The sequence below is a fragment of the Pandoraea nosoerga genome (assembly GCF_902459585.1).
GTDB classification, from domain to species: Bacteria; Pseudomonadota; Gammaproteobacteria; order Burkholderiales; family Burkholderiaceae; genus Pandoraea; species Pandoraea nosoerga.
Map to the genome: position 1 here is coordinate 1 of NZ_CABPSC010000011.1, position 211460 is coordinate 211460.

Consider the following 211460-nt stretch of genomic DNA (forward strand, 5'->3'; position numbering starts at 1 on the left):
ATCACCAGTTGCGGCTGCTCCTTGTCGACGATCGCCTTGAGCAGCTTGGCCACCGCCAGCGGCTGCAACTCTTCGTCCGACTCGATCAGGATCGCCCGGTCGGCCCCGATCGCCAGCGCCGTGCGCAGCGTCTCCTGCGACTGCGCCACGCCCGCCGAGACCGCGATCACTTCGCTCGCCACGCCCGCTTCCTTCAGACGCACCGCCTCTTCCACCGCGATTTCGTCGAACGGATTCATCGACATCTTCACGTTCGCGATGTCGACGCCACTCCCGTCGCTCTTCACCCGAACCTTTACGTTGTAATCCACTACCCGTTTGACCGGTACCAGGATCTTCATGCGAAACTCCGTTGAATCATGAAAACCGGGCGGCGCGCCGAAGCTGCGGCCCGCGCCACCCGCGAAGGTGAGAACTTACTCGATCTCGCGCCCTTTCGTCTCGGGCAACAAAAATGCGGTCACGAGCACGACGAGATAGGCGCCCCCGGCAAACAGGCCGATGGCCGCGCCCAGGCCGCTCGTCTTGGCCAGATAGCCGACGAGGCTCGGGAAGAGCGCGCCAATGCCGCGCCCGAAGTTGTAGGCGAAGCCCTGCCCGTTGGCCCGCACCGCGGACGGGAACAGTTCGGTGAGGTAAGCGCCCATACCGCTGAAAATGCCCGAAGCGGCAAAGCCCAGGGGAAAACCGAGGATCAGCATCTGATCGTTGGTCAGCTGGAACTGCGTGTAAGCGTAAATGCTCGCGCCCGAGAGCACGGCAAAGACCAGCAGGTTCGCGCGGCGGCCCAGGCGGTCGGTGAGATAGGCGCCGGTGAGGTAGCCGATGAACGACCCCAGAATGATCACCAGCAGATAACCGCCCGTACCGATCACCGACAAGTGGCGCTCGGTCTTCAGGAACGTGGGCAGCCACGTCGTCACGGCGTAGTAGCCACCCTGCACGCCGGTGCACAGCAGGGCCGAGAGCACCGTTGTCTTGAGCAGCGCCGGCGAGAAGATGGCCCACGCCGACGTGCGCCGGGCCGCCGATGCCTCCTGCTTGCGCGTGCGCTCGAAGAGTTCCGGCTCAGGCACGTGCTTGCGAATGAAGAGCACGAACAGCGCCGGGATCACGCCGATCCAGAACAGCGCGCGCCACGCATATTCTTCCGGCAGATACGAGAACGACGCCGTATAGCACAGCGCCGCGACCGCCCAGCCGATGGCCCAACCGCTTTGCACCGTCCCCACGGCGCGGCCGCGATACTCCGTGCGCACGATCTCGCCCATGAGCACCGAACCCACGGCCCACTCGCCGCCGAAGCCCAGGCCTTGCAACGCGCGCAGCACGAAGATCTGCTCGAAGTTCTGCGCGAAGCCGATCAGAATCGTGCACACGGAGAACCACAGGATTGTCGCCTGCAGAATTTTCACGCGGCCGAAGCGGTCGGCAAGTACGCCTGCCAGCCAGCCGCCGATGGCCGAGAACAGCAGCGTCACCGTCGCCAGCATGCCGGCTTGCGCCTTGTCGATGCTGAAAATGGTGATGAGCGTGCTGATCACGAAAGTGAACACCATGAAGTCGAGCGCGTCGAGCGCCCACCCGCCGAAGGCGGCGATGAAAGTCCGCCGTTCGGTCTTGTTCATCTGGCGATACCAGTTCATCTTGTCTCCTCTTGAAATCTTGAGTGATGCGCGGGCACAGCGGGCGCGCGATGTCATGCGATCAGGCCGTTGCCGGGAATCCGTACAAACGCGCCGGGTTGTCGACCAGGATGCGGCGGCGCACGTCGGCGTCCGGCGCCCAGAGCGGCAGCAGATTGCGCAGCGCGCCCGTATTCGGCATGCGCGTGAGCGAAACGTGAGGCCAGTCGCTGCCCCAGACCATGCGATCGGGCGCGTCGTCGATGAGGGCCTGCGCGAACGGCGTCACGTCGTCGAACGTGGGGAATCGCTCGCTGATGCGATATGCGCCCGAGAGCTTGACCCAATAGCCGTGATCGCGCACGAGCGAGCGCAGCGCCGTGAAACCGGGCGCGTCGAGCCCTTGCGCCACCGGCGTGTGTCCCATGTGATCGACGATGCCGGTGACCGGCAGCTTCGTCATGCGGGGCATGAGCTCGGGCAACGTCTTCACGTCCATCAGGAACTGCATGTGCCAGCCGAGATCCTTGATGCGATGCGCGAGCGTCTCCATCGCCGTGAAGCCGATGCCGCCGCCAAACAGCACGTTGATGCGCAGGCCGCGAACGCCGGCCGCATGCATCGCCTCGAGTTGCGCGTCGGTCACCTCGGGCGAGACGACGGCGATACCGCGCAGCCGGTCCGGATGGCGGCGCAGCGTCTCGAGCATGTAGCGATTGTCCGTGCCGTAGACGCTGATCTGCACGAGCACGCCGTAAGTCATGTCGGTCGCGTCGAGCATGGCGAGGTACTTCTCCTGCGGCGCGGGCGGCGGCGTGTAGCTACGCTCGGGCACCATCGGGTAATCGCCGCTCGCCGCCACGACGTGCGCGTGCGTGTCGACCGCGCCGGCGGGCACGTCGAACGTGGGTGGATCGATCTGCGGCAGCGGGCCAAGGCACAGCGGCGCTCCGGCGGCGGGGTTTGCGGTCATGTCGACTCCTCAGAAGGCGCGAGGGCGACAGTGACAACGTCGGGCTCACGCCAGGGGCTAAAACGGGTCGGGCAACGACGCCCTTGAAAGTACGCGCGAAACAAGTGGCGCCGGCGAAAAAGCGACGCCAAGCGGAGGCAAGCCGCCGATGCGCTTACAGCAACTTGCCCGGATTCATGATGCCGGCCGGATCGAATACGGCCTTGATCTCGCGCATGAGACGCAGTTCCAGCGGCGACTTGTACTTGACGAAGTACGAACGCTTGAGCTGTCCGATGCCGTGCTCGGCGCTGATGCTGCCGCCGTGGCGCGCGACTTCGTCGAGCACTTCGGCCGTGATCGCCTCGCCGTGCTTGGCCATGAACTCCGGCGCCTCGCCGGCCGGGCGCGACAGGTTGTAGTGGAGGTTGCCGTCGCCGAAATGGCCGAAGACGAACGGCCGCACCTGCGGGCACACGCGGCGCACGCGCGCCTCGGCGCTCGTCATGAAGTCGGGGATGGCCTCGATCGGCAACGAGACGTCATGCTTCAGATGCGGCCCGTCCGCGCGTTGCGCTTCGGAAATCTCTTCGCGCAACTTCCACATCTGCTCGAGCTGGCCGAGCGTCGACGACACCACCGCGTCCGCACAAAGATCGCGCTCGAGCGCCGCTTCGATCACGCGCTCGAGCAAGGCGGCCAGCGCCTGTTCGTCGGCCGTGTCGGCGAGCTCGATCAGGACATAGCCCGGATGCCGCTCGGCGAACGGCGCGCGCACGCCGGGCACGTTGGCCGTCACCAGATCGACACACTCGCCGGTGAAGAACTCGAACGCCTGCATGCGCGCACCGCATTCGGCAAACAGCAGTTCGTAGAGTTCGAGCGCCTGGCGCGGCGACGCCACGGCCGCGATCACGACCTGACGCACGGGCGTCGGTGCGTAGAGCCGCAGCGCGGCCGCGGTGATCACCCCCAGCGTGCCCTCCGAGCCGATGAGCAGTTGCTTGAGGTCGTAGCCGGTGTTGTCCTTGCGCAGCGTGCGCAGACCATGCAGGATCTCCCCGTTCGGCAGCACGGCTTCCACGCCGAGCACGAGCTCGCGCGTCATGCCGTAGCGCACGACGTTCACGCCGCCGGCGTTGGTCGCGAGGTTGCCGCCGAGCTGACACGAGCCCTCGGCCGCGAGGCTCAGTGGCAGCAGACGATTTGCGTCGCGCGCGGCGCGCTGCAGGTCTTCGAGAATGCACCCGGCCTCGGCGACCATCGTGTTGGCGATGGTATCGAGGCTGCGCACGGCGTTCATGCGGTCGAGGCTCAGCACCACGTTCTGCGCCGACGCGTCGGGCGTCGCGCCGCCGCACAGGCCGGTATTGCCGCCGCGCGGCACCACGGGCGTGCCCGTACCCTGGCACAGCGCGAGGATCTTCGCGACGTCCTGCGTCGTGCGCGGCCGCACGACGGCCTGCGCGTTGCCACGGTACATGCCGCGCCAGTCGGACAGCCAGGGCGCCACGTCGTCGGCCGACGTGAGGACGCTGTCGGCGCCGACGGCATCGACGAGGCGTTGAGCAAAAGCGGTGAGGGTCATGGTGTCACGCGTCGGAGGTTACGGTGCGGGGATGGCATCTGACGAGGTCAAGCGCGGGTCGGCGCGATGGCGCCGGTGATGATGTCTCGTCCGGGCAGCGTCAGCCCGAGACGGGCCGATGCGCGCAGCAGGTGCGAGAGCGAGGCGGCGCGCGCGAGCAGCGGGTCGCGCGCCTTGATCGCGTTGAATACGGCGACGTGCTCCTGATGCACCTGCGCGGCAAGCCCGTCGTGAAGCAGCGTGTTCGTGCGCGCGGTGTGGACGACCTGGCGGATCTGCAGGTTCAGATACTGCAGCAGATCGGCGTAATAGCGGTTGTGCGTGGCGCGGGCGATCGCGGCATGGAACGCCGTGTCGTATTCCACACCGTTTTCCACGTGATACAGGTTCGTTTCGAGCTTCTCGAGAATCTCGCCGAGCCGGCGGATGTCCTCTTCCGTATGGCGCACGGCAGCCAGCGCTGCGGCCGTGCTCTCCAGATCGAGACGCAACTCATAGACGCTGGCGAGATCCGCGGCGTCTTTGCCCACCGGCACCTGAAAACCGCTCGACGGAGTGCGCGCCTTGACGGTCACGCCGGCGCCTTGCCGGCTGTCGATCAGCCCTTGCGCGCGCAGGCGCTCGGTCACCTCGCGGATCACGGCCGGGCTCACGCCATAAGTCTCGGCAAGCTGCTTGCCGGTCGGCAGCTTGGCGCCCACGGGATAGACGCCCTGCCGGATCGCATCCTGCAACTGCTGCGCGACCTGCTCGGTCAGGGTTCTGGGCTTGGTCGTCATCCTCTCACGTCCGTCTCATGCTTTTCTGGTTTGCATGTTATCTGAAAACTTTACGCGGATAGCACCGAGTTAACCCTTAGTGTCCCGTCACGTGAAAGACCGCCGGCAGAAACACGCCGGGCGGCGACGGGACTGCCCATGTGGCCGCCCGGCGCTCGCGTCACGAGGTGGCGCGGAAGGGGACGCCGGTTGGACGTCCGCTCAGAAGCCGATCAGCGCTTCCGTGACGTGGCCCACGTTGGGCGGCGCGGCAAAGCAGTCGCTCACCAACGCACGCCATTGCTGGAACGCCTCGGAGTTACGGAAGTGGACGGTGTGGTCTTCGAGCGTTTCCCAGGTGACCACGAGGCTGTAATGGGTCGGCTGCTCGATGGACTTGAGCAGACGCATGCCGTGGCAGCCTTTCGAGCCTTTGAAGAGCGGCGCGGCCTTTGCCACGCCTTGCTCGAAGGCGGCTTCCGTGCCGGGCTTCACTTCGATCTGGGCAATTTCAAAGATCATGGGATTTCCTCAGTGGTTGTGCGTGTGCCAATCGTTGGTGTTGTCGTCGCACGGTGGCGCCGAGCGGCCCCGGTGCGAAGCGGCCGGGCGTGGCGCGCGGCGCCGCGAGAACGCCCGATTCTATACCGCACGCGAGCGTGCCGCACTGTGCGCGGCAGCAGCGGGCCTTTCATCGCCCTTCCATGCCGGCGCCAGTCCCGACCGCCTCACCCACGCGCGCCTCCTCACGCCAGTCCCGTGTGCGGGCTTGCACTGACTTCGCTCACGAGCGCGGCGTGCAGCACCATGACCGTGCCGCGCGCGGCGGAGAGTGTCGCCTCGCCAAATAAAACATCCTGATAAATCAATGCGAAACAGGGCGCTGGCATTGCTTTTGCATATCTTCGTTCTTCCTTCTTTTTGCACCAAAAGAGCACATTCATGCCCAATTCCAATACACCCGGCGACGTGCTGTTTCTTTTGCTCGGCGCGATTCTGGTGCTTGCCATGCACGCCGGCTTCGCGTTTCTCGAACTCGGCACCGTCCGCAAGAAGAACCAGGTGAACGCGCTGGTCAAGATCCTGACCGACTTCGCGGTCTCCGGACTCGCGTACTTCTTCATCGGCTATCCGCTCGCATATGGCGTCGACTTCTGGTCGAGCGCGACCGTCCTCTCGGCGCACAACGGTTATGCGCTGATCCGGTTCTTCTTCCTGCTGACGTTTGCCGCGGCGATTCCGGCCATCGTGTCGGGCGGCATTGCCGAGCGTGCGAAGTTCCATCCGCAGTCGGTGGCGACCTTCTTCCTCGTGGGCGTGGTCTACCCGTTCTTCGAGGGAATTGCGTGGAACAACCATCTCGGCATTCAGGACGGGTTCACACGTGCGCTGGGCGCGCCGTTCCACGACTTCGCGGGCTCGGTCGTGGTGCACGCGGTCGGCGGCTGGATCGGACTGGCGGCGGTGCTGCATCTCGGCGCGCGTCGCGGGCGCTATAACGGCCAGGGTCAGGTCTCGGCGCACCCGCCGTCATCGATTCCGTTCCTCGCCCTCGGTGCGTGGATTCTGATCGTAGGCTGGTTCGGCTTCAATGTGATGAGCGCACAGCGCGTGGGCGGCATCTCGGGACTGGTCGCGGTGAACTCGCTCATGGCGATGGTCGGCGGCACGCTGGTCGCGATGTGGATCGGCAAGGACGATCCTGGCTTCATCCACAACGGTCCACTCGCCGGCCTCGTGGCGGTATGCGCGGGCTCGGATGTGATGCATCCGCTGGGCGCGCTCGTCGTGGGCGCGGTGGCGGGCGGGTTGTTCGTGTGGCTGTTTACGGTGACGCAGAATCGTCTTCGCATCGACGACGTGCTTGGCGTGTGGCCGCTGCACGGCGTGTGCGGCATCTGGGGCGGGCTCGCGGCAGGCATTTTCGGTCAGACGGCGCTCGGCGGGCTCGGCGGCGTGAGCTTCCTCGCGCAAGTCGCCGGCACCGTGATGGGCGTTGCCATCGCCTTTGCGGGCGGCTATCTCGTCTACGGCGCGATCAAGCGCCTCATGGGTCTGCGCCTCGACGACGAGCAGGAGTACTACGGCGCCGACCTTTCCATTCACAAGATCACGGCGACGCCCGAGCGCGAGACGAACTGGTAAGTGGCGAGCGCGTTGCCGCCTGCGGCGGCCCACGCCGTCCGGATCGGCGGGGCTCCTTCTGACGAACGCGGTCAACGGATCTTCATGCGGCGTCCATACGATATGGACGTCTCGTGTCGCGGACAGCCCGACTCAAACCCGTGTCGAATCGATGTCGACGTACACGACGCCGCCTGGTGCGCGTGCAATGCCGGGGGGATCGCCCGCTCGGGGCGCGCCGCCGGGCACCGCCCGCCCCTCGGCACGCCCGGCCGCCTCGGTGCATTGCGACGGGGTCAGCAGCCGCTCCAGCAACGCCGAACTCCAATGCTGGTACGACAGCAGCAACCGATACGTGGCGCGAACAGGCGTGGCGGGCCGGTTGCGCCAACCATCTTCCGCCCAACGTCTGCCCCACGGACTCTCGGCGGGCGACAAACTCAAACGCGTGCGCGCATCGACGCACACGGGGTAGGCCGTGACATCGAACGACTCGCACACACGCGCAATCTCGCCGGCCTGCAGCGGTTCGCGTGACGTGAGCAAGCGCTCGCACAGCGCCGCGCGCGATGCGATCTCGGCGAGCAGCGCCGTGTCGCAATGCGCGGCGAGATCCTTCACGCGTGTCACGCGCGCCAGCACTCGCGCCTCGTCGCCGCAGGGGACGAGGGCAAGCCGCTCGTTCAGTGCCTGCCAGCGTTGCGCGAGACCGTGGGCGTCGTCGGCAAACGCTGCGTTGCGCGCCCACGTGCCCACCAGACTCGTCATCGCGCGAAAGGAATCGAGCATCAGCCCGGCCACGCGCAAATAGCCTCGATAGCCGTCCATGGCGGCCGAAGGCCCCCGGAACCAGGACGGCAACCAGAGCGCCAGTCGCGCGGGCGGCACTGCCGTATTCGAAAGCGTAAAGAGCGTGGCCACATCGCGGGATCGGGCAAGCGCACCCAACCGGTTGCGCCACGACGAAGGCGTCGTCTGCGGTATCGCGACGCAGGTTTCGAGCAGACGGCAGGCCGCTTCCATGCGCTTGAGAATTTCGTCGGCCGCGTGATGGCGAATTAGCGTCGGCGAGCCGAGCGACTGCGTGACCACACCCTTCAGGCCCTCGAGTCCGAGCAGCAGCCAGTCGGCCCACGGCACGTCGAATGGCGTGTTCACGCTGGCCGCGCCCCGCGTGCGCGATGCGGCGTCGTGGCCCGCACCGCCGGCGCACGCCGCGGACTCTCGATACAGCGAGGCCGCGATGATCACCAACAGCGAAAGATTGCCGACCAGCGAGATCGTGTCGCGGGCCGCTCGAAAGCGCCAGCCGCGCTCGCCCGTGGCCGTCACGGTCTCCAGCCAACGCGAGATGTCGCGGCACGCATCCTCGACCGAGACGTCGGAAACGCGAGTGGGCACCAACATCGCCTCGGCGTGGCTGCGTGTCTGGGCGAGCTTCGGGTCGCGCACGTGCGCAAGATCGAACTCGTTGCGATAGAAATGCTGAGCCGCCGCCGTCGAAACCCACATTCCCGCCCAAGCCTGCGCGAAGGCGTGCCGAAGTTCGGAAGATGACCGGGGACCGGCGCGGCCGCCGCCGGCGGCGCGGAGATTCCGTCCACCTGATCCCCTTGATTCTCTTGATCCCCTTGATTCCCTTGATCCACTCGGTTCTCCCCGGCCATTCCGTTCGCTCCGTTCACTTCGTTCACTTCGTTCGCTTCGTTCGCTTCGTTCACTTCGTTCGCTTCGTTCGCTTCGTTCGCTTCGTTCGCTTCGTTCGCCCCATGCGGCGCCTCTTCCGGCCGTGGCGGCGTACCGTTCGACGTCCCGCGTCGTTGGCCGCGCGTGGGCGCCCGCGGTGAGCCGTGCGTCGTTATGCAAGGCGTTGAAGGTACGCTCGAGACGGGCCGGAAGATCCGTGCTCGCGACACGGCGCCACGCCGACGCCTCGCGCGTGCCCGCCGCTTCGGCGCCCGGGCTTCGGGCCTGCCCTGCATGCGCGCCCCACCCCGACACACCTGCCCCATGCGGATACCACATCCCATCCTCCTTCCGAACGGCGCCGGCGCGCCGGCAAACCGTCGACTATAGAAGGATCGTCCCTCGGGCGCGGCGCCTCGTCGAGCGGACACGCGCGCGAGGGCCGGCGCGTCGGCCTGCACGAGCGTCGACGCGCGTCCGGACAGCGCCCCAGCGAGGGCCCACTTACGCGAATTGCGCGAATTGCGCGAATTGCGCGAGTTGAGCGGGTTGGGCGAGTTGCGCGAGTTGCGCGAGTTGCGCGCGTTGAGCGAGTTGAGCGAGTTGCGCGACGCTCGGGGCGATACGTCGCTCGCCAAGTGCCGACGCGTCGCGGTAGACTTCGGACACCCGACGTCTGTCGTCGTGGTGCTCACGCCACCGGCCCGGGCGTCTCCGGGACGCCCGAACGCATGGCGCGAGCACTACGCGCATCACGCCCGACTCCCGAATACATGTCCGCACACGTGTCCACACCGTCTCCCGGCCAGGCGGCCACGCCCCTGCCCCTCACGGCCCTCCGGCCCGAATGGGCGTTGCTCGAACCCGCGCGCCACACCGCGCTCAAGTGCGACGTTCCCGAACGCTTGCCGGCACTCGGGGAAGCGTGATGGCAAAAGCGAAAGCCACTGAAGCCGAACGTCCGCGCACGCTCGCGAGCCAGACGCTTTTTCGCGGGCTCGACATCGTGGAGGCCGTGGCCGCCGGCATCGACACCGTGCCCGCGCTCTCGGCACATACGGGCATCACACCCTCGACCACCCACCGGATCGCCTCGGCGCTCGTTCACGCCGGCTACCTGCGCTTCGAGCCGCGGCGCGGCTATCGGCTGGGCAACAAGCTCATCGAACTCGGCTTTCTGGCGTACCGGCAGATCGACCTGCCGCGCGTGGCGCGCCCCGCTCTCGAGACGCTCGCGAGCGAGACGCGGGACACCGTGCATCTGGCCGTTGCCGATGGCTGGGAAGTGATGTATCTCGATAAACTGCCCGGACAGCGCGCCGTGGAAATCAGCTCGCGCATCGGCGGGCGCAAACCGATTTGCGTGACGGGCGTGGGCAAGGCGCTGCTGCTCGATCAGGATGAGAACGCGTGGCGCGCACAGCTCGAACACTTCCAGGCGTCAGTGCCCGCGCACCCCATCGACGCCACCGCTTGGCTCGCGCGCATGCATGACTACGCGCGCCTGGGCTACGCCTTCGATCTGGAAGACGACACGCCGCAAATCCGCTGCGTGGCCGCGCCCGTGTATGACGCGAGCCAGCGCATCGTGGCCGCCATCAGCGTGTCGAGCACGACCAAGTACATGAGCCGCGAGCGCATGCAGGAACTCGTGCCGCGCGTAAAGGACGCCGCGGCGCAGATCAGCCGCCAGCTCGGCTGGTCCGGCCACGCTCGCTGAAGCTGCGCACACGGGCGCAAAAAAAGCCGGCGCCGCGCGAAGCGGGCCGGCACCGGTACTGCCTGGATGATGACCGGCTGACCTCAGAGCGACGCCCCGGGTCCGGTATGGATGCGGTATGGACGCGGTATGGAACCGTATGGGTTCGTATGGGCCCGTATCGGATCGATGCGCGAGCTCTCGCGCGGCGCCGGGCGGCGACGCTTGCAGGCGGCCTATGCGGCGCGGCGCTTGAGCAGGTCGAGCGCGACGTCGACGATCATGTCTTCCTGGCCGCCCACCATGCGGCGCTGACCAAGCTCGACGAGAATGTCGACGGTCTTCAGGTCGTAACGTGCCGCGGCCGCCTCGGCGTGACGCAGGAAGCTCGAATAGACGCCTGCATAACCGAGCGCCAGCGTCTCGCGGTCCACGCGCACGGCGCGGTCCTGCAGCGGACGCACGATGTCGTCGGCCGCGTCCATCAGCGTGTACAGGTCGCAGCCATGGTTCCACCCCAGACGCGACGCGGCCGCGATGAACACTTCCAGCGGCGCATTGCCCGCGCCGGCGCCCATGCCGGCCAGACTTGCGTCGATGCGATCGCAGCCTTCCTCCACCGCGACGATCGAATTCGCCACGCCGAGGCTCAGATTGTGGTGCGCGTGCATGCCGGTGAGCGTCTCGGGCTTGAGCACGTCCTTGAACGCGCGGAAGCGATCGCGCACGTCGTTCATGCCCAGCGCGCCGCCCGAATCCACCACGTAGATGCACGTCGCGCCATACGACTCCATCAGCTTGGCCTGCTCGGCCAGATGCTGCGGCGTGGTCATGTGGCTCATCATCAGGAAGCCGACGGTGTCCATGCCCAGCTCGCGTGCATAGGCGATGTGCTGGCGCGAGACGTCGGCTTCAGTGCAGTGTGTGGCGATGCGCACCACGCGTGCGCCCGCGTCGTAGGCCGCGCGCAGATCGTGGACGGTGCCCACGCCCGGCAGCAGCAGCGTGGCCACCTTGGCGTGCGTGACCGTCTCGGCCACCGCCGCGATCCACTCGAGATCGGTGTGAGCGCCGAAGCCGTAGTTGAAGCTCGAGCCGGACAGGCCGTCGCCGTGCGCGACCTCGATCGAATCGACGCGCGCCGCATCGAGCGCCGCGGCAATCGCCTTCACGTTGGCAATGCTGTATTGGTGACGAATCGCGTGGCTGCCGTCGCGCAGCGTCACGTCGGAAATGTAGAGTTTTTTCTGCGTCATGGTGATGTGTCTCCGGGGAGCGCGCGCGGCGCTCAGGCGGCAAGCGCCAGGCGGGTGGCGGCGATGCGATCGGCACAGGCCAGCGCGGCGCTGGTCATGATGTCGAGGTTGCCCGCATAGGCCGGCAGATAGTGCGCGGCGCCTTCCACTTCGAGGAACACCGAGGTCTTCAGACCGGTGAGCTTGCCCAGTCCCGGCACGTTGAGCGCATGCGAGGCGTCGAACAGCTCGAACTGCACCCTCTGCTTCAGACGATAGCCCGGCACGTAGGCATGCACCTTGTCGACCATGGCCTGAATGCTCGCCTCGATGGCGGCCTGGTCGCCGGGCTCGGACAGCGCGAATACCGTGTCGCGCATGATGAGCGGCGGCTCGGCCGGGTTAAGCACGATGATGGCCTTGCCGCGCGACGCGCCGCCGAGCACCTCGATGGCCTTGGACGTCGTTTCGGTGAATTCGTCGATGTTCGCGCGCGTGCCAGGGCCGGCCGACTTGCTGGAGATCGAGGCCACGATCTCGGCGTAGTGGACCTTCGCCACTTGCGAGATGGCCGCCACGATGGGGATCGTCGCCTGGCCGCCGCACGTCACCATGTTGATGTTCTTCGCGTCGAGATGCGCATCGAGGTTGATCGACGGAATCACGTAAGGGCCAATGGCCGCCGGCGTCAGATCGATCACCTGTACGCCACGCGCCTGCAGCAGTTCGTTGTGATGCGCATGCGCCTTGGCCGACGTGGCGTCGAACGCGATGCGGATGTCGTCGAAGCCGGGCATGGCCAGCAGCCCGTCGATACCGCCTGCCGTGGTCGGTACGCCGAGACGCTCGGCGCGCGCAAGGCCGTCCGAGGCCGGATCGATGCCGACCATCGCGCCCATCTCCAGATGCTCGCTATTGCGCATCACCTTGATCATCAGGTCGGTGCCGATATTGCCCGAGCCGATGATCGCCACTTTCTGTTTGCGTCGTTCCGTCACTGTCGTCTCCTGAACGTATCCGTCCTCCGGTATGAGGCGCATCGTAAGTCCGCGACAACTTAAATGTCAATATGTAGAAATTGATCTCATATTTTGAGATTTATAAAGACAGCCGTTTATCCACATTTTTTGTTCACAAGGCAGTTGATAACTTGCGGAAAAGCGTCGCAAGTGGATGATTCGACAGGGAAGATTCGTCGCGCGCGAAAGTTGTGCCGGCGGCTGCAAAACGAGGCATGGCGCGGGTTTGCGAGAGTCGCCGTTATCCACAGAATCTGTTTGCAAGCCGGTGGACAACTCGCGGATAGCTCATTCAAGTCGTTGATCGGACGAGAAAAAAGTCGCGCGCGCATTTGCTGCGCCGTCGCCGCGCGGTCCGGCAAAGCGACGGCGTGGCGCGAGCGTGATGTGAACGGCATCGCCACGGGCCCCGCCGTTATCCACAGAAAATGTTCACAACCCGGTGAATAACGCGTCGATATCCGATGTATCTGGTTGACGCCAAAGGACTTTCATACAGCGCAGCAACAGTGCTCAACGCAGGCCCGAAGGGTGAGCCCATGCCGGCGGGACGATCGATGGCCACCGCGCCCAGGCGCCCAGGTGCCCAGTGCCGGGCGCCCCGGCGCCGACCGAGCGCGAACTTTTCACCGTGTGCTGCGGTCTAGATACGCCGCAAATCAAGGTAGCTCAGCGTCACCCATCTCGTCCGCTGACCCAGCATCCACACGTTTGCCGATTCGACGTCGAGGCTACGCCCGACGGTCCCCGCAACCCGATTCACTGCCGCACGCGCCTCGGGCGCTGGCGCATTTCACGCGTTACCTCTGCAATGCCTACCACCCCCCAAAACAACGGGCGGCTCGCGTCATCGATTCATCTCGCATCGGCTGCCCCCCTGTCTCGCGCCTCGCAACGTTGCCGCCATCTCGCCTGGTGCGCCGTGCTGTCCTCGCTCACACCATTCACGGCGCAGGCCAACGATGCGCCGAGCGGCATCTCGACATGGACCGGCGCCATCGTCGACGAAGTGCGCGAGGTGGCCACCCAAGGCGCCAGCGATCTGTACGTGCCGCTGCATACGCACCACCTGCGCTTCGCCTACACGCGCGACAAGATTTCCCAGTACAACGAAAACCCGTGGGGCCTCGGCTACGGACGCGTGCTGTCCGACGGCAAGAACGGCTCGCGCATGTTGTACGCAATGGCCTTCAAGGACTCGCACAACGACTGGTCGCCGATGGCCGGCTACGGACGGATCTGGAACGTCGCGAATGCCGGGCCGGTTCGCTTCGGTCTCGGCTACACGGTATTCCTGATGTCGCGCTCGGACACGCTCGGCGGGGTGCCCTTCCCCGGCGCGCTGCCGCTCGCGCAGATCGGCGTGGGACGCGCTTACGTTGCAACCGCCTACGTGCCCGGCGGCAAGGGCAACGGCAACGTGCTGTTCATCTTCGGCCGTTACACCTTCGGCAAGCCGGGCTGAGACGCGCTCCACTCCCCGAATGCCGCAATGTAGGCGTAGGCGACGGCCGGCACGAGGAACGACAGCACCACGCCGGCAGCGTCGGCCAGCGCGCCTTGCAAATACGGCAGCACCGCACCGCCCACGATGGCCATGCAGATCAGCCCGCCCCCTTCGCTCACTCGCGCGCCGAGCCCGCCCACGGACAGCGAGAAGATCGTCGGAAACATGATGGCGTTGCCCAGACCACAGGCCAGCAGCAGCCACATGGCAAGCGTGGCGGGCAAGACGAGAGACGCCAGGATGAGGAGCAGGTTGTAGATCGCGCACAGGCTCAGCATCCGTCCGGGCGACACGCTGCGCAGCAGCCATGCCCCCACGAAGCGACCGACCATCGCGCCGCCCCAATAGAGCGCCAGGTAGCGACTCGCGTGCGCATGGTCGGCGATGCCGGTGTTCGCGTGTGTCAGGTAGACGATGAGAAAGCTGCCTATGCTCACTTCGGCGCCGACATACAGAAAGAGCGCCACAATCCCGTAACGCAGCGGCCGATGCGCCAGCAGCCCCCGTACATTGCCGGCGTCACTCGCACCGGCCACGCTGGCCACACCGGCCACGCCGGCCCCCGCGCTCACCGCGGCTTGCGGCGTTTCCGGCGCTTCCGGGGCTCCTGTCTCGCGCCGCCCCGGTTCGGGCAGCCTGAGCCGCCACAGCACAATGCCGCCGAGCACGAGCGCCGCGGCCAGCAACCCGTAAGGGCCGCGCACGGTGTCGACCGCGTGCCCCGCGACGGGTCCCGCTTGCGGCGACAGTATCCACAACGCCGCCAGCGGCGGCCCGACCGTCGTCCCCAACGAGTTGAACGCCTGCACCAGCGTGAGCCGGCTGGCTGCCGCGCCACGCGAGCCCAGCGTCTCGACGTAGGCGTTCACGGCCACCTGCAGCAACGTGATGCCGCTCGCCAGCACGAAAAGCGCGGCAAGAAAACATGCGTAGGAGACCAGCGCCGCCGCCGGAAAGAACAACGCGCATCCGAAGCCCGCCAGCCACAGGGAACTTGCCAGCGCTCGCCGGTAGCCCACGCGCGCCGTGTACTGCCCCGCCGGATACGACACCACGAAATAGGCCGCGAAGAAGCTCGACTGGATGAGCGCCGCGTCGCGGTACGTCAGATCGAAGGCGGCCTTGAAGTGCGGAACGAGGATGTCGTTGAGCGACGTGATGAGCCCCATCGCGAAGAACAACGTTGCGAGCATCGACAGCACGCGGCTTGCCGACGGCATGCCGGCAGCGGTCGCGGCGCCCGGAACGGACGGCGATCCGGCGGGCAGCGGGGCGTTGACGCTCCCCGTGGAAGGAACGGATTGGGCGGATTGAGCGGATTGCGCTGATGAGAGCGCCTTCGAGCGATCGGCGGACATGCACGTCTCCGGAGAACGACGGCGCTTGGCCGCCGGTAAGGGGCACAGTACCCGGCCAGTGTAGACTTCGCGACCGACGCCGTGCGCTAGGCCGAGTCTCATATTTGCATGACGGCCCGATGGCACCGCATTCGGCGCCGTGTCCGGCTTTTCCCATGCTGTTCCCGGCTTTCCGCTCTTGTCAGCCGACGTCTTTTGTTCGACTATCCGCTGCATAGGATAAGCCGCCACATTCGGGGATACATCATGCGGGGTTTCAAGTCTTGGAAGTTCGCGACGGGATGGCTCGTCGCGGGCATGCTCGGGGTTGCCGGCCATGCACAGGCGCAATCGGTGAGTCCGGCACGCGCGCCGGCGCCCGCCTGCGATTGCGCGCGGATCGTCGCCGATTGTTCGGCCTCCGTGACGGTGCTGCCCACGCGCGCGGCCAACGGCGCCTTCTCGGCCGACGTCACGCTGCAGACCGACGCGCCGTCGTGCGCGAAGATCGACTACCGACTCGACGACACGCCCTACGTCACGATCCTGCGCGACGGCTCGATGGGCACGCAGCGCCTCTACGGCTCGCGTGCGCTCACCCGCAACAGTCTCTCCCGTATGTCCTGCCACGTGTGCGCTGCCGCGCCGGCGCCGGTGGCAAACGACGGATTGCCGCCCGACATGGCGCGCGTCGAAGGCGCACCGGGCACGTTCAGCGCCGCACCCGCTGCTGCCTCGCCGAGCGCCGCGCCCTCCGGCAACGTCAGTACCTATGTCCCGCCCGCCGCCGCGCAGAACGCGGCAGTCGCCAGCGCGACGCCGCAGACGAGCGCACCGCTGCCGGACAGCATCGGCGACACCGCCGGGCTCAATGCGCTCAACGCGCCAAATGCGAACGCGCCGGAGACCGCCCGCGACGTTGCCGCGATCGATGCGCCCGCGCCTGCCGGCACCACGCTCGTCACCCCGCCAATAGCGCCGGGCGCCGCCATGGCAGCGCCCGCCGCGCCGCCGCGCGTGGTGAACCCGTCCGGCCGCTGGCGTGGCCTGTGCAGGAACGCCCCGCCGTGGTGGGGATGGTTCAGCTCGCCGATGACTCGTCTGATGGCGCTCGCACTGAACGGCGCACAAGTCACGGGCAGCGTCGACGACGTCGAACCGAACGTCCACACCACGGTGCAGGGCGTGCTTGCAGGCGATCGCCTGCAACTGGCCGGCAGCTACGGCGCGAAGCACGACATCACTTTCGGGCCGGACGGCACGACGCTCACTGACGCCTGGTGCAACAGCGACGGCCGCTGCGAGACCTGCGAGATGCAGCGTTTCTAAGGGGTTCGAGGGCATTCGGCGAACGTGTCGGCTCGCACCGCGGGCCGGCGCACGCGCGAAAGCACCGCCAGCACCATCGGCGCCATCGATGCCATCAGCACCGTCGAAAATGATGGGAAAGCCGGCGCCCGATTGCGCGCGAACGCGCTCGCCCGATTCTCGTGGACGGGAGATCATGGCGGTGCCAGCGCGCGAGGTCGCGAACGAAACGAATGGAATCGCCGCCGCAATGTCGTCGGGATGGCGCCGGAACATCGCGGAATGGCCGCTCAGCCTTGTGCGGCAAGCGCGCAACATTCGTCGCGCACTACTCGCACAAAGCGATTTCTTAGGTAGAATCGTCGGCGCAGCAAGACGTATCATTCGGGTGGCCGTTCTCCGACGGCACTTTCTTATTCTCATCGATTGGATCGATATGGCAACGGCAAAGAAAGCAGCAGCAAAGAAGGCCCCTGTGGCGAAAAAGGCTCCGGCAGCCAAGAAGGCGCCGGCAGCGAAAAAGGCAGCGCCGAAGGCAGCCAAGGCAGCGCCGAAGGCAGCCGCAAACGGCAAGCTCTCGCCGATCAAGGAAACGCTCAACAAGACCCAGCTCGCAGCCCACCTCGCGGAACAATCGGCTGTCGCCGTGAAGGAAGTGAAGGCAGTGCTGGCCGCGCTCGAGAACACGATCCTCGGCTCGCTGCACAAGAAGGGTGCCGGCGAATTCACGCTGCATGGTCTGTTCAAGGTCACGTCGCAACAAATCGCCGCCAAGGCGAAGCGTTTCGGCAAGGATCCGTTCACGGGCCAGGAGCGCTGGTTCCCGGCGAAGCCGGCTTCGGTGCGCGTGAAGGTTCGCCCGCTGAAGAAGGTCAAGGACGCCGCCCAGTAAGTCTTGCCGTCGCCACGCCGTGCCTCGCACGGCAGCGCGATACGACAGGCTCTGGCCGCTACGCCCGAGAACGGCGCCGATGTTTCGGCGCCGTTTTTTTTGTCCGCACACCGGCTTTCGTCCCGTCGCCCTCTTTCGACGTCTTTCGCCGTGCTCAACGCCTGGCCGCCGCACTCGCCAGGCGTCAAAACCTAGGGTTTTCGCTGGGGTTTGTGCGGAGTGGACGCCTCATGCACCGCCCGCTAACATCGCTCGGGACACCGGTCGGCAAGCTGCGAGGGGGCTTCCTTGCAATACACGTTTGCGTTTGGCGACGTCTTCGCGGCGTGGCCGTTACTGCTCAAGGGCACGTGGATCACGATCGAACTCTCGCTGAGTGCGACGGCACTCGGCCTGCTGCTCGCCATCGCCTGCGCGTGGGGCAAGACCTCGGGGCCGGCGCCGGTGCGATGGATCGTCGAGGCGTACATCGAGCTCATTCGCAACACGCCGTTCCTCGTCCAGCTCTTCTTCTTTTTCTTTGCCCTGCCCGCCGTTGGCCTGCGCTGGAGTCCGCACACGGCCGCACTCACCGCGATGGTGATCAATCTCGGGGCCTACGCGACCGAGATTCTGCGGGCCGGCATCGACGCCATTCCCCGCGGCCAGATCGAAGCGGGCCTCGCGCTCAACCTCAAGCCGTGGGAAATTTTCCGCTTCGTCATCCTCAAGCCCGCGCTCAAGTCCATCTATCCGGCGCTCACCAGCCAGTTCATTTTGCTGATGCTGAGCTCGGCGGTCGTCTCGGTCATCTCGGCCGATGACCTCACGTCGGTGGCCGCAACGCTCCAGTCGCAGACCTTCCGCAGCTTCGAAATCTATATCGTGGTCGCGGCGATCTATCTGCTGCTCTCGCTCGCGTTCTCGGCGCTCTTTCGCGCGATCTACCGCCGCACGCTCGATTTCCCCGAGCGTCGCGGCCCCTGACGGAGGCGCCCGCCCATGCGCACGTTCGGCTGGTCCGAATTCTGGTTCATTGTCGAGGCCGCACGCTGGACGCTCGCCCTGTCGGCCATTGCCTTCGTCGGCGGCGGCATTCTCGGGCTTGGCGTGGCGCTCGCGCGCACCGGCGACATCGTCTGGCTGCGCAACATTTCGCTCGCCTTCATCAAGCTGTTTCAGGGCACTCCCCTGCTCCTCCAACTGTTTCTGATCTTCTTCGGCGCGCCCGTGTTCGGCGTGGAGATCGATCCATGGATCGCCGCGGGCGCAGCGCTGACGCTCAACAGCGCCGCATTTCTCGGTGAAATCTGGCGCGGCTGCATCGAGGCCGTGCCGCATGGGCAGACCGAGGCAGCGCAGGCGCTCTCGCTCACATGGTCCCAACGCATGCGTGACGTCGTGCTGCCGCAAGCGCGACGCATCGCGATTGCGCCCACGGTGGGTTATCTGGTGCAGATCGTCAAAGGCACATCGCTCGCCGCGATCATCGGCTTTACCGAAATCACGCGCGCCGGACAGATCGTCAATAACGCGACGTTCCAGCCGATGGCCGTGTTCTCTGTCGTGGCCGCGCTGTACTTCGTGATGTGCTGGCCGCTGTCGCGCTTTGCCGCACGGCTCGAGCGGCGACAGGCGGCGGCATGGGCGCGCTAGGGCGCACCGGGCCACGCCAGGTCGCGTCGGGGACATTGCATGGCACCGCAGCGGTGCAAGGCATTGTGGTACTGCTCTCGGGTGCTGCCTGGCGCTGCCTGGCGCTGTCGGGTGCTGTCGGGTGCTGTCGGGTGCCGCTGTTCGTGCCGCTGCCACCGGATGGGCTTTTCCGTCGATTTTCGACGTTTCGCACTTCGTCTCAGGAGACTTCGCATGACTCGAAAGCTACCGCACCCGGCCAGCCGTCCGGCCGCCCGCGAAGATGGCGCGACGCCGTCGCGCCGCCACTTCCTCGCCACGCTCGGCGTGGCCGCCATGCCCGCCGGCTTCGTCGGCTCGCTCGGCGGCACCCTCGGCGGCCTGCTGACGGGCACGCTCTCGCTGCTCGCCGCGCCCGCCCACGCGCAGACCGTGGCGGACATCAAGAAAAAGGGCACGCTCAACGTCGGCATGCTGGTCGACTTCCCACCGTATGGCACGTTCAACGCGCAGAATCAGCCCGACGGCTATGACGCGGATGTCGCCCGACTGCTCGCCAGGGATCTCGGCGTAAAGGTCAACATCGTGCCCGTCACCGGACCGAATCGCATCCCGTTTCTGCTCACCGGCAAGGTCGACGTGCTCGTGGCATCGCTTGCCATCACGCCGGAGCGCGCCAAACAGGTGCAGTTCTCGAAGCCGTATGCCGCGGCGACCATCGTGCTGCTCGGCAAGACGGGAGCGCCGCTCAGGTCAGCCGCCGATCTCAAGGGCGTGCGCGTGGGCGTGGCGCGCGCAAGCACGCAGGACATTGCCGTCACGAAAAGCGCGCCCGAAGGCACCGAGATCCGACGCTTCGACGACGACGCCTCCGCCATGCAAGCACTGCTCTCGGGACAGGTCGATGCGATCGGCTGCTCCGTCACCGTCGCCAACGCGATCCGGCAGCGCGCCCCGGGACAGTTCGAGCCGAAGTTCAATCTCCTGCAGCAATCGATGGGCATCGCGCTGCGCCCGAACCAGCCCGAACTGCTCGCCGCGATCGACGATTTCGTCGCCCGCAACACGGCCAACGGCGAACTGAACAAGCTCTACCGCAAGTGGCTCGACACCGACTTGCCGAAGCTGCAATGAGTGCCGCCGCCATGCGGGCGCCCGGCGAGGGCGGCGCCCCGATCATCGAGATGACCGGCGTGAGCAAATGGTTCGGCGAATTCCAGGTGCTCACCGATATCGATCTCACGGTCGCCGCGGGCGAGCGGATCGTCATTTGCGGGCCGTCAGGCTCCGGCAAATCGACGCTCATTCGCTGCATCAACCGCCTCGAACCGGTGCAGCGCGGGCGCATCGTCGTCGACGGCATCGACCTCACGGCCGGTGGTGCGAACGTAGCCAGCGTGCGGCAGGAAGTCGGCATGGTCTTTCAGCAATTCAATCTCTTCCCGCATCTGACCATTCTGGAGAACTGCACGCTGGCGCCCATGCGTTCGCGCAAGCTCTCGCGTGCGGACGCCGAGGCGCTCGCCATGCGCTTTCTCACGCGTGTGCGCATTCCGGAGCAGGCTCACAAGTATCCGAGCCAGCTCTCGGGCGGCCAGCAGCAGCGCGTGGCGATCGCCCGGGCACTGTGCATGACGCCGCGCATCATGCTGTTCGACGAGCCCACGTCGGCGCTCGATCCGGAAATGGTCAAGGAAGTGCTCGACACGATGATCGGGCTGGCCGAGGACGGCATGACGATGCTGTGCGTCACGCACGAGATGGGATTCGCACGGCGCGTGGCCGACCGTGTGATTTTCATGGCCGAAGGCCGCATCGTCGAGCAAGCCCCGCCCGCGCAGTTTTTCGATCGCCCGCAGCACGACAAGACCCGACAGTTTCTCGGCCAGTTGCTCAGTCATCCCGCGCCGTAGCCCCGGGTATATCGCTGTTGGCCGCCGGCGCGCCTCCCGCACTGTCGATATATCGATTTCGATAGAATTTTTCGGCCATTTCGTCGGTGCCAATGTCCTCGGCCTCCTCGGCCTCCTCGGCCCCCTCGCCCCTGCGGTGCAGGGGCCTTCACGCTGCCGGTCCCTGCCAATCAAAAATAATTTTGCTTTCGATGCAATTTAGATATATCGTAAACATGTCTTAACCACATCGATAAGGAGTCGCATTATGCGTGGATCACGTGGCGATTTCATGCGTCGGGGCCCGATGGGTCTGGAGGGAATGGATTTTGGCGACGAGCGTCGCGGCGGCTACGGCCATCGCCGGGGCGGGCGAGGCGAAGACGGACGCGACGGACGCGACGGGCGCGACGGATGGGACGGCCATGGCGGACACGGCGAGCGCGGCGCCCGGGGAGGACGCGGCGGCCGCCTGTTCAGCCACGGCGGCCTGCGGCTCGTGCTGCTGCATCTGATAGCGCAGCAGCCGCGTCACGGCTACGAACTCATCAAGGCGATCGAAGAAAGCGTGAATGGAACCTACAGCCCGAGCGCCGGCGTGGTCTATCCCACGCTCACGCTGCTCGAGGAGATGGGCTACATCCGCGTGCAGGAAAACACGGGCGACAGCCAGCGCAAGTCCTATGAAGCGACCGACGCCGGTCGCGAATACCTGGCGGAAAACGAAGGCAGCGTGACCGAATTGCTCGCGCGGCTGGCGACACGCCGCGAGCGCTCGGAAGACATGCCGCCGCAAGTCATGCGCGCGCTGCACAACTTCAAGTACGCCGTACACCTGCGTCTGGGCGGCGAGCCGCTCACGACCGAACAGGCCAACGCGTTCGCCGCGATTCTCGACGCGGCCGCACAACAACTGGAGCGAATCTGATGCAAGACAACGCTGCCCCGAACGCCACCCCCGAGCGCACGCCGCAGCGCGTGCGGCACGAACTGCGCATGCGCCTGCTCGAAGTGCGCAGCGTCGAGACGCTCACGCCGCACATGCTGCGCGTGACGCTGGGCGGTGACGACCTGGAAGGTTTTCACAGCCCCGGCTTCGACGATCACGTCAAGCTTTTCTTCCCCAATCCGGAAACCGGCGAGCTGTCGCTGCCGCGAATCGGCCCCGAGGGGGTGGCCAAGCCAGCCCCCGGCGAAGCGCCGCGCCTGATGCGCGACTACACCCCGCGCCACTACGACCCTGCCTCGAACACGCTCGTGATCGACTTCGCGATGCACGATTGCGGCCCCGCCACGCAATGGGCGCGCTCGGCCCGGCCCGGCGACCGGCTCGGCGTGGGAGGTCCGCGCGGTTCGTTCATCATCCCGACGAATTTCGACGGCTACGTGCTCATCGGCGACGATACGGCCCTGCCGGCGATCTCGCGGCGGCTGGCCGAGCTGCCGGCCGGCGCGCTCGTGTTCGTCTTCGCCGAAGTGGACGCTCCGGCAGACCGTCTGCGCTTCACGAGCGAGGCAGACGTCGTTGTCGAGTGGATCTACCGCGAGGGCACGCCTGCCGGACAGAGCACGGCGCTCGTCGATGCGCTCGCCTGCGCCACGATGCCGGCCGGCGACATTCACGCCTGGGTCGCTGCCGAAGCTGGCGTGGCCAAGGCCGTGCGCCGCCATCTGGTGGAGACTCGCGGCCTGAACCCGAAATGGGTCAAGGCGGCGGCCTACTGGCGACGCGGAGACGCCGCCGTGCACGAGAACCTCGACGACTGAGTCCGCGGCGCGCCCTGCGCCGTCGGCCCGCCGGGAGAGTGGCGCGTGTATCCTTTCTATCCCGCGTTGCAGTCCCCACACCGCCCGGAGCCCACGGAAATGACGACACCGCTCTCGCCCGACGCGAATCTGTTCGCCGGTCTGCCGGCGTCTGCCGATCCCGCGGCCGCGGAGCAATTCGACGCCTTGCTGACCCGGCCCGGCGTGCGCGTGGAGCGCATCGTCTCGACCGGGCAGGCGTCGCCGCCGGGTTTCTGGTATGACCAGCCGCAACACGAGTGGGTCGCCCTGCTTGCCGGCGGCGCGGGGCTCGCATTCGCGGACACCCCGGGTGAGACGCTCGTGCTGCGCCCCGGCGACGTGGTGACGATCGCGGCGCACCGGCGGCACCGCGTCGAATGGACCGCTCAGGGCGAAGTCACGGTGTGGCTCGCGCTCCATTACGACTGACGTCGCGGCCCTCGTTTGGAGAAATTCCCTGCCATTTTTCGGAATTGCCTGATAGAAAAGCCGGGAACAACTTCCGACTATGGAAACGCGCCCGCGGATGTCGAATTTCGGCACCTGGAGGGCGGTTCACCCAAGGGGGTACCACGGCATGGAGCAACGCAAACGACACGACGGCTTCGAGCGTTGGGCGGCTGGCGCCACGGCGCGTCAGGCGGGGCAGGAAAACGCCCGCTGGCGCGTATTTCGTGCGCCCGAGCAGGCCGACTTTCAGGGGTTCGTCGTCTGGTGCTACACGCAGGGCGTCTTCCTCGGGCAGGAATTCGATCGCCGGACCGACACCATCACGCACTGCTACGTGCGCAACGGCGCCTGGGCCGTGCAGTTCGACTCCTATGCCGAAGCGTGCGAGCGTGCGCTCGACATCCATGCGCCAACGCTGATCCTTTACGCGCCGGAGCGCAACGGGAACGTCTTCATTACTAGCACGGAGCAGTAAGTCGCCACGCAGGCGGCGCCCGCTCTTGCACGCTCCTCCATGCACTGCACGCCCCTGCACGCTCCTCCATGCTTGCCCACGCGCCCGCGCCGCCTCGACAGGCACCGCTGTGCGCCGCTGTGCGTCGATGTGCGCCGGCTTGCCAGGCCCTCGCGCCGGTGCTTTTATCGGATGCGCGCGCTCAGGCGTAATTGCGGATGTCGTCGATCTCGGTCTGGCCGAAGTCATCGCGCGCCGTCAGCGCCAGAATGCGGCGGGCGACGTCCTCCGGCGACGACAGCTTGCCGCTCGCCTTCATTTCCTGAAAACGTGCCAACGCCGGGAAGCTCTCCGGGCTGCTGCTGCGAATCGTCTCCTGCATGCCCGTATCGACCACCCCGGGAGCGAGCGACACCGCCTGCACGCCATGCGCGCGGTGTTCGGCGTTGACCACGCGCGTATACATATCCAGTGCGGCCTTGGTCGAGCAATAGACGGCCCAGCCCGCGTTCGGGTTGCGGCCGGCGCCCGACGAGATATTGACGATCTGACGCTTGGCCGCCAGCCCCTGCGTTGCCGCCAGAAAGCGCGACGTGAGCAGCATCACGGACGTCACGTTCAGCGCGAACGCGGCCCCGATGGCCGCGGCGTCGTCGAGCGCGGCGGCATTGGCCACCGGGTTGACGGTGCCCGCGTTGTTGATCAGCAAATAGCGGCCGGCCTCGCGCGGCAGCGCGGCGAAGATGCGTTCGGCCACCCCGGCGGCGGCCTCGGCGTCGGACAGGTCGACGGCAATCTGCTCGAGCGACGCGCCCCTCGCGGCGGCCTGCGCGGCGAGATCGTCGTCCGGGTGACGGGCCAGCGTCACGAGATGGGTGCCAGGCGCGAGCAGTTCGCGCGCGAGCGCGGCGCCCAGGCCGCGCGAAGCGCCGGTAAGGATGGCAATCGTTTGGGACATGGCGGGAATGCGGCGGCGTAACGCCGCAATAAGTGACAAACAGGACCGCCATTATCCGCGCATCGCGAAGCGGCCGCTATCCCGACTCGATGTCGCTTTTCCGGGCGCAAGCCCCAAAACCGCCTTGGGAATGGCCGCAATGGGGCGATTGGAGGGTGCGTCAAATCGACGCTGCGGGTCCTCGAAAAGCGAAATACAGTGTTGCGGAATATAATCGCGAACTTCGTCCGCCTACCGCCGCCTACCGCCCCGTACCGCCGCCCACCGCCCCATATCGCCGCCCACCGCCCCATATCGCCGCCTACCGCCCCATATCGCCGCATATCGCCCAGGTATGACACGGACGGCCGCGACGCTCGGCAACGCGGCAGCACGCGGACTTTCCTTCGCGCGTCAATGCCCCGTCCGCCAAGGGTGTCGCGGTAGGTACAGGCATTTCGGGTGGCCTGCACATTACCGTCTTATGGGTATATATTCCCCCCTCATGGAAACGATACCGAAAACTATTTCGGCGCGCGCTGTCGCGCCAAGCGCCGAGAAGACCACACGCCCCGTGCCGCCGCGCCCCCGCCAATACGACGCGCGGCTCGCGCGCCGGCTCGTCACGCCGCTCGTCGACACGCGCGTGAGCCCGAATCATCTGACCACGCTGCGGCTGATCGTCGGCCTGGCGTGCACGTGGGCGTTCGCCCAGGGCGGCTATGCCATGGCCAACCTCGGCGCGGTGCTGCTGGTCCTGTCGAACTTCATCGACCACACCGACGGCGAACTCGCCCGCATCAGCGGCAAGACGAGCCGTATCGGTCACTTCTACGATCTCGCGTCGGACGCGCTCGTCACCGTGCTGCTCTTCGGCGGCATCGGCATGGGCGTGGAAGCGCTGGCGCCGGGTCAGCGCCTGCTGCCGGTGCCGCTGTCGGCGTCCGCGCTGGGCTGGATCGCCGGCATCGCCGTGGCGCTGATCTTCTTTCTGCGCATGCGCATCGAGGAACGCGTGGGCAAGGCGGGCACGAAGCAGGCTTCGGTCGGCGGCTTCGAGACCGAAGACGTGCTGTATCTCATGCCGCTCGTCACGCTGTTCGACGGCACGCGTGGCTTCCTGATCGCCGCGGCCATCGGCGCGCCGCTCTTCGCCCTGCTGGTAATCGCCGATTACGTGCGCGTGATGCGCCGTGCGCTGCCGCCGAAGGCCGAATCGGGGCAGGTCGTCGCCGGTGCGGAACCGGCCTCGCCGCTCGCCCGCGCCACGCCTGCCGCACCGGCTGCCGCCCCTGCCGCGTTCGCCATTGACGCCGAGATCGAACAGGCGCTCGAAGCCATCGATCTCGACGCCGCCACGCGCGAGTTCAAGTCGCAGGACGCTTTCCTCTACCTCGAGAAGTTTCTGCCGCCGTCCGTCACGGAGCAACTGGTCGCCGCCGCGCGCGCGGTAACGCCCAACGTGAACCGCAACTACCTGCCGGGCCACAAGCAAGGCGGCAGCGTGAGCCGCCACACGCTCGACGAACGCGCCCCTTACGTGGCCGAGCTGTATCGCTCGCCCGCCCTCATGCGCTTTCTGGAGCGCCTGGCCGGCGAGAAGCTGCTGCCCTCGCCGCAGGACGATCCGCACGCGTATGCACTCTATTACTACACGCGCCCGGGCGATCACATCGGCTGGCATTACGACACGTCCTATTACAAGGGTCGTCGCTACACGCTGCTGCTGGGCGTGGTCGATCGCTCGAGCTGCAAGCTCGAATACCGGCTGCACACGCGCAATCCCGGCGTGGCGCCGGTCGACGGCGCCGTGGCCTATCCGCCCGGTGCGCTCGTGTTCTTCGACGGGGACAAGCTCCATCATCGAATCACGCCGCTCGGCGACAACGAGGAACGGATTTCGCTGACCTTCGAGTACGTGACCGACCCGCGCATGGGCACGTGGCAGCGCTTCATTTCGAACATGAAGGACGCCATCGCCTACTTCGGTTTCCGGCAAGTGTTTCGTCAGGTATTGGGACGGACGAAACGCTAAATGAACCGGACAGCCATCGTATCGCTCACCCTCGGCCTCGCCCTTTTCGTCGCCCTGCTGATCTGGCAGGGGGCCGGCTCGGTCATGTCCACGCTGGCCATGGCCGGCTGGGGTCTGCTGCCCATCGCGGCGTTCCACCTCGTGCCGCTGGCGCTCGACGCCGCCGCCATCCAGGTGCTCGTGGCGAGGTCCTGCTCGCTGCGCCGCGCCGTGCTCACGCGCTGGGTCGGCGAATCGGTCAACAGCCTGCTGCCCGCCGGCCAGATCGGCGGGCCGATCGCGATGGTGCGCCAGATGAAGCAACGCGGACTGGCGGGCCGGGAAGCGGCCGCCGCCATTACCGTGAGCACCACGCTGCAGGCCGTGGCACAGATCGTCTTCGCGCTGCTCGGACTCGCGGTGTTCGGCATCAGCGCCACGCGCGACACGGCCGCCGGCCTGTGGCTGCCGATGCTGCTCGCCACCGGCGTCATTTCGGCGCTGCTCTATGTGTTCTACGTCGCACAGCGGCGCGGCATTTTCGGCTGGGCGTTGCGCATGCTGTCGAAAATGTCGTCCAAGCGCGACTGGTCGTCGCTGCTCGATCGCGCCGACGCCGTCGACGAAATCGTGCAACGCATGTATGGCGAGCGCCGCCAGTTGTTTGCGAGCTTCGTGCTGAGCCTGCTCGGCTGGATCGTCGGCACCGCCGAAGTCTGGCTGGTCCTGCAGTTCATCGGCCATCCGGTGAGTTGGGTCGACGCCCTGCTGCTCGAAAGTTTGGGGCAGGCGATTCGCGGCGCCGCTTTCTTCGTGCCGGGCTCGCTCGGCGTGCAGGAAGGCGGCTACCTGCTGCTCGCCTCGCTCGTGGGCCTGCCGGCCGACGCCGCGCTGGCCCTGTCGCTGGCCAAGCGCACGCGCGAGCTGCTGCTCGGCGTGCCGGGCCTCGTCTATCTGCATTACTCCGAACGTGGCTGGCGTCGCCGGCGCGCTGCGCAACAGAGCGTGCCGCTGCCTGCCGCCACCGATACTGCACCGCTTTAAAGAAGGATATCGACCATGCGGGCCATTATTCTCGCTGCAGGCATGGGCCTGCGTTTGCTCCAGCCCGAAGACAAGCAGTCGCCGAAGTGCCTGCTCAGGTTCGACGGCATGTCGTTGCTCGAGCGCCATCTGCGCATGCTCGCGGCCGCCGGCATCACGGACGTCGTACTCGCGCTCGGCTTCCATCACGAGCAGGTGAGCGAAGAACTCGAGCGTCTGAACTGGACGCCGCGTCCGCAGATCCGCCTCAATCCGGAATTCCATCTGGGCAGCGTGCTCACGCTGCACACGGCGGCCGATGCGCTGAGCGCGGGCGGCGACGTGCTCGTCATGGACGCCGACGTGCTCTACGATCAGCGCATCTTCAACGCGCTGGTCGCCGGCCAGAGCGCCAACCGCCTGCTCATCGACCGCGACTTCGAAGTGGGCGACGAGCCGGTCAAGCTGTGCCTGAAGGACGGCGTGCCCGTCGAGCTGCGCAAGCAGGTCATGGTCGGGCTGGCCTACGACACGGTCGGCGAGTCGGTCGGCTTCTTCCGCTTCAACGAGGCCACGGCCACGCGCCTGGCGGAAATCACGCGCGACTACGTCGAATCGGGCCGCGCCAAGATGCCGCACGAAGAAGCCGTGCGCGACCTGCTGCTCGAGCGCGGCGCGCAATTCGAAACGGCCGACGTCACGGGTTTCCCGTGGATCGAAATCGACTACCCTGAAGACGTGAAGCGCGCCGCCGACCAGGTGCTGCCGCAACTCGAACCGCTCACGATGGTGTCCGAATGAACGCTCCCGACGCATTCTCCCTGCCGCCGAGCGCCACGCGCGCGGCACAACTGCGCGCGATGCTGCGCAGCAACCAGCTCGAATTCCTGATGGAAGCCCACAACGGCCTGTCCGCGCGCATTGTGCGCGAGGCCGGCTTCAAGGGCATCTGGGCCTCCGGACTGGCCATTTCGGCGCAGTTCGGCGTGCGCGACAACAACGAAGCGAGCTGGACGCAAGTCGTCGACAACCTCGAGTTCATGGCCGATGCCAGCAATCTGCCGATTCTGCTCGACGGCGACACCGGTTACGGCAACTTCAACAACATGCGCCGTCTCGTGCGCAAGCTCGAGCAGCGCGGCGTGGCCGGCGTGTGCATCGAAGACAAGGTCTTCCCGAAGACGAACAGCTTCATCGGCGGCGAGCGTCAGCCGCTCGCGGACATCGACGAATTCTGCGGCAAGATCAAGGCCGGCAAGGACTCGCAAAGCGACGACGACTTCTCGATCGTGGCGCGCGTCGAAGCGCTCATCGCCGGCTGGGGCATGGAAGAGGCGCTGCGCCGCGCCGAGGCCTATCGTCAGGCCGGCGCCGACGCCATCCTCATTCACAGCAAGCTCAAGCGCGCCGACGAGATCGTCCAGTTCGCGCGCGAATGGGGCAATCGCTGCCCGCTGGTGATCGTGCCGACCAAGTACTACAGCACGCCGACCGATGTCTTTCGCGACGCCGGCATCAGCGTCGTGATCTGGGCAAACCATCTGATCCGTGCGGCCACCTCGGCCATGCAGGCGGTGGCCGCCGAGATCCATCGCAGCGAGACGCTCGTCAACGTCGAAGACCGCATTGCCACCGTGGACGAAATCTTCCGCCTGCAGGACGCCGACGAATACACCGAAGCGGAAGATCGCTACCTGTCGGCGGCGAATGCGCCGCGCTCGGCCATCGTGCTGGCGGCCAGCCGCGGCAAGAACCTCGAGAGCGTGACGACGGATCGCCCGAAGGTCATGCTGCCGGTCGCGGGCAAGCCGTTGCTGCGCTGGCTCGTCGACGGCTTCAAGAAGCAGGGCATCAACGACATCACCGTCGTGGGCGGCTATCGTGCCGACGCCATCGACACGGCCGGCATCACGCTTGCCATCAACGAGCGCCACGCCGAGACGGGCGAGCTCGCCTCGCTCGCACGCGTGGGCCACGCCTTCGCGCACGACACGGTGATCTCGTATGGCGACCTGCTCTTTCGCAGCTACATCGTGCGCGATCTCGTCGAGAGCGAGGCCGACTTCACCGTCGTGGTCGACTCGACCGCCGCGAGCACCGCGAATGCGGCCAACGCCAGCGTGCGCGACTTCGCGTACTGCTCGGCGGGCGATGACCGCGGGCTGTTCGGCCAGCAGGTGCTGCTCGAGAAGATCAGCGGCGAGGCCGCCGACGCCGGCCGCACGCCGAATGGCCGCTGGATCGGGCTGCTGGCCGTGCGCGGCGACGAAGGCCGCGCGCGGCTGCAACGCGTGTTCGCCGCGCTGCAGGCCCGTCCGGAGTTCGATCGGCTCGGCATGCCCGAACTTATCAACGCGCTGGTGCACGATGGCGCGAAGATCGCGGTGCAGTACGTACACGGCCACTGGCGCGGGGTGAACGACATGGAAGAATTCCGCCGCGCCGCCGATTTCGCGCACGGCCAGACGCCGTACAGCGGCGCCAATGCGGAGGCGCAAGGTGATTGAGGCAGGGCAGTTCGTCGAAGCCGCGCGAAAGCACGGCTTCACTTGGTACACCGGCGTGCCGTGTTCGTTCCTCACGCCGTTCATCAACTACGTGCTGCAGGACCCCACGCTGCACTATCTGTCGGCGGCCAACGAGGGCGACGCCGTCGCGATCGCTGCGGGCGCCACGCTGGGCGGGGGCCACGGCGTACGCGCCGTCACCATGATGCAGAACTCCGGGCTGGGCAACGCCGTGAGCCCGCTCACCTCGCTCACGTGGACGTTCCGCCTGCCGCAATTGCTGATCGTGACGTGGCGTGGCCAGCCGGGCATCACCGACGAGCCGCAGCACGCGCTCATGGGCCCGATCACGCCGGCCATGCTCGACCTGATGGAAGTGCCCTGGGAGCTGTTTCCCACCGAGCCCGACGCGATTGCGCCGGCGCTCGAGCGCGCCGTAAGGCACATGGACGAGACCGGGCGTCCGTATGCGCTCGTCATGCAAAAGGGCAGCGTGGCGCCCTTCCCGCTGCAGCCGGCCGAGCGTGCGGCGCGCCCGGCGCAGCCCGCGCCGGTGTCGCTCATGCGCGGTGTGGCGCCCACCGATCTGCCGGCACGACGCGACGCACTCGAGCGCGTCGTCGCGCACACGCCGCTCGAGAGCACCGTCGTGCTCGCATCGACGGGTTTCTGCGGTCGCGAACTGTACGCGCTCGACGATCGCCCCAATCAGCTCTACATGGTCGGCTCGATGGGCTGCGTGACGACGCTGGCGCTCGGCCTCGCGCTCGCGCGCCCGGAGCTGCGCGTCGTGGCACTCGACGGCGATGGCGCGGCGCTCATGCGCATGGGGGCGTTCGCCACGCTGGGTGCGTATGGGCCGTCGAACCTCGTGCATCTGCTGCTCGATAACGCGTCGCACGACTCCACGGGAGCGCAGGCCACCGTCTCACCGACGGTTTCGTTCGCGGGCGTGGCCGCCGCCAGCGGTTACGCGCTCGCGCTCGAAGGCGATACGCTCGACGTCGTCGAGCAACTGTTCGACGCCCGCACGTCCAGCCCGAGCAGCGGGCCGCGCTTCGCCTGCCTGAGCACGCGCCCCGGCACGCCCGACGGCCTGCCGCGCCCGAAGGTCACGCCCGAGGCCGTCAAGTCGCGCCTGATGGGCCATATCGCATCACGCGCCCGGGCCTCGGCCTGAGCGTTTCCCTTTACCTATTTGCCGAGGAAGCTTCGCCATGCTGTTACTGAACCCGGGCCCCGTTACCCTGACCGAGCGTGTCCGCAAGAGCCTGCTGCAGCCCGACCTGTGCCATCGCGAGCCCGAGTTCTTCGACCTGCAGGATGAAGCCCGCGCGCGTCTGATCTCCGTCTACGGCCTCGACCCGGACGTGTGGACGCCGGTCCTGATGACCGGCTCGGGCACCGCCGCCGTCGAGAGCATGACGGCCGGCCTCGTGCCCGAAGGCGGCCGCCTGCTGATCGTGGAAAACGGCGTGTACGGCGAGCGCATCTCGCAGATCGCAAGGCAGTACCGCATCGATCACGACGTGATCCATTTCGAGTGGATGCAGGCGCCCGATCTGGCGCAGGTCGTCGCAAGGCTCGACGCCGCCGGCGATCGCCCGTACACGAACGTGGCGATCATCCATCACGAGACGACGACCGGCCGTCTGAACGACCTGGCCGGTATCGCGAACGCCTGCCGCGAGCGCGGCATCGACCTGCTGGTCGACGGCGTGAGCAGCTTCGCGGCCGAGGCCATCGACTTCGATGCACCGGGCATCGCCGCGGTGGCGGCCACGGCCAACAAGTGCCTGCACGGCGTGCCGGGCGTGTCGTTCGTGCTGGTGCGCAAGCGCGCGCTCGCCAGGGCGGCGAGCCGCACGTATTACCTCGACATCGGCCGTCTCGCCAAGCTCCAGGCTGAGCGCAACACCCCGTTCACGCCGTCCGTGCATGCGTACTACGCGCTCGTCGAGGCGCTGCGCGAGCTCGAAGACGCGGGCGGCTGGGAAAAGCGTCACGCGCACTATGGCGCCCTCGCCGAGCAGGCGCGTGCCGGTCTGGCCGCACTCGGCATCGACAGCGTGCTGCCGCCGGCCGAGTCGTCGGTCGTGCTGCGCGCGTACAAACTGCCCGCCGGCGTGGATTACCCGCGTCTGCACGATTGGCTCAAGGCCGACGGCTTCGTGATCTACGCAGGCCAGGGCGGCCTGTCGAGCACGCTGTTCCGCATCTCGACGATGGGCAACCTCGCGACGGCCGACATCGACCGCCTGCTGGCGTCTTTCGCGCGACTGGTGCAGTGAGCGCGGGCAAGGACGTTCAGCCATGACCGATCTGCTTGCCAGCATCCAGTCCCCGGCGGCCCTGCGCGCCCTCTCGCGCGCCGAGCTGCGCCGTCTGGCCGACGAAGTGCGTGCATGCGTGCTCGAGAACGTGTCGCGCACCGGCGGGCATCTGTCGTCGAACCTCGGCACCGTTGAGCTCACGATCGCCCTGCACTACGTGTTCGATACGCCCAACGACCGCATCGTGTGGGACGTCGGCCACCAGACTTATCCGCACAAGATCCTCACGGGCCGCCGCGAGGCCATGCCGACGCTGCGTCAGTGGCAAGGCCTCTCGGGCTTCCCGAAGCGCGACGAGTCGCCCTATGACACCTTCGGCACGGCGCACTCGAGCACGTCGATCTCGGCGGCCCTCGGCATGGCGCTGGCGAGCAGGATCAAGGGCGAGAAGCGGCATGCGATCGCCGTGATCGGCGACGGCGCGATGACGGCGGGCGAAGCCTTCGAGGCATTGAACAACGCCGGCGTGTACGACGACCTGCCGTTTCTTGTCGTGCTCAACGACAACGACATGTCGATCTCGCCGCCGGTCGGTGCGCTCAACCAGTACCTCACGCGGCTGATGTCCGGCCAGTTCTATTCGGCGGGCAAGGAAAGCGTTCGCCAGTTGCTGCGCAATGCCCCGGCGCCGATGCGCGAGCTCGCGCACAGGCTCGAGGAGCACGCCAAGGCCATCGTGCAGCCGACGGGCACGATGTTCGAAGAATTCGGCTTCAACTATCTCGGCCCCATCGACGGTCATGACCTGGACGCGCTCATTCCCGCGCTCGAGAACATCAAGGCGCTCAGGGGGCCGCAGTTCCTGCACGTCGTCACGCGCAAGGGGCGCGGCTACAAGCTCGCCGAAGCCGATCCGGTGCTGTATCACGGGCCCGGCAAGTTCAATCCGAGCGAGGGCATTCGGCCCGCCGCGCCCGGCACCGCCTCACCGAAGACCTATACACAGGTCTTCGGCGAATGGCTGTGCGATGCGGCGGCCGCCGACGCGCGCGTGGTCGGCATTACCCCCGCCATGCGCGAAGGCTCCGGTCTGGTGGCGTTCGAGAAGCGCTTTCCCGAGCGCTATTACGACGTGGGCATCGCCGAGCAGCATGCGGTGACGTTCGCCGGCGGGCTCGCCACCGAGGGGCTCAAGCCGGTCGTCGCGATCTACTCGACGTTCCTGCAGCGCGGCTACGATCAGCTGATTCACGACGTGGCGCTGCAGAACCTGCCGGTGGTCTTCGCCATCGATCGCGGCGGCCTCGTGGGCGCGGACGGGGCAACGCATGCCGGCGCGTATGACATGGCCTACCTGCGCTGCATCCCGAACATGGTGGTCATGGCCCCGGCCGATGAGAACGAATGCCGCCAGATGTTGCAAACGGCGCTGGGCATCGACGGCCCGAGCGCCGTGCGCTATCCGCGCGGCGCCGGTCCCGGCGTGGCAACGCAGAGCGGGCTGTCGACGCTGCCCGTGGGCCGCGCGCAAACGCGTCGTCAAAGCGGCGCCCCGGCCGGCCGCCGCGTCGCCATCCTCGCCTTCGGCTCGATGGTCGCCCTCGCGGAGCAGGTGGCGGAGGAGTTCGACGCGAGCGTGCTCAACATGCGCTTCGTCAAGCCGCTCGACGAGGCCGCCGTGCTCGGGGCCGCGCGCTCGCACGACCTCGTCGTGACGCTCGAGGAAGGCGCCGTGATGGGCGGCGCGGGCACGGCATGCGTGGAAGCGCTCAACGCCAGCGGCGTGCAGGCAAACGTGCTCCAGCTCGGTCTGCCCGACACGTACATCGATCAGGGCACGCCGGCGCAGCAACTCGCCTCGGTGGGACTGGACAAGCCGGGGATCATCGCATCGATCCGGCGCGCCATGGCCGAACGCCTGGGTGGCAAGGTCGAGTCCGTGGCGCCGGCGTCCTCGGCGCCCTCCCCGGCGCCGTCCCGCGCCTGAGGTGTCGGCCAGGCGTCGATCTTCACGCGCCCCAAAAGCAAAACGGCACCTTACGGTGCCGTTTTTCGTTGGACGACGTGATCGGCGCGATCGACGTCATCGCCAGCATGCCCGGCAGGCTACTTCAGCGTCCTGGGAGGCTTGAGCAGCGCCGCGCGCTTGTCGCGCGGTTTGCCCATGAGCACGGGCTGGAAGAACACCGCGCCGACGAGCGTACACACGAGCGAGAGCGCGAGCAGCTTGCCCATGCTCGACGTGCCCGGGTGGTGCGAGAGCCACAGACTGCCGAACGCGATACCGGTGGTCGCCGCCGAGAGCACGACGGCTTGCGTGAGGCTCGACTCGAGCAGGCGCGTCTGCCCGTGACGCCATGCGATCACGTAGTAGATCTTGAACGCCACCCCCACCCCCAACAACAGCGGCAACGCGATGATGTTCGCGAAGTTCAGCGGCAAGCCGATGAGCACCGTGATCTCGAGCGTCACGGCCGCCGAGACGAGCAGCGGCACGAGTGTGCGCAGCACGTCGCCGAAGTTGCGCAGCGCGAGCCACAACAGCACGGTGATCGACAGCAGCGCCCAGATGCCCGCTTCGATGAAGGCGCGAATGATGGTGTCGGCCGAGCGCAGGATCGAGATGGGGCCGCCCACGGCGTCGGGCGTGGTCTGCAGCACGGCGGCACTGAACTTGCGCAGCATGGCGTCGTCGCCCGGATCGGCGCCCTTTGCCACGCGTGGCGAAATGTTCACGAGCGCCCGCCCGTCGGCCGAGACCCATTGCGAGACGATGTCCTTGGGCAGCGTCTCGCGCGTGATCGGGCTCGGCTGAAGCGCGTCGCGCAATTGTGCAAGGGCCAGCTTCAGCGGCTCGGCAATGGCGCGTTCGGCGCGATCACGCGTGGCCGCGTCGGCCGCCGCGAGCTTGCGCAGCGCCGTCGCCAGACGCTGCGCTTGCTTCGCCCCTTCGCCCGGATAGTCGATGGCAGCGTCTTCCAGTTGACCCGCCGCCGTCCTGAGCGTCGCTACGCGCACGGCGTCGGGCACCGGCGCCAGCGGCGTCTGCGAGAGCAGCGGCAGCAGCGACGTTGCCGCCGCGCCGATCTGAGCGAGTTTGGCCGGCTGGTTGGCCGGCATGAACGTGGTGAGCGTCACCACGCGCCCGACCTCGGGTACGGCGCGCAGCTTCGCGGCCTCGGCATCGGCCGCATCGAGATCGGGCGCGAGCAGTTGCACGTCGTTCACCCCGGCTTCGGGCGAATTGGCCAGATCGAGCAGCGTAGCCATCGATTCCGTGTGCGGGTCTTTCAGATGCAGCGGATTGAAATCGAAGTGCAGACGCGCGAGCAGCGGCAAGCCCGCCACCACGAGGGCGAGCGTGCCGTACAGCAGCGGCTTGCGGTACTTCTCGGTGAAATCGTCGACGGGCCCGAGGCTGCGAAAGCCCGGCGAGCTCGGTTCTCCCTTCGGCTTGAACACGCTGATGAGCGCGGGCAGCAGCGTGATCGCCGACGGAAACGCCACGCACAGAATCCCGACGCCTGCGATAAGCCCCAGCTCCGACACGCCGCGATAGGCCGTCGGCAGGAACGAGAAGAAGCTGGCGGCCGTGGCCGCCGCAGCCAGCGACAACGGCATGGCAATCGCGCGCCCCGCGCTGCAGAGCGCCCCTTGCAGGACTTCCGCCTCGGAGCTCTCGCCGACCTTGTCGAGCCGATGGCGTTCCTCGCGATAGCGCACGCCGAACTGAATGCCGAAATCCACGCCGATGCCGACGAACAGCACCGCGAAGGCGACCGAAATCATGTTGAGCGCGCCGACCATCATCAGGCCCAGCGCGAAGGTCACCGCCAGGCCGGCCAGCAGCGTAATGAACACCGCCAGGATCATCTTGCCCGAGCGCACGGCAAGCCACAGCACCACGAGCACGGCGAGCAGCGTGATCACGGCGTTGGGCCCGGCGTCTTCGCGCACGGACGCGAACTCCTCGTCGGAGAGCGGGCGCGGGCCGGTCAGGCGCACCGTCGCGCCATAGCGTTCGGCGAGCTTCAGGTCGGCGGCCGCCTGCCGAATGCGCGTGGCGGCGTTCGCGCCCGCTTCGAGCGCGGCGTAGTCGAGCACCGGCTGCACGAGCACGAAGCTGCGCGCGGCAGTCTCGGGCGCCACGAGCGCGCGCCACGACATGCCGGCCGGGCGCCCCGCGAGCACGTCCTCGGTCGTATCGGCGGCGCGCCCGAGCAGGCGCGACATGTCGGAGAGCTTCACCTGACCGGTCAGCAACGGCGTCTGCAACGTGACCGAGAGCAGCCCTGCCAGCCCGTTCAGACTCGGATCCTGCGCGAGACGGCCGATGAGCGGCTTCGCATCTTCGAGCTTGCCGGTAAGCGACCTGACGTCGTCGAGCGAGGCGAACAGCAGCGCGTTGTGCGCGAAGAACTCGCCGGCGCCGGGGCGCGTCACGGCACGGAACACGTCGGTCTCGGTCGAGAGCCTGGCGGCCAGCTCGGCCGCGGCCCTCTCGGCAAATTCCACGGCCGGTGCCTGCACCACGGCGAGCGTGACGTCGGCCTTTTGCGGGAAGGCGCGATCGATTGCGCGGCCGCGCTCGGCGGCGGGCGTGTTCGAATCGATCAGGCTCGAGACGTCGGTATTGATGGCGAAGTGCCTGGCGACGTACACGCTGCTCGCAATCACGAGCAGGAGCGAAGCGAAAATGACCGGGTACGCGTGCTTCGCCGAAAAACGGACGATGCGCACGACGAGCGAACTCAGCATGTAACGGTTCCGGAAGAAATTGACGGCAAAAGGGTGTGGCCGACCGCCAGCGCCGGCGGCTCGAGGGCAAAAGGTAAAGGGTAAAGGAGCGGGCGAGGCCCGTCACCGGAACTGTCGCCGCGCGCGGCACGAAAATGTAACCAAACGCCACACGGCGGGCCGCCTCCGGGAACCAACCGGGGACGGAATCCGTCGATCAGACGTTGGCCGCCGATGCGCGAAAAGTGCGGAAACAGTGAATTTTCAAAACCGCAGCAGTATACAGGGGCCACATGGGGGTCGCCTGGACTACACTACGGCCTACCCCGATTTACACCAACGACGACAAGACTGGGCATGAACAAATTTCTAGTGACGGCAGCCGCGGCCGTTGCCTTGAGCACCACCGCGGGCATCACCGGCGTGAGCCTCGTGTCGAGCGCCTGGGCGCAGGCGAGCGCCAACCCCAACGACATGGTCAGGACGGCCGTCGAGACGGTCGTCAAGGCGGCCAAGGCCGATCCGGCCGCGCGCAACGGCGACGCGGCCGCCACGGCCCGCATCGTGGCGCGCGACTTCCTGCCCTACACCGACTTTCGTCGCACCACGCGCTACGCCGTGGGCCCGAAGGTCTTCGATGCGGCCACGCCCGCTCAGCAGGAGCAGGTTTTCCAGCAGTTCCAGCAATTGCTCGTGAACACCTACGCCCTGCAGCTCATGCAGGTGCGCGGCACCGACCTGTCGTTCAAGTTCGCGCCGGCCAAGCTCGCGCCGAACAGCACCGACGCGGTCGTGGGCGCGTCGGTGAGCGGCACCGGCGACAACCTGTCGGTGGCCTATCGGCTCGCCAAGACCGATAAGGGCTGGAAAATCTACGACATCAACATGATGGGCGAGAACGTGGCCGACGCCTGGCTCATCCAGCTCTATCAACCGCAGTTCAAGGCGCGCATCGCCCAGGGGGGCATCGACGGGCTGATCGCGTACCTGCGCGACAAGAACGAGCGTTTCGGCAAATAAATCAAATACTTGACAACGGGCAGCCCGTTCGCCGCCGCGCGCCGCCGCGGCGGGAATCGCCGGCGAACGGTATTACGGCAGGATCGGACGCATTTCGGCCCCGATGCCTGCCGGTTCGTCAACATTTTCGCAACATCGGCTGACGTTCTCCTACAGGGGCTCGTCAGCAACATTTGGCCGCGCCGGTTACAATCGTCGCTTGTCAAACGACCGGACGGCGGTCCCCCCGAAGGTACACCCGACTTGCCATCTCCCATGGCACCGGGCGGTTCACGGAACGCGTGCATTTCGCGCCGTGGCCCACCGATTGAGACCGTCATCCCGGCCGACCTGAGCCGGAGAGCTGAATGCAAGTCATCCTTGCCCAACCCCGCGGGTTCTGTGCGGGTGTCATACGTGCCATCGAGATCGTGGAACGCGCCCTGGAAAAATACGGCGCGCCGGTCTATGTGCGCCATGAGATCGTCCACAACAAGCATGTGGTCGATTCGCTCAAGGCCAAGGGTGCGCGCTTCATCGACGAGTTGTCCGAGGCCCCTGCGGGCGCGGTGACCATTTTCAGCGCCCATGGCGTGGCACGCGTGGTCGAACAGGAAGCGCAGACGCGCGGGCTCAAGGTGCTCAACGCCACCTGTCCGCTCGTGACCAAGGTGCATATCCAGGGCAAGAACTACGTGTCGGCCGGGCGCGAAGTGATCCTGATCGGCCACGCGGGCCACCCCGAAGTCGAGGGCACGATGGGCCAGATCGACGGCCCGGTGCATCTGGTGCAAACCGAGGCGGACGTCGACGCCCTGCCGCTCGCGCTCGACACGCCCGTGTCCTACGTCACGCAGACCACGCTCTCGGTCGATGAGACTCGCGGTATCATTGCTGCGCTGCAACGTCGCTTTACCAATATCGTCGGCCCGAACACCAAGGACATCTGCTACGCCACGCAGAACCGCCAGACCGCCGTGCGCGAACTGTGCGAGCGCGTGGACGTGCTGCTCGTGGTCGGGGCGACGAACAGCTCGAACTCGAACCGCCTGCGCGAGATCGGCTCCGAAATGGGGCTGCCGAGCTACCTCGTGGCCGATGGCTCCGAAGTCGAGCCCGAATGGGTGCGCGGAAAAGCCCGCATCGGCATTACTGCCGGGGCGTCCGCGCCCGAGCGCATGGTCGAAGACGTGATCGACGCGCTGCGCCGCATCGACACGGTCGAAGTGACTCTCATGGACGGCATCGAGGAAACCATCCAATTCCGCTTGCCGTCGGAATTGACCAAAGACGAGCCGGCCGCCGCCCAACACGCGGTCGCCGGCTAACGCAACACGAACAGGAGCCGAACTTGGCCATCCCCTTCCTGCAACAGGCGTATGTTGGCGCCTACCTGATGAAGCAGCGCCTCAAGGGCAACAAGCGTTACCCGCTGGTGCTGATGCTCGAACCGCTGTTTCGCTGCAACCTGGCCTGCTCGGGCTGCGGCAAGATCGACTACCCGGACCCCATCCTGAACCAGCGCGTCTCGCTCAAGGAGTCGCTCGAGGCGGTCGACGAGTGCGGCGCGCCGGTGGTGTCCATCGCGGGCGGCGAACCGTTGCTGCACAAGGAAATGCCGCAAATCGTCAAGGGCATCATCGCGCGCAAGAAGTTCGTCTATTTGTGCACCAACGCCCTGCTGCTCGAGAAGAAGATCGACGACTACGAGCCGAGCCCGTTCTTCGTCTGGTCGATTCACCTCGACGGCGACCGCGAAATGCATGACGCCGCGGTCTCGCAAGAAGGCGTGTACGACCGTGCCGTGGCGGCCATCAAGCTGGCCAAGTCGCGCGGCTTTCGCGTGAACATCAACTGCACGCTGTTCAACAACGCCGATCCCGAGAAGGTCGCCAAGTTCTTCGATTCGACCAAGGATCTGGGCCTCGACGGCATTACCGTGTCGCCGGGCTACGCCTACGAGCGCGCGCCGGATCAGCAGCACTTCCTGAACCGCTCGAAGACCAAGCAGCTCTTTCGCGACATTCTCAAGCGCGGCAACGGCGGCAAGAAGTGGTCGTTCAGCCAGTCGAGCCTGTTTCTCGACTTCCTGGCCGGCAACCGCTCGTACCACTGCACCCCATGGGGCAACCCCACGCGCACCGTGTTCGGCTGGCAGCGTCCGTGCTACCTGCTGGGCGAAGGCTATGCCAAGACGTACACCGAGTTGATGGAAACCACCGACTGGGACAAGTACGGCGTGGGCAATTACGAAAAGTGCGCCGACTGCATGGTGCACAGCGGCTTCGAAGCCACGGCCGTCAACGAGACGATGTCGCACCCGCTGCGCGCGCTCGGCGTGGCGCTCAAGGGCGTGCGCACCGAAGGCCCGATGGCCGAGGACGTCTCGTTCGCCAGGCAGCGTCCGGCCGAGTACGTCTTCTCGAAGCACGTCGAGATCAAGCTCGACGAACTGCGCCGGGCCAAGGCATAAATGCCCTCGCGTGTGCTGGTGACCGGCGCCTCCGGGTTCGTCGGTTCTGCGGTGGCACGCACGGCGCTCGCACGCGGTCACGAGGTTCGCCTGCTGGTGCGCGGCACCAGTCCGCGGGCGAACCTTGCCGACCTGCCTGTCGAAGTCGTGGAAGGCGACATGCGCGACGCCGCGTCGATGCAGCGCGCGCTCGAAGGCATCGACGCCCTGCTGCATGTCGCCGCCGACTATCGCCTGTGGGCGAAAGATCCCAACGACATCATGCGTGCCAATATCGACGGCACGCGCACGGTAATGGAAGCGGCGTTGCGCGCCGGCGTCCGGCGCGTGGTGTACACGAGCAGCGTTGCCACGCTGCGCGTGCATGACGCCACCGGTCCCGTCGACGAAACCTCCCCGAACGACGAAGCCACGACCATCGGCGTGTACAAGCGCAGCAAGGTCGCAGCCGAGCGTCTGGTCGAGCGGATGATCGCGAACGACGGCCTGCCCGCCGTGATCGTCAATCCGTCCACGCCCATCGGGCCGCGCGACATCAAACCCACGCCCACGGGCCGCATCATCGTCGAGGCCGCCCAGGGCAAGATTCCGGCCTTCGTCGACACGGGGCTGAACCTCGTGCACGTCGACGATTGCGCCGAAGGTCACCTTCTCGCGCTCGAGCGCGGCCGCATCGGCGAGCGCTACATTCTCGGCGGCGACGACGTCCTGCTGCGCGACATGCTCGCCACCATTGCCGGGATGGTCGGCCGCAAGGCCCCCACCATCTCGCTGCCGCGCTGGCCGCTGTACCCGCTCGCGATGGCGGCGCAAGGCGTGGCGCGCTTCACGGGCAAAGAACCGTTCGTCACGGTCGATGGCCTGAAGATGTCGCGCTATCACATGTTCTTCTCCTCCGAGAAGGCAAGGCGCGAGTTGGGCTACACCGCCCGTCCCTATGCCGACGGCTTGCGCGACGCGCTCGCCTGGTTCGGCTCTGCCGGATATCTGTCATGACTGTTTTGGCCTGGATCGCCGCGCTCTCGCTGGCCATCTGGATCTATCTGCTGAGCTCGCAAGGCGGCTTCTGGCGTGCGCGCGAGCGCGACGACGTCGACGAAGACCGCCTGCCCGTGCCCGAGGCCTGGCCCGCCGTGGCCGTGGTGATCCCCGCGCGCAACGAGGCGCAATCCATTGCGCAGGTGGTCGAGTCGCTGTGCCGTCAGGACTACGCGGGCCGGCTGCGTATCGTCGTCGTGGACGACCAGAGCAGCGACGGCACCGCCGGGCTCGCCCGCGAGGCCGCGCAGCGCGCCGCGGCCGAGGGCTTCGCGCGCCGCGTGGACGTGCTGAGCGGCCAAGCGCTGCCCGGCGGCTGGACGGGCAAGATGTGGGCGATCCGTCAGGGTGTCGCCTTCGCGAGCGATCCCGCAACGGACGACGACGGCATCGTTCCCGAGTACCTGCTGCACACCGACGCCGACATCGCCCACACGCCCGATAACGTGCGTCGCCTGGTCACGCGCGCCGTCGGCGACAGGCGCGTGCTCGTCTCGCTCATGGCGAAGCTGCGCTGCACCGCGTGGTTCGAGCGCACGCTGATTCCGGCCTTCGTGCTGTTCTTCCAGATGCTCTACCCGTTTGCGTGGGTCAACGATCCGAAGCGCCGCATGGCCGCGGCAGCCGGCGGATGCATGTTGATTCATCGCCGCTCGCTCGAAGCCGGCGGCGGCATCGAGGCGATCCGCGACGAGATCATCGACGACTGTGCGATGGGGCGCCTGCTCAAGAAGCAAGGCCCGATCTGGCTGGGGCTCACCGAACGCGCGACGAGCGTGCGTCCCTACGACAACCTTGGCGAGATTCGCAAGATGGTCTCGCGCACGGCATACGCGCAGCTGCAATACTCGCCCGTACTGCTTGCCGGGACGATCGTCTCGCTGTTGCTCACGTTCATCGTGCCGCCGGCGATGACGCTCTTCGCTTCGGGCATCGCGCAATGGCTCGGGCTGTTCGCCTGGCTTGCGATGACGCTCTCCTACCTTCCGATGCTGCGCTTCTATCGCCAGCCGTCGAGCTTCGGCCCCTTCCTGCCGGTCGTCGCCGCGCTCTACACGGTCTTCACGTTCGATTCGGCGCTGCAGCACTGGCGCGGGCGGGGCGGCATGTGGAAAGGCCGTGCACAAGCACGCGGGCAGCAATCGTCGGACGCCTGACCTCGCCCCAATCATCCCCAATCATCCCCAATCATCCCCAATCATCCCCAATCATCCCCGATCGCACGACGGCACGACCGCACGCCAGCCACCGTCGCGGCCATAAAAAATGCCAGCCTGTCCTTGCGACACGCTGGCATTTTTCATCGATCGAATGCAGGCGGCACCGCCTCGCGCGCGGGCCGTTTCAGATACCCGCTGCCGTGGCGCCAAAGCCGGCGCCGAGCTGCAGCGCGATGGCCCGTCGCCCCGCTTGCATGGCCCGCTTCGCACGGCCGGCGTCCTGCCCCACGCGCAGCAGGGCCGGCAACTGGCGCGGATCGCCGGCGAGCGAGCGCAGCACGCCGACGACGTCGGCCGAGCCATCCGGGCGCATGCCGGCCAGCGCCGCCGGCGGCAACGACCGTTCGGCCGGATCGATCACGACACGGGCCGCGACGAACGGCAATCCACGCGCCAGCGCGACACGCGCCACGATATGGGACTCCATGTCGACCGCCGCCGCGCCGGTCTCGCGCGAGAGCGCCGCCTTGTCGCCGGCGGCGACGACGGGCGTCGCCACGCCGGCCAGGTCCGCGTGCAGCGCACCGGGCATGGCGCGCAGCAGCACATCGGCCCAGCCGGGGTGTGCAGCGTACTCGCGCGCCTGCTGCGGCATGTCCAGCACCTTGTGCGCAACGACCCACTGCCCTGGCTTCACCCCGGGAACGAGGCCGCCCGCGGTGCCGAAGCTCACGAGTCCTCGCGCTCCATGGCGAGCGATCGCCGCGTCCAGTTCGGCCGCAAGCGTAGCGTTCTGCGCGCACAGGACATGCACGCCGTCGCCGCGCGCGATACGCGCCTCGAACGGCATGCCGGTCACGACCAGGATGGGCGCGTCCATACCGCTCCCTACATGCCGCAGGGCACCGGGCAGTCGTTGCGCACGGTAAGGTTGCGGTAGCGTGCGAGCGCCCACAGCGGGAAGAACTTGCGATAGCCGTGGTAGCGCAGGTAGAACACGCGCGGGAAGCCTGTGGCCGTGTAGAGGGCTTCGTCCCACAGGCCCTCGTCGTTCTGCGTGTTGAGCAGATAGTCGACGCCGCGCTTGACCGCCGGGTGATCGACCTTGCCGGCGGCCATCAGGCCAAGCAGCGCCCAGGCGGTTTGCGACGACGTGCTCGGCGCGGCTTCGTAGCCCTTGTATTCGAGCTTGTAGCTGTCGCCGTCCTCGCCCCAGCCGCCGTCGGCGTTCTGAATCGAGATGAGCCACTGCGCGGCCTTGGCCATGGCCGGGTGCTCCGGCGTCAAGCCGGCGGCCTGCAGCCCGCACAGCGCCGACCACGTGCCGTACACGTAGTTCATGCCCCAGCGACCGTACCAACTGCCGTCCGGCTCCTGATCGTCGAGGATGTACTTCAGCGCCAGTTCGGCCGAGGCGCGGCGCGCCGGCGACTGCGGCAGTTGCGCGAGCATCGACAGACAGCGGGCGGAGACGTCCACCGTGGGCGGATCGAGCAGCGCGCCATGATCGGAGAACGGGATGTTGTTCAGATACAGGTGCGTGTTCTCCGGCTCGAACGCGCCCCAACCGCCGTTGCTGCTCTGCATGCCGATGACCCATTCGGTGCCGCGATCGATCGCATAGCGCATCGGACGCGTGCTCTCGTCGACCTTGTCGCCCTCGAACTTGCCCGCGAGCTTCTCGTAGCGGTCCATGGCCATGGCCACGACGGCCGTGTCGTCCACGTCCGGATAGTGCGGATTGGCGAACTGGAACGCCCAGCCCCCCGGCCGCACGTTCGGACGGCGCGAGATCCAGTCGCCGCGCACGTCGAGAATCTGCAGCGGAATGAGCCACTCCAGCCCCTTGCCGGCCATCTCGATGGCGCGTTTGTCGCCCGTCTCGAGCAGCGCGTGGGCCGACAGTGCCGTATCCCACACCGGCGACAGGCACGGCTGCACGTAGGTTTCGTGCTCGGCCGGCGTCACGAGCTTTTCCACGGACTTGCGTGCGATCGCGCGGCTCGGATGATCCTCCGGATAGCCGAGCACGTCGTACATCATGACCGCGTTGGCCATGGCGGGATAAATCGCGCCAAGGCCGTCTTCGCCGTTCAGGCGCTCTTCGACGAACTCGACGGCGCGCCGAATCGACTTCTCGCGCAGTTTCTTCGGGAAGAACGGATCGAGCGCGCGCAGCACATGGTCGACGCCGGCGAAGAACGTGAACCAGAAGCGGCTCTGATGCGGCGCACGCTTGGGCGGACCGACGTCCTTCGGGCTGCCGATGAACAGCTCGTCGATGTGCACGCCCTTCGGATTGCGGGCGCGCGGACGCCTGGCCTGCAGCACCAGCAGCGGCACGATCACCGTGCGGGCCCAGTACGACACCTTCGAGAGGTGGAACGGGAACCACTTCGGCAGCAGCATGATCTCGACGGGCATCATCGGCACCGCCTTCCACTCCACCACCCCGTACAGCGCGAGCAGAATCCGCGTGAAGACGTTGGAATTCTGCGCGCCGCCATGCGCGAGGATCGCTTCGCGCGCGCGCACCATGTGCGGGGCGTCGATCGGCTCGCCGATCATCTTGAGCGCGAAATAGGCCTTCACGCTCGCGCTCATGTCGAACTTGCCGTTATGGAACAGCGGCCAGCCGCCGTGCTCACCCTGGATGCGGCGCAGATACGCGGCGATCTTCGCTTCGAGCTCTGCGTCGACCTTCTCGCCGAGATGATGGCGAAGCAACACGTATTCGGCCGGGATCGTGGAATCGGCTTCGAGTTCGAAGAGCCAGTGGCCGTCGTCGTGCTGCAGATCGAGCAGCGCCGTGATCGAGCGCTCGATGCTGCTCTCCAGCGTCTGCGTGGCCATTGCCGTGCTCACCTTCTGGGCGAGCTCGGTATGCAGTTTGAGGTCCACCGCCGTGGCGGTGGCCGTGCGTCGCGCTTCCTTGTCGGAAGCATCGCGTATCGTGTCCATGGCGTTCTTGCCCGTTCAAAGGCGAGTGAGCGGCGCTTGCTGCACGCCGCGGAAAAACAAAGACTTCAGAACAATGACTTCAGGCCGGACGCAGTTCGTCCGCCGCCCGGTTGCCGCTGCGCAATGCCCCTTCGATGGTCGCGGGCAGCCCCGTGGCCGTCCAGTCTCCGGCCAGCATGAGATTGCGCCAGCGCGTTTTGGTGCCGGGCCGGCGTGTGTCCTGCGCCGGCGTTGCTGCAAACGTGGCGCGCTTCTCGCGCACCAGTTGCCACACCGGCATCGGCGTGGCCGGAACCCGACAGGCCCGCGCGACCTCTTCCCAAATGCGTTGCGCGAGCGATTCGCGCGATTCGTCGAGCAAATGGTCCGCGCCGCTGATCGTCACCGACAGCCGGTTCTCGAACGCGAAAATCCAGTCGCTCACGCCGTTGACCACGCCGATCATCGGCGGGCAGCCCGGCGGGGGCGGCACCTGAAAATGCGCGTTGACAATGGCGCGGTATTCGTCGGGCGTCGTCAGGCCGGGGACCAGCGACGCCGCGACGTTCGGCGGCACCGCCAGCACGACGGCATCGTCCTCACCGAGCGCTTGCGGCCCGTCGCCGAAGTCGATCGATTCGACGCGGCTGCCGTCGGCCGCGTAGCCCAGCGCCCGCACGCGGTGCTGCATCAACACCTGCGCGCCCTTCGCGTCCAGAAACGCCAGGGCCGGCGTGACGAACGACACGTCGAGCCCGTCGCTCGCGATAAGCGGATGACACGCCTTGCCGCCGGCCGCGAGCGTCTCGCGGATGACGGCGCCGGCCATCTGCGCCGAGCCTTCGGCCGGATCGGCATTGAGCACGGCAAGAAACAGCGGATGAATCAATCGCTTGTACAGCGTGGGTGGGCAGCGCATCGCGTCGGTCATCGTCGCCTCGGGACCGGCGCGCAGCAGCGGCGCGAGCGACAGGTAATCCGACCATTTCGTGCCGGGCACGCGAGCGCGCCGATCGAAGATCCACCACGGCAGGCGACCCTCGGACAGCCGCACCGTCCAGCGCTCGTCGCTCTCGAGATCGACGAAAGCGAACTCGGCGCGGCCCGGGCCGGTGAGCGTATGTTCCGACCCGATGACGCGCGTGAATTCGCGCATCGCCGTATTGCCCGAGAGCACCAGGTGATTGCCATTGTCGATCACGGCGTTGAGCTGACGATCGAAGTAGGAACGGCAACGGCCGCCCGCCTGGGGCGCCGCCTCGTGCAGTACGACGGCCGCCCCGCGCGAGGCAAGCCGGACCGCGGCGGCCAGGCCCGCAAGGCCGGCGCCGATTACATGAACCGTGCCCGCCATCAGAAGACCATCTGCCGCAGCAGCATCAAAATCAGGCGCCAGCGCGGCACACGTACACGCTCGCGCGGCACGGCGAAGCCACGCGCCACGAGCTTGTCGAGAATTGCACCGTAGGCCCGTGCCATGACGGCCGGGGCTATGACCATGCGGCGCGGATGGCGCGCCATGATGGCGCGCGCCTTCGCATAATGCTCGTGCGCCCGGGCGACCAGCGGTGCGCAGGCGAGGTCGAGCCCCGCGGCAACCACCTTCTCGGGCGTCGCGCCGGCGATACCGGCCTGTGCCAGCGTCTCGCGCGGCAGGTACACGCGCCCGATGGCGGCGTCCTCGTCGATATCGCGAAGAATGTTGGTGAGTTGCAGCGCGCGGCCCAGATGATGGGACAGGTCGATGCCTTCCTGCTCCGGCATGCCGAACACTTTCACCGAAAGACGGCCGACGGCGCTCGCCACGCGATCGCAATAAAGGTCCAGCGTGGCCAGATCGGGCGCGACGATGGGCCCGCAGGCGTCCATTTCCATGCCGTCGATGACGGCGAGGAAGTCTTCGTGCTTCAGCCCGAATTGCCTGACCACGCGCGCGAGATTCGCGAGCGAGGGCGCGGGACGGCCATCGTAGAGGTCGGCCAGATCGCGTCGCCAGGCGGCCAGGCGGGCCATGCGGCTCGCCGACGTGTCGTCGCCGTCGTCGGCAATGTCGTCCACGGCGCGGCAAAAGGCATAGATCTCGAACATGCCTTCGCGCTGCGCGGGCGGCAAAATGCGCATGGCAGCATAGAAACTGCTGCCCGAGGCCACGCGAGCGCTGCTTTGCTCTGGCGAAATATCGATCGGTTCGGCGACGCTCACGAGGCTCCTCGTCGTGCAGGGGAACGGGGTGACACCACGGAAAAACTCTGGGGATTCTTGCAAGGAGGGAAGTATACCGGGGATTGGCGCGACTTTCCCGCCAGAATCGGGAACGATAGCATAGAATCTCGGGGCGCCCGGGGCGGGTTTTCCGGTGTCTTTTGGCGGTTTTCCGCCCGTGTTCCCCCCTGTTGCGCAACTTTGCCCCCGTTGCCCACGTTACCCGCGTTGCCCCGTCAACGCCGCCGCGATGACGTTGTCCCTTTGACGAGCCCGATGACTTCCGACGCCAAGATCGAGCATTACGAGAACTTCCCGGTCGCCAGTATCCTGTTGCCGCCTGAAATGCGCGCGCCGGTCGGCGTCATCTACAACTTCGCCCGCACGGCCGACGACATCGCCGACGAGGGCGACGCCACCAATGCCGAGCGCCATGCCGGCCTCGCGGCGTATCAGGCGGAACTCGACCGGATCGCGGCCGGCGAGCCCACCTCTCCCGACAGGCCGCTGTTCGCCGCGCTCGCCCGCGTCATCGCGCAGTACGGGCTTCCGGTCCAGCCGTTTTCCGACCTGCTCTCGGCCTTCGATCAGGACATCGAGGTCAAACGCTACGCCACGTTCGCAGATCTGCGCGACTACACGCGCCGCTCGGCCGATCCGGTCGGACGCATCATGCTCGGCCTGTTCAAGCTCGACACGCCGGAGAACATCGCGTGCTCGGACGACATCTGCTCGGCCCTGCAGCTCATCAACTTCTGGCAAGACGTGGAAGTGGACTGGCGCAAGGCACGGGTGTATCTGCCGCAGGACGACATGGCCCGCTTCGGCGTGAGCGACGCCGACATCGGCGCGCAGACCTGCGACGAGCGCTGGCGCGCACTGATGCGCTACGAAGTCGACTTTGCGCGGCAGATGATGCTGCGCGGCGCGCCGCTGGCCAATCGCGTGCCGGGCCGCTTCGGGCTCGAGCTGTGCTGCGTGGTGCAGGGCGGCCTGCGCATTCTCGACATGATCGAAGCCGCCGACTACGACGTCTTCCGCCACCGTCCGAAGCTCGGCAAGACCGACGGCGTGCGCGTCTTCCTGCGCGGCCTCGGCATGAAGCTGAGCGGCCGCCCGCCCCACGCCTGAGCGCAAACGGCGCGCCGGACCAGCGTGGCACCAACGATTGCCACGCTTCTGGCGCTTCTCTACGATCCCCGCCCGCCCTAACCTGTCGGCAAGACGCTTGCCGCTCCGCTTCCACTTGCCGCCCGGCCCGGCGCCGGCCATCGCTCCAGCCGTCACCCCGGCCTTCGCCTCGCTCGTCGGGCATCGCGCAACGTCGCCCTCCATCGTCCTGCCATGCCGTTCCGGGAGTCCGCACGCGTGAACCTGCCCGCCAGTCTGCAACGCCTCGCCTCACCCCATTGCCCGGTGCGCTCGCACGCGGGGTTGCTCTTTGTCATCGTGATCGTGACGTGGGGCGTGAACTGGCCCGTGAGCAAAGCCTTGCTCGCGCATGTGTCGCCGTGGTGGAGCGCGGCGCTGCGCGCGACCATCGGCATGTTCACGCTGTTCGTCATCTGCGCGCTCACGCGCCGGCTCGTGCTGCCGCGCCGCGGCGACTGGCCGGTGATCCTGAGCGTCGGTCTCTTGCACATGACGGTCTTCTCGTTGCTCGTGGCGCTGAGCCTGCAGTACGTGAGCGCGGGACGCTCCGCGGTGCTCGCCTACACCACGCCGCTGTGGGTCATGCCGGCCGCACGGCTCTGGCTCGGGGAGGCGCTCGCGCCACGTCGGCTGGCAGGGCTCGCGTGCGGCCTCGTCGGGCTCGGCGTGATGTTCAACCCGCTGGCGTTCGACTGGAGCGATGGCAACGCCGTCTTCGGCAATGCGCTCGTGCTGGGCTCGGCGTTCGTGTGGGCCATTGCGATCGTCCACATGCGTGCGCACCGCTGGGTCAACGGGCCGTTCGAGCTGAGCCCGTGGCAATTGCTGCTGGCGAGCGTGGTGATGTGTACGCTCGCGGCCGTAGTCGACGGCGCGCCGCATGTGAGCGGCTGGGCCGGCTTTTCGGCATTGCTCGCCTACGGCGGCATCGTGGGCGGCGGCATCGCGTATTGGCTCGCGGGCGTCGTGACCCGCCGACTGCCGGCCGGCGTGACGTCGCTGGGCCTGCTGGGCGTGCCGGTGGTCGGCACACTGGCGTCGGCGCTGATCCTGCGCGAGTCGCTTGGCGCGGACGTCTGGATCGCGCTCGCGCTCATCGTTGGCGGCATCGCACTGGGCACGGCGCCCTCGGCTGCGACGCCATGCCGCACCGAAGACGCCGCCTGAGCCCCGGCACACCCGCCCCATCGCAAGGCCCCTCGCCGGGCCGATGTGCCGGGCCGATGTCAGACTGCGCTTCGCGCATGCGCGGGCTTGAGGTGAAGGCCGCGCCGTCTTCGACGAACGGAACTGACATGAACGAGCCGCGTGCGTTGTCTGGCGGGCGCTTCGCATCGTGCCCCTTCCGTGCGGGCTCGTCACGACGATTATTGGGCCGGCGCCCCACTGCCGGGCGCCGGCGCGAGCGGCGCCGAGGCACTATCTCCGGCGGCGTCCCGCCCCGCCATCCGCCGATCGAAAAACGCCGCCAGCGCGGGGTCGTTCACCGTGAGGTCGAACTGACGATCGTCGACGGCGCTGAAATAGCCGTCGCACAAATCGGCCTTGGCGGCCGCGGTGGGCTGATCGTCGATGCTGCGCGCGTACACGACGAACTGGCGTTCGACGAGCATCGGCAGTTGGGTGCGCACCAGCGCGTCGAATTGCTCGCGCGAGCGCGCATCCGAGTACGACGCCTGCAATTCGGCGCGCACGCGCCGGCCCTCCGCGAGATACGCGCGATGGCGAGCCTGCCACGCGCGCAGCGCCGCGTTGCCGCGCGTCTTGGTCGCTTCGCCATACAGGCCGCACTTCTGAACGAGCCGATCGAGCACTTCCCCGACCCCCTCGGGCGACGCCATGGCCGCCCCCATCAACTCCGCCTCGTTCTTGTATTGCGGCGGCTGCGCGAGCGTCACCGTCCACGGCGCGCCCGCCAGCAGCACTGCGCAGGCGAGCGTGCGCCACCTTGTCATGCCAGGTAGATTCATTGCCGGATCGTTGGGATGGCGGGCTCGCTCGTCCCCGCTCTAGGAGATATCGCATCGGCCACGACGTCGATGCAGGCATCTTAGCCGAACTTGCAGACGCCCATCAGCCCGGCCGGCGGGCCCAGCCCCACACATGCTCCACACATGTCTCTCACACGGCGCCTCCCGTGGCTTCTCACTGGCTTCTCACTGGCTTCTCACGCGGCGTCTCGCACCGCGCCCGGCGATCAAACGTCAGAACCGCCAGCTCGCCGACACCGCGCCGGCAACATCCGCATTGCCAGCCTTGTAAAAGTTGCTCGAGATGGCGGCGCCCAACACCATGCGCCGGGCCATGCGATACGACACGCCGGCCTGCAGGCCGAGGCTGTCGCGGCCGACCACTTCGCTTCGCGTTGTGAATGCCGCGCCCGGATAGCCGGCGAAGTTCGCACGCTGCGTGAGCGCGCCTGCGGTCAGCTCATGGTTCCATGTGGCCTGCAAGTTGGCGCTCAGCGCATCGCCCGAGACCATCGGCAGCGCAAAGCGCAGTTCGCCGCCCAAACGGGCGCGCAGCGAGTGGAACGTCTTGCTGTCCAGATGCAGGCGCGCCCCGTCGGCACTGCCTTCGGTCAGGCTGGGACGATACAGCGCGGTGTAGTCCAGGGCGGCCAATGGGCCCACGCTCGTCGTGCTTCCCAACTGCCAACGCCAGCCACCGCCGACGCTCGCCGACGCCGTCGCGCCCGTCCACGTGCCGCGCGGTGTCGCGGTATACCCGCCCGCGGCGATCGTGCGCTCGACGCGAGCGTCTTCCACGCCAACACGCGCCAGCGCGAACCCATGCGGCCCGGCGTCCGGATCGGGCGCAAAGCGCGCATGCACGCCGACGTCGAGCGCCGTCGTCTTGCCGGAGGCCGGGGTCTGGCCGTCCAGACGCGTCGACTGCCCGCTCACGGCCCCATGCACGCCCAACGTCCAGTCACGTCCGTCGCCCGCCACCTTCTCGCCGCCGAACACCACGCCGTAAGTGTTGCCGCTCGCGCCAGCCATGTCGCCGTTGCGCCCGCGCCAGTACCCGCTGCCGAACGGTACCGCGAACGCTCGCCAGTTGCCCGTGAGCTCGCCATCGCCGCCGCCTTTTACGCCATCGGCGCCCACGGCGGCGGCCACCATATCGGTGATCTGGCGCTCGCGCAGCAGCCCGCCGGTCAACATCGCGCCATAGGCTGCCGGCGTGAGCTGCGGCAGTGCGCGGGCGATGCCGCTGCCGTCCGCCGCCGAGAAGTCGAGCGCCGTGACAAGCGGCTGCAGGTCAGCGCCCGCGCTGCCGGCAATCTTGTCGAGCGCCGCGCCCACCTGCCGGGCATTGCCGTCCGCGCCATATCGCGAATAGGCGTGGGCGGCACGCGCCACCTCCACGCGATAGGTGTTGCCGCCAAGCGATGTCGCCCGTGCCATGAGCGTCGGCGACGACAGCAGGGTGGTCACGCTGGCGAATGCACCGGTGATGCTCGCCGCATCAAGCCACTGATCCGACGTGACGCTAAAGCCGCTCGCATACCAGCTTCGCTGCGGGGCGATCGCAAGTGTGCCGTCGAGCGTTGCGTTGCCCGACACGACGAGCTTGCTGAGACTGCCGTCGCCCGAAAGCATGAACAACAGTCGGCCCGTACCTGTCTGCGTGTAGTTGCCCCCCACACTGATGAACCGGCCGGCGAGCAGCGGCGCGACCGTGCCCGCGTTGACGAATCCGCCCGCCGGATCGAGCGTGTAGCGGCTGTTGCCGGCAAGCGTTGCGCCGTTGGCCACGGACACGTCGTGCACGGCGTGATCGCCATTGATTTGCGTCGTACCCCCGAGCATCGCCAGCGACAGGTTGCCGCCCACGATATTGCCGTCGTACCGCCAATGGAAGGTCGGATCAGCCTGCACCGTAGCGACGCCGTTGGCGTCGGGCGCCAGGCCGAAGGTCAGTTGCGTGAGGCGCGGCGCGCCGCTCGCGTCGCGCTGCGAATAGAACGAGAGGATGTCGCCGTAAAGCGCCGCCCCGCGCATCACGTTGATTTGCTCAACGTAGCCGTTCTCCGACATGAACAGCGACGCATAGCTGCCGGCGAGCCGGCCCGTGATGTCCGCGCGCGTGACGAGCGGGCCGTCGAGTTCGTCGAGCAATGGCTGTGCCGCGCCGTTCTGGAGGAAGACGTAAGACCCGCGATAGTCGCCGGCGTCGCCCAGGGCGTTGTGACCGAAGTCGAAGCTCGCCGCAATGCCGTTGGCGCCGAGTGCCTGCACGTCGCCTCGCTGCGTGAAGCTGTGATGCCTGCCGTAGGCGAACATCACGCCGCGGCCGTTCACGCCGTCCGCATACACCCGCGTGCCGGGCAGCACCGTCACGTTGTTCGCCTGTCCGTCCACCCGTATGCCGGCGCCGCCCGGCCCGATCGTGAGCAGGTCGCCGCGTTGTGAAACCGTATTGCCGCTGCCATAGATGTGCAGCCCCAGCCCCTGCGTGGCGGTGTTGTACGTGTTCGGCACATACGCCGTGCCGTCGGCGTTGCGGCCGAAGAACGGCTTGTCGTTGACGACGCTCAGGCCGTCGTTGTAGATCGAGCGGCCGAAGACATTGCGCCGGTCGATGTCGTAGCCAATGTCCTGCAGCGCCGCGAGCTCCGCCTCCATGAACGCCGTGTAATTGCGATACGACTGGTGGCTCATCAGGCTGTTCTTCAACTCGATGTGCGACAGGAGCGGCGTGTCGTAATACGTGCCGGTCATCGCGCGTACCGGAATCCCCCGCATCGCGCCGGCGAGCACTTCGCCGACGTGCTCGCCGGTGAAGTACCCCGTGTCGCCGCGGATGTCGAACGCATCGGGATCCGACATATCGGCGTTCTTGGGTGTGAGGATCACCTGCGCGGGGCGGGCAGCTCTGCCGTTGTCGTCGTGCAGATGCGCGGACCAACTGTCCAGCACGTCGCCGAACCGCGCGGCCGGCTGGCCCGACGGATACTGGCCATAGGCGAAGTTCGTTCCCACGCCCAGTGCATGCGCCACCTCGTGGAACATCACCGCCGTCATGTCGGCCTTTGCGGTAACGGGAATCTGCGACGGCGCGTAAGGCGCCGTCGAGAAGTCCATCTGCCCGAGCGTGATCTCGCCGTGCGCCTGCAGGTACGTGGGGCCGCCAAGGCTGCTGTTCTGCAGCGCGGCCTGTACGAGCGTCGGGTTCCGGTCGCCCGCGGCGCTCGCATCGTTTGCCTTGTAAACATACGGGCTGAACGCATGGGCGCCCTCCTCGGTGCTCATGCCCACATTGATGATCGCCGGCGACTTGCCCGGGCTCACCCTGATGATCTCCCCCCAGTGTTCCAGCGCGCCGCGCACCTGTGCCGTCTGCAGCGGCGAGAGTGCGCCCGTCGAAAACAGCTTCGTCACGTCATCGACGTCGATGGCATAGGCGCCGTCCGTCGGTGAAAATAACCGCGCCTGTATGAACGGCGTGCCGCTGCGGTCGTCGATGTCGAGCGACGTGAACGCCTGCGCGGGCGACATCACCGTGCAAAGCGCCGCGAACGCGACGCCGGTCATGCGAATCGTCCTCATTCAGTACTCCGTATCCATGGATGGCTTCTGCCAGGCTTCGAAAGTCGAAGCGAATGGTACGGAGCGGGCCCGCAGACGTCACTGCGATTTATACGGGGTTTGCCGGAAGCCTGCCGGCATCTCCCGCCGCCCGCGTGAAACAAGGGGCTTCAAACGTCTACCCGCCGAAAACGCCGAGAGTCGGCCCGGCCGGTATTAATCACAGTTTCGCCGCAAGCAGGCGATGACGATACTTCACTCGACGGCTGACGAGACCCGCAACGGCCGGAAACCTCGCGCCGGACCCGAACGGCAGCACATCGACTCAAGGAGACTCACCATGGCGCCTCTCATCGACCTCATCGGCGGCCTGCTCTACAGCGACGCTTGCGTGCAAACCGGCATGCAATGCGCCGTCACGGTGGCCCACGTCTTCGGCTACTGACCGGTCGGCCGCAAACATCCACGTCGCCTATCCGGGAGACAACACATGGCCGCTGGGCGGCCGGTCTCGCGCACGTCTTCCGAGGCCGCGGCGGCGCACCGGCGTGCGTCCGTGCCAGACACGGCCTCGCACCGACTTTTCGACGGAAAATTTCGCCGTCCGCGATTTTTTAGTAGGATTTCGCTATTCCATATAAAAAAACCGGGGCCAGCGGGATGTCATCTCCCACCAAAGTTTTCTGTATCGAGGACGACCGCGATTCCGCCGATCTGATTCGCGAAGACCTGACCGATCGCGGCTACGTCGTCAAGGTGGCCTACGACTTCTCCACCGCATTGGCTACCCTCGCCTCCTTCATGCCGGACGTGATTCTGTGCGACGTCAACGTGCCGGGCATGAGCGGCTTCGAATTCCTCGAGAGCGCGCGCGGCATCGTGCAGGGCGAGCGCAAGATCCCCTTCATCTTCCTGACCGGCAACGCCGACAAGGCGTCGATCATGCGCGGGCACAGCACCGGCGCGGACGAGTACATGCTCAAGCCGGTCGACTTCGACGTGCTCGACACGGTCATTCGCAAGTACACGGTCCACGACCAGCCCGATGACGGCGCGCCGCTGCCCTTCGGGCTGAGCCGGCGCGAGGCCGAAGTGCTGCAATGGTCCGCGCGCGGCAAGACTTCCGCCGAGATCGCCATCATTCTCGATCTGGGCAAACGCACGGTCGACTTCCATATCGACAACGCCCGCGAAAAGCTCAACGTCGCCACCCGCACGGAAGCGGTGGTGCGCGCCGCCCTGCTCAATATCATCCAGCTCTGAAGCGCGCCGCCGCGCCGGACTCTCCCGCATGCCCAAAGCCTCGCCGCCATCGCGCAAGCCGCTCCCGATTCGCGGGCGGATGTATCTGCTGCTCGCCCTGTGCCTCGCCGCCATGATCGCTGTCGGCGTCGCCGTGCATCGCGAAGTCGACTCGTCCCAGCAACGCGCCATTGCCGCCGAACGCGCACAGATCGAGCACCTGAGCGTGCTCGAAGAACTCAACGACTACATCTCCGACTTCCGCACCGTGGAGTCGGAGGCGCTCGCCCCCATGTCACCCGGGGCGCTCGCGGACATCCGCGCCGCCGCCGATGAGTTCGACGTGAAGATCAGGGCTGCCTCGGAGCGCTACCAGAAGGTGCAGGCGCGCGACGAATTCCGCCTCGCCTTCTCGAAGTTCCTCACGCAGTGGGCGCAGTATCGGCGCGCCTCGAATCAGGTGTTCGAACTGGCCCGCAGCAACAAGCTCGACGAGGCGGCGAAGCTCTACCGCGGCGAGTCGAACAACAAGTACACCCTGGCGAACGGCACGTTCGGCTCGCTCGTCTTTCGCAGCACCGAGGCCATGATCAAGGAGGTCGAGGCCAAGAACGCCACTGCCCGCAATCGCCTGCTGCAGATCGACGCGCTCATCGCCGCGATGATCGTCGTCACGCTCCTGTGCCTCGTCTACGTGGACACGGTGATCCTCAAGCCGCTCACCCGCCTGATCCGGATGTCCGGCAATGCCGTATCGGGCAAGGACAAGCTGCGCCTGCCGTGGCTGTCGCGCGGCGACGAAATCGGCACGCTGGCGCGCTCGCTCGCCAGGTTCCAGGAGAGCATGGCGTCGCTCGTGCGCAACCAGAAGCTCGCCGCGGCGAAGCACACCATCCTGCAACGCGCGCTCGCCAACGAGGAACGCCTGAACCATTTCCAGAAGACGTTCCGGTCGATGGCAACGCACGAGTTCCGCACGCTGCTCAACGTGATCGACGGCCATGCGCAGCGCCTGCTCAACGCGCGCCACGAGGAGGCGGACTCCCGCCCGCGCTACACGAAGATCCGGGAAGCGGTCGCCAAGCTCAACAGCCTGATCCAGAACTGGCTCGACGCCGCCCAGAGCACTTCGCTCGACGACCCGAAGTTCGGCAAGCGCGCCGAACTGTCGCTCGTGGCGCTGCTCGAAGACGTGCGTGGCGTTGGCGCCGACATGTTTCCCAACGCGACGATCACGGTGCATGCTCCGCCGGCGCTCGACAGCCGCATGATCGGCGACGGCAACGTGCTGTTCCACGCGTTCATCAACCTGGTGAGCAACGCCACGAAGTACACGATCGCGGCGCCCGCCATCGAGATCGGCGTGGCCGACGCCGGCGACGCCCTGCGCGTCGTATTGCGAGACAACGGCACGGGCATCCCGGAGGACGAGCTCAAGGAGATCTTCCAGATGTCGTTCCGCTCGCGCAGCAACGCGGTGCTCGAAGACGGTTCGGGCGTGGGGCTCGCGGTGGTCCACGCCGCCATCGAGTTCCACAAGGGGGCCATCGAAGTGTCGAGCCAGGTCGGCGTGGGCACGACATTCACCATCACGCTGCCAAAGTCCCCGGCACTCACTGCGCACGCGGCCTGAAGCGCCAAGTGGCGCTGCGCGACACCAACCGCTGCGCGAAAAACAGCCGACGTCTGCCGGCTTTTTTCGCTTCGACGCCGCCTGATTCCGTTCAGGCGGGCGGGTTCGCGTCTGCGGGCTTGGCCGTACCGGCGCCCGATCCGAGCGCCACATCCGCCGGATGGTCTGCCCCGCCAAGCGCCTTGTAGAGCGTCATGCGGTTGTTCAGCAAATTCAAGCGAACCTGCGCCTCGGCGCTCTGCGAGTCACGCAGCAGCTTCTGCTGCTGCAACCACGGCTGAATGTCGATGGCGCCCGCGAGATAGCGGGAGCGCAACAGCGCCTCGGCGCGCTGGGCCTGCGCCAGCGACAGCGCCCGCTGCTCGCTTTCCCGGGCGAGCTGATCGCGTGCGGACAACGCGTTCTCGACCTCGCCGAGCGCAGTAAAGAGACGCTTGCGGAACGTGACGACGGCCTCCTCGTACTGCGTCTTCGAGACCTTGATCTGCAACTGCATGGTGTTCCACTGGATGAACGGCAGGCTCAGGCCCGCACCCAGTGTCCCGATCGGGTTGGCGAGCACGCGCTCCAGCGTCGAGCTCGCGGTGCCGAGCGAGCCCGTCAGCGTGAATGTGGGATAGAAGCTCGTGCGGGTGACGTCCACGTTGGCCAGCGTCTCGCGCAGGCGCAGTTCCGCCGCGCGCAGGTCCGGGCGGCGTCCGAGCAGTTCCGCCGGCAGCCCGGCCGGCACGGCCGGCAACGCCTGTTTGGGCAATGTCGAGGGTTCGGCCGCCGCCTGCTGCGGCGGCCGATCGAACAGGATGGCGAGCGCATTGCGGGTCTCGGCGCGCTGTTGCCATTGCTGCGTGAGCGCCGCGCGCTGATCGGCCAGCGCCTGTTCGGCCTGCGCCACGTCGAGCGCGGAGACCGCGCCCGCCGCATGGCGCGAGCGCACGAGGGCCAGCACGCGCTCGCCGTAGGCGATGTTGCTCTCGGAGTAGGCGATGATCTGGTTCAGATAGCCGATCGTCCAGTAGTACTGCGCTGTCTGGCTGATGATGGACAGCCGGGCGGCCTGCAGATCGGCTTCGGTCGCCTCGAACTCCCAGCGCGCCGCGTCGCGCTGCGCGGCGAGCTTGCCCCACAGATCGAGCTCGTAGCTCGCCGTCGCGTTGAGCGCACTGCTGCGCGACATGGCGTGGGTGTCGAGGCTGCGCGAGACGCCGCCCTTGCCCTCGATGGCGAGCGACGGCGTGAGGTTGGTGTCCGCCAGGCCCGCCTGCAACCGAGCGCGATAAGCGCGAATGCCCGCCGCCGCCAGATCGTTGTTGACGGCCAGGACGTCGGCGATCAGTCCGTCGAGTACCGGGTCGCCGAAGGCGCGCCAGAACTCGGACGCCGTCACGTCGCTTGCTGCGGGGCCGCCGGCCTGCGAGGCGGCGGCTGTCACCGGGGTTGTCGCTGCATTGGGCGTCGCGCCGGCCCACTGCGCCGGAACAGGCACCGCCGGCAGTGGATCGTGGCGCACGCCGCCGGCACAGCCGGCCAGCAGGGCGGCCGCGCTCGCCAGCGCGAGCGCCGTCCGGGACAGGCCCCGCGTGCGGATCATGGGAATCGTTCGGATCATCGGGCCATACCTCAATCGCGCGCCAGCGCTTCGACCGGATCCAGCCGCGCGGCATTGCGCGCCGGCATGAAGCCGAATACCACCCCGATGAACGTCGAGCACAGGAATGCCGTGACGACCGAGCCCATCGAGAACACCATCTTCCACTTGGCGACGAACAGCGAGAAGACGAAACTCGCGCCGAAAGACAACGCAATACCGATCGCGCCGCCCATCAGGCACACCATCACGGCTTCGACCAGAAACTGCTGCATGATGTCGCTCTGGCGCGCGCCGACCGCCATGCGAATGCCGATCTCGCGCGTGCGCTCGGTCACCGACACGATCATGATGTTCATCACGCCGATACCGCCCACCACCAGCGAAATCACGGCAATCAGCGAGAGCAGCAGCGTGAGCGACTGGCTCGTCTTCTCGACCGTCTTGACGATGCTGTCCATGTTGTACGTGAAGAAATCCTTGCGGCCGTGGCGCTGCGTCATGAGCGTCTCCAGGCTCTTCTCGGCCGCCTTGCTCGGCTGCCCGTCGCGCACGCGCACGGTGATGCTGTCCACGTTGCGCTGACCGAACAGGCGGCCGGCCGCCGTGGTGTACGGCACCCAGATGTTCAGGCTCTTCATGTCGCCGAACGCGCTTTTCTTCTCGGCCGTCACGCCAATCACCACGCACGGCAGGTTGCCCACGAAGATCACTTCGCCCAGCGGGTCAGGATTGGCGCCGAAGAGCTTGCGGCGCGTGTTCTCGTCGATGACGGCCACCTGGGCCTGCCGGCGCACCTCGTCCGCGCCGAAGGCAATGCCCTGTGCGATATTGAGGCCACGCACCTGGAAGAAATGCTCGCCCACGCCGGTGACCATCGCGCTCGCGTCGATGTTGCGATAGCGCAGCAACAGGCTGCGCGCCGTCTCGGGCGTGGCGCTGTCGACGTAGACCTGCTCGGCGAGCGCCGCCGCGTCTTCGGGCACGAGCGTCTGGATGGTCGTGGCGCGGTTGTCGCCCCAATCCTTGCCGGGGTAGATGTTGATCGTGTTCGTGCCGATGCTGCCGATCTCGGCCAGCATGTAGCGTTTGGCGCCCTCGCCGATGGCCACGATGGAGACGACAGACGTAATGCCGATGATGATCCCGAGCATCGTCAGGAACGTGCGCAGACGGTGCGAGACCAGCGCGATCCACGCCATGCGGAACGCCTCGGCGAAGCGACCGATGCCGCCGGTCCAGCGCCGCGGCGGCACGGCGCCGCCGTGACTGGCGTCGGCCGCCGCCGGATCGGCGCCCTGCGCGGCAGCGGCGGCGCGCGCCTGCTCGACCGGCGTTTCCTCGGCCTCGTCCATCGGGCCAGGCGGCGACGCTTCGGCCGTCGGCGTATTGGGCCGGTCGGCCACGATCTCGCCGTCGCGAATCTCGATGATGCGGCGGGCATGCGCGGCGACGTTCTCGTCGTGCGTGACGATGATGACCGTATGCCCGAGTGCGTTGAGCGCTTTCAGAATGCGGATCACCTCGGTGCCGCTGCGCGAGTCGAGCGCGCCGGTCGGCTCGTCCGCGAGAATCACCTCGCCGCCGTTCATCAGCGCACGCGCGATACTCACGCGCTGCTGCTGGCCGCCCGAGAGCTGGCTCGGCCGGTGGCCGGTGCGCTCGGCCAGCCCCAGCCGCTCGAGCAGCTTCACCGAGCGCGCGCGGCGCACCGCGTGCGGCGTGCCCGTGTAGACGGAGGGCATCTCGACGTTCGATGCGGCGTCCAGGTGCGGCAACAGGTGATAGCGCTGGAAGATGAAGCCGAAATGCTCGCGACGCAACTGCGCCAGCGCATCCGCATCGAGCTCGCGCGTCTCGCGCCCGGCCACGCGGTAGCTGCCCTCGCTCGGGTGATCGAGACACCCGAGGATATTCATCAGCGTGGACTTGCCCGAGCCGGACGCCCCCATGATGGCGACGATCTCGCCGGCCTCGATCGTCAGATGCACGTCGCGCAGCACGACGACATCGCGCTCGCCCGCCGGAAAGCGCCGGGTGACGCCCGTCAGTTCCAGCATGGGATGCGGGCTGGCTCGCGCGGCGGTGGGGTCGATGGTGCTCGACATGCTCGACATCCTTTATGTCCTTGACGATGCTCGACGGTTACTGCCCCTGCCCCACGCCGGACGACCTCTCGGACCCTTGCGCACCGGCCGGTGTGGACTCGCCCGCCTCGCCGATCACCACGCGCTCGCCCTGCGCGAGGCCTTCGCGCACTTGCACCCGCACGTTGTTGTTCAGCCCCGTCACGATCTGGCGCGTGCTCGCCTTGCCGTCGGCGCCGAGCACGCGCACTTCGTAACGATTGGGCGCAACGCGCTTGCCCAGCGCCGCCACCGGCACGCTCAGCGCCTGCTTCGCGGTGCCGAGCAGCACGTTGACCTGCGCCGTCATCGAAATGCGCAGGCGATGGTCGGGGTTGGGCACGTCGAACAGCGCGTTGTAGAACACGGCCGTATTGTTGCGCGCGGCGCCGCCGCCCAGCGTGCTCTGCGTGTCGAGGTAGTTCTGCGGCGCGGGCTCGATGGCGCGCAGCTTGCCGTAGTAGCGCTTGTCGGCGTCGCCCAGGATCGTGAAATAGGCCGTCTGCCCCGGCTCCACGCGGATCACGTCGGCCTCCGAGACCTGCGCCTTGACGGTGATCGTGTTGAGGTCGGCGAGTTTCAGAATCACCGGTGCCTGCTGCTGTGCGACCACGGTCTGACCTTCCTGCGTGACGATGGCGACGACTTCGCCGTCGATCGGCGCCTCGATGCGCGTATAGCCGACATTGGCCTTGGCCGTCTCGATGGCCACGGCCGCTTTGAGAATCTGGGCGTCGAGCCCGGCAAGCGCGGCCCGCTGCGTGTCGAGCGCCGCCTGCGCGGCCTCGAAGTCCTGCCGCGAGGTCGACTCGTCGGGCAGCATCTGGCGCTGGCGGGCAAACGCCAGTTCGGCCTGCCTGAGCTGGGCCTGTGTCGAGCGTTTCTGCGCCTGCAGGTTCTGCATGTCGGCTTCGGCCGAGCGCAGGCCGTTCTGCGCGAGCACGGGGTCGATCTGCGCGAGCCACTGCCCCTTCCTGACCTTGTCGCCCAGCTTCACCTTGAGCGACTTGAGCTGACCGGTGACCTGTGCGCCCACGTCCACCTGCTGGAAGGCGCCCAGCGTGCCAGTGGCGAGTACGGTGTTCTCGAGGTCGCCGCGCTCGACGCTGGCGCTGATGTATTGCGGCGGCTTCGGGCTCGCGAGGCTGCGCAGCCCAAGCACCACGAGAACGAGGAGCACGACGAGGCTGGCGGCGAGATAGCGTCGGCGGCGAATGAACTGGATCATGGAACGAAGTGGGTGATCAAAAGGGCACGTCGAAAAGCGCGCTTGCCGGGTCCGCTGCCGCACAAGCGCCGGTCGATCCGCCGGCCGCACGCCCGGGCCGGATCACCGCTTCGAGGCATCGTTCGGGGCACAAAAGGCGGAGCCAAAAGTGGAGCCAAAGGTGGAGATTCTAAGGGCTTTGGCGCCCTTGCAGGCCATTGCCCCATAAATACCGCGGCAACGATATCCCGCCGACGATGGCAACGAACAAGGCGTGCGCGCGAAAATGCGTGCGCATCACGGGGCCGGATGCGCCGCACGCCGCCGATCGATCTCTCGCAAAGTGATATATTCGCCCGGCAATCGAAGGGACATCATGAAAACAGAGATTTTCTACGCGCTGTACCTGATCGCCATCGTGACCGAGGCGATGTCGGGCGCCATCATGGGGATGCAACGCGGCATGGACCGCTTCGGTCTCGCCTTCGTCGGCATGGTCACCGCCCTGGGCGGCGGCACGATCCGCGACGTCCTGTTCGGGCGCCATCCGCTCGTCTGGATTGCGCACCCCGAATATCTGCTGCTCACGCTCGGGGCGGCCACGCTCACTTCCATCATCGCGCGCCACATTCACCGGCTGCGCATGACCTTCGTCACGGTGGACGCCATCGGCCTGGCCGCGTTCACCATCCTCGGCTGCGACATCGGCATGACCGTGAGTACGAGCCCAGTCATCGTGGTGCTCGCCGGCGTACTGACGGGCATTGGCGGCGGCATGCTGCGCGACCTGCTGTGCGGCCAGGTGCCGCTGGTGCTGCGCCGTGAAATGTATGCAAGCGTGGCGTGCATCGCAGGCGCCATGTATGTCGGCATGCTGCACTGGGGCGTGGACAATGGCATCGCGACGGGCATCGGCTTCGTGGCCGGCTTCGTCATCCGCATGCTGGCCGTCTGGTTCGGCTGGCGCTTGCGCACGTTCGAAGACGAAACCCCGGCCGACCCGATGCACTGACGACCGACGGGCCGCGACCGCGTGTCCGCAGCCCGTCGATCGATCACCCGCTCAGCGCTCCGCCTGAAGCGCCGCACGCTCCGCAGGCGTGAGCAGCGACATCGCGCGAGAGCTGAGCTCGGCGCCATGCCCCACGATCTGCACGCGGCTGCGCCGGTCGTAGGCGCTTGCCTGCGGGCCCGCCCCGGAGCCGCCGCCGTCGTCCTGCCCACCGCCCGGGCCTGCACCTCGCTCTCCCGTCCCGCTCGCCGTACCGAGCATTCGCACGGTGAATATCGACGGCTGGTTCTGGCGCTGCGCGACGCGCTCGCGCGCCATCGCGTCCTGAGCGGCCGCGGCGGCCTGCGCTGCCGTGGCACTCGCGTTGGTCAGCGCACCGACGTTGACCGCCGCCACGAGCGGCAGTCCCACCGACTTGCCCTGCACCTGCACGTTGGCCGCATTGACCACCGCCAACGCCGCGAAGTTGACGTTGCCCGACACGCGAATCCCCGCTTCGCCGGCGTCGATGGTGCCCAGCGGCGCCACCAGATCGACGTCGCCGGGCCTGACCTCGGGAATCGGATTGAGCGTGGCGATCCCCGCGCCCGAGCTCGGCACGTTCGGCGAGAGCGTGACGTTGCCCCACGCGTCGTACACGCGCCTGGGCGGCGTGTAGAGCACGGTGGTCTTCGAGCCGCGGCCCGCGTTGATGTCGCCTTCGGCCGACCAGCCCTGAATATCGCCGCCGAAAGTCGTCATCACGCGCGAGAGGCCGAGCAGGATGCTGCCCAGGCTGTACATCCGAATCGCGCCCTCGCCCTGCGTGAGCAGACCGGCCGGCACGGTGGCCGGGTCGGCGGAGGGCGTCACGCCTTCCACGCCCAGCGTGGTCTGTCCGGCAGGCACGAGCAGTTCGATGTCGCCGCCGGAGACGGTGCGGATCCCGCCGTTGGACGTTGCCCCCTGGAACAGGGTCAGGCCGCCGCTGCGGGCGATTGGCCGTGCGTTCGCATCGGTTTGCGGGAACAGCGCGGCGATGGCCTCGCGCCCGCGCAGGTAGCTGCCCGAGCGCTTGCCCGACGCGTCGTTGTACTCACGGCCTGAGGCCAGCAGTTCCGCGTAGTACGCCTCGCGCACCATCACGCGCTGCTGTTCTGCCGGCAGCGTCAGGAACCAGGCGAGCGCGGCAGCGCCACCCTGCCCCGTGTACCCGAACCGCGTGCGAAGCCAGTCGAGCAGTTCTGCCTCATAGGTCTTTGCCACCTTGCCGGGCTGTGCGGCGAGCGGCTGCGACGGGTCGGCGAGGTTGGCCGGATCGAAATAGCGGCGCGCGAACGCTGCCACGTCGGTCTGCCCCTGGCCCGGCGCGCCGGCGCCCAGCCCCGCCTGCACGACGATGTTCGCGCCGGGTCGCTTGTCGCCCGCCACGAGCGGCCCGAGGCTGGTAAAGCCCGCGACGTTGCCGAGGTAGATGTCGCCGCCGGCGGACACTTCGAAGGTGCCCGGCCCGGCGATGGTGAAGCCGGTGTTGTTGTACGGGCCGTAGAGGATATCGCCTGCGGCCGCCATCATCGACACGTCGGATTCGCGCGTCTGATTGATCAGGCCGTTGGTGTTGACGATGTCGCCGCCCGCCTTGATCTGCACCGGCTTCGACGCCAGATAGTGGGAGGCGTAGCCGGAGGGCGTGTAGAACGTGCGGATCTCGCCGATGCGCGCACTCTGGACGCTGCCGTTTACCGCATAGAGGCGCGACAGGGCGCCGTTGCCGTCTGCGCTCGTGTCGGTGAGCGTGTTCGGACCGAATATCGCGAGTCCGCCGCCAAGTCCCGTGTAGGCGCCATAGCCCGGGTTGTAATCGGTGTTGTAGATGTTCTCGTAGGTGTTGCTGTCGTGATCGGTTCCGCCGCCCCAGTAGTTCGAGGCGTTCGCCGTCTGCCAACCGGGCTGAGCGGGCGTCGCCAGAGACGACAAAGAGGTGCCGAGCGTGCCGAACGGGAACGCGCTCACGCTCGCGTTGTTGCGGTTCACGCCGGAGATTGCGTCGCGAGCAAGGAACTGGAAACGACTGTCCGGCGACGGCATGAGATAGTCGTAAAACTGCCGCGGTGCGAAGTAGATGCTGCCGCCGGCGGCCGTCACGTCGAGTATCGGCGGCAGATACGTCGTGATGCCGAAGTTGGACGTCACGTTGCCCAGCGGCGACGCGCTGCCTCCCGCCGCGAACAGCCGGATCGCGGTGTCGTCGCGCCACAGCGTGAACCAGCTTGCCGCGTTCGTGCTCACCCCGGCGAGCGTGGCCTGCGTCTGTACGCGCTCCTCGGCGCGCCCGGGGTCGACGACCTTGCCCATCACCACGTCGCCCAGCGCCTGCAGGACGACGTTGCCGTCACCGGGTGCGACATCCGCGCCATTGCGGCTCAGCGCGGAATACGGCGTGTGGCTGTCCAGACCGCGCGGGTCCGATTGCAGGGCGACGCCGTAGTCACGCAGCAGCATCGCGCCGATATTGCCGTCGGCCGAGACCTTCGTGTCACCGCGAATATCGGCGTAGAGGCCGCCGAAGACGTTCCCGCCGGCCGAGACATTGAGCGAGCCGCCGCCCGTCTGCACGATGCCGGCATCGGTCACGCGGCCGGACCCGCCGACCGCCACGACCACGTTGCGGCTGGCCGTCGCGTCGTCCACGCCGATATTGCCGCCCGCTCGCACGTTGACGTTGCCGCCGCCGAGCGCGCCCATGCCCGAGAACGCCGAGAGGCCCAACGTCGCGGTATAGATGTTGCCGTCGAGCGCATAGGTGCCGAAGTTCACGCCCCATGCCGTCGGCTGGTTCAACGCCGCGCCGCCCTGGCGCAGCACCCAGTTGCCGACCATTTCGCTGTTGGGCTCCTGCCAGCCGAGAATGTTGCCGCCGGCCGAGAGCGTGAAGTCGCCGCCGTCCTGCGTGTACCACATGCGCTGGGCGTTGAGCGTCGCCTCGTAGCCCGCGCGCGCCGGCGTGCCGCTGCCCAGATACGTGCCATCCGGCGCCAGAGCGCGCGGCGCATTCCATGCCGTGCCGGCGCCGGTGCCCGCCACCGGGCTGCCCGCCGTGTACACGCCGAACGGCGAGAGCTGCTGGTAGTCACCGCCCGCATACAGCTCGAGGTCCCCGGTACCGGTGCGCACGACGCTGATGCCGGCCGCCGGGGTGCCGAGGCCCTTGCCCTGCACGTTCACGGTAAACGGATCGTTGAGCACGATGTCGCCGCCCTGGGCCGCGCCGTGCACGGCGCGCGAATCGGGGCTGGCAAGATCGCTGCCCCCAACGAGCCGCATCGACCACGATTGCACGCCCGGCTCGAGCATTGGTGCAATCGCCCAGATCGGCCGTTCTCCCACCTGCGCCTGCGCGGTCGAAACATACATGCCGCCAGGCAGAATCGCGCCCTGCGGGAGATCGAGCGGATTCGCGAGGGCGTAGTTCTTGATGGGCGCGACCGACGTGTTGGCAGGCCACTGCATCTCGGCGAGTCGCATGATGTACGGCCCGCTGTCCGAGAACTGGATCGCGTTCATGCCGGCCTTGAGGATCGTGCCGGGCGGCAGCAGCATGTTCGATGCCGTCGTGCCGACGATGCCCACCAGCGACGAGGTGTTCGTACCGGCCGCGATCCGATAGCCGCCGGGGCCGACGGTCGTACCGTTCTTGAGCCGATAGCCTTCGGGGAGAATGATATCGGCCGTGGTGACCACGTTGGCCTTGATCCGGTTCGAGTTCGTATTCCCCCCGAGCACCACGTCGATGGGCAATCGGCTCGTGTCCGACAGGTAAAGCGGTGTGTTCGCGGCCAGATCCAGGCTGAAATTGAGCGTGCCGGTCGCCGGCAGCTTGCTTCCCACCCCGAGCGTGAGCCCGCTGGCCGCCACCGTGTACGGTCCGGTGAGCGTGACGGCCGAAAGTACCGTCTGGTACACCGCGCCGTCGGGTGAGGCCACCGGCGCCCCGAAGCCGTCCGTGATGCTGCCGTTGACCTTCAGGTCGCCGCCTGCGCGCAGCACGAGCACACCGGGCTCGCCCGCGCCGCGCACGCCGGCCGCCGCGCCCGGGCCATACCGGTAGCCCGACAAATCGAGGTCGCCCTTGGTGTTGATGTCCGCCGCGCTCGCGATCTCGACGCCGGGCCGCAGGTGAAACGCGTCGCCGTAGCTGGCGAGCCCGGCAAGACGCGACTGCAGCGAGGCGTTGCGCGTCGCGTTGTCGATGAATTGGCGGCTGCGCGCGTCGATCTGGGCGAGGCCGACCACGCCGTCGCCGCCCACGGGCGCGCCGGCGGCGTCGCCATTGTCCTGCGTCACGGTGCCATTGGCGTCGGTCGGCGAGTACTTCCAGAAGCCGTTCACGGCGATGCTGCGCGCGCCGGCAATGTCGGGCCGCGCCGACGCATCGATGCGAATGTCGCCGCTGGTTTCGTCCGCGCGCGGCGCGTTGATGTCGATCCGGCCGCGCGCCACGCCGTCCGGCGAACGCATGTCGAAGCGCACTCCGTCGCCGAGCCGCACCGTGCCGGTGCTCGACGTGAGCGCAACATGGCCGCGGTTCGACGCGTCGATGCTCGCGCCGTAACTGTCGGTCACGAGGCGGGTGGCATGCGTGTCGAGTACGGCGCCGCGACCGAGCGCGAGGTCCCCCAGCGCCGAGAGCATGATGGCGCCCGGCGTGGCGCCCGACGCGTCGATCGTGCCGATGACGGCGAGGCTGCCGTTGTCGGTCGCAATGCTCACGTTGCTGGCCCGTACCCCGTCGCCCACGGTGAGATCGCCCTGGCGCAAGCGGAACGCACGCGAGCCGAAGAAGCCGCCGTCGTTGAGCGACTGGTTGAGCGCGGCGAAGCCCTCGCCGCTCAACGAGCCGACGTCCAGGGCGAACTGAGCGCCGGTCTGCCCGGGCTCTGCCGTGCCGAGTACGCTCGCATCGACGCTCACCTGTCCCTGCGGTGCACTGAGGCCGAGCGAGCCGGCTGCCGCATGCGGCGACGAGACGTCGATGACGGCGCCGCGTTGCAGCGCGATGTTGCCGTTGGCGCTCGCGAGCTGGATCTTGCCGCCCCAGCTCGGCTGCGTCACGTCGAAAAAGGCCGTATCGCGGCCGGCGAGATCGAGACTGGCCTGCGGGCCGATGACGATCGCCCCGTCCGCATCGATCGAGAGCTTGCCGCTCGGCAGGGCCAGGGCGGTCTGCACGTCGACACTGCGCCCTCTGAACGCCAGCGACGCGCCGAGATCCTGTACAGCCGCCGTGGGCGCCGGACTTCCTCCTGCGGGCGCCGTGAGCGAGATGGTTCCGCCCGCGTCGTAGCGCATCGACGAACCGGCCTTGCCGGTGACGAGCGGCGCGACGATGTGCAGGTCGCCGCCACGGCGCGAGCCGTCAGCCGCCTGCGTGCCCCCTACCGTAAGTGTGCCGAGGTGGTTTGCCGTGACCCGTTCGGAGGCTTGCAGCGTCACGTCGGAGAATCCAAGCGTCAGGCGATCGAGCGCGCTCTGGCGTTGCGCCTGGCTCAGGTCGTCGTAGCCGAACTCGATCGTGCGCGCGTCCACGACGAGTTTGCCGGTACCGGTGCCGGGTCCGCCCGCGAGCACTGCGGCGGGCGCTTGCGAGCCGAACGGACTGTCCGTCGTGCCCGAGCCGGTCGAGACGCCGTTCCACAGGAAGTGCGACGTCGACAGGCGCACGACATCGGTGCTGCTGCCCAGTCCGTAGAACGCCGGCGAGTTGAACACCATCTGCACGGGGGAGTCGCCCGTGTCGAGGGTCGTCGTGCCGAAGAAGTTGAACGAGCCGCCGGCTGTCAGCGTCAGGCGCTCGAGCGCCGGAACGCCCGACGAAGCCGAGGGCCGCAGGAGGGTGTCGAGCGCATCCTGCGTGAGCTTCCAGCCAGCCGGCGCGCTCGCCATGGCGGCCGGCTCGCCGATGTTGATCTGGTCCTGCGACACGGTCAGATAGCGCGCGCCGAGATTGACGTCACCGAGTGACAGCGCCCCGGGCGCCGCAAAGGCGATGGTGCCCTGCGTGAGCAACGACGCCCCGTCGCCGACGCTCACCGTACCGTAGCCGTCCGATGGCAGGAACTCGAGCCATCCATTGCCGACGGCAAGCAGGCCCGGGTGATCGGCGAGGTACTTCCCCGCGGCCAGTCCCGTGGCATAGACATAGCCATAGCGCGAATCGATGACGTTCCCGTCAAAGCCGCGCGTGTCGATGCTTGCACCACTCTCGACGTTGACCGCCTTGCCGACGAGGAACACCTGTCCGGCGCGCAGTGCCGCGCCGCTGCGCACCGTCACACCGTTGTACAGCAACCCGTCGTTGCCGAAATACAGGCGTGCGCTGTCGCCCAGCGAGCTCTGTCCGTCGAAATACGTCCAGTACCCGCCCAGTCCGAGCGAGGGTGCCGCAAACGCGTTCAGATCGCGATCGACGAGCGAGACCATGCCTGCCGTCGGCGCCGCGCCCGGCGTGCGCACTTCGATGAGTGACGCGCCGCCCGTGACGAACAGCGCGCCGTCCACGCCCGTCACCTCGGGTGTCTGCACGCCGCCGAAGCGCACGGTGCCGGCAAAGTCGAGCGCGGGGCCGGCCGTCGTGGCGGGCTGGAACGCGATGTTGAGCAGTTTGCCGTCCTCGGGCAGACGCGCGCGCACCGTGCCGAACTGCTTTGCCTGCGAGAGCAGGAATTCGCTGAGCGTCGTCTCGTTGAATTGCGAGAGCTTGCGCACCGCCGCGCCGGGCGTGACGATCAGGCGCGTGAGCTGGTTGTCGTACTGCCCCGTGCCCGCCGTGCGCTGCGTGCCGGCGGCCGTCCACGAGCCGTCGCCGGTCGGCATGGCCGCTAACGCGGCGCCTTCACGCAGCGGGACCGTACCGGCCAGTTCCACGCGATACGCGCCGGGCATGAGCGCAAAGCTCGACGGCATCAACGTATAGGTGCCGGCGGGCAGCCCTGGCACGCCGTCGCCGATGGTGATCTGCCGGCCGACGGCGGGGTCGCCCGCGCCGTTGTCGAGCACCACCGGCGCATATTGGCTCTTGTAGCCCGGCAGGATCGCGTACACCCGGTTGCCGGCCGAACTGTAAGCGTTGGCCGCCGGGTTCGCGTTGGCCAGTGGCGTGGCCAGCACGTTGACGGAGCCGCCGCGCCCGGAGACGAACCCCTCACCGTGCAGCGTGCCGCCGCCCGACAGGTCGATCACGGCGCCGGCTTCGCCCACGAGATGCGCGGCGCCGATGTTCACGCCCGTCGCAAGCACGCGTGTATCGCCGGACTTCACGCCGCTCGTGTCGCCGCGCGACACGAAGGTGTCGGCAAGGTTGTATTGCGTCGCATACCGGCCGCCGACGTTCAGACCGCGGTAAGTCACGCCGTCGGTCGTGCCGCCGTAGGGCATCTCGAGTCCCGCCGCGCTCACCGACGTCAGACTACCGTTGCGCAGAATGACCGTGGGGTCGGTCTGCACGGCGTTGAGCACGCCGTTCTGGCCGAGCAACAGCACCTGTTGCCAGTCCGTGCCCAGATTGCCGCCCACGGTATTGAGCGAAATCACGCCGAGCGGCGCACGCACCACGCCGCCCTGATCGATGGCGCCGCCCATCAGAATAAGTTGCCCGAACACCGAGTACGGCGTGTCCGGCGTGCCCGCGCCGTTCGCGCGGATCGTCAGACGGCTGTCCGGCGCGATGCCCGTGTACCGGTCGCCCGCGATCACCGCGGCGTAGCCCGACGAGACCGGATAGACCTGCGCGGCCGTGAGGTTGATGTTGCCCTGCGCGTTCAGGCCGCCGGCAAGACGAATGTCGCCGGCGCTCACGAGCGACAGGTCGGCAAAGCCGTCTTGCGCCACGAACGTCGAAGGCACGGACGTACCGGCGATGTTACCGACCCCCTCCCATGCCGACGCGCCCGAGACCACGCGCCCCGCCACGTCGATGAGATTGCCCGAGAACGTGAGTGCGCTGTGGCCGGCCGACGCCTGTCCCGCACGCGGGCTGTAGACGCCCGGCACGAACGTGTCGTTGTCGAGCAGCGTGGGCGCGTCCCACGAGCCGCCGTCCAGACGGATGTATGGCGCCGCGATCCGGACCTGCGCGTCCGGCGTCCGGTCCGAGACGGTGAGCAAGCCGCCCTTGAGATTCACGCTGCCCGCCAGCGACAGATCGAGGTCGCCCTGGAAAACGAAGCGATCGTGCGTGGAGAGGACCAGGTTGTCGAAGGCGCCCGCCCGCAGCTTGTCCACGCCGATGACCGCCTTGCCGTATTGCAGCGGGCTGACCGATGCGTCCGGCGCCGGCGCATTCTGCACGAGCGTGATGTCATGCACGTTCGCGAACTGCGTGGGCAGATTCGCCGAATCGGTGTAGGTGCGGGTGTCGAAGTAAATGCCGAGCGTGCCGCCAGTGGCGCCCGCGCCGGCGGCGCCGGCCGCGGCCCGCAGCGTGCCCTCGAGCGCAAAGCCGTTGTTCGAATGCAGCGTGATGCTGCCGCCGTCTCCCGCGAGCGTTACGCCGTCCGGCGCGCCGGACGCCGCCGTGCCGGCGGTACGATCGACGCGCGCCGCTGCGCCCGACACGTCGAGCACCGCCCCCGGGCGGACCACGACATACGCGTCGCTGGGGTTCACGGTGATGCTGCCGCCATCGGGCGCGATACCGTAGGCCCGGCCGAGCGTGTCGTGGGCCACGTAGGCGCGCGCCGCGGCGTCGAGCCGCGCATCGTCGCCGATCCAGATCGCGCGCGTCGGGTCGTTCGCGTAGCCGATGCCGGCACTCTGCCCCGTCGCAGCCAGCGCAATGCTGCCGCCCCAGGCGTTGAGCGTGCCGTCGATCGTCAGTTGTCCTTCGCTGCTCAGGCGAATCGATTGCCCGGGGTCCACCGTGATCGTGGCGCCGCGACCGATCGTGAGCGGCGCGAGACCGTTCGAGCCGTCGTAACCGGCGCTGAGCGCCGCGCTCGCACCCGCACGCCGGGCGAGCGTGGCGCCGAGCGGGTTCTCGGTGTACTGCGGCGGCGTCCACACGCTCAGCACGCGCATCGGATCGCTGCCGGTGGCCGCGCGCCCCGCGAGTTCGGGATCCGCACGCAGGACCGGCATGATCACCTCGAGCGCCGTGTTCTCGGCGACGACCAGCCCGTCGTGCCCGTTCACGCGATAGTTCGAGAACCCCCGCTGGAAGATCGCCGGATCCACGCGGACCTGAGACGGCGTCGCCGCATCCGCCTGCGGCGCCGGGCCGATGGCAAGCGCGCCTCCGGTCGAAAGACTCAGTGTGCCCCCGCCATTGACGCCATAGCCGCGCACGTCGCTAAGCCAGCTCAGGCGCCCCTGCGTGGGCACGCTGCCCACGCTGTGCCCGGCCTCTAGCGTGACATCGCCGCCGGAGCCGCCGTCCACCGATCCGTTGGCGCGCATCACGGCGCCCGAGGACACGTCGATGCGCGCGCCTGCGCCGATGCCGACGTCGCCCGTGCTCACGACCGATACATCGCCCCCATTGACGAAGGGCAGCCCCGCCGTGCCGTTGCCGTCGAGCGCCAGATTGCTCCACAAGCCCGTCGTGTCGAGACGCACGCCGTCGGCGACGGACACGGCGGCGGACACGGCGGCGGTGCCGGCCGCGCCGCCCGGGTCCGCCGCCGGCGGCAATACGATCTCGGTGCTTACGCCGCTCTCGCCCACATGCGAGACGACGTTGCCGAGCGCAATCGTGCCGCCGTGCGCAGTGAGGCCAGCGGCCACGCTCACGTGCGGTGCATACAAGGCGATCGTGCCGCCCGGCGTCACGCTCAGCGCCCCTTCGACGCGCAGCGAGTCGCTCGCGGCCGCACGAATGGCCCCCACGCCGAAGAGGCTCACGTAGCGGCTGTCGAGGGCGAGCGTGGTGCCCGCATCGCGCGCGGCGGCCTCGGCCGCCGGCGCATCGCCGGTGAAGACGATCGTGCTGGCGACAGGCGACAGATTGTAGAAAACGCCCGTCGCGCCGAGCGATGGCGTCCAGTTTGCAGCGGACTGATAGCTGCCCAGTATCAGCTCGGCGCCCCGAGCCGCCGCCTGCTGGGCTTGCAGGTAGCCATCCGCCAGGGTCGCGTCGGCGGCCTTGACCTGCGACGGGCCCTGATACGTGGCGGCGACCACGTCGCCGGCGAGCGACGCGGTGGGCGTCGAGATGATGAGACGTCCTGCGTCGCGGCCTACGGTGTAGCCGTTTTGCAGCACGCGTTGCGGCGCGATGAGCGGGCTCGCATACGACTCCGTCGCGCTCGTGCCCCAGCGCGGGTGCAGGGCGTCGAAGCCTGTGTAGACGCCGCTGTACGCGACATTCGCGGGCGCCGCGTTGGCGTTGTAGATCTGGCCGTCCGCACCGCGCAGCCACGTCTGGTTCAGATAGCCCGTCTGCACGTCGAGCGAGCCGCCCGACACGTTGATGGTCGACCCCGCCTGCGTCACGGCATTGCCGCCGCTGAACGCCACCGTGCCGCCCTGCGCGGCCCATTCGCCGATGCGATGGCCGATGTTGTCCAGATAACCGCCGACCTCGAGCAGCCCGCCTGGCGTGTAGTAGCGGTCCTTGTCGTAGCCGCCGGCGCCGGCCGCCGTGTGCAGCAGGCGCCGCCGGTCGATCCAGATGTTGGCATTGTTGAGCGCGGCCCGGTCGCGGTTGGCGGGCGAGTCGCGCTGCTCGTTGCCCTGCACGTTGATCTTGACGTTGTTGCTGTCCATCGACAGTGACACGCCCACCGCGCCCGAGGCGTCGAGCTGCGCACCAGTCGCCACGAAACTGCGGCCCGTCGCGCTCACGGCGAGCTGGCCGCCCGTGGCGAGCGTCAGCGAGTTGCCCTGGAATTCGACGTTGCCGCCGCTCACGATTTCCACGCGCGACTGATCGCGGCGGTCGTCGAGACGAGACAGGTTGTCGAACAGGTCGACGGGGCTCTGACGACGGATGAAGTCCTGCGCCGCCGAGTCCTTGATGATGGCCGAGCGCTGGCTGTCGAGCGCCGTGGCGCCGTTGTCGCTGATCAGGACCGAGGTGAGCGCGCCGTTGCCGAGCGTCACCTTGCCTTGCGTGTCGCTTGCCGAGTTGAGCAGGTGGATCGTGCCGCGCGTATTGACCGTCGTCGTCGACACCGCCACGCCGAGTTGCTGCACGTCTCGGCCCGCCAACGTGATGTCGCCCTCCGGCGCCATCAACAGCCCCGTGTTGACGACTTTTCCTGCCGTGCTGTCTGCCACGAGCTGCGGCGAGATTTCGTTGCCGCGCGTGGTCGACGATGTGTTCGCATCCGTGCCCACACCCTTGCGGATCACGAAGCTGTCGCCGGCAGCGAGCGCGACCTGCCCTTGCGGCGTGACGATCGTCCCCGCGTTGCTCACGTCCTTGCCGAGCAACAGCACGTAGCCGCCGCCCTGCGTCACCGACGTGGGCGTGCGTGTCGTGATGCTCGCGCCGGCCTGCACCTCGACCTTGCCCAGCGCGTCGGTGAAGCTCGGCGTCGTTCCATTCGCGCCGTAGAGCCCACCGGTCTTGAACTGCGCGTCGCTCATGTTCGCCGCCGCAACCACCAGATTGCGCGTATCGACTTGACTGGCGCCGCCGAAGATCACGCCGTTGCGGTTGAGCACCAGCACGGTGCCGTCGCCGTGAATCTGCCCCTGGATCTGGCTCGGCCGCGCCTGCGGATCGTTCACGCGGTTGAGCACCGCCCAATCGCTTTGTTGCGCGAAGTTCACCGACGTGTTGCGACCGACGTTGAACGTCTCCCAGTTCAGGATCGCCTTGTCGGCCGTCTGCTGGATGTTGACGTTGGTCTTGCCGTTCGAGGTGCTTTGCGTGGGCGCCTGCGCGTTGATCCAGCCCTTGGTGAGGCTATTGGTATCGACCTTGAGACCGCCTTCGGCGAGGCCATCCGGGATCGTGGCATCGCTGTTGGCCGCGGCCGCACGCGCGCTCGCCTGCGCCGCCTGCATCGCGGCAATGCCCTGCGCCGCCGAGCCCAGATTCGCAATCGAGCGCTGCAGTTGGGCATTGGCCTGTTGCTGCTGCGCCGAGGGGTCCATGAGCGCGGTGACCGGCATGCCGTTCGGCAGGCGTCCCGTCTGTGAGGCCGTCGTCTGCGCCGCGCCGCGCGCCGCGAACCATGCACTGCTGAACGCTTGTTGCGCGTGGGCGCTGCTCCACAACCCGCTGCTGGCCAGAAAGACGGCCACGGCCCGCATGGTCGGGGAGATGATGGACGAAGGGATAGGAGAGCTGGCCGTGACGCGCCTGCGCGTCCGGAGGGGATGGCGTCGTCGGTTCGTTGCTGCGCCCTGGTGCCCGCGTGTGTTCATCTGGAATTCAGCCTGTGGTGGATGCGTCCTCCTAAAGACACGCGCACTGCACGAAATCCCCCAACTTTTTCGATGCCGCTCGAACGCAATTCCGCTGCGCCCCGCGCCAGACGCGGGCGCAGGGACTTCAACTCAGGATCAGCACACCGCCGGGCAACGCGCGTGACGTGAGGCCGAACGAGCGCTCGATCTGCAGCAGCGCTTCGTTCAGGATGGCGATGGAAAAACGTCCGCTCACGGGTTCGCCGCGGCGCGATTCGGCGAGCAGCACGACACGCCCGGGACGATAGCGGTTGATCTCGTCGATGACCTTCGCCAGCGGCGTCTGGCGAAACACCAGTTCGCCGCGCCGCCACGCCGACACGGCCGCCGGTTCGACGCCCGTCACGCCGCCGATCGCATCGTCGCGATAGACCGTCTGCTCGCGCGCTGCGAGCCGTCGTTCCCCAGCCGGATGCACGACGCGCACCGTGCCCTCCAGGCAGCTCACGCACACCCGGCCGTCGAGATAGCGCACTTCGAAGCGGCCTGCCCGCGCCACACTGCGCCCCACCCCGGCGCTCACGCCAAAGGGCTCGCGCGCGGACGCCAGATCGACGGCGACTTCCCCGGTAAGTAGATCGAGGCCGTTGGTGCGCCCGTCGCGCGTGTGTCGGCGCACGCTCGTCTGCGTGTTGAGCATGACGTCGACGCGCCCCGCAGCCGACGCCAGCGCGATATCGCGCTGCTCGCCGGTCGCGGTACGGTAATCGGCGGACCATGTGCCCACGGACGGCCACAGGCCCAGCGGCGGATACACCGCCGCCACGCCCGCCACCGCCGCTGCGCTCAGCCCCACACCGAGAAACGCACGCCGGCTGGCCAGTCCATTGCCGCGGGCGGCGCGCGAGCCGGCCGGGGGTCGACTCGCCAGACGACGATGGCGCGCCGCAGCCTCCGGGTCCGCACGCAGCCACTCGCCGATGGCCGGCCGCATCGCATGCCATTGCCGTTTGGCGTCGTCGAACGCCTCGGCGTGCGCCGCGCTCGTCCCCTGCCAGCGGCGAAATGCGTGCAGGTCGACCTGCCGCACGTCGCCACCGCTCAGACGGGCGAGCCAGATCCGTGCTTCCTGGCGAAGCACGTCGTCGTGATCGGTCCGCTCACGGGTTGCCTGCGGTGTGGTCATGGCGCGGTGTCTGCACTGGCAAGTCGATGACGTCGCACATTTTGCGCATGCGGCGCCGAAATATTTTTTGTCTTCATCGAGATGACATCTTTCATGGCGCGTTTCCGCCAACTTTTTTTGCGAGCCCGCGCCCGCCCGCCCGCGCAGGCCCCTCGCGGCGGGCCATCTGCTCGGCGCAGAAGTCCTGCGCGCGCCGCAGCTCGTGCTCCACGACGCTGACAGTTACCCCGAGGCGGGCAGCCACCTCCTTTTGCGACAGGCCCTCCCAGCGCACGAGCAGCAGCACGTCGCGTCGGCGCTGCGGCAGACGCTCGATGGCGCGCACGAGGGCGGCCATGTCCGCTCGCGCGCCGGTCGTCTGCTCCGGCCCGGGCGAGGCGTCCGGCATCTCGAGAATCTCGTCGATTTCGCTCGCGCTCGCCTGCTGGCTGTTGCTGCGCAGGTGGTTGATGGCGATGTTGGTCGCCATGCGCAAGAGGAACCCGTGCGGATTGAGGACCGTGGCCTGGTCCTCGAGGCGCGTCAGCCGCAGCCATGTGTCGTGCAGCGCGTCTTCGGCCAGCTCCGGGCTGCGCAGCGAGCGCACGAGATGCCGCTTCAGATCCAGATAGCGGGTGGACAGATAGGCCATGAGGGCCAGCCGGACTTCTTCCGTCATGACGCACGGGCCCCGGTGCGGCACGCCGGGCCGCCCCGCGAGGCCGGCAGGATCAGCATGGCGAACGGCTGCGGCATGTCGGGCAGCGGCGGCTGCGACACACGCACGCGCGAGAGCGTGTCGACGAGCGTGCGGGCCATCGGCGTCTCGCTCGTCTCGGAGAGCACACGGACGTCGACCACCCGGCCGTCCGGCGCGACACGAAAGCGAAGCAGCGCGCGATAGCGCGTCGCCGACGTGCGCGTGTCGGCGCAGATCGCCTGCCAGACCTCCGTTTGCACGAGCGCATCGTAGTCGGCGAACCGCACGGCGGAGTCGGGCTCGTCGGACGGCGTGCGCGGAGCGTCCCGCGCCGCGGGCACCAGCACGAACGTCGACACGCCTGAGGTACTGGCCGTCTCCACCGCGAGACCGGTGCCGTCCACCAGACGACGCAACGCCTCGAGCGCCGTGTACTGGCCGGAGACGGGTGAGGCCGTGCGCCCGGCAACGAGCGCGCTGCTGAACAGCGCCGAGCGTCCGGAAACGGTGGAGAACAATTCCAGTGCCATGTCGAGGGGTTGCGCGGGGATATCGAACGTGAAGCGTCGGTCGCCGGCGCCCGCCGCGGCCTGCGTGGCAGTCGTCTGCGCCTGTGCGCGGACGATCCCGGGAGCGCCCGCCAGGCTCAAGCCGCACACGAGGCCTGCCAGCACGAGCGCGCGGGCCGATGGCGGATTGCCTGTCATCTCGAGGGAACGATCGTCGGGGTACCGGGTGGGCGTCGAGCCGCTGTCTCGCCTGAAATGTCGTTGAATATTGTGACTTTTCAGTGACAAACGACATTCTTGCGGGGCGCGCCCGTCTATACGTCAGGGGCTTGCCGCCGCGAGGCGACGGGCGTGCGCGTGCGCGTCGCCACGCAGGCAGGCACGTTGGCAGTCGTCGGGCCGCCGCGGACATGGACTTCCTCGTGCGGCGGCATTGCCGCTCGTCACGCGTCGGCGTGCGAGCCAGGCGGTTGGCGGCGCGCGGCAGAAGGCGCCGTCGGCGCCGTCGCCGCCTTCGGAGCGCTTGTGGCCATGCCGCGCCTGACGGGACGGCGCGACTCGCTGATCCCGCCGCTGGCGGTGCGCCCGGTGCGCGTGGCGCAGTAGTCGAGTGTCTGGCGCAGCAGCGTGTCCACCTTGCGCACCGACAGGCCGTGACGCGCGGCGACCTCCTCGCGGGTCAGATCCTCGACGCGCAACTCCATCAGCACGCGCCGGTGGTACCCCGACATGTCCTCCAGCGCCCGGGCCAGCGCGGCCAGCTCCGACCGGGCGCCGGCGACCGCCTCCGGCCCCGGGCCGCGATCGGGCAGCGCATCGAACACTTCGTTCTCGTCGGCGATCGACGCCCACATGCGACGACCGCGCATCTGATCGACGGCAAGGTTGTACGCCATCCGGAACACATACGTCTCGGCGCTGTGTACGGCATCGGGCAACGTGGCGCTGCCGAGCCGCACCCACGCCTCGTGCAGGCTGTCGCTGGCCGTGTCGGCGCAACCGATGCGCCGCGACAGCCGGCGCAGCAGCCTGTCGTAGTTCGACGCCAGGCATTCGCGCAGCGCCTGCGTGGCCGCAATCTCCAGCGCCGCCCCGTCGACATCTGATGGTTCCGTCCCATCCGGTGGTTCCGACCCATCCGGTGGTTCCGACCCATCCGGTGCTTCCGACCCATCCGGTGCTTCCGTGGCTTCCGACGCCCCGCACGCCTTTGCTGCGCTGCCGCGCACGCCGTGTGCCGTACTCATCCCCGCGTCAGCATCCCCGTCGCCCGGAGTTCCCCGGACTTCCCCGTAACGCACGTGCGCGAACATTGTGTGCCCCCGATACCCATGAACGCCTGTGTCTGTCATCCATTGCAGACCTCAATGACATGACGGATATCAAAGGGCAAATCCGCACACTATTTTTTGTAACGCGATGCCGGAGTCACGGGCGCGCCCGGAACGGCACGGCGAAAACGCGAAAATGCGAAAACGCCCCTCCTGCCCCTCCTGCCCCTCCTGTCCCTCCTGTCCCTCCTGTCCCTCCTGTCCGCGTCATCGAGCGCCCCTGGACGCTGTGGAAAGCGTCAGGCAGCGGCGCTGCGGCGCGATTGACGCGGAGCGGGGCGCACGCTTAGCGCCCGAGCGCCCCGCATTGCACCTGGCCGGACACCGGGTCCTTGCGACACGCGGTGGCGCCCTGTCCGTCGAACGAAATCGAGCCCTGTGCATGGGCCGGCTCGCCGGGAAAACGTCCCGGCGGCGAGCGCTGCGGATCGGCCAGCTCGCGCATCTGCATGCTGCTGGCGGCGGACATCTCGCGCTGACGAAGCATGTCGCGCTCACCCTGCGCCATGCCCTGGCCGAATTGTGCGCCAACGCCAGTCGGGCGTTCTTGGCGAGGCGCCGGCGGCGTGAGCGCAATGCCCGGCGCGCCGTCCCCTGCGCTCTGGTTAGACTGCCGAATGCTGTTGAGCTCCCCGCTCTGCAAGTAAGACTGGGCTGCGGCAGGGCCGGCGACGCAGGCGCTCGCGGCGCCGAGACACACGCACAGCAGCGCTCTCGTGGACAGGTTTCGAGTCATTTTCGCTTCGGTTTCATGTCGCTTCGGTTTCATCTCGCCCCGGGCGCATCCGCAGATGCGTGAATCGGATTTTCGGGCGCACAGTTTAGCGTTTTGCGCCATGGAGTCCCGAACATCCCCAGAGGGGCGAAAAGAGCGACCGTGCGACGCCGGTGTTCGCCGCCTCACGAAAACGAAAAGCGCCTCGCGGGATACCCCGGAGGCGCTTGGGTGAGCGTCGGCAGCGCCGTTTTCTCGCGTGGCTGGCGCGGCCGGCGCTTCTCAGCCGCGACGCGTTGCGAGCTCGGCGCCCTGGCGCAGCGCTTCGAGCATGCTGCCTTCGTCGGCGATGCCCTTGCCGGCGATGTCGAACGCCGTGCCATGATCGACCGACGTGCGCACGACCTGCAGGCCGACGGTGACGTTCACGCCCGCTTCGAGGCCCAGCACCTTGACCGGGCCATGGCCCTGATCGTGATACATGGCGACGACCAGATCGAAGTCGCCGCGCCCGGCACGGAAGAACAGCGTGTCGGCAGGCAGCGGCCCCTCGATGTCCCAGCCGCGCTCGCGCAATCGCTCTACCGCCGGCACGATCTTCTCTTCCTCTTCCCCGTAGCCGAACAGGCCGTTTTCGCCAGCGTGCGGGTTGATGCCGCAAACGGCGATGCGCGGCTTGGCGATGCCGGCCTTCACGAGCGTGGCATGACCGCGCTCGATCGTGCGCTGCACCAGGCCTGGCTCGATCTTGCGGATCGCGTCGATGATGCCGATATGGGTCGTCACGTGAATCACGCGCAGTTGCGGCGCGACCAGCATCATCGACACTTCGTCCACACCGGTCAGGTGCGCGAGCATTTCCGTGTGCCCGGGGAATTTGTGGCCGCCCGCATGCAGGGCTTCCTTGTTCAGCGGTGCGGTGCAGATCGCGTCGATCTCGCCCGCCTCGGCCAGCTTTGCCGCGACCGCGATGTATTGATACGCCGCGTCGCCCGCCACGGCCGAGAGTTCGCCGAATGGCAGATCTTCCGGAATGAGGTTCAGGTCGATGCACTCGATCACGCCAGGCGTGAAGGTCGCGTCGGCGATCTTCTCGATGCGACGCACCGTGAGCGCGCCCTTGACGATCGCGATCGCCCGTTCGAGACGGCGCGCGTCGCCGATGACGACCGGACGGCATTGCGCGTACACGCTGTCGTGCGCCAGGCTCTTGACGATGATTTCCGGGCCGACGCCGGCCGCGTCACCCATCGTGATGCCAATGACAGGGAGGTATTGATTCATGGCGTATCCGTTGATATTCGTTCCGTTGGGGCTGCCCGGAGCGTTCTCCAGGCCATGGTGTTCTGTTGTCGCTTCAGGCCGCCGGCCGCACGCGATACGCGGCGCTCACCCGCCGGCCATGCCCGCGCGCAAATGGCGATAGGCGCTGTGCAGCGCGGCTTCACCGCCGAAGGCGCCGGCCTTCGTGACGATATGCACGGGCGAGCCGTCGGCCGGCCGCCCCACTGCCACGCCCGGCTCGACCTCCGAGAGCAGTTCCAGCGCACCGATCCCGGCCGCGCTCAGCATGGCGCGCGCCGTCTCGCCGCCGGTGACGACAAGGCCCGACAGGCGTGCGAAGTGCGGCGCGATCAGCGCTGCGAGCGCCGCGGACAGTTGCGCGCCTTCTGCAGGATCGAAGGCGTCGTCCCGGCCGATTCGCACAAGCAGGTCCGTTCCCGCGTCGATCGCCTCGCCGATGCGCTCGCACCAGCGTGCGGCGTCGGGGTGAGCGGCTCCTGCGCGCAACACCGCGGGCGGCACAATCCACTCGACCACCGCGTTCTCGGCGCACAGTCGCGCGCACTGCTGTTGCGCCACCTCCGAGAGGCTGCCGACCAGCGTGAGCACACGCGCGCCGCTAGGCGCGGGAGACGGGGCGGCCTCCGTGTCGTCGTGATGTGCGCGGTCTGCCTGGTTCGCGTGGTCCGCATGGTGAGCCGGGCCGAACAGAACCGGCAGCGCGGCCAGTTCCCGCGCGAGGCCGCCCGAACCTACCCAGAAGACGTCCGTCAGCGTCGCGCTCGCGCGCGCCAGCATGGCCAGATCGTCGTGCGTCTGCGCGTCGACGATCAAGGCCGTCACGCCTTGCTCGCGCGCCTGTGAAACAATCGCGGCGAACGATTCGATCACGGCGTCGGCATCGCCGCGCAAGCGATTTACGGACACCGTGCGCGTGCGCAAGCCGGCAGCGGCGAGCATCGGTGCGAGACGCGCTTCCTGGCCTTCGTGCTCCAGGCGCCACGTGTCCGTTCGTGCGAGCGGCACACCGCGCACAAACACTTCGCCGTTTTCCACCGTGCGTCCGGTCGCCGGAAATGCAGGCGCGACAATTGCCAGTCCCGCGAGCGGCTGCAGCGCCGCCACTTCCGCGACCCAGTTGCCGCGCAAGGTCGAGTCGATCTTCTTGTAGAGCCGACGCCCCGGCGCGGCCAGCCGCTGCCACGCGGCGACTGCGCGCAACGCCGCTTCGGCAGGCTTCAGGCGACGCGTATCCGTATCGATCGCCACCACCTGGGCGGCCGCACTGAAGCCGTCGACGTCGAGCGACACCACGCTGCGGCGGCCGGCATTGGTGAATCCGATCGCGCAGTCGGCGGCGCCCGACAGATCGTCGGCGACAATCAGCATGCTCACTGCACCGCTCCCTTGGCCGCGAGGCCGCGGGCGGCGACACGCCTGGCGACGGCCGCCGTCAGGATCGGCGAGACGATGGCCGTCACGACCACGCAGGCGGCCACCAGCAGCGTGGCGCTCTTGGCGGCCTCTTCGTAGACCGGATTGGCCGCCGCGATGAGCGCGGGTACGGCAGCGGCATTGCCCGCCGTGTTCGCCGCCGCAGTGCCGGCCACGCCCGTGCCGCCCGTAAGACGGTCGACGATATACAGCGGAATGCCCGTCACCACGACCACCGCGAAGCCGAGCAGGATGCCCAGCAGCCCGGCCTGCCAGACCTTGTGCAGATCGAGACCGGCGCCCAGCGCGAGCGCGAAGAACGGAATCATCACCGGCACGGCGCGGCCCAGGAAATCGCGCATCTCGCGATCGAGGTTGCCGAGCAGCATGCCCACAGCGAGCGGCAGGATACTGCCCACCAGCGTCGGCCACGGGAAAGCGGACAAGCCCGCCACACCCAGCGTCACCATCGTCAGGAACGGACCGGACTCGAGGGACATGATCGTGTAGGCGCCCACATCTTCCGAGCGGCCGTACTGCCCCATCAGCGCCATGTACAAGCCGCCATTGGTGTCGTTCATTGCCGCGACGACGGCCAGCGTGGAGATGCCCGCGAACAGGCCGGACGAGACCGGCGCCTCGCCAAGGAAGTGCCCGAGCACCACGCCGACGACAATGGCCGCGCCGACCTTGGCTGCGAACAGCGCGCCGCCCTTCTTGACCAGATACGGCGTGGCCTTCACATCGATGCTCGCGCCCATGCAGACGTAGAACACCGCCAGAATCGGCAACGCGCCGGTGAAGAGTGCGTTGGTAAACGAGCCGAAGAACTTCGGCATGCCCGGCATGAACGTGGCAATGAGCGAGCCGATCAGCAGCGGGACAATCATCATCCCGCCCGGCACACGCTCGATGGCGCGCTTGATTCGAATTTGAGCCATTGTTGTCTCCCGACTGATTAATTTTGACAAATCAATCATTATTTTGATCGATTCGAGCAAACCGAAGTCTAATCGTTGCCAGAAATTTGTGCAAATTTTGTGAATCGGGGTTTATCCTCGGTGTTCCCCGCTCTGCCCCCGGTTTTCCAGAGGCGGCACCACGCAAAAATGATTGAATCGGTCATTTTCGGGACGTCACGCGATCATCGCCGCACGGCGCGCTCGGGGCGGCCGGCATCGCGCGATCGGCGCTCGCCTCGGGCTACACTATGCGCGCGGCGCGGCCATCGCGGCGGCCGGCCGTCTCCTGTCACGCTACGACCGCAATGACCGCTACCGCATCCGTCCTGTCTTCATGAAAGTTGCCAACCGCCGCGAGGCGATCTACAAAGCCGTTCTGACGGGCATGACCGACGTTGCCGCGCTGTGCGCCCACTTCGGCATGTCGGAAGCCACCGTGCGCCGCGACCTGCGCGCATTGGCCGACGAGCGTCGCATCGTGCGCACGTATGGCGGCGCCGCCGCACCGGTGCGCATGCACGAACCCGAAGAGTCGCTCGAATTGCGCCGCGGGAGCTTTCGTGAACAGAAGGACGCCATCGCGCGCGCCGCCGTGGCGCACGTGGACGACGGCGACACCATCTTTCTCGACGGCGGCACCACGACCGAAGCCATGGCGCAGTTCCTCGCCGGACGCGAAGCCGTGCATGTCATCACGAACAACCTGCTGGCCGTGGGCGCGCTCGCGGCAAACAAGGTGCCCGTCACGCTCATCGGCGGCGACGTGCGCCCGTCGAGCATGAGCGTGCTCGGCCCGCTCGCGCAGCTGGCGCTCTCGCGGGTGTCCGTCGACAAGGCCTTTCTCGGCGCGGACGGCGTAGTCGCCGGCCGCGGACTGTGCGAAGCGTCGGCCGAACAGGCCTGGCTCAAGGAGTGCATCATCCGCCAGTCGGCGAGCGTCTACGTTCTGGTCACGGCGAACAAACTCGACCGGGCGAGCCAGCAGCACTGGACGCCGCTCGAGCGCATGTGGACGCTTGTCACCGACGCGCGGCGCGAGGATGCGGCGCTCGCCGGTTTCGTGGCACGCCCGGAGATCACCATCGAATCGGTGGGTTGATCCGGCCTCGATCCGGCCTGGGTCCCGCCCTGACCGGCTGTCGACATCACCGGACGCCCGTCGCGCGCCCGGTATGATGGCGACGGTGCCGCCCATGCTTCGCACCCATTTCCCCCCGACTTCGCCTCATCCACTTCGACGACAGCCATGACACAAGACGCCTCGCTCATTGCCGCATTCGCGCCAACCGGCGTACTGCGCGCGTGCATCAATCTCGGCAACCCGGTGCTCGCCGGACGCGACGCGCAATCGCGACCGATCGGCATCTCGGTGGATCTGGCCGCCGCGCTGGCGCAGCGTCTTGGCGTCGCGCTCGAACCGATCGTCGTCGACACCGCCGCCCGAGCCGTGGAGACCGTCTCCGCCGGCGACGCGGACGTGGGGTTCTTCGCGGTCGATCCGCGCCGCGCCACTGCCATCGCGTTCACCGAACCGTACCTGCTCATCGAAGGCTATTACCTCGTGCCGAAGTGCTCGCCGGTGCAGACGAACGCGGACGTGGACCGCAGCGGCACACGGGTGGTCGTCGGCAAGGGCAGCGCATACGACCTGTTCCTGACCCGCGAGCTGCAACACGCGGAAATCGTGCGCGCACCAACGTCGCCCGCCGTCGTGAGAACGTTCCTCGACGGCGACTACGAAGTGGCCGCCGGCGTGAAGCAGCAGCTTGAGGCGGACATTCAGGGCACGCCCGGCTATCGACTGCTCGGCGAACGCTTCATGGTGATCCGGCAGGCGATGGGCTTGCCGATCGGGCGCGGCGAAGCGGCGGCGAAGTATCTCGCGACGTTCGTCGACGAAATGAAAACGTCGGGCTACGTCGCACAGGCGCTGCAGCGCCACCGTATCTCCGGCGTATCGGTCGCGCCGTAAGCTGCGTTCGGCCGCGTTCAGCCGCGTTCAGCCGCATTCAGCCCATTCAGCCATTCGGACTTCGCCAGGCTGCATACGGACTCATGCCATTCGCCGCCTGCGCTCCTACTTCCGTCAGGCTTCGCGCAAGGCCGGGTGGGAGCCCTTGCCCAGCACGACATTCGCCGCTACGGCAACGACGATGTTTGCCGCCAGCGCAATGAGACCGGTGTAGAGGGAAACCTTGTCGCCACCGAGCGTGAACGTGTGTACCGGCTTGATGCCATCCACGAACGCGAGCCAGCTTCCGCACACGATGCCGACCGCCCATCCGCACAACAGCGCGCGCGCACCGAACCAGCTCACGAACACGCCGAAGACGAGCGCCGGGAACGTCTGCAGGATCCACACGCCGCCAAGCAATTGCAGATCCAGCGCGAATTGCGTCGGCAGAAACAGGATGAACACCAGTGCACCGAACTTCACGACGAGCGAGACGATCTTGGCGACCTTCGCCTCTCCTTCATGCGAGATGTCGGGGTTGACGTAAGGCTTCCAGAAGTTGCGCGTGAACAGGTTCGATGCGCCAATGGACATCACCGCCGCCGGCACCAGCGCGCCGATCGCGATGGCGGCAAACGCAAAGCCCGCGAACCAGCTCGGGAACAAGCCGTTGAACAGTGCCGGGACAACGTCGTTGTTCGTCTGCACTTTCACGCCCGCGGCGTATGCCATGAAGCCGAGCAGCGCGATCAGCCCGAGCAGCACCGTGTAGGCCGGCAGGAACACCGCGTTCTTGCGAATCGTATTGGCGTTCTTCGCAGCGAACACGCCCGTCAGCGTGTGGGGATACATGAACGCGGCAAGCGCGGAGCCGATCGCCAACGTCGCAAAGGGCAGGAATTGCGCAGGTTGGAGCGTCAGCCCCGTCGCGCCGCCCTTCTTCGCGAAGACATCGCGCGCCGTATCGAACACGACGCCGTAACCGCCCAGCTTGGCCGGCACCACGATCACCGCGACGAGCACGACGATGTAGATCATCAGATCCTTGACGAACGCGATCAGCGCCGGCGCACGCAGCCCGGCGGTGTACGTGTACAGCGCCAGGATGACGAATGCCGCGAGCAGCGGGATCTCGCCCGCCAGGCCAAGCGCCTTGATGACGACCTCCATCCCGATCAGTTGCAGCGCGATGTAGGGCATCGTCGCCACGACGCCGGTGAGTGCCACGGCGAATTCCAGCGGACGCGACTGATAGCGCCCGTACACGACGTCCGCCGCGGTGACGTGCCCCGCTTTGTGCGCCGCGTGCCACAGCTTCGGCATGATCAGGAAGACGATCGGGTAGACGAGAATCGTGTAGGGCAGCGCGAAGAATCCGTAGGCGCCAACCGCGTAGACCAGTGCCGGCACGGCAATCACGGTGTACGCGGTGTAAAAGTCGCCGCCGACGAGAAACCAGGTAATCCACGTGCCGAAGTTGCGCCCGCCCAGCCCCCATTCATTGAGATTGGCGCCCTTGGGTCCGCCACCCGCCATCCAGCGCGAGGCCCAGAAACCCATCACGGTCACGAGGACAAAGAAAAACACGAAGACCGACAACGCGGTCCAGTTGATCGCGGAGGCGGCCATTTATTCCTCTCCCTTCCTCAGACCGTCGCGAAACACGATCCAGATGATCAGCGACGTGAGCGGCACCCAGGCAAACTGATACCAGTAGAAGAACGGAAAACCCCACAGCGACGGCAACTCCCGGTTGTAGAAAGGGACCCACAACAGGCCGATGAACGGCAGCAATAGCAATAACCGCATTTGAGCGTCTCTCCTCGCTTTCTGGTTGGACTCGTGCGTATCGACTCGCCACTGTTTTTCACTCTAGTCCAACGGCATGGAGTTTGCTCAGCACCCCGCAAAGCCCCGACGCACGGGGGCTGGCGGGATCTTGCCGGTGTTGCGCGTGTTGAAACGATCGGGTAGGTCCGGCCCGGTCCTGCGCCTCGCTTTTGCAGCGCGATCAGGCCGGTCGGTCTGCGTCAGGACAACGTCTGCGGCGCCTTGCGTTTTCGCCGGCCGTCTCCGGGCGTCGCCGCGCTCGCCATTGCCTTGCTCCCGGCGCGGTGTCTCGCGGCGCAGGCTTCGCCAAGGGCGACCATGGCGTCGGTGAGCTGCGCCATGCGGCATCCAGTCGCCCAACATGTTCGGTATCCGCGGTGATGAGGACCTGGGTGGCGGCACGCACCTCAGCTTCGATCTCGTGAATCAGTTTTCGGTGGGGACTGGCGCCGTACAGCCGCCCACCAAAGGGCTATTCGGCCGCAATGCGTGGATCGGCATGAACAACGAGCGGTATGGATCGCTCAGGCTCGGAAATCAGTACGACTTCATGATCGACGCGCTCTTCTTCGGGCGAACCGACGCCGCACTGGCCGTGGGCGGCCTGTACAACTTTCGGGCCGGCCCGTTCCAGAAGCTCGCGCTGCCTTACAACCCGCCGTATGCCAGCCAGTTCGACTGGGACCGCATGTCGGGGCAGACGGTGACGAATTCGGTCAAGTATCTATCGCCGTCGCTCAGGGGACTTCGCTTCGGCGCTACGATCTCGGCTCGGTGGGCCTCAATGCCCTGGTGACAACGGTCCGCAACACCGCCAACGGAGCGGCCGTCGCACAGGGACAGGTCGGCGTGACCTACCAGTGGGACCCGCAGATGCAGGCTGGCGTGGATTACATGTACATGAAAGGCAACGGCTATCTGGACAACAACCACGCCCACCAGATTTCCGCCATCCTCAATTACTTCTTGTCCAAACGCACGAAGGCTTATACGGAAGTGGTGTATCAACGCACGAACGCCAGCGCACAAGCCCTGGTGAGCGGCATCGTCGAGCCGAACGGCACGTCCGGCGGCCCCACCCAGCTCGTCGCCCGGGTGGGCGTGTTGACGAGGTTCTGAGCATCGAAAGCCGGCGTAACGCCTCCCTCGCGAATGGCTGAAGGATCCTCGCGCGGGCTGTCAATACGGAGCTCACCTACCGTGTCGGCGCCGCCTCGGCGGCCGCCCGCGTCCGTTCGGGCTTGGTAAAATTCGCGTCGGCGGCCGGCGCAACATTGAGGACTGGCCGTTTATCACGGGTCCGATCGCGCGTGCGATCCCGCATCCGATCGCGCGTCCGATCCCGCATCCGAGCTAGTATTGAGGTGAGTGCCCTTCAGAGGACCGAACGTGTCAAGCCGCCCGCTCTCCCGACACAGTCTGCGCCGTGCTCGCGACGCCGCCCTCGCCTTCGGCGCGGGCGAAGCGAGCTGGAACGACGTCATCCGCACGGCGCGCGACTTCTTCGGGGCGGACGCCGCCGCCTACGTCTCGACCGACAAGGACACCCGCACGCTGCGCGCATTCGAGCAGATCGGCCACGACGACAAGGCCAGCCGGGATTACACCGAGCACTATCATCAGTACGACGACTCGCGACGCCGGCATTGGGAGGCGGGCGCCGGGTCCTGGTTCGAGTCGTCCGTGCGCGAGCGCCACGAGACCACGAACGACCGCTTGTTCTGGGCGGATTTCATGGCGCCGAACCACATCGGTCAAATCACCGGGATCATCCTCGCCAACGACGACGAACTCGCCGCGCTCAGCGTCCAGCGCATCACGCCCGCCACGTCCAGCTTCACCCATGCGGCGGCCGTAGCCGACTACGGCCGCCTGATGAGACGAGCCTTCCTCGCACGGCGCTCGGCCACGCGAGAGCGCATGGACGTCCTCGGACAAGTCCTCGATCCATCCCGGGAAGGGTATCTGGTCGCAGCGGGCGACGCCCGCGTGATCATCGCGGCGCCCGGCACGCAAGCGCTGCTCGGCGGCGATCACCAACTCGTCATCGACCGCAGGCAGCTCACGCACCGCGTTCCCGCCTGGCAGGCACGGCTGCTCGCAAAGCTTCGCGAGACGGCCGTTACCGGGCAACCGTGCCGCATGGTCCTTCCCGACGGCTGGGGTCGCGCATGGCGGCTCGGGCTGCGCCGCACCGACGCGGGACTCAATCTGGGCCTGGGCGTAAGCGTCGGCGTGCGCATCGAACGCCGGGACATCTTCGACCTGCCCGACATCGCCGCCTTCGCCGAACTGTTTCGCCTGAGCGCGGCCGAGGCGCGCCTTTGCCACTATCTCGTGGCGGGCCTCACCATCGACGACTGCGCCGAAGTCGTCGGCGTCAGCGCCCACACCCTGCGCAAGCAGCTTGGCTCGGCCCTGCGCAAGACCGGCTGCACCCGCCAGCCCGAGCTCATACGCCTGCTGTCCGGCCTGTGAGCCCCGGCCGCCGTCAATGGCAGATTTGAAGTATTGATCGCTTGTTTCCCCAGGAGAAACACTCGCCCTCATGAACGAGCGAGGAGAAAGCCAGATCATGCCCCCGAGATTGAGCCACCCGCGCGTCGCCGCCGCTGCCGCCGTCGCCGGGATTGCCCTGTGCGCGAGCAGTGCGGCCGATGCCGAGATGCGCATGTGGAAGCGCGGCGCCAGCGCCTTCAATGCCGTGATCTTCCTGCAGAACAACGGCAGCCAGGTGCAGCACTGCGACGTGTCGTGGGGCAACGCGAACGGCGGCTTCGGCAACAGCCGGAACGTATTCGTCAAACCCGGCGAAACCGTACAGATCGAGACTCAGGTCGTTGCCGTCAACGAGCAGTACCAATGCTGGCCGTACACCGACCCCTTCGCCAAACGACGAGACGACGAGCGCCGCCGCCAGGAGATCGAAGCGCAGAAGCGGCAGAAGGAGGAAGAAGCCAAACGCCGACAGGCGGCGATCTGGCAGAACCGGCCGAACGGTAACGCGCTCACGCAAGGCAATTCGCAGCCGGCGACCGCGGCTCCCATGGCCGCTCCGCAAGTCATGCCGGCACCGGCTTACACCCCCGCGCCCGTCTATCAGACCGCACCGGTCGTCGCGGCGCCGGCGGCGTCCGGCAATGCCTCGACGCTGGGCGCGGCCATGGCCGTGCTCGGCACGGTCGGACAAACGCTGGACTCCATGAGCCGCGCCGCCGAAGCGGAAGAAATGCAGCGTTCGCGCGATGCCGCGCTGCGCTCGCAGATCGAGGCACAGGCGCGGCGCTCGGCCGCCGGCGCGGCAGAGACCGATCCGTGGAAGGTGTCGCAATGACTCGCCGAATCCGCCTGATGCACGCCGGCGCGATCGGCCTCGTGGTTCTTGCGATCGGCGGCTGTGCGTCGCCGTACTCGCGCGGACTGGACGCCGAAAAGTGGGTCCGATCCGACGTCATCCCTCTGGAGAAGAGCCAGCCCGAACGCGCCCTCGCCCTGCTTCGCCAGCGGTTCGACGATGAATGCGTGCCGACCGAACGCTTGGGCAAGAGCTCTTTCCGGGCTGCGCTGCGCGGCACGAGTCGCGAGAACAACAACCTGGCCTGTCAGGCCTACAACGAGGAAATTGCCTGGCTGCTGTACAGCACCGGCCAATATCAGAAGGCCATCCCGCACCTCACTCAGGTGTGGTGGAGCCGGGAGACCGCACGAACCTACAACGAGACCGACTGCCTCAAGCTCAGCTACCTCGGCGTCTACGACAGCGTGCGGACAACCGTGCCGTTCTCAAAAGCCTATTTCGATACGCTGGACCGGGCGCAGAATGCCAGCGCCGGAAAGTTCCTGCACAAGGCCTACTTGTGCGAACTCAAAATGTATACCAGCCCGGAAAACCCGAGCACGCGCGACGCCTTCGCCGCTGCCGCGCGAAAGTATTTCGGCGAGCAGGCCGAGCGCGACGTGCGGACGTATGTGGATGTCATTCACGTAAAGATGGCGGCTGCCTCATACAACCTTGTCGTGGGTAACGGCGCGCTGGGGCAAGGCTATCGCGAAAGCGCCGGACGCTATGCCAAGGCAGCCGAGCTCTACCGCAATGCGATCGTCGCCTCCCAGCGACTCGGGCTCGACCGGCCCCTGAACGGCCAGCCGTCTCCCTATGTTGCCCATCTGGGCACGCTGGTGGCGGAGGCCGACAGGAGCGTTCAGGTCAATTCGTCGCTGGCGGTGCAATACAACGAATAAGCGATCGCTGCCTAGCGCGTCGCGATGAAGCTCTTGCGCTCGGCCATCACCCGGTGCCCGCGTTGCACGTTCGGATATTTCTTCAGCAACGCGGCGCCCTCGGGAAACATACCGACGTAGGCGAGAATTGGCGCCAGGAAAAGATCAGCCATCGTGACGTCGTTCTCCACCAGGTAGTCCCGGTCGCCATAGGCCTTGTCGAAGGCCGCCAGTTGCGCATCGATCTCCGGCAGCGCGGCCTCGATCACCGCGCGCTCGGGTCCGCCGTCGCCGCCTTTCGGGAAAAGGTATGGCATGACGTAGCGGCGCACCATCGCGTCGTAGGCGTGGCAGTTGATCAGACTGATCCATTGCGCCACGCGCGCCGGTGCGCTCGCTCCGCCCTTCGGCGTCAGGCTCGGACCATCGAAAGCGCCGTCGATGTATGTCACGATGCCGTGGGTTTCGTAGAACTCGAGCGGACCGTCGGTGAATGCCGGCACGCGGCCGAACGGCTGGTGCGCCAGCAACTCCGGCGTGTGAGGCGCCATTTCCGCGAGCGTGTAAGCAACGCCCTTTTCCTCCAGCGCCATGCGCACCGTGCGCACATACGTGCTGCGCGCGTCGCCGTAGACCGTTACCGTGCCCGCGCTTGCCCGCGGGTCCAGATAGTCGTTCAGGCGATTGAACACGGACTGCCACCCCCCCATGTGCGAGTCGCGCGTGCGCTCGTCGGGGAACCCCGTGTGCAGCATGTGCAGTCGCGTGCCCTGGTTTTCGTCGGTCAACGTGACTTCGATCAACGTCGTGATCCGTGCCGGCATTTCGCCCGTCTCCCACGACCAGGTGTAGGCGAGGAAGTCCGCGCGCTCGAGCTTCTGGTATTCGCCGGTCGCGGCATGCCGCTCGCCGTCGCGCGTGCCCATCACCACGCGGTACCGTCCGCCGACGCGAGCGTCCGCGCTTGCCTCCACCACGCTCAAGCCGCGCGGACAATGCCACGCGGCCAGAGCCGTCTCGTCCGTGAACGCGTCGAAGACTTTCTCGCGCGGCGCGCGAATGAAGCGGCTCAACTCCAGTTGAAACGTCGCTGCTCGATTCATGATCCTGTCCCTCGATCGTTTGTCTTGCCACGCGCCTCGGCGCCCGCGGCATGCGTGCGTTCGACGAATTCCACGAGCCGGTCGAGATTGCCTTCCCAATGCCGGCGGTACGCCTCGAGCCACGCGTGGGCATCATGCAAGCCTTCGGCGCGCAGATGACATATGCGCCAGCGCGCGCTCACTTGCCGCTCGATCAACCCCGCCGCCGCCAGAACCCGAAGGTGCTTAGAAATCGCGGCGCCGGACATGGCGAACGGGCGTGCCAATTCCCCCACTGGCGCCTCCCCCTGCGCCAGCCGCGCCAGAATGGCGCGCCGCGTAGGGTCGGCCAGTGCCGCGAATATCGTCGAGAGGGTGTCGGTGGTGGGTGGCATGGCTTCATTTAACTTAATGGTTAAATGAAAGTCAAGGTGAAATTTGACTCCGCGTGGTAGCGTCGAGCGAGTTGGCTCGCCCCCCCGTACTGCGTGCTCCGTACCCCGTCTCCTGGCCTCAGCCCGGCCCCTCGCTGCCTGCGGCCAGCAGCGGCACGAGTACGTCGCTAATCGGCGTGGGAATACCCCGAAGGCGGCCATAGCGCTGTATCACGCCGTTGCGGATGTCCCACTCCATCGGGCGGTTCGCTTGTCGGTCGGCAAGGATCGACGTGCCCAAATCGGCCGGAGCACGCTGCAGGCCGTCGACGATCTGCTGCGAAACATCATCGCCCAGCGACGCCCCGTTTGCGCGCGCCACGCTCAGGCACTCGCCCAGATAAGCCAGGGCCAGCGCAGCCACATCGCTGCGCGAGAACATTCCGGCACGGCGATTGGCAAGGACCATCAGCCCGGCAACGGCGTTCTGCAGGAGTTTTCGCCATGCGACGGAGACAAAATCCGGGGACAGTTCCACCGCACAGCGTGTGCCGTCGAGCGCCTGCGCTACCCGTCTTGCCTGGGGCAGATCGGGCAGGGTGAGGCGGGGCGAGGCACGCAGCCACACCGAAGCATCCGGCTCGCGCTGCGCGGGAAACCACACGACCGACGGTAGCACCGTTGCGCCGTTGGCATAGGGCGCGAGCCGGGCCTCCTGCTCGACACCGTTTTGCAGCGCGCACACCAGCGTGTTGTCATTGCAAAGCGCTGCCAGCCAATCGGCGCAGTCGGCTACCTGCGTGGTTTTCACCGCGATGAACACCAGATCGAACGGGCGATGAATCGTTGCGGGGTCGGTCAATACAGGACCGGGCACCACGATTTCACCGCCGTCGTGACGCAATCGCAATCGCGGGTGTGCGGTGCGACCGCAAAGCACGGGCGTGCGGCCGACTTCATGGAGTGCGGCGGCAATCGTGGTGCCGATGGCACCCGGCCCAATGAGCGCAACGGCGGCGTGCTCAGACATTGGCATTCCCCAGATTTGATCAACCGATCATCAGCGTGCCGAGGGCAATCACCGCGCACGCCAGCATCTTCCTCGGCGTCAGCGTTTCGCCCAGAAAGCAATAGCCCAGCACCGCGGCGAAGAGCACGCTGGTCTCTCTGAGCGCCGAAACGGCGCCCATGGGCGCCGCTGTCATGGCATAGATGACGATGCCGTAGGCGAGCAGCGATATCAGCCCGCCGGCCGCCGCGTGCCATACACCGGCACGCCAACGCAGCAGCGTCCTGCCACCACGCAGCACGACATAGAGCGCCGGCATCAATGCGCCCCACAACGCGCTCATCCATACAATATAGGCGAGCGCGTTGCCGGACATGCGCACGCCCATGCCGTCCACCACGCTGTAAGCCGCGATAAAGGCGCCGGTGGCCAGGGTATATCGCAGCCCCGACATCGCCACCTTTCCGCCTTTCAGGGCGAGCATCAAAATCCCGCCTGAAACCAGCGCAATGCCGCCGGCGGTACTGAATCCGATTTTCTCTCCGGCGAAGACGGCCGCCGCGCATGTCACCATCAGCGGCGACGAACCACGCGCGATCGGATAGGTTTGCCCGAGATCCCCGGACCGATAGCTGCGCACCAGGCACAGGTTGTAGCCGACATGCAGCAACGCGGAGAGCAACGCGTAAGGCCAACTGGCGCGGGCGGGCACCGGCAAAAACAGTGCGACGCCCGCGCAGGTGACGGCGATCGTCAGGCACATGATGGTCATGGACCACAACCGGTCGGCGCCCCCGCGCAGCAACGTATTCCAGCCGGCATGCAGCAGCGCGGCGAACAGGGTGAGGAAAATGACGTATCCGGGCATGTGCCGATACTAGACAGCACCTTTGCGGATGAAAAGTGAAGTGTCGTCATCCCGGCATGAGCAACGACTCATGCCTGAGCGTACCTGAGCTGCGCCTGCTGCGATTGCGCCAATAGCCAGCTTCGGAATTTCACGATGTGCGGCTGCGTCTCGATGCCTCGCGGGCAAACGAAGTAGTAGGCGGCCGGGGATGGAAACGGGATGTCAAAGAGCCGGATCAGACTGCGCTCAGCGATCTCCTTTTCCACATGGCCGCTGCGCGCCAGGGCGACGCCGTGCCCCAGTAGCGCGGCCTCGATCGTCATATTCGTGTCCGCGAAACGTACACTTTCGTGCAATACGTCCGTATGGATGCCTACCCGCTCGAACCATACGTCCCATTTCGGCACGAGGTCGGCGCCGTCGCGTGTCAGAAGCGGGTAACGCAACAGTTCGGCCGGTTCGGACGGCGCCCCGAAGCGCCTTAACAATGCGGGGCTGGCCACCGGAAAAAGCTGCTCCCGGAACATGAACTCGGTGTGCAACGCGGGGTAATTGCCGTGGCCGAAGCGGATCGCCACATCGGAATCCGTGCTGGCGAAGTTGATGGCTTCGTCCGAGCTCTCCAGCGTCACGAGAATCTCGGGGTGCAGGCGCGCCAGACCGGGCAGGCGCGGCAGCAGCCATTTCAGTGCAAAGGAATAGGTGGTATTGACGCGCAGGCGCACTCGCCCGTTTTGCTCGCGAAGGTCCGCAAGCGTTGCTTCCAGCTTGCTGAAGAACTCGCGCACGAGGGGGGCGAGCGCGGCGCCCGCGGGCGTGAGCCTGAGCGTTTTACCGCGCTCGAAAAGTTGCAGCCCCCAGATTTCCTCCAGGTTCTTCAACTGATGGCTGACCGCGCTTTGCGTAATGAACAGCTCCGCGGCGGCGGAGGTAAACGTGGCGTGGCGAGTCGCGACTTCAAAAGTACGCAGCGTCGCCGTCGGGGGAAGATCACGCATCTTTGCGCTCCTGTCGATGAGCCAACACTCATGACACGATATGCCGGAATCTGCCGAAAAGATATGGCCAACGATGTTCCGGGGTGTACCCCGGGTATTGCGGATTGCGGATTGCGGATTGATTGTCACTTCTTACGAATCAGCTCCAACCCCTCTCGATAGGTCGTCACTTCGAACCCGCTAAATCGACGCTTGAACTTCGTGGAATCAAAAAGGTTGTCCTGCTCGTAGCGGGGCAGCAATTCCCTGATCTCGCGCACCTGCTTCGAGAACAGCCCGGCAGCGGTCAAAGCGCACTTGCTGATAACCGAATAACGGGGGTCGCGCCCGAAGACCTGACTGGCCATCACGACGAGTTCCTTGTAGGTCGGCCGATCGTCGCTGCATGGCAGATGCCAGGTTTGGCCAAAGGCATCGGGAGTATTTCCCAAGGTCGCCAGGGCCCGGCTCGCGTCGGGAGTCCAGATCAGCGTGCGCAGCGTATCGTCGCGCACGGGCACGCGAGGCTTCTTGCCGGCCTGGAGTTTTTCGATGATCAGCGCATTCGTGAAGCTCTGCGTCTTACCGGGACCATAGAACTCGGGGGCCCGGCCAATGAGCACCGGAATCTCGCCGCGCGCCATTTCTTCGAGCACCATCGTGGCCATCGCCGCGCGTACCTTACCCTTGCGGCCCACCGGGGCGAAGGGCGCTTCCTCCGTCAGTAGCCGCGCATCCTGCGGATACATGTAGGTGTTATCGAAATAGGCGAAGCTCGCGCCCGCCACGCGGCAGGCGTCCAGGGCATTCTTCAGCATCGTGGGAATCGTGTGTTCGACGAACAGATCCACCATGCCCTGCGCCATCCCGATGATGGCCGCCGAGATGACGTTATTGAACGTCTGAATAAAGGGCATCTGATAGCAGGTGTCGGCATCGATGACCCGGTAGTCGACCATGCTGTGCGCGCGATAGTCGGGGATGAATGCCTCCCCTTCGATCAACAGACTCTTACTCGCCGTGCCGGCCAGTCCGACCACATGCCAGTCGTCTATCAACACGTAGTCCTCGTGTTTGACGAGAAACGATTTCAGATCGAGAAAATTGCCCTGATCGTCAAACACGCGCGCGCCGAGAAATGCACCCCAGTCGGCGAAATCGCAACCGCTCGATGTCGGCCACCGACCCGAGAGCATCCAGCCGCCGTCGACCTTGCGAGCTTTTCCCAATGGCGCGTAGGACGAACTGACCAGAATCTCGGGATCGTCGCGCCATACCTCATCACATGCACGCGGGTCCAGTTTTCCGAATTCCCACTGATGGATCCCGAGAATCGCCATGATCCATCCGCTCGACGGGCAGGCGCGCGACAGCTCCATCACGACGCGATACAGCACCTCCGGGCTCATTCCGTAGCCACCCCAGCGAGGCGGCTGCAAAATTTTGAAAAAACCACCGGCGCGAAACGCGTCGACGGTCTCCTGCGGCACCGCGCGGTTCTCTTCGACGCTTTGCGCCAACGCACGCAGGCGCGGTTGCATGTCGCGGGCGCGCTGCACCAACGTTTCGCAACTCGGGGTGACAAGCTTCTTTTCGTTTTCGATAGCGACAGCCATGTTGTCTCCTCTCATGTCCGTCATCGCTCAGCAGCGTCCCGTCGACAGGAACTTGAGCATCACGTCGTTGAACTCTTCCGGCGCTTCGTACTGCGGCCAATGCGCCGCCTGAGCCTTCATTACGAACAATTGCCCCTTGGGCGTTCGCGCGCACGCGGCCTCGGCGGCCGGCACATCGTGTACCGGGTTGTCGTTCGTCCAGAGATAGAGGGTTTCGCACTGGATCGCTTCGGGCTTCATCGTCTCGGCGTGCGCCTCCGTCGAATTTCCTAAGAATTTTCGAACGCCGAAGGTCGATAAGACATCGGTCGACTCGATAACCGCCGACGGCAAAGAAAAAGCCCGGCAGACATTCGTCTGCCGGGCTTCCGATGACGGCGTAAATCAAGTGCGTTGAGGGTGAGGGGTTCTCGACCGGATCCCCGTTAACGCAACTGCACTGCGTCTGCGCTGCTATGGAGCGCTGCCGGCAATTATTCTTTGTTCCAGCGTTCTGTTGTGCAACGATCGCCACGGCTTGAGCGAGTCGCACCATGTACTGCCGCATCGAACGCTGCTCACCGGTCTGGTTCGAAACGAAGATGCCGTCAAACCGCACATGCGGAAATGCGCAAGCTCGTTGGCCACGTGCAATGCCAACGCATCGCCCCATAGGCAGTCGTTCCCCGAGACACCGAGGAACGACTGCGGTGATGCCTTCAACCCGGAGACTCCGCCCCCTCGTCCATCTTCTTGATGCGATACGCTAGTTGGGCACGCGTCACGCCAAGGAGGCTCGCCGCCCGAGTGAAATTGCCTTCCGATGCCTTGAACGCCGCTTTCACCAACGTGTTTTCGATCAGTTCGAGTGAGAGATTCGAATTTGAAACCACACCTTCGGCCCACGCGTTCAATGCGTCGTGCTCGCGCGATGTGGCCGCGGATTCGGCGTGCAGCGCCGCCGAATCGATCAGCAGCCCCACCTCGTTGAGCACCATCGAACCATGCGATGTCATCCCACTGTCGACAGTGACAAGTTGGTGATAGCCAAGAGGCTGATCGTTCTCGCCCAAGATGACACCACGCTCAATGACGTTTTCGAACTCGCGTACATTGCCCGGCCAACGATAGTTCATCAAGATCTGCAAGGCTTGGCCGGTCACACCGGGGATTCGGCGCGAGTGTCGCCGACTGTACTTGTTCAACAGATGTTCGAGCAGCAGCGGAATGTCGTCCCGGCGGTCCCGCAAGGGTGGGATCTGGATCGGAAATACGTTCAGGCGATAGAACAAATCCTCGCGAAAGCGCGTCTCACTGACCGCGCTCCACAAGTTCTCGTTGGTCGCTGCGATGATTCGCACGTCGGCCTTTCGCGTTACTGTACTTCCCAAGGCTTCGAATTCACCGGTCTGTATCACTCGCAGCAGTTTTCCTTGTGCCGTCATCGGGAGACTGCCGATCTCGTCGAGAAAGAGCGTGCCGCCGTCGGCAACCTGGAAACGGCCGGGGCGCGACTCACCCGCGCCGGTGAAAGCGCCGCGCTCGACGCCGAAGAGTTCGGCCTCCATCAACTGCTCGGGGATTGCCGCGCAGTTCACCTCGATAAACGGTTTGTCGGCGCGTGAGCTCTTGCGTTGAATTTCGCGTGCGAACAGGCTTTTGCCCACACCGCTTTCGCCGAGCAACAGAACATTCGCCGTGGTCGGCGCCACACGCTGAATCTTGTGCATGACGTGTGTGAACGCGACCGACGCACCGAGCACGCCGTCCACTTCCTCGGTGGTCTGTCCGATTGACTTGACATCTTTGTAAGAGGGCGTCGGATCCGCCGACGCCAGCGCCCCCGTCGTCCTGGCCGGCGTAAGCAACTGGAATGGCCTGGGCTCGTAGTAGACGAGATCGAGATGGGCGTCGGGCCAGGCATCTGCTGGCCGACCGACGCAGCGACACATGTCCGTCCCCATTGCACGGCATTCGACCTCCCGCACGAGAATTCGCTTGCCGACGCATGTACTCAGGAAGCCGGATGCGTACCCCATCTCCATCCAGCATGCCGGCGAGCCGCCAATGCCGAAAGACTCGATATGAATCTGGTCCTCATACGAGTTCTTCCAAAGAAACTCGATGTTGCAAATGCCCTTTTCGACATCGACTTCCTGATGCAGGATCACCGGCAGGCCGACGATCCCCTGAAGCGCATGAAAGAAGCTACCACTGATCATGACACGCTCGATCGGTGTCTCGGGATGATGAATCTTCATCGCGATCTGCGCGTCGCGACAGCCTGCGGAATAACCGATGCGTGTCATCAGACCGCGCGTCGCCTCCAGACCGATGCTGAGAATCAGCTCCTGGCGCAAGGCTCTGAGCGACTCGACATGCATCAAGACCATACGGTCGTCGTTAAGCCAGATTAGTCCCTCTTCGGGATTGAAATGCAAATGCTGCAGAATCTCCGCCGCATCGAGCGTTGGGTCAAGTTCGATGCCTCCCACCGATTTGCGATGCATGGTATTGCCCACGACTCTTCTCCTCGACCTGCCGACGCGCCCGTCCGCGGTCGTGCAGAAACACGTCTGCGGGGCTCCTCATCCGCGCAGAGCCCCTCCGGTCATCCTACGAAATTAATAACGTCCTTCCAAATTGGAATTACGTATGATGTAATCTAACTAATCATACAACACCAAAATTCCAACACACAGTCGTACATAGGGGGACAAACCCATGAGTGAGGCAATTCCGGAGGTCGGATATGCCGTCGTCGTCGGCAACATGATCGTCAATTATCACGACCACGGACAAGGCGAGCCGATTCTGTTAATCCACGGTTCGGGGCCCGGCGTCACGGCTTGGGCGAACTGGCGTCTGGTCATTCCCGAGCTGGCCAAGACGCATCGTGTGATTGCACTCGATATGGCCGGCTTCGGCTATACGTACACACCCCCCTCTTTTGAAGCCACCCCGGAGAACTGGGCGGCACAGGTGGTTGGCCTGATGGACGAGTTGCGCATCGAGAAATGCGCAATCCTCGGGAATTCGTTTGGCGGTGCTATCGCTCTGCGAGTCGCGAGCGACTACCCGGAGCGAGTCACGAGACTTGTACTGATGGGATCCGTCGGCACGAGTTTTCCGATTAGCGACGGGCTCGAGAAAGTTTGGGGATATGAACCCTCGCACGAGGCGATGCGCGAGTTGATCGGCGTTTTCGCGTACGACAACGCCTTCGTCACAGACGATCTGGTGGACATGCGGTATCGCGCCAGCATACGCGACGATGTGCAGGAACGGTTCTCGAAACTCTTTCCTCCACCGCGTCAGAACGGTATCGAGATGCTATCGCTCAGCGACGAGGCGCTGCGTCGGATCGCCGCTCCCACGATCCTCATTCATGGACGCGACGATCGCGTCATCCCCTTCGCGGTGTCGGAGATGCTTGCGAAAAAGTTGCCGCAGGCCACGCTGTATCCCATTGATCGGTGCGGGCACTGGGTCCAGATCGAGAAAAAGGCTGAGTTCCTCGATATCGTCACCCGCTTCATGGAGCAACGCGTATGAAGAGTCGTGTCCTATCATTGGGCTATGTGGGTATCAGCACTAGCCGACTGGCCGACTGGGCGGATTTCGGAACGCAATTCCTGGGATTCGAAATTGCCGACAAATCCACCGGAACGCTGTCGTTTCGTATGGACGAAGCGGCTCAGCGGTTTCAACTCGAAGCCGGACAGAACGGCACAATTCAGCATCTGGGCTGGCAAGTCGAAGACGCCCACGCGCTGCAAGAGATCGCCGCACGTCTGGATGCGGCCGGCATCCATGTGCGACAGGGGGACGCCGTGCTCGCGGCGCAACGCGGGGTACGCGAGCTCATCTGGATGCTCGACCCCGCGGGCAATCGCGTTGAACTGTTTTGGGGACAAGAGATGGCCAGCACCCCATTCGTCCCGGGACGAAACATTGCGGGGTTTCGCACTGGCAATCTCGGCATCGGCCACGCCGTTCTGACGTGTCGGAACGTCGAGCAGGTGCTTCCGTTCTACACGGAGCTTCTCGGCTTCGGCATTTCCGACTACGTACTCAGGCCATTCAAGGCTTACTTCATGCACGTCAATGCCCGGCATCACAGCTTCGCGCTGATCGAATCCGAGAAGCGCGGTGTCCATCATCTGATGATGGAATTGATGCAGTTCGACGACATCGGCCACGCGCACGACCTCGCGCAAATGCGAAACGAAGACATCGCTGTGACGTTGGGCAGGCACAGCAACGACTTCATGACGTCGTTTTACGTGAAGACACCCTCTGACTTCATGATCGAGTACGGATGGGGCGGTCGCGCGATCGATCCACAGACCTGGCAGGCGTTCGAGCTGACGGACGGCCCTAGCATTTGGGGACACAACCGTAGCTGGTTGAGCGCAGAAGCCAACGCCGTCTTGCGTGCTCAGCTCGCAGACAATGCAGCTAGTGGGCTGCGCCAGCCCGTGCAGGTCCAACCGGGAAATCATGTTCTAATAAAGGATCGCCAAAATTGAAACAGAAGGAAAAGGAATGACGTCGAATCATGAGCTCGGCGGCGTGGCTTCGCTGACGACGAAGTTCACGGCCGACCTGCGCGAACAGATTCTGTTTGGTCAGAAGAAGCCGAACGAACGGCTGAACCTGACGAGTCTTCGCGACGAGTTCGGCGTCAGTCTGAGCCCGATTCGGGAGGGGCTGGCGCACCTGGCATCGGAAGGCTTCATCGTGCCGGTGGGCCAGCGCGGCTACCGCGTGGCACCGGTATCTGTAGAGCAGGTGAAGGAAATTCGCGACCTGCGTGTCGATCTTGAGCTCAAAGGCTTGCGACAATCGATCGAACAGGGAGGCGAAGCGTGGGAGCTGGCCGTGATGCGCAATTACCGGCGCTTGCGCAACTTCGAGAACCAGCCCTGGGACAATGCAGCCGTCAGCACCTACGAGGAACTGAACCGGTTGTTTCACCGCTCGCTGCTCTCAGGCTGCAACTCCCCTCTCCTGCTGCGTTTTACCGAGACGCTTGCCGGCATGGCGGATCGCTATCGCCGCATTTTTCTGAAGTCGTTCCCGCCGGATGTCAACGCTCCCCGCGAGCATAACGCCATCTACGAAGCTGCGCTTGATCACGACGTGCGAACCGCTTGTGCCATGCTTGAGAAGCACATTTCCCACATCTCGGACAATGTGCTTCTGGCGTTGGAAAAACAGCCCGACGCAGTCACAAAGCGGGCCTGAACGGCTACCGCGCCACCGTCCTGCCGCCGCGAGATGCGGCGGCTGCCCAAAGGCCATCAGGCATGGTTTGCCAAAAAGCGCTCGATGACCGTCGCAAGCATCACCGGGGTTTCATGCGCCGGGTAGTGACCGGCATTCGCGATCACCTCCAGTTCTGCATTTGGATAGAGCGACAGAAATGTCTGCTCCATCACGTCACGGGTCAGGCTCGGATCGTATTCCCCGATGACCACTTTGACCGGGACTTCGATGCCCTGGGCAAGCGCCGAAAAGTCATGTTTCGCCCACGGCAGCAGGTACTTGCCGAACGCCTCTGAGTCACTGGTCCGCCGCAGCACGTCGATCATCGTCGCCCCCCACGTCGGCGTAAGGCGGTTCGAGGTACTGAAGTCTACGATCGCACGTCGTAGCGTGTCGTCGTTCACGCACCCGCTGAATAGCTCCCAGATCGCCGGTTCGAATGGCACGCCGGAAGCCGGTACGGGCGCGATCGCAATAAGACTCTTGACGCGTTCGCGTGCGTCGACCATGACCCGCTGCACGGCCTTCCCTCCCATGGAGTGGCCGATCAGATGGAAGCGTTTCCATCCAAAGCTGTCGGCTAGGTCGAGCACATCCCGTGCGATCTCTTCCATCGTGCAGTCGCCCTTCATCTCCACCGATTTGCCGAAGCCTCGGAAATCGACGAAGGCATAGGTGTAGGCTTTCGCATCCAGATAGGGAAACATGCCGGAAAAGGTGGAGACGCCATCGCCGAACCAGCCATGGCAAACGATGACGCCCTCCGGACCATCCCCAAGGCGCGTGTGTCCAATTGTCATATGTGTGTTCCCTGCTTTCATGCTCAGTGATGAAGGACAGCATCGCGGTTTGCGTCCGCAGATCGCAACTCGCCGACGGCTGCCCGGATAAACTCGCCTGCTTCCGCAATGGCCTCGCCCGCACACGGCTCGTCTCCGGAAAACAAGACGAAGGCATGCGTCGACGTGGGGTAACACGTGAGTCTGGCGTTAGTGCCGGCGTCCTTTGCATGCTTCACGATGCGAATCGCATCGCTGGCCACCGCCTCGTCTTGCGCCACCTGCACCAAGAGTGGCGGCAGGTCAGTGAAGTCGCCAAAGACAGGCGAGATGCATGAATGCCTCGGGTCCTGCAACTGGTAGTACGACGTTGCGGCAACCGTCAGGAAATCCTTGTTGACGAACTCGTCGCCGAAACCGTTCGTCAGCAACGATTCGCCGCTCAGGCACATGTCGGCAAACGGCGACGTGGCGATCAGACCCGCCGGCAATGGCGTCGCGGAGTCTCTGAGCGACATCAATGCCGCTAGCGCCAGGCTCCCGCCTGACGACTCACCGCTGAAGATGATGCGCGAGTTCGCAACACCGGCGTCGAGCAATCCGCGGTAGGCGACAATCACATCCTCCAGTGCCGCCGGATAGGGATGCTCAGGTGCCAGCCGGTAGTCCACCACGACGACGCGCGCGCCAGCAGCTTCGGCCAGTGCCGCCGCATGGCCAAGCGATGCCTGGGCCGATCCCATCACGTAGCACCCGCCATGAACGTGCAGCACCACCGGCGCGTCGGCCGCAGTTGTCCCAGTCTCGAGACACGGCATGCCATTGAGTTCGCTTCGCCGGGATGGAATCGACGATGCGAAGCGACGCTCATATGCCGCGCGCAAGCCATCGTTGCTGTGAATCCGATCGTCGAATCCGAACATCGACTCCCAGAGCTGACGCGGATGAAAGCGCGGCGGTATCACCTGATTTCGCGCACGGGAAAACGGCATCATGACCGGATAGCCGAGGGGGGCATCCGCCTCTTTTTCCGCGTCGTAGGTGTAGACCCAGCTCCATTGACTATCGCCATACGGATCGAGCTTTCCCTGTGCCTGCATGCGCCGCATGTTGCCCGCCCGCTTCAACGGATCGGACGCAAACCAGAAATCTCGGAGTGCCAGCACATTCGTCTGCACGCGCGTCGTGCGCGGGCGGCGGCGATGTTCGTAGTCGAGCAGTGCGTCTTCGATGCTCACACGCCCCTCACGTGCGCGTTGCAGACAACGTCCGAGTACGACGGCGTCTTCCAGCGATTGCACAGCGCCTTGCGCCATGTAAGGTAACATCGCGTGTGCGGCGTCGCCCATCAGCGTGACGCGTCCAACGGTCCACCGTTCCAGCGGCTTGCGATAGTTCAGCGCACTCAGAAAATTGTCGTCAACAGCCTTGATAAGCTCACCCAATTGCGGAGCGCATCCGGACAAGGAGCGCTCCAGAAGTTGCTTGTCTCCCTTGTGACTCCAAGACTCCCCCACCTCCAGATCGCTTGCCGGCACGATTGCGACGAAGTTGAATAGCTTGCCGGGACGTAGCCAGTACGCAATCGCAATGCGATTCGGGCCACGCCAGCCGTAGAAACGCTCTTCGAAGCCGAGATGTTCAATCTTGTCGGCGGAAATCGTCGAGCGCCACGCCACCATGCCGGACGGAATAGCCGGCTGATCTCCAAACATACCCTTGCGTACATTGGAGTGAATACCGTCCGCGCCGATCACGGCATCTGCCGTCAGCGTGTCGCCCGACTCAAGTGTCACAGTCACCACACCGTCGTTTTCACTCACGTGCATGCATCGCTGGTTCAGATGCACCACGCCCTCGGGCAAAGCCGAGACAATAATATCCATCAGGTCGGCGCGGTGCGCTTCGAAAGCATCGTCCCCGAAGTGTCGGGAAGCAATAGCGCCCAGCGGAAGGTCGTTGATCAACTCCCCGCTCTCGAAATCCAGAATGCGATAGGAATGTGCAGAGACCGCCTTGGCGCGAAATGCGTCCAGAAGTCCCAGCGCACGCAGCGCTCGCGTGCCGTTACTGCCAATCTGAATGCCGGCACCGACTTCGGAGAGCACCTTTGCCTGCTCCAGCAAAGTCACCTCGATGCCCGCACGGGACAATGCCACGGCTGCCGCCGCTCCACCAATACCGCCCCCAACAACAATGACATGCATAGCTACTCCAATGTCTTCTCAATCGATTTCGCGAATCGCGTTCCAGCCTAACTAAATGTGCAGCGGCTTTCTCAGGCGCCATACCATCGGTACCGCAATGGCACCGACAAGCAGGCAGATAAATTGGTAGTGTGCGGGTGCGAGGCGGTCATGCACCGTCAGCCAGCCGAGCAGCACAGGTGTCACACCACCGAGCAGGGAGTTCGGGATGTTGTAGGCAAGTGATATACCCGAATAACGCACCGGTGCATCGAAGCTGTAGATCAGCGCGTAATAGGGCAGGCAGATCGCCCCAGCAAAGAAGCCCACCACCGGATAGAGATATTGCAGACCTTCCGGCCCTGATTGCATTGTCAGGTAGAAGGCATAGGTGGAAACTGTGCCGCCGATGCAATAAGCCACGGTCACTTTTTTGGGGCCAAAGCGGTCGATCAGGCATCCACCGACAATACAGCCGATGGTCAGCCCCAGCACAGCGAGCATCGCGATATGACCGACGAACTGATTGCTCATGCCCATGTACGTCCGCATGTAGACGGGTGCGTACAAAATGGCGTTGGGAACGATCGTTGCGCTGATGACGCAGAGCATGACGCAAAGGAGAACTTCCTTGCGATAGTCACGCAATAGCCGCTTGATCGGCATTTCACGCGCGACTCCCTGCTTTGCCTTGAGCTCTTGAAAAACCGGCGTCTCATGCACATAGCGACGCAAATAGCCTGCGATCAGGCCGAAAGCGCCGCCAACGATAAATGGAATGCGCCAGCCGTATTCGGCGACGTCCGCTTTTTCCATCGATCCCATGATGAGATTGATGGTCACCACGCCTAGGAAAATACCGAACGCCATGCCGCCTCCGATCAGGCCGACGGCGAGTCCGACGCGCCGCTCTGCCACGTGTTCTCCGACAAAGACGCACGCACCTGGCACCTCGCCACCGAAGGCAATGCCTTGCAACAACCGCATCAGAATCAGCAGAACGGGAGCCCAGACGCCAACCGTCGCGTAGCCCGGCAACAATCCGATCACGACGGTGGGAAGCGCCATCAGAGTCAGCGTGAAGGCAAAAACCCGCTTGCGTCCGATCATGTCACCGATGTTCGCGATGACGATGCCACCCAGCGGGCGGGCGAGATAGCCGACAGCGAAAACGGCCAGCACCTGCATCTGAAGCACCCACGCCTCGACACCGGCAGGAAACATGGTGCTACTTATCCATGGCGCAAGAAAAATAAATACCGTGAATTCATAGGTTTCCAAAATGCTCCCCGCGGCGACCAGCGAAATGACTCGCAATGGCTCGCTAGCAATCGCCTGCGAATGCTGCCCTGGCACAACCAACGCCTGTTGTTGCTCCACGATGTCTCCTCCTCACACCCGCGCTTCTTGATGGATTTGTGCGTGCGTCGCGGGCGATTGTTGCCTTTATAGGGGACATTTCGTATGATGTCAAACAAACAAAATCAATTACATCATATGTAATCAACTTCTTCACACGAACAGGCGGCGCGAATGCGACCGTCGCAGTCTGGGTGAATTGACGACGTTTCAGGAGAACGACAATGACGGCCAATGCAGCACTTGTGGGACGCTGGAAGATCGTAGCGTGGGAGCAGATTTACGACGACGGACGGCATACCTTCCCCCTGGGCCAGGCGCTCGAAGGGTTTATTCAATATGACGGCGACGGTCGGATGATGTGCATGCTGTTTCGCGCCGATCGTCCGAACTTCACGACCGGCGGCCAATGGAACGCCTCGCAGGAGGAAAAGGCGCTCGCCTATGGTTCGATGCTGGCGTATGCAGGAACTTACACAGTCGATGGCGACATCGTCAGTCATCGAGTCGAGCTGAGCGCCTTCCCTAACTGGAAGGGCGGCACGCAAACTCGCAAAATCGAAACGCTGGAAGGGGATCGGCTGGTGCTCGCCGCGCGTCTGGAGGAAGGAACGTCAGAAGCCCGGACGGCGAGACTCGTGTGGGAAATGCCCCACCGGGGGCTATGAAACGTAGGCTCGAGGTTTTCACGACAGAATGGTTACGGGCAAACGGCTGGGCGATATGCTGAACCGAGTCGCCTTTGCGCCAGCGCCCCCACATCAGGGCCTTCTGGGTTTCCGAACGGTAGCTCAGTCGTCCCCGCTTCATGGCAATACTCCCGCTGCTCAGGCGCATCCCGTGTCTTGTATCGAACGGGTTGAATCCACAAGCCCGAAGCGGACATCACCGCTCAGTCCAGGTATGGCAGTTTTAGGCAGAGCACAGACTTGCGAGCCCCTGTCAGTTAAGCAATAACCGACTTGAGCTCGCGTTCCGACGCATCGAACTCAAGCCGCAGTCACTCGAGAAGATGCCACTTTCGGTTCTGAAACCAGCACCCCCGATGCAATCTGTTCCCGCAACTTGAATTTTTGAATCTTTCCTGACGAGGTCGTCGGGAATTCATCGACGAAAAACCACAGCGCCGGCGTCTTGTACGCCGCCAACCGCGCACGACAAAACGCGTGAAGCTCCTCCGCCGAAGGTCTAGCTACGCCGGACTTGAACCGAACCAGCGCTGCAACGATCTCTCCCCACTTCGGATCTGGCGCGGCAACGACGGCGACCTGCGAAACCGCTTCGTGGGTCCACAGGACATCTTCAATTTCACGCGGATAGATGTTCTCCCCACCACGAATGATCGCGTCCTTCAAACGCCCGGTGATCCGCATGTAGCCGTGCTCATCCATAGCCGCCTGATCGCCCGTACGCAACCAGCCATCGTCCCGCAGCGTGGTTTTGGATGCTTCCGCCAGATCGAAATACCCCAGCATGGCCTGATACCCACGGGCCCAGATCTCACCCGGCTGTCCTAACGGCAAGATATCTCCAGTCTCCGGGTCCGCGATCTTCACCTCCATCATAGGCGCGGGGCGCCCAATCGTCGTAGCCTGACGCTCCGGCGTGTCGCTGGGCAATGTCTGGCTGATGATGCCATTGAGTTCGGTCTGGCCAAACGTGATCGTGAGCAGGCTATTGAAGGCTTCCTTGACCTTGACGACCAGCGGTGCGGGCACAGGCGTGCCACCGCTCATGATGACTTTCAGGCTACTCAGGTCACGACTGAGTCGCTCCGGGTGCTCCATGAGCGCAATGACCATGGTCGGAACGGCGTGAATCAGATTCGCACGCTCGGACTCCATCAAGTCGAGCATAAACGTTGCATCGAACTGCGTCGGCATGACGAACGTGCCGAGACGCGTGTACGCGCCAAACTGGCTGCATGCGCAGCCGCCTACGTGGAACAGGGGCATCGCGCTGACCCACACGCCGCCCTCCGGAAAGTCCGCGCGCAACGACGCGAAGCGTGCCGCATTGATCAGCCCGCGGTGATGCAGGCAGGCACCTTTCGGTGTGCCTGTCGTTCCCGAAGTGAACTGGATCTGCACCATGTCGGTCGGCCCGACGTGAGGCAGCGGCACGGCAACATCCCCCGCCGTGCAGAATTCACTCCAGCCGTCGAAACAGATCCGCTCACGCAGGTGAGGCAGCCCCGGCGCAATGGCGTCGACGATGGCGCACTGATCCGTCCCGCGATAGCTGGCCGTGAAGAACACCCCAGCGGCGCGAGCGCTTCTCAAAACGTGCCGCACTTCATCGGCCAGATAGGCCGGATTCACGGTGACCAGTACCAGGCCGGCCAATGCCGCCCCCTGCTGGAGCAGGATCCATTCTGCGGAGTTCGGCGACCAGACGGCCACACGCTCCCCGGGCACAAAGCGTTTCAGCAAAGCGAACGCGACTCGCTCGGCGTCGCCCAAGAGTTCGCGATAAGTCCAGCGCCGTGTCGTGCGCGTTTGCACGTCGCCAGCCACGAATGCGATACGGTCGGGCACCTTGCGTGCGGCCTCGCGCAACACGTCACCGAGCGTGACGTCAAGCAGCGTCGAGCCCCGGTCGGCGGGCCAATACGACGTTTCAAGCTTCACTTCAGAATGCATTTCCTCGTCCCCTCCTGTTTGCTGCCGGCGGTTCCACCGTCGAGCGCATCCGAAACTTCAGATCACTGCTGTGCCAGTGCCGCGAACAACGGCGCGCGCCCTTCCTGTAGCGCTTTGACGCCTTCGAGATAATCCGGCGCCTTCATCAATTGGCCGATCAACCGCTTCGAATCCTCCACAGCGGCCCCCACGTTCACGCTAAGCAATTCGGCATAGACCTGACGCTTGGCGGTCTTGACCGCAAGCGGCGAGGTAGTTTTGGCCAGTTCCCTGGCAATCGACATCACCTTGGATTCGAACGATTCCGCATCGAAAACGCCGTTGAGCCACCCCATCCGGTCAGCCTCCTCGGCCCTCAATACGCGCCCTGACACCAGGATGTCCATCGCATGGGTCAAGCCAACGATGCGAGGCAGGATCCAGGCAAGTCCATACTCGGCCGGTAGTCCCAGACGCGGCGTCGATGTCGTGATCTTGGCACCTTCGACGCAGTAGCGCAGGTCACAGAACGACGCCAGCGCCACGGCGATACCGGCACACGCACCGTTGATCGCGGCAATCACGGGCTTCTGAAGTCCCCAATGCCACACCATTTCGTGATCGAACTCCTCCCTGACGCCATGCCCCGGTTCCGGCAATGCCTGCGCATTGATGCTTTCGACGTAATCCTGCTTGGCATCGACGTAATGATCCAGCGCCTTGAAGTCGGCGCCGACGCAGAACTGACGGCCCGCCCCTGTCACCACGATCACGCGCACTGCGGGGTCCGCATCGTGCGACGCCATCAGCCATCGATACTCCTCGTTCATCCGCTTCGTCCACGAGTTGCCACGCCCGGGGCGACTCAGTCGAACGACCGCCACGCCATCCTCGATACTGGATTCGGTTACATGCAGTTCCATGGTTTGTCTCCGTTGCTCTTTGATTGACGAGCGCATGGGCGCCCGGCCTGTCCGATGGCCCAATGTCTTGTCGAATCCGGACTTATTCGAAAGCCTTGTTGCGCGTCTTGAAAGCCTCAGTCGTGCCCTTGTCTCGTCGCTCGCGCAAGAAGTTGTACTCGTCCTCCTCCAGTCGCAGGTTGGTACCAAGCGTGTGGCCCACGTAACCGCGATGGAACTGCTGAGACCCGCCAAGACTGTCGAGCGCCATCTGGAACATGGCTTTCCCGGTGACCAGCGCGTCACGCGGGTGCTGGGCGATGCGCCGGGCCCATGCCTCGACGGTCGCCTCGAGTTCGTCGGCAGGTACGGTCTGATTCACCAGTCCCAGGCGTTCCGCGTCGCGACCATCGAAGTTGTCGCCAAGCAGCAGCAACTCGCGCGCCTTCTTCGGTCCGTAGGTCAGGATCTGGCTGTTCAGGTGCCACGTGTTGCCGGCAAGCCCCAACCGCTGCTCGGAATGGCTGAAGCGTGCATCGTGCGCGGCAATGGCCAGATCCACCAGCTCGACCAGATAGAGACCGGCGCCGGTGCACCACCCCTGCACCTGTGCGATGACCGGCTTGAGCGAATACTGAAACGCCATGTAGTTCTCGCCGAGCTTGCGGTCACGCAGCAGGCGAGTGCGCTGACTCGGGCGACGCGGCTTAACGCCCGGCACCGTCGGCTCTAGCCCATACGAGCGCACCGCGTCGTTGTAGTCGTGTCCGGAGCAAAACGACGCCCCTCGCCCCTTCAGGATGATGACCTTGATGTCGTCGTCACCCTCTGCCTCGTGCAATGCCTCGACCAGGGTGTCGAGGTCATCGAACTTCAATGCGTTGTGTTTCTCTGGACGGTTGAGAATCAGGCGTGCAATCGGACCATCCTTCTCGACCAGGATCGCTGGTTCCATACGTAACTCCGTGCAAAAAGGTTGCCAACCCACGAGGACGGGGGCCTCCGACCGTCAGATCCAGGGCCACTGCCAACGCTTGATTAAATGCTACATTGTTTGACTATAAGTATCAATATGTGTAGCATTTTATCGAGATCGGCCGCTGATGAGCCGCTATTGGATACCCATGGAGATAGAGATGAGCGAGACATTGCGTGACATCCCGTCGTCGCCGGACAGTCAAGGTGCCCAGCCGCTGGTCGGCATGCGGGTGATCGAATTCGCACACTGGATGGCAGGTCCACTGGCGGGTGGTTTGCTGGCGGATTGGGGGGCAGACGTCATCAAGATCGAACCGCCCGGCGGGGAGCCGATGCGCGCCCTCTTCTCGTCGCTCGGCGCGCGCAGCGACGCGCCCAACGGCGCCTTTGTCGCCGCGAATCGCGGCAAGCGTTCCATCGAGCTGGAGATCAAGTCCGAGGACGGTGCCCGCGCCTTCGATGCGCTGCTCGCCAATGCCGACGTCCTGCTGACGAACCTCCGGCCGGATGCACTAACTCGCCTCGGCCTGACGCCGGACGCCATTCGCAAGCGCTTTCCGCGCCTGGTGTACTGCTCGGTCAGTGCTTATGGCTGGGGCGGCCCGGATCAGAATCGGCCCGGCTACGACGTCGCGGCGTTCTTCGCCCGCACGGGCATCTCCCACGAAATCACCCAGCAGGACAGCGCGCCTCTCGCGCTGATGCAAGGCATCGGAGACAGCTTCACCGCCATGACGGCGGCGACGGGCACGCTTGCCGCGCTGCTCGAGCGCGAACGCACCGGGCGCGGGCAGTTCGTCGAAGCGTCGCTGTTGCGTACCGGCATGTGGGCGCTGTGTGGCGAACTGGGCGTGCAAGCCATGGGGGGCAATCCGAAACCGCCCTACCCGCGCGGCGAGTCGCGCACGCCGCTCTACAACTCCTACCGTACGAAAGATGGCCGGTGGTTCTTTCTTGTCGGCGTCGAAGCACGTCGCCATGTGCCATCGGTGCTTGCGGCCATCGGCCGAAGTGACCTGCTCGCGGACGAGCGCTTTGCCAGTGCCCGTGCCATTGCCAAGCATCGTGCCGAGATCATTCCGATCCTCGACGCAGCGTTCGCGACGCAACCAATGGTGCACTGGGCCAAGGTCTTCGACGAACACGATGTGTGGTGGGCTCCCGTGCAGACACCGGCAGACCTGCTGGATGATCCACAGGCAGCGGCGTCCGGCGCATGGATTTCTGTGGAGGTGGGTGACGCATCGTTCAAGTCGGTTGAGGCCCCCATCCGCTTCGACGGCAAGGCCCGTCGCAGCGCCATGTCGGCACCCATGTCCGGCCAGCATACGGACGAAGTACTGACGTCGCTCGGCATGCCGAAGCCTGCAAGCGCCGACGCCTGATCGCGCGCCTCTTTCTGTTCACCAGGAGCAAGACGATGTCGCAAGTGAATACCGAAGCGGGCCAAACCCGACGTTGGGGACGCGAAGTGGAATTGGTCCCCGTGGCGCAGCATACGTGTCGTGTGTATCGCAATCGCCCGCGCTCGCTCGCTGAGCTTGTGCTCGACAGTTTGCGGTGGGGCAATCGCACGTTTCTCGTCGAAGGATCTCGCCGGATCAGCTTTGCGGCCCATGCAAAGGCCGTCGAGCGGGTTGCCGCCCACCTGCATGCGCAAGGCATCAACGCCGGCGACCGGGTAATGCTGCTCGGGTTCAATCGCGTAGAGTGGCTGCTCGCCTTCTGGGCCATTCAACGTCTCGGCGCGGTGGCTGCGCTGGGCAATGCCTGGTGGAGCGACACCGAGACGATGCATGCGATTGCACTCGTAAAACCTGCCGTGATCGTGACCGACCGGGCGCTTGAGCGGATGTCCTCGGTCGACGCGACCGTGATGAGCTTCGACACCCTGCAAGACGCTGCCACGCAGCGGGATGCCAGCACCGAGCCGCTGCCGGACGTCACCATCGCAGAGGATGCGCCGGCCATCCTGATGTTCAGTTCAGGGACCACCGGTGCCGCCAAGGCGGTCGAGATGTCGCATCGCGCCGTCATCGCCAACATTCAGAACCTGCTGGTGTTGACCGGCCGCCTGCCCGACGAGCTGGGGCCGGAACACGTCGCGACTGTCAGCCTGCTGACCGTGCCGTTGTTCCATCTGTCGGGCATCCAGATCAGTTTTTCCACGCTGTTGTCCGGTGGCTCGCTCGTCTTCCTGGAGGGACGCTTCTCGCCTGAGAAAGTCTTGCGCCTGATCGCACAGGAGCATGTGCGGGTGTGGGGCGGCATTCCGACGATGGTGTCGCGCGTGGTCGAGTTTGAACATTTCGGCGGCTACGACACGTCCAGCATCAAATCGATTCCGATGGGTGGTGCGGCCGTGTCGCCGGAACTGCGCGCAAAAATTCAGGCGGCATTCCCCCAGATCAAGAAGCGCGTGAACAGCCTGTACGGGCTGACGGAGGCCGGTGGCGTATTGGCTGCGGCGTCGGGCGAACAGTTGCAGGGACGGCCGGGCTGCGTCGGCAGACCACTGCCGGTGGTGGAAATTCGCATCGACAAGCCTGACGCGCAAGGCGTTGGCGAAATCTGTGCGCGCACGCCGACGGCGGCGACCCGCTATTGGGGCGAAACGGCCCCGATCGCCGATGATGAGGGATGGATTCGGACCGGCGATCTCGGCAAGCTCGACGACGACAACCTGCTTTACGTGGTGGGCCGATCAAAGGACATCATCATTCGTGGCGGGGAGAACATCGCCTCGGCCCATGTCGAGCGGTGCCTGGCGACGCATCCGGAGGTGCTCGAAGTCGCTGTCGTCGCCTTGCCGCACGATGATCTCGGAGAAGAAGTTGCGGCTGCCGTGGTACTCAGGCCCGGCGCGATCGTCAGCCCTGATGACCTCATCGCCCACGCCAGCGCCGAGCTAGGACGCTTCGAAATTCCGTCGCGGTGGTGGCTGCGTACCGAGGAATTGCCAACCAATGCCTCGGGCAAGGTACTCAAGCGGGAACTGATCGGGCAGTGGCCGGCGGAGGATGCGGTGCTCGACCTTGACGCGCCCAAACCGCCGACACCGTCAGTGAACGCGCCGTTTGGTCACTGACCTGCGCCCGTCGGACAGCGCCTCAGTTATCGTGCGGGCGCTGTACCGATCAGGGCGGTCCATCGCGCGTGAGCGGCATCCTGCCAGCGCTCGCGAATGGTGGCCAGTTTCGCGGCGTCCTGCCGCCCCTGCCATCCCGTGGGAAGCAGGACATCCGGCAAACCCGGATCGACATAGGGCAGGCGTTGCAACTGATTCACCAGTTGTACGTGGGCGAACAGGATCGCATCGTCGGATCGCGGACGCATCTTCTGGAACGTTGCTGCCAACTCGCGATAGTGCGCAGAGACGGCATCGAGATCCCACGCGCGCGTGGCCAGCTCGGTATCGTTCAAACCGAGGTCGAACGACTTGCCGACAAAGCCTAACGCCACACCGGACAGCCCCAGATCCACAATCGCAGACTTGGTTTCTGCCTGACGATCGACGTGTGGATTGACCCAGAGCGCCGGCGAAGGATTGCCGAAGCCGAGCCAGCTCAGTGCGCGATACGCCTTCACCCGCTGGGTGCGATGCGTCTCGGGAAGCGACAGGTGCAAGATTAGCCATTGTCCGTTCCAGGCCTCTCCGGCCAGCGATCGGACCCTCAGCGAGCCGGCCGTGATCAGTTCCCGCCCGTACTCGGTCAGCGTCCAACTGGCGCGGCGGCCGTCGCGGGCGTTCTCGATCCAGCCCGCTGCCGAGGCACGCGCAATCGCCTGCCGCGCTGCCTTCTCCGCAATACCCACGCCCTCCAGCACATGCAGCAGCGTGGCCGTCCAGACAGGGCGATTCTCGCGCATCACGAATTCGCCAAGCAACGTGAGCAGCAATGACCTGGCGCTGCCAGGGCTGACACGTTCCGAAGCGTCGGCGTCGTCGCCGAATTGGAGAGCGGTATGAGACGAGTCTGGCATGCAGCGATCCTGAATAGCGACGGTGGGGTGAATGAGTTGGGAGGGGCGCAAAAACGCTCGATGGTAGGCAGGTTGCCCCGCAGGCGTCAAGCCGAGGGGCTCGCACAGATGCCGCCTCACGCCGGCAACGTGGCGTGACTGAAGACGCCCTGCGCGGTCGCAATGAGAATGCCGCTTTCTGTCCACACCTCACCGCGGCTGAAGAAGACTGAACGGCCCTGGCGCTGCATAAAGCCTTTGCCGGTCATGCGCTCCCCCACGCCCTTGTCCAGATACGAGATCGTCAGCGACAGCGTCGATCCCACGCGTTGCCGGCTCTCATCGCGGTTATACAAACCGGCCATGCCACACACGGTGTCGAGCAAGGCCGCGGTCACACCACCGTGCAGCACCATTGCCGTATTCAGGAAGTCCGGCGACACCGGCAGACACACCTCAACATAGCCCTCCTTCCATACCTCGAGCTTGGCGCCGAGCAGATCAAAAAACGGATTGCGTTTCACAGCTTCCTCCGTGCGGACAGCAAAAAATGGGCGCGCGATGTCATGCGCCCCTGTTGTTAAGGGTAAACGTGCCGCTGCATAAATGCTACGTCACGAGTAAATTTATATTCGTCAATGTAGCATATTGACGGAGCACTTGACGATTGCCATCCTCGCAATGACCGACAGGCCGGCCAATGCAAGCGCTCTTGCTCTTACAAAACGATAAATGTTTGGAGACGCTGATGAAGAAGGTCGCACTTGGAATTACCTGTCTTGCACTGACTGGCGCAGCTCACGCGGATGTCACGCTATATGGCTTGATCGATGCCGGCATTACGTACACGAACAATCAGAAGGGCGCCTCGAACTGGCAGACTGCAAGCAGCGTCTTGCAGGGCGATGCCTGGGGATTGCGCTCTGTCGAAGATCTGGGTGGTGGGCTCAAGAGCATTGCGGTGCTCGAGAGCGGTTTCACGCTGTTTGACGGCACCTTTATGCAAGGTGGCCGACTTTTTGGACGGCAAGCCTATGTCGGCCTGTCCAACGAATGGGGCACGCTGACCGTTGGCCGGCAGTACGACCTGATCGCCGACTTCGTCATTCCCGTAAGCTCGGTGCCGTATCTCGGTGTCTATTCCGGCCACATTCAGGACAACGACAATCTGCAGCACACGTTCCGGCTGAACAATGCAGTGAAGTACATCAGCCCGGACTACGCGGGCTTCAAGTTCGGCGGCATCTACGCGTTTGGCAATCAGGCTGGCGCCTTCGCCACCAATCGGGTGTGGAACGTGGCCGCGGGTTACAAGCACGGACCGTTCTCGATTGCTGCGTCGTACGAGTACCTGGGTCGACCGGCCGGCAATACGACGGGCGCGGTCGGCATGTCGGGTGCCGCCGGGTCCGACTACCCGCCCCTGCCTGCCCTCTACGAGACGGGCACCATCGAGCGACAGCAGATCGCCGCGATCTCCGGCAACTACGTCATCGGCAAGCTTACGCTGGGCGCCACATACAGCCACGTGCGTTACGACGTGACGACGTCGCCCGTCAACGTCGACAACTACGAACTCTTCAGCAGCTATGCCTTCAACCCCGCCCTTTACCTCACGGGCGCGGTTTCAGAGAGCACCGTCAAGCTAGTCAACACGAATCAGCGCCCCCGCTATCTGACCTTGAGCGCTACGCTCGATTACTACCTGTCCAAGCGCACCGATGTGTACACGTCCGCGTCATGGCAGCGCGCGGGCGGGGACGCACCGAATGCCGTGCTCTACTCGTTAGCCGCCTCGTCGACGACCAACCAGCTCGCCGTACGTATCGGCATACGTCATCACTTCTGACGCGATACGGCGGTGTGGCGACGGCCGGCTGCGTTCGCCGGCCGTCGCCCTCCCGTTGCGCAACCCTTGAAGGAAATCTCATGCAACCGTCCTATGAAGTCCCGGGCGTGCACCTGCCCTCGCCCACTGCTGCATCGACCTACCGAAAGATCACCTGGCGTCTGATCCCATTTCTCTGCCTGTGCTACCTGGCGGCCTATTTGGATCGCATCAACATCGGATTGGCCAAGTTACAGATGTCTGTTGACCTGAACTTCAGCGAGACCGTCTATGGCCTCGGTGCCGGCCTGTTCTTTGTCGGATACGTGTTTCTCGAAGTACCGAGCAACCTGCTGCTACATCGCTTCGGCGCACGACTCTGGATCAGCCGGATCATGGTCACATGGGGCGCGCTCTCGATGTGCACGATGCTGGTAACGACGCCGACCCAGTTCTACGTTGTGCGGTTTCTGCTGGGCGCTGCGGAGGCGGGCTTCCTGCCCGGCGTGCTGCTTTACCTCACGCAGTGGTATCCGCCAAAGCTGCGTGCGAGGGCCGTCGGATTGTTCATGATGGGCCTGCCGCTTGCCAGTCTGGTCGGCAATCCGCTGTCGGGCTGGATCATGGATGCCTTTGCGGGGCGTCACGGCTGGGCAGGCTGGCAGTGGTTATTCTTTCTCGAAGGCATTCCCTCGATCGCGCTGGGCGTATTGGTGTTGCTCCTGATGCCCCGCGATGCACAATCCGCCACTTGGCTCTCAACGCACGAGAAGGCCGCTCTTCGCGATGAACTGGCACGCCATCCGCCGGCCATCGAACACGAAGGCGTCGGTGCGGCATTGCGCAACCGTCACGTGTGGGTGCTGTCGATCGTGAACATGACGCTCGCCATCATCATCTACGTGATCGGCTTCTGGCTGCCGACCATCATCCGGGAGTCGGGCGTACATGGCAGTCTGCACATTGGCCTGCTGACCGCCATTCCAAGTGTTGCCGCCATTGGGCTCATGATGGTACTCGCCGCCCACTCCGACAAACGACATGAACGGCGCTGGCATCTGATCGTGCCGTTGTTCGTCGCGGGCGTCTGTATTGCGGTGGCTGCCGGCCATTTGTCCAGCACCGTGATCACGCTGACCTTGCTCACCGTCGCCAACGCCTGCATTTTCGCGGCCTTCCCCGTGTTCTGGGCCATTCCGGGCAGCCTGCTCAAGGGACGCGCCGCCGCCGCAGGGATCGCGTTGATCAATTCCGTCGCGAACCTGGGCGGGTTCTTCGCGACTTTCCTGATCGGCTGGATCAAGGACATGACGCACAGCGTGGGTACAGGCCTGGTGGTGTTTGCCGGTCTGGCCATGGTCGGATGCGTGCTGACTTGGATGCTTCCCGCGTCCGTGATCAATCGCGACAAGGCCGATTGAAACGCCGCTACACGACCGGCACGACGCCAGCCATCGCACGCCAGTGCGCATGGGCAGCGTCGTGCCAGTGTTCTCGCAGGGCTTCGAGTCTTGCTGCGATCGCGCGCCCACGCCAATGCGGCGGTAGCAGCGGTATCGGCAGCGCGGGATCGATAAATGGCAGGCGCTGCCAGGCGTTGACGAGGCGGACGTGGGTTGCCAGCACGGCGTCACCCGAGCGCGGACGGTTCCGGCCAAACTGGTCGAGCAGGCCATCGTAGTGCGACGCGACCGCTTCAAGATCCCATGCGCGCTCGACCAGTTGTCTGTCGGACATGCCAAAGCGCGAACCGCTGCCCACAAAGGCACAGGTAAACGGCGCCAACGCCAGATGCTCGATGACCCGGCGGGTTTCGTCTTCTCGCTGCGTGTGCGGTGTGACCCACATGCCCGGCAGCGGATTGCCGAAGCCGGCCCACGAAAGCGCCTTGTAGAGTCGGGTGCGTTCCGCGCGGTATGAATCGGGCAACGAGATCGCCACGACCAGCCATCGCCCATCCCATTGCGCGTTGCGACTCATGGATTGGACGCGCAGCGCGCCATCGTCGATGATGCGGCAGCCGCGCCCTGTCAACGACCAGTATGTTTCCCGCCCCAGCCGTTGCCCGGTGATCCAACCCGATGCGCCCACCCGGGCAATCGTCTGACGCGCCGACTTCTCGGCAATCCCGGCGATCGCCATCGCCCGCACCAGGGTCGCCGTCCACACGGGACGTTCCTCGGGACGAACGAACTCGCCGAGCAGGGTGAGTAATGTGGAGCGGGCGCTGCCGGCGTTCATCCGGAGCGCCGTGTTCGGTGATGGCACTGTGGAGGACATGACGCGCCCTCGCCTATGCCGTGCCTCGCGGAGGCAGTTTGGTCGCGACGTAGGCCGGATAGCATCCGCCGACGATCTGCTCGCGCAGGACGTGCCGGCGAACCTTGCCGCTTGCGGTCAGTGGCCATTCGTCAATGAAGTACCAGACAGCGGGCGTCTTGTACGCCGCGAGCCGCTCCCGGCACCAGGCGTGCAATACGTCGACAGTTTCGGCGTCAGCCTGTCGCTCCACCGATCCGGCAAGCTTCACCACGGCGGCAACCACTTCCCCCCATTTGTCATCGGGCAGGCCGATGATGCAGGCGTTGGAGATCGCCGGATGCTCGAACAGCGCCTCTTCGATCTCGCGCGGGTAGATGTTTTCGCCGCCCCGGATAATCATGTCCTTTAACCGGCCGGTCACGCGGACATAGCCACGATCATTCATTGCGCCCAGATCGCCGGTGTGAAGCCATCCTTCGTCACGAAGGGTTGCACCCGTGGCGTCCACCGCGTTGAAGTAGCCCAGCATCGTCTGATAGCCGCGCGCGCATATCTCACCCTGGACGTCCAGCGGTAGCACTTCGCCCGTTACCGGATCGGCGATCTTCACCTCCATTTGCGGCAACGGACGGCCGACGGTCTCGGACTGATCCTCTGGTGAATCGTCGCCGCCAGTCTGGGTGATCACCCCGTTCAGCTCGGTTTGCCCGAACAGGATCGAGAACTTGCAATCGAACGCCGCAATGGTACGTCGGACCAGCGCGGCAGGCACTGCCGATGCGCCGGAAAGAATTAGTTTGAGCGATGAGACGTCACGTTTGGCTCGGTCCGGATGGTCGAGCAACGCAACGAGCATCGTCGGCACCACGAGCGTCGCGGTGCCGCGCTCGCTCTCCAGGATCTCCAGCATGGCTGCCGCATCAAAGCCCGGCATCAGCACAAACGTACCCCGCTGCGACATCGCACCGATTGCCGACACGGCACATCCGCCGACGTGGAACAGCGGCATGGCGTTGACCCATACGCCCCCCTCCGGGAAGCCCGCACGCAGCGCCGAAAAACGTGACGCATTGACGATGCCGCGTTGGTGAAGGCACGCCCCCTTGGGGAATCCCGTCGTGCCCGAGGTGTACTGAATCTGCACCATGTCGCAGGGCGAAATTGTCGGAAGTTCGACGCGTTCGTATGGCGTCGCCATGAACTGTTCCCAATCGTCCAGGCAAATCTCGTCGCGCAGATGCGGCAGGCGAGTACGGGCCGACGCCAGGATGGCTCGCATGTCGCTGTTGCGGTATTGCGAAGGGAAAAAGATGCCACTGACCTGGGACGTGCCCAGCACGTGCGTCAGCTCGTCGGCAAGAAAGGCCGGATTAACGGGAACGACGACCAACCCTGCGAAGCTTGCGCCGTGCTGCAACAGGATCCACTCGGGGCAGTTGGGGGCCCACACGGCGATTCGCTCGCCGGACGTGAACCGGGTAAGGAGCACCTGAGCGACATCAAGCGCGGTGTTGAGCAACTGGCGGTAGGTCCAACGGCGTCGCGTCTCGAATGCGCCAGCGCCCTCGACCAACGCCAGGCGGTCCGGCACCTCGGACGCCACGCGCCGCAAGAGGTCGCCGACCGTGCAGTCGAGTACTGCCTCCGATGTGTCTATGCCCCAATACGCGTTGGTCAACGCCACCGCTTCAGCCATTGTCTCGCTCCATCGATTGTTAGTGTGAGGCGCGGCACACGATCGGTATCGCTCGCGAAGTACTCGTCGCCGCACATTTTATGTCTACCAAATTAAACATAAAAACAATATTTATGTAGAACGTAGTGAAGTCTAGTTCATCGATATCCCGCTCTCGATAGGTGTAAACGCGACGATATCATCGCGACGACAATTGATTTTTCCCATAAAAATCAATTCAAACCGATCGTTTTTCTGCGTGCTTCATCGAAACAATAATAATCTACATGTTTTGACATTTTGTATTTGCTTGAGTAGCATGAAATCACCGTAACGGCTGATATCGTGGAGGCGAGCATGACGGATGTGACCAACGTGAAGGACGGATACGATCTGTTCTCAGGTGAGTATGCAGAGGACCCGGACGCCCTCTGGGCCAAGATGCGACAAGGCGGATGCCCGGTCGCGCACAGCGAAAAGTGGGGCGGCTCGTGGGTCGTCACCCGCTACGACGATGTTCGTGACATTGCGCTCGACAGCGCGCGATTCTCGTCGCGGGCGGTCGAAGTCGCAGGCCCCATTCCGGAGGTTGGGCATGAGTTGTTCTTGCCGCCCCTCACTTCGAACCCCGAGGACCACAAGGCCCACCGCGAATTGCTGGCGCCCTTCTTCACGCCCGCCAAGATCGCCGAGCTTGAGCCCTTCGTCAGGGAGGAGGCCCGACGCCTGGCTGAGGCCATTGCTGAGCGCGGGTCTGGCGACGCGGTCGGTGATTTCGCGCGACCACTCGCGCTGTCCGTGATTTCGCACATCCTCAAGGTGCCGGTCGATGCGCAAAACCGCTTCGTCGACTGGGTTGTCCGACTCGTCCGGCTCGGCCCGCTGGATCAGAGCGTGCGTAGCGCGGTGGTACGGGAGAAGCTTGAATACCTGGAGGGGCTGCTCGAGCAGCGTGCCGCCGAACCCGGCGACGATCTGATCACCTACCTCGCGCATGCGACGCTCGACGGCGAACCGCTATCGCGCAAGCACAAGCTCGGCAGCCTATTTCTGCTGGTGCTTGCCGGGGCTGACACGACCTGGAGCGCCATGGGCGCGAGTCTCTGGCACCTCGCGTCTCACCCGCAGGATCGGGCGCAACTGATCGAACATCCGGAGATCATGCGGACGACGGCCGTCGAAGAGTTGCTGCGTGCCTATGCGCCAGTGTCGATTGCGCGGCTTACGTCCGAGCCCGTCGAGTTGCACGGGCGCTGCATTGCAGCGCAGCAACGCGTCATCCTGCCGCTCGCGGCGGCCAACCGGGACCCAGCTGTTTTTGACGATCCGGACGAGGTCAAGCTCGATCGCAAGCGCAATCGCCATCTGACATTTTCGTCGGGCGAACATCGGTGCCTGGGTTCGAACGTCGCCCGCCTTGAATTGCGCGTCGCACTCGAGGAGTGGCTGCGCGTCATGCCGAACTTTCATCTAAGCGCGCCCGATGCCGTCGAATGGACGGCCGGCCAGACACGCGGCCCCGAACAGGTGCTGGTCGTCGTCGACCGATAAGACGCCGGATGTTCATTCGATCCCTCCCCATTCTTCTGCTAAACCAACGACTTCCATGAAAACGCAAGCCGCCGTACTGACCCGCCCCGGAGAGCCTGTCCGGATTCTCGAAATCGATCTCGAACCGCCGCGCGCCGGGGAAATTCTTGTCGCAATCGGCGCCTCGGGCGTGTGCCATTCCGACCTGTCCGTCTTCACCGGCAGGTTGCCGAATCCCCTGCCAGTGGTGCTCGGCCATGAGGGCGCGGGCACGGTAGTGGAGGTTGGTGAAGGTGTCACCGATCTCGTGCCCGGCGATCGCGTCGTGCTGAGCTGGTTGACTCAATGTGGAAAGTGTTTCTTCTGCGAACACGAGCAGCCGTCGTTGTGCGACTCCGGAACTGCGGCGATGGCGCGCGGCACCATGCCTGACGGCACCACCCGCTATCGCATGGATGGCGCGCCGGTCTACCACATGGCAGGCCTGGGCACCTTTTCGCAGCATTGCGTCGTGCCGGCACGCGCCGCCGTCAAGCTCCCCGCCGCCATGGATCTCGCGCCGGCCTCGTTAATCGGGTGCGGCGTGCTCACAGGCTTCGGTGCGGCCGTCAACACGGCCAAGGTCGCGCTTGGCGAGTCCATCGCGGTCATCGGCTGTGGCGGCGTGGGGCTGAATGCCATCCAGGGCGCCCGCATCAGCGGTGCCAGCCAGATCATCGCCATCGATCCGAGCGAAGAGCGTCTGGCGTTCGCACGCAGCGTTGGCGCCACGCTGACGTTGCAGCCCGGAGCGGAACTGATCCGTCAGGTACGTAAGGCGACCGAAGGTCGCGGGGTCGACGCAGCCATCGAGGTTGTGGGCCGCCAGGAAACCGTGAACGATGCGATCCGCATGACCCGGCGCGGCGGACGCGCCGTGCTTGTAGGGGCGGGCCCCGAAGACGTTGTCGTCAACGTGCCGGCCTTCACCGGCATCGTGATGACGGAAAAGACGATTCGCGGATCGCTGTACGGCTCCGCGCATGTGCACCGCGAAGTGAAGCGCCTGATCGGCCTGTACGAGCAGAAGCTGCTCAAGCTCGACGAGCTGGTCACCGAGACGTTCGCCTTCCCCGCCATCAACGAAGCTCTGGACTACTGCGCCTCCGGGCGCGGCGCGCGCGCCGTTGTCCGCTTCTGATGGCCGACTGAATCCTCACTTCGATCTTGGAGTCTTCATGACCCAGTACCTCATGACCATCGATGGCCGCGACGTCAGCCCGGCCGATCTGTTTGACGTGATCAACCCGGCGACAGAGCAGCCGTTTGCGCAGGCGCCCCAGTGCAATCGGGCGCAGCTGGACGAGGCGATGGAGAGCGCATCGCGCGCGTTCCTTGCCTGGGGCACAAGCGAGCTCGACACGCGGCGAAATGCCCTGCAAGCCATTGCGAATGCCCTGACGTCAGCGCAGTACACGCTGGCCGAACTCGTGACCAAAGAGCAAGGCAAACCGCTTGGCGCTGCCGCCTTCGAAGTGGCGGAAACCGCCCGCTGGTTCAGCTACTTCGCGAAGCTGCCTTTGCCAGAGGAGACCTTGCAGGACGATGCTGCCGGCCACGGGGTGGTCGTCCGGCGTCCGCTCGGCGTAGTCGCCGCCATCACGCCGTGGAATTTCCCTCTCCTGCTGCTGGGGATGAAGCTGGCGCCGGCCCTGCTCGCCGGCAACACGATCGTGCTCAAGCCGTCGCCCTACACGCCGGTGTCGACACTGGTGGCGGGACGCATCATTGCCGAGCACTTGCCCCCCGGTGTCCTCAATGTCGTGAGCGGCGGCGACGAGTTGGGTGCGTGGATGACGAGCCACCCGGCCGTGAGAAAGATCAGCTTCACCGGTTCGGTCGCGACGGGCAAGGCGGTTGCAGGCGCCGCCGCCCCGGACCTGAAACGCATGACGCTGGAGCTTGGGGGCAACGATGCTGCGATCGTGCTTGACGATGCGGATCCAGCGCGGGTTGCTGCGGGCATCTTCTGGGGCGCGTTTACCAACAACGGACAGATCTGCGCCGGCATCAAGCGCGTGTTCGTGCCGGACAGCCTGCACGATGCAGTTGTCGATGCACTAGCGCAGCGGGCCCGCCGCGTGCGCGTTGGAGACGGCATGGAAGACGGCATGCAGATCGGGCCGATCAACAACAAACCCCAGTTCGAGCGCGTGAAGGGCCTGGTGTCGGACGCCTTGGCCGAGGGCGCGATTGCGGCGGCCGGGGGCAAGCCGATCGACCGACCGGGTTACTTCTTCGAACCCACTATCCTTCATAACGTGCGCGAAGGCATGCGCATCGTCGACGAAGAGCAGTTTGGCCCGGCACTCCCCGTGATGCGTTACGGCGATTTGGACGAGGCCATCGCGCGCGCCAACGCGACGCCTTATGGATTGTCGGGCTCGGTGTGGAGTTCGAATGAGGATCGGGCCGCTGACGTCGCTGCGAAGCTCGACTGTGGCAGTGCGTACGTCAACACACATCTCGTGGTGCAGCCGCATTTGCCGTTCGGTGGCTGGAAGTGGAGCGGCATTGGCATCGAGAATGGCCCATGGGGCCTCGATGCGTTCTGTTCCCTGCAAGTGCGATATCGCCCACGTTGATAGCGCTTCGGGCCTCATCCTGGCTGCCGAGTCCGGTTAGCGAGACGAGGTCCACGCCTGAAGAATGCCAACCTATGAGGTGTCCCCATGAAAATAAGCATTACGCCTGGCATGTGTCAGGGGCATAACAATTGCAGCCGGCTTGCGCCGGAACTGTTCGCTTTGGACGAGAACGGCTATGCCATGGTCCGGATTCATGACACGTTACCATCCGAGCTGGAGGATCTGGCTGAAATGACGGCGAACAGCTGTCCGGAGTGCGCGATCAATATCGAGTATGCGGAAGACGCCTGCATTCACCTGATGGACGGCAAAGCGATGTGACGCGGTGATCGCTATGCACGACATGCCCGAGAGCCAACTGAATTCGCCCGACAGTTGGCGCTTTTTACCCGCGCCAACTTGACCCGATACGCCGCCCCTACAGATTTGATATGGAAAACCCAAGCAGATCTCAGTCCTCACGCGACCATACGTTGCAGAGGAATGCTGACATCCGCGAGCCGCGTGACATCGACAGGCGCCCCGCGGACAATTAGCTGCTGGGCAAAACGCATCTCACGACCTTGATTCACCGTAATAGCGAACGACGGCGTGTCACCGGTCAGGCCGAATACGGTGAAACAGGTGTCATCTGGCGTTCCACGCCAGACCAGTTCCTCACCACCTCGAGGCATCCCGGCCAGTTGAAAATTGAGGTCATACTGGTCGCTCCACAACCAAGGTAGTTCGGCGTAAGCCGAAGGTTGACCGGCAATCGACTTCGCGACCGCAATAGCCTGGTTCTGCGCGTTTTTCCATGACTCAAGCCGAATATAGCGCCCCAACAGGGGGTTGAAATGACGTGTAACGTCGCCAGCCGCCCAAATGCGTTCATCTTCCGTTCGTCCGAACTCATCGACCAACACCCCATCATCAATCGACAGACCTGCAGTTGCGGCGAGTTCCGTGTTCGGAATGGAACCTATGCCTACAGCGACCACATCGGCTTCTATTGGACCGATGCTCGTCTGAGCAATAAGGCCACCGTCTGGTCGATGCTCAAAACTATGCAACGCAACGCCGGTATGGAGCATGACTCCTCGTCCAGCGTGAATACCGGCAAGGTGCGAGGCTACGTGAGGCGGCAGTACCCGCCCCATCAGCGTCGGAGCCTGCTCTATCAAATCCACTGATAAGCCAAGTGCTCGGGCGCTAGCCGCAATTTCTAACCCAATAAACCCTCCGCCAACAATCAACAGACGCTCCGATTTAGCAAGCGCCGAACGCAGCGCAAGTGCGTGTCCGATATCACGCAACACATGGACGCGCGGATGATCTGCGCCCGGGATATTCAGGCGTCTGGCGCGTGCACCGGTAGCAATAACAAGCGACTCATAGCCCCGCCGATCGCCATCGTCCAGTTGCAGCAGTCGTTGACTGCGGTTGACTTCAAGGACCTGACGTCCCGTAATCAGCTCGATGTCCTGCTCTGCATAAAATGCAGGAGGCCTGATATAGGTCCTTTCGGTTTCGATCTTGCCTTGCAGAAGCGTTTTCGAAAGCGGCGGTCGTTCATAGGGCGGCCAATCTTCAGCGCCGATGACGGTAATTTCCCCGTCGTATCCGAGCTGCCTCAAATTGGCAGCGACGGTCCCGCCCGCCTGACCGGCGCCAATAATCACGGTGCGTTGCTTACTCATATTAATTAAATCTTGAAGTCTGTCATTGACTGGGACAAGACAATGCGTCAATGACATAGTCAGGACGGCAACTAGCGCCCGCAAAGTCCAAATGTTCCAAAGCGGTTCTGCCAGCACACATCCCTCGTCGGGACGAACCGGTGTCCCTGCCATAGAGACTTCGCCCTTCCATCGCAGAGGCCAGCATCAGAAAAACTCCTTAGTGAAGCGCGGGCTACACCAGCCCCGACAGGATGGCTACAAACACGCCGAAGTGAATTGATAACGCCGCAGCATCCCGAGCACACGTTGCGACACTTCGCATTCCGATTTCGATAGCCCACTTTCCGATACGACGCGCGTAGAAAGTGCGCTGAAAAGCCGCGAGATTTGCGACAGCACGAAGCGAATCGCTTGCCACGGCATCTCGACGAATGCACTCGGAAAAATCTGCTGCTGCGGCATGTCTGGTTCAAGCACTAGCCGGAATACGGTCTTCCCCAGCTGCGGCCGCATTCCGGTTCAGGTGCCCCGTAACGATCAGCAACCCAAGCGCGGCAACAATCACGACCGGGATGCTTGAGACGACTAGCATCGATGCACTGGAACCAGCCGAAAACAGCAAGCCCGCGATCAGTGGTCCAAGTATTGAACCCAGACGGCCGACCGCGACTGCCGCGCCGATCCCGGTGCCCCTCACGTGTGTCGGATAGACTTGCCCTGCCAATGCAAAGAGTACCGACTGGACGCCGCCGAGAAATACGCCACAGAGGAACCCACCGGCTATCGTTTGCAATGCACCGGTGGCCATTGCCAGCGTGGCAAGAGCAAGGACCATTCCCGCATACATGAAAATCACGGTACGGTTGCGGCCCATGCGATCCATCAGATTACTGATGCCAAGGGAGCCAGAACCCGCGCCAATGTGGAAAGCCATTAGCACCAAGCCGCTCTGCTCGAGAGAAAGGCCGCGGCCAATCATCATGGATGGCAGCCAGTTCATCAGGAAGTACAGCACGATCACCGTACCGAGGCAGCTAGTCCAAAGTGCGGAAGTCATTAGCGCGCGTCCGTCGCGCCAGAGCGCTTCAACGAAGCCGACCTTCGCGTCGGGCGCGACGGTGCGGCTCGATTCAAATTGCGTTGACTCAGTGAGAAGAAAGGCCAGAAGCAGAGCAACCGCGATTGGCCCGAAGCCGCCGACATAAAACACCATGCGCCATTGCCCCGGCCCGTTGGCCAGAACGCCGATCAAGGCGCCAATGGCTGCTCCCAACGGCATGCCGCAGTACATCGCGCCAACGGCCGCAGTGCGTCGATCTGGGGCCGCGGCTTCTGAGCACAGTGCCAGCAGGATCGGCATTGCTGCGCCGAGGCCAAGCCCCGTCAGAATACGTGCGACGAGCAAGCTGCCGAAATCCCAGACATGCGCGGTCGCCAAAGAGAAGAGACCAAACAAGACCACCGAGGTGATCAAAACGCTCTTGCGGCCCAACAAGTCGGCAAGGCGTCCCCCAATCAGCGCACCCGGCATCAGACCAATAGCGCCAGCGCTGAGTGCCCAGCCCAGTTGCGCCACGGAAAGAGAAAACTCCTGGGCGATGCGAGGGCCAGTGATACCGACAGATTGCACATCGATGCCTTCGAGCAACGCCACGCTAAGGCACAGCACTACGGTGATCCGCGCTCGCATCGCGCGGGAGAGGGATGAATTCACAAGTGTCTCCAATAATAGTTATTTGTCTGGCGCGCGCATATGCGTCTGATTCGAAGGAGCTCGCCCTTCCCATCGGGCGGGGCCAGTCTCCCTCCGTCACTCGGAATTTGGCACCGCGTACGCGCCCACCCATCCGGCAGTCGTACCCCACACAGGCCGAGCTGGCGACGGACAATTTCAGTTGGCGAACACAGCGATTTAGCCGTGAGAGCTTTTGTGCTGAAGCGTCAAGTCCGCCCAATCGCCTGTCCGGCAAGCGCCAAGCGTCAGGTGCATTTCCGCGACATTTCAGTGCACGCAGGGAATGCCTACCAGGACGCCCTCCCCTTCCACGCGGACCGGGTATAAGCGGCGATTTCCGTTCGAATCTCTTCCGAGGCCGATAGTTGAGCACGGTGTTCGCCGATCGCGTAAATATCTGCCGACGTTTGAGGGCCAAATTTGACAAAAATGCTCTCGTGGTCGTATGAGTAGTCGAGCAGCTTCTGTTGAACCGAGGAAGCCCACCGGCACGACACTTGCGCACTTGTCCCAGTTTCACGACACCACCGATCGAAAGATTCGAGTTGGCGCAGTAAATATGCGCTCGCCTGTTTCACCTCAGTAGACGTTGCTTGCAACTCTGTCGCGTGACGAGAGACTTGCGAGTCCGCCACAAAGAAGATGCCCGCAAGCAACCCGGCAATAACCCAGAAGTGATCATAGAGATGCCAGAATCTATCCCTGATGCGAACCAAATCAGTAAAGATTATCGCAATACACCAACCGCCGAGTACGCCCAGCAACATGAGGCAGGCCATCCCATAGCCCGCACCTAAAACACCAGTTCCGCCCAACACGAACGAGTCAGGAACCGCCGAAAAGGATGGCCATATGCCGAGCACATTGAGCACCGCTGGCACCAACAGCAAGCCCAACGATATCGCGGCTCCAGTCTTCCGTGAAATCACGTAGCCTGCGACTAAGAATGCACAGGCAAAGACAACAAACGCGATAAAAAGCAGGCCGAGAATGACGGCGACTGACTGTGCAGGAGACCAATACGAGGACACGATCATCCCCCTTGGATCACGCACTATGTAGTTTGAGGAGATCACCCCGAGCCCCTCAAGGCTTTGCTGTAGATTCCACGCTGCCCCTTGCAAAACGACGATGTAGGGCGATAGCAATGTAGTGAGCATTTACTTCGAATGTAGTCCGATCATGTTTATCGGATTCTCGATAAGAACGAATTTTGCGGGACGCTCACCAACTTATTTAATTTCCCCAAGCTCAAGCTTCAGCGACACTGTGAGCCTTTGGCGTTCGACGCGCGTCTACGGACGACTTGCGGCGATACGGCCAAGCAGCCAGTCATTCACTTCATGTTCCAGCCAGCCCACGCTATGGCGCGAGAGACGAATCTGCTTAGGAAACGTGGGGTCGTAACGAGGAGACTTGGGATTGAGCCAATCGTAGATCGTGGTTCGAGCAGCACCGAGCCGCAGTTGGAGCTGCTTGAGTCGGAGGATGACCAGCGGCGATTGCATCGGTATGTTCATGATTCGTCCTATTGAGTGTTGTTGGGAACACGGGACGAATGGTGCCGATACGCGACTATTCAGAATAGAGAAAGGGTTACACCCTTCCGGGTGTAACCCTTTCTAAAGCCTCGCCGTGTGGCGAGATTGGGGAGTCTCACTTTTCGGCGGGTGGACGCCCATTTCCGGCCCATGAGGGCCGAATGATCGATGCGCCCTTGCGAGCTAGACTTTGGGAAAAGCCACGATCAGCTAGCCACATAGTGACTTTATCATTGGTCGGCTGCGCGTCACGATCTTCGCGACTGGCATTTGCCCAGAATTTCTCCGAGGCTTGGATCAGCCGCATCAGTTGATCTGAGCGGTGGTCTCGTGCCGACGCTGAAGTGTCGCTCATTTCATCGTCGACAACGGCTGTGTCACCTGCCTGAAGTTTTTCAAGGTCATCACGGGTGATTACCAGGCGCTCCGAAATGATCCGAACCTTGCGCTTTCGATCCCCCTTGTACAGTTTCCAGACTGCGAACTGCCCCGTGAACGGCCCGGTACCACAGCTCGCTGGCGTTGTCTTATGAAGCATTTCATCCCGATAGAAGCAATATCCAGACTTGAATGTTGCGCGCTCAACTGTCTCTCCGCACTCAAGCCTGCGACAGTCGTTGCGCCAAATCGTGAGCAACACGGGCGGCGCAAAGGAAATTCCCTTGAACTTCGTTTCTGCATCGTACGGGCAGACAGTTAGCTCTGACGGCACTGTTACATTGACATTTATGATTCCCACGCTTCCGTAGTACAGCAAGTCAGACACTGTACATCCAAGCATGTCGCACGCGTCGGGCAGCGTGTAATAGTGGCGCGGTGGGAGCCCACATTGTTCCAATCTATTTAGACGAGTTGTCGTGGCAGAATCTTTGGCATGGCTACGCGACTTTCCGTTCGAAGTCATGATGAATAAATGTAATCGGACCACGCCACATGCTAGTAGACTTGGCGCCAGCGTCAAGCCCTCCTCGCACGTCTAACTACTAAGCGCATTTGAATTCTGAATAGTTGCGCTTGCGCGCACCTATAGGTCGGGCGCTTCCACTTCTTTCCCAGTAGCGGCCGTTTTACGCACAGAAAGGTCCGCTCGCGTAGTGGCTGCAAGGGTATACATTTCACGTTAGTGCATTTCGAAGAATGCTCGCGGCCCTCCACCAAGGCGACAAAGGCAGCGGGACCATCCATCCCATGCACGACGCCCTCGCAGGTTTCTTGAAATCGATTGAGTGCAGGGATGGCGACACTTGAGGGGCACCAGCACCGGCCCATCAAAATGCGATTGATCAACCCAATCCAACTAGGGCGGATTGCAGCCAAAGTCCCAAGGCACACCAAATGGCACACCTAGATCCCAAAAAACAAAAAAGCCCTTGAAACTCAAGGGCTTAATTGTTTGCTTGGCGGAGAGGGTGGGATTCGAACCCACGATACGGTATAACCGTATACCGGATTTCGAGTCCGGCGCATTCGACCACTCTGCCACCTCTCCAAGCGTTCTTGCTGCTTTGGCTCGCTGCCTGAGTGGCCTCAAGTAGCGAGAAAGAGATTATAGCGGAATTTCTTTCGCTGCCAACCCCTTTTTTAAGATTTTTTTACGCAGCCGGCTCGAGACGTTCGATACCGCCCATGTAGGGGCGCAGCACGTCGGGCACGGTCACCGAACCGTCGGCGTTCTGATAGTTCTCCAGCACGGCGACCAGGGCACGTCCCACCGCCAGGCCCGAGCCGTTGAGCGTATGCACCAGCTCCGGCTTGCCCTGCGCATTGCGATAACGCGCCTGCATCCGGCGCGCCTGGAAGCTCTCCATGTTCGAGCACGACGAAATCTCGCGGTATGTGTTCTGCGCCGGAATCCACACTTCCATGTCGTATGTCTTCGCGCTGCCGAAACCCATGTCGCCCGTGCACAGCACGATCGTGCGATACGGCAACTCCAGCTTCTGCAGAATCGCTTCCGCATGGCCGACGAGCATCTCCAGCGTGTCGTAGGATTCCTCCGGACGCACCACATGCACCAGCTCGACCTTGTCGAACTGATGCTGGCGAATCATGCCGCGCGTGTCCTTGCCGTAACTGCCTGCCTCCGAGCGGAAGCAAGGTGTGTGCGCCACCATGCGCAGCGGCACCTCGTCGGCGCTCAGCAGTTCGTCGCGCACCAGGTTCGTCAGCGACACCTCCGCCGTGGGGATCAGATAGAAGTTCTCGGTACGCTCACCGTCTTCACCGCCCACCTTGCGCGGCACCTTGAACAGGTCGTCCTCGAACTTCGGCAACTGTCCCGTGCCACGCATCGACGCCGCATTCACGATGTACGGCACGTACATTTCCGTGTAGCCATGCTCCGACGTATGCGTGTCGATCATGAACTGCGCCAGCGCACGATGCAGTCGCGCAATCCCGCCCTTCATCACCGAGAAGCGCGCGCCGGCAAGCTTGACCGCCGCATCGAAATCCAGGCCGAGCCTCGCGCCGAGATCCACGTGGTCGCGCGGCGTGAAATCGAATTCGCGCGGCGTGCCCCAGCGACGCACTTCAACGTTGTGCGTCTCGTCCTTGCCGACCGGTACGCTCTCGTGCGGCAGGTTCGGCACGCCGAGCAGCAGCTCCGACAGTCGCGTCTGAATCTCCTCCAGGCGCACCGACGATGCCTTGAGCGTGTCGGCAATGCCGCCCACCTCGGCAATCTCGGCCGAGGCGTCCTCGCCCTTGCCCTTTTTCATGCCGACCTGCTTCGAGAGCGCATTGCGGCGCGCCTGCAGTTCCTCGGTTTGCGTCTGGATCTGCTTGCGCTCCGCCTCGAGCGCGGCGAACGTCGCCACGTCCAGCGTGTAGCCGCGCGTCTGCAGTCGCGCCGCAACGCCGTCGAGATCCTTGCGAAGAAGTTGAATGTCGAGCATGGTGGGATGTCTGTCGTTAGCGGCCCACACGCGTGGACCATGGAGTTCGTTGTGGCCGAGCTGGCGCGCGCCTTGCACGGCGCCAGCGCTGCACCAAAGCGGCGATTTTACCAAACACGCACCGGGATTCCGTCTGATTTCACTCGCCGGGCGCCAGCGTCATCGTTCAACACCGCCGCAATGCCATGGGGCGCAGGCTTACGCGGCTTACGTGACTTATGCCGACTCGTCGTCGGACGATTCGGCCGGCGGTGTCTTTTCGGAGGGCGCCGCGCCCGCCGTGGCGGACTTTCCGGCCGGCTCGGGCTTGCGCCCCCTGGTATTCGCGCGGCGCCATTCGGCGTCGAGCGACTTCAGCCAATTGAGCTTCTCGCCGATCTTCCCCTCCAGGCCGCGCGGCACCGGGCGATACCAGTTCTGCGCGCGCAGGTCGTCGGGGAAATAGGTTTCGCCCGCGGCGTAAGCCTCCGGTTCGTCATGAGCATAACGATACGCGTGGCCGTAGCCGAGCTCCTTCATCAGCTTGGTCGGCGCATTCCGGAGATGGATCGGCACCGCGCGCGACTTGTCCTTGCTGACAAACGCCCTCGCCTGGTTATAGGCGTTGTAACCGGCGTTCGATTTCGGCGCCGCGGCGAGATAGAGAATCGCCTGGGCCAACGCCAGCTCGCCTTCCGGCGTGCCGAGGCGCTCATAGGTCTCCGCCGCATCCAGCGCAATGCGCGCGGCGCGCGGATCCGCCAGCCCGATGTCCTCCCAGGCCATGCGCACAATGCGACGCGCGAGATAGCGCGGATCGGCCCCGCCGTCGAGCATGCGACAGAACCAGTACAGCGCGCCGTCCGGCGAGCTGCCGCGCACCGACTTGTGCAGCGCGCTGATCTGATCGTAAAACGCATCGCCGCCCTTGTCGAAGCGCCGCAGATTCTCGGCCAGCACGCTCGCCAGCAACGCTTCGTCGATCGTGTCGAGCCCCTGTGACATTGCGGCCTGCGCAACGATCTCGACGTTGTTGAGCAGCTTGCGCCCGTCTCCGTCCGCCGAATCGATGAGCCCCTGACGCGCCTCGTCCGTGAATGCAATGCCGCCCAGCTCATGCGCCGCGCGCGTGACCATTTCACCGAGCTCTTCGTCGTTCAGACTCTTGAGCACATAGACGGCCGCCCGCGAAAGCAATGCGCCATTCACCTCGAATGACGGGTTCTCCGTCGTCGCGCCGACGAAAATGAACAGGCCCGATTCGACGTGCGGCAGGAAAGCGTCCTGCTGCGCCTTGTTGAAACGATGCACCTCGTCGACGAACACCACCGTCTGCTTGCCTTGCGAGCGTTGGATCTGCGCGGCTTCGACGGCGTCGCGAATGTCCTTCACGCCCGAGAGCACGGCGGACAGCGCGATGAAGTACGCCTTGAAAGCGTCGGCCATGAGGCGCGCGAGCGTGGTCTTGCCCACGCCCGGCGGGCCCCAGAGGATCATCGAGTGCGGACGCCCCGACTCGAACGCCACGCGCAGGGGTTTGCCCTTGCCCAGCAAGTGGCGCTGGCCAATCACGTCGTCGATGGTATGTGGGCGCAGGCGCTCGGCCAATGGCACCGAAGCCGACAGGGGTGCGTCGTCTGGCATGTCTTCAAGCAGTGCGGCCGGGAAGTCCCCGGCCGCATACGGATCATCAGATGCCTCATTATGCCAGCCCGGCGGCCGTGCGGCCGGCGGGGGCCGCCAAATGAGCGCCGGCGTCGCTCAGCCCTTGATCAGGTCCGCCCCCCTGGGCGGGGTGAACTTGAAGTGATCCGGCGACATTGGCGGGTTCTTCTGGATCTTGTCGAAGGTCAGCAGCGTCACGTTGCCAAATGCATCATAGAGCTCCATGGCTGCCAGCGCGCCGTCGCGAAAACCGATGCCGACGCGCTGGAACTGCGTGTCCTGCGACTTCGGACGCAGCTCGACCCAGTCGATGCCGTTCTTCACCCCGGCGTCCTTGAGCGTGAAGTTCTTCTCGATGTCGTTGCTGCCGAACAGGATCGCCGCCGGGCTCGCGCCGAGCGAGGCGCCCAGCTTGCGCTCGGTCACCTGATTCAAATCCTTGTCGTAGATGTAGAGCGTTTCGCCGTCCGCCTGCAGCAACTGATCGTATGGCTTCACGTAGCGCCAGATGAAGCGGCCCGGACGCGAGAACTCGAACGTGCCGGAAGACGTGTTCGTCACCGACACGTTGCCGTCCTTCTGCGCCTTCACCTGCTTTTGCTCGAACTCGCCGCGCGCGGACTTCACCTGCGCTGCGAACGCCTTGAGCTGTGCCGTGCCGCTCGCGTATGCGGGCGCGACGAGCGCCGCCATCGTCACGCCGACAACCCCCGCCACGAGCGGCAAGCCGCGCTTGAATCCCAGCATGTTCCTTACTCTCCTTCGCGATTCGGCACCAGAATCTCCCGGTTGCCGTTGCTCGCCATCGCCGACACCACGCCGGACTGTTCCATCTGCTCGAGCAGCCGGGCCGCCCGGTTGTAGCCGATGCGCAGATGCCGCTGCACCAGCGAAATCGACGCGCGACGCTGCTTGAGCACCACGGCCACCGCCTGATCGTACAGCGGATCGGACTCGCCGCCGCCCTCGCCGGTTCCGCCGGCGGCGCCGTCGAGGCCACCGTCTTCACCCTCGACAGTGCCTTCCAGAATGCCCTCGACGTAGTTCGCCTCGCCCTGCTCCTTGAGGCGCTCCACCACGCGATGCACTTCGTCATCGGCCACGAACGCCCCGTGCACCCGCAACGGCAAACCGGTGCCCGGCGGCATGTAGAGCATGTCGCCCATGCCGAGGAGCGTCTCGGCGCCCTGCTGGTCGAGGATGGTCCGCGAATCGATCTTGGACGACACCTGGAACGCCACGCGCGTCGGCACGTTCGCCTTGATCAGGCCGGTGATGACGTCCACCGACGGACGCTGCGTCGCCAGAATCAGGTGGATGCCCGCCGCACGCGCCTTTTGCGCAATGCGCGCGATCAGCTCTTCGACCTTCTTGCCCACGACCATCATCAGGTCGGCCAGTTCGTCGATCACGACCACGATGTATGGCAGGCGCGAAAGCGGCTCGGGCTCCTCGGGCGTGAGCGAGAACGGATTCGGGATGTGCTCGTCGCGCTTGGCGGCGTCGTCGATCTTGTTGTTGTAGCCCGCGAGGTTGCGCACGCCGAGCTTGCTCATGAGCTTGTAGCGGCGCTCCATCTCGGCCACCACCCAGTTCAGCGCATGACCGGCCTGACGCATGTCCGTCACCACCGGGCAGAGCAGATGCTGAATCCCCTCGTACATGCTCATTTCGAGCATCTTCGGATCGATCAGGATCAGGCGGACCTGCTCGGCCGTCGCCTTGTAGAGCAGCGACAGGATCATCGCGTTGATGCCGACCGACTTGCCCGAGCCGGTCGTGCCGGCCACCAGCAGGTGGGGCATCTTCGCCAGATCGGCGACCACCGGCTTGCCGCCGATGTCCTTGCCCAGCGCCAGCGTGAGCAGCGACGACGAATCGTTGTAGATTTCCGAGCCGAGAATCTCTGTCAGCCGCACCGTCTGGCGACGCGGATTCGGCAGCTCCAGCCCCATGTAGTTCTTGCCGGGAATGGTTTCGACCACGCGGATCGACACCAGCGAGAGCGAACGCGCCAGGTCCTTGGCCAGATTCACGATCTGGCTGCCCTTGACGCCCGTGGCCGGCTCGATCTCGTAGCGGGTGATGACCGGTCCCGGATAGGCCGCCACCACGCTCACCTCGACGCCAAAGTCCTTGAGTTTCTTCTCGATCAGACGCGAGGTGAATTCGAGCGTCTCGGCCGACACGGTTTCCTGCGCGGCCGGCGCCGGGTCGAGCAACGCCAGCGGCGGCAGCATCGAGTCGGGCAGATCGGCAAACAGCGGCGCCTGCTTCTCCTTCTCCACACGCTCGCTCTTGGGGACGACCTTGACCGGCGGCACGATCTGCACCGGCTCGTGAACTTCGGCGCGCACGCGGTTCTGCACCACGGCGCCCTCTCGCGCGATCGCGGCTTCCTCGCCCAGGCGCCGGTCCTGGCGTGCCTCGCGACGGCGACGGATCACGGTGCCCGTGTCGAGGATCAGCGCACCGAGCTTTTCAGCGGCCGAAAGCCAGGAAAAATGGAACAGCAGCGACAGACCGAACGCGAAGATGAGCAGCAACGCGAGCGTGCCGCCCGTAAAGCCGAGCGCATGCTGGAAAAAGCTGCCGACGGTCTCGCCGATCACTCCGCCGGACGCACGCGGCAACTGCGCCTTGAAACGGTACAGGCGCAGCGACTCGATGCCGGCGCTCGAGAGCAGCACCATCAGCGAGGAGACGATCTCCACCCACCCGCCGCTGACGAGCCGTTCGCGCAGCGGGGGCGCTTCGCGTCGGGCCGAGATGCGCCGGTAGCCCGACACCACGCGCCGGGCAATGAACACGACCAGCCAGTACGCGGACAGGCCGAGCATGAGCAGCAGCATGTCGGCCACCCACGCGCCGACGCGCCCCGCCCAGTTGGCGATTCGCTCCACGTGCGCCGCGTGCGTCCAACTGGGGTCCAGACGGCTGTACGAGAACAGCGCCATCAACAGGAACACCATCAGCGCGACTTGCGCCATCCAGCGGATTTCATGGAATAGGTGCGTCACCCGGTTGGGCAACGACGATCCGGCACCAGCAGAGAAGGAAGATTTCGTCGTCATCAAGCCATGAGGTTGGGCGGGCAGACGGGCGGCCTGCCGCGCGGCAAGGCTCCATTGTAAACAACTATTACAACGCTCAACGCACGAAAAGGTGACAAGCAGTAACGCCAAAGAGCGACGCCGCGTCCCCCATCGGCCGCCGTCCGCCGCCATCGGCCCTGCCGCCCCGCCGCCCCGCCGATCCACCACTGCGCCGCACTTGGGTTTTGGCGCCTGCGCCCCCATCTGCGGGCCGTGTGCCGGCGCGCCATTGCACACCCGAAGGGCGGGCGCGCAGGCTATCGGCCCAATTGCGAGGCTCGATCAACGAAACCACGTCGCCCCTTTATAATGTCGGTTTGCGCCGGTCCCCGGCGTCAGCTTTCATCCCCCTTTCCGGTGAGTCCGTCCATGTCCGCTCCCAAGCACGCCAAAGTCCTGATTCTCGGTTCCGGCCCCGCCGGCTACAGCGCTGCTGTCTATGCCGCGCGCGCCAACCTCAACCCCGTGCTGATCACCGGGCTCGCCCAGGGCGGCCAACTGATGACCACCACCGACGTCGAGAACTGGCCCGGCGACCCGACCGGCGTGCAAGGCCCCGAGCTGATGGAGCGCATGCGCGCGCATGCCGAGGCGTTCAAGACTGAGATGATCTTCGACCACATCCATACGGCGCACCTCAACGAACGCCCGCTGCGCCTGGTCGGCGACTCCGGCGAATACACGGCAGACGCCCTGATCATTGCCACCGGCGCCTCGGCGCAGTATCTCGGCCTGCCGTCGGAAGACGCCTTTTCGGGCCGCGGCGTGTCCGCCTGCGCCACCTGCGACGGCTTCTTCTACAAGGGTAAGGAAGTCTGCGTCGTCGGCGGGGGCAACACGGCCGTCGAAGAAGCGCTCTATCTGTCGAACATCGCCAGCAAGGTCACCGTGATCCACCGCCGCGACAAGTTCCGCGCCGAGCCGATTCTCGTCGACCGCCTGCTCGAGAAGGCCAAGCAAGGTGTCGTCGAGCTCAAGTACGACCATGTGCTCGAGGAAGTGCTCGGCGACGACTCCGGCGTGACCGGCGTGCGCATCAAGAACGTGAAGACCGGCGCTCATGAAGACGTGGCGCTGCATGGCGTGTTCATCGCCATCGGCCACAAGCCGAACACGGACATCTTCGAGGGCCAGCTCGAGATGAAGAACGGCTACATCGTCACGCACAGCGGCCTGAACGGCAACGCCACGGCCACCAGCGTGCCGGGCGTTTTCGCCGCCGGCGACGTGCAGGACCACATCTACCGCCAGGCCATCACCAGCGCCGGCACGGGCTGCATGGCCGCACTCGACGCCCAGCGCTACCTCGAGAACCTCGACCAGTAAGCCGGCGCGCGGGCCCGCGGCCGACGCCTCGCGGCAGCGCCCGTCTCGTGTGAGCCCCACGCGAGGCCGGCGCCGCCCACACATCCCGTCCTTGTTCCGCACGATCATGAGCAAGAAGCCCCCCAAACTCAGCCTCGAGGACCTGGCCGGTCTGCGCGATTCGCTCGCCAGGCAAACGGCACGGCGCGACGCCGAGCGCGTGGCCGCCGCCAGGCGCGCTGCGCAGGCCGCGCGTGACGCCAGCGTCTTTCGCGACAGCATCGGCGACATCGCTCCGCTCTCCGGCAAGGGCGCGGCCAACCGCGTCGAGCATCCGCGCCGCCCGCCGGCGCCGGTGGCGCGCCTGACGCAGGCGGACGAAGCGGCCGTGCTGTTCGAATCGCTCTCCGACGAGTTCGACCCCGAAGCACTCTTCGATACGGACGACCGCCTGTCTTATCGGCGTCCGGGCATCAGCCGTGATACCGTCGTCAAACTGCAACGCGGCGACTGGGTGGTGCAGGCGCAGATCGATCTGCATGGCATGCGCCGCGACGAAGCGCGCGAGGCGCTGTCGGCCTTCCTGCACGACGTCGTCAAGCGCGGGCTGCGCTGCGTGCGCGTCATCCACGGCAAGGGATTGGGCTCGGTCAACCGCGAACCGGTGCTCAGGGACAAGGTCCGCAGCTGGCTCGCGCAGAAGAACGAAGTGCTCGCCTGGGTGCAGGCGCAGGGACGCGACGGCGGCAGCGGCGCGCTGGTAGTATTGCTCCAGGCCGGGCAGACGAAGGCGGCTCGCGCCGGCGCCTGACGCTCTCACGGGTGCGCCCGGCAGCGCGCCATACGGGGGTATCGCTGCGGATATCGTCCCCATGCCGCTACCCATGCCGCCGCAGATCACGACGTATCACCGACAGGATTCGCCGATGATTCACGAGATGAGCGCCCAACTGCTTACGATTCTGGCCATCATGGAGGCCATTGCCGTATTCTCGTGCGCCATCTCCGGTTTTGCCGAAGCCCGCAAGCAGCATCTCGACCCGGTCGGCGCGTTCGTGCTGGCCTTCGCGACCGCCTTCGGCGGCGGCACGTTGCGCGACGTGCTGCTCGATCACCGTCCCTTCTATTGGGTGCAGCACCAGTGGTACACCGTGCTCATCCTCGTGCTCTCGCTCTCGACCTCCGGCGTGCTGCGCCTCGTCTCGCGCGTGGCGACCGAGCGCGTGCTGCTTATCACCGACGCCGTGGGGCTCGGCTTCTTCAGCGCGTCGGGCACCTCGCTCGCGCTGCAGACGGACATGTCCGCGTTCATGTCCGTGATGATGGGCGTGATCACCGGCGTGGGCGGCGGTGTCATGCGCGACATTCTCTGCAACGAGGTGCCGCTCGTGCTGCGCGACACGCGCCCCTACGCGGTGTGCGCCTTCATTGGCGGATGGATCTACATCGCCCTCACCTACGCCGACATCGACCCGGTCTACTCGCTCTCGATCAGCGCGCTGTCCGTCATCGTGGTGCGCCTGCTCACGGTAGCTTTCGACGTCAGACTCACGTCCTAGCGGGACTGGCCCGGCAGCGCGGCCAGCGCAGTTCTGCCCGATTCTGCGCGATGCGATGAATGACGGTTGATGGTCAGTTTGATGGTCATTTACGTGGATCAACGACGATTGGGGGACGATCGGCGACCATCCACCGACCTCCATCGGCTGTCCATCGAACGTCCATCGACTGTCCATCGACTGTCCATCGAAGGTCCATCGTTAACGCCGAAGGGCGACGCCGCTCGCGCAGCCGTCGCCCTCCGTCATGCCCTCTTCGTCCTGTGCGCCTTCCCTGTGAGCGCGCCGCGGCAACGACGGCGGCGCGCCTGATCTCAGACCGCCTGCTCGCCCTCTTCGCCGGTCCGGATGCGGATCACGCGCTCCACGTCCGTCACGAAGATCTTGCCGTCGCCGATCTTGCCGGTGCGAGCCGCGCCGAGCACAGCGTCGATGACCTGCTCGGCCTGCGCGGCGCTCACCACGACTTCGATCTTGATCTTGGGCAGGAAGTCGACGACGTACTCGGCGCCGCGATACAGCTCGGTGTGCCCCTTCTGGCGGCCGAAGCCCTTCACTTCCGTGACGGTCAGGCCCGTGACGCCGACTTCGGCCAGCGCCTCGCGGACTTCGTCGAGCTTGAACGGTTTGATGATGGCAGTTACGCGTTTCATTGTCGCCTCAATATCTTGGTTGGAGTGTTCTGAAAATTCGCCGGGCTATTGTACCGGTCCGGCGGCGGCACCCCGATGACAGTGCGCCGGGCGCGACAGTCACGGCTCAGGCGTGCGGGTCGTCGGGCACCGTCTCGAGATCCGCGAGCCACACCACCGACTCCGAATCGCTGGGCGCTCGCCAGTCGCCGCGCGGCGAGAGCGAACCGCCCGTGCCAACCTTCGGTGCGTTCGGCACGCACGAGCGCTTGAACTGGCTGGTGCGGAAGAACCGGTCCAGGAAGATGCGCAGGTTGCGCTTGATCGCGGCCAGATCGTATGCGTGCCGGGCGAGATGGCCTTCGTCGGGCCAGCGGCCGGCCGACGCGTCGTGCCACGCGCTCCAGGCGAGGAACGCGACCTTGCTCGGCGCGTAGCCGAAGCGCAGCGTGTAGTACAGATGGAAGTCCTGCAGCTCGTAGGGGCCGATGAAGTGCTCCGTGCGCTGCTCCGGAGCGCCGTTCGCCTTGCCGGGCACCAGCTCAGGGCTGATTTCCGTCTCGAGGATGTCGATGAGCACGTTGCGGCGGTGCACGGCGCCCCCCGCGTCTTTGGCATCCTTGGCATCCGCGGCGCCCTTCGCATGCTTGCCGCCGGTCATCTGCGCCGACGACGCACCGCCCAACTGCCCCGTCTCGGCAACCCAGCGCACGAGGTGCATGATGAGCGTCTTCGGCACGCTCGCGTTCACGTTGTAGTGGGACATGTGGTCACCCACGCCGTAGGTACACCAGCCCAGCGCCAGCTCGCTCAGATCGCCGGTGCCGATGACGATCGCACCGAGATGGTTCGCCAGACGGAACAGATGATTGGTGCGCTCGCCCGCCTGCACGTTCTCGAAGGTGACGTCGTAGACCTCCTTGCCCTGCGCGAACGGATGGCCGAGATCCTTGAGCATCTGCATGCAGCTCGGGCGGATGTCGATTTCGCGCGCGGTGCAGCCGACGGCCTCCATCAGTTCGCGCGCCTGACGCAGCGTGCGCTCGCTCGTGGCGAAGCCCGGCATGGTGTACGCGAGGATATTGGTGCGCGGCAGCCCGAGCCGGTCCATGACCTTCGCGCAGACGAGCAGCGCGTGCGTGGAATCGAGACCGCCGGACACGCCGATCACGACCCTCTGGATCTTCGACGACGACAGGCGCTGCATGAGCGCCTGCACCTGGATGTTGTAGACCTCGTGGCAGCGCTCGTCGCGGCGGCGCGGATCGGCCGGCACGTAGGGGAAGCGCTCGATGGCGCGCGCGAGCGGCAGCTCGGCATCGCGCGGTACGGCGACATCGACCCTGACCGTGCGAAAGCGCGCGACCTCCCCGGCGTGGCGCCGCACCGACACGCCGAACGTCGTCTGGTGCATGCGCTCGCGCGCGAGCCGCTCGAGATCGATGTCGGCATAGATCAGATGCGACTCGCTCGCGAAGCGCGCCGACTCGGCCAGCATGTCCCCGTTCTCGTAGATGAGCGCCTGACCATCCCAGGCCAGATCGGTCGTGGACTCGCCCTGTCCGGCCGAGGTGTAGAGATACGCGGCCAGGCAGCGCGCCGACTGTTGCGCGACCAACTGATGGCGGTACGCCGACTTGCCGACAACGATGTTCGACGCCGACAGGTTGACGAGCACCGTCGCGCCGGCGAGCGCGGCAAACGACGACGGCGGCACCGGCACCCAGACGTCTTCGCAGATTTCGCAGTGAAAGCGCAGCAGCGGCTGATCGGCCGCTTCGAAGATCAACGAGCCGAACGGCACGTCGTGGCCGAGCAGCGCCACGGTGTCGACGCCCGCATCGTCCGCCGCATTGAACTGGCGAGCTTCGTAGAACTCGCTGTAGTTCGGCAGATACGTCTTGGGCACCACGCCGTGCACGCGACCGCGCGCGACCACCACGGCGCAGTTAAAGAGCCGCTGCTGCACGCGCACCGGCATGCCCACGATGAGTGCGGCGCCGATTTCGCGGCTGGCCTCGACGATCGAGGCGAGCGCCGTGTTGCACGCATCGAGCAGGGCGCGTTGCTGAAACAGGTCTTCGCAGGAATAGGCCGGAATGCCCAGTTCGGGGAAGGCGACGAGCACGGCGCCGGCGGCATCGGCCTCGCGCGCGAGCGCAATCGTCTGCGCGGCGTTGTATGCGGGATCGGCCACGCGGCATTGCGGCACTCCGACGGCCACACGCGCGAAATCGTGGTTGTAGAGATTGAGGAATCGGTTGGTCATGTCGGCGGCTACCAGGCATCGCCCATGTGCCGGAGCCCCGGCAGGCCGCGCAGCCGCTGCGGCCGGCGCGCCCGCCCGGCGCGCTCGGCGGACGGTGGGAATCGCCAGTATATTACGTGAGCCCCCGTTTTGCCGGGCCCCGCCATGCCCGCGAGAGGTCAGGACGCCACGCGTTTGAACGGCGTATGCCCCTCCAACTCGCCGATGTGCTCGTCCATCGCGGACGTCTCCGCGTCGAGGAACTCCGCGATGGCATCGGCAAAGCGCGCATCGGCGATCCAGTGCGCCGACCACGTCGGCGTGGGCAGCAGGCCGCGCGACATCTTGTGCACACCCTGCGCGCCCCCTTCGAAGCTGCGCAGCCCATGTGCGATGCAGTATTCGATGCCCTGCGCGTAGCACGTCTCGAAATGCATGCCGGAGACGAAATCGGTGGTCCCCCAATAGCGTCCGTACATCGTGTCGCCGCTCACCACGTTGAGCGCACAGGCAAGCGGCTGGTCGTCGCGCTCGGCCAGCACGATCAGGAACGCGTCGGGCATCGCCGCGTGTACCTGTGCGAAGAATTCGCGGCTCAGATACGGCGCATTCCAGTGTTCGCGATACGTGTTTTCGTAGCAACGGTAGAAGAAGTCGAGCGCCGCATCGTCGATCCCGGCGCCGCGCAGCCACCGGTAGGTCACCCCGGCGTCGCGCACCCGGCGGCGATCCTGCTTCAGCTTCTTGCGCTTTTCCTGGTTCATCTGCGCGAGAAAGTCGTCGAACGTTGCGAAGCCCGCGTTCTCCCAATGGAACTGCACCCCCTCGCGCAGCATATATCCCGCCTCGGTGAGCGCGGCCAGATCGTCGTCGTGGGTGAACAGCACATGGATCGAGGAGAGGTCCATCTGCCTGGCAAACGCAATGGCGCCGCGCGCGAGCGCGACCCGATCGGCGTGCGTGCGGGCGAGCAGACGCGGTCCCGTGACCGGCGAGAAAGGCACCGCGCACAACAGCTTGGGGTAATAGCGCAGGCCGTGGCGAGCGAAGGCGTCCGCCCACGCGTGGTCGAACACATACTCGCCGCGCGAATGCGACTTCACATAGAGCGGCATGGCGCCCGCGAGCATGTCGCCCGCGTGCATGAGCAGATAGGCCGGCTGCCAGCCGGTGCGCCTCGACGCACAGCCGCTCTCATGCATGGCGTGCAAAAACGCGTGCTGCACGAAAGGGTTGCCGCCTGCGAGCGCATTCCACGCGTCGGCAGGCACGTCCTCGATCGATTGCACTACACGGATGACGACTTCGCTACTCACCGCTCACCTCACTCCGAACCGGTCTCCCGGCATGAACGCCGACAGACATTGTCGCCGAACTCGGCGTCGCTTTCACGGCGACCCCGGCGCGGCGCCCTGTTGCGGCCCGCGCCGGCTCGCGCGATGCCCGGAAACGGCCGCCGGAAAACAAGAAACCCGGCGCGGGGCCGGGTTCCTCGGACGCCGCCGCAGCGGCATGACAGGCGAAAATCGCTTACTTCTTGGCGTTGGCCACGCCGTCGACGATTTCCTTGTGGGCGGCCTCGACGCCCTCCCAGCCTTCGACCTTGACCCACTTGCCCTTCTCGAGCGCCTTGTACTGCTCGAAGAAGTGCTTGATCTGGTCCTTCAGGTAACCCGGCACGTCGTCGATCGACTTCATGTGCGCCGTCATCGGGCAGATCTTGTCGACCGGCACGACGACCAGCTTGGCGTCCACCCCCGACTCGTCGGTCATGTTGAGCATGCCCAGCGCGCGGCAACGCACGACCGATCCGGCCAGCAGCGGGAACGGGGTGACGACCAGTGCGTCGACGGGGTCACCGTCGCCGGCGAGCGTCTGCGGAATGAAGCCGTAGTTGGCCGGATAGCGCATGCCCGTGCCGATGAAGCGGTCAACGACCAGCAGGCCCAGATCCTTGTCGGCTTCGTACTTCACCGGGTCGCTTTGCGCGGGGATCTCGATGATGACGTTGAAATCGTTGGGGATGTCCTTACCGGCAGGCACGTGGTTGAAGCTCATGATGGCATTCCTGTAGATGAAAAATGGCGTGCCGCCGCGCGGCGTGCGCGTCCGGCGGCCTGCCGGATGCCACGCCGCCCGACGGCAACCGGGCGCCGGACATTATAGCGGGTTTGCCTGATTGGCCCGTATTGCCGGCAGCCGGGCCAGGCGCCGCGGCGTGAGCTCGTCCACGCGCGCGCAGCCCGCCAGCTGCATCGTGATGCGCAGCTCGGCGAGCAGCAGCGCGAGCACGCCTGCGGCGCCCTCGCCGCCTCGGGCCGCCACGCCATAGAGCGGCGCGCGCCCGAGGAGCACGCCGCTGGCCCCGAGCGCGACCGCTTTGGCCACGTCGGCGCCGCGCCGCACGCCGCCGTCGACGAAAACGGTCATCGGCGGACCGCTCGCGTGGAGCGCCTCGACGATCGGCGGCAGCGCCTCGAGCGGCGCGAGCGTGCTGCCCAACTGACGTCCGCCGTGATTGGAGACGACGATGCCGTCGGCGCCGTGCGCCTGCGCGAGCCGCGCGTCTTCGACCGTCTGAACGCCCTTGACCAGCACTTCTCCCGGCCAGTGCCGGCGCACCCAGTCGAGGTCGTGCCAGCCCAGCGACAGATCCATCTGGCGGCTCAGCATGGCGGCGTGGCGCGCGAGATCGGCCCGCTCGCCGACGCTGCGCGCGATGTTGCGCAGTTGCGGCGCGCCGTGCGCCAGCATCTGCCAGCTCCAGTGCGGATGGCGCAGGCAGTCCGCGATCAGGCGCGGCGTGAACTTCAGCGGCAGCTTGAAGCCATTGCGCGTGTCGTGATCGCGCTTGCCGTGCACCGGCGTGTCGACGGTGAGCAGCAGCGTGCGAAAGCCCGCCTCGCGCGCGCGCTGCATCATGTTCTGCGCGATGCGGCGATCCTGCTGCACGTAGAGTTGGAGCCACAGCTCACCGTCGGGCACGGCAGCGCGCACGTCTTCGAGCAATGAGGTCGACGCCGTCGACAGCACGAACGGCAGCCCCGCGTCGGCCGCCGCGCGCGCGAGCAACTCGTCCGCACGCGGCCAGAACAGGCCGTTGAGCCCGGTAGGTCCCACGGCCATGGGTGCCGCGGCTTTGCGTCCCCAGAACGCCGTCTCGCTCGTCGTGCGCGACGTGTCGGTCAGCACCCGCGGCGAAAAGCCCCACTGCGCGAACGCATCGCGATTGCGGCGCAACGCGTCGCCATCTTCGGCCCCGCCCTCCAGATAATCGAACGCCAGTTTCGTCAGCCGCCGCCGCGCCGCCTGGCGGTAGTCCTCCACGCACGAAAACGCGTGCATTGCTCCCCCTGTCTTCATGCGGCATCGCGACGAGCGTCGCGCATGCCAATCGTTCGCCCCGGCCCTTGACTCAGGGATAAATCGTTAGTCGCACACAAGCAATTGCATTACAATCACAATCGTTACAATCCGAACATACCGGTCCCTACCATGCCGCGCTCGTCCGCTCGGTCTTCCCGCCGTGGTGAAAACGCTCCGGCCTCCGCCCCCGCCAAGGCCGCCGCAGCGGCGAACACGGCGCAACCGGCCGCGCGCTCATCCCTGTTCGTCGGTTCCACGGAAAAGACGTTTCAGGTGTTGCACGCCTTCGACGGCCCCGCGCGCTACATGACGCTCGGCGATATCGCGAAAGCCGCCGGGCTCGATCGCAGCGCCACGCAGCGACTGGTACACACGCTCGAGGCGCTCGGGTATTTGTTCCGCGTGCCCGAAACGCGCACTTACGGTCTCACGACCAAGGTGCTTCAGTTCTCGTACAACTACATTCGTGCCAACGATCTCGTCGAGAAGGCCGCGCCGTATCTGCTCGACATCTTCCGCCGGGTGGGCGAGACGACCAACCTGCAGGAGCTCGACGGCCACGAGATCGTCTATATCGCGCGCTTTCCCGGCCAGCACCTCGTGAACATCGGCATCGTCGTGGGCGCGCGCCTTCCGGCCATGTTCACCGCCTCGGGCATTGCCATGCTGTCGCGCCTGTCCGAGACTCGCGTGCGCGAGATTCTCGCGAACACGCCGCTCGAGCCGATGACGCCATACACCGTGCTCGACGAGAAAAAGCTGCTCGAACGCATCCAGACGGCGGCGCGGCGCGGCTACGCGATCGTCGAGAGCGAAACCGTCATGGGCGACATTTCGGTCGCCGCGCCGATCACCGACCACGACGGACAGGCCGTCGCGGCCATCAACATCTCCGTACCGACCTCCCGCTGGACGCGCGAGCGCGTCGAAGCGGAACTCGCGCCGCACGTTCAGGTGGCCGCGACCTCGATCTCGAAGTCGCGGCTGTCGACGTTCCGGCGTTGATCCGGCATTGATCCAGCATTGATCCGGCATTCGGACGACGGCCATCGCCGAACGTCCGCCACCGGGGCGAGGCGGCCTCGCCTGCCGCCCCGGCGCCAACCCCCTTCGCCAACCCTCCCGCTCGCCGCGAATCAGAATCAGCGTCCTTCGAAGATCGCCAACTGGCGGCGCAGCTCTTCGCGCAGTTGCGCCGACAGCGCGGGCGCGGGGGGCACGAGCGGGGCGAGCATGGCCGGCGCATTCACGCCGATCAGATCCATCACCGACTTCATCGGCCCGGGGTTCGTCTCGGCAAACGCCAGGTTCATCAGCGGAATGAGCGAACGGTGCAGCGCCAGCGCATCGGCCGTCTTGCCTTCGGCGGCCAGCGCGAAGATGCGCTGCCAGGCCGTGGGCAGCAGCGAGGCCGTCACCACGATGCCGCCGCGCGCTCCGGCGGCCACATGCAGCGGGAACAGCGTGTCCTCGCCGCTCAGCACGGCAAAGGAGTCGTCCACACCGGCCACGGTGCGCAGGAAGTGCCACATGTCGGTATTGCACGCCTTCATGCCGACGATGTTCTCGTGGCGCGACAGCTCGTGCAGCACCTCCGGCGCGATGGCGATACGCGTGCGGTACGGAATCTCGTAGATCAGAATGGGCAGCGGCGACTCGTCGGCATAGCGCACGAAGTAGTCGCGAATGCCGGCTTGCGTCGGATTGGTGTAGTACGGCGTGAGCACGAGCAGACCGTCGGCGCCGGCCGCGGCAAAGTCACGGCCGGCCTCGATGGCGTCGTGATACCCCGGATCGAGCACGCCGGCGATCACCGGCACGTCGCGCCCGTGATCGCGCACTTCACGCACCGTGATTTCGGCCATGCGAATGCGCTCGGCGCGCGAGAGCGCGCCATACTCGCCGGTGCCGCCCAGCGGCACCACGCCGTCGATGCCCTGCCCCAGCAAGTAGCGCAGCAGCGCGCGCGTGGCTTCGGTGTGAATCGTGTCGTCGGCATTCACCGGCGTGGGAATTGCCGGCAGAATGCCCTTCAGTTGTGCAGAGCGAAGCATGTGTCAAACGTCCGTGAGTCTTGAGTCGGATGAATCGGATGAATCGGAGATGCCGCTTCAGATGGCCAGGCTGCGCCGGCGCAGGCGCTCGGCCACCCAGATCAGTGCGGCGATGAACAGGAACAGGCACGTGGAGACCGCCGCGATCACCGGCGAGATCTGCATCGTAATCTCGTCCCAGAATTGCTTGGGCAAGGTGGTCGACAGGCCGCCCGACGTGAACAGCGCGATCGTGAGCTCGTCGAACGACGTGGCGAACGCGAACAGGAACGACGACAGCAGGCCCGCGCCGAGAATCGGGAAAGTCACGCGGCGCAACGTCGCCCACGGCCGGGCGCCCAGGCTGTAGGCGGCCAGATCGAGACGCGTGTCGTAGTTGCGCAGCACCGCCATCATGGTGATGACGACGTAAGGCACGGCCACCACGGTGTGCGCGATGGTCAGCCCCACGCTCGAGCCCACGAGCCCGACCTTGGCGAAGAAATAAAACACGCCGACGGCCAGGATCATGCGCGGCACGACAATCGGCGCGAGCACGAAGGCGAGCATTGCCGACTTGCCGCGCATGCCGCCGCGCACCAGCAGGAATGCCGCGGGCGTGCCGATCAGCATCGAGAGCAGGCCGGCGCCGATGCCGACGAGCATCGAGCGCGTGATCGCCTGCATCCACAGCGGCGAGTCCCAGACCTGCTGGTACCACTGCAGCGAGACGCCCTTGGGCGGCCACGCCAGCCCCGACGCCGAATCGAACGAGATCGGAATCATCAGCAGCGCGGGCGCCGCGAGGAACAGCACGAGCACAAGGACGAGCACGCGCAATACCGGGCCGTCGCCCTGTTCGCGCTTGCTGCGCGGCAGCGCGCGCAGCAGTACGTCCGTGGCGGCGCCCAGCGCGCCGAGCACCGCCTCGCCGAGCGCGCGCGTCCAGCCGCCGCGACGCTTGCCGGTCTTCACGTCCCCGCCGCCGCCGGCCATCGTGGAGAGCCCCACCATGCGGTCGTAGACGAAGAACACCACGAGCACCACGGCGAGCAGCAGCACGGAGATCGCACCGGCGAAGCCCCAGTTGAGCGCCTGCATGACCTGATCGATGATGAGCTGCGTGATCATCGTCTCGTGGCGGCCGCCGAGCAGCGTCGGCGTGATGAAGAAACCGATCGACGTGACGAACACCATCAGCGCGCCCGCCGCCACGCCGGGTAGCGACAGCGGAAAATACACGCGCCAGAACACCGTGCCGGGACGCGCGCCCAGCGTCGACGCCGCGCTCGGCAAACGGCGGTCGATGTTCTCCATCACGGAGAGCATGGTGAGCACGGCCAGTGGCATGAGCGCGTGCACCATGCCGAGCACGACGGCCGGGAAGCTGTAGAGCAGCGAGAGCGGCGCGTCGATCAGCCCGAGGTCCATCAGCGTGCGATTGACCACGCCGTTGCGCCCGAGCAGCACCACCCATGCGAACGTGCGCACGAGAAAGCTCGTCCAGAACGAGAGCAGCACCCAGAACAGCAGGCGTTGCTTGCGCGCGCCGGTGAGCGTCGAGAGCCGGTAGGCGATCGGGTAGCCCGTGAGCACGGCGAAGAACGTCGTGTAGAGCGAGACCTTGAGTGTGATGAGCAACACCTCGACGTACACCGACGAGGCGAACAGACGCTGGTATTCGGCCAGCGTGAAGCCGCCCTTGTCGCGAATGCTCAGCAGCAGCAGTTGCCCGACCGGATAGATCAGCATCACCGCCAGCAAGATGACGATGGGCGCGGCCATGAGCAGCGGTCGCACGCGCGCACGCCAGCGGGCGCGGCGCGGTGCGGGCTGCGCCGGATGCGAGGAAGAGGACGAGGGACGAACCACGGCGGATACACTCATCGCTTACCCCGCGATCGCCACGGCGTCGTCGGCGCGCCACGCAAGGCCGAGCGTCTGCCCGATCTCGAAGCGGTTGCCCTGGCGATGCGTCGGGAACGCCGCCACGAGCGGCTTGTCCGCATCGGCGCCCGTCGCCTGCGACTGCAGATACAGCTTCGTCATGCCGCCCGTGACCATGATGTCGGTGAGCCTTGCCGAGATGGTGGCCACGCCGTCGGCGTGGGCGGCCGGCGCCGCGCCGGCGACATCGCGCACGTGCAGGTTCTGCGGACGCAGCATGAGCTTGACCGGCCGGCCGCACTCGACCTGCGGGTCGTAGACCATCGCGGCGGCGCCTTCCACTCCGGGCATTGCCACGCGCACCTGATCGCCGGCGCGCTCGAGCACGGTCGCGTCGAGCAGGTTCGACTCGCCGAGAAAGTCCGCGACGAAAACGCTCTTTGGCCGGAAGTACAGGTCGTCCGGCGTACCGAGCTGGGCGATCTCGCCGGCATTCATCAGGCAGATGCGATCGGACATCGTCATCGCCTCTTCCTGATCGTGCGTCACGTACACGATGGTGGTGCCCAGCTCGCGGTGAATGCGCTTGATCTCGAGCTGCATGTGATCGCGCAGCTTCTTGTCGAGCGCGCCCAGCGGCTCGTCCATCAGAATGATCGACGGCCGGTAGACCATGCAGCGCGCGAGCGCGATGCGTTGCTGCTGGCCGCCCGAGAGCTCGCGCGGAAAGCGCTCCGCGACGTGCGGCAGATGCACCATTTCGAGCGCGTTCATGACCAGCTTGCGAGCCGTGGCCGCGTCCGTGCGGCGCATCTGCAACGGGAACGCGATGTTCTGCGCGACGGTCATGTGCGGGAACAGCGCGTAGTTCTGGAACACCATGCCGATGTCGCGCTCGTAGGGCGCCCCGTAGGTGACATCGGTCCCATTGATACGGATCGCGCCCGCATCGGGCTGCGCCAGACCGGCGATGAGCGAGAGCAACGTGGTCTTGCCCGAGCCGCTGGGCCCGAGCAGGGTCAGGAATTCGCCCTGAGCGACATCGAGGTCGGTCGGCGCCAGCGCGACGAAATCGCCGTAGCGCTTGGACAGGCCCGAGACTTGAAGATTGGCAACGGTCATGAGATCAGCACCCCATAAAGCATGAAACGAGACGGCAGGTGAGGATCAGGTCAGGATCCAGCGGTTGAAGCGCTCGAGCGCCACGCTCTGGTTCTGTTGCCAGAACTTCGCGTTGATCTGCACGCCGCTCTTGATGTTCTCGGGGAACGTCGGGCAGTTCCTGGCCACCTCCGGCTTCACGTAGTTGAACGCTTCGGGCTGCGTCATGCCGGCCGGGAAGTACTTGACCAGTTCGGCCTGGCGCTTCGGATCGCTCGCGAACTTGATGAACTCGCGGCAGGCCGCGGCGTTCGGCGTGCCCTTGAGAATCGACCAGTTGTCGCAGCCCCAGATGTTCTGCTGCCACACGATCTGCACGGGCACGCCATTCGCCTGCGCCGATTGCGCGCGCGAGGCCCAGGTGGCGACCATGTCGACTTCGCCCGAACCGAGCATCTGTTCGACCTGCGCGCCGGTGGTCCACCACACGTCGACGTGCCTGGCGACCTTGTCCAGGCTCCTGAACGCGCGATCGAAGTCGCACGGATAGACCGAACCGGCGGCAACGCCGTCGGCGAGCAGCGCTTCCTCGATGGTGTCGAACGGATACTTGCGGATCGAGCGGCGGCCCGGGAAGTCCTTCACGTTCCACAGATCGGCCCACGAAGCGGGCGCCTTGCGGCCCTTGAACGCGTCGGTGCGATACGCGAGCACGGTCGAGTAGACGTTGGTGCCCACGCCGAACGGCGACATGTATTGCTGCGGAATCTTCGAGACGACCGGATCGGACTCCAGACCGTGGCGCTCCAGATACTCCTTGCCGCCGGAGGTGAGCAGCAAGATCGCGGGCTGGCTGATCTTGGCCATGTCCCACGTGTAGCTGCCCGCCTCGACCATGCTCTTGATCTGCGCGGTCGGCTCCGCGTTGGCCTGCACGCCCACGACTTCGATGCCGGTCGCCTTGGCGAACGGCTTGTAGTACACCGCGTCGTATGCCTTGGTGTAGATGCCGCCGTCGTCGCGCACGACGATGCGCTTGCCGGCCGCGCGCGAGGGGGTCCACACGAACGGGAACGCCACGGCAGCAGCGCCGGCGAGCGCCGTCTTCATGGCCGTGCGGCGGCCCGGTTGCGCGGGCGACGCCGCGGTGTTGTCGATGATGTCGAGCGGGCTTGCGGAGGTCTTGCGTTTCATCATGGTCTCCGGTCAGGGAACGAGGCGCCCCGGGTTGAACAACTGGTTGGGATCCAACGCGGCTTTGAGCGTGCGCATGAGCGCGAGCTCGGCCGTCGATTTGTAGCGTTGCATGAGGGGCAGACCCGTCTGCCCGACGCCATGCTCGGCGCTGAACGTGCCGGCCAGGCGCGCCGCCACGTCGTTCACGCAGGCGCGCATGGCGTCGCCCGTCGCGGCGCTGTCGGCAAGCGCCGCCCAGGCCTCGAACGAGAACATCGGAATGAAATGGACGTTGCCGTCGCCCATGTGGCCGACAATCGCGATGTCGAGCCCGGGCACGATGGCGTGGACCGCGCGCGTGGCGGCTTCGATGAATTCGGGCACGCTCGAGACCGGCACGGCACAGTCCGTCGTCAGGCCGACGGCCGCCTTCTTGTTGGCCTCGCTCACGCTGTGACGCACTTCCCAGAGGTCCGCGCGCTGCGTCTCGTTCGCGGCGATGACGGCGTCGTCGACGAGACCCTGCTCGACCGCTTCGCCCAGTGTTTCAGTGAGTACGGCCTCGAGCGCGTGCGCGTCGCGCGTGTCGCCCAGCTCGACGAGCACGTGCCAGGCATGCGTGCCGCCCAGCGGGTTGCGGCGGTTCGGCACGTGCGCGAGCACCAGTTCGAGCTGGTGACGGTTCATGATCTCGAACGCCGACAGGCGCGAGGCGCACGCCCGCTGGAACATGCCGAGGATCCGCAGCGCGGCGGCCGGGTCGCGCGGCGCGAACCACGCAAGCGCATGGTGCGTGGGCAGCGCATGGAGCTTGAGCGCCGCCGCCGTGATGACGCCCAGCGTGCCTTCGGCGCCGATGAACAGGTGCTTCAGATCGATGCCGGTGTTGTCCTTGCGCAGCGCGCGAAGGCCGTCCCACACGGTGCCGTCGGCCAGCACGACCTCGAGGCCGAGCACGTTCTCGCGCGTGTTGCCATAACGCAGCACGCTCGTGCCGCCGGCATTCGTCGAGAGCGTGCCGCCGATCTGGCACGAACCTTCCGCGCCGAGACTGACCGGATACAGGCGGCCGACCCCGGCCGCCGTCTCCTGCACGGTCTTCAGAATGCAGCCGGCCTCGACGATCATCGACCCGTTGGCCGCGTCCACCTGGCGAATGCGGCGCATGCGCGCAAGGTTGAGAAGCACGGGTGTCGGGCCGCCCGAGGGCGGCACCGCGCCGCCGCACAGGCTCGTGTTGCCGCCTTGCGGCAGGATCGGCACGCCAGCGGCCGCGCACAGCTTCACCACCGTGCTGACCTGCTCGGTAGTGGACGGCAGCACGACGCACAGCGCGTCGCCACGATAGCGGCCGCGCCAGTCCTGCGTGTACCCGGCGGTGTCGGACTCGCCGCTCAACACGGCCGCCGCGCCGAGCGCGTCCTGCAAGCGCGCCATCAGCGTCTCGCGCGTCACTGCATCGTTCATTGCCTGCCTGCTCCTCGATAGCCTGGCCCGTATGGCCTCAATGCGCGTTCGGACCATCACGCCGCGCGACTTCGCCATGGAGATGCGCAGGCAACGGTGCCTGCCAGACGTCCATCTGGCGATTCAATGTGATCAAGGATAGGCGAGAAAAAATTGCAATAAAATATCTTTAATTGCAATGCGATCGTTTTAGGTGTTTATGCGGATGTGCCTCATCGGACGGTCAACGCGCTCGCGAGTTAAGTGATAATGGGCGGCGACGCCACGGTGACCACGCCAGCGGCGTTCCTCATCGCTCAACCCGAGTCCAACCCGACACGAGGTGCAGTCGACATGCCCGAAGCAACACACTTCATCGGCAATCAATGGGTCGCGCCCGCGAAAAGCCCAGCCATCTCCCCCATCGCCGTTCTCGACCCTTCCGACGGACAGCCGTTCAGCCGCATCGCTCGCGGCGACGCCGAAGACATCGACCGTGCCGTGAAGGCCGCACGCGCGGCCTTCGAAGGCGACTGGGGGCGCCTGGCCGCCGCCGAGCGCGGCCGCCTGCTCTATGCGCTCGCCAACACGCTGGCCAGGCATCATGAGGAACTGGCGCAGATCGAAGCGCGCGACACCGGCAAGCCGCTCAAGCAGGCGCGCGCCGATGCGGCCGCGATCGTGCGCTACTTCGAGTTCTACGCCGGGGCGGCCGACAAGCTGCACGGCGAGACGATTCCCTATCAGCAAGGCTTCACGGTCTTCACGGTGCGCGAGCCGCACGGTGTGACCGGCCACATCATTCCGTGGAACTACCCGCTGCAGATCTTCGGCCGCAGCGTGGCCGCGGCGCTCGCGACCGGCAACGCCTGCGTCGTCAAGCCGGCCGAAGACGCGTGCCTGTCGCTGCTGCGCGTGGCCGAGCTGTCGCTCGAGGCCGGCTTGCCGCCCGGCGCGCTCAACATCGTGACCGGTTATGGCGCGGAAGCCGGCGCGGCGCTCGCCCGCCATCCGGGCATCGATCACATTTCGTTTACCGGCTCGCCCGCGACCGGCACGCTCATCTCGCAGATGGCTGCCGAGAACCACACGCCGGTCACGCTGGAGCTCGGCGGCAAGTCGCCGCAGATCATCTTCGCCGACGCCGACATGCAGGCCGTGCTGCCCGTGGTCGTGAACGCCATCGTGCAGAACGCCGGGCAGACATGCTCGGCTGGCAGCCGCCTGCTCGTGCAGCGCGACGCCTACGAATCGGTGCTCGCGCATCTGGCCGAGGCGTTCGCGGCGCTGCGCGTGGGACCGTCGCAGGACGATCTCGACCTCGGGCCGCTCATCAGCGCACGTCAGCAGCAGCGCGTATGGGATTTCCTCTCGGAAGCGCAGCACGACGGCGTCGCCGTGATGTCGCAGGGCGAAGTCGTCGGTAGCGCCCCGGAGTCGGGTTTTTATCAGGCGCCCACCCTGCTGCGCGACGTGCCCGAATCGCACCGCCTCGCGCGCGAGGAAGTCTTCGGGCCGGTGCTCGCCGCCATGCCGTTCACCGACGAGGCGCACGCCGTGCGGCTCGCGAACGGCACGCCCTACGGGCTGGCGGCCGGGGTCTGGACGTGCGACGGCGCGCGCCAGATGCGCCTGGCCCGTTCGATTCGCGCCGGTCAGGTGTTCATCAACAACTATGGCGCCGGTGGCGGCGTGGAGCTTCCTTTCGGTGGCATGAAGCATTCCGGCCACGGACGCGAGAAGGGCTTCGAAGCCCTGTACGGGTTCACTACGCTCAAGACGGTGGCGATCCGGCATGGCTGAGCGTGAGCCGGCAGAGCGGTAGATGACGAGGTAGCGGCGGTTGACGAGGTAGCGCAGTAGAGGCGAAAGAGCGAATGAGCGAAAGAGCAGGAGTCGGGAAGCAGAAATAACGACACAGGAGACAAGGCATGCGTTTGCAAGGGAAAGTCGCCATCGTCACGGGCGCCGGCTCGGGCTTCGGCGAAGGCATTGCCAGGACGTTCGCGCGCGAGGGCGCGGCCGTCATCGTGAACGATCTGAACCGGGCCGCCGGCGAACGCGTGGCGGCACAGATCGCCGAAACCGGAGGGCGCGCCGCGTTCGTCTACGGCGACGTGTCGCGCGAGGAAGATCACGTCACGCTGCTCGACGAAGCCGTCAGCCGCTTCGGCCATCTCGACATCGTGGTGAACAACGCCGGCACCACCCACCGCAACAAGCCGCTGCTCGAAGTGACCGAGGCCGAGTTCGATCGCGTCTACGCGGTCAACGTGAAGGGCATCTTCTGGAGCGCACGCACCGTCATGCCGTACTTTGTGCAGCGCGGCGCCGGCGTGATGATCAACATCGCCTCGACGGCCGGCGTGCGCCCGCGCCCGGGTCTCGTCTGGTACAACGGCAGCAAGGGCGCGGTGATCACCGCCAGCAAGGCCATGGCCGCGGAGTTCGGGCCGCACAACATTCGCGTGAACTGCGTGAATCCGGTCATTGGCGACACGGGCCTCACGGCCGAATTCATGGGCGTGCCCAACACGCCGGAGAACCGTGCCAAGTTCCTCGCGGGCATTCCGCTCGGGCGCTTTTCCACACCGCAGGACATCGCCAACGCGTGCCTTTATCTCGCAAGCGACGAGGCCGCCTTCATCACTGGCGTCTGCCTGGAAGTCGATGGCGGGCGCTGCATCTGAGACAGTCGCCCCCGTAGTTGTCGTACCCCACCATAACGAAAGACAACACAACACGTCATTCCGGAGGAGATCCGTATGAACAGCGTTCCGACGCCCCCCTCGTCCATGCCCGGCGCGGCCCCGGCCGACTTCGAGGCATCCACCTACCGCAAGGTCGGCTGGCGGCTGATTCCGTTCCTGCTGCTTTGCTATGTGGTCGCGTATCTCGACCGCGTCAACGTGGGCTTCGCCAAGCTGCAGATGGTCGGCGACCTGAAGTTCTCCGAAACGGTGTTCGGCCTTGGCGCCGGCATCTTCTTCATTGGCTACTTCATCTTCGAGGTGCCCAGCAACGTGATCCTCCACCGCGTGGGCGCCCGCGTGTGGATCGCGCGCATCATGATCTCGTGGGGCATCATCTCCGGCGCGACGATGTTCGTCACCACGCCGTCGATGTTCTACGTGATGCGCTTCCTGCTCGGGGTGGCCGAGGCGGGATTCTTCCCCGGCATCATCCTGTACATCACCTACTGGTATCCGGCTTCTCGGCGCGGGCGCATGACGGCGTGGTTCATGACGGCCGTGGCCCTCTCGGGGCTCATCGGCGGGCCGATCTCCGGCTGGATTCTCAAGGACATGAGCGGCGTGAGCGGCCTGGCCGGCTGGCAATGGATGTTCCTGCTCGAGGCGATTCCGTCCGTGCTCATCGGCATTGCCGTGCTGTTCGTGCTCGACGACCGCATCCGCGATGCGAAGTGGCTCAACGACGACGAGAAGGCGCTGCTCGAGCGCAATATCGCCAGCGACGTGCTCACCAAGGAAGACCTGCCGCTCGCGAGAGTCTTCGCCAGCCCGCGCGTGTGGATGATGAGCCTCATCTACTTCTCGTTCGTGATCGGACTGTATGGCGTGGGCTTCTGGCTGCCGACGATCATCAAGGGCACGGGCGTGACCGATCCGCTGCAGATCGGCCTGCTCACCGCGATTCCGTACTTCTTCGCGGTGATCGCGATGGTCGCCGTCGGACGCCGCTCGGACCTGCGCGGCGAGCGCCGCTGGCACATCGCGATTCCGGCGTTCATCGGCGCGCTCGGCCTGTTCCTGTCCACCACGTGGAGCCATAACACGCCGCTCGCCATGTTCGCGCTCACGCTCGCGACGATGGGCATCATGATCGTGCTGCCGCTGTTCTGGAGTCTGCCGACGGCCTTTCTCGGCGGCACCGCCGCCGCGGCCGGCATCGCGATGATCAATTCGCTGGGCAACCTGGCGGGGTTCGTCGGGCCGTATCTGATCGGCTTTCTGAAGGACGCCACGCAGAGCACGAACAGCGGCATGTTCCTGCTCACGGTCTTCATGGTCCTCGGGGGACTGCTCACGCTGGCCGTGCCGGCACGGCTCGTCGACAAGTGAGCGCACGGCAGATCGCCTGACGAAACGGCGTCTCGGCGGCCAAGACCGAGACCGAGACGCCACGGGGCCGCTGGCCTGTGCCGCATCCAGGGAGTAACATGCATTGGGCCGTCCTCGCCGGGCGGTCCGTTTTTTTGCCCCCTAGTGTTTTGCCTGAACATGCTGCGCGATATGCCGCCAATGATCGGTTTCGCCACGAACCGATGACGCTCCCGACCCACATGCCTGCCACCGACTCACAGAAGACGCCTGCAGGCGTCTCGCTCACGCCCGCCGAGATCAAGTCGATCCTCACCGGTCTGCTGCTGATCATGTTTCTCGGCTCGCTGGATCAAACCATCGTCGCCCCCGCCCTGCCGACCATTGCCCGCGATCTGGGCAGCTTCGACGCGGTGTCGTGGGTCGTCACCGCGTACCTGCTGTCGTCCACGGCGATCACGCCGATCGTCGGCAAGCTCTCCGATCTGCTCGGGCGCCGGGTGGTCATTGCCGTGAGCGTGACGGTCTTTCTCGTCGGCTCCGTGCTGTGCGCGCTCGCACCGACGATGCTCGCGCTGATTCTCGCGCGCGGCGTGCAAGGTCTGGGCGGGGGCGGCCTCATCGCGCTGTCGAACACGGTGATCGCCGACATCGTGTCGCCGCGCGAGCGCGGTCGCTACCAGGGCTACATCTCCGGCATGTTCGCGGTCTCGGGCGTGGCCGGCCCCGTCACCGGGGGCGTCTTCGCGCAGTACCTGAGCTGGACGCTCATCTTCTGGATCAACCTGCCGCTCGGCGTGCTCGCGATCTATCTGAGCGACCGTGCACTGCGCCGTCTGCCTCGCCGCACGGGCAAGCCGAACATCGACTACGTCGGCTCGCTGCTGCTAATCGCGGCCACGGTCTGTCTGCTGCTCGCGCTCACGTGGGGCGGGCACCGCTATGCGTGGCGCTCGCCCGAAATCCTCGGCCTGCTGGCCGCGACGGTCATCGTCGGCGCCGTGTTCCTGCGCCATCAGCGCGTGGCGCGCGAGCCGCTGCTGCCGCTCTCGCTGCTGGGCAATCCGGTGTTTCGCATGACCTCGACGATGGCCGTGCTCGTGATGATGGTCAACATCAGCATCGGGATCTACGTGCCGCTGTATTTGCAACTGCAGCGCGGCCAGTCGGCGAGCAGCTCGGGCCTGATGCTCATCCTGCCGTTGCTCGGCATCGTCGCCGGCGCCCTGAGCTCCGGCTCGTACATGCGCAAGACGGGCCACTACAAGCGCCCGCCGCAAATCGGCCTGCCCGTGGCCTTCGTGGGGCTGACGGTGATCGCGCTGGGCGTGCAATCGCTGCCGCTCGTGGCGATCGGCGCGTGCCTCGGTCTCATCGGCGTGGGCTTCGGCTCGGCAATGCCGGTCATGACGGTGGCCACGCAGAACGCTGTCGCGCCGCGCGACATCGGCATCGCCACGGCCGCGCACGCCTTCTTCCGCGCGCTCGGCGGCATGATCGGCGTGGCGGTGTTCGGCGCGCTCATCGTGGGCGAAGACGGCGCCGCCCCGCGCGAGCTCACCGACTTCCTGCGCCCCGGGGGGGCGCCGGCCGGCATGGCGTCGCATCTGCGCCTGGCGTTCGGCGCATTCTTCGGCGGCAGTGCGCTCATCGCAGCCCTCGCCATGCTGGCCCTCGGCCGCCTGCGGGAAATTCCGCTGCGCCAGAGTTCGGGCAACGAGGCGACCGCCATCGAGTAGGTCGGCGACGTTCGCGAACTGGCGGCAACGCCGCTCAGGCAGCGTCCGCACGAACACATCCACAATGCCGCCACGCACGCCATGAAACCGTGCGGGCGATGGCTCGCCGGGTCCCCGGACGTGGCGGGACGCCAACACGGCCACGGCGAACACGGGCAACACGGGTAACACGGCAAATAGGCAAATAGGGCGATCAAGCCATCAGACGGTGGGACGGCGCGATATGCGAAGCGCGGCGGCGCAATGCAAAAGGCGCCGGGCGACGTCGTGCCAAAGTGCGGGCTCCGGCGGACGGCTCCTATGCCCTGTCCGTTCCCGTCGGTTCCCGTCCGACCCCATCCGGTCCCTTTACCCCTCACCAACGCGAGGCGCCTACCTTGTTTCCCTCCCCGACCCTGCCCGCCGCGACGGAACCGGCCTCCGTCGCCACGACCACCCCGCCGTCTCCGAGTGCGCGACCGTCGTTCGCGAACGACCCGTTCGCCGTGGACTTCGAGCGCCTCGCGCAGATCGCAAGCCCCGTCCACACCGGGCATCCCGCCTCGTGCGCGGTGACGCGACACCCCGCCACCTCGCCCTGTACGTTGCGCGCGCCGATCGTCAGCGCGCGCGAAACACCTTCCGGCGCTGCGGCGAGCGGGCGCGAACAGGTTTTCGTGGCGTTGCCCGGCGACGGCGCGATAGCCACGAGCTTGCTCGCGTGCTCGCACCCGTCGTCGCGCGACGCCTTCACCGCGTTCGGCCCCGAGGCCGAAGCCATGGCGGGCGAATGGAAGCGACGGCGAACGATGGCCGAGCTTGCCGCGCAACCGCGCGATTCGCGCTTCGTCGCAAGCGCCGACGGCCTGCCCGCCCACCCACCCCACGCCGTTCTGCACAAAGTGCTGGTCATGCTCTCGGGCGGCCCGCAGGCCATCGCCGCCGCGGCAAACACGCTGGAGTGGCAGGCGTTCGACACCACGCTCGCCGAGGGCAGCTTCGCCGAAGCCAGGCAGTTGCTCGAAGCGCTCGCCCGGCGGCTGGAAGCGGACCATACGCTGGAACACTGGGGCACGGCGTTCGAGCAATTGCTGGCGCTCAGCCATCGCTTCGAGTCGCGCATGTCGCGCGCGATCGGGCAAACGTTGATGCTGCCCGACTGCACATGCGACGAGGCCGTGAGCGCGCTCGCGGCCAGGGTCACGCGCGCCCGGTTCGATCGCCTGATGTCGCATCGTCTGAATGCCGCGGCGTCGTTCCCCGATCAAGCGAGGGAAAGCGCTTGGCGGGACCTGCTCGGTACGCTGCCGCGCTGCACGACGCTCTTCAATGCCGAGCGTCTTGCCACGCTCGCGAAGTTCATCGTGCTGCTGCCCGAGGCGCACCGGCCGCAGGCCGCGCTCGACGTGGCCGACGCGAGCGCGCGGCTTCGTGAGCCCGGCGGCCGTGCGACGCTCGTGGGGCAGTTGTGCGATACGCTCGACGGCGAGGTGCGCCTGGGCGTGATTCAGCGGCTGCTCCAGGCGGCAGTGCCGGGGGCGGTCGACGATCTGCGCGAGACGGTCGAGGCGCTCGCGCAGGAACTGCACCGTCTGCCCGAGCGCGACGCGGCCGAGCTGCTCCATCACCTGACGCGACTGGCGGCCATGGAAGGCGAGTATGAGACGCTGCTGTTCGACGACGCGCAGTCCATCGAGTTGCTGTCCATGCTGCGCCACATCAGCGACTGCGACAAACGCGGCTACCCGCGGCCCGAACTGAGGGCTCTCGTGCGCCACCGGGCCTTCGTGTACGCCGACGCCATCGCGGACTGATCTTGCCGGCCCGCCAATGAAAACGGGGGCTTGCGCCCCCGTCTCTGTTTGCCCTGCGTCGTTCAGGCCAACGCGCTGGCCCGGTAATGCCGGTTCGCCTGCTCCATCTGCCCCAACCCCTCGAACAGTTGCGCAAGCGACAAATGCACGCGCTGCTGCAAGTGGCGATCGTCGCTATGGCGCAACGCGCCTTCGAGGAACGTCTGCGCCTTGCCCCACAGCCGCTGGTGCTGGCACAGCTTGCCCAGGGCATACAGCAGGTCCGGATCGTCGGGGTGGCGTTGTTGCCACGCTTCGGCCTTCTGGATGAGCGGCAGCGCGTCGCCGCCCGCGCATTCGGCATAGCGGCGCAGCAGCCGCGCATCCCAATGTTCGGCGAGCGCCGCCTCGACGATGTCGCGCGCCTCGCGCGGGCGGTCGAGGCCGATCAGCAACTCGGCAGCCACGTCCGCGATGCGCGAGGACGTGCGGGCGTCGGCCGGCAACTCCTGCCAGCACTTGAGCAATGCGTCGGCATCGTGGCGATGGTCGCGCAGGATGCCCTCGCTCGCCGTCTGCTTGAGCTTGGCGGCAAGCGCCGGATGCAGCGCCTCGCGCTTCTCGAGCATCTTGAGCAGGTTCAGCACTTCGGGCCAGTGCTTGAGGTGCTGGTGCGCGCGCAGGGCCACGAGCTGCGCCTGCATGCGACGTGCGCCCTGCGCTCGCATTTCGGTCAGCGCGTCGAGCGCGCCTTGCGCATCCCGCGCGTCGACGCGCAGCTCGGCCGTCTGCAGCAGGCGCGCCTCTTCGAGGTTCGCGCCCTGCGCCTCGGCAAGCCAGGTGTCGCGCCGCGCAAACTCGCGCATGCGATGTGCCGCGCGCGCCCCGATGATCGCGGCCACGCCACGATTGTCGTCCTGCTCGGCGGCTTCGCGCGCGGCCTTCTCCGCGCGCGTGTAGCGGCCGGCGAAGAGGTTGGCCACGGCGTCGCGCAACGCGATGTTCGCGCGACGGCTGCGCTGGCGATTGCGATACGCCGCCACGCGCTCCGGCATCTTGTAGATGTTGCGCAGAATGCGAATGATCACGTACAGCGCAACGAACAACGCCAGCAGCGCCAGCACGAACAGGTTCAGCGACACGTCCACCCGGTAGGGCGGCACCAGCATCACCACCTGGCCGTGATTGAACGTGGCCAGCACCGCGAAACCGGCCGCCACCGCGAACAGGAGCGTCAACCAGATCAGTCCTCGCATGCGCGGCTCCTTACGGCTTGTCCTTGACGTCCTTGACCTGACCGATAGCGGTCAGGCTGGCGTCAAGTGTCGGCAGCTCGATGGTGCGCGAGCCGGCATCGACCTGGTCGAGCAAGGTCTTCACGGCGGCGATGCGTCGCGACTTGCCGTCGAAATACTTGTCGAGCGCCGCCTGGGCCACGAGCACGTCGCTGTGCACGGCCGGCGCGTTGCGGGCAAGCAGGGCCAGGCGCGCGTTGAGCAGACGCAGCTTGAGGTTCGCGCGCAGGAACGCGCCTTGTTCGGGCGCGACGAGCATCACGTCCGGATCGTCGAGACGGCGCACCTGCACCAGCTGCTTCAGGCTGCCGAGCATCTCTGAGGACAGGCGATGCCACGCGGCCGCCCAGCCCGTTTCGCCGGCGCCGCTCGGGCCGCTTGCGTCCGACCTGGGCGCGGCGCGCTGCTCTTCCGCCTGCAACGGCAGCGTATCGATCATGGCGATGGCCTGGTCGAGCTTGCCGGTCAGTTGCGGCAAGTCCGCAGCCGGTACGGCCTTGAGGCGGTCGATGTCCTTTTTCAGCGCGTCGCGCACACCCGCCAGTTGCGGTGCCCCGGTGCGGGCCAGACGCGCGTCGGCCCCCTCCAGGGCGATGAGCGCGCCGCGCACGTTGCCGGTGAGCTGCAACTGCTGGTTCGCGCTCGTGACGATCTGTTCGGTTTCCGCGAGCACCCACTCGTCGCGGTTATGGGCGAGCTCCTGATAGAGCTGTTCGAGCGCGGCCTGCTGGCTGCGCGAATCGGCCACCCGGCCTTCGAGCGCCGTGAGGCGATTCTGCAGATCGCGCTGATTGTCGAGCGCCTGCGCCGTGCGCACCTGTGCCTGCATGAGCTGTGTGTCGCCGGCCTGCTGACGGCGAGCCATCTCCTGCTGCACGCGATCGAGCTTCTGATTAAGCGACCAGCCGCCGATACCCGCCCCCGCGGCCACGAGTACGAAGAGCAGCCACGGCAGGGCGGCGCCCGAGCCGCGCCGCTTCTGCGGCGGCTCGGGCGGTTGCCAGGCTGGCGGCACCCCCGGGTTGCCGTAGGCCGTCGACGAACTCGACGCGGCGGGTGAATTCGACGCCGCCGGACCGGCTGGCGCCGACGGGTTCTGGGAAGACTCTGGAACGCGATTATCTGTCGTCATGCTTGACTTGAATGGGATCCGCCCATGTTTTGAGTGCCGCCAGCAGGTTCTCGTCCCCGGCCGCGCACTGCGTAATCCTATCAAACCCCGCCGCCCGCGCGGCATCGGCGATGCGCGCGTGCGACGTGAAGCACGGCGCAGCGAGGATCCGGGCCAGCACTTGCGGGGCTCCGGGCGTCTGCACGCCGTCGCGGGCGCCGTAGCGCGCGGCGAGCAACGTGGCCAGATGACGCACCGCTTCGGAGCTCGTGAGCACCCACGCGCAACGCCCCGGCGCGCACACCCGGGCTTCGAGCGCGGCCCACGCGGCGGCGTCCGGTGCGGGCGCGCGACGCGTATAGGCGCTCACGATGTCGACCTGCGCGCCATGCGCGCGCAACGTGTCGGCAAGCAACTCCCGGCCGCCATCGCCGCGCACGAGCAATACACGGCGGCCGGCCAGCGCGGCGAGGTCCAGCTCCGCGAGCAACGCCTCCGAATCGAAGCGCGCGGCGGGCCCCCCGGGCGGCACGATCACGCGATGGCGGGGAGCGGCAATGCCGGCCTCGGCCAATGCCTGCGCGCTGCCCGGCCCCACCACGGCCGCCGGTAACGTTTCGGGCCAGACGTCGCCGACCTGCGCGGCACCAGCCCGGCCGGCGCCCGGTTCGGAGGGCCTGCGCCGGCGGTGCGCCAGGCGCGCGAGCGCATGTGCGACGGCATTGGGCGACACGAACACCGCCAGCGCGTAGGACGACAGCCGACCCATCGCGCCGTCGAGCGCCGCCAGGGCACCGTCGTCGGCCTGTGCCGAGATGTGAAGCAGCGGGAATGCCAGCGTGTCGATGCCGTGCGCGTGGAGTGCGCTGGCGAGCGCGTCGGCTTGCCCGTCAGGGCGCGTCAGGATGGCGCAGGGCGCGGACGCGGCGCAAGCGGCGGGACCGGCGGGACCGGCGGAAGCGCCCGAAGTGCCCGAAGTACCCGAAGTGCCCGAAGCTGACGGCGCGCGCGGGGACAATCCGGTCAATCCTTGGCGTCGGGCGGCGGCACCAGCGCCAGTCCCCCCGCATCGATGAGTTCCTGCGCGACGCGCTGTCCCAGCGCCTCGGCTCCGGCCACGTCGCCATCGGCTACCTTGGCGGCGCCTTGCGAGCGCAGCACCGTGGCGCCGTCCGTCGACGCGATGAACGCCCGCAGCGAGAGCTCGCCTTGCGGCGTGAACTGCGCGAAGGCGGCCAGCGGCACCTGGCAGGAGCCGCCCAGGGCACGCGAGACCGCGCGCTCGGCGCTCACCGCGAGCGTGGTGCGGGCGTCATGGAGCGGTGCGAGCCATTGCAGGATTTCGGGACGGCCCGCGCGCACCTCGATGCCGAGCGCGCCCTGACCGGCGGCGGGCAGGCTCGCCTCGGGCGCGAGCGTGGCGCGAATGCGCGAGGCCAACCCCAGGCGCTTGAGCCCGGCCGCGGCCAGAATGATCGCGGCGTAGTCGCCGCGGTCCAGCTTGCCCAGGCGCGTATCGAGATTGCCGCGCAGCGGCATGACCTTCAGATGCGGGTACGTCGTGCGCAGCGAGACCTCGCGGCGCAGGCTCGAGGTGCCGACCACCGCGCCGGCGGGCAAGGCCTCGAGGCTGTCGTAGTCGTTGCTCACGAATGCGTCGCGCGGATCCTCGCGCTCGAGCACGGCAGCGAGCGTGAAGCCGTCGGGCAACTGCATCGGCACGTCCTTGAGCGAGTGCACGGCCAGATCGGCCCGGCCATCGGCCAGCGCGAGCTCCAGCTCCTTGACGAACAACCCCTTGCCGCCGACCTTCGCGAGCGAGCGATCGAGAATCTGATCGCCGCGCGTGGTCATGCCGAGAATACTCACGCGGCACTGCGGATATAATTTGTGCAGCGCGTCACGCACGTGTTCGGCCTGCCACATGGCGAGGCGGCTCTCGCGCGACGCGATCACCAGGGTTTCAGGAGCAGCGAAGTTCATTCAGCAACCGCGTGAAGACCAAAAGAAAAAATGGTAACACGCCTGACGGGCCGTAACGGCCGGTCTCGAGAGGAGCGTCATGAAGAGCAGCGCAAAGGCAAAAGCCCCGCAAGAGGGCCTGGCCACGTCGGTCGGCAACACTCCCCCCGCGAAGGCAGCAGCCGCGGCCCCCTCCACTTCCGGTGCGGCCTCGCCAGCATCGCCGAGCCCGCGCACTTCACGCGCATCCCGCACGGCGGGGCTGTCCGGCACGCCCGCCGCCTCCGCCGCCACGCCTGCGCAGATCCCTTCAAAATCGCGCCGCTCGCGCGAAGACAAGGACGCCCCGCTGCGTGAGGACATCCGCTTCCTCGGCCGCCTGCTCGGCGACGTGCTGCGCGAGCAGCAGGGCAGCGACGCGTTCGACCTCGTCGAGACCATCCGCCAGAACGCCGTGCGCTTTCACCGCGAGGGCGACCGCAGCGCGGCAAAGGCGCTCGACACGCTCCTCAACGGCCTCACCAACGAGCAGGCCATTCAGGTGGTGCGCGCGTTCAGCTACTTCTCGCATCTGGCCAACATCGCCGAGGACCGCCATCACAATCGCCGCCGCCGCGTGCATGCGCTCGCCGGCAGCCGTGCGCAGCCGGGCAGTCTGAGCGCCGCGCTGCAAAGCCTCAAGGACGCCGGTCGCGCCGATCCCGCCACGCTGCAGGCCTTCTTCGCCAGCGCGCTCATCGTGCCGGTGCTCACCGCGCACCCGACCGAAGTGCAGCGCAAGAGCATTCTCGACGCCGAGCGCGAAATCGCCCGCTTGCTCGCGCATCGCGACGATGCGCTCACCGAGCGCGAGCGCGAGCGCAATACCGAGTCGATCCTCGCGTGCGTGACCACGCTGTGGCAGACGCGCATGCTGCGCAGCTCGCGTCTGACCGTCGCCGACGAAATCGAGAACGCGCTGTCGTACTACCGCAGCACGTTCCTGTCCGAAATTCCCGCGCTCTATGCGGACGTCAGTGCCGAGCTGCACGACGCCGTGCCAGACGTGCGCGCCGAAGGGCTCGGCCGCTTCCTGCAGATGGGCAGCTGGATCGGCGGCGATCGCGACGGCAATCCGAACGTCACCGCGCAGACGCTGCAACTGGCGATCACCCGCCAGGCCACGGAAATCTTCGCGCATTACCTGGAGCAGGTGCACCTGCTCGGCGCGGAACTTTCCGTCTCGCAGTTGCTGGCCGGCGCGAGCGATGCGCTGCTCACGCTCGCGCGCCGCTCGCCCGACGATTCGCCGCACCGCACCGACGAGCCGTATCGACGTGCGCTCATCGGCGTGTACGCCCGCCTGGCGGCCACCGCGCGCGAATGGGTCGGCCACGTGCCGCACCGCGGCGCCGTCGGTCAGGCGCGACCCTATCTCGACGCCAGCGAATTCATCTCCGATCTGAACACCATCGTCGCGTCGCTCGTGGCGCATCACGGCGGCGCGCTCATCACGCAACGGCTCGGCCCGCTCGTTCGCGCCGCCGAAGTCTTCGGCTTCCATCTGGCGAGCATCGACCTGCGTCAGAGCTCGGACGTTCACGAGGCAGTGATCGCCGAGCTGCTCGCCAAGGCTGGCGTCGAAGCGAACTACGCGAAGCTCGACGAGCAGGAAAAGCTCGCGTTGTTGCTGCGCGAGCTGCGCGACCCGCGCCCGCTCTTCTCGCCGTATCTCGAGTACTCGCAGCGCACGCGCGACGAGCTCGCCGTGTTCGCCGCCGCCCGCGACATCCGCGCCCGGTTCGGCGCGCGCGCGGTGCGCAACTACATCATTTCGCACACGGAGACGGTGAGCGATCTGGTGGAAGTGATGCTGCTGCAAAAGGAGACGGGCCTGTTCCAGGGCGCGCTCGGCGGCACGGGTGCCCCGGCCGCGGAGCCGAAGGTCGGCGCCATGGTCATTCCCCTGTTCGAGACGATCGCCGACTTGCGCCACGCGCCGGTCATCATGCGCGAGTTCTTCGACATCCCGGGCATGTCGGAGGTCGTGGTGCAGCAAGGCGGCGAGCAGGAAGTCATGCTCGGCTACTCCGACAGCAACAAGGACGGCGGCTTCCTCACGTCGAACTGGGAACTGTACAAGGCCGAGCTGGCGCTGGTGCGCCTGTTCGAGGAGAAAGGCATCCGTCTGCGTCTGTTCCACGGCCGCGGCGGCACCGTCGGTCGAGGCGGCGGCCCGACCTATCAGGCCATCCTGTCGCAGCCGCCGGGCACGGTCAACGGGCAGATCCGCCTTACCGAACAGGGCGAGATCATCGCCAGCAAGTTCGCCAATCCGGAGATCGGGCGGCGCAATCTGGAGACGATCGTCGCGGCCACGCTCGAGGCCACGCTGCTGCCGAGCCGCAACCAGCCGGCGCGCCTGGCCGCGTTCGAGGCCGTCATGCAGACGCTCTCCGACACGGCCTTCGCGGCCTATCGCGACCTGGTCTACGAGACGCCGGGGTTCACCGACTACTTCTTCTCGGCCACGCCGATTGCGGAGATCGCCGAGCTCAACATCGGCTCACGCCCCGCGTCGCGCAAGTTCTCCGATCCGAAGAACCGCCGCATCGAAGACCTGCGTGCGATTCCGTGGGGTTTCTCCTGGGGCCAGTGCCGCCTGCTGCTCACGGGCTGGTACGGCTTCGGCAGCGCCGTACACGCGTATCTGGATGGCGGCGGCGAGGCCGGGCGCGACAAGCGTCTCGACACGCTGCGCCAGATGGTCAAGCGCTGGCCGTTCTTCGCGAATCTGCTCTCGAACATGGACATGGTGCTCGCCAAGACCGATCTGGCCGTGGCCTCGCGCTACGCAGAGCTCGTGCCCGACGAGAAACTGCGCAAGCGCGTGTTCGATCGCATCGTCGCCGAATGGCAAAGCACCTCGCGGGCGCTCGCGCTGATCACCGGACACGAGGAGCGGCTGGCCGACAACCCGCTGCTCGCGCGCTCGATCAAGAACCGCTTCCCGTACCTCGATCCGCTCAACCACTTGCAGGTCGAGCTGCTGCGCCGTCACCGGGCGGGCGAGTCGGACGAACGCGCACGGCGCGGCATCCATCTGTCCATCAACGGCATTGCCGCCGGCCTGCGCAATACCGGCTGACCGCCCGCGGGCCCCGGCGGGCGTGCGGCCCGTCGGGAACCCGGCGCTTCGGTGCAGTGCCGGCGCGCCGGGCGCCCTGTCGGCGTCATGCCAAAGTCATGTCGCGGTCGTGCCGGCTTCGTTCGCGACGTCCGGCCTCTTGGGAATCTCCCCAACGACAGTCGACCGATAGGGCGGTATATTTCGTCGAATTCGACACGATGGCTGCCGGGGGGCCCATCCATCATGCATTCCGATTCCAACTCTCGTTCACACGTCCGGCCGGGCCGGACGGCGCGGCGCATTGCCGCGCTCGCGGCGGCAGCGGTGTTCGTCTCGGTCAGCGCGGGGGCGCGGGCCGACGCTTCGGACGTCCACGAACCGGGGGTGAGCCTCGCCCACGCACCGGTGGGCACTGCGCCGATGGGCGCGGCCCCGCATGGCGTGCGCGGTCTGGCCGCGCAGCTCGTGTCGCAGACGCTCGCCACGGCGCCGGGCGCCGCGGCCAAGCCGCCCCGGATCATCGATCCCGTGCTCGATCCGCTCATGCACGGCATTCTGGAGCGGCTCGCGATCAGCGAAGCCGTGGCGCGCAACAAGTTCTCGTCGGGCAAACCGGTGCAGGACACGCCGCGTGAGCAGGCGCTGCTCGACAGCGCGGCCGAGCGCGCCGCGCAGTTCGGCCTGACGCCGGCGCAGGCGCGCACCTTCTTCCGCATGCAGATCGAAGCCGGCAAGCTCGTGCAGACGGCGCTGCTGGCCCGCTGGGCGCGCGAGGGCCGGGCGCCGGGAGAGCCGGTCGATCTGTCCACGCGTCTGCGCCCGGCGCTCGACCGCCTGAGCACGTCGCTCATGCGCGATCTGGGCCGCCTGTGCGCGCTGCCCGACGATCCGTCGCGCATGGCGCGCATCCATCAGGCGCGCGAGCGCATCGCGAAGGCCGCGAAGCTCGAGGCGCTGCAACGCGCCGCGTTCGACGAAGCCACCTCGGGCCTCTGCCTGTCGGCGCCGCCGCGCATCTGGACGCTCTCGCTGGCACGCTGAACGGCGTGCCTCCCGGGCGCCGCGCGCCGCCGGGCAAAGCCCCCGGGGGCTGTATAATCGCGGTTTGCCGTGCTTCGCCACGGTCCGCTTCATTCAGCCTCGATGGGCCTCGATTAGCCACGCTACGACAATGACCTCCCAACTCCACAAGAAAGGCGAAGCCTGGTCGGCCCGCTTTTCCGAACCCGTTTCCGAACTCGTCAAGCGCTACACCGCGTCGGTGTTCTTCGACAAGCGACTTGCGCTGTTCGACATCGAGGGCTCGCTCGCCCATGCCGACATGCTGGCCGCGCAAGGCATCATCAGCGCCCAGGACCTGGCCGACATCCAGCGCGGCATGGCGCAGATCCGCGGCGAGATCGAGCGCGGCGAGTTCGAGTGGCAACTCGATCTCGAGGACGTTCACCTGAACATCGAGGCGCGCCTGACGGCGCTCATCGGCGACGCCGGCAAGCGCCTGCACACGGGCCGCTCGCGCAACGACCAGGTGGCGACCGACATCCGCCTGTGGCTGCGCAGCGAAATCGATCGCATCGGCGCGCATCTCGGCGATCTGCGCCGCGCGCTGCTGGATCTGGCCGAGCAGCACAGCGCCACGATCCTGCCGGGTTTCACCCACCTGCAAGTCGCGCAGCCGGTAACGTTCGGCCACCACCTCATGGCTTACTTCGAGATGTTCAGCCGCGACGCCGAGCGCATGCTCGACGTGCGCCGCCGCGTGAACCGCCTGCCGCTGGGCGCCGCCGCACTCGCCGGCACGAGCTACCCGATCGACCGGGAGCGCGTGGCCGCCACGCTCGGCTTCGAAGAGGTCTGCACGAACTCGCTCGACGCGGTCTCGGATCGTGACTTCGCCATCGAATTCACCGCTGCCGCCGCGCTCGTGATGACGCACGTCTCGCGCTTCTCGGAAGAGCTGGTGCTGTGGATGAGCCCGCGCGTGGGCTTCATCGATCTGGCCGACCGTTTCTGCACGGGCAGCTCGATCATGCCGCAGAAGAAGAACCCGGACGTGCCCGAGCTGGCGCGCGGCAAGACCGGCCGGGTCAACGGTCACCTGATCGCCCTGCTCACGCTGATGAAGGGCCAGCCGCTCGCATACAACAAGGACAACCAGGAAGACAAGGAACCGCTGTTCGACACGGTCGACACCGTGATCGACACGCTGCGCATCTTCGCGGACATGGTGCCGGGCATCAAGGTGCGCGAGGGCAACATGCGCAATGCGGCGCTGCAAGGCTTCTCGACCGCGACCGACCTGGCCGACTATCTGGTGAAGAAGGGTCTGCCGTTCCGCGACGCGCACGAAATCGTGGCCCACGCCGTGAAGATCTGTTCGGATCGCGAGATCGATCTGGCCGATCTGTCGCTCGCCGAATTGCAGAAGTTCTCGCCGCTCGTGGGCGAAGACGTCTTCGACTACCTCACGCTCGAAGGCTCGGTGGCCAGTCGCAACCACATCGGCGGCACGGCGCCCGCACAGGTGCAACGCGCCATCGCCGCCGCCCGCGCCAAGCTCGCCAAGTAAGCCGCCACCGCTTCCGGCGTCAGCAACGAGTCGCCCTGTCGCGAATTGCACCCCGAAAGTTGGACGTGAATCCAACCTTCGGGGTGTTTTTCATGACGAAGCGCCCTGCGCGACCATGCACGCCGGAACACGCGTCAGAAGATTGGCAACCACAGGAAACCCTTGATGATCAGCGCGTTGAGGATGTCGATGAAGAACGCGCCCACCATCGGCACGATGAGAAACGCCAGATGCGATGGCCCGAAGCGCTCGGTCACGGCCTGCATGTTCGCGATGGCAGTCGGCGTCGCGCCAAGGCCGAAGCCGCAATGGCCGGCCGCGAGCACCGCGGCATCGTAATTGCGGCCCATGAGCCGGAACGTGACGAAGATGGCATACGCGGCCATGGTTGCGGCCTGCACCACGAGGATCACGACCATCGGCACGGCCAGCGTCGACAGATCCCACAGCCGCAGCGCCATGAGCGCCATTGCGAGGAACAGCGACAGACTCACGTTGCCGAGCACCGACAGCGAACGCTCGAACACCTCGTAGCCGACGAGCGCCAGCAGGTTGCGCACCATCACGCCCACGAACAGCACACACACGAAGGTGGGGAGTTCGAACGCCGTCCCCGAGAGCCGCTGCGCGATCCATTCGCCGCCGAGCAGACAGATCGCGATCATGGCGACCGTCTCGATGAGCGCCTGCGCCGTGATCAGGCGCACCGTATGCGGCTGCTCGAACCCTTCCGGCGCGGCGTCCCTCGCAGCGTCCACGCCCGGCACCTTGCCGCCCAGACGCCCGACCAGGTAACGCGCCACCGGCCCGCCCAGCAGACCGCCGAACACCAGGCCGAACGTGGCGCAGGCCATGGCGATCTCGAGCGCCGATTGCACGCCGTAGCGCGTGGTGAGCGTCTCGCCCCACGCAGCGCCCGTACCGTGGCCGCCCGCCAGCGTGATCGAGCCGCCCAGCAGGCCGACGCCCGGCGCCAGCCCCATGGCCATCGCCAGTCCCACGCCGATGGCGTTCTGCGTGACGAGCATGCCCGCCACGATCGCGAGAAACAGCGCCAGCCGCTTGCCGCCGGCGCGCAGGCTGGCGAGATTGGCCGACAGGCCGATGGTCGCGAAGAACGCCAGCATGAGCGGCGCTTGCAACGAGGTGTCGAAACGCAGTTCGACCTGCCCGAACTGGCGAAGCGCGAGCGTGCCGAGCGCCACGAGCAGGCCGGCGGCCACCGGCTCCGGAATGCTGTACGTGCGCAGCGGCCTGATCCACTCGACCAGCTTGCGCCCGAGCAACAACACCAAAGTCGCGCACACCAGCGTGCCGTAGGTGGTGAAGACCAGTTCCCGGGTGACGTTCATGACCCCTCCTGCGCGAAAAAATGCGTCGAGTGTAGCAACGCGATCCGCTCAATCTTTTAGGAAAACGCCCAAAACCGTCAAACTGGAGTCAAACCACAAACGCGACACTCGCGGAATGTCCGGCCGACGCTTGCACGCGATTGTCATGAATTTCGCGACATTTCACAGCCAATTCGCGTTTTTGCCGATTTCCCCCCGAGACGCCGCCTTCGAGCGCCGCCGGATTGAGAAAGCAGCATCGCGGGAAACGGCGTATGGCGCCAGCGCAAAGCAAAACGGCCCCGTGCTTTCACACGGGGCCGTGGGGTGTCACGGGCCGGGGCGGCAACACACCGTCCTGCGCCCTCCTGCGCTCTCCTGCGCTCTCCTGCGCTCTCCCACGCCGGCGCACCGGCGCCGGGCGCTACTGACGCACGCAGTCCACGAAGTACTCCGGACGACCGTCCACTTCCTCGACCACCAGTCCGTGAATGTCGGTATGGAAGCCCGGGAAGCGCTCGTTGAAGTCGCGAGCGAAGCGCAGGTACTCGATGATCGCGGCGTTGAAGCGTTCGCCCGGGATCAGCAGCGGAATGCCCGGCGGGTACGGCGTGAGCAGCACGCTCGTCACGCGACCTTCGAGCTCGTCGATGGGCACGCGATCGATCTGGCGGTGCGCCAGCTTCGAGAACGCGTCGGTCGGCTTCATTGCCGGCTGCATGTCCGAGAGGTACATCTCGGTCGTCACGCGCGCCACGTCGTTCGCCTTGTACACGCTATGGATCTGGTCGCACAGGTCGCGCAGGCCGATGCGCTCGTAGCGCGGGAACTGCGCCACGAACTCGGGCAGCACGCGCCACAGCGGCCGGTTGTGATCGTAGTCGTCCTTGAACTGTTGCAGCTCGGTCACCATCGAGTTCCAGCGCCCCTTGGTGATGCCGATGGTAAACATGATGAAGAACGAGTACAGGCCTGTCTTCTCGACGATGATGCCGTGCTCGGCCAGGTACTTGGTGACGATGGCCGCGGGAATGCCGCTCTCGCCGAACTCGCCGTCCACGTCCAGCCCCGGCGTGATGATCGTCGCCTTGATCGGGTCGAGCATGTTGAAACCGTCGGCCAGATCGCCGAAGCCGTGCCAGCGATCGTTGGCGCGCAGCACCCAGTCCTCGCGCTGGATCGTGCCCTCGTCGCCGAGATTCTCCGGCCCCCACACCGAGAACCACCACGAATCGCCATACTCCGAGGCCACCTTGCGCATGGCGCGGCGAAAATCGAGCGCCTCGACGATCGACTCCTCCACGAGCGCGGTGCCCCCCGGCGGCTCCATCATCGCGGCGGCCACGTCGCACGACGCGATGATGGCGTACTGCGGCGAAGTGGACGTATGCATGAGATACGCCTCGTTGAAGCGATACGTGTCGAACGTGCGCGCTTCCGAATCCTGCACGACGATCTGCGAGGCCTGGGAGATGCCCGCGAGCAGCTTGTGCGTCGAGTGCGTGGCATAGATGGTCGCTTCGGACGAACGCGGACGTCCCTCGCCGATGGCGTGCATGTCGCGATAGAACTCGTGGAACGCCGCATGCGGCAGCCACGCCTCGTCGAAATGCAGCGTGTCGATGTTGTTGCCGAGCAGTTCCTTGATCATCTCGACGTTGTAGATCACGCCGTCGTAAGTGCTTTGCGTGATCGTCAGAATACGCGGCTTGGCGTTCGGATCGCGCTCGAGCACTTCGCGCGCGAACGGGTTCGCCTCGATCTTCGCGCGAATGACTTCCGGCTCGAACTGCGACTTCGGAATCGGGCCGATGATGCCCAGGTGGTTGCGCGTGGGCGTGAGAAACACCGGCACGGCGCCGGTCATCGTGATCGCGTGCAGGATCGACTTGTGGCAGTTGCGATCGACCACGACGATGTCGCCCGGCGCCACCGTCGCGTGCCACACGATCTTGTTCGAGGTCGACGTGCCGTTGGTCACGAAAAACAGGTGATCGGCGTTGAAGATGCGCGCCGCATTGCGCTCCGAGGCGCCCACCGGGCCGTTGTGATCGAGCAGCTGGCCGAGTTCTTCCACCGCGTTGCAGACATCCGCGCGCAGCATGTTCTCGCCGAAGAACTGGTGGAACATCTGGCCCACCGGGCTCTTCAGGAACGCCACGCCGCCCGAGTGGCCGGGGCAGTGCCACGAGTACGAGCCATCGGCAGCATAATGCGTAAGCGAGCGGAAGAACGGCGGCGGCAGCGAGTCGAGATACGACTTGGCTTCACGGATGATGTGGCGCGCCACGAACTCCGGCGTGTCCTCGAACATGTGAATGAAGCCATGCAACTCGCGCAGGATGTCGTTCGGGATGTGGCGCGACGTGCGCGTCTCGCCGTAGAGGAAAATCGGAATGTCAGGATTGCGGCGACGCACTTCCTGCACGAACGCCCGCAGGTTGATGATCGCCAGCGCCAGTTCGCCCTCGCCTTCGCCGCCCGCCTCGCTCGAGAAGGTGCCGAACTCGTCGTCGTCGATGGACAGGATGAAACTCGACGCGCGGCTCGCCTGCTGCGCGAACGAGGTCAGGTCGCCATAGCTCGTGAGGCCGTTGACTTCCATGCCTTCGGCTTCGATGGCCTCCGCCAGGGAACGAATTCCGGATCCGGAGATATTTTCAGAGCGGAAGTCCTCGTCGATGATGACGATCGGGAAACGGAATTTCATTGGCGTTCCTTCGACAAAAGAACGAGCCACGGTCCGACATGGCCGTGGCTCTTGGGCATTGCAATGGAGAGGATGCTCACCGGCGGCGAGTCAAGCCCGATCGAGCGTAACGGGCTAGGTTTTCGGCAGCGTGACACCGCGCTGTCCCTGATACTTGCCGCCGCGATCCTTGTACGAAGTCTCGCAGACTTCGTCGGATTCGAAGAACAGCACCTGCGCCACGCCTTCGTTGGCGTAGATCTTCGCCGGCAGCGGCGTCGTGTTGGAGAACTCCAGCGTCACGTAGCCCTCCCATTCGGGTTCGAACGGCGTCACGTTCACGATGATGCCGCAGCGCGCATACGTCGATTTGCCCAGGCACACCGTGAGCACGTTGCGGGGAATGCGGAAATACTCCACGGTGCGCGCCAGCGCGAACGAGTTCGGCGGAATGATGCACACGTCGCCCGAGAAATCGACGAACGACTTCTCGTCGAAGTTCTTCGGATCGACGATCGTCGAATTGATGTTCGTGAAGATCTTGAATTCAGCCGCACAACGGATATCGTAGCCGTAACTCGACGTGCCGTAGCTGACGATCTTCTGCCCGTCCTGGGAATACCGGATCTGCGACGGCTCGAAGGGCTCGATCATGCCGTGCTCTTCGGCCATACGCCGGATCCATTTGTCGGACTTGATGCTCATGTGTGGGCCTGAATGGGCGTGGTACGTGAAAAAGTGGGCGTATTTTACGCGATTGTTGCGCTGCGGTGAGGTTTTCGGTCCTCCCGTGCCCCGCGGGGCTTCCCGTGCCGCTCCTCGCGCGCTCCAGGCCCGGACGGCCCGCCCGTTACGTGTTCTGGACGACGATCGACGGGAACTTGCTCGTCATGTCCTTCTGCCTGGCCGCGATCTTCACCGCGACCTTGCGCGCGATGGCCTTGTAACGCGCCGCCACCGGGCCGTCGGGGTCGCCGACCACGCTCGGCATGCCGGCGTCGGCGTGCACGCGAATGCTCATCTCGAGCGGCAGCTTGCCGAGCAGATCCACGTCGAAGTCATGGCTCATGCGCTCGCCGCCGCCCACACCGAAGATCGGCTCCTCGTGACCGCAGTTCGAGCAGATATGCACGCTCATGTTCTCGATGAGGCCCAGGATCGGCACGCCGACCTTCTCGAACATCTTGAGCCCCTTGCGCGCGTCGAGCAGCGCCAGGTCCTGCGGCGTGGTCACGATGACCGCGCCCGTGACCGGCACCTTCTGCGCGAGCGTGAGCTGAATGTCTCCCGTGCCCGGCGGCATGTCGACGATGAGGTAGTCGAGGTCCTTCCAGTTCGTCTGGTTGAGGAGCTGTTCGAGCGCCTGCGTGACCATCGGGCCGCGCCACACCATCGGGTTGTCCGGCTCGATCAGAAAACCGATGGAGCTTGCCTGCAGGCCGTGCCCGATCATCGGCTCGAGCGTCTTGCCGTCCTTCGATTCCGGTTTGCCGTGAATGCCCAGCAGCGTGGGCAGCGACGGGCCGTAGATGTCGGCATCGAGAATGCCGACGTTGGCGCCTTCGGCCGCGAGCGCGAGCGCCAGGTTCACGGCCGTGGTGCTCTTGCCCACGCCGCCCTTGCCGGAGGCCACCGCGACAACGTTCTTTACGTTGGGTAGCAGCTTCACGCCGCGCTGCACCGCGTGCGAGACGATCTTCTGGCTGATTTCGACGGCCACGCGCTCGACGCCGGGCAGCTTGCCGACGGCCTCGGTAACGCGCGCGCGCATGGCGTCGAACTGGCTCTTCGCGGGATAGCCGTATTCGATCTGGATGCCGACGTGGCCGTGCTCCGCCGCGACTTGCTTCACATACTTTCCGGCGATCAGATCGAGCCCCGTATCGGGGTCGACGATGCCACGCAGCACTTCATTGATCTGGGCAACTTCCATGTGTCTCTCTCGCTCTGTCGAGGCGCGCCGGAGAACGCCCGGCACGGCGCTAACAACTTGTAACATCCGTGGCGCGCGCTCTCGATTAGCATGCGAGGCGCGCGTGTCATGGGGACCAGCCGTCGCGGCAAACTGCGCTTGCCTGCGGTTGACACTCGGCGCTATTGTAAGAGACGGCGCGCCTGCCGGTTTAAAACCCCTGCGGGCTGCGCGTGCTTCGACGAAGTGCTCGCGCGTGTCTCATCACTGCTTAGCTAATCGATAAGGAGCCTCAAATGAACAAGAACACTCTGCACGCTTCCGCACTGGTTCTGGCCGCCGCCGCATTGCTGGCCGGCTGCCAGACGCAGCAGGGCACCAACACGGCTGTGGGCACCGGTGTCGGCGCCGCGGTCGGGGCAGGTCTTGGCAACCTCATCGGTGGCAACACCACCGGCACGCTGATCGGCGCCGCCGTGGGCGCCGCTGCAGGCGGTGCGGCCGGGTACAACTGGCAATCCATCAAGAATACGCTGGGCGGGCACACCGCCGGCACCGGCACCACGATCTCCGAACAGCCGGACGGCTCGCTCAAGGTCGCCGTGCCGAGCGACGTCACGTTCGACACGGGCCGCGCCGACATCAAGCCGAACTTCCGTGCCGTGCTCGACGACGTTGCCACGTCGCTCAATCAGAACCCCGGCATCACGGCCAGCATCGTGGGCCACACCGACAGCACGGGCGGCGATCGCATCAATGTGCCCCTGTCGCAACAGCGCGCAGCCAACGTCGCGCAGTATCTGACGAGCCGCGGCGTGGCCGCCAACCGCCTGAGCGCGACCGGCGTGGCGTCGAGCCAACCGATCGCATCGGACGCCACGGCCGAGGGCCGCGCCCAGAATCGCCGCGTGGAAATCCTGCTGCACGCGCCGAATCAGCAAGCACCGCGCGGCTGACGATCTTTCGGCGCGTTTGCGCCAACAATCGCTCTGCGCTCGTCTCACGCACATGCCCGGCTCGCCGGGCATGTTGCTTTTCGGCGCGCGTAATAGGCGAGTCTCGCATGCTGCAATGCACCATCGAAAGTCAGCGCTTGTGTTGAACTAAACCCGTGCGGCGGGGCTCAGACTCTGCGGAAGTGCCTACCGTGGGCGCTTCCATCTCCTCTTTGTTATTGACGTTACGTGTGCCTAGTTCTGCCGGAACCTTTCGTTCCGGCTTTTTTTTGGCCGCGCGATCCGCCGGGTGCGCCGCCCCAACGATGTCCCGGCGCGCGCCGGGATGCCCGGCACATCCGCACGGCAGCCCCACGGCACTCGGCGACGCCCGACGACACCATTTGGGCGGCAACTTCGCCCGCCTGCTAGAATCGACCCTTCCCGGTTTTTCTCAACAGCAGACTCCATCCCCATGTCCCGCCGCATTCTCGTCACCTCCGCCCTGCCGTACGCCAATGGCCAGATTCACATCGGTCACCTGGTCGAGTACATCCAGACCGACATCTGGGTGCGGCACATGCGAATGCAAGGGCACGAGGTGTACTACGTGGGCGCGGACGACACGCACGGCACGCCGGTCATGTTGCGCGCCGAGAAGGAAGGGCTCACGCCCCGGCAACTGATCGAGCGCGTCTGGAAGGAGCACAAGCGCGACTTCGACAGCTTCGGCATCTCGTTCGACAACTACTATTCGACCGACTCCGAAGAGAACCGCGAGTTGTCCGAGAGCGTGTACCTCGCACTCAAGGAGCAGGGCCTCATCGAGGCGCGCGACATCGAACAGGCCTACGACCCGGTCAAGGAAATGTTCCTGCCGGACCGCTTCATCAAGGGCGAGTGTCCGAAGTGCGGCGCGAAGGACCAGTACGGCGACTCGTGCGAAGTCTGCGGCTCGACCTACGCGCCGACCGACCTGATCAATCCGTATTCGGTCGTCTCGGGCGCCACGCCGGTGCGCAAGACGTCCACGCATTACTTCTTCAAGCTCTCGGACAAGCGCTGCGAGCAGTTCCTGCGCAAGTGGGTGGCCGGCCTCGCACAGCCCGAGGCGGCCAACAAGATGAAGGAGTGGCTCGGCGAAGACGGCGAATCCACGCTGGCCGACTGGGACATCTCGCGCGACGCGCCCTACTTCGGTTTCGAGATTCCGGGCGCGCCGGGCAAGTACTTCTACGTCTGGCTGGACGCCCCGGTCGGCTACTACGCGAGCTTCAAAAACCTGTGCGCGAAGCGCGGGCTGAACTTCGAGGAATGGGTCAGGCCCGGCTCGACCACCGAGCAATACCATTTCATCGGCAAGGACATCCTGTACTTCCACACGCTGTTCTGGCCCGCGATGCTCGAATTCTCGGGTCATCGCACGCCGACCAACGTGTACGCCCACGGCTTCCTGACGGTGGACGGACAGAAGATGTCGAAGTCGCGCGGCACGTTCATTACGGCGCAAAGCTTCATCGACACCGGTCTGAACCCGGAGTGGCTGCGTTACTACATCGGCGCGAAGCTCGGCAACACGATGGAAGACATCGACCTGAACCTCGATGACTTCATCGCGCGCGTGAACAGCGATCTGGTGGGCAAGTACGTCAACATCGCGAGCCGCGCGGCCGGGTTCCTGATCAAGCGCTTCGACGGCCGCGTGTCGGCGCACGCCATGCAGCACGCGCTGCTCGCACAGGTGCGCGGTGCAGCGGCACAGATCGCCGCTCACTACGAGGCGCGTGAGTTCGGCAAGGCGCTGCGGCTGGTGATGGAGCAGGCCGACGCGGTCAACGGCTACGTCGACACGGTCAAGCCCTGGGATCTGGCGAAGGACCCGGCGCAGGCCGCCGCGCTGCACGAGGCATGCTCGGTGTGCCTGGAAGCGTTCCGCCTGCTCACGCTGTATCTCAAGCCGGTGCTGCCGGTCACCGCGGAGGCCGTGGAGCGCTTCCTGAACATCGCCCCGCAAACGTGGCAGGACGTGGAGCGCCCGCTCACCGCCGACACCGCGATCACGGCATACAAGCATCTGATGACGCGCGTCGAAGGCAAGCAGATCGAAGCGCTGCTCGCCGCCAACCGCGACTCGCTGCAGGCGGGCGCGCCGGCAGCCGATGCGGCGGCCGCCAAGGGCAAGGCCGCGAAGGCGGGCGCCGGTGCAAAGGAGGCCCCGAAGGCCGACAAAGCGGTCGGCGGCGACAGTGGCGACAGCGGTGTCATTACCATCGACCACTTCGCGAAGATCGATCTGCGCATTGCGCGCATTGTCGATTGCAAGGCGGTGGAAGGCTCGGACAAGCTCTTGCAGCTCACGCTCGACGTGGGCGAGACGAAGACCCGCAACGTCTTCTCCGGCATCAAGTCGGCCTATCCGCAGCCCGAGGCGCTCGTCGGCAAGCTCACGGTGATGGTGGCCAACCTCGCGCCGCGCAAGATGAAGTTCGGCCTGTCCGAAGGCATGGTGCTCGCCGCGTCGGCCGCCGACGAGAAGGCGGAGCCCGGCATCTACATCCTCGAGCCGCACAACGGCGCGAAGCCGGGCATGCGCGTGAAGTAAGGGGCGCGCCCGTTGGCCGGCCACGTCTTGCGGCCGGCCTCGCCGGTGGTCTGGTGGGCGCGACCGCCAACGTCCATGACGCGGGCGGCGACAGCGCCTAGCGCAGATGGTCCACCGGCAGCGCGGTGGTGAACTTGACCGTCTCCATCGAGAAGCTCGCGCTGATGTCCTGGAGATCGGCCACGCGGATGAGCTTCTTGTAGAAGCGGTCATACGCCGCAATGTCGGGCAGATAGACCTTGAGCAGATAGTCGATTTCGCCGGCCATGCGGTGAATCTCGACGATCTCGGGCAGCTCGCGCGCACCTTCCACGAAGCGCAGCATCCAGTCCTCGCTGTGCGTTGCGGCCTTGATGAAGACGAACGCGGTCACGCGCAGATCGAGTTGCTGGGGGTCGCACAGCGTCACCTGCCCCGTGATCACGCCGCTCTCGCGCAGACGCTGCACACGCCGCCAGCACGGCGTAGGCGACAGATGCACGGCCTCGGCCAATTCCCCGAGCGAGCGCGAGGCGTCTTCTTGCAGATTTTCCAGAATCGCGAGATCGGTTTTGTCCACGACAGCCACTCCGAGGAAAAATTTTCCAAATCGTACCCGATTCGCCGGTGCTTTTGAAAGCCTTTACCTTATCGAGGCAGGTAGACTTCAAAAACATTCCGAAAATAGAGGTCGACATGAAAATTTTCACTCAACATCCAGCCTCTGTCGGCGAAAACTACCTCCAACACATGGGTTCGGCGTTCTCCTTCGCGCTGCCGCTGTTGGGGGCATGCCTGGCCTGCCTCGTACACGCGCTGCTACCGTTCGCGTTCGAGAAAACCGGCAGTCGCATCATCGCGCGTCTGCACGAGCGCATGGTGACGAATCGCCACCGTCATGCGTCGGCCAGCGCCGCCGCTCGTGCGGGTGCGGCCGACGGCGCCAGCTCACGGTAATGCGGCTCAGGGGCGCTCCGAGGCCGGGTCGGGCGAGCGCGAAGTCACGCTCACGCGGCCGTCAGGCCCGAAGTGCGCGTTGAACAGGCCCGGCGTGTTCACGCCGTCCTCGAGCCAGCGCCAGCTCCACACCGTCTCCTTCTTCAGGCGGTAGTCCGCCACGCTCGTCGGCTTGCCGAGCAGGCGCCGGACTTCGTCCTGCGTCATGCCCGGGCGCACCTGCTCGAAGTTCTCCGCCACGAGCGCCTGCGTCACGCTGCGCAGCCTGCCATCGGGCGCAATGTCGACCATGTACGTTCGCAAGCCGCCCGGCGCGCGCGGATACTCCAGACGACGCGAGCCGTCGTCGTTCTCCCAGACGATTTCGGGCTTGCCCATTTGCCCGCGCACCTGCGCTTCGGTGCTCACGCCGGGCTTCAAGTCGCGCAACAGCATATCGTCCGGCTTGACGGCATTGAACGTGTCGCGCGCCTTCTCGCGCACCTTGTCGATCTGCTGCTGGTCACAGCCGAACAGGCCCAACAGACTCGCAAACAATCCCATGGCGACTCCCCAACGAAGGCCACGGCGCGCACAGGGCGCCGCATGAACGAAACGAAGTGACGCTCTCATCGATACTCCCTCCTTGCTCTCGGGCGCGCGCCTCGCGACGCGCGTCTTGCCGCTGCCGCGTCAATCGAAGCGGCGGTTGAACAGCACGTCGAAGCCCGACAGCGACCCGGTGCGCAGCACGAGCTGCCAGCGGCGCGAGACTTGCCAGGTCACCTTCACGATGCTCGCCGCGCTCGTCAGGCTCTGTTCGTAGCCGAGCGCGAAGTTGTCCGAAATCGCCTTGCCGATCTTCACCACCTGCTCGTCGTCCGAGAGGCCCGAGTCGCTGGTGCCAATGCTGAATTCGTCGATGCCCAGATCCTTGATGATGCGCTTGCCGCCCGCGGCGCCCAGCAGCGCCGTGGCCGCACCGGCCATTGCCTGGCGCTGGCCGAGGCCCGCGCCGTCCGGGCCGTGGCCGAACAGCAGCCACGACAGCTTCTCCTCGTCCGACACGTTCGGCTCGGACACGAGCGACACGCGCGGCTGACGCACGGTCCCCGTCACCAGCACCCCGGCCGCCACTTCCTGATTGCGCCGCATGGCCTGGATGTAGATGTCGGGGTTGTCGAGCGGGCCGACGAAGTTGATCTGGCCGCGCTCGATGGCGAGCTTGCGATCGAACGCTTCGTAAGTGCCCTCGGCCACCGTGATGGTGCCGCTCGCGCGCATCGGCGAGAGCGGATCGCTCTGCACGCGCATGCTACCGCGCAGGAGCAGGTCGGCGCCTGCCCCGATGAAGCGGAAGTCGCGCCCGAGATTGACTTCGACGTTGATGTGCGGCGAGAAGCGGCTCGTCGGCTTTTCGCTGATGCGCGCGGCCTCCTCCTTCGGGTCGAGCGGCTTGGTGCGCGCCTGCGCCCCGCCGCGCACGACCACCACGTCGTCGCCGAGCCTGGGCGCCGAAGTCGGCGGCAGCGCAAAGCGCGCGCGGTCCACCGTGAATTTGCCGGTGACGGACATCGCGTCGCCGCTGCCAGTGGCCTTCGCGTCGCCGGTGAGCGAGAGCTGCCGGTCCGGCGCGGCGAACAATTGCAGCTTGTCCGCCGTGATCGTGATGCCGAGCGCCGGCTCCGGCGTGTCGAGCCGGACGTTGCCGGTCGCGCGGGCCGTGCCGCCCCCGCCGCCGGTCACGACAACGTCGCGCAACACGATCTCGGTCGGCGTGAGCGCGATGCGCACGCGACCGTCCTTCACGCTGATACCGGTGTCGAACATCTGCACGGCAAGATCGTCGGCCGTCAGTTCGCCGGTCGGGCGCGGCTTGCCAACGGTACCGGCGAGCGCCAGTTGCAGACTCGCCCGGCCCTTGAAGGCGTATTGCGCCCCCGCGAGATTCTCGAATTTCGAGAGATTCGGGATGACGACGGCCACGCGACCGGCCAGCGGCGCGTCGTCCGGCAGCTCGGGAATGCCGTTGGCCACGCGCAAGCCGGTCTGCACGTCGGCGTCGAGCGTGCCGACGAGCGAGGACACGGCCTTCACGCTCGTGCGCGCCGACTGGCCCGACAGGTCGATGCGCGCGCGCAGCTCGGAGAGGCCCAGCGGCACTCGCGCGCCTACGCCGCCCTTCTCCGGGCTCAGGTCGGGAATGCCCGTCACGGTGACCTTCACATGATCGTTCACGCCGGCCCGGCGCAGCGTCACGTCGCCGCTGCGGCGCACGATCTCGACAAAGCCGTCGGCACGCGACCCGGTGCGCAAGTCCCACTTGCCGTCGAGCACGAGATCGCTCGCCACGGGCGGCATCTCGCCGGTCACCGACTGCACGACACGCAGCACCTGCGCGATGTCGAGCGTATCGACCGTACCCGTCGTTTTCAACTGGCCCCCGCCGTAGTCGAGATTCGCGAGCGACAGCGCGCCGGCGCCCGTGACGAGCTTCGCCGCGCCGAGATGCACGCTCGCCGCACTCGCTTCGACGCGCCATGGCGCCGCAAGGTGAATCTTCGGAATCCCCTGGTTTTCGAGCGTCTGGATCGTGCCTCGCCAGCCGGGCTTGCCCGCGGTGTTCGTCACGGCGCCCGCGGCATCGAGACCGAGGTCGAGCGGCGCTTCGCGCAGCTTGCCTGCCGCCCGCAGACGAAGCGCATGCGCGCCGCGCGTGCCGGCCAGCGCCAGACTCAGGCGGTCCAGACGCGCGACGCCGCTGCGCAGCCCCTGCGCGTCGAGCGTCACGTTCAGCCGGTCGCCGGGCGCGCCCGGCAGCGCGCCGCTAACGTCGATCTTGCCGGCGAGGTGCTCGAACGTGTGCTCGCCGAACGCCAGCCGGTCGGCCGCGAGCGTGGCCGCCACGACCGGGCGCTCCATCGTTCCCGACACCTGCCCGTCAACCTGCATGCGGCCGGCCAGCCCGAAGCCGAGCTTGTCGAGCGCCGGGGCGTCGACGTTGACCGCCATTCGGTCGCCCGGCGCGCCGAAGCTGCCCCGCAGGACGATCTTGTTGCCCGCGACGAGCAGATTCGCATCGCTGGGCAGCAAACGCGCGCCCGCCAGCTTCACCGTCCCGGCGCCGCTCATCGGCAGATCCGCGTAGACGCTGTCCTGCAGCGCGAACCTGAGCGTCAGTGCAAGCTCGGGACGCAGCGCGCCTTGCGCTTCGAGCTGTCCGGTGACGCTCGCCGCGGGGTTCTTCCGCCCGCGTGTGGCCGTGCCGTACAGGTCGTACCAGGTCGCCGGGTCGAAGCGCGAGAGCTTGACCTGCGCCCGGTACGCGCCGGCGTCGTCGTTCGCCAGCGCGCCGGTGGCCGAGATACGGCCATTGCCGGCGTCGAGCGACAGTGCATGAATCGTGGTGCCCTTCGAATCGAGCGCCACATCGGCCGAGACGCGACGAGTGGCGTCGCGCCAGTCGAGCACAATGCGCTGTCCAGCCGGCTCGAGCTTCACGTCGAGCGGACCGCCGAGCTTCGTCGGCGGCAGCTTGCCGTGAAGCGCACGCAGATCGAGATCGTGCATCGTGAAGGCGAAGCCGCCGACCGTTGCTTCGGTTGCCTGCGCCGTGGCGGGCGGGACGGGCGCGGGCGACGCGTCACCTTGCGCCAGCGCGGGAACCGGGGCCCCCGCCGCGCCGCCTGCGGACGCCGGCGTGGCCGCTGCCGCGGTCGCCACCTTCTCGCGACGCAACGCTCCGCTGCCGGTCAACACCGCGCGCCCGGTCAATTTCAGCTCGATGCCGGTCAACGCCTGACGCGTGGCGTCGAGCAGCACCTCGGCACGCAGGTGCTCCACGGGCAACCGTCCGTCGTCGATCGCCCCCGGCTTCGCGTTGACGACCGATACCGGCCCGAGCACACGCAATTCCTTCGCGCCCGGGGCAGGGCGCAAGTCGGCCTGCACGGCAAGGTCCGCCTGCGGCGCGCCCGGGCTGAAGTCGCGCGGGTTGACGTGATCGAGCGCGATCTGCGCACGCGAGAGGGGCACGGCGCCAAACGGCGATGCCGCGATGTGGGCCGTACCCGCGAGCTTTTCGCCGCTCGCGGCAAGATCGACCACGAGCGCGTCAAGCGAGCCTGAGAGCTTCGCCTGCAGCGCGACCGGCACGTCGCCTGCACGCGCGCGCAGGCCAACGTTGCCGCCAAGCGCAAACGGGCGTTGGCCGTTGAGCTGCACGTCGGCCTGCGCTTGGCCGTATGGCGTGCCGACGTGCTCGAGCACCATCGAATGCTGCGTGCCGTCGCTGCGCGCGGCAAGACGGATGTCCTCGAGCACCAGCTCGGGCGAGTGCAGCGCGAGCCTGGCGACGCGAACGTCACCCAGCGTCAGGCCAAGCGGCAGACGCAGACTGGTCGGCAGCGCCGCGGGCGCGGCGGACGGCGGCGAAGGGGCGAACGCAAGATCGATCTGGCCGGCGTGCAGCTTGTCCACGGTGAAGTGCAGCGGGCGCAGCCGCAGGGCCCAGCGGCTCTCCAGACGGCTCGCCGTGATGCGCGTGGCGCCGTCCACGTAACGCACGTCGTTCACGGTGAAGCCATGGGCGAAGGTGCCGCCGCGCCAGTCGCCGGCGAGCTTGCCGCCGAGCGTCGCGACGGCCGCCTGCCAAAGCCAGCGGCTGCCGCGCTCGCTGGACATTGCCCAGAGCAGCGCGCCGAGCGCCAGCACGACGCCGAGCAGCACGGCCAGCCATGCGGCCGCGAGCGCGCGGCCCCAGCGACGACGCTTCGGCGGCGGGGGTGGCGCGGGTGGAACGTCGCCCGGCCCGGGCGGCGGATTGGCATGACCGGGTGAGGTGAGCACGGGCTCGCGCGTCCGCCGCCCGGCGTCGCGGACATCGCCTGCCGCGCTCGCGTGCGGGGCTGGCGTCGAAGGCGCGGCCGGCGTGGGGCGGCCCGGTGTGACGGCATGGAGCGGCATCGTCGTCATCAGAACGCCACCCCCAGCGAGATGGCCGGACGCAAGCGCCGGTCGTGCACGCCGTAGCCGAGGTCCACGTTTACCGGCCCGACGGGACTGCGCCAGCGCAGGCCGACGCCCACGCCGTGATACAGCGGCGTGGGACGACGGTAATCGTCGGTGGCCGTGCCGACGTCCCAGAACACCGCCCCGCCCCAGTCGCGCGTGACCCAGCGCTGATATTCGAGGCTTGCCGTGCCGAGGTACTTCGTCGGGTACGTGGTGCCGTTCTGCTGCCGCCCGATGCTCTGATACGTGTAGCCGCGAATGGACGACGTGCCGCCCGCGAAGAACAGCAGCGACGACGGAATCCGGTTGCTGTTGCCGTTCGTGAGCACCGCGCCGAGTTCGAGGCGGGCCAGCACGAGGTCGCGCTCGGCCACCGGGAAATACTGGCGGATGCGGCCGTACAGGCGCACGAAGCTCTGGTCGGTGAGTACGGGCTTGGCGGCAAACCCGATCTGCGTGTTGATGATGTTGCCCTTGCGCGGAAAGATCAGGTCGTCCACGTCGCGACGATTCCACGAAAACGCCGGCACGAGCGCCTTGTTGAGAAAGCGCGCGCCGCCGTCGGGACGCTCGTCGGTGCGATAAAGATCGAGCGTGTAAGCCCAGTCGTAGCGCTCGCGCGAGCGCGCACGCTTGACGCCCACTTGCGCCGAGCGCTGGTCGAGCCCGTTCAGATAGGTGCGATCGAACGACCCGCGCAGGCTGTTGGTATAGGCGCTCGTGTCGGGCGGCATGGCAATCTCGGCATAGCCGCCCTGCCGATACTGCTCCAGACGCGCCTGCGTGTCGAACGTCCACGCGCGGCCGAACAGGTTGTAGTACGAATAGCGGCCGTTCACGCTCGCGCCGGTGTCGGTCGTATAGCCCACGCCGCTTTGCACGCGATGCTCGGGAAATTCGCGCACCTTCACTTCCACCGGCGCGTTCTCGGCCTTCGACGGGTCTTCCGTCACCGAGATGATCACGTTGGAAAAGTACGGCGTGGCCTGGATCTGGCGCTGCAGTTCCTGCAGACGGTCGGCGTCGAACGCCTCGCCCTCGGACAGCGGATTGACGTTGCGGATGATTTGGGCCGGATAGCGGCGCGTGCCGGTGATCACGAGCGGCCCGAGTGTGAACGGCGGGCCGCTGTCGTAGGTGGCCGCAAGCGAGGCGGCTTCGCGATCGGCGTCGACGACCGCGCGCGAGAACGTCATCCTGGCCGCGTGATAGCGCTTTTGCCCGAGCTGGAACAGCGTATCGTTCTTCGCCTTGTCCCAGTCGGCCTGGCGAAACGGCGCGTCGACCGGCAGTTCCCAGGCGTGGCGCAACTGCGCGACGCGCTGCGGATCGCTCTCGGCCACCGGGCCGGTGAATTTCAGGTCGACGTCCTTGATGTGCGTGCGCGGGCCGGACTCGACGGTGACGCGCACATCGCGCTTGCCGTTGATGGTGGCCACATCCACATGCGTGACCGGCGTGAAGTACCCCTCGGTCGACGTGAGCTCCTGCACCTGCTCGCCGACGGTGGCGATGAGGTGCTCGAACTGGGCGTCCCCAATGTCGTCGCGCCCGGCGTAGCGCGCCAGGTCGAGATTGGTCTCGAGGAGTTTCTCGAGGCCCTTGGGCGCCTCGATGCGAACGCGATAGTCGGCAAGCGCCGCGCGGGGAGCCGCCAGGCCGCCCGCGAGCGTGGCGACGGCGGCAAGCGCGGCCAGGCCGCTCAGTCGGGTCCATGTGGCCGGCAGGGCGCACGCACGGGAGGACGCACGAACGCACGCACGAACGCACGCACGAAAGCGACGCCAGGCGTCGTGTCCGGGTTTGATCTGCGAGACGGTCAAAACCTTCCTTGGAGTCTTAAATATCGCCGCCGGTGGTCCGGCGTGCGTGCAATGATGCCCGATCGCACGGCCGGTGCAAGCATGGCACGACGAAGCAACGTGCGAAGCGTTCGTGGTGCGTATTTGACCATAACCGTGCGTCCCGTTGACCGGCGCGTCCCAAAAGCGTCGAAACCGCGACTCGGCACGCGTTTGCGGTAAAATCGGCAGCGACTGGCGCCATTGCGATGGCGCCGCTTTCGTTTTCGCCGAATCTGCCTAATTTTTACGCAAGCCGATCATGTACGAGTCCGACATCACTCAATTCCTCAAGCAACTGAAGGCGGAAAAGCCGACGCTCGAAGCCGAGCAACGCCAGGGCCGTGCGCTGCTGTGGGACAAGCAGCCGATCGACCTGGACGAGCGCCGCCGCGCTCAGCAGTCGCGTGTGGCTCAGCAGCCCTACGTCTATCAGAGCGAATAACGCTCCCGCCACGCCACCGCTGCAGGCCCGCATTGAATCCCTCGACGCCTGACGATCCGTCGCACGCCCCCGAGCCGATGCCCGAGCCATCTCCCGAGCCGATCGCCGAGATCGGGCCGGCGGCGACGCACGCCGATGCGGCGGGCGTCGCGGACGATGCGCCGCAGGTGGCTCATGTGCCTCACGCGCTGGCGGCGAGCGCCGGCAACGGCGCCGCGACGGAATTGCCGGCCCCGCAAGACGGCCACGACTCCACGCCGGACACGGTCGACGGCGTCGCGCGGGCGCGCCTCTACGGCGAGCCGCTCTTCGCGCTGCCCAACGACCTGTACATTCCGCCGGACGCGCTTGAAGTCTTCCTCGAAGCGTTTGAAGGCCCGCTCGACCTGTTGCTGTATCTGATCCGCAAGCAGAACTTCAACGTGCTCGACATCCCGATGGCGCAGGTCACGAAGCAATACCTGCTCTACGTGGACCAGATCCGCCGGACCAACCTCGAGCTCGCCTCGGAGTATCTGCTCATGGCCGCGATGCTCATCGAGATCAAGTCGCGCATGCTGCTGCCGGTCAAGAAGGCCGACACCGGCGAAGAAGCCGAGGATCCGCGCGCCGAACTGGTGCGCCGCCTGCTCGAGTACGAGCAGATGAAGCTCGCGGCGCAGAAGCTCGACACGCTGCCGGTGCTCGGGCGCGACTTCCTGCGCGCGCAGGTCTACATCGAACAAAGCCTCCAGCCGCGCTTTCCCGACGTGGACGCCGAGGATCTGCGCGCAGCCTGGGCGGAAGTGCTGCGCCGGGCCAAGCTCGTGCAGCACCACAAGATCTCGCGCGAAGAGCTGTCGGTGCGCGAGCACATGAGCCAGATTCTGCGGCGGCTGCAGGGCGCGCGCTTCATGGAGTTCACCGAGCTCTTCGACGTCACGCGCGGCGTGCCGGTCGTGGTGGTGAACTTCATCGCCATGCTCGAGCTCTCGCGCGAATCGCTGCTGGAAATCACGCAGGCCGAGCCGTTTGCGCCGATCTATGTCCGCCTGACCTATTCGCCGAACTGAGCGCCGGCCGGGCGCCCCATCCGGCCGCGTTCGGGCCTGAAACCCCGAGTCCGCCTCGTCAGCGCGGTTTTGCGCACGCCCGCTGTGATTTCCTCTACAATCCCCCGGACATTTTGGCGGCCCCGCCCCTTGCCCGGCAAGGCGCAAGCCACTCCCGCACGCTAGCCGCGTGCGCCACGCACGGAACCTCAATGAAAGTCATCCCCTCGATTCCCGAACTGCGCGACCAGTTGCGCGGGCAGAATCGCATCGCCTTCGTGCCCACGATGGGCAACCTGCATGAAGGGCATCTGTCGCTGATGCGACTGGCGCGCCAGCATGGCGATCCGGTCGTCGCCAGCATCTTCGTGAACCGCCTGCAATTCGGGCCGAACGAAGACTTCGACAAGTACCCCCGCACCATGCAGGAGGACATCGAGAAGCTCACGCGCGAGAACGTCTACGTATTGTTTGCGCCGGACGAGAAGGAGATGTATCCGGAGCCGCAGGAGTATCGCGTCGAGCCGCCGCACGACCTGGGCGACATTCTGGAAGGCGAATTCCGACCGGGATTCTTCAAGGGCGTGTGCACGGTGGTCACCAAGCTGTTCTCGTGCGTGCAGCCGCGCGTGGCCGTGTTCGGTAAAAAGGACTACCAGCAGTTGATGATCGTGCGCAGCATGTGCCGCCAGTTCGCGCTGCCCATCGAGATCATCGCCGCCGAGACGGTGCGCGCCGACGACGGTCTGGCGCTGTCCTCGCGCAACCGCTATCTGTCCGAGGCCGAGCGCGCCGAAGCGCCGCAGCTCTATCGTCTGCTGAACCAGATCCGCGACGAGGTGAACGGCGGCAAGACCGATTACGCGGGGCTCGAAGCAGCCGCAATGCAAACGCTCGTCGAGCGCGGCTGGAAGCCCGATTACGTGTCGATCCGTCAGCGCGCGAACCTGCGCGTGCCCGCGCCGGGGGCGGCGCCGGCCGAGAGTCTGGTCGTGCTCGCCGCCGCGAAGCTCGGCACGACGCGCCTGATCGACAATCTCGAAATCTGAGCGCCGCAGGCGCGCCGCCGGTCGAGCGACCGGCGCCGCGCCCGGGCGCAAGCCGCGCGCGTATCGATCCTGTCGATCACGCGCGCATCTCTCGTCGCGCGGCATGCGCGACATCGCAACACAAGAGGCACGCCATGTACCGCACCATGCTCAAGTCGAAGATCCACCGCGCCACCGTAACGCATTGCGAACTGCATTACGAAGGCTCGTGCGCGATCGACGAGAACCTGCTCGAAGCCTCGGGCCTTGTCGAAAATGAGCAAATCGACATCTTCAACGTCAACAACGGTGAGCGCTTCACGACCTATGCCATCCGCGGCGAGCGCGGCAGCGGCATGATCTCGCTCAATGGCGCGGCCGCCCGCCGTGCGCAGCTCGGCGACATCGTGATCATCGTGTCGTATGCGCAGGTCGAGGAAAAGGAAGTGCAGGCCGGCTTCAAGCCGAAGCTGGTGTTCGTCGACGAGAAGAACGTGCAAAAAGGCGAGCGTGATCACGTGCCGCTGCAAGCGTGGGAAGAGACGCGCGCGTTCGAGGCGGCCGCCGCGAAGTAACCGGCATCGCATCGCGCGCATCGCACGGGGCGCCGCTATTGCCCCCCCCTGGCATCATCTTGCGCCACCTAGCGCCACCTTGCGCACGCACTGACGAAGGGGCCCGCGGGGCCCCTTTTTGGCGTTTGGCGTTTGGCGTTTGGCGTTTGTCGTTTGGCGTTTGACGACGGCGGCTATCGGTACGCCGGACGCAGCCCGCGCGATGCGCTTACTTCGACACGAATGCCGTAATGCCGTCCCACTGCGGCAGGTCGCGCTCCACCCGTCCGGGCGCGACGTCCCACAGCGTGAGGCCATGGGCGGCCAGTTGCACGTAGTTCTGCGTGTCGCGCAGCATGCCCAGCACCGGCAGGCCCGCCTCGTCGCAGTAGCGCGCGAGCTGGTCGGCAGCCCGGGTGCGCGCGTCCACGCGCATGCCCACCACGCCGATGCGCACGTCGCCCTGTCGCACGGCCTTCTCCTCGCCGAGCTTGTGCAGGAAGTCGCGCGTGGCCAGAATGTCGAAGATGGAGGGCTGCAGCGGCACCAGCACGTAGTTGGCGAGCCGCAGAATGGTGTCGAGCCGCTTGCCGTGCAGGCCTGCCGGCGTATCGAGCACCGCATGCGTGGTGCCCTTGGGCGGCCGGGCGACGTCGTTGTGATCCACCTCCCACGCGGCAATCGGCCGCAAGCCGGGGGGCCGCAGACCGAGCCACGCCCGCGAGGACTGTTGGCGGTCCGTATCGCCGAGCATCACGGCATGGCCTTGCGCCGCCAGATACCCGGCCAGGTTCGTTGCCAGCGTGCTTTTGCCCACGCCGCCTTTTGGATTCGCTACCACGATCACCGGCATTACGGACTCCCCGAGGTCATTTGCCGCCAATCTTACAACGGCCGGATGACAACCCGCCGCGAGACCCTGGCACCCGCCGCCCACCTGCGCTCAGCGCAGGCAGGCCCAAACGCGGTCCAGGTCCAGATGCGCGGCCATCGAATCGGCGAGCCGCTCGAGCGACGCCTCGCGCAATGCATCGTAGTCCTGCATGGCGAGATCGGGCGCCCCGGCCCATGCGAGAAGCGCGTGGAGCGCCTGCGGCGTATCGAACAGCCCATGCAGGTACGTGCCCATCACCTGGCCGTCGGCCGAGCGCGCCCCGTCCGCCGCGCCGGCGTCCAGCCACACGGCCGGACGCGCCAGTGCCGCGCCGCGCGTCACGCCCATGTGAATTTCGTACCCCTTGACCGGCACCTTCGCCGCCCCGCCCCCGAGCCCGTCCACGGCAAGGTGCCCGCTCGCCAGGCGCAACTGCTTGTGCGGCGCCATCGTCGTTTCGATGTCGAGCCATCCCAGCCCGGGCGTGGTGCCGGCCTCGCCCTCGAGCCCGAGCGGATCGTGAATCGCCTCGCCGAGCATCTGCAGCCCGCCGCATATGCCAAGTAGCTTGCCGCCGTAGCGAAGGTGTCGCGCGATCGCCGTCTCCCACCCCTGCGCGCGCAGCCACGCGAGGTCGGCGCGGACGTGCTTGCTGCCGGGCAGGACCACGAGATCGGACGCCGGCCATGCCTGCCCCGCCGCAACATAACGAAAATCGACCTGCGGATGGGCGCGCAATGCGTCGAAGTCGGTGTGATTGCTAATGCGTGGCAGCGCCGGCACCGCCACGCGCAGGCGCGCCTCGCCGCTTGCTGCCGCCGCATGGCGCTCGCGGGGCAGCATGTCTTCGCCGTCCAGATGCAGGCCATGCAGATAAGGCAGCACGCCGAGCACGGGAATGCCCGTGCGCGCTTCGAGCCATTCGAGGCCGCTCGTGAGCAGCGACGGGTCGCCGCGAAAGCGATTGATGACGAAGCCCTCGATACGGGCGCGCTCGCTGTGCGAAAGACATGCGAGCGTGCCCACGAGTTGCGCGAAGACACCGCCGCGGTCGATGTCGGCCACGAGCAGCACGGGCGCGTCGACCGCTTCGGCGAAACCCATGTTCGCGATGTCGCGCGCCCGCAGGTTCACCTCCGCCGGGCTGCCCGCGCCTTCGACAAGCACGGCGTCGTAGCTCGCGCGCAGACGCTCGTAGGCCGCGAGCACGGCGGCCATCGCCCGCGGCTTGTACTCGTGATAGGCGCGTGCGTCGAGATCGGCCACGACCTTGCCGCCAATGATGACCTGCGCGCCGCGATCGCTGCTCGGCTTGAGCAGCACCGGATTGAAGTCGGTGTGCGGCGCGATGCCGGCCGCCTGGGCCTGCAACGCCTGCGCACGTCCGATCTCGCCGCCGTCCGCCGTCACCGCGCTGTTGAGCGCCATGTTCTGCGGCTTGAACGGCGCCACGCGAACGCCCTCGCGATGGAGCAACCGGCACAGACCGGCGACTAGCGTGCTCTTGCCGGCGTCCGAGGACGTGCCCTGGATCATCAGGGCGCCGCGACGCGCGCGCGAGGACGTTGCGAAATTGACAGGGATTTCACTCATGGCGCGGATTATCGCATCGGGCGCTCGTACAATATCGCCCATGAGTGTCCCCGACCTGACCTTCGTGCTGGGCGGCGCCCGCTCGGGCAAGAGCGCGTTTGCCGAGCGCCTCGCCGAGCAAAGCGGCCTGCCCGTTACCTATCTCGCCACGGCAGCCGTGAGCGACGAGCCCGAGATGCGTGCGCGCATTGCCCACCATCGCGCGCGCCGCCCGGCGCACTGGACGAGTGTCGAGGTGGGCCGCGACCTGGCCGGCGCCCTGCGCGAGCTCGCCCGCGACGGCCGCTGCGTGCTCGTCGACTGTCTGCCGCTGTGGCTCGCGGGTTGGCTTTGCCCGCCGGACGATCAACCGGACGGCCCCGCCGACGATGCGCAATGGCAGGCGGCTGTCGAATCGCTCGCGCAAACGCTCGCGGCCCTGCCCGGCAAGACCGTCGTCGTCAGCAACGAGATCGGCATGGGGGTGATCCCGATGGGGGCGCTCACGCGCCGCTACGTGGACGAACTCGGGCGCCTGAACCAGCGCGTCGCCGCGCTCGCCCCGCGGGTGCGCCTGGTCGTCGCCGGCCTGCCGATGGCCATCAAAGGATAATCGCCGATGCTCACCGGACTCGCTCCCGAATCGCTCTGGCTCGCCGCGCTGATCGGCGTGCTGCTCGACGCCTGGCTCGGCGAGCCGCGCCGCTGGCATCCGCTCGTGGGCTTCGGTCATGTCGCCAACGGCGTGGAGGCATGGCTCAACACCGAGTCGACGCGCGACAAGCCGTTCAGCGCGATGGTGCGCGGCGCCTGGGCGTGGGCCATCATGCTCCTGGCGCCCGTACTGCTGGCCTGGGCGCTGACGTGGCTGCCGGGCTGGAGCGGCATCATCTGGCAGGCGCTCGCGCTGTATGCGGCGCTCGGCGCGCGCAGCCTGCGCGAGCACGTGATGCCCATCGCGCGCGCGTTGCGCGACGGCGACCTGCCGCAAGCGCGTGCGCTCACCGCGCGCATCGTCTCGCGCGACACCGAGGACGCGAGTGCGTCCGACATTGCCCGCGCGGCTGTCGAGTCGACGCTCGAGAACGGCAACGACGCGATCTTCGGCGCGCTGTTCTGGTTCGCGATCGCGGGCGCGCCGGGCGTGGTGCTCTTTCGTCTGGCCAATACGCTCGACGCCATGTGGGGCTATCGCACCGACAAGTTCCTGTATTTCGGCCGGCCCGCCGCCCGCATCGACGATCTGCTCAACTGGGTTCCGGCGCGTCTGACGGCGGCGAGCTACGCGGTCTTCGGCGACGTGCCGCGCGCCATCGCGTGCTGGCGCACGCAGGCCAAGGCCTGGTCCAGCCCGAACGCCGGCCCGGTCATGGCGGCCGGCGCCGGCAGTCTCGGCGTGCAACTGGGCGGCCCGGCGCGCTATCAGGGGGAATGGGAGACGCGGCCCGAACTGGGGTGCGGCACGCAACCTTCGGCGCAACACATCAGGGCGGCGTGGTGCCTCGTCTCGCGTTCGATGTGGATGTGGCTCGTCGTCTGCGGCGCGCTTGCGCTGTTCGCCGCGTCGCAGGCCGACGCCCTGCCCGTCGGCATGGTGTGAGTGTGAGCGCAATGACCGGGGCTTCCATCGTGCCGGCCGCGCCGCTGGCCGATGACGTCTTGCGACCGACCGCTGCGCGCCACGGCGGCAACCTCGGCGAGGCCGTCATTCGCTACGGTCGCGCTCGCGAGGACTGGCTCGACCTGTCGACCGGCATCAATCCGAACGGCTATCCCGTGCCGATGCCGCCCGCGAGCGTCTGGCGCGACCTGCCCGACGCCTGCGACGACCTCGTGGACGTTGCCGCTCGCCATTACGGGGTACCCGCCAGCACGGTCGTACCTTGCGCAGGCTCGCAGGCCGTTATCCGGGCGCTGCCCGCCTTGCTGCGGCCGGGGCGGGTCGCCATCGCTGCGCTCACCTACAGTGAATACGCCCCGGCCTTCGCGCGCGCGGGCCACACGCTGGTGTCGTGGCAGGGCCCCGAGGCAGGGTTGCCGGACGCGGACTATCTGGTGTGGGTCAATCCGGACAATCCGACGACGCGGCATGTGCCGCGCGAGACCTTGTCACAATGGCGGGCCGCGCTGGCCGACCGCGACGGGCTGTTGATCGTCGACGAGGCGTTCGCCGACGTCTCGCCGCAAGCGAGCATGGCGCCGCGCGTCGGCGAGCCGGGACTTTGCGTGCTGCGCTCCGTCGGGAAGTTCTTCGGTCTGGCGGGTGTGCGCGCCGGTTTCGCGCTGTGCCCGGCGGGGATGGCCGCGCGCCTGGGGGCGAGCCTCGGTGCGTGGACGGTCAGCGGTCCGGCGCGGTTCGCCGTCCGAACGGCATTGCTCGACACCGCGTGGCAGACCCTCGCCCGGGAACGGCTCGTTCGGGACGGACAGCGACTGCTGACGCTGCTGCGCGCGGCCGGATGGCCCGCCGTGGGCACGCCGCTCTTCGCCTGGACACCGCACGCCGCGGCGGCGCAATGGCACGAAGCGCTGGCTCGGCAAGGCATCTGGACGCGGCTTTTCGACGACAGGCCGCTCACACAGCCGGGTGGCGGGACGCAGCGCCTGCCCAGCCTACGGCTCGGCCTGCCGGGCAACGAGGTCGACTGGCAGCGATTGACGGTCGCACTGCGCGCCTGCCAAACCGCATGATGCGTTTGGGAACCGGCACACGCGCACGTCATCCAACGAGTTCGTCGTGCCGACGTCCACGGAGGCCGGCATGTCGACACCGGTCGCTTACCCGGTATTAGGAAACGAGCGTTTAGCACCATTTTCGTTACAAATTGAAGCATTTTTGCAACAACTGCACACAGTCATCACGGAAGCGCACCGTTAGACTGAAGGTTCTTCGCACGGCTTTTCCTACATAAAAGGACGACCAAATGAAAAAACTGCCTCTGATGCTTGCTACGCTTCTGACCGCCGCCGTCGTGACGGTGGGCTGCTCGAAGAAGGAAGACCAATCGGCCGCACCGGCCGCCGACTCGTCGGCGTCGGCACCGGCAGCCGGCGGCGCCATGAGCGCTCCGGCTTCCGACGCGGGCGCAACCACCCCGGCGGCACCGGCACCGGCCTCGAACTGACGCCGCCAAGCGGCGGAGCCGCGCCGCTGTGGACTTCGGTCCGCAACGCGCGTAGCGAGGTACGCGTCGAATCCCCGCATCGCCCTGCCGCGCGGTTCAAAAGGCGTGCTCCCGCCGCGCCTGAACGTGACTACGCCCCCTGCACTCGACGGAGTCAGGGGGCGCAGTCGTTTACGGTGGACTCACTACGGTGGACTCACTACGGTGGACTCGCTACGGTGGGCTCACCACGATGGGGCTCGCTTGCTGCGGACTCATACACGGGGCCCCGCTTCGGTCAGGACTCACTTCACCAGCGTGACGCCGCCGTCGATCACACCATAGGCCTGCACTTTGCTGCTGCCGGCGCCGGCTCCCGCGCTCGCACCGCCCCGGTCGTCGGGGGCGGCGCACGCGCCGAGCATTGTCACCAGCGCTAGCGCCAGCGCGCCCGCCATTGCGAATTTCTGCTTCACGAGTACGACTCCTTGGTTTTCGTGGGGACGGCGCCGCCGTGAACCCGGTCCAACGGCATGTGCTCTCCGTCACGCAGCATTCGACACCCATGGCGCGGCATCGGTTCGTCGCCACGCACGGCACAGCCCCCTTGCCCGCACGACGCAAGCCATCGAGAATGGCGAGTCCGCGCGTCCATCGGCGGCCGCCTCGCTCATGCAGCGCGCGGGCGCCGTGGGTTTTGCCTTACTTTGCCTCGCATGACTTCGTCCATTCTCGTCCGCTGTTCCCCATCCGTGTCGACATCGCCCAAAATCCGTGCCCGGCCCTCCTTCCCGACCTTCCCCTCCCTTCGCGCTTGGCTCGGCGCCGGCCTGTTCACGCTTGCCGCCGCGGCCATCGCGCCGGGCGCCCAGGCGGCCATCGCCGTCACGGACGACACGGGCGCCACGGTCACGCTGGCGGCGCCTGCGCAGCGCATCGTGAGCCTCGCGCCGCACGCGACCGAGTTGCTGTTCGCGGCCGGCGCCGGCGATCGGGTCGTAGGCGCTGTGGCGTATTCCGACTACCCTGAGGCGGCGCGGCGCATCCCGCGCGTGGGCGACAACAGCGCGCTCGATCTGGAGCGCATTCTCGCGCTCAAGCCGGACCTGCTGGTCGTGTGGATGCATGGCAACTCGCACCGCCAGGTCGAAGCGCTGCGGCAGCTCAAGCTGCCGGTGTTCTACTCGGAGCCGAAGCATCTGACCGACCTGCCCGACGCCATCGAGCGCATCGGCACGCTGGCCGGCACGCCCGCGAAGGCGCACGCGTCGGCCGACGCGTTTCGCGCGCGCTATGAAGCGCTGCGCAGGCAATACGCGTCGCGGGCGCCCGTCACGGTGTTCTATCAGGTATGGACGCAGCCGCTCATGACGCTCAACGGCACGCACATGGTGAGCGACGTGATCCGCCTGTGCGGCGGCGTGAACGTGTTCGCAGACGAAGCGCCGCTCGTGCCGCGCGTGTCGGTCGAGGCCGTGCTCGCCAAGCGTCCCGAGGCCATGTTCACCGCAACGCCGGGCGCGACGCAGTCCGACAAGCCGCTCGCGACGCTCGACACCTGGCGCAAGTGGCCGCAACTGCCGGCCGTGGCGCACAACAACCTGTTCGGCATCGACGGCGATCTCATCAACCGTCCGGGACCGCGTATTCTCGACGGCGCCCGCGTAATGTGCGAAGACCTCGACGTGGCGCGCTCGCGGCGTACACCAGCCGCCGCGCGCTGAACTCGCGCCCGGCAACGCGCGTGGCGCCTCAGGCGTTCCAGTGAATCAGCCGCGCGCGGCCGTCGCGGGCGACATGCAGATGACAGATGCCACCGAAGTCGAGCGTCCATGGCAGGCACGCGGTGCTCGGCATTTGCAGCGCCGTGGCGACGTGCAAACGGATCGGGCCCGCGTGCGTCACGGCAACGTGCACTGCTTCGTCGCTCACGACACTCATGGCACTCATGGCACCCATGGCACTCGCGGCGCTCGCGGTACGCGCGATCGCCCTCGCCCACGCATCCATGCGCAGCACGACGTCGCGCGCCGACTCGCCGCCCGGCGGCGCAAACGTCGCGACGTTGCGCGCCCAGTCTTCCAGGGCATTACGGTCGATGGCCGCCCACGGTTGCATCTCCCACGCCCCGAAGTGCATTTCGGCCAGCCGCGCGTCCTCGGTCACCGGCAGCGCGAACGATGCCGCGATACCTTCGGCCGCGCGTCGCGCACGCCGCAGCGGGCTGCTGTGAACCGCCGTCGGGCGACGGCCGTCGAGCAACGCCGTCAGCCGCGCCTGCATGGAGGCGACGGCGGCGTCGAAGCGCGAGGGGTCGACATCGAGGTCCGTGCGGCCGTAGCAGACGTTCGGCGCGACGCTCGGCGGCGGATGCCGCATCAGGATCAGATCCACGCGCACACCGTGAGATACAACGCGAGCTCGCCGAGCTGTTGCGCGAAGCCGAGCGTGTCGCCGGTGTAGCCGCCCAGCCGGCGGTGCAGGTAACGGACGAAACCGGCGCGCACCGCGATCAGCACGAGCGCGCCCGTCACGCCCGCGCGCCAGTCCGGCCACACGCCCCACGGCACACTGCACGCCACGCCGAAGACCAGGTCTTGCATGCCGAGCCGTTGCGCGATCGGCTTGGCCTTGCCCTCGCCGCGCACGTAGTCGAGCGTGCGCAACAGACTGATCGCCATGCAGCGGCTCGCCGCATGGGCGCCGATCAGCACGACGGCGAAGCCGCTCCAGCCGGCGGCGCGCTGAATGTCGACGAGCGCCTGCCACTTGATCGCGAGCGCGAGCCAGAGCGCGACAGCGCCATACGTGCCGATGCGCGAGTCGTGCATGATCTCCAGCACGCGCTCGCGCGCGAACGCACCGCCGAACGCATCGACCGAATCGGCCAATCCGTCCTCGTGGAAAGCACCGGTCAGCAAAACGCTGGCGGCAAGGCCCAGCGCGATGGCGAGCGCGGGCGACCACAGGCAGCCCATGGCGACGGTGAGCAGCGCTGCGACGGCCCCGACGAAGACGCCCACGAGCGGGAAATAGCGCGTCGCGGCGCTCAGTTGCTCGGGCGAGTAGCCCACCCACGCCGGAATCGGCACGCGAGTGAAAAAGCCGAGCGCCGTCAGGAAGAGGCGCCACTGCCCCCGGCATCCGGTGAATCGCTTGAATGCCGGGTCTTGCGCGCAGGGCGTGGACAACACCTCCGGGCGCGCGGCATCGCCATGCGTCGTCGGCGTGTGCGACGGTGCGTGCATGCCGGGGCAGGCGCGGGGGCAGACGTCGGAGTCGCCGCGGCGGGAGGCGTGCGGAGGCGTCTCGCTCATGATGCCGGCGCCTCGCGCTCGCTCACACCCGCGCCTTCGAACGTCGCCATCTCGCGCAGGAACGCGGCGGCGGCCTGGACCAACGGCATGGCCAGTGCGGCGCCGGTGCCCTCGCCCAGCCGCAGGCCGAGCGCCAGGAGCGGCTTCGCGTTCAGGGCGTCGAGCATGGCGCGATGGCCGGTCTCGTCGGACGCATGCGCGAACACGCAGTACTCGGGCACGGCGGGCGCCAGGCGCGACGCAACGAGCAGCGCGGCCGTGCTGATGAACCCGTCCACCACGATGACGAGCCCGAGCTTCGCCGCCGCGAGATAAGCGCCCGTCATCATCGCGATCTCGAAGCCGCCGAAGGTCGCGAGCGTGGCGAGCGGATCCGCGCGCTCGCCCGTGGCGGGGTGCGCGGCCAGGGCGCGCTCGAGCACCCGCGTCTTGTGCGCAAGGCCGGCGTCGTCCACACCGGTGCCGCGCCCGACACAGGCGGCGAGCGGCAGCCCGGTGAGCCGCTGCATCAGGCAGGCGGCCGACGAGGTGTTGCCAATGCCCATCTCGCCGAAGCCGATCATGCGCGTGCCGCGCGAGGCGTGCAGCGCGACCCGCGCGGCGCCGGCCGAGAGCGCGGCCTCCAGTTGTTCGCGCGTCATCGCCGGGCCGTCGAGGAAGTTCCGGGTGCCGCGCGCGATCGGCATGTCGACGAGCGCCGGGTGCGGCGGAAAATCGGCCGCCACGCCTGCGTTGACGACTTCGAGTTCGATGCCGTGCGTGCGGCAGAAGACGTTGATCGCCGCCCCGCCACGCAGGAAATTGAGCACCATTTGGGCGGTCACCGCCTGCGGATACGGACTCACGCCCGCCGCGACGATGCCGTGGTCGCCCGCGAAAACGAGCATGGCGGGACGCGCGAGCCCGGGTGTCGCGCTCTGCTGAATGCGACCGACCTGGTGCGCCACGCGCTCGAGTGCGCCCAGGCTGCCGGGCGGCTTGGTCTTGATGTCGATGGCGTGCTGCAGCGCGCCGTCCATCGATGGGCACGGTGCGGCCACGTCGAACAGCTCGGCGAGCAGGGGGCGCAGCGAGTCGGTGAATGCGGGGCGCGGCGTTGCGCTGGATGCCGTCATGCTGAAACTTCCTGAATCGGTGGATCGGTGGATCGGTCGATCGATTGACCGACGCCAGGCCCATGGGAACGATCGGGCATTACATTTCCACGCCGTTCTGCGCGCGGATACCCTGCGCGAACGCGTGCTTGACCGGCGTCATGTCGGTCACGGTGTTGGCCGCGTCGATGAGCGCCTGCGGGGCGCCGCGCCCGGTGATCACCACGTGCTGCATCCCGGGCCGCGCCCGCAGATCGGCCACGACCGCGTCCACGTCGAGATAGCCGAGCTTGAGCGCGATGTTGAGCTCGTCGAACAACACCAGTCCGAACGACGGATCGCGCAGCATGCGGCGCGCCTGCTCCCAGGCGGCCTGCGCCTTGGCGATGTCGCGCGAGCGGTCCTGCGTCTCCCAGGTGTAGCCTTCGCCCATCACGTGAAATTCGCATTCTTCGGGAAAGCGCCGCAGGAATTTCTCCTCGCCCGTAGGGATCGCGCCCTTGATGAACTGTACGACGCCGGTCTTCATGCCATGCCCCATCGCGCGGATCACCATGCCGAAGCCCGAGCTGGACTTGCCCTTGCCGTTGCCGGTGGTGACGACGATCACGCCGCAGTCGCGTTGCGCCTGGGCGATCCTGTCGTCGATGATCGTCTTCTTGCGCGCCATGCGCGCGCGGTGGCGCTCGTTGCGGCCGTCCTCGTCGGCGTCGTTCGGAGATGGCGGGAGGTCTTGGGTCATCGACAGTACCTGTGAAGAGAAAGAGGGGCCGCGCGCGGCCCGACGCGCAGCGGCGTCCGTGAAAGGGAGACGACGTGGGCGCGTGCGGCGTGCATACGGTCAGCCCCGGCGCACGGGCACGAGGGCCTCGTCGTCACCGTCGCGAATGAGGCGCAGCGGGTAACCGAGCGCTTCGCTGCAATGCTCGGCCGAGAGGACGTCGTGCGCAGGCCCGGCACGCCAGCCGCCCCGGCCGTCGAGCAATAGCGCGTGCGTGGCGAAACGCCGCGCGAGATTCAGGTCGTGGCACGAGAAGACGACGGCGGCATCGGGCTGGCCGCCGTGGCCGGAATGGCTCGCGTAGTTCGCGAGCAGCGCCAGCGCGTCGATCTGGTGGTGGAGATCGAGGTGCGACACCGGCTCGTCGAGCAGCAGCAGCGGCGTGGCCTGCGCCAGCACGGCGGCAAGCGACACGCGCTGACGCTCGCCGCCAGAGAGCGTGGTCACGTCGCGCTGTGCGAAATCCTCGAGCCCGACGTGCGCCAGCGCTGCGAGCGCGGCCGCGACGTCGCCATCGGACTCCCAGGCGCCCCAGCGCCCGCGCGTCAGATACGGATGCCGGCCCGCGAGCACGACTTCGAGCGCCGTGGCGCCAAACGCGTCGCGCGACTGTTGCGGCATCAGCGCGCGCACGCGAGCGAGCGGCGCCGGGCGCCATTGCGCCAGCGGCTTGCCGCCGATCTCCACGCGCCCGCTGCCGGCGATGCCTTCGGCGCCGGCCGCCCCGCTCGCGCCGGCCGCCCGCTGGCCGTCGAGCGCGCGCAGCCCGGCGAGCGTGCCGAGCAGCGTCGTCTTGCCCGCGCCGTTCGGTCCGGCCAGACACCAGCACTCGCCCGGCGCGACGCGCAGATCGAGCCAGTCGACGAGCACACGCTCGCCTGCGTGCAGCGTGAGCGCATGCGTCTGCAGCAATGGCGCGCTCATCGGATCACCCGCCGCGACAGGAGCCACAGGAACACCGGCACGCCGAGCATCGCCGTGATCACGCCTACCGGCAATTGCGTGGGGGCGATCACGGTGCGCGCCACCAGATCGGCCAGCATCAGCAGCGCGCCGCCCGCCAGCGCCGCGGCGGGCAGCAGCATGCGCTGGTCGTTGCCAAAGCGCAGGCGCAGGATGTGCGGCACGACGAGGCCGACGAAGCCGATACTGCCGGCCGTGGTGACGGCGACCGCCGTGGCCAGCGAGGCCGCCAGATACACGCGCGAGCGCAACGGGCCGACGGCCACGCCGACGGCCTGCGCGACCGCCTCGCCGCGCAGCAGCACGTTCAGGCGATGCGCCACCGGGCAGACGATGAGCAGCGTGACGGCCAGTACGGCAAGCGGCGCCCACGCGCGGTCGGCGCCGTTCAGATCGCCCGTGAGCCAGAACAGCATGCCACGCAGGCTCGCATCGGGTGCGAGCGTCAGGATGAGCGTGGCGAGCGCGCCGAAGCCGGCGGCCATCATCACGCCGGTGAGAAGCAGCCGCGCGCTGCTGTCGTGCTCGCCGGGGCGCAGGAAGCTGCGGTGGGAAAGCGCCATGACGAGTGCAATGGCGGCGAGCGCGCCCACGAAGGCGCTCGCCTGCACCCAGAAGAACGGCAACATCAGGGCCAGCGCGGCGAGCGCTGCGACGGCCGCGCCGCCCGAAATGCCGAGCACGTAGGGATCGGCCAGCGGATTGCGCAGAAGCGTCTGCATCAGCGTGCCCGCCACCGCCAGCAGGCCGCCGCAGGCAAACGCGGCGAGCGCACGCGGCAGGCGCAGACGCCAGACGACGTCGCCCGCGAGGCCGGCGTCGCGGCCCAGCATCAGCGTGCCCAGTTCGTGCAGCGAGACGGGCACGCTGCCGAGCATGAGCGACGCCGCGAGCACGGCCAGCACCGCGCAGGCGAGTCCCGTCCAGATGGCGAGGGCGCGGCGCAGCGTCATGCGGCGCCGCCTGCGCTCATGGCGCCGTCAGAACTGCGTCCAGCCGAGCGACACGTAGATCGCGCGCCCGAGAGTGTTGTAGCCATAGGCCGTCTGGTAGTTCTTGTTGAAGACGTTGTCCAGATGCGTCGAGACGTACCAGGACTTGTCGATTTTGTAACGCGCCTGCAGATTCACAAGCGTGTAGGCGCCGAGATGCTGGCCACCCGTATCGTAACGCTCGCCGCTGTAGAACACATCGCCGCCCACGGTCAGCCGGTCGAAAAACGTCTTCGACAGCGCGATCGAGCCGAATTGCCTGGCGCGGCGTGCGAGCTGCTTGTCCGCGTCGAGATCGGTCGGATTCTGGCGCGTGAACGACGCTCGCACATCGACGCCGAAGACCGGCCGGCCGGTGTAGGTCAGCTCCAGCCCTTCGACGCGCGCCTTCGCCACGTTGGAGGCCGTGTACGGCGAGACCGGCAGGGACTGGATCAGGTTCGTGTAGTTCGTCTGGAAGCCCACGAGCTTGACAAGGCCGAGATCGCCCCCGCCGTTGAACTGCACGCCGAGCTCCTTGGAGATCGAACGCTCCGGTTGCAGGTTCGGATTGCCGTAGCCCGGGTAGAACAGCTCGTTGAAGGTCGGCGCGCGGAAGCCGTCCGACGCGTTGGCGAGGAACTTCCAGCGCTCGGTCAGGTTGTAGCCATAACCGACCCAATAGCTGTTCGCCCCGCCAAAGTCGGAGTACTGGTCGCGGCGCACGTTGGCCTGGAACTGATGCTTGCCGAACGTGCCTTCGTAGCCGAGGTAGCCCGAGTCGAGATGCCGGTTGTTCCGGTTGTACCGGGTGTTGCTGTCGACCGTCTGCTCGAGCCGTGTGTAGCCGGCGATCAGTTTCTGGTCCGGCATGAAGGCGTATTCGTTGGCCCAGTCGATCTGGTTGCTCGACGTGTGGAAGTTGCCGTTGCCCTTGCCGTTCAGGTAGTTGTAGCTGTAGTCGTCGCCCTGCGTCACCGCAAAGCGCGTGCTCCACTTGTCCGTGACGTTGCCCTTCGCGTAGGCCGAGACCTGCCGCACGCGCGTGTCGGTGTCGTTCAGATCGGTCGGCTTGCCGAAGTTGCTGTCATAGCTGTAGCTGCCGTCGCTCTGGAGCAGACGCGCGCCCACTTCCCAGGTGTCGCCGAGCTTGCGCGAGAGCGAGGCCGTGACGCTCGTGTTGTCGTCGCCGTTGCGGTTGGGGTTGGCGTTCCGGTTCTGGCGCGGGTCCATGGCCGAGATGCCATTGGTGTGAAAGCGCGAGACGTCCAGCGAGAAGCGCGTCTTGCCGTCGTCGAACGATCCGGCCACGCCGGCATTCGCCTGTGTGGTGTTGTTCGTGCCGTAGCCCACCTCGGCGTGGGCCCGCGGCGGACCGCCGTCGCCCTTGCGCGTGAAGATCTGGATCACGCCGCCCACGGCCTGCGAGCCGTAGAGCGCCGAGACGTTGCCGCGCACGATTTCGATGTGGTCGATCTGCGAGGTCGGGATCTGCGAAATATTGGTGGTGCCCAACGTGGCAGAGTTGACCGGCACCCCGTCGATCAGCACCAGCGACGAGTTCGAGGCCGCGCCGCGCATGGAAATCGTGGCCGCCGTGCCGAAGCCGCCGTTCTGCACCAGTTCCACGCCTGCCTGGCCGCGCAGCAGCGTGGGCAGGTCCGGCGCCTGGCTTTGCTCGATGTCCTCGCGCGTGATGACCGACGTGGCGGCCAGCGTGTCGGCGAGTTTCTGCTCGGTGCGCGAAGCCGTCACGACGGTGGCGTTCAGTTGGGCCGATGTGGTGTTGTCGGCGAGCACGAGCGGGCCGGCGGCAGTGACGGCGGCGGCCGCCGGCGCGGTCTGGGCCGCCTGTGCCTGGGCACCCGCGCTTGCGAGCAGCATGGCGCAGGCCAGGGCGAGACGATGGGGCAAGGGAGCGAAGCGCGTCGCAGCGGGGCGAGCAAAGGCAGGCGCGAGCGGCGCCGTCGCACGAACGTGGGTGCGCATGGTCTGGTGTGACTTCCGTAGTTTTCTTATTGCCCAGGCCCGTTCCCCCGCGGGCCGCCGGCGCAAGGGGAGCGCCGGTGACACGTCACGGATGCGAAGCATCGACCCATGAAAACGACGACAGACGCCGGGCGGCTGCGCCGGGCGGCATGGCTTTCCCCACTCACTTGCGGCCGGTATCCGGGCTGGTCATCGTCGCGCCTGACCGGCCTTCCCACAGGCGATAGCCTGCAGTGGCGATGGAGGCGAAGCGCGTTTTCGGAAACCTTTCGGACCGAAAGGATGACTTACCGTTGCGGGGGCAGCACAGGTTGGCCAGCCCGTGTGGGGGACGCGGCTCCCTGTTTCCCGTTTAACTGCGCACACCGGGGGGGCGTGCGCGAGCACCGAAGTGCCGCAAGTGTAGGGGCCATTCGAACGAGCGTCAATGCTCGTTCGTCGGGCATTGGCCGCCGATTCCGTTAGAATGTAGGGCAATCAAGAGGACGCAGCCCGATGCTCACCGATCTCGACAATATCACCGACAAAATCGAACAGTTGGTTGTGATAAGCCAACGTTTCCATCAACACAATCAGGCCCTGCTCGCCGAACTCGAGCGCACCCGTGCGGAATGCGACGAGACGCGCGCCTCGCTCGAGCAGTTGCGCGCGGAGCGCGACGCCCTGCGTGTGCAGCGCGACCAGCTCGCGGCCAAGATCGACGAGGCCCAGGTCCGCCTGAACGCCATTCTGGAAAAGCTCCCGACCCAGAATCCCGCTGAGGGACAGATGGACCTGCTCGGCACCCCCGGTGGAGAAAACGCATGACCATCAAGCAGCTCGAAGTCAACATCCTGGAACAGTCCTATCGCCTCGCCTGCCCGCCGGAACACGAGGCCGATCTGCTCGCCGCGGTCTCGCGCGTCGATGCCGAAATGAGCAAGGTGCGCGCGCAAAGCAGCGTGCGCGGCACGGACCGGATTGCCGTCATGGCAGCGTTGAGCCTGGCATCCGAATTGCTTGCGCTGGAAAAGAGTATTGCCGCCGGACAAGCATTCCCCGCCGAGGAAATTCAGAGTAGAATGCAACGCATGAACGAACGGCTGAGCGCAGTGATCGATCAGTATCAAAGCTGAAAGCCCACGCCGCCGTCCGGTTCGAAAGGTTAGTTTTCCCTGCCTGGTTCGCGAAAGTCATAGATTCCTTGAACCAATGATCTGTTGCAGGTTGCGGAAGTTTGTAGTGCTGGCGTGAGCGTCACTTTGTCTGATGAACCCGATGCGCTACTAACCGCGACCACCTTGAACCTCACGGTTCAGGATGCCGGCTTAGCGGCTGAGGCGGGGATCCAATACACGGCACTGCACACGCAGTGCCGTTTTTTTTCGTCCACGATTTCATCGGCGGTGTGCGCCGTTGTCTCTCACACGCAAACGAAAAAGCAGCCCGAAGGCTGCTTTTTTCTTCGTGCCGGCGAAACGGCTCCACGCCGCTCAGAACTGCGCCTCGCTCAGCGACAGCGCCGAATCGGCGCCCTCGCTGATGGACTGCGCGAGGCCCGGCGCCTGCGTGAGGATATGGTCGGCGAAAAAGCGCGCCGTGCCGATCTTTGCGTCGTAGAACGACGGATCCTGATCGCGCAGTTTCTGCGCGGCCAGCAGCGCGCGGCCCATCTGCCAGCCGCAGAGCACGATGCCCGCAAGCTTGAGGTACGGCACACTGCCCGCGAATACCGCATTCGCATTGTCCTGTGTGTTCGCCACGACGTAGTCGACCACGCCCGACAACGCTTCGCGCCCCTTCGCGAGACGATCGGCCACCGACTGCGCGACACCGCCCGCCGCGCGCAGCTCGCTTTCCGTCGCGGCAATCTGTTCGCACAGCGCGCGCGCTACCGCACCGCCGTCACGCAGCGTCTTGCGGCCGATCAGATCGTTGGCCTGAATGGCCGTGGTGCCTTCGTAGATCGGCAGAATGCGTGCGTCGCGATAGTACTGCGCGGCGCCCGTCTCCTCGATGAAGCCCATGCCGCCGTGCACTTGCACGCCAAGGCTCGTGACCTCCAGCGACATCTCCGTGCTCCAGCCCTTGACGATCGGCACGAGAAATTCGTAGACCGCCTGCGCGCGCTTGGCTGCGGCCGCATCCGTCGCGTGGTGTGCGATGTCGGCTTGCGCGGCCGCGACGTAGGCGAGCGCGCGGGCGCCTTCGGTGAGTGCGCGCATCGTCATGAGCATGCGCTTGACGTCGGGGTGATGGATGATCGTGACGGCGTCGCGCGAGGAACCATCGACCGGCCGGCTCTGCACGCGATCGCGCGCATATGCCACGGCATGCTGATAGGCGCGCTCGGCCACCGCCACGCCTTGCATGCCCACCGCGAACCGCGCGGCGTTCATCATGATGAACATGTACTCGAGACCGCGATTCTCTTCGCCGACGAGATAGCCCGTCGCGCCGCCGTTGTCGCCGAATTGCAGCACCGCCGTCGGGCTCGCCTTGATGCCGAGCTTGTGTTCGATCGAAACGCAATGCACGTCGTTGCGTGCACCGAGCTTGCCGTCGGCGTCCACATTGAACTTCGGCACGATGAACAGCGAAATGCCCTTCACGCCCGGCGGCGCATCGGGGGTGCGCGCCAGCACGAGGTGGACGATGTTCTCCGCCATGTCGTGCTCACCGAACGTGATGAAGATCTTCGTGCCGAAGATACGATACGTGCCGTCGGCCGCGCGCTCGGCGCGTGTGCGCACCAGAGCGAGGTCCGAGCCGGCCTGCGGCTCGGTGAGGTTCATCGTGCCGGTCCACTCGCCCGAGAGCAGCCTGGGGACGTACAGCGCGCGTTGCGCCTCGCTGCCCGCGGTGAGCAGCGCTTCGACGGCGCCATCGGTCAGCAGCGGGCACAGGGCGAACGAGAGGTTCGCGGCGTTGAGCATCTCGGTGCACGGCGTGGCGACCAGCTTGGGCAGCCCCTGCCCGCCGAACTCCTGCGGATGCAGCACGCCTTGCCAGCCGGCTTCCGAAAACTGGCGAAACGCCTCCTTGAAGCCTGGCGTGGTGGTGACGACACCGTCCTTCCACGTGCTCGGCTGCTGATCGCCGACAACGTTCAGCGGCGCGAGCACTTCCTGATTGAAGCGGGCCGCCTCTTCGAGCACGGCCTGCGCGAGCTCGGGCGAGGCGTCCTCGTAACCCGGCAGCTTCGAGATATTCGACAGGTCCGCCAGTTCGTTCATGACGAACTGCATGTCCTTGATCGGGGCCTGATAACTCATGTCATTCCTCCAAGGGGATTCCGCATGCGGATTCCGATTGCCTGCGGATGGCGGCGAATGCCGGGATTCTTGTTGTTCTGGTCGACCGATTCGCATGAGGACATCGAGCGCACCCGGCTGCCGGGCGCGCATCTCCCCATGCGGATCGGCTGCGGAGGGAACGCCCCCGCAGCGTCACTTCAATACGGCGCAATGTGGCGCAATGTGGCGCAATGTGGCGCAACACCGCGCCTGCCGAACGCTTACAGCGCGCTCGTCAGCTCCGGCACCACG

171 protein-coding genes, 1 tRNA gene, 1 other RNA gene, 4 pseudogenes and 1 riboswitch are annotated in these 211460 nt (G+C 66.1%); of the genes and pseudogenes, 79 read left to right on the forward strand and 98 right to left on the reverse strand.

The window, feature by feature from the left end:
* The 7 genes from PNO31109_RS14540 to PNO31109_RS14570 form a co-directional block, all read right to left on the reverse strand.
* On the reverse strand, window positions 1–341 hold a 341-nt coding region (locus PNO31109_RS14540; protein WP_442417709.1), incomplete at its 3' end, for an electron transfer flavoprotein subunit beta/FixA family protein.
* A 75-nt stretch (window positions 342–416) separates the two neighbouring features.
* Window positions 417–1646: an MFS transporter gene (locus tag PNO31109_RS14545; protein WP_150556187.1), complete on the reverse strand. Its 1230-nt coding sequence runs from the start codon at window positions 1644–1646 to the stop codon at window positions 417–419.
* 61 nt (window positions 1647–1707) lie between these two features.
* Entirely contained in the window at window positions 1708–2598 is an 891-nt protein-coding gene (locus PNO31109_RS14550; protein WP_150556188.1) for an amidohydrolase family protein, read from the reverse strand.
* A gap of 154 nt (window positions 2599–2752) precedes the next feature.
* A complete protein-coding gene (locus PNO31109_RS14555; RefSeq protein ID WP_150556189.1) occupies window positions 2753–4165 on the reverse strand; it encodes an FAD-binding oxidoreductase in 1413 nt (470 codons plus the stop codon).
* 47 nt (window positions 4166–4212) lie between these two features.
* On the reverse strand, window positions 4213–4944 hold the full coding sequence (locus PNO31109_RS14560; protein ID WP_150556190.1) for a FadR/GntR family transcriptional regulator: 732 nt from the start codon (window positions 4942–4944) through the stop codon (window positions 4213–4215).
* Window positions 4945–5145: 201 nt separating this feature from the next.
* Window positions 5146–5445: an antibiotic biosynthesis monooxygenase family protein gene (locus tag PNO31109_RS14565; RefSeq protein ID WP_150556191.1), complete on the reverse strand. Its 300-nt coding sequence runs from the start codon at window positions 5443–5445 to the stop codon at window positions 5146–5148.
* A 224-nt stretch (window positions 5446–5669) separates the two neighbouring features.
* Entirely contained in the window at window positions 5670–5867 is a 198-nt protein-coding gene (locus PNO31109_RS14570) for a hypothetical protein (protein WP_150556192.1), read from the reverse strand.
* Here PNO31109_RS14570 and PNO31109_RS14575 point away from each other — a divergent pair.
* Complete coding sequence (locus PNO31109_RS14575) at window positions 5866–7068, forward strand: ammonium transporter (RefSeq protein WP_150556193.1); 1203 nt, start codon at window positions 5866–5868, stop codon at window positions 7066–7068. The genes PNO31109_RS14570 and PNO31109_RS14575 overlap by 2 nt on opposite strands.
* A gap of 132 nt (window positions 7069–7200) precedes the next feature.
* Here PNO31109_RS14575 and PNO31109_RS14580 read toward each other — a convergent pair whose 3' ends face one another.
* Both PNO31109_RS14580 and PNO31109_RS21955 read right to left on the reverse strand, forming a co-directional pair.
* A complete protein-coding gene (locus tag PNO31109_RS14580) occupies window positions 7201–8559 on the reverse strand; it encodes a hypothetical protein (RefSeq protein WP_150556194.1) in 1359 nt (452 codons plus the stop codon).
* Window positions 8560–9237: 678 nt separating this feature from the next.
* Entirely contained in the window at window positions 9238–9402 is a 165-nt protein-coding gene (locus tag PNO31109_RS21955; RefSeq protein ID WP_174966402.1) for a hypothetical protein, read from the reverse strand.
* Window positions 9403–9506: 104 nt separating this feature from the next.
* Between PNO31109_RS21955 and PNO31109_RS21960 the strand changes: the two genes are divergently transcribed.
* Together PNO31109_RS21960 and PNO31109_RS14590 are read left to right on the forward strand one after the other, a co-directional pair.
* Complete coding sequence (locus PNO31109_RS21960) at window positions 9507–9662, forward strand: hypothetical protein (protein WP_174966403.1); 156 nt, start codon at window positions 9507–9509, stop codon at window positions 9660–9662.
* Window positions 9662–10453: an IclR family transcriptional regulator gene (locus PNO31109_RS14590; protein WP_150556196.1), complete on the forward strand. Its 792-nt coding sequence runs from the start codon at window positions 9662–9664 to the stop codon at window positions 10451–10453. Before PNO31109_RS21960 ends, PNO31109_RS14590 begins: the two co-directional genes overlap by 1 nt.
* 215 nt (window positions 10454–10668) lie before the next feature.
* Here the strand turns inward: PNO31109_RS14590 and dmpG are convergent, their stop codons facing one another.
* A complete protein-coding gene (gene dmpG / locus PNO31109_RS14595; RefSeq protein WP_150556197.1) occupies window positions 10669–11688 on the reverse strand; it encodes a 4-hydroxy-2-oxovalerate aldolase in 1020 nt (339 codons plus the stop codon).
* A 32-nt stretch (window positions 11689–11720) separates the two neighbouring features.
* Window positions 11721–12665 (reverse strand): acetaldehyde dehydrogenase (acetylating), encoded by a 945-nt coding sequence (locus PNO31109_RS14600; protein WP_150556198.1) that lies wholly within the window; start codon window positions 12663–12665, stop codon window positions 11721–11723.
* An 832-nt stretch (window positions 12666–13497) separates the two neighbouring features.
* Between PNO31109_RS14600 and pagP the strand changes: the two genes are divergently transcribed.
* On the forward strand, window positions 13498–14151 hold the full coding sequence (pagP, locus tag PNO31109_RS14605; RefSeq protein WP_150556199.1) for a lipid IV(A) palmitoyltransferase PagP: 654 nt from the start codon (window positions 13498–13500) through the stop codon (window positions 14149–14151).
* Here the strand turns inward: pagP and PNO31109_RS14610 are convergent.
* A complete protein-coding gene (locus PNO31109_RS14610; protein ID WP_244958178.1) occupies window positions 14127–15551 on the reverse strand; it encodes a sugar MFS transporter in 1425 nt (474 codons plus the stop codon). The genes pagP and PNO31109_RS14610 overlap by 25 nt on opposite strands.
* 246 nt (window positions 15552–15797) lie before the next feature.
* Between PNO31109_RS14610 and PNO31109_RS14615 the strand changes: the two genes are divergently transcribed.
* From PNO31109_RS14615 to PNO31109_RS14660, 10 genes are all read left to right on the forward strand, one after another.
* Window positions 15798–16859 carry a hypothetical protein gene (locus PNO31109_RS14615; RefSeq protein WP_150556200.1) on the forward strand — a complete coding sequence of 354 codons (1062 nt, stop codon included), beginning with the start codon at window positions 15798–15800 and terminating at the stop codon, window positions 16857–16859.
* A 415-nt stretch (window positions 16860–17274) separates the two neighbouring features.
* A complete protein-coding gene (locus tag PNO31109_RS14620; RefSeq protein WP_150556330.1) occupies window positions 17275–17730 on the forward strand; it encodes an HU family DNA-binding protein in 456 nt (151 codons plus the stop codon).
* 288 nt (window positions 17731–18018) lie between these two features.
* On the forward strand, window positions 18019–18696 hold the full coding sequence (locus tag PNO31109_RS14625; protein WP_150556201.1) for an amino acid ABC transporter permease: 678 nt from the start codon (window positions 18019–18021) through the stop codon (window positions 18694–18696).
* Window positions 18697–18711: 15 nt separating this feature from the next.
* Window positions 18712–19365: an amino acid ABC transporter permease gene (locus PNO31109_RS14630; protein ID WP_150556202.1), complete on the forward strand. Its 654-nt coding sequence runs from the start codon at window positions 18712–18714 to the stop codon at window positions 19363–19365.
* 315 nt (window positions 19366–19680) lie between these two features.
* The gene (locus PNO31109_RS14635; protein ID WP_150556331.1) at window positions 19681–20478 is read left to right on the forward strand and encodes a transporter substrate-binding domain-containing protein; all 798 of its coding nucleotides are present in this window, start codon (window positions 19681–19683) and stop codon (window positions 20476–20478) included.
* The gene (locus PNO31109_RS14640; protein WP_370750309.1) at window positions 20475–21257 is read left to right on the forward strand and encodes an amino acid ABC transporter ATP-binding protein; all 783 of its coding nucleotides are present in this window, start codon (window positions 20475–20477) and stop codon (window positions 21255–21257) included. The genes PNO31109_RS14635 and PNO31109_RS14640 overlap by 4 nt, the downstream gene beginning before the upstream one ends.
* 247 nt (window positions 21258–21504) lie before the next feature.
* Entirely contained in the window at window positions 21505–22164 is a 660-nt protein-coding gene (locus tag PNO31109_RS14645) for a PadR family transcriptional regulator (RefSeq protein WP_150556203.1), read from the forward strand.
* Window positions 22164–23003, forward strand: coding sequence for a siderophore-interacting protein (locus PNO31109_RS14650; RefSeq protein ID WP_150556204.1), 840 nt, complete (start codon window positions 22164–22166; stop codon window positions 23001–23003). Before PNO31109_RS14645 ends, PNO31109_RS14650 begins: the two co-directional genes overlap by 1 nt.
* A gap of 99 nt (window positions 23004–23102) precedes the next feature.
* Window positions 23103–23453: a cupin domain-containing protein gene (locus PNO31109_RS14655; RefSeq protein WP_150556205.1), complete on the forward strand. Its 351-nt coding sequence runs from the start codon at window positions 23103–23105 to the stop codon at window positions 23451–23453.
* 148 nt (window positions 23454–23601) lie between these two features.
* Window positions 23602–23949: a hypothetical protein gene (locus PNO31109_RS14660; protein WP_150556206.1), complete on the forward strand. Its 348-nt coding sequence runs from the start codon at window positions 23602–23604 to the stop codon at window positions 23947–23949.
* A 181-nt stretch (window positions 23950–24130) separates the two neighbouring features.
* Here PNO31109_RS14660 and PNO31109_RS14665 read toward each other — a convergent pair whose 3' ends face one another.
* Window positions 24131–24886 (reverse strand): SDR family oxidoreductase, encoded by a 756-nt coding sequence (locus PNO31109_RS14665; protein ID WP_150556207.1) that lies wholly within the window; start codon window positions 24884–24886, stop codon window positions 24131–24133.
* 484 nt (window positions 24887–25370) lie between these two features.
* Between PNO31109_RS14665 and PNO31109_RS22360 the strand changes: the two are divergent.
* From PNO31109_RS22360 to dxs, 8 genes and pseudogenes are all read left to right on the forward strand, one after another.
* Window positions 25371–26084, forward strand: a pseudogene (locus PNO31109_RS22360) (CDP-alcohol phosphatidyltransferase family protein); the annotation flags it as partial.
* Entirely contained in the window at window positions 26064–26900 is an 837-nt protein-coding gene (locus PNO31109_RS14670; RefSeq protein WP_174966420.1) for a HalD/BesD family halogenase, read from the forward strand. The pseudogene PNO31109_RS22360 and the gene PNO31109_RS14670, both read left to right, overlap by 21 nt.
* On the forward strand, window positions 26901–27923 hold the full coding sequence (locus PNO31109_RS14675) for a flippase-like domain-containing protein (RefSeq protein WP_150556208.1): 1023 nt from the start codon (window positions 26901–26903) through the stop codon (window positions 27921–27923).
* Between the two features lie 15 nt (window positions 27924–27938).
* Window positions 27939–28703, forward strand: coding sequence for a phosphocholine cytidylyltransferase family protein (locus tag PNO31109_RS14680; protein WP_150556209.1), 765 nt, complete (start codon window positions 27939–27941; stop codon window positions 28701–28703).
* Entirely contained in the window at window positions 28700–30409 is a 1710-nt protein-coding gene (gene aepX, locus PNO31109_RS14685; RefSeq protein ID WP_150556210.1) for a phosphoenolpyruvate mutase, read from the forward strand. Before PNO31109_RS14680 ends, aepX begins: the two co-directional genes overlap by 4 nt.
* On the forward strand, window positions 30402–31589 hold the full coding sequence (gene aepY, locus PNO31109_RS14690; protein ID WP_150556211.1) for a phosphonopyruvate decarboxylase: 1188 nt from the start codon (window positions 30402–30404) through the stop codon (window positions 31587–31589). Before aepX ends, aepY begins: the two co-directional genes overlap by 8 nt.
* 37 nt (window positions 31590–31626) lie before the next feature.
* Entirely contained in the window at window positions 31627–32700 is a 1074-nt protein-coding gene (locus PNO31109_RS14695; RefSeq protein ID WP_150556212.1) for a 2-aminoethylphosphonate aminotransferase, read from the forward strand.
* A gap of 22 nt (window positions 32701–32722) precedes the next feature.
* Window positions 32723–34669, forward strand: a complete 1947-nt coding sequence (gene dxs / locus PNO31109_RS14700; RefSeq protein ID WP_150556213.1) for a 1-deoxy-D-xylulose-5-phosphate synthase — start codon at window positions 32723–32725, stop codon at window positions 34667–34669.
* A gap of 119 nt (window positions 34670–34788) precedes the next feature.
* Here the strand turns inward: dxs and hpnN are convergent, their stop codons facing one another.
* The gene (hpnN, locus tag PNO31109_RS14705) at window positions 34789–37440 is read right to left on the reverse strand and encodes a hopanoid transporter HpnN (protein WP_150556214.1); all 2652 of its coding nucleotides are present in this window, start codon (window positions 37438–37440) and stop codon (window positions 34789–34791) included.
* Between the two features lie 336 nt (window positions 37441–37776).
* Between hpnN and PNO31109_RS14710 the strand changes: the two genes are divergently transcribed.
* The 5 genes from PNO31109_RS14710 to PNO31109_RS14730 all read left to right on the forward strand — a co-directional run bounded on the left by PNO31109_RS14710 (window position 37777) and on the right by PNO31109_RS14730 (window position 43086).
* Window positions 37777–38439, forward strand: coding sequence for an MlaC/ttg2D family ABC transporter substrate-binding protein (locus PNO31109_RS14710; protein ID WP_150556215.1), 663 nt, complete (start codon window positions 37777–37779; stop codon window positions 38437–38439).
* Between the two features lie 347 nt (window positions 38440–38786).
* Window positions 38787–39746 carry a 4-hydroxy-3-methylbut-2-enyl diphosphate reductase gene (gene ispH / locus PNO31109_RS14715; RefSeq protein ID WP_150556216.1) on the forward strand — a complete coding sequence of 320 codons (960 nt, stop codon included), beginning with the start codon at window positions 38787–38789 and terminating at the stop codon, window positions 39744–39746.
* Between the two features lie 23 nt (window positions 39747–39769).
* Complete coding sequence (hpnH, locus tag PNO31109_RS14720) at window positions 39770–40891, forward strand: adenosyl-hopene transferase HpnH (RefSeq protein ID WP_150556217.1); 1122 nt, start codon at window positions 39770–39772, stop codon at window positions 40889–40891.
* Window positions 40892–41887 (forward strand): hopanoid-associated sugar epimerase, encoded by a 996-nt coding sequence (gene hpnA, locus PNO31109_RS14725; RefSeq protein WP_150556218.1) that lies wholly within the window; start codon window positions 40892–40894, stop codon window positions 41885–41887.
* On the forward strand, window positions 41884–43086 hold the full coding sequence (locus PNO31109_RS14730; protein WP_150556219.1) for a glycosyltransferase: 1203 nt from the start codon (window positions 41884–41886) through the stop codon (window positions 43084–43086). Before hpnA ends, PNO31109_RS14730 begins: the two co-directional genes overlap by 4 nt.
* A 187-nt stretch (window positions 43087–43273) precedes the next feature.
* Here the strand turns inward: PNO31109_RS14730 and PNO31109_RS14735 are convergent, their stop codons facing one another.
* From PNO31109_RS14735 to hpnD, 4 genes are all read right to left on the reverse strand, one after another.
* A complete protein-coding gene (locus PNO31109_RS14735) occupies window positions 43274–43969 on the reverse strand; it encodes a phosphorylase (protein WP_150556220.1) in 696 nt (231 codons plus the stop codon).
* 8 nt (window positions 43970–43977) lie between these two features.
* Window positions 43978–45942: a squalene--hopene cyclase gene (shc, locus tag PNO31109_RS14740; RefSeq protein ID WP_150556334.1), complete on the reverse strand. Its 1965-nt coding sequence runs from the start codon at window positions 45940–45942 to the stop codon at window positions 43978–43980.
* 187 nt (window positions 45943–46129) lie between these two features.
* Complete coding sequence (gene hpnE, locus PNO31109_RS14745) at window positions 46130–47383, reverse strand: hydroxysqualene dehydroxylase HpnE (RefSeq protein ID WP_150556221.1); 1254 nt, start codon at window positions 47381–47383, stop codon at window positions 46130–46132.
* Window positions 47383–48231, reverse strand: coding sequence for a presqualene diphosphate synthase HpnD (gene hpnD, locus PNO31109_RS14750; protein WP_150556222.1), 849 nt, complete (start codon window positions 48229–48231; stop codon window positions 47383–47385). Before hpnD ends, hpnE begins: the two co-directional genes overlap by 1 nt.
* Window positions 48232–48507: 276 nt before the next feature.
* Here hpnD and hpnC point away from each other — a divergent pair, with 276 nt between their 5' ends.
* Window positions 48508–49362, forward strand: a complete 855-nt coding sequence (hpnC, locus tag PNO31109_RS14755; protein WP_150556223.1) for a squalene synthase HpnC — start codon at window positions 48508–48510, stop codon at window positions 49360–49362.
* A 237-nt stretch (window positions 49363–49599) separates the two neighbouring features.
* Complete coding sequence (locus tag PNO31109_RS14760) at window positions 49600–50550, forward strand: DMT family transporter (RefSeq protein WP_244958179.1); 951 nt, start codon at window positions 49600–49602, stop codon at window positions 50548–50550.
* A gap of 200 nt (window positions 50551–50750) precedes the next feature.
* On the opposite strand, the gene PNO31109_RS14765 is transcribed toward PNO31109_RS14760, so the two are convergent.
* Together PNO31109_RS14765 and PNO31109_RS14770 are read right to left on the reverse strand one after the other, a co-directional pair.
* A complete protein-coding gene (locus PNO31109_RS14765; RefSeq protein ID WP_150556225.1) occupies window positions 50751–51353 on the reverse strand; it encodes a hypothetical protein in 603 nt (200 codons plus the stop codon).
* Between the two features lie 234 nt (window positions 51354–51587).
* Complete coding sequence (locus PNO31109_RS14770) at window positions 51588–54938, reverse strand: autotransporter outer membrane beta-barrel domain-containing protein (protein ID WP_150556226.1); 3351 nt, start codon at window positions 54936–54938, stop codon at window positions 51588–51590.
* A 639-nt stretch (window positions 54939–55577) separates the two neighbouring features.
* Here PNO31109_RS14770 and PNO31109_RS14775 point away from each other — a divergent pair.
* Together PNO31109_RS14775 and PNO31109_RS14780 are read left to right on the forward strand one after the other, a co-directional pair.
* Window positions 55578–56180, forward strand: coding sequence for a response regulator transcription factor (locus PNO31109_RS14775; RefSeq protein ID WP_150556227.1), 603 nt, complete (start codon window positions 55578–55580; stop codon window positions 56178–56180).
* Between the two features lie 28 nt (window positions 56181–56208).
* On the forward strand, window positions 56209–57792 hold the full coding sequence (locus PNO31109_RS14780; protein WP_150556228.1) for a sensor histidine kinase: 1584 nt from the start codon (window positions 56209–56211) through the stop codon (window positions 57790–57792).
* A 91-nt stretch (window positions 57793–57883) separates the two neighbouring features.
* Here PNO31109_RS14780 and PNO31109_RS14785 read toward each other — a convergent pair whose 3' ends face one another.
* Genes PNO31109_RS14785 through macA form a run of 3 tightly spaced genes read right to left on the reverse strand, consistent with a single transcriptional unit; the run spans window position 57884 to window position 62731 of the window.
* Window positions 57884–59398 carry an efflux transporter outer membrane subunit gene (locus PNO31109_RS14785; RefSeq protein WP_477642423.1) on the reverse strand — a complete coding sequence of 505 codons (1515 nt, stop codon included), beginning with the start codon at window positions 59396–59398 and terminating at the stop codon, window positions 57884–57886.
* Between the two features lie 11 nt (window positions 59399–59409).
* Window positions 59410–61485, reverse strand: coding sequence for a MacB family efflux pump subunit (locus PNO31109_RS14790; protein ID WP_150556229.1), 2076 nt, complete (start codon window positions 61483–61485; stop codon window positions 59410–59412).
* Between the two features lie 37 nt (window positions 61486–61522).
* The gene (macA, locus tag PNO31109_RS14795) at window positions 61523–62731 is read right to left on the reverse strand and encodes a macrolide transporter subunit MacA (protein WP_150556230.1); all 1209 of its coding nucleotides are present in this window, start codon (window positions 62729–62731) and stop codon (window positions 61523–61525) included.
* A gap of 355 nt (window positions 62732–63086) precedes the next feature.
* Here macA and PNO31109_RS14800 point away from each other — a divergent pair, with 355 nt between their 5' ends.
* Entirely contained in the window at window positions 63087–63722 is a 636-nt protein-coding gene (locus PNO31109_RS14800; protein WP_150556231.1) for a trimeric intracellular cation channel family protein, read from the forward strand.
* A gap of 51 nt (window positions 63723–63773) precedes the next feature.
* On the opposite strand, the gene PNO31109_RS14805 is transcribed toward PNO31109_RS14800, so the two are convergent.
* The 9 genes from PNO31109_RS14805 to PNO31109_RS14840 all read right to left on the reverse strand — a co-directional run bounded on the left by PNO31109_RS14805 (window position 63774) and on the right by PNO31109_RS14840 (window position 84134).
* Complete coding sequence (locus tag PNO31109_RS14805) at window positions 63774–75959, reverse strand: filamentous hemagglutinin family protein (RefSeq protein WP_370750320.1); 12186 nt, start codon at window positions 75957–75959, stop codon at window positions 63774–63776.
* A gap of 241 nt (window positions 75960–76200) precedes the next feature.
* Window positions 76201–77241, reverse strand: a complete 1041-nt coding sequence (locus tag PNO31109_RS14810; RefSeq protein WP_150556233.1) for a FecR family protein — start codon at window positions 77239–77241, stop codon at window positions 76201–76203.
* Between the two features lie 91 nt (window positions 77242–77332).
* The gene (locus PNO31109_RS14815) at window positions 77333–77899 is read right to left on the reverse strand and encodes an RNA polymerase sigma factor (RefSeq protein ID WP_150556234.1); all 567 of its coding nucleotides are present in this window, start codon (window positions 77897–77899) and stop codon (window positions 77333–77335) included.
* A complete protein-coding gene (locus PNO31109_RS14820) occupies window positions 77896–78627 on the reverse strand; it encodes an STN domain-containing protein (protein WP_150556235.1) in 732 nt (243 codons plus the stop codon). Before PNO31109_RS14820 ends, PNO31109_RS14815 begins: the two co-directional genes overlap by 4 nt.
* Window positions 78628–78872: 245 nt before the next feature.
* Entirely contained in the window at window positions 78873–79676 is an 804-nt protein-coding gene (locus PNO31109_RS14825; protein ID WP_174966406.1) for an RNA polymerase sigma factor, read from the reverse strand.
* 370 nt (window positions 79677–80046) lie between these two features.
* On the reverse strand, window positions 80047–80496 hold the full coding sequence (locus PNO31109_RS14830; protein WP_150556237.1) for a hypothetical protein: 450 nt from the start codon (window positions 80494–80496) through the stop codon (window positions 80047–80049).
* A gap of 261 nt (window positions 80497–80757) precedes the next feature.
* On the reverse strand, window positions 80758–81759 hold the full coding sequence (gene pdxA / locus PNO31109_RS22190; protein ID WP_241013963.1) for a 4-hydroxythreonine-4-phosphate dehydrogenase PdxA: 1002 nt from the start codon (window positions 81757–81759) through the stop codon (window positions 80758–80760).
* A 105-nt stretch (window positions 81760–81864) separates the two neighbouring features.
* Window positions 81865–83154, reverse strand: coding sequence for a four-carbon acid sugar kinase family protein (locus PNO31109_RS22195; protein ID WP_244958180.1), 1290 nt, complete (start codon window positions 83152–83154; stop codon window positions 81865–81867).
* Window positions 83151–84134 (reverse strand): 2-keto-3-deoxygluconate permease, encoded by a 984-nt coding sequence (locus PNO31109_RS14840; protein WP_150556238.1) that lies wholly within the window; start codon window positions 84132–84134, stop codon window positions 83151–83153. The genes PNO31109_RS22195 and PNO31109_RS14840 overlap by 4 nt, the downstream gene beginning before the upstream one ends.
* 355 nt (window positions 84135–84489) lie before the next feature.
* Here PNO31109_RS14840 and PNO31109_RS14845 point away from each other — a divergent pair, with 355 nt between their 5' ends.
* A complete protein-coding gene (locus tag PNO31109_RS14845) occupies window positions 84490–85254 on the forward strand; it encodes a DeoR/GlpR family DNA-binding transcription regulator (protein ID WP_150556239.1) in 765 nt (254 codons plus the stop codon).
* 147 nt (window positions 85255–85401) lie between these two features.
* Window positions 85402–86127 (forward strand): ABC transporter substrate-binding protein, encoded by a 726-nt coding sequence (locus tag PNO31109_RS14850; protein WP_150556240.1) that lies wholly within the window; start codon window positions 85402–85404, stop codon window positions 86125–86127.
* Window positions 86128–86241: 114 nt separating this feature from the next.
* Here PNO31109_RS14850 and mctP read toward each other — a convergent pair whose 3' ends face one another.
* From mctP to PNO31109_RS21970, 3 genes are all read right to left on the reverse strand, one after another.
* Complete coding sequence (gene mctP / locus PNO31109_RS14855) at window positions 86242–87738, reverse strand: monocarboxylate uptake permease MctP (protein ID WP_150556241.1); 1497 nt, start codon at window positions 87736–87738, stop codon at window positions 86242–86244.
* Window positions 87739–87918 carry a DUF3311 domain-containing protein gene (locus tag PNO31109_RS14860; protein WP_150556242.1) on the reverse strand — a complete coding sequence of 60 codons (180 nt, stop codon included), beginning with the start codon at window positions 87916–87918 and terminating at the stop codon, window positions 87739–87741. It lies immediately after the preceding gene.
* Between the two features lie 221 nt (window positions 87919–88139).
* Entirely contained in the window at window positions 88140–88280 is a 141-nt protein-coding gene (locus PNO31109_RS21970) for a hypothetical protein (RefSeq protein WP_174966407.1), read from the reverse strand.
* Window positions 88281–88300: 20 nt separating this feature from the next.
* Between PNO31109_RS21970 and PNO31109_RS14865 the strand changes: the two genes are divergently transcribed.
* From PNO31109_RS14865 to PNO31109_RS14885, 5 genes are all read left to right on the forward strand, one after another.
* Window positions 88301–88735: a porin gene (locus PNO31109_RS14865; RefSeq protein WP_150556243.1), complete on the forward strand. Its 435-nt coding sequence runs from the start codon at window positions 88301–88303 to the stop codon at window positions 88733–88735.
* Window positions 88732–89058: a porin gene (locus PNO31109_RS21975; RefSeq protein WP_174966408.1), complete on the forward strand. Its 327-nt coding sequence runs from the start codon at window positions 88732–88734 to the stop codon at window positions 89056–89058. Before PNO31109_RS14865 ends, PNO31109_RS21975 begins: the two co-directional genes overlap by 4 nt.
* Window positions 89059–89328: 270 nt before the next feature.
* Window positions 89329–90417, forward strand: coding sequence for a helix-turn-helix transcriptional regulator (locus PNO31109_RS14875; protein WP_150556245.1), 1089 nt, complete (start codon window positions 89329–89331; stop codon window positions 90415–90417).
* A 97-nt stretch (window positions 90418–90514) separates the two neighbouring features.
* Window positions 90515–91273 carry a hypothetical protein gene (locus PNO31109_RS14880; protein ID WP_150556246.1) on the forward strand — a complete coding sequence of 253 codons (759 nt, stop codon included), beginning with the start codon at window positions 90515–90517 and terminating at the stop codon, window positions 91271–91273.
* Window positions 91270–92181: a hypothetical protein gene (locus tag PNO31109_RS14885; RefSeq protein ID WP_150556247.1), complete on the forward strand. Its 912-nt coding sequence runs from the start codon at window positions 91270–91272 to the stop codon at window positions 92179–92181. Before PNO31109_RS14880 ends, PNO31109_RS14885 begins: the two co-directional genes overlap by 4 nt.
* Before the next feature lie 11 nt (window positions 92182–92192).
* Here PNO31109_RS14885 and PNO31109_RS14890 read toward each other — a convergent pair whose 3' ends face one another.
* The 9 genes and pseudogenes from PNO31109_RS14890 to PNO31109_RS14925 all read right to left on the reverse strand — a co-directional run bounded on the left by PNO31109_RS14890 (window position 92193) and on the right by PNO31109_RS14925 (window position 100569).
* The gene (locus PNO31109_RS14890) at window positions 92193–93263 is read right to left on the reverse strand and encodes an SRPBCC domain-containing protein (RefSeq protein WP_150556248.1); all 1071 of its coding nucleotides are present in this window, start codon (window positions 93261–93263) and stop codon (window positions 92193–92195) included.
* Entirely contained in the window at window positions 93260–93637 is a 378-nt protein-coding gene (locus PNO31109_RS14895; RefSeq protein ID WP_150556249.1) for an ArsR/SmtB family transcription factor, read from the reverse strand. The genes PNO31109_RS14890 and PNO31109_RS14895 overlap by 4 nt, the downstream gene beginning before the upstream one ends.
* A gap of 118 nt (window positions 93638–93755) precedes the next feature.
* Window positions 93756–94652, reverse strand: coding sequence for an oxidoreductase (locus PNO31109_RS14900; RefSeq protein ID WP_206111316.1), 897 nt, complete (start codon window positions 94650–94652; stop codon window positions 93756–93758).
* 13 nt (window positions 94653–94665) lie between these two features.
* Window positions 94666–95493 (reverse strand): EamA family transporter, encoded by an 828-nt coding sequence (locus tag PNO31109_RS14905; RefSeq protein WP_150556251.1) that lies wholly within the window; start codon window positions 95491–95493, stop codon window positions 94666–94668.
* 68 nt (window positions 95494–95561) lie between these two features.
* Window positions 95562–96602, reverse strand: a complete 1041-nt coding sequence (gene gcvA, locus PNO31109_RS14910; protein ID WP_244958181.1) for a transcriptional regulator GcvA — start codon at window positions 96600–96602, stop codon at window positions 95562–95564.
* A pseudogene (locus PNO31109_RS22200) lies at window positions 96599–97282 on the reverse strand (NAD-dependent epimerase/dehydratase family protein); the annotation flags it as partial. The pseudogene PNO31109_RS22200 and the gene gcvA, both read right to left, overlap by 4 nt.
* A gap of 513 nt (window positions 97283–97795) precedes the next feature.
* Window positions 97796–98092: pseudogene (locus PNO31109_RS22315) on the reverse strand (acyl-CoA dehydrogenase family protein); the annotation flags it as partial.
* A gap of 3 nt (window positions 98093–98095) precedes the next feature.
* Window positions 98096–98308 carry an alpha/beta fold hydrolase gene (locus PNO31109_RS14920; protein WP_150556253.1) on the reverse strand — a complete coding sequence of 71 codons (213 nt, stop codon included), beginning with the start codon at window positions 98306–98308 and terminating at the stop codon, window positions 98096–98098.
* 458 nt (window positions 98309–98766) lie between these two features.
* Window positions 98767–100569, reverse strand: coding sequence for a sigma-54-dependent Fis family transcriptional regulator (locus tag PNO31109_RS14925; RefSeq protein WP_150556254.1), 1803 nt, complete (start codon window positions 100567–100569; stop codon window positions 98767–98769).
* A gap of 202 nt (window positions 100570–100771) precedes the next feature.
* Between PNO31109_RS14925 and PNO31109_RS14930 the strand changes: the two genes are divergently transcribed.
* From PNO31109_RS14930 to PNO31109_RS14940, 3 genes are read left to right on the forward strand one after another with little or no spacing between them, the layout of a single operon-like run.
* Window positions 100772–101602: an alpha/beta fold hydrolase gene (locus tag PNO31109_RS14930; RefSeq protein ID WP_150556255.1), complete on the forward strand. Its 831-nt coding sequence runs from the start codon at window positions 100772–100774 to the stop codon at window positions 101600–101602.
* Window positions 101599–102579, forward strand: a complete 981-nt coding sequence (locus tag PNO31109_RS14935) for a VOC family protein (protein ID WP_150556256.1) — start codon at window positions 101599–101601, stop codon at window positions 102577–102579. Before PNO31109_RS14930 ends, PNO31109_RS14935 begins: the two co-directional genes overlap by 4 nt.
* Before the next feature lie 16 nt (window positions 102580–102595).
* Window positions 102596–103297: a GntR family transcriptional regulator gene (locus PNO31109_RS14940; RefSeq protein WP_150556257.1), complete on the forward strand. Its 702-nt coding sequence runs from the start codon at window positions 102596–102598 to the stop codon at window positions 103295–103297.
* Window positions 103298–103353: 56 nt separating this feature from the next.
* Here PNO31109_RS14940 and PNO31109_RS14945 read toward each other — a convergent pair whose 3' ends face one another.
* From PNO31109_RS14945 to PNO31109_RS14955, 3 genes are read right to left on the reverse strand one after another with little or no spacing between them, the layout of a single operon-like run.
* Window positions 103354–104118, reverse strand: coding sequence for an alpha/beta fold hydrolase (locus tag PNO31109_RS14945; RefSeq protein ID WP_150556258.1), 765 nt, complete (start codon window positions 104116–104118; stop codon window positions 103354–103356).
* A gap of 23 nt (window positions 104119–104141) precedes the next feature.
* The gene (locus tag PNO31109_RS14950) at window positions 104142–106304 is read right to left on the reverse strand and encodes an alpha/beta hydrolase fold domain-containing protein (RefSeq protein ID WP_150556259.1); all 2163 of its coding nucleotides are present in this window, start codon (window positions 106302–106304) and stop codon (window positions 104142–104144) included.
* Window positions 106305–106355: 51 nt separating this feature from the next.
* Window positions 106356–107663, reverse strand: coding sequence for an MFS transporter (locus PNO31109_RS14955; RefSeq protein WP_174966410.1), 1308 nt, complete (start codon window positions 107661–107663; stop codon window positions 106356–106358).
* 203 nt (window positions 107664–107866) lie between these two features.
* Here PNO31109_RS14955 and PNO31109_RS14960 point away from each other — a divergent pair, with 203 nt between their 5' ends.
* On the forward strand, window positions 107867–108310 hold the full coding sequence (locus PNO31109_RS14960; RefSeq protein WP_150556261.1) for a lipocalin-like domain-containing protein: 444 nt from the start codon (window positions 107867–107869) through the stop codon (window positions 108308–108310).
* A 16-nt stretch (window positions 108311–108326) separates the two neighbouring features.
* Here PNO31109_RS14960 and PNO31109_RS22425 read toward each other — a convergent pair.
* The 4 genes and pseudogenes from PNO31109_RS22425 to PNO31109_RS14980 form a co-directional block, all read right to left on the reverse strand.
* Window positions 108327–108452, reverse strand: a pseudogene (locus PNO31109_RS22425) (IS30 family transposase); the annotation flags it as partial.
* A 179-nt stretch (window positions 108453–108631) separates the two neighbouring features.
* On the reverse strand, window positions 108632–110284 hold the full coding sequence (locus tag PNO31109_RS14970) for an AMP-binding protein (protein ID WP_217433186.1): 1653 nt from the start codon (window positions 110282–110284) through the stop codon (window positions 108632–108634).
* Between the two features lie 62 nt (window positions 110285–110346).
* Window positions 110347–111186: an enoyl-CoA hydratase-related protein gene (locus PNO31109_RS14975; RefSeq protein ID WP_150556262.1), complete on the reverse strand. Its 840-nt coding sequence runs from the start codon at window positions 111184–111186 to the stop codon at window positions 110347–110349.
* 82 nt (window positions 111187–111268) lie between these two features.
* Window positions 111269–112120, reverse strand: a complete 852-nt coding sequence (locus tag PNO31109_RS14980) for an enoyl-CoA hydratase/isomerase family protein (protein WP_150556263.1) — start codon at window positions 112118–112120, stop codon at window positions 111269–111271.
* 181 nt (window positions 112121–112301) lie between these two features.
* On the opposite strand from PNO31109_RS14980, the gene PNO31109_RS14985 reads away from it, so the two are divergent.
* Window positions 112302–113528, forward strand: a complete 1227-nt coding sequence (locus PNO31109_RS14985; RefSeq protein ID WP_174966411.1) for a CaiB/BaiF CoA transferase family protein — start codon at window positions 112302–112304, stop codon at window positions 113526–113528.
* A gap of 35 nt (window positions 113529–113563) precedes the next feature.
* Window positions 113564–115231 carry a class I adenylate-forming enzyme family protein gene (locus tag PNO31109_RS14990; protein ID WP_150556265.1) on the forward strand — a complete coding sequence of 556 codons (1668 nt, stop codon included), beginning with the start codon at window positions 113564–113566 and terminating at the stop codon, window positions 115229–115231.
* A 26-nt stretch (window positions 115232–115257) separates the two neighbouring features.
* On the opposite strand, the gene PNO31109_RS14995 is transcribed toward PNO31109_RS14990, so the two are convergent.
* Together PNO31109_RS14995 and PNO31109_RS15000 are read right to left on the reverse strand one after the other, a co-directional pair.
* Window positions 115258–116043: a PaaX family transcriptional regulator gene (locus tag PNO31109_RS14995; protein ID WP_174966412.1), complete on the reverse strand. Its 786-nt coding sequence runs from the start codon at window positions 116041–116043 to the stop codon at window positions 115258–115260.
* Between the two features lie 200 nt (window positions 116044–116243).
* Window positions 116244–116630 (reverse strand): PaaI family thioesterase, encoded by a 387-nt coding sequence (locus PNO31109_RS15000; protein WP_150556267.1) that lies wholly within the window; start codon window positions 116628–116630, stop codon window positions 116244–116246.
* Between the two features lie 224 nt (window positions 116631–116854).
* Between PNO31109_RS15000 and PNO31109_RS15005 the strand changes: the two genes are divergently transcribed.
* A complete protein-coding gene (locus tag PNO31109_RS15005) occupies window positions 116855–117955 on the forward strand; it encodes a porin (RefSeq protein WP_174966413.1) in 1101 nt (366 codons plus the stop codon).
* A gap of 80 nt (window positions 117956–118035) precedes the next feature.
* Complete coding sequence (locus PNO31109_RS15010) at window positions 118036–119355, forward strand: MFS transporter (protein ID WP_150556269.1); 1320 nt, start codon at window positions 118036–118038, stop codon at window positions 119353–119355.
* 7 nt (window positions 119356–119362) lie between these two features.
* On the opposite strand, the gene PNO31109_RS15015 is transcribed toward PNO31109_RS15010, so the two are convergent.
* Together PNO31109_RS15015 and PNO31109_RS15020 are read right to left on the reverse strand one after the other, a co-directional pair.
* A complete protein-coding gene (locus PNO31109_RS15015) occupies window positions 119363–120214 on the reverse strand; it encodes a PaaX family transcriptional regulator (RefSeq protein WP_150556270.1) in 852 nt (283 codons plus the stop codon).
* 13 nt (window positions 120215–120227) lie between these two features.
* Window positions 120228–121892 (reverse strand): AMP-binding protein, encoded by a 1665-nt coding sequence (locus PNO31109_RS15020; protein WP_150556271.1) that lies wholly within the window; start codon window positions 121890–121892, stop codon window positions 120228–120230.
* A 336-nt stretch (window positions 121893–122228) separates the two neighbouring features.
* On the opposite strand from PNO31109_RS15020, the gene PNO31109_RS15025 reads away from it, so the two are divergent.
* The 4 genes from PNO31109_RS15025 to PNO31109_RS15040 all read left to right on the forward strand — a co-directional run bounded on the left by PNO31109_RS15025 (window position 122229) and on the right by PNO31109_RS15040 (window position 126349).
* On the forward strand, window positions 122229–123422 hold the full coding sequence (locus tag PNO31109_RS15025; RefSeq protein ID WP_150556272.1) for a cytochrome P450: 1194 nt from the start codon (window positions 122229–122231) through the stop codon (window positions 123420–123422).
* 55 nt (window positions 123423–123477) lie between these two features.
* Window positions 123478–124581: a Zn-dependent alcohol dehydrogenase gene (locus PNO31109_RS15030; RefSeq protein ID WP_174966414.1), complete on the forward strand. Its 1104-nt coding sequence runs from the start codon at window positions 123478–123480 to the stop codon at window positions 124579–124581.
* Window positions 124582–124618: 37 nt separating this feature from the next.
* Window positions 124619–126025, forward strand: a complete 1407-nt coding sequence (locus PNO31109_RS15035) for an aldehyde dehydrogenase family protein (RefSeq protein ID WP_150556274.1) — start codon at window positions 124619–124621, stop codon at window positions 126023–126025.
* Window positions 126026–126112: 87 nt separating this feature from the next.
* Window positions 126113–126349, forward strand: a complete 237-nt coding sequence (locus PNO31109_RS15040) for a ferredoxin (RefSeq protein ID WP_150556275.1) — start codon at window positions 126113–126115, stop codon at window positions 126347–126349.
* Window positions 126350–126486: 137 nt separating this feature from the next.
* Here the strand turns inward: PNO31109_RS15040 and PNO31109_RS15045 are convergent, their stop codons facing one another.
* The 10 genes from PNO31109_RS15045 to PNO31109_RS15090 form a co-directional block, all read right to left on the reverse strand.
* Window positions 126487–127707, reverse strand: coding sequence for an NAD(P)/FAD-dependent oxidoreductase (locus PNO31109_RS15045; RefSeq protein WP_174966415.1), 1221 nt, complete (start codon window positions 127705–127707; stop codon window positions 126487–126489).
* Window positions 127708–128158: 451 nt separating this feature from the next.
* Complete coding sequence (mhpT, locus tag PNO31109_RS15050) at window positions 128159–129403, reverse strand: 3-(3-hydroxy-phenyl)propionate transporter MhpT (RefSeq protein ID WP_280525231.1); 1245 nt, start codon at window positions 129401–129403, stop codon at window positions 128159–128161.
* A gap of 308 nt (window positions 129404–129711) precedes the next feature.
* Window positions 129712–130584, reverse strand: coding sequence for a hypothetical protein (locus PNO31109_RS15055; RefSeq protein WP_150556277.1), 873 nt, complete (start codon window positions 130582–130584; stop codon window positions 129712–129714).
* A gap of 135 nt (window positions 130585–130719) precedes the next feature.
* On the reverse strand, window positions 130720–130944 hold the full coding sequence (locus PNO31109_RS15060) for a helix-turn-helix transcriptional regulator (protein ID WP_150556278.1): 225 nt from the start codon (window positions 130942–130944) through the stop codon (window positions 130720–130722).
* Between the two features lie 136 nt (window positions 130945–131080).
* Window positions 131081–131731: a hypothetical protein gene (locus PNO31109_RS15065; RefSeq protein WP_150556279.1), complete on the reverse strand. Its 651-nt coding sequence runs from the start codon at window positions 131729–131731 to the stop codon at window positions 131081–131083.
* Between the two features lie 632 nt (window positions 131732–132363).
* A tRNA-Ser gene (locus PNO31109_RS15070) sits at window positions 132364–132454 on the reverse strand.
* A 103-nt stretch (window positions 132455–132557) separates the two neighbouring features.
* Window positions 132558–133862, reverse strand: coding sequence for a serine--tRNA ligase (gene serS, locus PNO31109_RS15075; RefSeq protein ID WP_150556280.1), 1305 nt, complete (start codon window positions 133860–133862; stop codon window positions 132558–132560).
* 216 nt (window positions 133863–134078) lie between these two features.
* Window positions 134079–135485, reverse strand: a complete 1407-nt coding sequence (locus PNO31109_RS15080; protein ID WP_150556281.1) for a replication-associated recombination protein A — start codon at window positions 135483–135485, stop codon at window positions 134079–134081.
* Window positions 135486–135602: 117 nt separating this feature from the next.
* Entirely contained in the window at window positions 135603–136253 is a 651-nt protein-coding gene (gene lolA, locus PNO31109_RS15085; RefSeq protein WP_150556282.1) for an outer membrane lipoprotein chaperone LolA, read from the reverse strand.
* A 5-nt stretch (window positions 136254–136258) separates the two neighbouring features.
* Window positions 136259–138580, reverse strand: a complete 2322-nt coding sequence (locus PNO31109_RS15090) for a DNA translocase FtsK (RefSeq protein ID WP_150556283.1) — start codon at window positions 138578–138580, stop codon at window positions 136259–136261.
* A 390-nt stretch (window positions 138581–138970) separates the two neighbouring features.
* Here PNO31109_RS15090 and trxB point away from each other — a divergent pair, with 390 nt between their 5' ends.
* The 3 genes from trxB to PNO31109_RS15105 all read left to right on the forward strand — a co-directional run bounded on the left by trxB (window position 138971) and on the right by PNO31109_RS15105 (window position 141465).
* On the forward strand, window positions 138971–139927 hold the full coding sequence (gene trxB, locus PNO31109_RS15095; RefSeq protein ID WP_150556284.1) for a thioredoxin-disulfide reductase: 957 nt from the start codon (window positions 138971–138973) through the stop codon (window positions 139925–139927).
* Window positions 139928–140033: 106 nt separating this feature from the next.
* Window positions 140034–140717, forward strand: a complete 684-nt coding sequence (locus PNO31109_RS15100; protein ID WP_150556285.1) for a Smr/MutS family protein — start codon at window positions 140034–140036, stop codon at window positions 140715–140717.
* 127 nt (window positions 140718–140844) lie between these two features.
* Window positions 140845–141465, forward strand: coding sequence for a trimeric intracellular cation channel family protein (locus tag PNO31109_RS15105; protein ID WP_370750351.1), 621 nt, complete (start codon window positions 140845–140847; stop codon window positions 141463–141465).
* Window positions 141466–141779: 314 nt separating this feature from the next.
* Here PNO31109_RS15105 and PNO31109_RS15110 read toward each other — a convergent pair whose 3' ends face one another.
* From PNO31109_RS15110 to PNO31109_RS15130, 5 genes are all read right to left on the reverse strand, one after another.
* Window positions 141780–142118, reverse strand: a complete 339-nt coding sequence (locus PNO31109_RS15110) for a P-II family nitrogen regulator (protein ID WP_010805431.1) — start codon at window positions 142116–142118, stop codon at window positions 141780–141782.
* Window positions 142119–142224: 106 nt separating this feature from the next.
* On the reverse strand, window positions 142225–144366 hold the full coding sequence (locus PNO31109_RS15115) for an NAD(+) synthase (RefSeq protein ID WP_150556286.1): 2142 nt from the start codon (window positions 144364–144366) through the stop codon (window positions 142225–142227).
* Window positions 144367–144524: 158 nt separating this feature from the next.
* A complete protein-coding gene (locus PNO31109_RS15120) occupies window positions 144525–145661 on the reverse strand; it encodes a GNAT family N-acetyltransferase (protein ID WP_150556287.1) in 1137 nt (378 codons plus the stop codon).
* 214 nt (window positions 145662–145875) lie between these two features.
* Window positions 145876–146403 (reverse strand): inorganic diphosphatase, encoded by a 528-nt coding sequence (gene ppa / locus PNO31109_RS15125; protein WP_150556288.1) that lies wholly within the window; start codon window positions 146401–146403, stop codon window positions 145876–145878.
* Between the two features lie 102 nt (window positions 146404–146505).
* Window positions 146506–147708, reverse strand: a complete 1203-nt coding sequence (locus PNO31109_RS15130) for an alpha-hydroxy acid oxidase (protein WP_241013966.1) — start codon at window positions 147706–147708, stop codon at window positions 146506–146508.
* A 132-nt stretch (window positions 147709–147840) separates the two neighbouring features.
* Here PNO31109_RS15130 and PNO31109_RS15135 point away from each other — a divergent pair, with 132 nt between their 5' ends.
* Window positions 147841–148716, forward strand: coding sequence for an IclR family transcriptional regulator (locus PNO31109_RS15135; RefSeq protein ID WP_150556289.1), 876 nt, complete (start codon window positions 147841–147843; stop codon window positions 148714–148716).
* Between the two features lie 137 nt (window positions 148717–148853).
* Here PNO31109_RS15135 and dapA read toward each other — a convergent pair whose 3' ends face one another.
* The 5 genes from dapA to PNO31109_RS15160 form a co-directional block, all read right to left on the reverse strand.
* On the reverse strand, window positions 148854–149765 hold the full coding sequence (dapA, locus tag PNO31109_RS15140; protein WP_150556290.1) for a 4-hydroxy-tetrahydrodipicolinate synthase: 912 nt from the start codon (window positions 149763–149765) through the stop codon (window positions 148854–148856).
* A 57-nt stretch (window positions 149766–149822) separates the two neighbouring features.
* Complete coding sequence (locus tag PNO31109_RS15145) at window positions 149823–151529, reverse strand: ABC transporter permease subunit (protein ID WP_150556341.1); 1707 nt, start codon at window positions 151527–151529, stop codon at window positions 149823–149825.
* A 105-nt stretch (window positions 151530–151634) separates the two neighbouring features.
* Entirely contained in the window at window positions 151635–152753 is a 1119-nt protein-coding gene (locus PNO31109_RS15150; RefSeq protein ID WP_150556291.1) for an ABC transporter ATP-binding protein, read from the reverse strand.
* 45 nt (window positions 152754–152798) lie between these two features.
* Entirely contained in the window at window positions 152799–153842 is a 1044-nt protein-coding gene (locus PNO31109_RS15155) for an ABC transporter substrate-binding protein (protein ID WP_150556342.1), read from the reverse strand.
* Window positions 153843–153938: 96 nt separating this feature from the next.
* Complete coding sequence (locus PNO31109_RS15160) at window positions 153939–155375, reverse strand: FAD-binding oxidoreductase (protein ID WP_150556292.1); 1437 nt, start codon at window positions 155373–155375, stop codon at window positions 153939–153941.
* Between the two features lie 333 nt (window positions 155376–155708).
* Between PNO31109_RS15160 and PNO31109_RS15165 the strand changes: the two genes are divergently transcribed.
* From PNO31109_RS15165 to PNO31109_RS15185, 5 genes are all read left to right on the forward strand, one after another.
* Window positions 155709–157157 carry an aldehyde dehydrogenase family protein gene (locus tag PNO31109_RS15165; protein WP_150556293.1) on the forward strand — a complete coding sequence of 483 codons (1449 nt, stop codon included), beginning with the start codon at window positions 155709–155711 and terminating at the stop codon, window positions 157155–157157.
* 128 nt (window positions 157158–157285) lie between these two features.
* Entirely contained in the window at window positions 157286–158044 is a 759-nt protein-coding gene (locus tag PNO31109_RS15170) for an SDR family oxidoreductase (protein ID WP_150556294.1), read from the forward strand.
* A gap of 75 nt (window positions 158045–158119) precedes the next feature.
* Window positions 158120–159436, forward strand: coding sequence for an MFS transporter (locus tag PNO31109_RS15175; protein WP_150556295.1), 1317 nt, complete (start codon window positions 158120–158122; stop codon window positions 159434–159436).
* 203 nt (window positions 159437–159639) lie between these two features.
* Window positions 159640–161154 (forward strand): MDR family MFS transporter, encoded by a 1515-nt coding sequence (locus tag PNO31109_RS15180; RefSeq protein ID WP_174966416.1) that lies wholly within the window; start codon window positions 159640–159642, stop codon window positions 161152–161154.
* Between the two features lie 377 nt (window positions 161155–161531).
* Complete coding sequence (locus PNO31109_RS15185; protein WP_150556297.1) at window positions 161532–162947, forward strand: hypothetical protein; 1416 nt, start codon at window positions 161532–161534, stop codon at window positions 162945–162947.
* Between the two features lie 62 nt (window positions 162948–163009).
* Here PNO31109_RS15185 and PNO31109_RS15190 read toward each other — a convergent pair whose 3' ends face one another.
* From PNO31109_RS15190 to hemC, 4 genes are read right to left on the reverse strand one after another with little or no spacing between them, the layout of a single operon-like run.
* Window positions 163010–164182, reverse strand: a complete 1173-nt coding sequence (locus PNO31109_RS15190; protein WP_150556298.1) for a heme biosynthesis HemY N-terminal domain-containing protein — start codon at window positions 164180–164182, stop codon at window positions 163010–163012.
* A gap of 10 nt (window positions 164183–164192) precedes the next feature.
* A complete protein-coding gene (locus PNO31109_RS22210) occupies window positions 164193–165353 on the reverse strand; it encodes a uroporphyrinogen-III C-methyltransferase (protein WP_241014157.1) in 1161 nt (386 codons plus the stop codon).
* Window positions 165340–166350, reverse strand: a complete 1011-nt coding sequence (locus tag PNO31109_RS22215) for a uroporphyrinogen-III synthase (protein WP_241014155.1) — start codon at window positions 166348–166350, stop codon at window positions 165340–165342. Before PNO31109_RS22215 ends, PNO31109_RS22210 begins: the two co-directional genes overlap by 14 nt.
* 5 nt (window positions 166351–166355) lie before the next feature.
* The gene (gene hemC, locus PNO31109_RS15200) at window positions 166356–167315 is read right to left on the reverse strand and encodes a hydroxymethylbilane synthase (RefSeq protein ID WP_150556299.1); all 960 of its coding nucleotides are present in this window, start codon (window positions 167313–167315) and stop codon (window positions 166356–166358) included.
* Between the two features lie 79 nt (window positions 167316–167394).
* On the opposite strand from hemC, the gene ppc reads away from it, so the two are divergent.
* The 3 genes from ppc to argH all read left to right on the forward strand — a co-directional run bounded on the left by ppc (window position 167395) and on the right by argH (window position 172972).
* Window positions 167395–170421 (forward strand): phosphoenolpyruvate carboxylase, encoded by a 3027-nt coding sequence (ppc, locus tag PNO31109_RS15205; protein ID WP_150556300.1) that lies wholly within the window; start codon window positions 167395–167397, stop codon window positions 170419–170421.
* A gap of 225 nt (window positions 170422–170646) precedes the next feature.
* Window positions 170647–171444: a gamma subclass chorismate mutase AroQ gene (gene aroQ, locus PNO31109_RS15210; RefSeq protein ID WP_174966417.1), complete on the forward strand. Its 798-nt coding sequence runs from the start codon at window positions 170647–170649 to the stop codon at window positions 171442–171444.
* 130 nt (window positions 171445–171574) lie between these two features.
* A complete protein-coding gene (argH, locus tag PNO31109_RS15215; RefSeq protein ID WP_150556302.1) occupies window positions 171575–172972 on the forward strand; it encodes an argininosuccinate lyase in 1398 nt (465 codons plus the stop codon).
* A gap of 134 nt (window positions 172973–173106) precedes the next feature.
* Here argH and gltS read toward each other — a convergent pair whose 3' ends face one another.
* The 4 genes from gltS to apbC all read right to left on the reverse strand — a co-directional run bounded on the left by gltS (window position 173107) and on the right by apbC (window position 178991).
* Window positions 173107–174324 (reverse strand): sodium/glutamate symporter, encoded by a 1218-nt coding sequence (gltS, locus tag PNO31109_RS15220; RefSeq protein WP_150556303.1) that lies wholly within the window; start codon window positions 174322–174324, stop codon window positions 173107–173109.
* Window positions 174325–174727: 403 nt separating this feature from the next.
* Entirely contained in the window at window positions 174728–177013 is a 2286-nt protein-coding gene (locus PNO31109_RS15225; RefSeq protein WP_150556304.1) for an arginine/lysine/ornithine decarboxylase, read from the reverse strand.
* Window positions 177014–177127: 114 nt separating this feature from the next.
* Window positions 177128–177697 carry a dCTP deaminase gene (gene dcd, locus PNO31109_RS15230; RefSeq protein ID WP_039409253.1) on the reverse strand — a complete coding sequence of 190 codons (570 nt, stop codon included), beginning with the start codon at window positions 177695–177697 and terminating at the stop codon, window positions 177128–177130.
* 145 nt (window positions 177698–177842) lie between these two features.
* Window positions 177843–178991, reverse strand: a complete 1149-nt coding sequence (gene apbC / locus PNO31109_RS15235; RefSeq protein WP_277396710.1) for an iron-sulfur cluster carrier protein ApbC — start codon at window positions 178989–178991, stop codon at window positions 177843–177845.
* Between the two features lie 209 nt (window positions 178992–179200).
* Between apbC and PNO31109_RS15240 the strand changes: the two genes are divergently transcribed.
* Together PNO31109_RS15240 and metG are read left to right on the forward strand one after the other, a co-directional pair.
* Window positions 179201–179860: a YiaD family glycine zipper/OmpA-like lipoprotein gene (locus tag PNO31109_RS15240; protein WP_150556306.1), complete on the forward strand. Its 660-nt coding sequence runs from the start codon at window positions 179201–179203 to the stop codon at window positions 179858–179860.
* A gap of 454 nt (window positions 179861–180314) precedes the next feature.
* Window positions 180315–182441, forward strand: coding sequence for a methionine--tRNA ligase (gene metG, locus PNO31109_RS15245; RefSeq protein ID WP_150556307.1), 2127 nt, complete (start codon window positions 180315–180317; stop codon window positions 182439–182441).
* A 97-nt stretch (window positions 182442–182538) separates the two neighbouring features.
* Here the strand turns inward: metG and PNO31109_RS15250 are convergent, their stop codons facing one another.
* The gene (locus tag PNO31109_RS15250) at window positions 182539–183000 is read right to left on the reverse strand and encodes an Lrp/AsnC family transcriptional regulator (RefSeq protein ID WP_150556308.1); all 462 of its coding nucleotides are present in this window, start codon (window positions 182998–183000) and stop codon (window positions 182539–182541) included.
* A gap of 47 nt (window positions 183001–183047) precedes the next feature.
* Here PNO31109_RS15250 and PNO31109_RS15255 point away from each other — a divergent pair, with 47 nt between their 5' ends.
* The gene (locus PNO31109_RS15255) at window positions 183048–183377 is read left to right on the forward strand and encodes a DUF6356 family protein (RefSeq protein WP_244958182.1); all 330 of its coding nucleotides are present in this window, start codon (window positions 183048–183050) and stop codon (window positions 183375–183377) included.
* 6 nt (window positions 183378–183383) lie between these two features.
* On the opposite strand, the gene bamE is transcribed toward PNO31109_RS15255, so the two are convergent.
* The 3 genes from bamE to PNO31109_RS15270 all read right to left on the reverse strand — a co-directional run bounded on the left by bamE (window position 183384) and on the right by PNO31109_RS15270 (window position 190096).
* Window positions 183384–183920 carry an outer membrane protein assembly factor BamE domain-containing protein gene (bamE, locus tag PNO31109_RS15260; RefSeq protein ID WP_150556309.1) on the reverse strand — a complete coding sequence of 179 codons (537 nt, stop codon included), beginning with the start codon at window positions 183918–183920 and terminating at the stop codon, window positions 183384–183386.
* 129 nt (window positions 183921–184049) lie between these two features.
* Window positions 184050–188330 carry a translocation/assembly module TamB domain-containing protein gene (locus PNO31109_RS15265; RefSeq protein ID WP_150556310.1) on the reverse strand — a complete coding sequence of 1427 codons (4281 nt, stop codon included), beginning with the start codon at window positions 188328–188330 and terminating at the stop codon, window positions 184050–184052.
* A complete protein-coding gene (locus PNO31109_RS15270; RefSeq protein WP_370750353.1) occupies window positions 188330–190096 on the reverse strand; it encodes an autotransporter assembly complex protein TamA in 1767 nt (588 codons plus the stop codon). Before PNO31109_RS15270 ends, PNO31109_RS15265 begins: the two co-directional genes overlap by 1 nt.
* A gap of 376 nt (window positions 190097–190472) precedes the next feature.
* On the opposite strand from PNO31109_RS15270, the gene PNO31109_RS15275 reads away from it, so the two are divergent.
* From PNO31109_RS15275 to panD, 4 genes are all read left to right on the forward strand, one after another.
* Window positions 190473–190655 (forward strand): DUF3460 family protein, encoded by a 183-nt coding sequence (locus PNO31109_RS15275; protein WP_150556311.1) that lies wholly within the window; start codon window positions 190473–190475, stop codon window positions 190653–190655.
* A 32-nt stretch (window positions 190656–190687) separates the two neighbouring features.
* A complete protein-coding gene (locus PNO31109_RS15280; protein WP_241014151.1) occupies window positions 190688–191707 on the forward strand; it encodes a segregation and condensation protein A in 1020 nt (339 codons plus the stop codon).
* 191 nt (window positions 191708–191898) lie between these two features.
* Window positions 191899–192735: a pantoate--beta-alanine ligase gene (gene panC, locus PNO31109_RS15285; protein WP_150556312.1), complete on the forward strand. Its 837-nt coding sequence runs from the start codon at window positions 191899–191901 to the stop codon at window positions 192733–192735.
* A gap of 134 nt (window positions 192736–192869) precedes the next feature.
* Window positions 192870–193289, forward strand: a complete 420-nt coding sequence (gene panD / locus PNO31109_RS15290) for an aspartate 1-decarboxylase (protein WP_150556313.1) — start codon at window positions 192870–192872, stop codon at window positions 193287–193289.
* 208 nt (window positions 193290–193497) lie between these two features.
* Here panD and PNO31109_RS15295 read toward each other — a convergent pair whose 3' ends face one another.
* Together PNO31109_RS15295 and PNO31109_RS15300 are read right to left on the reverse strand one after the other, a co-directional pair.
* A complete protein-coding gene (locus PNO31109_RS15295; protein WP_150556314.1) occupies window positions 193498–194121 on the reverse strand; it encodes a nucleotide-binding protein in 624 nt (207 codons plus the stop codon).
* A gap of 90 nt (window positions 194122–194211) precedes the next feature.
* A complete protein-coding gene (locus PNO31109_RS15300; RefSeq protein ID WP_241014149.1) occupies window positions 194212–195735 on the reverse strand; it encodes a cobyric acid synthase in 1524 nt (507 codons plus the stop codon).
* A gap of 40 nt (window positions 195736–195775) precedes the next feature.
* Here PNO31109_RS15300 and cobU point away from each other — a divergent pair, with 40 nt between their 5' ends.
* The 4 genes from cobU to PNO31109_RS15320 all read left to right on the forward strand — a co-directional run bounded on the left by cobU (window position 195776) and on the right by PNO31109_RS15320 (window position 198839).
* The gene (gene cobU, locus PNO31109_RS15305) at window positions 195776–196327 is read left to right on the forward strand and encodes a bifunctional adenosylcobinamide kinase/adenosylcobinamide-phosphate guanylyltransferase (RefSeq protein WP_150556315.1); all 552 of its coding nucleotides are present in this window, start codon (window positions 195776–195778) and stop codon (window positions 196325–196327) included.
* Window positions 196328–196333: 6 nt separating this feature from the next.
* Entirely contained in the window at window positions 196334–197314 is a 981-nt protein-coding gene (cbiB, locus tag PNO31109_RS15310; protein WP_150556316.1) for an adenosylcobinamide-phosphate synthase CbiB, read from the forward strand.
* Between the two features lie 11 nt (window positions 197315–197325).
* Window positions 197326–198405, forward strand: a complete 1080-nt coding sequence (gene cobD, locus PNO31109_RS15315; RefSeq protein WP_150556317.1) for a threonine-phosphate decarboxylase CobD — start codon at window positions 197326–197328, stop codon at window positions 198403–198405.
* 233 nt (window positions 198406–198638) lie between these two features.
* A complete protein-coding gene (locus PNO31109_RS15320) occupies window positions 198639–198839 on the forward strand; it encodes a hypothetical protein (protein ID WP_150556318.1) in 201 nt (66 codons plus the stop codon).
* A gap of 284 nt (window positions 198840–199123) precedes the next feature.
* Here the strand turns inward: PNO31109_RS15320 and PNO31109_RS21980 are convergent, their stop codons facing one another.
* Window positions 199124–199294, reverse strand: a complete 171-nt coding sequence (locus PNO31109_RS21980; RefSeq protein WP_174966419.1) for a hypothetical protein — start codon at window positions 199292–199294, stop codon at window positions 199124–199126.
* 276 nt (window positions 199295–199570) lie between these two features.
* Between PNO31109_RS21980 and PNO31109_RS15325 the strand changes: the two genes are divergently transcribed.
* Window positions 199571–200542, forward strand: coding sequence for a cobalamin-binding protein (locus PNO31109_RS15325; RefSeq protein ID WP_244958183.1), 972 nt, complete (start codon window positions 199571–199573; stop codon window positions 200540–200542).
* Between the two features lie 28 nt (window positions 200543–200570).
* Here the strand turns inward: PNO31109_RS15325 and PNO31109_RS15330 are convergent, their stop codons facing one another.
* The 7 genes from PNO31109_RS15330 to PNO31109_RS15360 form a co-directional block, all read right to left on the reverse strand.
* Window positions 200571–201212 carry a histidine phosphatase family protein gene (locus tag PNO31109_RS15330; RefSeq protein ID WP_150556320.1) on the reverse strand — a complete coding sequence of 214 codons (642 nt, stop codon included), beginning with the start codon at window positions 201210–201212 and terminating at the stop codon, window positions 200571–200573.
* Entirely contained in the window at window positions 201203–202135 is a 933-nt protein-coding gene (locus PNO31109_RS15335) for an adenosylcobinamide-GDP ribazoletransferase (protein ID WP_241014147.1), read from the reverse strand. Before PNO31109_RS15335 ends, PNO31109_RS15330 begins: the two co-directional genes overlap by 10 nt.
* Window positions 202132–203250, reverse strand: a complete 1119-nt coding sequence (gene cobT / locus PNO31109_RS15340) for a nicotinate-nucleotide--dimethylbenzimidazole phosphoribosyltransferase (protein ID WP_150556321.1) — start codon at window positions 203248–203250, stop codon at window positions 202132–202134. Before cobT ends, PNO31109_RS15335 begins: the two co-directional genes overlap by 4 nt.
* A 79-nt stretch (window positions 203251–203329) precedes the next feature.
* On the reverse strand, window positions 203330–203971 hold the full coding sequence (gene cobO / locus PNO31109_RS15345; RefSeq protein WP_150556322.1) for a cob(I)yrinic acid a,c-diamide adenosyltransferase: 642 nt from the start codon (window positions 203969–203971) through the stop codon (window positions 203330–203332).
* A 99-nt stretch (window positions 203972–204070) separates the two neighbouring features.
* The gene (locus tag PNO31109_RS15350) at window positions 204071–204934 is read right to left on the reverse strand and encodes an ABC transporter ATP-binding protein (protein ID WP_150556323.1); all 864 of its coding nucleotides are present in this window, start codon (window positions 204932–204934) and stop codon (window positions 204071–204073) included.
* On the reverse strand, window positions 204931–205926 hold the full coding sequence (locus tag PNO31109_RS15355) for a FecCD family ABC transporter permease (protein WP_150556324.1): 996 nt from the start codon (window positions 205924–205926) through the stop codon (window positions 204931–204933). Before PNO31109_RS15355 ends, PNO31109_RS15350 begins: the two co-directional genes overlap by 4 nt.
* 27 nt (window positions 205927–205953) lie before the next feature.
* On the reverse strand, window positions 205954–207828 hold the full coding sequence (locus PNO31109_RS15360; protein WP_370750355.1) for a TonB-dependent receptor plug domain-containing protein: 1875 nt from the start codon (window positions 207826–207828) through the stop codon (window positions 205954–205956).
* A gap of 259 nt (window positions 207829–208087) precedes the next feature.
* A riboswitch (cobalamin riboswitch) is annotated at window positions 208088–208339 on the reverse strand.
* 89 nt (window positions 208340–208428) lie between these two features.
* Between PNO31109_RS15360 and PNO31109_RS15365 the strand changes: the two genes are divergently transcribed.
* The 3 genes from PNO31109_RS15365 to ssrS all read left to right on the forward strand — a co-directional run bounded on the left by PNO31109_RS15365 (window position 208429) and on the right by ssrS (window position 209263).
* Complete coding sequence (locus PNO31109_RS15365; protein ID WP_150556326.1) at window positions 208429–208740, forward strand: ATPase; 312 nt, start codon at window positions 208429–208431, stop codon at window positions 208738–208740.
* Window positions 208737–209048, forward strand: a complete 312-nt coding sequence (locus PNO31109_RS15370) for a cell division protein ZapA (RefSeq protein ID WP_150556327.1) — start codon at window positions 208737–208739, stop codon at window positions 209046–209048. The genes PNO31109_RS15365 and PNO31109_RS15370 overlap by 4 nt, the downstream gene beginning before the upstream one ends.
* A gap of 33 nt (window positions 209049–209081) precedes the next feature.
* Window positions 209082–209263, forward strand: a non-coding RNA gene (ssrS, locus tag PNO31109_RS15375) — 6S RNA.
* 142 nt (window positions 209264–209405) lie between these two features.
* Here ssrS and PNO31109_RS15380 read toward each other — a convergent pair.
* Entirely contained in the window at window positions 209406–211187 is a 1782-nt protein-coding gene (locus tag PNO31109_RS15380) for an acyl-CoA dehydrogenase (protein WP_150556328.1), read from the reverse strand.
* A gap of 24 nt (window positions 211188–211211) precedes the next feature.
* On the opposite strand from PNO31109_RS15380, the gene PNO31109_RS22055 reads away from it, so the two are divergent.
* Window positions 211212–211460 (forward strand): hypothetical protein (locus PNO31109_RS22055; RefSeq protein ID WP_217433187.1); only part of this gene is annotated, 249 nt, incomplete at its 3' end.

What these genes read in the sequence shown, in the direction of transcription:
- PNO31109_RS14545 (WP_150556187.1), bottom strand. Translation starts at nt 1,646, where the DNA reads ATGAACTGGTATCGCCAGATGAACAAGACCGAACGGCGGACTTTCATC.
- PNO31109_RS14550 (WP_150556188.1), bottom strand. Translation starts at nt 2,598, where the DNA reads ATGACCGCAAACCCCGCCGCCGGAGCGCCGCTGTGCCTTGGCCCGCTG.
- PNO31109_RS14555 (WP_150556189.1), bottom strand. Translation starts at nt 4,165, where the DNA reads ATGACCCTCACCGCTTTTGCTCAACGCCTCGTCGATGCCGTCGGCGCC.
- PNO31109_RS14560 (WP_150556190.1), bottom strand. Translation starts at nt 4,944, where the DNA reads ATGACGACCAAGCCCAGAACCCTGACCGAGCAGGTCGCGCAGCAGTTG.
- PNO31109_RS14565 (WP_150556191.1), bottom strand. Translation starts at nt 5,445, where the DNA reads ATGATCTTTGAAATTGCCCAGATCGAAGTGAAGCCCGGCACGGAAGCC.
- PNO31109_RS14575 (WP_150556193.1), top strand. Translation starts at nt 5,866, where the DNA reads ATGCCCAATTCCAATACACCCGGCGACGTGCTGTTTCTTTTGCTCGGC.
- PNO31109_RS14570 (WP_150556192.1), bottom strand. Translation starts at nt 5,867, where the DNA reads ATGAATGTGCTCTTTTGGTGCAAAAAGAAGGAAGAACGAAGATATGCA.
- PNO31109_RS14580 (WP_150556194.1), bottom strand. Translation starts at nt 8,559, where the DNA reads ATGTGGGTTTCGACGGCGGCGGCTCAGCATTTCTATCGCAACGAGTTC.
- PNO31109_RS21960 (WP_174966403.1), top strand. Translation starts at nt 9,507, where the DNA reads ATGTCCGCACACGTGTCCACACCGTCTCCCGGCCAGGCGGCCACGCCC.
- PNO31109_RS14590 (WP_150556196.1), top strand. Translation starts at nt 9,662, where the DNA reads ATGGCAAAAGCGAAAGCCACTGAAGCCGAACGTCCGCGCACGCTCGCG.
- dmpG (WP_150556197.1), bottom strand. Translation starts at nt 11,688, where the DNA reads ATGACGCAGAAAAAACTCTACATTTCCGACGTGACGCTGCGCGACGGC.
- pagP (WP_150556199.1), top strand. Translation starts at nt 13,498, where the DNA reads ATGCCTACCACCCCCCAAAACAACGGGCGGCTCGCGTCATCGATTCAT.
- PNO31109_RS14610 (WP_244958178.1), bottom strand. Translation starts at nt 15,551, where the DNA reads ATGTCCGCCGATCGCTCGAAGGCGCTCTCATCAGCGCAATCCGCTCAA.
- PNO31109_RS14615 (WP_150556200.1), top strand. Translation starts at nt 15,798, where the DNA reads ATGCGGGGTTTCAAGTCTTGGAAGTTCGCGACGGGATGGCTCGTCGCG.
- PNO31109_RS14620 (WP_150556330.1), top strand. Translation starts at nt 17,275, where the DNA reads ATGGCAACGGCAAAGAAAGCAGCAGCAAAGAAGGCCCCTGTGGCGAAA.
- PNO31109_RS14630 (WP_150556202.1), top strand. Translation starts at nt 18,712, where the DNA reads ATGCGCACGTTCGGCTGGTCCGAATTCTGGTTCATTGTCGAGGCCGCA.
- PNO31109_RS14635 (WP_150556331.1), top strand. Translation starts at nt 19,681, where the DNA reads ATGCCCGCCGGCTTCGTCGGCTCGCTCGGCGGCACCCTCGGCGGCCTG.
- PNO31109_RS14640 (WP_370750309.1), top strand. Translation starts at nt 20,475, where the DNA reads ATGAGTGCCGCCGCCATGCGGGCGCCCGGCGAGGGCGGCGCCCCGATC.
- PNO31109_RS14645 (WP_150556203.1), top strand. Translation starts at nt 21,505, where the DNA reads ATGCGTGGATCACGTGGCGATTTCATGCGTCGGGGCCCGATGGGTCTG.
- PNO31109_RS14650 (WP_150556204.1), top strand. Translation starts at nt 22,164, where the DNA reads ATGCAAGACAACGCTGCCCCGAACGCCACCCCCGAGCGCACGCCGCAG.
- PNO31109_RS14655 (WP_150556205.1), top strand. Translation starts at nt 23,103, where the DNA reads ATGACGACACCGCTCTCGCCCGACGCGAATCTGTTCGCCGGTCTGCCG.
- PNO31109_RS14660 (WP_150556206.1), top strand. Translation starts at nt 23,602, where the DNA reads ATGGAGCAACGCAAACGACACGACGGCTTCGAGCGTTGGGCGGCTGGC.
- PNO31109_RS14665 (WP_150556207.1), bottom strand. Translation starts at nt 24,886, where the DNA reads ATGTCCCAAACGATTGCCATCCTTACCGGCGCTTCGCGCGGCCTGGGC.
- PNO31109_RS14675 (WP_150556208.1), top strand. Translation starts at nt 26,901, where the DNA reads ATGAACCGGACAGCCATCGTATCGCTCACCCTCGGCCTCGCCCTTTTC.
- PNO31109_RS14680 (WP_150556209.1), top strand. Translation starts at nt 27,939, where the DNA reads ATGCGGGCCATTATTCTCGCTGCAGGCATGGGCCTGCGTTTGCTCCAG.
- aepX (WP_150556210.1), top strand. Translation starts at nt 28,700, where the DNA reads ATGAACGCTCCCGACGCATTCTCCCTGCCGCCGAGCGCCACGCGCGCG.
- PNO31109_RS14695 (WP_150556212.1), top strand. Translation starts at nt 31,627, where the DNA reads ATGCTGTTACTGAACCCGGGCCCCGTTACCCTGACCGAGCGTGTCCGC.
- dxs (WP_150556213.1), top strand. Translation starts at nt 32,723, where the DNA reads ATGACCGATCTGCTTGCCAGCATCCAGTCCCCGGCGGCCCTGCGCGCC.
- hpnN (WP_150556214.1), bottom strand. Translation starts at nt 37,440, where the DNA reads ATGCTGAGTTCGCTCGTCGTGCGCATCGTCCGTTTTTCGGCGAAGCAC.
- PNO31109_RS14710 (WP_150556215.1), top strand. Translation starts at nt 37,777, where the DNA reads ATGAACAAATTTCTAGTGACGGCAGCCGCGGCCGTTGCCTTGAGCACC.
- ispH (WP_150556216.1), top strand. Translation starts at nt 38,787, where the DNA reads ATGCAAGTCATCCTTGCCCAACCCCGCGGGTTCTGTGCGGGTGTCATA.
- hpnA (WP_150556218.1), top strand. Translation starts at nt 40,892, where the DNA reads ATGCCCTCGCGTGTGCTGGTGACCGGCGCCTCCGGGTTCGTCGGTTCT.
- PNO31109_RS14730 (WP_150556219.1), top strand. Translation starts at nt 41,884, where the DNA reads ATGACTGTTTTGGCCTGGATCGCCGCGCTCTCGCTGGCCATCTGGATC.
- PNO31109_RS14735 (WP_150556220.1), bottom strand. Translation starts at nt 43,969, where the DNA reads ATGGACGCGCCCATCCTGGTCGTGACCGGCATGCCGTTCGAGGCGCGT.
- shc (WP_150556334.1), bottom strand. Translation starts at nt 45,942, where the DNA reads ATGGCCACGCAGACGCTGGAGAGCAGCATCGAGCGCTCGATCACGGCG.
- hpnE (WP_150556221.1), bottom strand. Translation starts at nt 47,383, where the DNA reads ATGGCGGGCACGGTTCATGTAATCGGCGCCGGCCTTGCGGGCCTGGCC.
- hpnC (WP_150556223.1), top strand. Translation starts at nt 48,508, where the DNA reads ATGACTTCCGACGCCAAGATCGAGCATTACGAGAACTTCCCGGTCGCC.
- PNO31109_RS14765 (WP_150556225.1), bottom strand. Translation starts at nt 51,353, where the DNA reads ATGAATCTACCTGGCATGACAAGGTGGCGCACGCTCGCCTGCGCAGTG.
- PNO31109_RS14770 (WP_150556226.1), bottom strand. Translation starts at nt 54,938, where the DNA reads ATGAGGACGATTCGCATGACCGGCGTCGCGTTCGCGGCGCTTTGCACG.
- PNO31109_RS14775 (WP_150556227.1), top strand. Translation starts at nt 55,578, where the DNA reads ATGTCATCTCCCACCAAAGTTTTCTGTATCGAGGACGACCGCGATTCC.
- PNO31109_RS14780 (WP_150556228.1), top strand. Translation starts at nt 56,209, where the DNA reads ATGCCCAAAGCCTCGCCGCCATCGCGCAAGCCGCTCCCGATTCGCGGG.
- PNO31109_RS14785 (WP_477642423.1), bottom strand. Translation starts at nt 59,398, where the DNA reads ATGATCCGAACGATTCCCATGATCCGCACGCGGGGCCTGTCCCGGACG.
- PNO31109_RS14790 (WP_150556229.1), bottom strand. Translation starts at nt 61,485, where the DNA reads ATGTCGAGCACCATCGACCCCACCGCCGCGCGAGCCAGCCCGCATCCC.
- macA (WP_150556230.1), bottom strand. Translation starts at nt 62,731, where the DNA reads ATGATCCAGTTCATTCGCCGCCGACGCTATCTCGCCGCCAGCCTCGTC.
- PNO31109_RS14800 (WP_150556231.1), top strand. Translation starts at nt 63,087, where the DNA reads ATGAAAACAGAGATTTTCTACGCGCTGTACCTGATCGCCATCGTGACC.
- PNO31109_RS14805 (WP_370750320.1), bottom strand. Translation starts at nt 75,959, where the DNA reads ATGCGGGCCGTGGCCGTCTTTCTGGCCAGCAGCGGGTTGTGGAGCAGC.
- PNO31109_RS14810 (WP_150556233.1), bottom strand. Translation starts at nt 77,241, where the DNA reads ATGACCACACCGCAGGCAACCCGTGAGCGGACCGATCACGACGACGTG.
- PNO31109_RS14815 (WP_150556234.1), bottom strand. Translation starts at nt 77,899, where the DNA reads ATGACGGAAGAAGTCCGGCTGGCCCTCATGGCCTATCTGTCCACCCGC.
- PNO31109_RS14820 (WP_150556235.1), bottom strand. Translation starts at nt 78,627, where the DNA reads ATGACAGGCAATCCGCCATCGGCCCGCGCGCTCGTGCTGGCAGGCCTC.
- PNO31109_RS14825 (WP_174966406.1), bottom strand. Translation starts at nt 79,676, where the DNA reads ATGAGTACGGCACACGGCGTGCGCGGCAGCGCAGCAAAGGCGTGCGGG.
- PNO31109_RS14830 (WP_150556237.1), bottom strand. Translation starts at nt 80,496, where the DNA reads ATGACTCGAAACCTGTCCACGAGAGCGCTGCTGTGCGTGTGTCTCGGC.
- pdxA (WP_241013963.1), bottom strand. Translation starts at nt 81,759, where the DNA reads ATGAATCAATACCTCCCTGTCATTGGCATCACGATGGGTGACGCGGCC.
- PNO31109_RS14840 (WP_150556238.1), bottom strand. Translation starts at nt 84,134, where the DNA reads ATGGCTCAAATTCGAATCAAGCGCGCCATCGAGCGTGTGCCGGGCGGG.
- PNO31109_RS14845 (WP_150556239.1), top strand. Translation starts at nt 84,490, where the DNA reads ATGAAAGTTGCCAACCGCCGCGAGGCGATCTACAAAGCCGTTCTGACG.
- PNO31109_RS14850 (WP_150556240.1), top strand. Translation starts at nt 85,402, where the DNA reads ATGACACAAGACGCCTCGCTCATTGCCGCATTCGCGCCAACCGGCGTA.
- mctP (WP_150556241.1), bottom strand. Translation starts at nt 87,738, where the DNA reads ATGGCCGCCTCCGCGATCAACTGGACCGCGTTGTCGGTCTTCGTGTTT.
- PNO31109_RS14860 (WP_150556242.1), bottom strand. Translation starts at nt 87,918, where the DNA reads ATGCGGTTATTGCTATTGCTGCCGTTCATCGGCCTGTTGTGGGTCCCT.
- PNO31109_RS21970 (WP_174966407.1), bottom strand. Translation starts at nt 88,280, where the DNA reads ATGGCGCAGCTCACCGACGCCATGGTCGCCCTTGGCGAAGCCTGCGCC.
- PNO31109_RS14865 (WP_150556243.1), top strand. Translation starts at nt 88,301, where the DNA reads ATGTTCGGTATCCGCGGTGATGAGGACCTGGGTGGCGGCACGCACCTC.
- PNO31109_RS14880 (WP_150556246.1), top strand. Translation starts at nt 90,515, where the DNA reads ATGCCCCCGAGATTGAGCCACCCGCGCGTCGCCGCCGCTGCCGCCGTC.
- PNO31109_RS14885 (WP_150556247.1), top strand. Translation starts at nt 91,270, where the DNA reads ATGACTCGCCGAATCCGCCTGATGCACGCCGGCGCGATCGGCCTCGTG.
- PNO31109_RS14890 (WP_150556248.1), bottom strand. Translation starts at nt 93,263, where the DNA reads ATGAATCGAGCAGCGACGTTTCAACTGGAGTTGAGCCGCTTCATTCGC.
- PNO31109_RS14895 (WP_150556249.1), bottom strand. Translation starts at nt 93,637, where the DNA reads ATGCCACCCACCACCGACACCCTCTCGACGATATTCGCGGCACTGGCC.
- PNO31109_RS14900 (WP_206111316.1), bottom strand. Translation starts at nt 94,652, where the DNA reads ATGCCAATGTCTGAGCACGCCGCCGTTGCGCTCATTGGGCCGGGTGCC.
- PNO31109_RS14905 (WP_150556251.1), bottom strand. Translation starts at nt 95,493, where the DNA reads ATGCCCGGATACGTCATTTTCCTCACCCTGTTCGCCGCGCTGCTGCAT.
- PNO31109_RS14920 (WP_150556253.1), bottom strand. Translation starts at nt 98,308, where the DNA reads ATGAAGCCCGAAGCGATCCAGTGCGAAACCCTCTATCTCTGGACGAAC.
- PNO31109_RS14930 (WP_150556255.1), top strand. Translation starts at nt 100,772, where the DNA reads ATGAGTGAGGCAATTCCGGAGGTCGGATATGCCGTCGTCGTCGGCAAC.
- PNO31109_RS14935 (WP_150556256.1), top strand. Translation starts at nt 101,599, where the DNA reads ATGAAGAGTCGTGTCCTATCATTGGGCTATGTGGGTATCAGCACTAGC.
- PNO31109_RS14940 (WP_150556257.1), top strand. Translation starts at nt 102,596, where the DNA reads ATGACGTCGAATCATGAGCTCGGCGGCGTGGCTTCGCTGACGACGAAG.
- PNO31109_RS14945 (WP_150556258.1), bottom strand. Translation starts at nt 104,118, where the DNA reads ATGACAATTGGACACACGCGCCTTGGGGATGGTCCGGAGGGCGTCATC.
- PNO31109_RS14950 (WP_150556259.1), bottom strand. Translation starts at nt 106,304, where the DNA reads ATGCATGTCATTGTTGTTGGGGGCGGTATTGGTGGAGCGGCGGCAGCC.
- PNO31109_RS14960 (WP_150556261.1), top strand. Translation starts at nt 107,867, where the DNA reads ATGACGGCCAATGCAGCACTTGTGGGACGCTGGAAGATCGTAGCGTGG.
- PNO31109_RS14970 (WP_217433186.1), bottom strand. Translation starts at nt 110,284, where the DNA reads ATGCATTCTGAAGTGAAGCTTGAAACGTCGTATTGGCCCGCCGACCGG.
- PNO31109_RS14975 (WP_150556262.1), bottom strand. Translation starts at nt 111,186, where the DNA reads ATGGAACTGCATGTAACCGAATCCAGTATCGAGGATGGCGTGGCGGTC.
- PNO31109_RS14980 (WP_150556263.1), bottom strand. Translation starts at nt 112,120, where the DNA reads ATGGAACCAGCGATCCTGGTCGAGAAGGATGGTCCGATTGCACGCCTG.
- PNO31109_RS14985 (WP_174966411.1), top strand. Translation starts at nt 112,302, where the DNA reads ATGAGCGAGACATTGCGTGACATCCCGTCGTCGCCGGACAGTCAAGGT.
- PNO31109_RS14990 (WP_150556265.1), top strand. Translation starts at nt 113,564, where the DNA reads ATGTCGCAAGTGAATACCGAAGCGGGCCAAACCCGACGTTGGGGACGC.
- PNO31109_RS15005 (WP_174966413.1), top strand. Translation starts at nt 116,855, where the DNA reads ATGAAGAAGGTCGCACTTGGAATTACCTGTCTTGCACTGACTGGCGCA.
- PNO31109_RS15010 (WP_150556269.1), top strand. Translation starts at nt 118,036, where the DNA reads ATGCAACCGTCCTATGAAGTCCCGGGCGTGCACCTGCCCTCGCCCACT.
- PNO31109_RS15015 (WP_150556270.1), bottom strand. Translation starts at nt 120,214, where the DNA reads ATGTCCTCCACAGTGCCATCACCGAACACGGCGCTCCGGATGAACGCC.
- PNO31109_RS15020 (WP_150556271.1), bottom strand. Translation starts at nt 121,892, where the DNA reads ATGGCTGAAGCGGTGGCGTTGACCAACGCGTATTGGGGCATAGACACA.
- PNO31109_RS15025 (WP_150556272.1), top strand. Translation starts at nt 122,229, where the DNA reads ATGACGGATGTGACCAACGTGAAGGACGGATACGATCTGTTCTCAGGT.
- PNO31109_RS15030 (WP_174966414.1), top strand. Translation starts at nt 123,478, where the DNA reads ATGAAAACGCAAGCCGCCGTACTGACCCGCCCCGGAGAGCCTGTCCGG.
- PNO31109_RS15035 (WP_150556274.1), top strand. Translation starts at nt 124,619, where the DNA reads ATGACCCAGTACCTCATGACCATCGATGGCCGCGACGTCAGCCCGGCC.
- PNO31109_RS15040 (WP_150556275.1), top strand. Translation starts at nt 126,113, where the DNA reads ATGAAAATAAGCATTACGCCTGGCATGTGTCAGGGGCATAACAATTGC.
- PNO31109_RS15045 (WP_174966415.1), bottom strand. Translation starts at nt 127,707, where the DNA reads ATGAGTAAGCAACGCACCGTGATTATTGGCGCCGGTCAGGCGGGCGGG.
- PNO31109_RS15055 (WP_150556277.1), bottom strand. Translation starts at nt 130,584, where the DNA reads ATGCTCACTACATTGCTATCGCCCTACATCGTCGTTTTGCAAGGGGCA.
- PNO31109_RS15060 (WP_150556278.1), bottom strand. Translation starts at nt 130,944, where the DNA reads ATGAACATACCGATGCAATCGCCGCTGGTCATCCTCCGACTCAAGCAG.
- serS (WP_150556280.1), bottom strand. Translation starts at nt 133,862, where the DNA reads ATGCTCGACATTCAACTTCTTCGCAAGGATCTCGACGGCGTTGCGGCG.
- PNO31109_RS15080 (WP_150556281.1), bottom strand. Translation starts at nt 135,485, where the DNA reads ATGCCAGACGACGCACCCCTGTCGGCTTCGGTGCCATTGGCCGAGCGC.
- lolA (WP_150556282.1), bottom strand. Translation starts at nt 136,253, where the DNA reads ATGCTGGGATTCAAGCGCGGCTTGCCGCTCGTGGCGGGGGTTGTCGGC.
- PNO31109_RS15090 (WP_150556283.1), bottom strand. Translation starts at nt 138,580, where the DNA reads ATGACGACGAAATCTTCCTTCTCTGCTGGTGCCGGATCGTCGTTGCCC.
- trxB (WP_150556284.1), top strand. Translation starts at nt 138,971, where the DNA reads ATGTCCGCTCCCAAGCACGCCAAAGTCCTGATTCTCGGTTCCGGCCCC.
- PNO31109_RS15100 (WP_150556285.1), top strand. Translation starts at nt 140,034, where the DNA reads ATGAGCAAGAAGCCCCCCAAACTCAGCCTCGAGGACCTGGCCGGTCTG.
- PNO31109_RS15105 (WP_370750351.1), top strand. Translation starts at nt 140,845, where the DNA reads ATGAGCGCCCAACTGCTTACGATTCTGGCCATCATGGAGGCCATTGCC.
- PNO31109_RS15110 (WP_010805431.1), bottom strand. Translation starts at nt 142,118, where the DNA reads ATGAAACGCGTAACTGCCATCATCAAACCGTTCAAGCTCGACGAAGTC.
- PNO31109_RS15115 (WP_150556286.1), bottom strand. Translation starts at nt 144,366, where the DNA reads ATGACCAACCGATTCCTCAATCTCTACAACCACGATTTCGCGCGTGTG.
- ppa (WP_150556288.1), bottom strand. Translation starts at nt 146,403, where the DNA reads ATGAGCTTCAACCACGTGCCTGCCGGTAAGGACATCCCCAACGATTTC.
- PNO31109_RS15130 (WP_241013966.1), bottom strand. Translation starts at nt 147,708, where the DNA reads ATGAAGACAGGGGGAGCAATGCACGCGTTTTCGTGCGTGGAGGACTAC.
- PNO31109_RS15135 (WP_150556289.1), top strand. Translation starts at nt 147,841, where the DNA reads ATGCCGCGCTCGTCCGCTCGGTCTTCCCGCCGTGGTGAAAACGCTCCG.
- dapA (WP_150556290.1), bottom strand. Translation starts at nt 149,765, where the DNA reads ATGCTTCGCTCTGCACAACTGAAGGGCATTCTGCCGGCAATTCCCACG.
- PNO31109_RS15145 (WP_150556341.1), bottom strand. Translation starts at nt 151,529, where the DNA reads ATGGCCGCGCCCATCGTCATCTTGCTGGCGGTGATGCTGATCTATCCG.
- PNO31109_RS15150 (WP_150556291.1), bottom strand. Translation starts at nt 152,753, where the DNA reads ATGACCGTTGCCAATCTTCAAGTCTCGGGCCTGTCCAAGCGCTACGGC.
- PNO31109_RS15155 (WP_150556342.1), bottom strand. Translation starts at nt 153,842, where the DNA reads ATGAAGACGGCGCTCGCCGGCGCTGCTGCCGTGGCGTTCCCGTTCGTG.
- PNO31109_RS15160 (WP_150556292.1), bottom strand. Translation starts at nt 155,375, where the DNA reads ATGAACGATGCAGTGACGCGCGAGACGCTGATGGCGCGCTTGCAGGAC.
- PNO31109_RS15165 (WP_150556293.1), top strand. Translation starts at nt 155,709, where the DNA reads ATGCCCGAAGCAACACACTTCATCGGCAATCAATGGGTCGCGCCCGCG.
- PNO31109_RS15170 (WP_150556294.1), top strand. Translation starts at nt 157,286, where the DNA reads ATGCGTTTGCAAGGGAAAGTCGCCATCGTCACGGGCGCCGGCTCGGGC.
- PNO31109_RS15175 (WP_150556295.1), top strand. Translation starts at nt 158,120, where the DNA reads ATGAACAGCGTTCCGACGCCCCCCTCGTCCATGCCCGGCGCGGCCCCG.
- PNO31109_RS15180 (WP_174966416.1), top strand. Translation starts at nt 159,640, where the DNA reads ATGACGCTCCCGACCCACATGCCTGCCACCGACTCACAGAAGACGCCT.
- PNO31109_RS15190 (WP_150556298.1), bottom strand. Translation starts at nt 164,182, where the DNA reads ATGCGAGGACTGATCTGGTTGACGCTCCTGTTCGCGGTGGCGGCCGGT.
- PNO31109_RS22210 (WP_241014157.1), bottom strand. Translation starts at nt 165,353, where the DNA reads ATGACGACAGATAATCGCGTTCCAGAGTCTTCCCAGAACCCGTCGGCG.
- hemC (WP_150556299.1), bottom strand. Translation starts at nt 167,315, where the DNA reads ATGAACTTCGCTGCTCCTGAAACCCTGGTGATCGCGTCGCGCGAGAGC.
- ppc (WP_150556300.1), top strand. Translation starts at nt 167,395, where the DNA reads ATGAAGAGCAGCGCAAAGGCAAAAGCCCCGCAAGAGGGCCTGGCCACG.
- aroQ (WP_174966417.1), top strand. Translation starts at nt 170,647, where the DNA reads ATGCATTCCGATTCCAACTCTCGTTCACACGTCCGGCCGGGCCGGACG.
- argH (WP_150556302.1), top strand. Translation starts at nt 171,575, where the DNA reads ATGACCTCCCAACTCCACAAGAAAGGCGAAGCCTGGTCGGCCCGCTTT.
- gltS (WP_150556303.1), bottom strand. Translation starts at nt 174,324, where the DNA reads ATGAACGTCACCCGGGAACTGGTCTTCACCACCTACGGCACGCTGGTG.
- PNO31109_RS15225 (WP_150556304.1), bottom strand. Translation starts at nt 177,013, where the DNA reads ATGAAATTCCGTTTCCCGATCGTCATCATCGACGAGGACTTCCGCTCT.
- dcd (WP_039409253.1), bottom strand. Translation starts at nt 177,697, where the DNA reads ATGAGCATCAAGTCCGACAAATGGATCCGGCGTATGGCCGAAGAGCAC.
- apbC (WP_277396710.1), bottom strand. Translation starts at nt 178,991, where the DNA reads ATGTTACAAGTTGTTAGCGCCGTGCCGGGCGTTCTCCGGCGCGCCTCG.
- PNO31109_RS15240 (WP_150556306.1), top strand. Translation starts at nt 179,201, where the DNA reads ATGAACAAGAACACTCTGCACGCTTCCGCACTGGTTCTGGCCGCCGCC.
- metG (WP_150556307.1), top strand. Translation starts at nt 180,315, where the DNA reads ATGTCCCGCCGCATTCTCGTCACCTCCGCCCTGCCGTACGCCAATGGC.
- bamE (WP_150556309.1), bottom strand. Translation starts at nt 183,920, where the DNA reads ATGGGATTGTTTGCGAGTCTGTTGGGCCTGTTCGGCTGTGACCAGCAG.
- PNO31109_RS15265 (WP_150556310.1), bottom strand. Translation starts at nt 188,330, where the DNA reads ATGACGACGATGCCGCTCCATGCCGTCACACCGGGCCGCCCCACGCCG.
- PNO31109_RS15275 (WP_150556311.1), top strand. Translation starts at nt 190,473, where the DNA reads ATGTACGAGTCCGACATCACTCAATTCCTCAAGCAACTGAAGGCGGAA.
- panC (WP_150556312.1), top strand. Translation starts at nt 191,899, where the DNA reads ATGAAAGTCATCCCCTCGATTCCCGAACTGCGCGACCAGTTGCGCGGG.
- panD (WP_150556313.1), top strand. Translation starts at nt 192,870, where the DNA reads ATGTACCGCACCATGCTCAAGTCGAAGATCCACCGCGCCACCGTAACG.
- PNO31109_RS15295 (WP_150556314.1), bottom strand. Translation starts at nt 194,121, where the DNA reads ATGCCGGTGATCGTGGTAGCGAATCCAAAAGGCGGCGTGGGCAAAAGC.
- PNO31109_RS15300 (WP_241014149.1), bottom strand. Translation starts at nt 195,735, where the DNA reads ATGAGTGAAATCCCTGTCAATTTCGCAACGTCCTCGCGCGCGCGTCGC.
- cobU (WP_150556315.1), top strand. Translation starts at nt 195,776, where the DNA reads ATGAGTGTCCCCGACCTGACCTTCGTGCTGGGCGGCGCCCGCTCGGGC.
- cbiB (WP_150556316.1), top strand. Translation starts at nt 196,334, where the DNA reads ATGCTCACCGGACTCGCTCCCGAATCGCTCTGGCTCGCCGCGCTGATC.
- cobD (WP_150556317.1), top strand. Translation starts at nt 197,326, where the DNA reads ATGACCGGGGCTTCCATCGTGCCGGCCGCGCCGCTGGCCGATGACGTC.
- PNO31109_RS15320 (WP_150556318.1), top strand. Translation starts at nt 198,639, where the DNA reads ATGAAAAAACTGCCTCTGATGCTTGCTACGCTTCTGACCGCCGCCGTC.
- PNO31109_RS15335 (WP_241014147.1), bottom strand. Translation starts at nt 202,135, where the DNA reads ATGAGCGAGACGCCTCCGCACGCCTCCCGCCGCGGCGACTCCGACGTC.
- cobT (WP_150556321.1), bottom strand. Translation starts at nt 203,250, where the DNA reads ATGACGGCATCCAGCGCAACGCCGCGCCCCGCATTCACCGACTCGCTG.
- cobO (WP_150556322.1), bottom strand. Translation starts at nt 203,971, where the DNA reads ATGACCCAAGACCTCCCGCCATCTCCGAACGACGCCGACGAGGACGGC.
- PNO31109_RS15350 (WP_150556323.1), bottom strand. Translation starts at nt 204,934, where the DNA reads ATGAGCGCGCCATTGCTGCAGACGCATGCGCTCACGCTGCACGCAGGC.
- PNO31109_RS15355 (WP_150556324.1), bottom strand. Translation starts at nt 205,926, where the DNA reads ATGACGCTGCGCCGCGCCCTCGCCATCTGGACGGGACTCGCCTGCGCG.
- PNO31109_RS15360 (WP_370750355.1), bottom strand. Translation starts at nt 207,828, where the DNA reads ATGCTGCTCGCAAGCGCGGGTGCCCAGGCACAGGCGGCCCAGACCGCG.
- PNO31109_RS15365 (WP_150556326.1), top strand. Translation starts at nt 208,429, where the DNA reads ATGCTCACCGATCTCGACAATATCACCGACAAAATCGAACAGTTGGTT.
- PNO31109_RS15370 (WP_150556327.1), top strand. Translation starts at nt 208,737, where the DNA reads ATGACCATCAAGCAGCTCGAAGTCAACATCCTGGAACAGTCCTATCGC.
- PNO31109_RS15380 (WP_150556328.1), bottom strand. Translation starts at nt 211,187, where the DNA reads ATGAGTTATCAGGCCCCGATCAAGGACATGCAGTTCGTCATGAACGAA.